The organism is Kitasatospora sp. NBC_01250, assembly GCF_036226465.1.
In the GTDB taxonomy this organism is placed as follows: domain Bacteria; phylum Actinomycetota; class Actinomycetes; order Streptomycetales; family Streptomycetaceae; genus Kitasatospora.
Genome location: NZ_CP108476.1, coordinates 740,511 through 971,196, shown reverse-complemented (window position 1 = coordinate 971,196; position 230,686 = coordinate 740,511). Strand labels below are relative to the sequence as shown.

Below are 230,686 nucleotides of genomic sequence, written 5' to 3'. Positions count from 1 at the left end.
GCTGCCGTCCAGCGGCGCTCGCGCGCTGATGGGCAGCCAGGTGCGGCTCCCGCTGCGCCCAGCGCCTGGCGGCGCGGGCTCACCGTCGTCCTGCGGCGGGCGCTGCCCGGAGGTGGGCCTGCGGGCCCTCGCGATGCCGCGACCCCGGTGGCGCCGGCGGCCCCTGGTGCTGCCGTCCGTCCGCCGCGACCGGGCGCCGCGCATGCCGTGGCCCCCGTCCTTCGTCCGTCGACACCCGGGCGCCCGGGCGGCGGTGCTCGCGCGGCGCTCGCGCCCGGTGGCGCTGCCCCGGTGCAGTTGGACGCGCCGTACGTCGCGCCGTCGGCCCGGTCAGGTCCCGCGTCCGTGGCCGTGCCCGCGTCAGGTCCCGCGCCCGTGCCAGCGCCCGTGCAGCGTGAACAGCGCGGCGGGCCTGCGGCCGTGGGCCGGGCCGCTGCGCCCGGCCCGGTGGTCCGCCTGGTGCCTCCGCGCAGCGCGGCGGCCGTCCAGCGGTTGCCGGTCGGTGCCCGGCCCACCCGGTCGTCCGCGGTGCCCGTGCCAAGCATGGACCCCGCATCCACGGTGGGCGGCTCGCCCGCCCACTCGCATCCGTCGGCCGGTACGGCGGTGGTGCTGCGGCGGGTGGCCGAGCAGGCGGGGCTGTCCGGGGTGCCGTTGACCGCCGTACCCGCCCGCACCCCGACCACCGCCCCCGCCCCCGGCAGGGCGACTCCCATCAGGACCACCCCCGCCACCACCGGTTCGACCACCCCGGCCGCCACGTCACCCCCGCCCACGTCCCCGCTCACGAGCGCAGGTCCGCCGCAGGTGGCCGCCGCCGAGCTCGACGAGCTGGCCCGGCGCCTGATCGAACCCGTCGGCCGACTGCTGCGCGCCGAACTGCGCAGGGGAAGGGAGCGCGCCGGGCGGCCGTACGACGGCCACCGCTGAGCAGGCGGGGCAGGCGTGGCAGGCGTGGCAGGCATGGCGGACAGGGCAGCGGCGGGCAGGCGACGGAGGCAGGAATGACCGACAACATCTTCGCGACGAGCGTGTTCTTCAGGCTCACGATCGGCGGCAACGACCTCGGCGACTTCACCACCTGCTCGGGACTCGGCGCGGAGGTCGAGATCGAGGAGTTCGCGGAAGGCGGCAACAACGGCTTCTCCTGGCAGTTGCCGGGCCGCATCACCTGGTCGAACATCACGCTGAGCCGCGCGGTCACCGCCGACACCGCCAAGATCGCGCGCTGGCTGGACGAGATCGTCCGGCGGGTGGAACCGAAGGACGGCGAAATCGTGGCGCTGCGGCCGGACTTGAGCCGCATCGTCGCCTGGCAGGTGCTCGGCATCGTCCCGGTGCGGTGGCAGGGGCCCTCGTTCGACCCCGCGAGTTCCGAAGCCGCGGTGGAGAGCCTGGAGATCGCCCACGTGGGCCTGCGCCCGTCATGACCCACTGCCCCGCCCGACCAGCCACCCGACCAGCCACCGGACCCGCCGCCCGCCCCGCCCCAAGACCAGCCGCCCGCCGCACGGAAGGAGGTACCGGATGTCCTCGGCGATCCCCGCGAGTGTCACCCGCGCCCAACTGACCATCATGGAGCCCCCGTCGGCGATCGGCGCCCAGCCCGGCGGGGCGATCGTGAGGCTGCCGCTCCAGTTCAACCCGGCGACCCTGGTGCTGCGCAAGTCCACCGAGTGGCGGCGCACCCCGTCCCGGATGGCGGGTCAGTCGGCGCTGCCCGAGTTCGTCGGCAGCGGTCCGCGCTCGCTCTCGCTGGAGGTGTTCCTGGACGCGACGGCGACCCATGACAACTCGGTGGAGCGGGCGGTGGCGGAGCTGATGAAGGGCTGTGTCCCCACCCCGAGCAGCCTGGCGAGCAAGACCCCGGCGAGCCCGTGGCTGCGGCTGGACTGGGGCACCACGCAGACGACTTCGTTCAACGGGGTGCTGACCGATCTGTCGGTCACCTACACGCTCTTCGACGTGGACGGCAAGCCGTTGCGGGCCGTCTGCGCGCTCACCATCGAGGAGGCGAGCGTCGACCCGGCGGGCCAGAACCCGACCTCGGGCGCGCCGGAGGCACGCAGCACCCACCAGGTGATCGCGGGCGACAGCCTGCCGCTGCTCGCCTGGCGCGCGTACGGCGACGCGGGCGCCTGGCGCACCATCGCCGAGGCCAACGGCATCGACGACCCGATGGTGCTCGTCCCCGGCAGCGAGCTGATCGTGCCGGGCACCGCGGAGCGGACCCGGGGCGGGCGCCCATGAGCACCATCGAGGAGCGCGGCGGCCGGTCCTTCGCCGCGGACCCCGTCGTCGAGGCGCCGGGCCCGCTGGCGCCGGTCTGGGCGAAGCAACTGGTCTGCTGCGACATCGAGGAGAGCGTCGGCCTGCCCGACACCGCCGCGCTGACCTTCCGCGACGCCAACCACACCTTCCTCACCGCGACCGGGATCACCATCGGCACCCCGCTGCGGGTCTCCGTGGTCACCGTGCAGCGGCACGCGCAGCTGCGGCTGTTCACCGGCGAGGTGACCGCCGTGGAGCTGGAGGTGGACACCACGGGCTCGTTCACCGTGGTGCGGGCCGCGGCGGTCACTCACCGGCTGATGCGCGGGCGCCGGGTGAAGGCGTTCCGCAACATGACGACCGCGGACGTGGTGCGCGAGGTCGCCGCGGGCGCGGGGCTCGGCTGCGGGCGCGTCGACGCGTTCGCCGTCGTCCACCAGCAGCTCTCCCAGGCCAACATCCCGGACTGGGAGTTCCTCCAGTACCTGGCGCAGGAGAGCGGCGCGCAGGTGCGGGTCGACGACGACGGGCTGCTGGAGTTCGTCAAGCCCCAGCCCGCTTCCTCGGCCCCGGCCCCCAGCACCCCGGCGCCGCTGAGCCCGTTGGTGCTGGAGTACGGGCGCAACCTGCTGGAGCTGCGCGGTGTGCTGACCGCCGCCGGCGGGGCGCAGACGGTCGAGGTGCGCGGCTGGAACGTGACCACCAAGAGCGAACTCGTCGCCACCGAAGCGTCGGTGACCGCGCAGACCGTGCAGCCGGGGATGAGCCCGTCGGTGGTGACCGGTGCCTTTCGCGGTCCCACCCGGCTGACGGTCGCCGACACCCCCTACCGCACGCAGGCGGAGACGGCCGCCGCGGCCGGGTCGATCGCCGCCTCGGTGGCTGCCGGGTTCGGTGAGTTGGAGGTGGTGGCCGAGGGCAATCCGCGGCTGCGGGCGGGCACGCCCGTGGCCCTGGGCAATGTGGGCGCCGCCTTCTCCGGGCGCTACACCGCGACCGCCGTGCGTCATCTCCTTGAGCCGTACCGGGGTTACCGCACCACGGTGGTGGTCAGCGCGGCGCCGGACCGTTCGCTCGCCGGGCTGGTGACCGGGGGCAACGCCGCGCCGCGCGGGCCGCGGATGCCGGGGCTGGCCATCGCCGTGGTCACCGACGTCCGGGAGCCGGGGGACGCGCAGCGCGGCTGGGTGCGGCTGAAGTTCCCCTGGCTGGACGACAGTTACGTCTCCGACTGGGTACGTACGGTGCAGTGGGGCGGTCACGGGGGCGGCGGTGTGTTCAGCCCCGAGGTCAATGACGAGGTGCTGGTCGGCTTCGAACAGGGCAGCCTGGACAGCCCCTACGTGCTGGGCGGCCTCTACAACGGCCTGGACGCGCCGTCGCCGCACGACGTCCCGCTGATCAGTGCGGGCAGCGGCCGGGTCAACCGCCGTTCGCTGGTCTCGCGTTCGGGGCACCGGCTGGAGCTGCTGGACGTGCCGGGCGGCCCCTCCGGGGTCCGACTGGCCAGTGGTGACAAGAAGTTGGAGGTCAAGCTCGACGAGCAGAACGGCCAGATCGTGCTGACCGTCTTCGGTGCGGCCGGTGGGGCGGCGGCGAGTTCGGTGCGTCTCACCTCCTCCGGCATCACTCTCGACGCCGGCACCGGGGAGGTGCGGCTGACCGGTGGCTCGGTGACCGTCAGCGGCCGGACGGCGGTCACCGTGGACGGCGCAGAGGTGACGGTCACCGGCCGGACGGCGGCCACCGTGGACGGCGGTGCGATGGCGGTGCTCAAGGCCGCTCTCGTCAGGATCAACTGACCCCGGACAACCCGGCCCCCGGACAACCAGAACCCCGAAGAGCCCGACCCCTGAAGAACCCGGACCTCGAACAACCCGATTGGAGCGCGCACATGCCCCCCGCAGCCCGGACGGGCGATGCCACCGACCACGGCGGGACGATCACCACCCCGCCGCCGGGTGCCATCGCGGTGGCGACCGTGCTGATCGGCGGCCGGCCGGCCGCGGTCACCGGCAGCCTGCACGCCTGCGTCCCGCACGTGGAACTCGGGCCCGCCAACGTCGTCATGCCGGGCGTCGGCGCGGTGGCCGGGGGAGTGGTGCTGATCGGGGGCCTGCCCGCGGCGCGGATGGGCGACCAGACGGCCTGCGGCGCCAAGATCATCGCCGGTGCCTTCGACGTGCTGATCGGAGGCGCCGCGTGAGTGGCGACTTCATCGGCCGCGGCTGGGCGTTCCCGCTCCGGGTGAACGCCACCGGCGGCATCGGCATGGTCGACCGCGACCGGGAGATCGCGGAGGCGATCCGGCTCGTCCTCGGCACCGCCCCCGGCGAACGCCCGATGCGCCCCGAATTCGGCTGCGGCATCCACGAGTACGTCTTCGCGCCGGGCGACGGGACCACCGCGGGCCGGATCGCGCGCGAGGTGCGGATCGCGCTGGAGCGCTGGGAGCCGCGGATCGCGGTCGACGACGTGCGGATCGCCTTCGACAGCATCGACGAGGGCACGCTCTACATCGACGTCCACTACACCGTGCGGTCCACCAACGACCGCCGCAACCTCGTCTTCCCCTTCTACACCATCCCCGAACACCCGGACGCCGCCGACGCCTTGGACGGAGGAGGCCACTGATGGCGCTGCCCTCCCCGAACCTGGACGACCGCCGTTTCCAGCAACTCGTCGACGAGGCCAAGCGCTACGTCCAGCAGCGCGCACCGGAGTGGACCGACCACAACGTCTCCGACCCCGGGGTCACCCTGATCGAGACCTTCGCCTACCTGGTGGACCAGCTGCTCTACCGGCTGAACCGGGTACCGGAGAAGAACTACACGGCCTTCCTCGACCTGCTCGGCATCCAGCTCTTCCCGCCGTCCGCCGCGCGGGCGGAGGTCGACTTCTGGCTCTCGGCGCCGCAGCCGGAGACCGTGCTGCTGCGGGCGGGCACCGAGGTCTCCACGCTGCGCACCGAGACCGAGGAGGCGGTGGTGTTCGCCACCGCCGAGGACCTCCCGGTGGTGCCCAGCTCGCTCGAACGGCTGGTCACCCTGGCCGCCACGGGCGAGCAGCGCGACCGCACCGACCAGCTCGCCGAGGGCGCGGACCTGCCGTGCTTCCAGCCGCGTCCCGAGGTCGGGGACGCCATGCTGTTCGCGCTGCCGCAGGTGGTGGCGCGGTGCATCCTCGTGGTCCGGCTGGACAGCCGGGTGGAGGGCGTCGGCGTCGACCCGCGGCAGCCGCCGCTGCGCTGGGAGGTGTGGGACGGGCTGCGGTGGGTCGTCTGCGAGACCGGCACCGACACCACCGGCGGCCTCAACCGGCCCGGTGAGGTGGTGGTGTTCGTTCCTCCCGTGCAGGCCGTCTCGGTGGTGGCCGGGCGGCGCGCGGCCTGGCTGCGCTGCCGGGTGACCGCGCCGGAGCCGGGCCAGCCGTTCTACGCCGAGTCGCCCACGATCCGCCGGGCCGAGGTGTTCACGGTCGGCGCCACCGCGACCGTCACCCACGCCCAGTCGGTGGCCGACGCGCCGCTCGGCACCTCGGAAGGCGTCGCGGGTCAGCGCTTCCGCCTGGCCAGAGTGCCGATCCTGCTGGACGGCGAGCCGCCGGCGGTCGAGGTGTCGGCGGGCGAGGGCTGGGAGCGGTGGACCGCCGTCGAGCACTTCGGCGACTCTGCGCCGACCGACCGGCACGTGGTGATCGACGCGACCACGGGCGAGTTCAGCTTCCCGCCCGCCGTCCGGGAGCCCGACGGGAGCCTGCGCTCCTTCGGCGCGGTGCCGGCCAAGGGGGCGCAGCTGCGGGTCCCGCACTACCGCACGGGCGGCGGGAGCGCGGGCAACGTCGCCCGCGGCACCATCTCGGTGCTGCGCAGCTCGGTCCCCTACGTCGCCAGTGTCGACAACCGCGAGGCGGCGCACGGCGGCGTCGACGGCGAGACCCCGGAGAACGCCAAACTGCGCGCCCCGCACCTGCTGCGCCTGCAGGAACGGGCCGTCACCGCCGAGGACTTCGAGCTGATCGCCCGGCAGGCCGCGCCCGCCGCGGCCCGGGTCCGGTGCGTGCCGGCCGTGGCCGGGGAGGCGGGGGCGGTGCGGGTGCTCGTGGTGCCCGGCGCGGTGGCGGACGAGGGCGACCGGCTGCGCTTCGAGCAGCTGATCCCCGCCGAGTCGATGGTGGCCGCCATCGCGGCCGAGCTGGACGAGCGGCGGCTGCTCGGCACCCGGCTCGTCGTGCAGCCCCCCGACTACCAGGGCGTGACGGTGGTCGCCCGGCTCACCACCCGCTCCCCGGACGCCGACCGGGTGCGGGAGGCGGCGCTCGCGGCGCTGTTCCGGTACCTCAACCCGCTGGTCGGCGGCGCCGACGGGCGGGGCTGGCCGTTCGGCCGGGCGGTGCAGTACGGGGAGATGTTCGCGGTGCTCCAGCAGGTGCCCGGCGTCGCGGGCGTCGACGAGCTGCGGCTCTTCCCGGCGGACCCGATCACCGGCCGCCGCGGTGCGCCCGCCGAGCGGGTCGAGGTGGCGCCGGACGCCCTGGTCTTCTCGCACCAGCACCAGGTCGCGGTCGGCACGACCGACGCGGAGGGGGCCGCATGAGCCGGGCCGCCGTCCCCGGGCTGCCGAGCCCGCACCCGATCGGTGAGCTGCTGCCCGCGCTCTTCGCCGACGACGACTTCGCCCAGCGGTTCACCGCGGGCCTGGACACCGTCCTCGCCCCGGTGTTCGCCACCCTGGACAACCTGCCCGCCTACTTCGAACCACGCCTGGCGCCGGAGGACTTCCTCACCTGGCTGGCCTCCTGGGTCGCCATCGAGACCGACCCGGCCTGGCCGGCGGAGGTGCGCCGCACCGTGGTCCGGCGCGCGATCGAGCTGCACCGGCGGCGCGGCACCCGGCGGGGCCTTACGGAGCGGCTGCGGCTGATCCTCGGCGTCGGGGCGCAGATCGTCGACGGCGGCGGCGTGGCCTGGTCCACCACCCCGGGCGCCGCCCTGCCGCCCGCGCCCTCGGGGGAGCTGCTGGTCCGCGTCTGGCCCGAGCGGGGTGCGGCGGCGGTGGTGGAGGAGCAGGTGCTGGCCGTGGTCCGGGCGTGCTGTCCGGTGCACCTCACCTGCCGGGTGCAGATGCTGCCCGGTCCACCTGTTGCGCCCGCGTCGCCCGCGTCGCCCGATTCACCTGACTCACCTGATTCACCTGGTCCGGCTGGGAGAGCGGAGAACTGACGGATGCGTACCTGCCCCGACTGCGGCACGGCCAACGGCGATGGGGACGACTTCTGCGGCAACTGCGGTGCCTACCTGGGCTGGTCGCGGGCGGGCGCCGCCGCCGCGCCGGAGGTCTCCGTGCCGGACGCCTCCGTACCGGACGTCCCCGCGGCCGGCGATCCCGCGCCCGGGGCCCGCGCACCCGAGGTCCGGACGCCGGATGCCCCGGCGCCGGAGGTCTCCGCGCCGGAGATCCCTGGGCCGGAGGTCCCCGCCCCTCAGGTCCCCGCGCCCGCCGCGCCGCCGCGCCCCGGCACTGCCCGGACCCCGGCGCCCGCCCCCCGGACACCCGCGCCCGCCCCCCGGACGCCGGCACCGCCCGCCCCTGGCGACGCTCCGAGGCCCCCAGCGGCGGACCCGGTCGCGGTGCAGCCCGCCAGGGCCGTCGCGCCCCGCCCGGTGGTCCGGCCGTCCGCGGCCGAGGAGGCCCAGGACGGCCCGCCCTGCCCCCGGTGCGGCACCCCCAACCGGCCCGACCGGCGCTTCTGCCGGCGCTGCGCGGCACCGCTGACCGTCACCGCAGCGCCGCGGCCCCTGCCGTGGTGGCGCACCCGGTGGCCGTTCCGGCGCCGGGTGCGGATCGGCGGCTCCGGCCTCGCCCTGCGCCGGATGATCGTGCTGCTGGTGCTGGCGGCGCTGGTGATCGCGGGGATCCTGCTGTACCCGGCGGGCCGCAACGTCTACCAGGACACGCTGGACAAGCTCCGCAGTGCCGGCGCGATCACCCCCACCTCGGTCTCGGCGAGCGCGGAGCTCCCGGACCATCCCGCGGCCGCGGCCGACGACGGCCTGACGAACACCTACTGGGGAGCACCGGACGTCGGCGCCTCGATCACCTTCGCCTTCCGCAGCCCGTTCCGGCTGGTGGATCTCATCATCCACACCGGCGACTCCGCCGATCCGCAGCAGTACCAGCAGCAGGCCCGGCCCACCACCCTCGACCTCCAGGTCACGACGTCGGACGGCAGGACGCACGATCGCCTGGTGACCCTCAACGACAAGCCGGGCCCGCAGACCGTGACGACCGGGATCAGCGACGTGGTCCGGGTGACGCTGGTCGTCCGGGGCACGGCCGGTGCCGGCCCCGGACGCCAGATCGCGCTGGCCGAGGTGGAGTTCTTCAAGCGCGGCTGAGCGGCCACCGTGCCGGTCCTCGATGCGCGGCCGGTACCGGAACCGGGCCGCGGCCGGCAACGTCCCATCGCCATGGCGAAGATACGCAGCCGCTCGGTCCTGGTCGTCGTCCTGTCCGCCGTCGCCCTCCTGCTCTGCTCCGCGTTCGTGCACCTGATCGCTGCTCCGCCCTCGATCACCCCCGCTCCCGTCACCCTCACCGGTGACACCGGGCAGGTGCTCGTCGGCGCGGTCGCCTGGACGGAGAACGGTGAGGCGATGCTGCTGGTCCGGTCCACCGAGGACCCTCGGCCCAGCACCGCCGCGGTGATCGCGATCGCGGACAGCAGCCCGTGACGGCTTCCTGGTAGTTACGCCCAGGCCGGGGTCCAGGTCGGGACGGCTGCCACGCCGTCGCTGTGGTCCGCGCCGCTGGAGGAGTGCGGCCCGGAGTGCGGCCGGGAGTGCGGCCCGGAGCGCAGGTGGGCGCGGAGCGTGGTGAGGGCCGGGTGCGGGTTGTCGCGGTGCCAGACCAGCGAGTGCGGGTAGACGGGCGTGGGATCGCGCAGGGCGATGCGTCGCAGGCCGTGGTCGGCGGGCCAGACGAGGTGGGTCCGCTCGCCGACGAAGGTCGCCAGCGAGCGGGAGTCGGCGATGGTGTCCAGCAGGGGCTCGGTGCCGAAGTCGGGGCCGGTGACCTCGATGGTGAGCCCGAACGCGGTGGCGAGGTCGGCGTAGTAGGCGGCCCACTCGGTGCCGGGAACGATGCCGGGCATCCAGATCCGGTGCCCGGCCAGCTCGGCGGGCGTGACCGCGCGGGCGCCGGCCAGGGCGTGGGTCGGCCCGGTGAGGAGCTCGATGGGCTCGTCGTAGACGCGGGCGGCCCCGAGGTCGTCGGGGAGCTGTCGCCCTGGCCGGGTGACGGCGCGGAACGACGCGTCGATCGTGCCGGACCGGATGGCGTCGACGGCCGCGTCGGCGTCGAAGAGGGTGACGACGTCCAGCTCGACCTCGGGGTGCGCGCGACGGAAGTCGCGCAGCAGGGTGGCCGGGGCGAGCCGGCGGCCGATCACGTCGACCCGCAGCGCGCGGTGGCCGGGACGGACCGAGGCGAGCGCCCGCTCCTCGGCCCGCAGCAGGTCGCGGGCGTGGGGCAGGAACGCCTGGCCGTCGATGGTGAGTTTCGCCCCGCGCGCGGTGCGGGTGAACAGTCGCACGCCGAGGAGCTTCTCCAGCGTGGCGATGCGTTTGGAGACGGCCTGCTGGGTGACCGACAATACGGCGGCGGCCTCCTGGAAGCGCCCCGCGTCCGCGGCGGCCACGAAGGTGCGCACAGCGTCGAGATCCACGTCGGCCATGCTAAGGCCTGCTCCAAGGCACAACGTATGGTTGTGCCTCGGTGGCGTGTCGGTTGTTTGATCTCGCCGTCTGCCACCCGCTTGGATACCGGTGGTCAACAGCTGGTTGTTCAGGTCATGGGAGAGGTGCGGTGGGTATGGCGGGGCGGCGGACGCTCGGGCGGCAGTTCGGGTGGCTGTGGACGGCGTACGTGGTCAGCGCGTACGGCACCGGATTCGGCTTCGGCGCGTTCCCCTTGATCGCGGTCCTGGTGCTGCACTGCGGGCCGGCCCAGGTGGCGGCGCTGGCCGCCACGGGACGGGCGGTGGGGGCCCTGGTCGCGGTGCCGCTCGGCCCGTGGGTGGAGTTCCGCCGCAAGCGGCCGGTCATGATGGCGATGGACCTGGTCCGGTGCGCGGCGCTGCTCAGCATTCCCGCCGCGTTCGCGCTCGGCCTGCTCAGCTTCGTCCAGCTGCTCCTCGTCTCGGTCGCCACCGCCGCGGCCGACATCGCCTTCAAAGCGGCCAGCGGCGCCTACCTGAAGTCGCTCGTCCCACCGCAGGACCTGCTCGTCGCCAACGGCCGCTTCGAGTCCACCACCTGGAGCGCGACCATGATCGGACCGCCGCTGGGCGGCGCCGCGATCGCGCTCTTCGGCCCGGTGACCACCGTGCTGGCCGACGCGGTCAGCTATCTGCTCTCGGCGCTGGGCATCCGCGCCATCGGCGGCACGGAACCGCAGCCCGCCCGGAGCGCCGCCCCGCGGCTGCGCGCGGGCGACCTGCTCGAAGGCTGGCGCCACATCCTGCGCCACCCCGTGCTGCGCCCGCTCTTCGTCAACTCGATCGTGGTCAACGGCCTGATCATGGCCGCCGACCCGCTCATGGCCGTCCTCATGCTGGGCCACCTCGGCTTCGCCCCCTGGCAGTACGCTCTCGCCTTCGCGGCCCCGTGCATCGGCGGACTGATCGGTTCACGCCTCGCGCGCCCGCTCGCGGCGCGGTTCGGGCAGCGCCGGATGCTGCTCGCCAGCGGGGTGGTGCGCGCGTGCTGGCCTGTCGGCCTGGCGTTCGTGCAGCCCGGTCTCCCCGGGATCCTGCTCGTCATCGGCGTCCAGCTCGGCCTGGTGACCTGCTGCGGCCTGTTCGGCCCGCTGCTGTCCACCTACCGGCTCGAGAACACCGACTCCGAGCTCGTCGCCCGCACCCTGACCGCGTGGTCGATCGGCAGCAGCGCCAGCATCGCGGCGATGACCGCCCTGTGGGGCCTGCTCGCCGCCGCCACCAGCCCCCGCACCGCGATCGCCCTCGCCGGCGTCCTCCTGCTGGCCACCCCCCTGCTGCTGCCACGCCGCGAGCGGGCACCCCGCGAGGCGGCGGACCAGGCAGCGGTGAGCCTGACCTGAGGCGCACGTCACCCGGGGTGGTGCCGCACCGGTACGGCCAGGGGCCTTCCGCCGCCTGCCCGGCGCGTGCCTCGTGCGCTCCCTGGACCGGGCGGAGGATCGCGGCGATCATAGGGACGGCCAACTGACCGAGCGTCACCGTGTCCGTGGAGGACTTCTCTTGCGACTCCGACCCCGCCCGACCTCCGGGCCCGCGCCCTGGCAGACCGCTGTCGTCATCGGTGCCGGGTACGCGGGCCTGGTCACCGCCCGGGTCCTGGCCGACCACTTCCGCGAGGTCGTGCTGCTGGAGCGGGACGAGGTGACCAGCGACACCGGGGTGCACCCGCACACCCCGCAGGGCCACCACGCCCATGCGATGCTCGCCAAGGGCGCCGAAGTCCTGGAGCGGTACTTCCCGGGCCTGCGCGCGGAGTTGCACGAGGCGGGAGCGCCGGTCTTCGACTACGGCGAGGCGATCAGCTTCCTGCTGCCCACCGGATACGCGCCGCGCTGCCGCACCGGCGTGCGGATCCAGACGTTCACCCGCGGCGAGCTGGAACGCCGCCTGCGCCGCCGGGTCCTGGCACTGCCCAACGTGACCCAGCACGCGGGCACCCGCTGCGAGGGGCTGGTCTTCGCCCCGACCGGAGCCGTCACCGGCGTGCGGTACCGCACCGGGGAGGACGAGCAGGCCCGGGAGTTGACGGCCGACCTGGTGGTCGACGCGGGTGGCCGCTCCAGCCCGCTGGACCGGTGGCTGCGCGAGGCCGGGGTCGAGGTGCCGCCGGAGCGCGTCGTCAAGGGCCGGATCACCTACACCTCCTCCACCTTCGAGCGGGACACCGCGAACCCGCCGGAGCACCAGGTCGCCTACCAGATGACCTTCGCGCCCGAGGTCGCGCGCGGCGGCGTCCTGATGGCCGTCGAGTACGACCGGTGGACCTGCTCGCTCTTCGGCTACGGCGACCTCGTGCCGCCCACCGACGACGGCGGCTACCTCGACTTCGCCCGCCAACTGCGCAACCCGCACCTCGCCGAGCAGCTCACCCGGCGCGCCGAGGCCGGCCCGGTCCACCGCTACACCAACGTCAACAGCCGCTGGCGCCCCTTCCACGCCTGCCGCAGCTGGCCGGCGCGGCTGCTGGCCCTGGGCGACTCGGTCTGCGTGTTCAACCCGGTCTACGGCCAGGGCCTCACCGTGGCCGCGCTGGAGGCCGACCTGCTCCACCGCATGCTCCGCGCCCGCCGCACCCGCCCCGACGGCCTCGCCACGCTCGGCCGCGCCTTCCAACGCGGCGTGGCCCGGATCGTGCTCGCCCCCTGGACCCTCTCCGGCAACTCCGACCTCATGTGGGACACCGGCCGTCATCCCCTGCCCGCCCGCTTCGCCCACTGGTACAACACCTGGCTCTTCGCCGTCGCCACCCACGACCCGGCGGTCTGGACCCGCTTCGCCAGGGTGATCAACATGGTCGCCCCGCCCACCACCCTCTTCCACCCGGCGGTGGCCGCCAAGGTGCTCCGCAAGGCGCTGGCCTCCCGCCGCGGCACGGGTGGGCCGCCGCCCGGCACACCGGCCTGACCCGTCGAGGCGGGGCGGGCCGGTCCGGCCACCGACGGACGCCCCGGCCCGCACGCGCGGGCCTGAGCGTCCGTGAGCGGGTGGGTCAGCCTGCTAACCGATCGTCCACTGCTGGAGCGCCGAGCCGGTGGCGGGCTGCTGGGTCACCGGCGAACCGTCCGAGGCCGTCGCCGTGGTGAGCAGCAGGCCGCTGTGGGTGTTGGTGAGGGTGTAGCGGCCGTCGGCCAGCCTGGCGGCCGTCCAGTGCTGGTTGGCGGCGCCGGTGCAGGGCCACTGGATCACCGGGGTGCCGGGGGTGGTGGCGCTGCTCCGGTCGTCGGCGCAGAGGCCGGACTGGGTGTTGACGAGCTGGTAGGAGCCGTCGGGCTGCTGGGTGAACTGCCAGCTCTGGTTGGCGCCTCCGTTGGGGGTCCAGGTGATCAGTCGGGTGCCCGCGGTGGTGCTGTGGCCGGGGTCGTCCAGGGCCTTGCCGGCGGCGGCCAGGGTGTGGGCGCCGTTGAGGCTGCCGGTGACCGTGCCGACCGGGGTCATGGTAAGGGTCTGCTGCGCCGCGGTGCGACCGCCGCCGACGGGGCTGCCCGTGGTGTCGCTCCAGGAGCGGGGTGCGGTGGTCTCGGCGTGGCCGCCGCCGGTCGAGGTCAGGCCGAGCACCAGGCCGCTGTAGCGGTTGACCAGGCGGTAGTTGCCGTCGGCCGCCCCGGTGGCGGAGGTGTCGGGCAGGACGAACCACTGCTGGCCGACGGTGGGGCCGCCGGTGCCGGCGGGGGTGACGGTGGGGCTGGTGCCCCAGGCACGGTCGGCGGTCGTGCCGGAGTCGACGCCGAGCAGTCCGCCGGTGGCGGCGTTGGTGATCCGGTAGGAGCCGTCCCCGTCGCTCGCGAAGGACCAGCCCTCCCGGGCCGAGCCGGTGGCGGCGGCTGCGGAGGTGGTGGCGGAGCCGTTCGCGGCCTGGGTCAGGACCCGGCCCTCTCCGCTGGCGATCCGGTAGGTCCTGGCCGGGTCGAAGGGCGCGGCGGCGGGGGCGGAGGAGTCGACCGTCACGTTGGCGTACTCACCGTCCGAACTGGCGCAGGAGATCGCGCAGTAGGAGCGGAACGACTTGCCGATGAGGGTGGAGCTGGTGAGGTTGGCGCTGTCGAGGAACCAGCGGTACCAGGAGCCGGACTGGTAGCTGCCCGAGTCGCCGGCCAGGTGCCACTGCTGGGTGGCCAGGTTGTCGGTGACGTAGAACTGCTGGGGAGCGGTGCCGGAGACCACCTCGGGCTCGCCGATGTAGAGGCCGAGGTAGGCGTCGTAGGCGATGTTCATGATGAACAGGGGCGACTTGGCCGGCAGCACCCCGGCCGCCACCTGCTGGTCGACGTTCCCGGTGTTGGCGGGGTTGTAGTCCTGGCCGACCGGCGTGTACCCGCTCGGTGCGGCGGCGGTGGCGGGGACCATGTTGCTCTCCAGGCCGCCCACGCCGGGCTGGGTCCACGCGCCGTCGTACCACTTCTGCCAGCTGCCGGGCGCCATCTTGCTGGAGATCGGGGCGCGGGCGACGTGCGCCAGGCCGCCGTTGCTGCCGCCGGCGCCGGCCTTGGGGATGATCCGCGAGCCGTAGTAGACGTAGAAGTAGCCGGAGGCGGTGTCGACGAACAGGCGCGGGTCGCCGTCGCCGTAGTCGTAGGTCTGGTTCGGGAACGCCGAGTTGTCGCCGCGCGTGGTGCTGTACGGGGAGGTGATGGCGTGGCCGGAGATGGTCCAGGTGTGGCCCTGGTCGTGGGAGACCGCGTAGTCGATGGCGTCGTAGTGCAGGCCGTCGCCGAACGGCTGGGGGGTGAACTCGTTGTGCACCAGCCCGTACCAGTCGCCGGTGTCCGGGTCGACCCAGACGCCCACCAGGTCGCAGTAGTTGGGCTGGGAGTAGCCCGAACCAGCGGGCGCGGCGGTGGAGTTGACTCCGGTGACGCTCGTGTTGCAGCGCCAGGTGGTGTCGCCGTTGCTGTCCTTGGAGTTGGCGGGGTCGACGGCGTTGCTCAGCGAGGTGTCGAGGGTGGCACCGGCGAAGTCGCTGCCGGTGTAGAAGCTCCACTGGCGCGGGTCGGTGGCGCCGTAGAGCGAGTGGGACTCCTGGAAGTAGAAGGTGCCGTCCTTGTCGAGGTACGGGCTGGCCGGGGTGTCGTCGGCGTAGCCGTAGCTGCCCGTCGAGCCGATGGTGATCGTGTAGGTGGCCGCGTGGGGTGCGGCCGAGGCCTGCGCGGCGCCCAGCAGGTTGCCGCCGGCCAGCGACAGCGCCAGGGCCGTGACCGCGCCGAGCAGCCTGCGGCGTCCCGAACCTCGGGCACTTCGCGAGCTTCGGGCACTTCGGGAGCTTCGGGCACTTCGAGGACTTCGGGCGCTTCGGGGACTTCGAGGAGCTGACACAGTGACTCCTTGTCTTCTCGGGGCCGCCGTGGGGGCGGGCCCCGGGTGTACCGGCGTCGCAGGCCGACGCCGGTCGGGTCGGGACGGGGGTCCCGACCAGCTCTTCCCCCCAGGGTGGTGCGGTCCGGTGCGGGATCAGCCCGCCGACATGCGGAAGTCGTACTGCGGCGGTACCGGTTCGCCGGGGTGGACGGCGAGCCACAGGGTGTCCAGGGACACCTCGCCCTCGCGCATGTTGTCCACCCGGATGCCCTCGGCCAGCAGCCGGCGCACCCGGTCGTCGTCACCGGCGGCGTGGGCGGCGGTGGCCTCGGCCAGCCGGATCCGGCCGTGCGCGCGGGTGGCGGCGGGCAGTGCCTCGATGAGGGCGAGGGCCGTTCGCACGCGGTCGGCCGCGAGCAGCGTGTCGAGCACCTCGATGGTCAGCTCCCGCAAGCCGGGCCGCAGTTGGTGGGCCTCGGCCATCAGGTCGGCGGCCTCCTGCGGGTCGGGGGCCAGCTGCGCCAGCGCGCGCAGTGCCCAGCAGGTCCGCCGTTCGCCCAGTGAGCGCTTGAATGCCTGCCGGGCGGCGTCGGCTTCGCCGTCGGCCAGGCGCAGCAGGCCGAGGTGGTAGAGGGCGTGCCAGTCCGGCGCGTGGTCCTCAAGGCGGCGGCGCCAGTGGGCTCCGGTGACGGGGGCGGCGGGCGGGTCGCTGACCGGCAGGGTCCCGGTGGCGAGCAGTCGGCGCCAGGGCTGCTGCTCGGCGCCGGGCGCACCGAAGGGCAGCTGCCGGGAGGCGGGCAGCTCGCCCGCTTCGGTCTCCAGGGCCGCCCAGCCCGAGCCGTCGGACAGCTGTTCCACGGGCTCGCCGAAGCCGTCCGCCGCGGTCAGCGCCTCCGCCAGCGCGGACGGCGGCACGAGGCGGTCCAGTGCCGTGCCGGCCGCTGCCCGTGCCTGCTCCCAACTGCCGTGCACGGCGGCCGGATCGGCTTCGAGCCTGCCGTACGCCTCGGTCCACGACCAGGTCTCCCCGGCGGGCAGCGGCAGGTGTTCCAGCTGGGTGCGGGCCAGGCCGGCCTGGATCTCCAGGTAACCGGTGCCCGGCCCGGAGAGCCACTCCTGCCAGTGCCGGCCGCCGGTGGCGGTGCCCCAGCAGAACAGCTTGCGACCGCGCAGCCGGTCGGTGGAGGTCTGCACGAGTCCGGTGCCGTCCCGGTCCAGGGCGGCGATCCAGCGGCGCTCGCCGTCCGGGATGTCGAGGAAGTAGTCGGCGGCGCGGGCGACCCGGCCCGGGTAGCTGCGGTCGGCGCCGTCCAGCTGGGGGAAGGGCACCCGGGTCAGGTCGCTGACGTAGTCGCAGTGGAAGGCGTGCCCGGCCGGGCCCAGCACGCGGGTGTCCGCGTCCTCGGGGACGGCGATGTTGGACCACCAGTAGACCGGGGTCGGCTGCGGCGAGGGATTGTGCAGCCGGACGTGGACGAGCAGCACCGGCGATCCGCTCGGCAGCCAGGCGTCCATCCGCAGCACGATGCGCCGCAGCCGCTCGAAGGCGTACATCCGCAGGACCGGGGTGCCGTCCGGCGCGTTCAGCCGCACGGCGTGCAGCGGCTCGCAGGTCAGCGGCCAGTGCCCGGTCATGCCGAGGTTCCACTCCACCCCGCCGGCCAGCCAGGCGTCGCGCAGTGCGAGGTTGGCGGGCTGCAGGACCGGGTTGCGGTGCAGCAGTTCGCGACCGCTCGGCCGGTGCACCAGCGACCAGAGCCGGCCGCCCAGCGAGGGCAGGAAGGTCGCGGTGAGGATCTCGTTCGCCAGGACCACGCACGGCAGTTCGCGCTCGGCGCGGACCCGGTCGTAGTCGCCCTGGCGGGTGTAGGGCAGCAGCGAGGACGGTGCGCCGTAGGCGAGGTTGCGGCGCATCTCCTCGTCCACTCCGGCGCCGCCGGCGGTGGAGGGGGACAGGCCGTGCAGGATCGGCAGCAGGCCGGCGACCGGGTCGGCCGTCCCCTCGATCCGCAGCAGGCCGGTGTGCAGGGAGGAGGTCACTTGCCGATTCCTGTCGTCATGCCCTGGATGATCCGCGTCCCCATCCAGGAGAAGAGCGCGATCATCGGGGCGAGGATGATGCAGACCCCGGCGAACATGGTGCCGTAGTCCAGGCCGTTGAACTGCTGTGCGGCGACGAACGAGGCGAGCGCCACCGGGAGGGTGACCTTGCTCTGGCTGCTCGTCAGCACGATGGCGAAGAGGGTCTCGTTCCAGCCGGTGATGAACTGCAGCAGGAACGCGGTGATCAGCCCGCCCCGGGCCACTGGGAGGACCACCTGCAGGAAGGTGCGCAGCGGCCCGGCGCCGTCCAGTACGGCCGCCTCCTCCAGCACCCCGGGGATCGAGGAGAAGAAGCCGGTGAGCAGGAAGACCGTGAAGGGCATGGCGAGGCCCACGTAGACCAGGGCGAGGCCGAGGTCGCTGTCGGTCAGGTCGACCTTGGCCAGGCCGACGAAGAGCGGCACCACCAGCACCTGGCCGGGCACGCCGAGCCCCAGCGCGAAGGTCATGGTCAGCGCGGAGGAGGTCCGCGAGCGGCGCCGGGCCAGCGCGTAGGCGCAGGGCGCGGCCAGCGCGATGGCCACCAGCGAGGAGCCGGCGGCGGTGAGCACGCTGTTGAGCGCGGCCCGGGCGAAGCCGCCCTGGCCCAGCGCGGTGCCGTAGTTGCCGAACCGCGGGAGGGTCGGCAGACCGAAGTTGTGCTTGAGGATGTCGGGGCCGCTGCGCAGCGAGGTCAGGAAGATCCACAGGAGCAGCAGCAGGTTGGCGGCGACGACGGCCCACACGACCGCCGTGCCGATGCGTACCGCCGCTGATCCGCGTCTGCTTGGCACGGGGTGGCCTTTCGTCGGGGTGGGTGGTGATCGGCTCAGTACTCGATGGGGTCGCGGCGCAGAACTCGGCGCAGCACCACGGTCACCAGCGTGACCATCAGCAGGGTGACCACCGCGGCGGCCGTCGCCATGCCCAGCCGCGGCACCGTGGCGCGCGGGAAGGCCTCCGCGTACACGTACAGGGCGGTGTTCCAACTGTCGACCGGTGGGAGTGAGTTGGTGCTGCCGCCGAAGAGCAGGATCAGCTCGAAGATCTTCACCGAGCTGACCGTCCACAGCACGGCGCAGACCGAGATCACGTCCCACGCGCAGGGCAGGGTCACATGGCGGAAGCGCTGGAAGGCACTCGCGCCGTCGAGTTCGGCGGCCTCGTAGAGGTAGTCGGGGATCTGGTCGACCGCCGCCATGATGATCGAGGTGTAGTAGCCGGTGGCCGTCCAGATCACGGTGCCCAGCACCATCGGGAACAGGTCGGCGGTCGAGAGCCACTTGGGCGGCGTGGTCACCCCGAGCAGGTGCAGCGCCTGGTTGACCGGGCCGGTGGGCGAGAAGAGGAAGCCGGCCGCGATGCCGAAGACCATGCCGTTGACCAGCGAGGGGAAGAAGAGGACGGAGCGGGCGAAGAGCCGGGCCTTCATCTCCCGCAGCACCAGGGTCAGCACGAAGCTGATCAGGAAGGTGATCGCCCCGCCGACGAACATCAGCTCCAGCGTGTTCACCAGGGAGGTGCGGAACACCGGGTCCTGGAAGAGCACTTGGTAGTTCTTCAGGCCGCGCCACTGCATGGCGCCCATGCCGTCCCACTTGTAGAGGCTGGTCCATACCGCGTAGCCGACCGGGGCGAGGAAGAGCACCGCGTAGGCGATCAGTGCGGGGGCGGTGAACGGCCAGAACATCCGGCGCTGTTGGCGCTCGTGGGGGCCGAGGCCGCGGCGCCGCGGGCGGCGGGCCTGGGTGCCGGCGCCCGGGGCCCGGGGCGGGTGCTGGATCGTGGTCGTCACCGGCTCAGCCCTGCGTCTGCCAGTACGTGGCCTGGGCGGAGCGGCACTTGGCCACGAACTGCTCGGCGCTGATGCTGCCGTGCCACAGGTCCAGGTAGTTCTGGTCGAGGACCTTGGGCGACCAGTCGCCGGCCACGCCGTCGAAGGCCAGGCGCACGCTGGGCCCGCTCAGCTGCTGCTGCGCGTCGGCGAGGGCCGCGGGGGCCGGGATGTCGGCGCGCGGGGTGAGGTTGAGCGCGGTGGTCGCCATGCCCGACAGCTCCTTCTTCTGCAGGAAGAACGCGATGAACTTCTCGGCGGCGGTGGCGTTCTTGGCCCGCTTGGGGATCGAGAAGCCGAACAGCGAGACGTCCGGGCTCTTGGCGCCGGGCGGCAGCATCGAGCCGAACTTCCAGGTGGGCGGGATCTGTTTGGCGACCTCGCCGGTGACGTAGCTGCCGTCCATGTAGAAGGCGGCCTTGCCGCTCGCCCAGTTGGTCTCCTGCGCCGGGTACTTGGTGGCGTCGTAGCCGGAGATCAGGTAGCCGCCCTTGACCAGCCGCGCCACGTCCTGCGCCGCCGTGAGCACGGCCGGGTCGTTCCAGCTCGCGCCGGACTTGTCGGCCGACAGTTTGCCGAAGTCGACGCCGGCGGCGTTCAGCAGGTAGTCGAAGTACAGCTCATTGGTCCACGGGTCCTCGCCCTCGGTGGCGACGCAGGACTTGCCCTTGGCCTTGAGCGCGTCGCAGACGCCGAGCAGCCCGGTCCAGTCGGTGGGCGGGCTCGGCATGGCCGCGGCGATGTCCGGGTCGGCGGCGTTGTAGAACATGCCGGTGGTGGCGACGTCGTACGGGATCAGGTAGCGGTTCTGGCCGGCCGGGTCCTTGGGCAGCACGTCGAGGAACTTCGCCGGGACCACCTCGGAGACCGGCACGCTCTCGCCCGGGATCTGCATGGCCAGCACGGGGGAGAGGTCCAGGGCCTGGCCGGCGGCGGCCACCGAGCCGTAGACCACGTCGTTGGACTCGTCCCACAGGTCGGGCGCCTGGTTGGCGGCGATCGCCGGGCCGATCTTCTTGGCGATGTCGCGACCGGTCCAGTTGACGGTGACCTTGATGCCGGTGGACGCGGTGAAGTCGGCGATCGCGCTCTTCAGCACCTGCGCCTGCGGCTCGTCGGAGCGCCACATCGACCAGTAGGTGAAGCCGCCCCCGCTGCCGCCGCCCGCTGCGCCGCCCGAGCCACTGCCGCAGGCCGTCAGCCCCAGTACCAGCGCGGTCGCCACGGCCGCACCGGCCACCCGGGTGGCCGGCATCGTCGTTCTGCCCATCAGTGTGTCCTCTCCGAGGCGCGAGACTCGCGCAGAGCCGCCGCCGGCGGGCCCCGTCCCGCGGAGTCGCCGACTGGGTCGGAAACGTAGTGCGCATTTGACCGATAAAACAAGAGGGAGGTTGCAAAAAAGTGCGCAGCAACCGAACACGTGACGATCGAGGCGCACGTGGCCGCTGGGGAGACCAGAGCGGGGCGCAGGAGCTTGCTTGACGTGGCCGACCGCTGGGGCTACCTTGCGAGCGTCTTTGCTTAACCGGTCAAATGCGAGGGATCATCGATGGTGACGATGCAGGACGTGGCCGAGCGCGCGGGGGTCACGAAGCAGACCGTCTCCAACGTGATCACCGGACGGGTCGCGGTGCGCCCGACGACCGCGGCCCGGGTGCGGGCGGCGATCGACGAACTGGGCTACACCCCGAACCTGGTGGCCCGCTCGCTGGCCACCGGCAGCACCATGACGGTGGGCCTGTTCGTCCCCACCCTGGCCGGCTCCTTCTACGCCGAGCTGGTCGAGGAGGTCGAGGACGTGCTGGAGGCGGCCGGCTACCACCTGCTGCTGGCCACCACCCGCCTCGACGGCGAGCGGGCCCGGCGCTACCTGGCCGGGCTGACCAGCCGCTCGGTGGACGCGCTGCTGATCGCCGGCGACCAGGACCTGATCGACCACCTGCCGCTGCTGGCCGACGCCCGGTTCCCGGTGGTGCTCTGCGCCTGGGAGACCGAGGCGCCCGACCAGTTCCCGGTCGTCACCATCGACTACGAGCGGGCCGGCTACCTGGCCGGGCGCCACCTGCGCGAACTCGGCCACCAGCGGGTCGCCGTGCTGGCCAGCCCCGCGCACACCGTGCGGGTCGCCGGCTTCCGGCGCGCCTTCGCGGCCGACGGCCTCACCGTCCCCGACAGCGCCGTGCACCTCGCCCCCGAACCCACCCCGGCCGGCGGTTTCGCCGCCGCGCGCGCCGCCCTCGCCGCCGACCCGGGCGTCACCGCGCTCTTCGCCACCCACGACGTGCTCGCCCTCGGCGCCCTGGAGGCCGCCCGCGACGCCGGGCGCTCGGTCCCGGGCAACCTCTCGGTGGTGGGGCACGACGACAACGCCGAGGTGCAGCTGACCAGGCCCTCGCTGACCACCGTGTCCATCCCCAAGCGGGGGATGGCCCGGCAGGCGACCGAGCTGCTGCTGCGGGCCATCACCAAGACCGGGACGCCGTCCAACTCGGTGCAGCTGCTGCGGCCCGAGCTCATCGTGCGGGACAGCACCGGGCCGTGCCCCGGGGTCTGAGCGGCTGCCCGGCGACCCGAACTCCCCGACAGGAAAGCCCCTATGACCCTCGACCCGGCTCATCGGCAGCAGCGCCTGTGGTACCGCGGCCCGGCCCGCTCCTTCCTGGAGGCGCTGCCGCTGGGCGACGGGCGGCTCGGCGCGCTGCTGTACGGCGGCGGCGCGGCGGAGACCGTGCACCTCAACGCCGACACACTGTGGTCCGGCGGCCCAGGGCCGCGCGACCGGGCGGGCGCGGCCGACCAGTTGGCGGCGCTGCGCACGGCCGTCCTGGTGGAGCGCGACTACGCGAAGGCGGACCGGCTCGCCGAGCGGATGCAGGGCCCGTTCACGGAGGCCTTCCAGCCGCTGGCCACGCTGCGGCTGGCCTTCGGCCGCTCAGGACAGGTCGTTGAGGATCACGTTCGCGCCCTGGATCTGGACACCGCCGTCCACCGCGTCTCCTACCGCGTCGACGGGGCCGACGTGCTGCGGGAGTCCTTCGTCTGCGCCCGGACCGGCCTGTTCGTCACCAGGATCACCTCCTCGCGGCCCGGCACGCTCGGCCTCACCGCCCGCCTCACCACCCCGCACCCCGGCGCCCGCTGGTACGGCGGTGAGACCCCGGACCTCCTTGCCGTGACCGGCCGGGCGCCCGCGCACGTGGCCTTCGGTGCGGACGACCCGGCACACTACCGCGACGACGCGGGCACGGGATTCGCCGCTGGGCTGCGGGTCCTGGCCATCGGCGGTCAAGTCGATTTCTCAGGCGATGAGTTGACGGTCAGTGGTGCGGACGGGGCGGTGCTGCTGGTCGCCGTCGCCACCGGCTACCGCGGGCCCGACGCGACCCCCGTGGGCCCGGACGACGGCCCGTACCAGGACGTCCTGGCGCGGCTGGCCGCGGCCGTCGATCACCCCTACGAGCGGCTGCGCGAGGCGCACATCGCCGACCACCGGCGGCTGTTCCGCGCGATGACGCTCACCCTGGGCGACCCCGCCGACGACCTGCCCACCGACGACCTGCCCACCGACGACCTGCCCACCGACGAGCGGCTCGCCGCCGTCCGGGCGGGCGGCGATGACGTCGGTCTGACGCAGCTTCAGTTCGCCTACGGCCGCTACCTGTTGATCGCCTCCTCGCGGCCCGGTGGCCAGCCCGCGAACCTGCAGGGGATCTGGAACACCGAGGTCGCCCCGCCCTGGAACGCCAACTGGACCACCAACATCAACCTCCAGATGGCCTACTGGCCCGCCGAGACCACCGGCCTGCCCACCTGCCACCAGCCGCTGTTCGACCTGATCGCCGACCTCGCCGAGCCGGGCGCCCGCACCGCCGACACTTACTACGGCGCCGACGGCTGGACCGTGCACCACAACACCGACCTGTGGCGCGCGACCAACCCGGTCTGCGGCTCGCCGTCCTGGGCGAACTGGCCGATGGCCGCCGCCTGGCTCTGCGCCCACCTCTGGGAGCACTACCAGTTCGGCGGCGACCGGCGGTTCCTCGCCGAGCGGGCCTACCCGCTGATGCGCGGCGCCGCCCGCTTCCTGCTGGACTTCCTCACCGAGGACGGGGAAGGCCACCTGGTCACCTGCCCCTCGACCTCCCCCGAGCACCACTTCCGCCTGCCGGAGGGCACGCATGCCGGCGGCGGGCTGGCCGCCGTCTCGGCCGGGGCCGCCATGGACCACTGGCTCACCGCCGAACTCCTCGCCACCACGGCCGCCGCCGCCCGCCTGCTCGCCACCGACCACGACCTGGCCGGTCGCCTGGACGCGGCCAGGGCCCGGCTGCGCCCGCCCGCGACCGGCCCGGACGGGCGGCTGCTGGAGTGGTGGGCCGACCTGCCCGAGGAGGACCCGGGGCACCGCCACTTCTCCCACCTCTACGGCCTCTACCCCGGCAGCGCGATCGACCCGCTCACCGACCCGTCCGCTGCCCGGTCGGCCCGGCTCGCCCTGGAGCGCCGGCTGGGGAGTGTCCACGGCGGCGGGAGCACCGGCTGGAGCACGGCCTGGGCCGCCGCGCTGGCCGCCCGCCTCGGTGACGGCGAACTGGCCCACCGCGCCGTCCGCCGGCTGGCGGCCGAGTACACCGCCCCCAACCTCTTCGGCCTGCACCCGCCCGACCTCTTCCAGATCGACGGCAACCTCGGCCTGACCGCCGCGGTCGCCGAGATGCTGCTGCAGAGCCACAACGGCGTGCTGCGCCTGCTGCCCGCCCTGCCCCGGGCCTGGCCGCAGGGCCGCGTCCAGGGCCTGCGCGCCCGCGGCGGCAGCACCGTCGACCTCCGCTGGGCAGGCGGGCGCCTCGCCGCGGCCACCGTCCGCACCACCCGGGCCCAGCGCCTGACCCTGCTGCTCGCGCCCGGCACACCGCGGCCGACCGTCACCGACCACACGGGCGCGGCGGTGCGCACCGTCCCGGCCGCGTCCCCGACGGGCAACCCGTGTCTGACCGTCGACGCCACCGCCGACGCGACCTACCGGCTGACCGTGACCGGCTGAACCGGCCGCCGAGGGATCCGGCGGCCGGCACCCGCGGGCCGGCACCCGCGGGCTCGCACTCGCCGGCTCGCACCCGCGGGCTCGCGCTCGCTGGCCCGCACCCGCGGGCTCGCACCCGCCGTGGTCACCGCAACCGATTCTGTCCGCCCCCCGACGCAAGGCCGAGAGGAACGCCGTGACCAAGACGATCGCCGCCCTGGCGGACGGCCGCGAGCTGATCTACTTCGACCGGGACGGGTCGTCCGCCGCGCGGAACATCACCGACCCGCGCCCGCTCGCCCCCGTCGCGAACCTGTCCACCGTCCGCCGCGACCCGGCCACCGGGGCCTGGGTGACCATCGCGGCCCACCGCCAGTCGCGGACCTACCACCCGCCCGCCGACGAGTGCCCGCTGTGCCCCTCGGGCGACGGGCGGCGCAGCGAGATCCCGGCCGACGACTACCAGGTGGCGGTCTTCGAGAACCGTTTCCCCTCGCTGGCCATGACCGCCGCGGGGCCGCACGACGGGCTCCTCGCCGGCCCCGCCGACGGGCTGCGCACGGAGCACCCGGGCGTGGGCCGCTGCGAGGTGGTCTGCTTCACCGCCGCGCACGGCTCCTGCTTCGCCGACCTCACCCCCGACCGGGCCCGCCTCGTGCTGGACGCCTGGACCGACCGCACCGGCGCGCTGATGGCGCTGCCCGGCGTCGAACAGGTGTACTGCTTCGAGAACCGCGGCGCCGAGATCGGCGTCACCCTCGCCCACCCGCACGGCCAGATCTACGCCTTCCCCTTCACCGCGCCGCGCACCGCCCGGATGATCGAGCAGGCCGACCGGCACCGCGCCGCCACCGGCCGCAACCTCTTCGAGGACCTGCTGGACGCCGAGTGCGCCGACAAGGTCCGGGTGGTGCTGGCCGGGGAGCACTGGACGGCCTTCGTCCCCTTCGCCGCGCGCTGGCCCTACGAGGTCCACCTCTACCCGCACCGCCGGGTGCCCGACCTGACCGCGCTGACCGAGCCGGAGCGCGCCGAGTTCCCCGCGCTCTACCTGGAGTTGCTGCGCCGCTTCGACCGGCTGTTCACCGGGCCCGGGCGGCCCGCCCCGGCGGACCCGACGCCCTACATCGCCGGCTGGCACCAGGCCCCCGTCACCGGGGGGAGTGAACTCGCGCTGCACCTGGAACTGTTCACCACCCGCAGAACGGCCGACAAGCTCAAACACCTGGCCGGGGTGGAGTCGGGGATGGACGCGTTCGTCAACGACGTCACGCCCGAGGCGGCGGCCGAGCGGCTGCGCGAGGTGGCCACCTGACGCAGTCCGGCGGCGGGTTGCCCGAGCGGGCCGATTCCGATCGCGGGTGGTGACGGGAGCGGCACCCCGCGTGTACTGTGCAGAGGCTTCGTATACGTGACGAACGGCCGGTGTCCGCCGCGTCCCGCGGGCGCGCGGTGGCAGGGGGCTGGTGGAGAAGAGGGAGGGGGTCGTCATGCCCGGACGATGCTCGCCGGTCTGGCCGGATGGTCCCGAGATCAGGCTGGTCGCCGTCGGTGTGCTGCGGATCGCCGCCGGCGAACCGCTGCCCGGCACCACCGGCCCGGTGCGACCCGCACGGGCGGCCCGGGTGCTCGATCTGCTGGAGAGCTGGCTGGCCGGCCCCAGCGTCGGCGGGGCCGGGCCGCGCGAGTGCCTGCTCGCGGTGCTCGACGCCATGGCCCGCCGGTCGGCCGGCCTGGTCGTCGCCCTCCATCAGGGGAACACCGCCGCCGCCAAGGCGAGGCTGGGCGAGGCCTCGGCCGCGGCCCGGCAGACGGCCCGCGCCGACGGGGACGCCCGCCCGCCCGAGCCGGCCGCCCTCGCCCTGGTGTGGCTGGCCGTCGAGGCAGCGGCGGACGCGGCCCGGGTGGTCACCCCCGGCCCGTCGGGCCGTACCCAGCGCCGCCCGAGCGACCGCTTCACCAGCCGCTACGACGGCTTCGTCCGCGACGACCACCTGCTCGACGACACCTGCGCGCTGCTCCTCGCCATCGCCGACCTCACCACGGCCACCCTGACCTGCCTGCTGGACGAGGCTCCGGACGCGGTGCCGGGCTACCTGGACCGCTGGGGCGAGCAGTTGCTGCGGAGCACGGGCGAGCCCGCCGGTTGGGTGCCCGACCACCCGGGCGCGCTGATCGCGGGCACCGACGGCTGCTGACGGCCCGCCCGGCCGGGGCGGCTCACCCCGCCTCCAGGTCCCGGCGGCGGAGCCCCTGCACATGCTCCTCGAAGAACCACCGCGGGTCGCCGCCCATCCGGCTCAGTAGCACCAGCGCGCTCACCGCCACGTCACAGGCCTCCTTCCGTACGTCGTCCCAGGAGTGGCTCTGCCCCTTGCGGGGGTTGGCCGCGAGCGCGCCGATCACGGCCTCGGCGACCTCGCCGCACTCCTCCTGCAGCTTGAGCGCCTGCAGCACCCACCGCTCCTCCCCGGCGGGCAGGGGCGAGTGGGAATCGAGGCGTGCGGCAAGGGAGTTGATGATCTCCCAGGTGTCGTCCATGTCCGGTGATCCTGCCGGTGTTCGAACGGTTCGTTCAAGCCGGGAGGTTCTGGGCGAGTTCCGGCGTGCCCGGGGCGAAGGCGGTGATTTCGATTCCGGCCGGACCTGCGCAGGGCCCGGTCCGGGCGGGGGAGCGTCGTGCTGGGGTGGTCCGCCGGGCGGGGCGTCGACAACGGGGCAGGTGGGGAACGTACGATCAGCGAATGTCTGAAACGACGGAAACCACGCCAGGCTGGCTCGCTCCCGAGGAACTTGAGACGACGCGGGCCCGGATACCGATCCTCTACGTCGAGGCCGTGCCGGTGCGCGTCGACGACACCGGTGAGGTCACCCAGATCGGGCTGCTGCTGCGGATCGGGCCGGACGGGACGGTCAGCCGCACCCTGGTCTCCGGGCGCGTGCTGCACCACGAGCGGATCCGCGACGCGCTGCTGCGCCACCTGGAGAAGGACCTCGGCCCGGTCGCGCTGCCCCGGATCCCGGCCTCGCTGCAGCCGTTCACCGTCGCGGAGTACTTCCCGACGCTGGGCATCACCGAGTTCCACGACCCGCGCCAGCACGCGGTCTCGCTCGCCTACGTGATCCCGGTGGCCGGTGACTGCCGGCCGCGGCAGGACGCGCTCGACCTGGTCTGGTTCAGCCCCCAGGAGGCCGCCTCGTCGCTGGTGCTGCAGGAGATGCCGAACGGGCAGGGCGCCCTGCTCAAGCGCGCCCTCGCGCACGTCGGCTGCCCGACCTGAGCACCTTCCTGACCTGGGCGGGTGCCCGACCTGAGCGGCTGAGCACCCGGGCCGGCCGGGCCCCGGCCCCTTCGTGCCCCACCCTTTGCCGCACGGCAAGGGTGGGGCACGGACGTGTACGGCCGGAGGCCGGGTGCACCGGCCGCCGGTCAGCAGGCGAGCGGCTGGACGAACGCGTCGTCGGCGGCGAAGCCGGCCGCGGCCGAGCCGGCCGGGACGTTGTAGCGCAGCTGGGCGGCGGGTCCGGCGCCCGGGGTGAGGCGGGCGGTGCCGAGGGAGCGGCCCGCGACGGTGATGTCGTAGGTTCCCGCGGCGGGGTGCAGCACCAGCGAGACCGGCAGCCAGACCCCGGCGGGGTAGGCGAAGGCGGCGTCGGTCCAGCTGCCCGCGTCGGTGTAGGCGGCGTTGCCGTCGGCGGCCAGGCTGAACTGGGCGAGCGGGTTGCCGGCGGCGTCCAGCACGTGGAAGCCGACCGCCGCCGTGGTCTGGGCGGCGCGCAGCCGGGTGTCGATCCGCACGTCGCCGCCGGGCGCGGTGAACGAGCGCACCACGCTGGTGGCGCTGCTGCCCGCGGTCAGCAGCAGGGCGGCGCCGTAGCCGCCGGCCGGATCGGCGCCGGCGAGTGCGCCGGAGCCCGGACCGGTGACCGTCCAGCCGGTGGGGGCGCTGCCCGCCGGGTCGGTGTTGAAGGTGTCGGCGAGCGGCGGGGCACAGGCCGGGGCGCCGGTGTAGGCGCCGACGGGCACGGGGCCGGTGGCGGGCAGCGCGGTGCCGAAGTAGTCCTGGCCGCCGTTGCCAGCCACGCTCACGCCCGCGCCCGGCGCCGCCGAGCCCGCGCCGTACTGGTAGCCGTAGGCGTCGACCAGCTCGCGGCCGGTGAACAGCGGGGCCGCGGTGGTGGAGTTGGTGGCTCCGGCGGGGACGGGGACGTCGTAGAAGAGGTTGTGGTCGTTGATCCAGGCGGGGGCGTCGAGGGTCCATCCGACGGTGCCGGTGGAGCCGTGGCGGACCACCGCGTTGTCGGTGAAGTGCACGTCCAGAGTCGCGCTGGTGCTCTCGGTGACGATCTGCTGGCTGATGCCGTCGGCCAGGTAGAGCGTGTTGCCGTAGATCCGGCCGTTGGTCAGGGCGCCGTCGCAGACCTGGAAACCGCGGGCCCTGTCGTCGATGGAGATGTTGTAGCGGATGGTGAAGTCGCTGGTGGGGGTGTTGTACGGGCAGAGCAGGAAGAAGCCGCCCTGGTTGTCGTGCGACAGGTTGTACTGGAAGACCACGCCGTCGGTGGAGTGGTCCACGTCGTAGGCCATCCCGTCGGCGGTGGTCTGCCCGCCCGAGGTGTCGTTGTACTGGAAGACGGCGTTGACCGTGTTCGCCGTCCACATCCCGGCGTTCGGTGAGCCGGAGCGCACGTTGAAGCCCTGCAGGGTGTTGTGCTCGACCAGGGTCTGCTGGCCGGTCATCGGGGCGATGCCGTCGCCGCCGATGTCCCAGAGCAGGTTGCCGCGCACCACCAGGCCGGTCATCGGGTCCCACGGCGCGCTGCACAGGCTGTTCCAGAAGGCGGCCAGCCGGCTGGAGCGGCACCAGTTCGACCAGGTGTAGATGCCCTGGCGGTCCACCGAGTGGATCCGGTTGTCCAGGATCTGCAGCCCGGCGAAGGCGGTCGGGGTGGTGCTGCCCTGGGCCTCGACGACGATGCCGCCGGAGGCGCCGGCGTACTTGCCGGTGCCCGCCCCGCTCCTGGTGCTCGACGGCAGGGCGCCGCGCACGTCGTGGACGTCCAGCCCCTGCAGCACGATCCCGGGCAGCGTGCCGGCGTCGGCGGCGTAGACGTAGACGCCGCGCCGGGCCGTGGTGTTGTCGCCGGGGGCGGACAGCGACAGGTCGCGGACCTGCAGGTAGGACTCGCCGGAGAGCAGCACGGCCTGGGCGGCGCCGTTGGCGTTGATCGCGGGCAGCGCCCCGGTGCCGTAGGCGTCGACGGTGACGGGGGCCGCGGCGGTGCCGGAGCCCTGCGGGGCCAGGGTGCCCAGGCAGGTGGTGCCGCGGTTCAGCAGGACGGTGTCGCCGGGCTGCAGGGTCAGCGCGTTGACGTCGGCCAGGCTGTTGAACGGGGCGGCCTGGGCGCCGCTGCCGTCGGTGCTGGCCGAGCAGTCGACGTAGTACGTGCTGGGGCCCGATGCGGCCTGGGCGGCGGGGGCGGCGGGCAGCGCGAGGGCGAGCACGCCGAGGATCAGGGCGAGCGGGCGCAGCCGTGCCGGGCGGGTGCGGGGTGACACCAGGGGTCCTCCTTCACGGACCGGAGCGGTGGGGAGCGGGGAGCGGGGAGCGGGGGCCGGGATGACGGCCGGTCAGGAGCGCAGCGCGGTCAGCGGCTCGGCGGCACCCGTGGTGCTGGGGGTGGACGCGGCCGGCGAGGCGGCCGGTGTCTCGGCGGCCGTCTCCTCCAGCTCGGCACCGGTGGTGGCGAAGAACGGGAAGGCGAGCAGCACCAGCGCGCAGACCAGGTAGGCGGCGGAGAACAGGGCCACCGCGTGCAGGCTCCAGGCGCTGATCACGGTGGGGCCGAAGCCGGCGGTGACGGCGATGGCGAGGCGCCCCGCGGCCTGGCTGAAGCCGACCCCGACGCCGCGCAGCGCCGTCGGGAAGAGCTCCGCGGACCAGACCCAGGCCAGCGTGCCGGGGCCGATCCAGGTGAAGAAGGTGAAGGCGAGCCAGCAGGTGAAGACCAGGGTGTGGTTCTCCTTGCCGCCCCAGGCGAGGAGTTGGGTGGAGGCGAGGGCGCCGAGCGCGGTGGCCGCGCCGAACCAGCGGCGGTTGATCCGGTCGATCAGCAGGGCGCCGAGCAGGACGGCGGTCAGGCCCACCAGGAAGCCGTAGAGGGTGAACTGCATGGTCTGGCTCTTGTTCAGGCCGGCCGCCGCCAGGAAGAGCGGGCCCGCGATGGTGCTGACGCCGCCGCCCAGGCCGTTGGCGGCGAAGAAGAGCGCGAAGGCGAGGGTGCGGGTGCGGTAGCGGCGGCCGAACAGGGCGCGGTAGCCGCGCGGGGTCCCGGCCTTGTCCCTCGTGCCGGCCGGCTCGGCGGGGGCGGTGCGGGCCGGGGGCGTGAGGCCGAGATCCGCGTAGAGGGCCTGCGCCTCGGCCTCACGCCCCTGCGCCTGCAGCCAGCGCGGCGACTCGGGCAGCAACTGCCGGGCGGCCAGCACCAGCAGGGCCGGCACGGCCGCCAGGCCGAAGAGCCAGCGCCAGCCGTCGGGGTGGCCCTGGAGGCCGATCGCGACCCCGGCCGAGGTGATCGCGCCCAGCAGCCACATCGCGTTGGGCAGGGTCCCGGAGATCCGGCCGCGGCGGCTGCGCGGGGCGACCTCGGCCAGGAACGCGGAGCTGGTGGGGAGGTCCATGCCGACGCCGATGCCCACCAGCACGCGGGCGACGACCAGTTCGGGGACGTTGGTGACGAAGGCGGAGGCCAGCGCGGAGACCACGAAGAGCACCAGGTTGAGCACGAAGATCGCCCGGCGCCCGAAACGGTCCGTCAGGTCGCCGAAGACCAGGGCGCCGACGGCCGCGCCGACGAAGCTGGCCGCGCCGAGCACGCCCTTGTCCGCGGCGGTGAGCGCGAAGGCGGGGGTGAGGAAGACCAGGGCGCAGCTCATCACCAGCAGGTCGTAGCCGTCGACGAACTCGCCGAAGGCCACCAGGGGCGGGGCGAGTCTGCGCACGGTGCGCGCGGAGACGCGCGAGGTGGTCACGGGGGTGCTCATGGGATGGGTGCTCCTGGCGCCTGGGGGGCTTAATTTCTTTCGGAAATTTAGTAAGCCGCCGTCAGGACGACAAGGCCGCCCGCCGGATCGCCATCCGCGGCGACACGCCGTTCACACGGCGCAACACTCCATCCCCGGCAGGCCTCGGCCCGCGAAGGCGTGCGCCGGCAGGCCGGTCACGCCGGGCCGGCAGGCGAAGAGCGACCCGGCCAGCGGCTGCCCGGCGAGCTCGGTCGCGTCCAGCAGCCGGCTGGCGGTGGTGATGTAGAGCGTGTCGAGCCCCGGACCGCCGAAGGCGCAGCTGGTCACCTTGGCCACCGGCAGCGGCACCACGGCGTCGAGCGTGCCGTCGGGCCGGTAGCGGTGCACGGCCCAGCCGTTGAAGAGCGCGACCCAGACGCAGCCCTCGGCGTCGACCGCGAGTCCGTCCGGCACACCGTGCGTGAAGCGGGCCAGCGTGCCCACCCGGCGCGGCGGGCGGTGCGGGTCGGCGCAGTCGAGCACGGCGACCTCGCCGGTCGGCGTGTCGGCGTAGTAGGCCAGCCGGCCGTCCGGCGAGTGGTCCAGGCCGTTGGAGATGCTCACTCCGGCGAGCTGGAGCGTGCTGCGCCCGTCGGGGTCGACCCGGTGGAGCGCGCTGGTGCCCCGCTCGCCGGTGGTGGACATGGTGCCCACCCAGAACCGGCCGAGCGGGTCGACCCGGCCGTCGTTGAGCCGGTGCTCGGGTGAGGGCAGCGGCACCCGGGCCACCGGGGCGGTCCGCCCGTCGTCGGTCAGGTGCAGGACCTGGTCGCCGAGGGCGGCCAGCAGCCCGCCGCCGGCGTGCAGCGCGACCGCGCTGAGCGGGCCCGGCAGGTCGGGGCGGGGCACGGTGTCGGTACCGGAGTCGGCGCCGGAGTCGATGTCGGAGTCGATGCCGGCACCAGGGTCGGCGCCGGTCGCCGGAGCGAAGCGGTGCAGCCGTCCGCGCGGGATGTCGGTCCACCAGAGCACGCCGGCCCGGGAGTCCCACAGCGGTGACTCGCCGACCTCGGCGCGGGTGCGGACCACCGGCACGGCGCGGTGGGTGACGGGGGATCGGTGCACGGCGGTCACAGCTCCGGCAGCCGGGCGGTGATGCCGCCGTCCACCGGCAGGACCGCGCCGGTCACGTACGAGGCGCCGTCCCCGGCCAGGAAGGCCACCGCCTCGGCCACCTCCACGGGCCGACCGGCCCGGGCGAGCGGGTACTGGCTCAGCCGGCGCGCCAACTGCTCCTCGTCCTGCCAGAGGTGGCGGTTGCGCTCGACCGCGATGAAGCCCGGCGAGACGGCGTTGACCCGGATGCCGTGGCCGCCCCACTCGACGGCGGCGGTGCGGGTGAAGGCGAGCAGGCCGGCCTTGGCGGCGGCGTACGGGCCCATCCCCGGCGCGGCCAGGCCCGCGTGGACGGAGGCGATGTTGACCACCGCACCGGGGGCGCCCGCGGTGATCAGCGTGTCGGCGAAGGCCCGCGCGAGGCGGACGGCCGCGTGCAGGCTCACCTCGAAGGTGCGGGCCCAGCCCTCGTCGGTCACCTCGCGCAGCGGGCCGCGCTCCTCGGCGAAGGCGCAGTTGACCAGGGTGCGCGGGTGGCCCGGCAGGTCGCGGGCCGCCGCGAGCACCCGGCGCGGGGCCGCGGGGTCGGCGAGGTCCGCGACGAGGGCGGCGACGGGGGCGGGCGCTGCCGCCGTCAGGGTGTGGACGCGCGGGTCGAGGTCGACGGCCAGTACGGCGTGGCCGCGTTCGGCCAGCGCGGCGACCACGGCGCGGCCGATGCCGCCGGCGGCGCCGGTCACCACGGCGGTGCGGCCCGCGGGGGCGGGCTCACGGGTGGTCATGGGGTGCGCTCCGATTCCAGGGTGCGGGGTTCACGGGTGCGGGGTTCACGGGTGTGGGATTCACGGGTGTGGACGGTGGCGGACCAGAGCAGGGTGGCGCTCGGGTGGGCCGGGTCGAAGTCGGCGCCGAGCCCTGGGCCCTGAGGCAGCAGGAGTTCGCCGCGGGCGATCCGCTCGCCGCCGCCGACCAGGTCGGCCCGCCACGGCACCTCGCCGACCGCACTCTCCAGCAGGTCGCCGTCGAGCGCCACGGTGAGGTGGGCGCTGTGCAGCGCCGCCACCGGTCCGCTCGGGTTGTGCAGCGAGATGCGGGCCCGGCCGGCGGCGCGGGCCAGCGCGCGCACTGCCGCCGGACCGCCGGCGTGCTTGACGTCCGGCAGAAGGACGTCCAACAGGCCGTCCACGGCCGCCAGTTGAGCGGGGTCGTGGGCGAACTCGCCGCCGGCCAGCGGCAGGGCGGTGCGGGCGCGCAGCAGCCGCAGCTCGGCCGGGCGGTCGATGCCGACCCCGTCCTCCAGCCAGCCCACCCCGGCGGCGGCCAGCCCGTCCAGCAGGGCGCTGAGCGGCCCGAGCGGCAGCCGTTCGTGACAGTCGACCAGCAGGCGCGGCCCCGGCCCGATCGCGGCGCGCACCGCCTGGACCCGGCGCAGCCCGAGCCGGCCCAGCTCCCTGGTGCCGGGGACGGTGCCGGGGACGTCGAAGGGGGCGAGCTTGACCGTGTGGTGCCCGGCAGCCAGCGCGGCTTCGGCGGCGCGGGCCACCTCGGCGGGCGTCCGGCCGCCCGGCACCCGGTTGATGTTCGCGTAGAGCGGCACCGGGCGCGGGGCCGTGCCGCCGTACCAGGACCACAGCGGCCGGCCGGCCCGGCGGGCGGCCTGGTCCGCGCGTGCCTGCGCCAGACCGCCGCCGACCGTCCGTGCGGTGAAGCCGCCGGGCGGCGGCGCGCCGGCCGCCCAGGCGCGCAGCCGTTCGACGACGGCGGCCACCGGCCCGGCGTCCGAGCACTCGCCGTACCCGGTCACCCCGTCCTCGTCGGTCAGCGCCAGCACCAGCCACCGTGTCCGCTCACTCACCGCGCAGCCGTAGAGCGCCGCTTGCTGTGCCATTCCGCCCCGCCCACCAGCCGTTCCCAGTTAATTTCGAGAAGAAACTAACCGGCGTACAAGCGGCTCCGCAAGCGGTGCGCGGGCGTGCGGGAGTGCGCACGGCGCGCACCGTCCCAGACGCGCCGGGGTGCCCGGGCGTGGGGCGCGGTCCTGAACTGCCGTGGGAGATATGGTGCGTAACACCTCAAACGGACCCCTTCGAGAACGGGTGATGGACCGTGTCCGCTGAACTCTCCGACGACTTGAAGAAGTACCTCGACGAACAGCCCGCCTTCGTGACCTTGGCGACGATCCAGCCCGACGGCAGCCCCCAGCTCTCGGTCACCTGGGTCCTGCGGGACGGCAACGACCTGCTGATCTCCACCACCGTCGGCCGCCGCAAGGAGCAGAACCTGCGGCGCGACCCGCGGGCCACGGTCATGATCAACCCGCCTGCGGCGCCCTATACCTACGCCGAGGTGCGCGGCACGGTCAGCATGACCGGCGAGGGCGGGCAGGAGCTGATCAACACCCTCTCGCGGCGGTACACGGGCAAGGACTACGCGGACTTCAATCCCGCCTCGAAGGACGACGCCCCGCGCGTCGTCGTGCGCGTGACCCCGCGCAAGGTCGTCGGCTCGCTGTAGCGGCTGTCCGCCCCGGGCCCGTGCCGGCCCGTGCCCGTCGGCGAATCGTCGAATCGCCGGGCATCAACCGGCCGCACGGGCTTGCCCGTTCGGCCGCGGCCCGGGATCCCCGCGGCCTGCCCCCGGGGGGCAGCCGGCGGTGTCCGGCCGGGGTCGGAATAAGCCGTCGAAATGGTCCGGTCCGGGCAATTCCCGCGGGCCCCGGTGCCGTATTCAGGCCGCCGGCCCAGGGCGGGGCGGTCACCGTGCCGTGCGACGAGCGGCTCCGTGCGGCGGCCTGGGTGACCTGGGCGGGGTGGCCGAGTTCACCGGTCCGTGATTGTCATGGACTCACCATTGTCATCAAATCGCCATGAACCGAAACGCCGATTCGCGCCATTTGTTGACGCGGAGTTTGCGCGGCGTTTGGGGCGCTGTTCTTCGGTGATGGCCCGGCGGTATTCCTCCGGGCCCGGAGAATGGTCACCTATGGCGGGACATACGCGGATTCCAGCGGTGGCCAGGAACGAGCTTTCGTGTGTTATCCCGGGCAGTACGCTAATGACGCCCTACCGCCGGACCCACGAAATCCACAGGGTCTTCACCGCCCTGTTCCAGCCCCACCCAGGCCTCCACCACATCCCGCCGAGTACGCACACGATGCTCGCGCTCGCCGGGGATTCGCGCGCCAGGAGCAGCTTCATGGACATGCCATACCCGACCTCTGTCGAACCACAACTCAGTTTCGCCGTGCTCGGTCCGCTGTCCGTCCGGCGCGGGAGCGCGGCGCTCCCGCTCGGCTCGCCACAGCAGAGCAGATTACTCGCCCTGCTCGCCGTGCAGGCCAATCGCCCGGTCCAACGAGCCTCGCTGATCGAGGCGTTGTGGGAAGGCCGACCGCCGGCCAGTGCAGTGAACATCGTACAGACCTACGTGGCACGGCTGCGCCGACTGCTGGAACCCCAGCGCCCCTCCCGGCGGCCGTCCTGCCTGATCGTCTCCTCCGGCACCAGTTACACCCTGCGGATACCCGAGGAGCGCGTCGACGCCTTCAGATTCGAGCAACTGGTACGCCAGGCGGCCTCGTTGGCCGGTGAGGGCTGGTACGCGGAGGCCTTCGACCGGTACTGGGACGCGCTCGCGCTCTGGCGCGGCCAGGGCCCGGCCGACTGCGTGGCCGCCGGGCCCGAGGCCGAGCCGCTGGCCCGCCTCTCCCGGCTGCGCTTCACCGCCGCCCTCGCGCTGGCCGACCTCGGGCTGCCGCTGCTGCGAGCCCGCGAGGTCGCCGACACACTGGAGCCGCTGGCCCGGCTCGCCCCGCTGCACGAGGCGCTGCACGCCCGTCTCGTGCTGGCCCTGGCCGGCGCCGGGGACACCGCCGCGGCACTGGGCCGCTTCGAGGCGATCCGCCGCCGGCTCCGCGACGAGTTGGGCATCTCGCCGGGCGAGGAGCTGCGCCGGGCCCACCGGCAGGTGCTGCGGGCCCCCGAGGCGCAGGCCCCGCAGGCGCGGACCGGTGGCGAGCGGGCGCGCGAGCGCGGCCACCGGTGGAGCGGATCACCGGCTGGGCTGCCGGAGTTGATCGGCCGTCAGCACGACCTCGGCCGGCTCGCCGCGCTCTGCGGCCGCCGGCAGCTGACCACCGTCGTCGGCGCCCCGGGCTGTGGCAAGTCCGCGCTCGCACTGCGTTACGCGGCGACGGTGGGTCAGGGTGCCGGGCAGCGGGTGCTGGTGGTGGCGCTCGCCGACTGCCACGACGACGCGGCGCTGCGCGAGCGGCTGATCGCCGTCTGCGGCCCGCCCGGCCTCCCGGGCGCCACCGTGGAGGAGCGGCTGGCGGCGCTGTTCCGGGAGGGTCCCACCCTGCTGGTGCTGGACGACGCCGATCCGGTGGCCGAGGCCGCGGCGGCGCTGGCCGAACGGCTGGCGGCGCGCTGCCCGTGGGTGCGGGTGCTGGTGACCTCGCGCGAACCGCTGGGCGTGGTGGGCGAGGCGATCCATCAGGTCGAGCCGCTCGCGCTGCCGCCCGCCGAGGCCCACTCCGTCGAGCAGCTCGCCCGGATCGACTCGGTCGCGCTCTTCTGCCGCCGGGCCGAGGACGCCTGCGGGTTCCGCCTGGGGGCGGCGAACGCCACCGCCGTCGCCCAGCTGTGCCGCCTGCTGGACGGGCTCGCGCTGGCCCTGGAACTCGCCGCGGCCTGCCTGCGCACCATGCCGATCGAGGAGTTGGTGGCCGGCCTGGACGATCCGTTCATGCTGCTCACCATGGTCCGGCGCGGCGGACCGCGCCACCACCGCACGCTGCGCGCCTGCCTGGAGTGGAGCTTCGCTCGGCTGAGCGCCGACGAACGGGCGGTGCTGGCGCGGCTGGCCGAGCAGCGCGAGCCGGTCAGCTACCGCGAGGTGATGCTCCGCTGCGCCGGCGTGCCGGTCCCGGCCGCCGACCTGCCGGCGGTGGTCAACCGGCTGGTGGACCGGTCGCTGGTGGCGGTGGACCGGGTGGCGGGGCAGGCCCGCTACCGGGTCCTGGGCACGATCGGGGCCTTCGCCCGGGCGGCGGGCGCGGAGCTGGCCGAGAGCGCGCCCGCCCGCGGAGTCTGACCGGCACCCCGCTGGTGCACCGCCCCGCACGACACTGCACGACACGACACGGCACGGCAGGGCCCGCCCCGGGGACGGGGGCGGGCCCTGCCGTGCGGCGCTGTTGCTCAGCCGCCGCTGTTGCTCAGTCGCCCTGGGCGGCGGCCATCGCCCGGCGCAGGCTCAGCGGGCGCAGGTCGGTCCACACCTGCTCGATGTGGTCCAGGCACTCCTGCTCGGTGCCGGCGAAGCCCTTGTCGTACCAGCCGAGCGGCAGCTCCCGGTCGGCCGCCCAGATCGAGTACTGCTCCTCGTCGTTGGCCACCACCAGGTAGCGGGTCTGGTCGCTCATGACAGTCCTCCAGAGGTTGGGAAGTGCGAAGAGGGGTGTGGGACGGGGGTCAGACGGCCGGTACCGGCTCCGGGGCCTCGGCCGGGCTCTCGGGCTGCTCCACCGAGCGCAGCCCCGGGCTGGCCAGGCCGAGCAGGGCGATCACCACCACGGCCGCGCCCATGAACAGGAAGAGCACGCCGATGCCGCGCCCGGAGCCGGTGCCCAGCATCGGGAACACGTGGTGCGCCCAGCTGCCGGGGGTGAGCAGGTGCCGGAAGGCCAGGTCGATCAGCGGGCCGGCGGTGAAGTAGGCCAGCGGGGCGGTGATCTGGGCCACCATCCGGCGCACCGCGAAGACCCGGCCCTGGGCGCCGGGCGGTACCCGGCCCTGCCAGATCGCCGAGGAGGAGGCGTTGACCACCGGCAGGAAGAGGTAGAAGCCGAACAGGCCGGCCCCGACCAGCACGGCCGTGGGGTGCACTCCCTGCAGCGCTATGCACAGCCCCTCCAGCAGCAGGCCGCCGAGCAGCGCGTGCACCCGGCGCCGGGTGCCGCCCCAGGCGGTCATCAGCACCCCGCCGACGAGCATCCCGGCGCCGCCCGCGGTCAGCACCGCGCCCAGCGAGCCGGGCCCCGCGAAGGAGAGCACCCAGGGGGTCACCGCGACCGCCGCCAGGCCCACCGCGAAGTTCAGCGCCGCGAACATCAGCAGCAGGCCGAGCAGGGCCGGGCGCTGCCGGATGAACCGCCAGCCGTAGGCGAAGGTGTCCTCGGCGCCGGCCGGGCCGTCCTCCTCGTCCTCCTCCAGCACCGTCGGGATCCGCAGCGGCAGCAGCGTCACGATCGCGAACAGGAAGGAGAAGAGGTCGAGCAGCACCACGCCGGTGACCTTGACGGTGAGCATCAGGGCGCCGGCGAGCAGCGGCGAGAGCACCTCGGCCACCGCCTGGCCGACCTGGACCAGGCCGTTGGCGCGCCCGCGGTGGCGTTCGTCGATCATCGGGGCGAGGGCCGCGTCGTAGGCGGTGCCCTGGACCATCCCGGCCAGCGAGCCGATCACCAGCGCCGGGTAGAGCGGCCACAGCGCCGGGTGGTGGGTGTGTACCAGCAGCAGGACGGCCAGGCTGCTCAGCGCCGCACCGGCGTTGCCGGCGATCATCGCGGTGCGCCGGTCGATCCGGTCCACCAGGACGCCGACGTAGGGGGCCAGCAGCAGGCCCGGCAGCAGGTCGAAGACCATGATCAGGCCGAACTGGGTGGCCGAGTGGCTGCGCTCGTAGACCCACAGGCCCACGGCGAAGGCGAACATGCCGGAGCCGATCGCCGAGACGGTCTGGCCCGACCACAGGGTCAGGAAGGCCGGCCAGCCGGTCAGGCGCTTGGTCGGGGACGGGGTGTCAGTCACGGTCGCTCTCCGGGCAGTTCGCGGTCAGTTCGACGAGCAGGGCGGTGCAGCGGTCGATCAGGTGTTGGATGGTGGACTCCTCGTGCCGTCCCGCGCTGTACTCCCACTCCAGCCGCAGCCGCCCGTGCGCCACCGCACCGTTGACCATGAGCAGGCGCATCCGGCGCGACTCGGTGTCGTGGTAGTGGCCGGAGTCGCCGGCCAGCGGCTGGAACAGCTGGAACCCGCCGGCCGGGGTGCCGAAGAAGTTGAACATCAGCTCGGGGACGGGCTGCGCGGCCAGCGCCTCGGCGGTGGCCCGGTCGGTGCCGAAGTAGCGCAGCGCGCCATGGCCGAGGCCGCCCTGCGGCACCGCCTTGAGCTGCCGGGACACCTCGCGCACCGCCTCGGCGGGCGGCAGCGCGCGGGCCCGGTCGAGCCAGACCGGGTAGCGGTAGGTGAGCCAGCCCACCGTCCGGGACAGGTCGACGTCCTCCCAGGGGGACTCGCGGCCGGGCACGTAGAGGTCGACCGGCAGGGTCTCGGTGCCGGCCCACTCGCCCAGCGCGCTCACCAGTGCCCACAGCAGGATCGCGTCCAGCGGCAGCTTGGCGGCCTTGTTGGCGCGGCGCAGCAGCGCCTCGGTCTGGTCGGTGGACAGGGTCAGGAAGAGCGCGCGGTTGGCGGCCACCCGGTTGTCGCCCTCGGGGTGGTCCTGGGGCAGCGGGACGGCCCGGGAGCGGGCCGGCGCCAGCCAGTAGTCGCGCTCGGCGGCCGCCTGCCCGGTGGCGTACTCGGTCAGCCGGCCCAGCCACTCGTGCTGCGAGGTGGTCTTGGCGGGCAGCTGGTAGGGCTCGTCGTGGGCGCGCCTGCGGTAGAGCACGTCGAGGTCGCCGGCCAGGATCTGCCAGCCGATCACGTCGGCGATCAGGTAGTGCCCGGCCAGCAGCAGCCGCTGGTCGCGCCCGGGGCCCAGGTCGAAGAGGAGGGCGCCGAACAGCTCGCCGCCGGTCATGGTGAAGCGGGTCTGCATCCGGTCGGTGTGCCGCTGGATCTCCTGCTCGACCGCCTCGTCGTCCAGCCCGGCGAGGTCGACCTGCTCGACCAGCGGGCGGCGCCGGTGCGGGTCGTGGGTGAGTCCGAGGCGGCCGTCCTGTTCGGTCAGCCGCAGCCGCAGGGTGTCGTGGTGGCCGACCAGCTGGTCGAGCACCTCGTCGAGCAGCGCGGGGTCCAGGGGCTCGCGGGCCCGCAGCAGGAAGCTCAGCGCGTGGTAGTCGGGGCGCGGGGGAGCGGACTCGAAGAACTGGTGGGTGGCCACCGGCAGCGGGCTGGGGCCGGTGATCGCATCCTGGCGGGCCAGCAGCTTCACCGTACCGGCCGCCGCGGCCAGTTCGACCAGCGTCTTGTGCTGGAAGGCCTGCTTGGCAGTGAGCCGGATCTCCTGCTGGGCGGCGGCGCCGACCATCCGGACCACCAGCAGCGAGTCACCGCCGAGCGCGAAGAAGTCGTCCTGGCGGCCGACCCGCTCGACGCTGAGCAGCTCCTGCCAGATCGCGGCCAGCGCCTGCTCGACGGGGCCCTCGGGCTCCTGGTAGACGGTGCCGGAGGCGGTGGCGGCCTGCTCGGGGGCGGGCAGCGCGCGCCGGTCGATCTTGCCGTTGGGGGTCAGCGGGAAGGCGGGGACGGTGGCGAACAGCGCCGGCACCATGTAGTCGGGCAGCACCTCCTTGAGGTGGGCCCGCAGTTCGGTGACGGTGGGCTCGGTCCCGGGCGCGGCCACCAGGTAGCCGACCAGCCGCTCGCCGGCCGCCGTGGCGCGCACCGCCGCCACCGCCTGGGCGACCTTCGGGTGGGCGGCCAACGCCGCCTCCACGTCGCCGAGTTCGATCCGGTAGCCGCGCACCTTCACCTGGTCGTCCAGCCGCCCGAGGAAGTCCAGGCGTCCGTCGGGGCGGCGCCGGGCCAGGTCGCCGGTGCGGTAGATCCGGGCGCCGGGGGTGGCGGCGAAGGGGTGCGGGCGGAACCGGTCGGCAGTCAGTGCGGGACGGCCGTGGTAGGCCTCGGCCAGGCCCGCCCCGCCGATCCACACCTCGCCGGCCACGCCGTCCGGCTGCGGGACGAGCCGCGGGTCCAGCACGTGCAGGTCGGTGTTGGCCAGCGGCGGCCCGATCGGCACCCGGTCCTCGTCCTCGGTGAACTCCACCGGCCCGGCGGCCGACCAGATGGTGGTCTCGGTGGGTCCGTACATGTTCCACAGGGCCTTGACCAGCGGGCGCAGCGTGCGGCCCAGGTCCTCCGGGAGCCGCTCGCCGCCGCACAGCACGGTGAGCGCCGGATCGCCCGGCCAGCCGGCGTCGGTGAGCAGCCGCCAGGTGGCCGGGGTCGCCTGCATCACGGTGGGGCGGTACTCGGCCAGCACCTTGGCCAACTGGTCGGCCGCGGCGGCGGACTGGCGGTCGCAGACCACCAGGTGGCCGCCGGCGACCAGCGGCGCCCACAGTTCGAGGCCGGCGATGTCGAAGGAGAGCGAGGTGACCGCGAGCAGCGTGTCGCCCGCGCCGATCCCGCAGCGCTGGCCCGCCGAGCCGAGCAGGTTCACCAGCGAGCGGTGGGCGATCCGCACGCCCTTGGGGCGTCCGGTGGAGCCGGAGGTGAAGATGACGTACGCGGTGTGGTCGGGCGAGGCGACCTCCGGCAGCGGTCCGGCGGGCCCGGCCGCGATCGCCGCGGCGTGCTCGTCCAGCAGCACCAGCGCCTCGCGCGGGACCGGGATGCGGGCGGCGAGCCTGCCGGTGGTGACGGTCAGCGCGAGGCCGGCGTCCTCGGTCATCACCGCGAGCCGGGCGGCCGGGTAGTCGGGATCGAGCGGCACGTAGGCCGCGCCGGTGCGCAGCACGGCGAGCAGGGCGACGGGCAGGTCGGTGCCGCGCTCCAGGGCCACTCCGACCAGCTGCCCGGGGCCCGCGCCACGGGCGGCCAGGTGGTGCGCCAGCCGGTCGGCGGCCCGGTCCAGCTCGGCGTAGCTCAGCGAGGCGGCACCCGGGGCGCTGACGGCCGGGGCGTCGGGCCGTTCGGCGGCCCGCCGCCGAAGGAGCTGATCCACCGTCAGCTCGGGTATGGGGGTGGCCTGCTGGGCGGCGATCAGGGTCGCCAGCCGGTCGGCGGTGAGCAGCGGCAGGGCGTCCAGCGTGGTGTCCGGGGCGGCCACGGCCGCGGCGAGCAGCGTGCGCAGCCGCTCCAGCAGGGCGCGCACCGAGGCCGACTCGAACAGGTCGGAGCTGAACTCGGCCGCCACGGTGAGGCCTTCGCTCCCGCCCGGGGCCGGCTCGGTCACGTACAGGGTCAGGTCGGTCTTGGCGGTGCGGCTGTCCGGCTCGACCGCGCCCACCGTCAGGCCCGGCAGGGTGAAGGCGGCCGGCGGGGTGTTCTGGAGCACCAGCATGGCCTGGAAGAGCGCGGTCCGGCTCAGGTCGCGCGGCACGTCCAGGGCGTCGACCACCCGCTCGAAGGGGACCTCCTGGTGGTCCCAGGCCGCGAGCGAGCCATCGCGCGCCCGGCGGACCAGCTCGGTGAAGGCGGGCTGCCCGCTCAGGTCGGCGCGCAGCACCACGGTGTTGGCGAACAGGCCCACCGTCGGCTCCAGTTCGGGCCGGTTGCGGCCGGCCACCATGGTGCCCACGGCGAAGTCGTGCTGCCCGGCGGAGCGGGCCAGCAGGCACTGGTAGCCGGCCAGCAGCACCGCGAACAGGGTGGCCTCGCACTCCCGGGCCAGCGCCGTCAGGCCGTCCAGCAGCTCGCGCGGCCATTCCACCGTCACCAGTGCTCCCCGGTGGCCGCGCACCGGAGGCCGGGGCCGGTCGGTGGGCAGCTCCAGGGCCGGGACGCCGGTCAACTGCGCCTGCCAGAAGTCCAGTCCGCGCCGCAGCTCCGGCTCGCCGAGCCGCTCGCGCTGCCAGGCGGCGTAGTCGCGGTACTGCACCGGCAGCGGATCGAGCACCGCCGCGCCCTCACCGGCCACCGAGGCCCGGTAGCAGGCGGCCAGGTCGGCCATCACCCGGCCCACCGACCAGCCGTCGCAGACGGCGTGGTGGAAGTCGAGGAAGAGGATCGCCTGCTCCTGGGCGAGCCGGATCAGCCGGGCCCGGAAGAGCGGGCCGCGCTCCAGGTCGAAGGGCCGCTGCGCCTCCTCGGCGAGCACCGCGCGGGCCATCGCGGCCCGCTCCTGCTCGGGCTGACCGGACAGGTCCACCTGCGGCAGCGGCACCGGGGCCGGGTGGGTGACCAGTTGGCTCCACTGCCCGTTCGAGCGCGGGAAGGCGGTGCGCAGCGCCTCGTGCCGGGCCGACACCTCGTCCAGCGCCCGCTGCAGCGCGGCCTCGTCCAGCGGGCCGTCCAGGGTGAAGGCGTGCGGCATGTTGTGCTGGGCGGTGTCCGGGTCGAACTCCTCCAGGAAGAGCACCCGCGCCTGGGCGAAGGAGACCGGGCTCGGCCGGCCGTCGCGCACCAGGACGGGGATCGTGTCGTCGGCCGCTCGCCGTTCGGCGGCCCGGCGCTGGTGGAGCAGCGCGAGCACGGCGGCCCGGCGCTCCGGATCGAGGGAGGGCGCCTGGGCCCCGGGGTCAGTGTCCGTCATGGCCAGGGCCTTTCGCACGGTGGTCGGTTGCGGTGGTGGTGCCAGCGGTGGTGGTGGCAGCGGTGGTGGTGTCAGCTGTTGTGGTGTCGATGCCGGCCAGCAGGCGGGTCAGTTCGCTCTCGTCGAGCGTCGCCAGCAGCGCCTCGTCGGCCGCCGCGGCCAGGGTGCGCACGGTCGAGGAGGTGAAGACGGTGCGGACCGGCAGCTCCACCCCCAGGTCGCGCCGCAGCCGGGCGACCGCGCGGGCCGCCAGCAGGCTGTTGCCGCCGAGTTCGAAGAAGTCCTCGTCCCGGCCGGGCACCGGGCGGCCCAGCAGCTCGGCCCAACTGGCCGCGACTGCCTGCTCGGTGGGACCCTCGGGGGGAGTGGTGACGGCCTCGGTGTCCTGCGCGGCGGGCGGGTGCAGGGCGGCCAGGGCGCGGTGGTCGACCTTGCCGTTGGCGTTGAGCGGCAGCTCGTCGAGCACCCGCAGCACGGCGGGGACCAGGTAGCCGGGCAACTGCTCGGCGCACCAGGCGTGCAGGTTCGCGGGCGCGAGGTCCCCCGCCCCGTCCGTGCGGGCCGCGTAGCCGACCAGCCGGGCGTGCTCGCCCTCGCCGTCGAGCAGCACCGCCGCCGCCCGCACCTCGGGGTGGGCGCGCAGGGCGGCCTCGATGTCGCCCAACTCGACGCGGAAGCCGCGCAGTTTGGTCTGCCGGTCGATGCGGCCGAGGAACTCCACGGTGCCGTCCCGGCGTTGCCGGCCGAGGTCGCCCGAGCGGTACATCCGGGCGCCCGGCGCGCCGCTGAACGGGTCGGGCAGGAAGGCCCGCGCGGTGCGGGCCGGGTCGCCCAGGTAGCCCCGGGCGAGGTGCGGACCTGTCAGGTGGATCTCGCCGGCCACCCCGGGCGGCACCGGGCGCAGTTGCCGGTCCAGCACGTGCACCCCGCAGCCGGGTGCCCCGACACCGAGCGGGGCGAGCCCGCCGCCGGGGGCGTTGGCCCAGTCGCGCCAGCCGGTGAGGGTGACGGTGGTCTCGGTGGGTCCGTACTGGTTCTCCAGCAGGGCCGCGCTCTGCCGCCGCAGCGACGCGGCCAGTTCCACCGGCAACCCCTCGCCGCAGCTGACCATCAGCCGCAGCGACGGGCAGTCGCCGAGGGTGCCGTCGTCGGCGAGCAGCCGCAGGTAGGAGGGGACCCCGCCCAGGTAGCTGACCCGGTGCCGCCGGACCACCTCCAGGGTGGCGCGGGCGTCCGCCTGGTGGCGTGGGTCGAGCAGCACGGTGGCGCCGCCGCCGAGCAGGCCGCCGAAGAGCTCGGGCACCGAGACGTCGAAGCTGTAGGCGGTGTGCAGCAGCAGACGGTCGGCCTCGGTGCCCTGGAACACGGCCTGGAACCAGCGCAGGTAGCTGGTGACGTTGGCGTGGGTGATCACCACGCCCTTGGGGATGCCGGTCGAGCCGGAGGTGAACAGGACGTAGGCGGCGTCCGCCGGGTCGGGGGCGCCGGGCGCCGGGGCCTCGGCCGGCAGCTCGCCGTCCGCCGCGATCCACCGCGGGTGCGCGGGCAGCTCGGGGCGGGGGAGCCCCTGCTGGGTGAGCACCACGCGCAGCCCGGCCGCGCGGGCCACGGCGGCGAGCCGGGCCTCGGGGTGGTCGGGGTCGAGCGGCACGTACCCGGCGCCCGCCCTGAGCACCCCCCACAGCGCGGCGGGCAGCGCCGCATCGCGCCGGGCGTGCACCCCCACCAGGTCGCCGCGGCCGATCCCGGCCGCCTGCAGCGCCGCGGCGATCCGCCCGGCCCAGGCGTCCAGTTCGGCCCAGCTCAGCTGCCGGGTGCCACCGTCGGGGTGGTCGGCCAGCAGCGCGGGCGCCTCGGGCGTGGCGGCCACCCGCTCGGCCAGCAGCGCGGTCAGGGTGACCGGCGCGGCCTGGGGGGCGGGCCCGGTGGCCAGCCGCGCCACCCGCTGCTGGGCGGCCCGGTCGAGCAGCCGGGCCCGCTCCAGCGGGGCGTCCGGGTCGGCGCACACATCCGTCAGCAGGAGCAGCAGGGCCTCGGAGAGGCCCGCCACGGTCTCGGCGTCGAACAGCTCGGTGCTGTACTCCCAGACCCCGGCCAGGGTGCCCTGCTGCTCGGCCATCGCGAGCGAGAGGTCCAGCTGCGCGCCCGGTGCCGAGGGCAGCGGCGCACAGGCCACCCCGGGCAGCGCGAAGGCCGGCGCCGGGGTGTTCTGGAACGCGAACAGGGCCTGCACCAGCGGCGGGTGGCTCAGGTCGCGGCGCGGTGCCAGCGCGTCCACCATCCGGTCGAAGGGCAGCTCCTGGTGGTCGAAGGCGTCCAGCACGGCGTGCCGGACCTGGCCGAGCAGGTCGGTGAACGAGGCGCCGGGGGCGAAGGCGGCCCGCAGCGGGAGCGTGTTGACGAAGTTGCCGCACACCGCCTCGGCCTCCTCGGTCAGCCGCCCGGCCACGGGGACGCCGACCAGCAGGTCGTCCTGTCCGCTGTAGCGGTGCAGCAGCAGCTGGTAGACGGCCAGCAGCAGCACGAACGGGGTGCTGCCCGCGCCGGTCGCCACCGCCTTGACCCGCTCGGCGAGTTCGGCGGGCAGCGTGAAGCAGTGGCGGGCCGCGCCGTCACCGCGCAGCGGCGGACGCGGCCTGTCGGTGGGCAGCGCGAGCAACTGCGGGGCGCCCGCCAGGGTGTCGCGCCAGAAGGCGAGCAGCCGATCGGCCTCGGGACCGGCCAGCCGGTCGCGCTGGGCCACCGCGAAGTCGCGGAAGTCGAGCGCCGGGTTCGGGGGCGCCACCGCTGCGGGGTCCAGCGCCGCGCGGTAGGCGGTGGCGAGGTCGGCCAGCAGCAGCGACAGCGACCAGCCGTCGACCGCGATGTGATGGGCCGTCAGTGCGAGCACATGGTCGTCCGCGGCCGTCCGCAGCAGCCGGAACCGCACCGGGTGCTCGACCGCGAGGTCGAACGGGCGCCGGGCCTCGGCGGCCAGGACGGCGGTCAACTCGGCTGCCGCGACCGCCTCCACGGCCGGTGCGGCCTCCTCGGCGACCGGGTCCACCTGCGCCAGCGGGCCGCCCGGCTGCTCCAGGTAGCGCGTGCGCAGCGCCGGGTGGCGGGCCGAGACGGCGGTGATCGCGCGCCCGAGTGCGGCCACGTCCAGCGCTCCGGTCAGCCGGAAGGCCACCGGCAGGTGGTAGCCGGTCGCCTGCGGATCTATCTGCTGCAGGAACCACAACCGCTCCTCGCCCGGCGCCAGTTCGCCGCGCCGAGCCGGGTCGGCCGGGGCCGGTGCCGGGGCCTGCTGCTGCCCGGTGGCCTGCACGGCCCGGGCGTAGCCGGCCAGGGTCGGCCGGTCGAAGAGCAGGCGGACCGGCACCTGGCTGCCGAGCGCCCGGCGCACCCGCGCGGTGACCTGGACGGCGGCCAGCGAGTCGCCGCCCAGCGCGAAGAAGTCGTCCTCGCGCACCGGTGCCGCCGCCGCGTTGAGCACCGTCTGCCAGACCTCGGCCAGCCAGCTCTCCACCGGGCCGCGCGGTGCGCTGCGCGGTCCCTCGGGCGTGCGCACCGCGGGCAGCGCCCGGCGGTCGACCTTGCCGCTGGGCAGCAGCGGCAGCGCGGGCAGCAGCGACCAGGCGGTGGGGACCATCGCCCGCGGCAGCCGCTCGGCCAGGTGGGCGGCCAGCTCCGCGAAGCGCGGCGGCGGTCCGGCGGGGTCGGCGGGCACCAGGTGGGCGACCAGCAGCGGGGTGCCGTGCGGGCCGGGGACGGCGACCACGGCCGCCGCGGCGATCGCCGGGTGGGCGCAGAGCGCGGCCTCGACCTCGCCCGGCTCGACCCGGTGCCCGCGGATCTGCACCTGCTCGTCGGCCCGCCCGTCCAGCGCCAGCACGCCGCCGGCCAGCCAGCGGCCCAGGTCGCCGCTGCGGTAGCAGCGGGCGCCGGGGCGCGCGGTCCGCGGGTCGGGCACGAAGCGCTCGGCGGTGCGGGCCGGGTCGCCCAGGTAGCCGAGCGCCACGCCGGAGCCACCGAGGTGCAGCTCGCCCGGCACCCCCGGCGGCACCGGCTCGCCGTGCGTGTCCAGCAGGCTCACCGTGGTGCCGGGCACCGGGCGCCCCACCGGCAGCGCCTCGGTGGCGGGCAGCTGCGCCGGGGGCCGGTAGAGCGTGGAGGTGATGGTGGTCTCGGTGATGCCGTAGGCGTTGAGCAGGTCGACCCGCGCGTCGGTGCGGGTGCGCCAGGCGGCTGCCGCGGCGGTCCACACCTTCTCGTTGCCGACCACCAGCAGGCGCAGGGCCTTCGGGACCGGGGCCTCGGCCTCGCGCTGCCAGGTGTGCCAGTAGGCGGCGGGCAGGTTGGCGACCGTCACGCCCTCGCGCTCCAGCAGGTCGCGGAACTCCTCGATGGTGTCGGTGCGCCCGGGCGGGTGGACCACCACGGTGGCACCGGCGGCCAGGGTCGCGAAGATCTCCTCGGCGGCGACGTCGAAGGAGGGCTGGGAGAAGAGCAGCACCCGGTCGGTGGGGTCGAGCCCGTAGCACTCGCCGATCAGCCGGCTGTGCCGGGCCAGCGAACCCCGGGTGACGACCACGCCCTTGGGCGTGCCGGTGGAGCCGGAGGTGAAGACCACGTAGGCGGGGTGGTCGGGCGATCCGGCGGCGGGCAGGGGGGCGTCCGTTCCCTCCGACAGGTCGACGTCCGCCGGGCCGAGGACCACCGTCAGCCCGGCCGCCGCGGTGAGCGCGGCCCGGCGGGCGGCGGGCAGTTCGGGGTCGAGCGGGACGTACCCGGCGCCGGCGGTGAGCACCGCCAGCAGCGCCACCGGCAGCTGTGCGCCGCGCTCCAGCGCCACCCCGACCAGGTTGCCGGGGCCGATGCCGCGCTCGCGCAGCGCGGTGGCCAGCCGGCCTGCCGCCCGGACCAGGTGCGCGTAGTCGAGCTGGACACCGGACGCGCGCACCGCCACCGCCGTGGGGTCGGCCGCGGCCCGCGCCGCGATCTGCTCGGGCAGCGCCGGCGCCTGCGGGAGGTCCGCCGTGCCGCCGCCCCAGCCGCGCAGCAGCTCGGCGGTGGGCGCGGGCAGCGGGGCGAGCCGGCCCAGCGGGCGGTCCGGGTCGGCGGCCAGCTCCGCCAGCACGTGGCGCAGCTGGTCGAGCAGGCCGGTGGCCACCAGGTCGTCGACCCGGTCGCGTCGCCAGTCCGCCTCCAGCCGTAGCCGCTCGCCGGGCAGTGCGGTGAGGGTCAGCGAGTAGTGGGTGTGCTCCTCGGCGGCGCCGGTGACCACGCGCAGGCCGCCCCACTCGGTCCTGACCGCCTCGCCCAGCGGGAAGTTCTCCACCACCAGCAGCGTGTCGAACAGGTCCTCGACCCGCGCGAGCCGCTGCACGGTGCTCAGCGGCGTGTACTGCCGCTCCTGGAGCGCGGCGGTGCGCGCCATCTCATCGGCCAGGAACTCCCGGACACTCCGGCGGCGGTCGATCCGCACCCGCACCGGCACGGTGTTGATGAACAGCCCGACCATCGACTCCACCCCGGCCAGCTCGGCCGGGCGGCCGGCCACCGTGGTGCCGAACACCAGGTCGTCGCGCGAGCCGGTGTAGCGGTTGAGCGCGAGCGCGGTGGCGGCCCGCAGCACGACGGCCGGGGTGACGCCGCAGCCGGTGGCCAGCTCGCGCACGGCGGCCGTCTCGTCGGCGGTCAGCTGCGCGGCGTGCCGTCCGTAGCCGTCCTGGCCGCTCAGCGGTGTGCGGGGCAGGGCGGTGGGGCCGGCCAGGCCCGCCAGTTCGGCGCTCCAGAACGCGGTGTCCGCCGCCTGGTCGCGTCCGCGCAGCCAGCGCAGGTGGTCGCCGAACGAGGCCGCCTCGCCCGGCTGCCAGGCGGTGCCGGTGACCTGCGCCCGGTAGGCGCTCATCGCCTCGGCGAAGACCGTGGCCAGGCTCCAGCCGTCCAGCACCAGGTGGTGGTGGGTCCAGAGCACCCGGTGGTGCTCGGGCGTCAGGGTGAAGAGGGCCAGGCGCATCAGCGGCGGGGCGGCGAGGTCGAGCGGGGTGGCGCGCAACTGCGCCAGGTGCTGCGCCAGTTCGGCCTCACGGCGCTGCTCGGGCAGCGCGCTGAGGTCGTGCACGACCGGCACCAGCGGCGCGCCGGCGTGCACCGCCTGGACGGGGTTCTCCGCCTCGGCCCAGTGGAAGCCGGCGCGCAGTGCGTCGTGGCGGTCCACCACCTGCTGCCAGGCGGCCCGGAAGGCGGCCTGGTCGAGCGGGCCGAGCAGGTCGAACTCCAGGTGGTTGAGGTAGCTGGAGTGCTCCGGGCGGTCCTCACCGCGCAGTGCGTGGAAGAGCAGGCCCTCTTGCAGGGGGGTGAGGTCGTACACGTCCACGATCTCGGTCATCGCCGCTCACCTTCCGTTCAGGCGGGCCATCAGCGCCGCTTTCTCGTGGCCGTCCAGGCGGGTGGCCGATGCGCTCGGGCCCACCGCCCGGTCGGTCGACTGCTGTGCTGCTTCCAACGGCTGTGCCGCCTCGGCCTGTTCGGCCAGGCTCTGGTGCCGGAAGACCTCCCGGGCCTCCAGGGCCAGGCCCACCGCCCGGGCCCGCACGGCCAGTTGGACGGCCAGCAGGGAGTCCCCGCCGAGTGCGAAGAAGTTGTCCTCGGGGCCGATCCGCTCGCGTCCGAGTACCTCGCGCCAGACACCGGCCAGCAGCCGCTGGCGCTCGGTCAGTTCGGCGGCGGGCGCGTCCTGCTCGGCGGCGCGCAGGTCCTCGGCCAGCCGGGCGGCCAGCGCGGCCCGGTCCACCTTGGCGTTCGGGGTGAGCGGCAGCCGCTCCAGGAACAGGATCCGGGCGGGCACCAGGTGCTCGGGCAGCCGGTCGCCGAGGTCGCGGCGGATCTCCTGCTCGTTCGCCGCATCGCCGGCCGGGGCGACGTAGGCGACCAGCCGCAGCGCCGGTGGCGCCCCGTGCGGCAGCACCGCGCACTGGCGCACCGCCGGGTGCCCGGCCAGCGCCGCCTCCACCTCGCCCGGTTCCACCCGGTGGCCGCGGATCTTCAGCTGGTGGTCCAGTCGGCCCAGGAACTCCAGCTCACCGCTCGGCAGTTGGCGCACCCGGTCGCCGGTGCGATAGAGCCGGGCGCCGGGTTCGGCACCGTACGGGTCCGGCGGATAGGCGCGGGCGGTGGCGGCGGGGCGGCCCAGGTAGCCGCGGGCGATGCCCAGTCCACCCAGGAACAGCTCGCCCGGCGTGCCCGGCGGAACCGGCGTGCCGTAGCCGTCCAGCACGTGCAGCGTGGTGTTGGCCAGCGCCGTGCCGATCGGGAACCGCAGCGGCGGGGCGGTGCCGTCGGCGGCGGGCTGGTGCAGGGTGGCGGTGACGGTGGCCTCGGTGGGCCCGTAGGTGTTGATCCAGCGCACCGGCGCGTCGCACAGCCGCAGCCAGTCCTGGTAGCGGGCCGGTGCGGGTGCCTCGGCGTTGAGCAGCAGGGTGTGGACCCCGCCCGGCACCCGCAGCCGCTCGGCCGTCATCCGCTCCACCCAGGCGTGCCAGAAGGAGACCGGCAGGCTGAGCACGGTGGGCCGGGTCGCGGCGAGGAAGGCGTCGAAGCCGCTGTCCGGTGTGCGCAGCCCGTCGGGGCGCAGCACCACGCTCGCACCGGCCACCAGTGCCGGGTAGAGCTCCTCGACGGTCGCATCGAAGCTCACCGAGGCGAAGCCGAGCACCCGGTCGCCGGGTCGAAGGGCCAGCCTCGGGCCGATCGCCTCCAGGTAGCCGGTCAGGTTGGCGTGGCTGACGGCCACCGCCTTCGGGCGTCCGGTGGAGCCGGAGGTGAAGATGGCATAGGCCAACTGGTCCGCCGCGGTCGGCAGTTCCTCGGGGGCGTGGGCGGGCAGTGCGGCCAGCTCGCGCACGGTGGCGGGATCGTCCAGGGCCAGCGTCGGGCCTGCCGCCCGCAGAGGCCCGCTGCCCCCGTCCGCCGTCAGCCGCGCCAACTGCTCGGTGCCGCCCAGCACCAGGTCGGCGCCGGAGTCCTCCAGCAGCGTGCGGATGCGCTCCGGCGGGTATCCGGGGTCGATCGGCACATAGCCGCCGCCGGCCTTGAGGACGGCCAGGAAAGCGGTGACGGCCTGCGCCGAGCGGCCCAGCAGCACGGCGACCGCGCGCTCGGGCCCGATCCCCGCCTGCCGCAGCCGGTGGGCGAGCCGGTTGGCGGCCTGATCCAGCTCCCCGTGGGTGGTGACGACGGTGCTCCCGTCGGCGGGGCGGTACTCGATCAGTGCCGGGGCGTCCGGGGTGCGGGCGGCGGTGGCGGCGGTGCGCTGGTGCAGCCAGGGGCCCGCGGCGGGCGCCAGCGCCGGGCGCACCGCGGGCGCGGCGGGCAGCGCCCGGCGCGGACGCGCGTCGGGCCCGGCGAGCACCGCCTCGGCGAAGCGGCGGAAGGTCTGCGCGATCCGCCCGGCGGTGGCCTCGTCGACGGCGGCGGTGTCGTGGTCGATGCCGCCGCTCAGCCCGCCGTCCTCGTCCGGGCGCAGCCACAGCGTCAGGGCGAAGTCCGCCCGGTCGTAGGGGCGGCGCACCAGGTCGAGCCCGAGGCGGCCCAACTGCTGCGGCCATCCGGGGTAGTTCTGCAGGACGCAGAGCGTCTGGAAGAGCGGGGTGCGCTCGGTGGACCGCTCGACCCCCGCCGCCTCCAGCACCTTCTCGAACGGCACCTCCTGATGGGCGAACGCCTCGGTGCAGGTGGCCCGCGCCCGGGCGATCCGCTCGCGCCAGCTGGGGTCGCCGGCCAGCTCGCAACGGAGCGCCAGGTTGTTGACGAAGAACCCGACCAACTGCTCCAGGGCCGGCTCGGTGCGCCCGGCGGAGAACGTGCCGACCGCGAAGTCCTGCTGCCCGGTGTGGAGTTCGAGAGTGGCGGCCCACAGCGCCAGCAGCAGCATGTAGAGGCTGGCCCGCTCCTGGCCGGCCAGCAGCTCGGCCTCCCGGCGCCAGCGCGCGGGCAGCGACAGCGCGATGGAGCCCACACCGCCGGGCCCGGCCTGGGCCGGTGGCGGCAGCTCCAGCGGCGGGGTGCCGCGCAGCCGCTGCCAGGGCGCGAGTTCGGCCTGCAACTGCTCGCCGCTGAGCCACTCGCGCTGGCGGCGTGCGTGGTCCAGGTAGCGCACGGGCGGGGCCGGCGGCAGCACGGCTCCCGGCTCCTCGCACAACACCGCGTAGGCGGCGGCCAGTTCGCCGAGCAGCACCGAGGTGCTCCAGCCGTCCGCGATGATGTGGTGGAAGGTCAGCAGCAGCCAGTGCTCCTGCTCGGTCAACCGCAGCAGCGCGGCTCGCCACGGCGGGCCCGCGGTCAGCTCGAACGGCAGGGCGGCCTGCTCGTCGGCGGCGGCCAGCGCGGCGGCCTCGCCGGCCACCTCGGTGACCGGCAGCTCGACCGGCACCGGTGGCAGCAGACGCTGCTCGGGCACGCCGTCGTGGTCGGCGAAGACGGTGCGCAGCGCGCCCTGCCGGGAGGCCACCAGGGCGAGGGCCTGGGCGAGCGCCGAGCGGTCGAGCGGGCCGGACAGGCGCAGCGCGAGCGGGATGTTGTTGGCCGCGGTGCCCGGGTCGAGCCGGTCGAGCACCCAGTGGCGCAGCTGGGCGAAGGAGAGCGGCCCGTGCTCGGCCTCGCCACGGGTCAGCGCCGGGCGGTGGCCGGCGGCCGGTGCACCGGCCACCCGGGCGGCGAACTCGGCCAGCCGGGGCCAGTCGTAGAGCTCGCGCAGGGCGACCGCGCGGCCGGTGCGCACGCGCAGCCGGGAGACCACCCGGGTGGCGCTGATGCTGCTGCCGCCCAGCGCGAAGAAGCTGTCCGAGGGCCCGGGGCGGGTGCCCAGCAGCTCCTGCCAGATCTCGGCGACGGTGGCGACCATGGCCGGGTCCGCGGCGTCCGCCGGGGCGGTCGCGGCCTGCGGTGCGGCGCCGGTCGCCCCGGCGACGGCGTCCTCGGGTGCCGCGGCGTCGGACGGACGGGCCGTCAGGTCGGCGCCGGCGGCGGCCAGCAAAGCCAGCAGCCGCTCGTGCAGCCGGCCCACCTCGGCGGCGGTGCGGGTCGCGGTGGCGAACTCCCAGAAGCCGGTCAGCCGGGTGCCGTCGTCGAACAGCGACAGGGTCAGGTCGAACTTGGCGGTGCCGTGGTGCGCGGGGCGCAGCACCGCCTGCGCGCCGCCGAACGCGAGGCGGGCGGGCAGCGCGGGCTGCACCTGCACCATTGCGTCGATCAGCTGCGGCACCTGGCCCGCCTCGTCGCGGACCAGTTCGGCGATCTGCTCGTAGGGCAGCGCGGCGTGCCGGGCCGCATCCAGCAGGGTGCGCCGGACCTGCACCAGCGCCTCGCCGAAGGCGGGCCCGCCGTCGAGCGACAGCCGCAGTGGCACGGTGGTGAGGAAGAGGCCGATCTCGCTCTCGAAGCCCTCGTCGAGCCGCTGGGCCATCGGGGCGCCGAGCACCACCTCGCCCGCGTGCTCCTCGGCCAGCAGCAGCCCGGCGGCGGCGGTGACCGCCATGTGCAGGGTGGCTCCGGCGCCGGCCGCCCGTTCGCGCAGCGCCGCCACCGTCGCGGCGGGCACCTCGACCCGCAGCAGCTCGCCCGGCGAGGCGTCCCCGGCGGCGGCCGGGCGGTGCAGGCCCGCGAGCCGCCGGCGCCAGTGCCCGGTCAGTTCCTCGCGCGCCGGCCCGGCCAGCAGCCGCCGCTCGGCGAGCGCGAGGTCGATCCCGGTGGGGGTGGCCGCCGCGGCCGGCGGCAGCGCACCGGCCGTGTCGCAGGCCCGTGCCAGGTCCCGCAGCAGGACCGCGACGCCCGCGCCGTCCACCACCAGGTGGTGGACGGTCAGCAGCAGCCTGGCCCGGTCCGGTCCGGTCGTGATCAGCAGGGCGCGCAGCAGCGGGGCCCGGGTCAGGTCGAACGGCCGGGCCACGAACTCCGCCCGCAGATCCCGGTAGGCCAGCTCGCCGGCCCGCCCGGCCAGCGCGCCGAGATCGGCGCGCTCCAAGGGGACGGGCAGGCCGGGCGGCAGGATGCGCTGGCGCGGCTCGTCCCCCGCGGCGTCCACGGCGGTGCGCAGCGCGGGGTGCCGGTCGACCACGGCCTGCAGCGCCGCGGCCAGCGCTGCGGGCGCGAGCGGCCCGGTCAGCTCCAGCTCCAGCGGCACGGTGTAGGCCACGTCGGCCGGGTCCTTGAGGTGCACCGCCCACAGCCGCTCCTGGGCGTGCGAGAGCGGGCCCAGCTCCGCGCCGCCGGCCGTCACGGCGGGCACCGTGACCGGGCCCGCCGCCCGGGCGGCCTCCACCGCGACGGCCAGGCCCGCCACGCTGGGCGCCGCGAAGACGGTGCTCACCGGCAGCTCGACGCCGAACCAGGAGCGGATCCGCCCGATCAGCCGGATCGCGGCCAGGCTGTGGCCGCCGAGCAGGAAGAAGTCGGCCAGCCGGCCGACCTGGGTCACTCCGAGCACCTGGGCGAAGAGCGTGGCGAGCAGCTCCTCGGTCCCCGGGCGCGGTTCCTCGCCCGCCGCCGTGTCGCCGGTGTCCCGGGCCGGGTCGACCAGCGCCCGCCGGTCCACCTTGCCGGTCGGGCCGAGGGGGAGCCGGTCCACCAGCACGACCCGGCCCGGCACCAGGTGGGCGGGCAGCCGGCCGAGCAGCCACGCGCGCAGCTCGGCCGCCAGGGCGTCGTCCGCGTCGGTCGCCTCGGCGGGCACCACCCAGGCGATCAGGTGCTTGTCGCCGCTGGGCAGCGGACGCACCGCGACGGCGGCCTGCGCGGCCCGCGGGTGCTCGGTGAGCGCGTTCTCCACCTCGCCCGGCTCGATCCGGAAACCGCGCAGCTTGACCTGGCCGTCGGCGCGGCCGAGGAACTCCAGCGTGCCGTCGGCCCGCCAGCGCGCCCGGTCCCCGGTGCGGTAGAGCCGGCGCCCCGGGCGCGGGTCGAAGGGGTCGGGTACGAAACGCTCGGCGGTGCGTGCCGGGTGGCCCAGGTAGCCGAGCGCCACGCCGTCGCCGCCGGTCCACAGCTCGCCGACCGCCCCGCGTGGCACCAGGTTCCCGTGCGCGTCCACCAGATGGACCGTGCTGCCCTCGACGGGCCGGCCGATCGGGACCGGATCGGTCACCTCCTCCGGCGTGCGCAGCACCTGGCAGGTGGTGAACGTGGTGTTCTCGGTGGGCCCGTAGCCGTTCACCACCGGGCCGTCGACCGCCGCCAGCGCGGCCCTGACCTGACGGGGCGCCAGCACGTCGCCACCCGCCAGGAGTTGGCGCAGCGGGCGCAGCCCCTGCGGGTTCTCCTCGGCCATCGCGTGGAAGAGTCCGGCGGTCAGCCAGAGCGAGGTGGTACCGGAGCGCTCGATGAGCGCCCCGAGGCCCTGCAGGTCGGGCACCCCGGGCGGGCCGATCAGCAGCACGCCGCCGGCCAGCAGCGGCGCCCACAGCTCCAGCGTCGAGGCGTCGAACTCGGGCGGTGCCAGCGCGAGCCAGCGCGTCTGCTCGGTCATCGCCGCGAACCGGCCGCCGCGCACCAGGCGCACCACGGCCCGGTTCGGCACCGCCACGCCCTTGGGGACGCCGGTCGAGCCGGAGGTGAACATCAGGTAGGCCGGGTCCAGCGGGCCGCCGCGCAGTGCGGGCGGTCGGCCGCCGTCCGTGGGGTCGGGCAGCGCCAGCACCGGGATGCCGGGGCCGCTCGCCGGTTCGCCCGTGCCGCTGTCCAGCACGAGGCCGAGACCGGCCTGCTCGATCAGCAGCGCGGTGCGCTCGGCCGGCTGGGTGAGGTCGAGCGGCACGTAGGCGGCGCCGCACTTGAGGATGCCGAGCACGGCCACCACGAAGCGCACCGAGCGCCCGCCCGCCACGCCCACGAACTCCCCGCGGCGCACGCCGTGCCGGGCCAGCGCGGCGGCCGCCGCATCGGACCAGGCGTCCAGTTCGCGGTAGCTGAGCGACCCGGGGGCGCCCGGCTCGGCGGACTCGGCCCAGGCCAGGGCGAGTTGATCCCCGCGCCGGGCCGCGGTCCGCCGGAACAGCTCGGCGACGGTCGCCTCCTGCGGGTAGTCGGCGTGTGGCGGCGTGCCCAGCCGGATCAGCTCGCCGCGCTCGGCCGCGTCCAGCACCTCCAGGGCGCTGAGCGCGGTGTGCGGCTGCTCGGCCGCCGCCCGGCTGACCCGCAGCAGGTGGTCGGCCAGCCGGTGGGCGGTCGCGTCGTCGAACAGGTCGCGGTCGTACTCCAGATGGCCGCCGGCCGAGCCGTCCGGCCGCTGGACCAGCTCCAGGGTCAGGTCCAGCTTGGCGCCGCCCGCGTAGACCCGCTCCACGCTGGTGTCCAGGCCCGGCAGCACCAGCTCCTCGCGGTGGCCGCTGAGCATGGTGCACGCCACGTCGAAGACCGGGTTGCGGCCGGGCAGTCGGGCCGGGCGCAGCTCCTCCACCAGCCGGTCGAAGGGGATCCCCGGGTGGTCGAGACCGGCGAGCAGGGCCTGGCGGGTCCGCTCGGTCGCGGTGGCGAACGAGGGATCCCCGCCGAGGTCGACCCGCAGCGGCTGGAAGTCGGCGAACAGGCCCGCGCTCTGCCACCAGTCGGCGCCGGTGCGCCCGGCCACCGGCACCCCGAGGGCGAAGTCGTGCTGCCCGGTCCACCGGTGCAGCACGGTGGCCCAGGCGGTCAGCACCGCGGGGAAGGCGGTGCCGCCGGCGCCCCCGTCACCCGGGCCGCGCAGCGCCTCGGCGGGCAGGGCGAGCGGCACCAGGGCGCCGCGGCGCCCGGCCCTGGCCAACCGGGGGCGGTCGGTGGGCAGTTCCAGCAGTGGGACGTCGCGGGTCCGCTCGACCCAGTGGCCGAGCGAGCGGGCGGCCTGCGGCCCGGCCAGCCAGCCGCGGTGGGCCAGGGCGTGGCCGCTGTACCCGGGAGCCGGCGGCAGCCGGGGCGCCTCGCCGCGGCAGCGGGCCGCGTACAGCTCCCCGAGGTCGCGCAGCAGGCGGCCCACCGTCCAGCCGTCGGCCACGATGTGATGCAGCGTCAGGATGAGCTGGTGGCGCTCGGGCGCACGGCGCAGCAGTCGGCAGCGCAGCAGGGGCCCGGTGGTCAGGTCGAAGGCATGCTCGGCCTCGGCCTGGACGATCCGCCTTACGGTGGCCGGGTCGTCCTCGGGCAGCTGCTGCACCGGCAGGTGCACCTCGGCGGCCGGTGCCACCCGCTGCAGCGGGACGCCGTCGCGGACGGCGAAGCTGGTCCGCAGGGCTTCATGACGTTCCGTCAGATCTGTCAGGGCCGACCGCAGTTCGTCGACCCGCAGCGGTCCTTCGAGGGTGATCGAGCGGCAGATGTGATAGGCGCAGCGGCCGGGGGAGGCCTGCTCGGCGAACCAGATGCCGCGCTGCTGGGCGCCGAGCGGGAAGACGGTCGGGCCCTGGGGGGCCTGGCCACCGGCGCCGGACCGGCCGGCGAGCCGGGCGGCCACCAGGCGCCGCTTCTCGGCCGCCGAGAGCGGGGCCGCGGGGTGTGGCTGCTGCTCGGTCACTGCTTCTCCTCCGTCGCTTCGGCCGGCGCGCCGTCCCAGGCGGCCAACAGGGCGTCGATCTCCGCGTCGGACAGGCCGGCCGTCGGATCCTCGGCGGCCTCGCCGCCCGACGAGATCGCACCGCCCGACGAGATCGCACCGTCCGCACCGGCTGCGTCAGCCGGCCCGTCCGCGCCGTCCGCCAGTGCCCCGGCCAGCTCGGCGACCGTCGGGTGCTCGAACAGCAGCCGCAGCGGTGCCCCCGGCGCCAGCTCGGCCATCACCTGGTAGCCCGCCAGCGAGTGCCCGCCGAGCGCGAAGAAGTCGGCGTTGCGGTCCTCGACGGGGTGGCCCAGCACCGCGGACCAGGCCTCGGCCACCCGCCGCTCGGCGGCCGAGCCGAGCGGTTCGGCCGGCCGCTGCCCGCCGGTGGGCTCGGGCAGCGCGGCCAGGTCCGGCTTGCCGCTGGGCGTCAGCGGCAGCGCCGCGAGCAGCGCCCACGCGGTCGGCACCAGGTGCAGCGGCAACTGCCCGGCCAGGAAGGTGCGCAGCCCGGCCGGGTCCGGCGCCAGCGCGGGGTCGCTCGGCACCACGTATCCGGCCAGCGCCGCGCTCTCGCCCTCGCCGCGCAGCACCACCACGGCCGCGGCCACCCCCGGATGCCGCAGCAGGGCGTGCTCGATCTCGCCCGGCTCGATCCGCACCCCGCGCAACTGCACCTGCTGGTCGACCCGGCCCAGGTAGTCGAGCTCGCCGTCGCGCCGCAGCCGCACCCGGTCCCCGGTCCGGTACGCCCGGCTGCCGGGCGTACCGCCGGCCTCGGGCCGGAAGGCGGCGGCGGTGCGCGCCGGATCGCCGAGGTAGCCGCGCGCCACGCCGGGCCCCGCCAGGTACAGCTCGCCGGGCAGGCCCGGCGGCACCGGGCGCCCGGTGCCGTCCAGCACCAGCAGGCGGGTGTTGTCCACCGCCGTGCCGATCGAGGGCAGCCCCGCACCCGCCGGGTCGACGGTCGCGCTGCTGGCCACCACCGTGTGCTCGGTCGGTCCGTAGGCGTTGACCAGGGTGAACGGAAGCCCGGCCGGTGGCCGGCGGCGCAGCCGGTCGCCACCGGCCAGCAGGTGGCGCAGCGCGGTGCCGGCCGGCCAGGGCAGCGCGAGCAGCCGCTCGGCCAGCGGGGTCGGCGCGAAGCTCACGGTGATCCGTTGCTCGACCAGCCAGTCGCGCAGCGCCGCGGCGTCCCGGCGCACCTGCTCGGGCACCGCCACCACCGTGGCACCGGCGGCCAGCGCCGGGTGGACCTCCCAGACCGAGGCGTCGAAGCCGAGGCCGGCCAGGTGGGCGACCCGGTCGGCGCCGGTCAGCCCGAAGCGCTCGCGGTGCCAGCCGGCCAGGTTCGCCAGACCCGCGTGGGTCACGGTGACCGCCTTGGGGCGGCCGGTGGAGCCGGAGGTGTAGATCGCGTAGGCGGCCTGGTCCGGCCGCAGGTCGGGTGCGCCCGCCGGTGTGCCGGGATCGCCGTCCAGCGGCGCCAGCAGCTCCTCCACCGTCAGCCAGTCGCCCGTCAGCGTGCCGCGCAGCGCGGCCGTGGTCACCGCGCGGGCCGGCCCGCAGTCCGCGACCAGCGCGGCGATCCGCTCGGCGGGCTGCTCCGGGTCCAGCGGCAGGTAGACCGCGCCCGCGCGCAGCACGCCCAGCTGGGCGGCGATCCCCTCGGGGCCGCGCGGCAGCACCAGCGGCACCCGGTCCTCGGGGCGCACCCCGAGCGCCCGCAGCCGCGCCGCGATCCGCCCGGCGGCGGCGTCCAGCTGCTCCCGGCTCCAGGCGGTGCCGTCCACCGCGACCAGCGCGGGGGCGGCGGGCTGCTCGGCGGCCCGCGCCGCGATCGCCGCCGGCACCGAGCCGTCCTGGGGCCACGGCCGCACCGGTCCGCTGCCGGCCGCCCGCACCGCGGCGGTCTGCGCCTCGTCCAGCAGGTCGAGCCGTGAGACGGGCCGGTCGGGGTCGGCGACGACGGCACGCAGCAGCGCCTGGTAGTGCCCCGCGAGCGCCGCGACGGTCTCGGGGTCGAACAGGTCGCTGGAGTACTCCCACCAGACCAGCACGCCGTCGTCCGGCGCACCCACCAGCCCGCTGCCGGGCCGCTGCACGCCGAGGCCCGCCCGCTGCTCGGGGCGCGGCACCACGATGACGTTGAGGTCGGCCTTGGCGGTCCCGTTGTGCAGCAGCTCCAACTCGGCGCGCAGCGCGCCCTCGGCGTCGGCCGGGGCCAGTTCCAGGTCCGGCACGGCCGCGTCGTGGAAGCTGAACATCACCTGGTAGAGCGGGTTGTAGCTCAGGTCGCGATCCGGGCGGACCACCGCGACCACCTTCTCGAACGGCGCGTCCTGGTGCGCGTAGAGCTCCAGCGTCGCGGCCCGGACCCGGGCCACCAGCTCGCGGAAGCTCGGGTCGCCGCCGAGATCGGTGCGCAGCGGCAGGGTGTTGACGAACATGCCCAGCAGCGGCTCGCTCTGCGGCAGCCGCCGGTTGGCCACCCCGGTCGCGGTCAGCACGTCGGTACTGCCGCTGACCCGGTGCAGCAGCGTGCTGAACGCGGCGCTGAGCAGCATGAAGAGGGTCGCGCCGCAGTCCCGCCCGAGCGCCTTCAACTCCTCGTACAGGCCGGGGGCCAGCAGCTCCTTGTGCACCCCGCCGGCGAAGCTCTGGCGCGGCGGGCGCGGGCGGTCCAGCGGCAGTTCGAGCAGCGGCGGCAGACCGGCCAGCTTCCCCTGCCAGTAGTCGAGTTCGCGCTCCAGCCGGTCGCCGGCGACCACCTCCCGGGTGTGCGCCGCCAGCTCCCCGAACTGGTACTCCAGCTCCGGGAGTTCGGCCTGCCGCCCGGCCACCGCCGCGCGGTAGAGCGCCACCAGTTCGCCGAGCAGCACCCCGAGCGACCAGCCGTCGTGCACGAAGTGGTGCTCGACCTGGACCAGCACGTGCTCGGTGGCCGACACCCGCAGCAGCCGCCAGCGCACCAGCGGCAGCCGACTGGTGTCGAAGCCGCCGTCCAGCGCCTGGCGGATCAACTCCGGTACCGCGGAGCGGCGTTCGTCCTCGGTGTCGCCGGGCACCGGCTGCACCGGCAGCAGCACCGCGAACGGCGGGTGCACCCGCTGCACGGGCCGGCCCGCCACCTCGTGGAAGGAGGTGCGCAGGATCTCGTGCCGTCGCACGATCTCGGTGTACGCGGCCTCCAGTGCCGGTACGTCCAGTGGACCGCGCAGCGTCAGCGCGCACTGGAAGTTGTAGGCGGTGTTGTGCGGAACCAGCTGCTTGAGCAGCCAGATCCGCTCCTGCGGGAAGCTGAGCGGCAGGTCCGCACCGGTGCGCGAGCGGTGCCGGATCGCCGGCTCCGCCGCCGCCGGGCCGGCCGGCTGCTCGGCGCCCAGCGCCCGGGCCAGTTCGGCGATGGTGGGGTGGGTGAAGACCTGCTCCACCGTGACCGGCACCCCCAGCTCGGTGCGGATCCGGGTGGCCAGCCGGGTGGCCAGCAGACTGTGCCCGCCGAGCGCGAAGAAGTCCTCGCTGGGGCCGATGGCGGGCAGACCGAGCAGTTCGCACCAGAGCGCCGCCAGCCGCTCGCGCAGGCCGGCCTGGTCGGGGCGGCCGCTCGGGTCGCCGGGGTGCTCGGGCCGGGTGGACGGCATCGGCCAACTCCTTGTCTCGGGCAGCTCGCACGGGCGTGGCTGCTGCGGGGTGCGCCCACCGTGCCGGTGGGGTGCGCAACGCGGGGCCGGCGCAAGGGCGGTGGAGGTTCCGAGCTGCGCCACGGCGGTCCGGGCAGGAGTCTGGCGGACGCCTCCCGACGCCGAGTGGACGCCGCTGGACGCCTGCTGGACGCACTGGACCCCGACCGGACGAGCCATGGACCGGGTTCCGGAACCATGCAGAATTCGGACGGGCCGTCAGCTCCTGCCCGTTCCTCGTTCCCGCCGCCCCGTGGAGAGATCTGATGGCTGATCACCTCGCCCTGACCACAGCCCAGCTGGTCGACGAACCGCCGCGCGGGATCGCGGGATCGGCCTACCGCTACCAGCGGCGCGAACTCGTCGAACCCGACTGGCGCCGCTTCCCCGGCTGGCGCGCGGTGAGCGCCGAGCAGTGGCGCTCACCGCGCTGGCAGCGCGCCCACAGCATCCGCAACCCGCGCCAGCTGCGCGAGGTGCTCGGCTCCCTGGTGGGCGACGAGATCTACGACGATCTCGCCCTGGACCAGCAGAAGTTCGCCACCATGCCGCTGCTGGTGCCGCCGCAGATGCTCAACACCGTGATGCCCCACCGGGATCCGGCCGGTCCCGGCTCGCTCACCGAGGAGTTCCTGGCCGACCCGGTGCGCCGCTACATGCTCCCGCTGGCCGGCGACCGCGGCTCCCAGTGGCCCTCCCACCCGCTGGCCGAGCGCGACTCGCTGCATGAGGCCGAGATGTGGGTGGCCGAAGGGCTCACCCACCGCTACCCGACCAAGGTGCTGGCCGAACTGCTCTCCACCTGCCCGCAGTACTGCGGTCACTGCACCCGGATGGACCTGGTCGGCCCGCCCACCCCCGGCACCGACAAGCGGCGCTTCGAGGCCAAGCCCGCCGCCCGCTACCCGGCCATGCTCGACTACCTGCGGTCCAACCCGGGCGTGCGCGACGTGGTGGTCTCCGGCGGCGACGTCGGCAACCTGCCCTGGCCCAGACTGGAGGCCTTCGTCGCCGAGCTGCTGACCGTCGACTCGATCCGGGACATCCGGCTGGCCTCCAAGGCACTGCTGACCCTGCCTCAGCACTGGCTGCAACAGGAGGTGCTGGACGGCCTGACCCGGCTCGCCCGGCTGGCCGGCCGGCGCGGGGTGGGCCTGGCCGTGCACACCCACGCCAACACCGTGCAGAGCATCACCCCGCTGGCCGCCGAGGCCGCCCGCGCCGTGCTGGCCACCGGTGTACGGGACGTGCGCAACCAGGGCGTGCTGCTGCGCGGCGTCAACGACTCGCCCGAGGCACTGCTCGACCTGTGCTTCGCGCTCCAGGACGAGGCCCAAGTGGTGCCCTACTACTTCTACCTGTGCGACATGGTCCCGCACAGCGAGCACTGGCGGACCCCGCTGCACCAGGCCCAGCAGCTCCAGTCCGCCCTGATGGGCTGGCTGCCCGGCTTCGCCACCCCGCGCCTGGTGGCCGACGTGCCCGACCTGGGCAAGCGCTGGGTCCACCAGGTGGCCGAGTACGACCAGGTGCGCGGCATCGCCTCCTGGACGGGCGCCGACGAGCGGACGCAGTTCCGCTCCTACGACCCGGTGGACACCCTGCCCCCCGAGGGCCAGGCCTGGTGGGAGGCCCGCTCCCGCGCGGCGGGCGGCCAGTAGGTTCTGTTCACGCGACGAGCTGCACCAGCTGCCAGGCGACCATCCCGTGCGCCACCGCGCTCGCGGACCAGCCCGAGGCCCTGCGCACCCCGTGCCGGATCACCGTGCCCCAGGCCGCCAGCACCAGCAGGGCGGCCAGGCTCCAGGACACCCAGGCGACCACGAGCCAGCCGTCGGTCACCGAGGTGAGGATCCGCACCAGCAGGCAGGGCACCAGCGCGACCAGCGGCACCACCCAGGTGGCGTCACTGACGGCGGTGTCCGCGGGTGTGTCGGTCATCGGCGCTGTCCTCCACGGACGCTGATCAAGGGCTGCGGATCAAGGGGCTCCAGACTTCTTAACACATGTCCGCCCCGGGAGGACATCCGGAAGTAGGTGCGACCGGCGCGACGGATCGCGAACCAGGCGCAGGGATCGGCCCACCACTGTGTAGCGTGCCCCTGAAGCAGTGTCACCAGTGGTAGGGAGATGGGCCCGTGGCGGTTGTGCTCACCGTGTTGTTCGCCGTGCTCGCGGCGCTGAGCAACGCCACCGCCATGGTGCTGCAGCGCTCCGCCGCGCGGACGGTGCCGCAGAGCGACGCGTTCAGCGTGCGGCTGATGCTCGATCTGGTGCGCCATCCGGTCTGGCTGGGCGGGATGCTCACCGTCCTGTGCGCGGCGGTCTTCCAGGCGCTGGCGCTCGCGGAGGGCTCGCTGGCGCTGGTGCAGCCGATCTTCGTCACCGAGCTGACCTTCGTGCTGCTGATCGCCTGCGCGGTCTTCCGGCGCCGGCTGCCGACGCTGGGCTGGTGCGGGATCGTCGCGGTCACCGTCGGGATCGCCCTCGCGCTCGCCTCGGCCGCGCCCTCCGGAGGGCGCGACCACGCCGCGCCCGCGGTGTGGGTGCTGACCCTGGCCGCGGGCGGCGGCGCGATGGTCTGCTGCGTGCTGGCGGCCCTGCCCTACGGCCGGGGCAAGGCCAGGGCCGCGCTGTTCGGCACCTCGGCCGCGATCGGCTACGCCCTGACCGCGGCGCTGATGAAGACCTCCGTCAGCGCGGCCGGCCACGGCGTCACCGCGTTCTTCACCTGCTGGGCCACCTACGCCTTCGCCGCGGTCGGCGGCTGCTCGCTCTTCCTGCTCTCCAACGCGGTGGAGTCGGGCCCGCTGCTGGCCTCCCAGCCCGCCCTCACCCTCGGCGACGCGGTGACCAGCCTGGCCCTGGGCATCCTGGTCTACGGCGAGCACGTGCGCACCGGCTGGTGGCTGCTGCCCGAGGCGGTGGGCGCGCTGCTGGTGGCGGCCGGCGTGATGGTCCTGCCGCGCGTCGAGACCGAGGCTCTGGGCCCGCGCCCGACGGGCCGCTGAGCCGCCCCGCGCGTGCTCGGCCCCGCCTGCCGCGCACCGCCCGTGCTCCGCCCCGCCCGCCCCGCACCGCCCGTGCTCAGCTCCGGGCGGCGCGCAGCACCGCCGTGAGGTCGGTCGCGGGATGGCCGGTCAGCCGCTCGACGGCGTCGCTGACCCCGGCGAGCTCACCGGCGGCCACCGCGGTGTAGGTGGAGACCCAGGCGTCGAGCTGCCACTGCGGGGCGCCGTAGTGGGCCCGGGAGGCGTAGGCCTCCTCGACCGTCTCGGCGTGGTAGTCGACGGAGCGCCCGCTGGTGTGCGCGAGCACCGCGGCGATCTCCTCGAAGGTGAGCGCGTGCGGGCCGGTCAGGTCGTAGGTGGCGCCGGCGTGCTCGGGGGCCCGGGCGAGCACGGCCGCGGCGGCCTCGGCGATGTCGTCCTGCGCGACCACGGCGGCGCGTCCCTGGCCACCGGGCCCGCGGATCACGCCGTCCTCGCCGACCAGGTGGGGCATGAAGTCGGCGTAGAGGTTGTCCCGCAGGAAGGTGAAGGGCAGCCCGCTGGCGCGGATGTGCTGCTCGGTGTGCCAGTGGTCGCGGGCCAGGGTGAAGGTGGCCTCGGGCGCCGCGCCGTAGAACGAGATGTAGGCCAGGTGCCCGACCCCCGCCTCGGCCGCCGCGTCGACGAAGGTGCGGTGCTGCTCCAGCCGGTCGGGCGCCTCGGCGGCGGAGACCATCAGCACGCGCTCGACGCCGGTCAGCGCCCGGAGCACGGCCTCGCGGTCGCCGTAGGCGCAGGACAGCGCGGTGGCGCCCGGCAGCGCGGGGACCTTGGCGAGGTTGCGGGCGAGCAGCCGCTGCGGCAGGCCGGCGGCGGCCAGCAGGCGGGCGACCCGCCCGCCGAGACGGCCGGAGGCTCCGGTGACGGCAACGGTGGGTCGGCTGGGGACGTCCGCCATGGCGGGCTGCTCCGTTCCTGGGGGGATGTTCCGGGGATGTTCCGGGGGTGGCTCAGGGGTGGCTCGGGTGGCTGCCCTGATCCGTACCAGACCCGCCGACGGTGGCACCAGCGCGACGCGCCCGGGGCGGGCGCGGGCCCGGGGCAGGGGCAGGGGCCGGCGCGGGGCCCGGACCGGGCGCTGTGACGCGCCTGTGACAGGATCTGTGGCCTGCCTCACTGCCCCCATGATCGACTCCTGATGAGCTGACCGGATGCGTCCCGCCACCCCCCTCCTGCTGTCCGCCGCCCTCGCCGCCACCGTGTTCCTGACCGGCTGCGGGTCGCGGAACGCCACCGCGGGCCCCGCCGCTCCCTCCGCCACCGCGAGCTGCGCGGCACCGGCGCCCACCGGTGCGGCCGCCGGTCCGAAGCGGACCACCGTGACCCTGGTCGGCCCGGGGTGCCGCACCTCCCCGGAGTCGACGGCCGAGCTGGAGGTCACCAACGGCGAGAGCGAACCGTTCAGCTACACCGTCACCCTCACCGTGCTGGACCGCTCGGGGCAGGCGCTGGACAGTGTCCCGCAGACCGTGGCGTCGGTGGCGCCCGGCCGGACCGTGCGTCGGACGGTCGACACCGGGCTCTCCCCGGGCGGGGCCGCCGGGGCCGGCGCGCAGCTGCGGATCGCCAAGGTGCGGGCGGTGCCGACGGCGGAGGCGCCCGTCGCGGCCGGGGCCTGCCCGCCCGCCGGGATCCGGGTGACGGCCGACGAGGTCGACGCCGCGATGGGCCTGCGCGCCATGGGGCTCCACCTGACCAACTGCGGAACCGCCGCCTACCGCGTCAACGGCTACCCCCAGCTCCAGTTCCTCGACGTGGACCGGAGCCCGGTCCCCGGCATCCAGGTCCTGCAGGGCACCGACCGGATCGCCACCGGGGTCGTGCCCGATGCCCCGCCCCGGCCCGTGACGCTGCAGCCGGGCGAGTCCGCCTCGGCCACCCTGGCGTGGCGCAACACCACCGGCTCCGGCGATCCGGTGAACGTCCCCTACCTGCGGGTGACGGCGCAGGCCGGGGCACCGGCCGTGACCGTCACACCGGAACTCGATCTGGGCACCACGGCCGCGATCGGTGCCAGCGCCTGGCGGCACGAGTAGGACGCGGGACGGCAGGCGCATCCGCAGGCGCATACGCTCGTGCAACCGGCCTGCCCGCCGGCGCGTCGTACCGACGACACGAACACCGCTCGAACAGCGGCCCAGCAGGCGGAGCAGCCCGATGACCCAGCACACCGCACCCGCACCCTCCCCGGCCTCGCCCGAGCCGGCGGCCCGGCAGGAGCTGGACCGGCCGGAGCGGGACCGGCAGGCGGTGGACCGGCGCGCCCTGCTGCGGCTCGGCGCCGGGGCCGCCGCGGCCGCGGCGCTGACCGGCTGCACCGGCCGCGCCGCCACCGGGGCCGGCCCCGTGGCGAGCACCGCACCCGGCCCCGCGCACAGCCCCGCGCACAGCCCCTCCACCGTCCCCGGCAGCACCCCCAGCAGTAGTGCTCCGGCCGCCTCGGCGGGCCCGGCGGACTGGACCGCCCTGGCCAAGGACCTCCAGGGCACCCTGATCCGGCCGGGGGACACCCCGTACCCGGCCGCCGCCCGGCAGTACCAGCCGCAGTTCGACGGCGTGCGCCCCGGCGGCGTCCTCTACCCGGCGAACGCCCAGGACGCGGTCACCGCGCTGGCCTTCGCCGGCCGCTACGGCCTGCCGGTGGCGCTGCGCAGCGGCGGGCACAACTACGGCGGCTGGTCCGCGGGGCCGGGCCTGGTGCTGGACGTCGGCCGGCTGAACACGGTCACCGCCTCCGGCGGCGGCGCGACGGTGGGCGCGGGGGCACGACTGATCGACGTGTACGCGGGCCTGGCCGGCCAGGGCGTGGCGATACCCGCCGGATCCTGCCCGAGCGTCGGGGTGACCGGGCTGACCCTCGGCGGCGGGGTCGGGGTGACCTCCCGGGCCTACGGGCTGACCTGCGACAGCCTGACCGGCGCCGAGGTGGTCACCGCCGACGGGCGGATCCTGCGGGCCGACGCGAACAGCGAGCCCGACCTCTTCTGGGCGCTGCGCGGCGGTGGCGGCGGCAACTTCGGCGTGGTCACCTCGCTGGACTTCCGTACCAGCCCCGCCGTCGACTGCTCCTACGCCTTCCTCTCCTGGCCCTGGTCCTCGGCGGCCGCGGTGGTGCGGGCCTGGCAGGCCTGGGCACCGACCGCTCCCGACCAGCTCTGGGCCGACCTGCACCTGCTGGCCTGGCCGGACGGCCGGCTGGAGCTGAGCAGCACCGCCGTCCATCTCGGCCCGGCGGACGAACTGTCCAACCTGATCGACCGGTTGGGTGTCCAGCCGAGCAGCGCGCCGGTGCACAGCAAGTCCTTCCTGGAGACCATGCAGGTGATGGGCGGGGTCTCCGGCTGGACCCAGGCCGCCGCCCACCTGCCCGGCTCGCTCCCCGGCCAGAACCCGCAGGGCCGGCTCACCCGCGAGTCCTACGCGGCCCGCTCGGACTTCTTCACCAAGGCGCTGCCCGACACCGGCATCGCGGCCCTGGTCGCCGCCGTGGCCGACTACGCCCGCACCGCACCCCAGGGCGGCAGCGCGGGCGTGGCCTTCGACGCGCTGGGCGGCGCGGTCAACCGGGTCGCCCCGGGGGACACCGCCTTCGTCCACCGCGACGCCCTCTTCCTGGCCCAGTACACCGCCAACTACCCGGGCACCGGGGCCGGTTCGGGCCCCGGCGTGGACCAGTCGCGCAGCTGGCTGAACACTTTGTGGAGCGCCCTGCGCCGCTACGCCAGCGGGCAGGCCTACCAGAACTACGCCGACCCGCAGCTGACCGACTGGGAACAGGCCTACTACGGCGCCAACGCCCCCCGGCTGCGCCAGGTCAAGCAGCAGTACGACCCGCGCGGCACCTTCCACTTCCCCCAGTCCGTCCCGCTCTGACGGGTCTAGGAGGCTCGTGAAGATCTTGTTGAGGGGCTGTCCGGCCGTAGGCCGGGCTGCCCCTCTGGTTATGCGTTGGTTGCCGGGGTGAGTTGCCAGGTGCTGCCGGTGTGGGTGAGTCCGAGGTTGATCAGGCGGCGGAGGTTGAGGGCGGCGGCTCGGGTGTGGAGCCAGGTGTCGTTCTTGATGGTGCCGCGGTAGCGGAGTCTGCGGTTGCCCCGGTGGACGATCCAGGCGACTGCGCGTTCGACGGGTGGTCGCCAGCGGCGGTAGTCGGCTTGCCAGTCGGGGTCGGTGGCGGCCTGGCGGCGGGCGGCGGTGAGGAGGTCGTGGTGCGGGCGGATGGTCAGGGTGCGTCCGGCCCTGGCCTTGGTGCACCGCTCGCGCAGGGGGCACCCGGTGCACAGGCCGGCGAAGGTGGCCTTGCGCTGCTGGTGGCGGCCGCCGGGGTCGGAGAGCGGGACGGTGTGTCCGGCGGGGCAGGTCACGGTGGCGGCGGTGGTGTCGATGGTGAAGTCGTCGAGGGTGAAGCCGCCGGGGACGGCTGCCCGCAGTGGGGCGGGTTTGAGGAACAGTCGGTGCCCTTGCTGTTCCAGGGCCTGGCGGGCGTCGCCGGTGGAGTAGGCGGTGTCTGCGAAGGCGTCCACCGGGGCGTCCTCGTCGGCGAGCAGGTCGAGTCCGACGGCGGCCTCGTGGTGTTCTGCTCCGGCGCCGGGCCGCAGGGCGACCGCGGTGTATAACCCTGTCTCGGGCTCGATGGCGAGGTGGGCCTTGAAGCCGTCCTGCCGGTGGGTGCGGGTCTTGTGCACGTGCCGGGCCTCGGGGTCGACGGTGGAGACCATCCGGTCGTGGGCGGTGCCCCGGGTGATGCGCCAGCGTCCGTCGCGTCCGTCGGAGTCCTCGGCGGGCTCGACGTCCTGCCCGGCGACCAGGGCCAGCAGGCCGACCGCGTTCGCGGCCTTCTCGCCGAGCTGTTGCTCGGGCAGGTGCCCGAGCAGCCGCAGCGCGTCGCCGACCAGGGCGTCGACGAGGTCGGCTCGGGCCTGCTCGTCGTTCCACGCGATGCGGGGTTTGCCCGGGTCGGTGTAGTCGTGGGCGGTGCAGTGCACGGCCGCGACCGCATCCGCGCCGGGGACTTCGCGGATCACCGCCCGGACGGAGGCGATGATCTGGGTGACGGTGTCCTGGGTGGCCACCGCGTCGTCCAGCACGGTGGAGTCCAGCGCCCGCCGGTGCTTGCCCTTGAGGACACCGGTGGCCCGCACGACCTCCCGCACGGCCTCGAAGATCCGGTTGGGCCGGGGAGAGCGGGCCAGCCGGCGGCGGAAGTAGGCCAGCAGCGACGGGTCGAACGCGGTGTCGTTCAGGCCCAGTCCGCACGCGGCCTTCCACCGCAGGTCGCACCGCAGTTCCTGGACCGTCTCGAAGTCCGACAGGCCGTGCAGGGCCTGCAGCGCGATCGCCGCGGCCAGGATCTGCGGCGGCATGCTCGGCCGCCCGTTCGCCGACGGGTACATGTCCGCGAACATCACCGCCGGGAACAACTCACCACGGTGCTCGGCCAGGAACGCGAACACGCTGCCCACCGGGATCAACCCCCGGCACGTCTCCCAGACATCCGGCCCGACCGTCTCCCCGGACCACTCACCCATCGCCACAAGAAACAGTCTGGCCCCGCCGCTCGCGCGGCGAGGCCAGAACCCAAGATCTTCACGAGCCTCCTAGGCCGTGTCTCACAATTCCCGCCAGGCGCGCGACGCCGGGCATCCCGCCTGGACGCACCGGCGAATCATCCAAGTACGACCCAGTACGAGGACGCTTCGCCGGCACGCCCAGCCGGGCGCCCAACGCCGCGCGCTGATCCGACGCGAATTGTGAGACACGGCCTAGCCGGCGGCCTCGGTAGCATGATCATGGTCTGATCAGGCATGGGGGGAGCACAGGTGCGGATCTTCGAGCAGCGGTACGAGCTGCGGCTCCGGTTGGGGCTGGCCGCGTTGGCGGTGGTGCTCGTGGTGTGGATCTTCATGATGGGGGTGGCCCCGCAAGGGCATGCCGAGGTGCGCAACTGGTCCAGCTCGTGGATCGGGCTGGACGTCCTGGAGTTCCTCGGGCTGCTGGGGACGGCGCTGTTGTATCCGCGGCGTCCGGCGCTGCTGGCACCGGTGGCGGCGGCGACGGCCACGCTCTTCGGCATCGACGCCTGGTTCGACACGATGACCGCGCTGGCCGGTGCGGACTGGTACACGGCCTGGGCGTTCGCGCTGGTCGCCGAGGTGCCGCTCACCGCGCTGCTGGCCACGCTGGCGATCCGGTCGGCCCGGCGGCTGGACCGGCTGGTCTCGGGGCCGGGCGGAGTGGACGGGCCGGACGGGGTGGGCGGGGTGGGCGGGGTGGGCCAGGTACATGCGGGGCCGGTTCCGGGGGCCGCCCTTGACGGAGTTAGTGATTGACCAATAACTTGAGGGCATGGCAGGGGCGAGCCGGCGGATGTCGGCGGAGGAGCGGCGCGAGAGCGTCATCCGCGCAGCGATGATCGAGTTCGCCGAGCGCGGCTACAACGGGACGTCGACGCAGGCGATAGCCGCTCGGGTCGGTGTCTCCCAGCCGTATCTCTTCCGGCTGTTCCCCAGCAAGCGTGCCCTCTTCGAGGCGACCCTGCGCCGCTGCGTGCAGGAGGTCAAGGCGACCTTCCTCAAGGCGGTCGAGGGCCTGGACGACCCGCAGGACCGCGCCGAGGCCATGGGCGAGGCGTACGTCGAGCTGATGGCCGACCGCAGTCTGCTGATGATGCAGATGCAGATGTGGGTCTCCACGGCCGCCGCCGAGGCGCAGGGGGAGGCCGAAGTGGGGGAGGCGGTCCGCGCGTTGTGGCTCGACCTCTGGGACTCGGTGCGGGTGGCCGCCGGCATGAGCGAGCAGGAGATCACCGATTTCTTCGCCCGCGGGATGCTGATCAACACCATGCTCGCGATGGGCTTTCCGCCCGGTCACCGTCTCTGGGAGGGGCTCGGGCTGGGGGAGCAGGGGTGCGCGTAGCGGCGCCCCTGTATCTGCCCCGCGTCTGCCCCACATCCGCCCCACATCCGGTTCGCAGGGCGCCGCTTTTTCTTGAGCGTAAAAGTTATTGATCAATTACTACCTTCATCGGTCCACACCACCTGTGTCTTGTGAGGAGTTCCCATGCGCAGAGTCAGCCCGGCCGTCTGGGCTTTCGTGATCGCCAGTACCGCCGGATTCATGGCCGCGCTGGACAACCTGGTCGTCACCACCGCACTCACCTCCATCCGGCGGGACCTCGGTGGCGGGATGAGCGACCTGGAGTGGACGGTCAACGCCTACACCCTCAGCTTCGCCGTCCTGCTGCTGCTCGGCGCCGCCCTCGGTGACCGCTTCGGCCGCCGCCGGATCTTCCTCGTGGGGCTCGGCGTCTTCACCTTCGCCTCGCTCGCCGCCGCGCTGGCCCCGAACATCAACGCCCTGATCGCGGCCCGCGCGGTCCAGGGGGTCGGCGCCGCGATGCTCACCCCGGTCAGCCTGACGCTGCTCACCGCGGCGGTGCCGGTCGCGCGGCGCGGACTGGCCTTCGGCGCCTGGGGCGCGGTCAACGGCATGGCGGTGGCCACCGGGCCGCTGATCGGCGGGACCGTGGTCGAACACCTCTCCTGGCAGTGGATCTTCGCGCTGAACGTCCCGCTCGGCCTGCTCCTGCTGCCGCTCGCCCGGCTGCGGCTCACCGAGAGCGTCGGCCCCGACAACCGGCTCGACATCCCCGGCACGGCGCTGGCCAGCACCGCCCTCTTCGGCATCGTCTACGCCGTCATCCGGGGCAACGACGACGGGTGGACCAGCGGCCCGGTGCTGGCCGGCCTGATCGCCGGCGCGACGCTGCTCGTCGCCTTCCTCGCCTGGGAGCGGCGCAGCCCGGCGCCGGCGGTGCCGCTGCGGCTGTTCCGCAGCCGGGCCTTCTCGGCGGTGAACGTGGCGAGCACGCTGATGTCCCTGGGCATGTTCGGGGCGATCTTCCTGCTCAGTCAGTTCCTGCAGGCGGCCCAGGGGTTCAGCCCGATGCAGGCGGGCGTGCGGATGCTCCCGTGGACCGGCATGCCGATGGTGGTCGCCCCGCTGGCCGGCATGCTGGCGGACCGGATCGGCGGCCGGAACATCATCGCCGTCGGGCTCGCGCTGCAGGCGGCCGGCCTGGGCTGGTTCGCCTCGGTCGCCACGGCGGACGTCAGCTACGCGGCCCAGGTCCCCGCGCTGATGCTCTCCGGGGCCGGCATGGCGCTCTTCTTCGCTCCGGTCGCCACGCTGCTGATGAGCTCGGTCCGCGAGTCGGAGCAGGGCGTCGCCTCGGGGGTCAACAACGCGCTGCGGGAGGTGGGCGGTGCGCTCGGCGTGGCCGTCCTCACCGCCGTCTTCACCGCGCACGGCAACTACACCAGCCCCCAGCACTTCGTCGACGGCCTGGTCCCGGCGCTCTGGGTGGGCGCCTCGGTGGTCGGCGTCGCAGCGCTGGCGGTCCTCGCCGCGCCACGGCGCAGCGGGGTCGGGACGGCGGCCGGGACGGCCGAAACCGGCCGGGCCGTGGCGGACACACCGGCGGTGCTGCGCTCCTGAGGGGGGCGGGCCTGGGGGCGGGCCCTGCCCCGGGACCGACAGCCGGTCGCCTCCCACCGGTTGTCGGTCCCCTGTGGCATGCTCCCGGACCGTGGACACTCACCAGTTCCGGGCCCCGGCCGCACAGTTTGCCGACGACGACTGCGCTGTTCCGGCCGTCGACTTCGCGCTGCTGCTGCACGCCTACGGGACGGCGTCGGACACCCCGGCCCAGTTGCGCGCCCTGGCGGCCGGCGACCAGGTCGCCCGCCGGGCCGCGCTCGCCCACCTGAACTCCGCGATCGTCCACCAGGGCACGCCGTGGACGGCCACCGGCCCCGTGGCGCGGCAGCTGTGCGTGATGCTCCGTCAGGACGCGATCGCCGACGCCGAGACGCTGGCCCGCACGCTCCGCTTCCTGGCCGAGGTCGCCGAGGCCGCCGGGCTCGGCGCCGACGAGGACTTGACCTCCGTCGCGGCCTGCGCCGGACGCGACATCGCCGCCGAGGTCACGGCCCTGCTCACGGACCCGGCCGAGCCCGACGGCGCCGACCTCGTCTACGAGGACGAGGACCGCGCGGACGCCCTGTGCGCCCGCGCGGTCCTCGACTGCCGCGCCGCCCTGCCGGCGATCGCCGACGCGGCCCGGCAGGCCGCTTCCCACCCCGATGACCAGGTGCGCGACGCCGCCGTGCGGACGACGGCCGAGGTGGCACGCGTCACCGCACGGCTGGCGCCCTGAGCGGGCCCGTCGTCACGACTCCGACGGCTGGTGGCTGCCGTAGGGGCGGGTGATGATCTCCATCCCGTGGCCGACCGGATCGAGGAAGTACAGCCCGCGGCCGCCGTGATGGTGGTTGATCTCGCCGGGATGCCCCATCCGCGGGTCGGCGTAGTACGTCAGCCCCGCCTGCCGGATCCGCGCGAACGCCGCGTCGAACTCCTCGTCGGAGACCAGGAAGGCGTACTGCTGCACGGCGATCGACTCGGCCGGGACGCGGGCGAAGTCCAGCGTGACGCCGTTCGCCGTGGCGACCGGAACGAACGGCCCCCACTCGGCCCCGACCTCGAGCCCGAGGATCCCCGCCAGGAACTCGGCGGATTCCCGGTTGTCCCGGGCGTGAACGATGGTGTGATTCAACTCGACTGACATGTGCGTCATGCCTCCGTAAGGCACTCCACGGCCACCTCCATGCCTCACCCAGCCGGTGACCGACACGCGATGCCGCGCCCACGACCCTGTGCCGCACCGGCCCACCCCGTCGAGCACCGCCCTCAGCCCGACCCGCGCCCGTCGTCAGTCCGCTGGGGCCGGTTGGCGGGCGGGGCGGTCGGCGGGCCGTGGGGCTGGTCGCAGGAGGCCGGCGGCGTGGGACGCGGCGAAGCACAGGACTGTGGGGAGCACGAGGGCGAGGTCGGGTGCGACGAAAGTGAGGTGTCCGACTACCTGCCGGGTTACTGCCTGACCGGGTACTACTGTTCCGTCCACACGGAGCCGTGCAACGCCACGAAGGACGGTACGAACTGGTGGGAGCGCTGGTACGAGATCAGCACACCCACCGGATGGGGGAGGGCCCGCAGGCGTTCAATGCTCGTGTCGGACAGCCGGGTTCAGGCGATGAGCAGGCGCAGGCCCAGCTCTGCCGCGTCGAGGGCGGCGAGTTCGCCGTTGCGTTCGGCCCAGCGGCCCGAGGAGAGGTCCTCGCGCAGTGCGGCCACCGCCCGCTGCTCCGCCTGCGGCCCGACCCTGGTCCACACCGACACCGCGCGGCGCACGTGCTCGTCCAGGTACGCCTCGGGACGGCGCCAGTGGGCCTCGAAGAAGCCGTCGGCGCAGTCCCACGGGATGAGCACCGGCTCGAGGCGGGCCCCGATCGCGCCGGCCAGCTCGGTCACCGCCGGTCGGTCGGCGACCAGGCCGGCGACCTCGGGCAGGTAGTCGCGGCTGAGCCAGAACCGGTTGCGCCAGCCGACGTCCGTGGAGTCGTGCGTGAACACCACCACGCGGCGGGCCACGCGCTGCATCTCGCGCAGCCCGGCGATCGGGTCGTCCCAGTGATGGATGGTGCTGAACGCCATCGCGGCGTCGAAGGACTGGTCCTCGAACGGGAGGCGCTCCGCACTGGCGGCCACGCACGGCGCCGCACCCGCGGGGCGCTGTGCCCGCATGACCGCCGACGGTTCGACCGCCGTGACGTCGCGGTCCGGGGGCTCGTAGGAGCCCGTGCCGGCGCCGACGTTCAGTACCGTCCGCGCATCCCCGAGCGCATCCCAGACCTGCGCGGCGATCCGCGGCTCGGTGCGCCGCGTCGCCGGGTAGGCGGACCCGATGGCTTCGTACAACTGCGCGCCGAACACCTTCAGTTGCTCCTCCGGTGTCGTCCTGATCCCCATGGCCCGCGCCTCCAGTTCCTTGTCGATGGCCGTCACCATGCCGGCAGCGCGGTCGCGCTGTTCCAGCAGCAGGCCGCGCAGCCGGTGCAGGTGCGCGACCGCATCGGTGGTCGGGTCGTCCACCAGATCCGCGATCTCGCGCAGTCCGAAACCCAGCCGCCGATAGGCGAGCACCTCCCGCAGCCGCTCCACGTCATTTGCCGAGTAGGCCCGGTACCCGGCCGCGCTCCGCGCGGACGGCTGTACGAGGCTGATCTCGTCATAGTGGTGCAGCGTGCGGACGCTCACACCGGCCAGCTCGGCCACACGTCCTACGGTCAGGTGCTCTTCCATGCCAGAGACAATGCGGCATGACGCCACGTGAGGGTCAAGCAGCGGTCCCGCCGCTCGTTGGAGGCGGGGACGGTGCCCTCCCGGATGAGGAACCGGATGAGGAACTGGCTGGTGGCGGCTGGTGGGGTTCCGGACGGTGAGGCAGCGGGCCGGACTTCGGGTCGAGCAGCGTGCCGTTCGGCTGCGGACTCCACTGCTGGGCACCGGTTCCGTTGCAGGCAGGTGGGCAGGGCAACGGGTCCGACCGCGGCAACCCTGGTTCCGGTTTCGCCAGGAGGGCAGCGGCGGGTGTGGCCGTCGGGGGCCGGGGCAGACGAGGGTGGCCGAAGTCCGGGCCCGACGTCCTGGGAGGTCGTGATGAGCAAGCCGGTGCCGTACCGGATCGGAGCCGAGGTCCACTGCGAAGGAGGCGGCGACTGCGGGCGCCTGGAGCGGGTGGTGATCGATCCGCTGGCGGGCCAGGTCACCCACCTGGTGGTCGGCGACCGCCTGGTGCCCGTCGAGCTGATCGAACCGCTCGACGCGGTCGGAGAGCCCGCGAGCGGCCACCGCGCGGCAGCGCCCGACGAGGTCATCCGGCTGCGCTGCACGCCGGAGGAGGTCGACCGGCTGGAGCCCGCCGAGGAGACCCGCTACCTGCCCGGCGGCGTCAACCGCTTCGGCTACAACCCCAACGAATCGCTGCTGCTGCCCTACTACGGCCTGGGCGTGGGCGGCGCCGGCCTGGCGCCCGCACTGCTGACGCAGGACCCCGGGCCGACGCTGGTCGCGCAGGAGCGGATACCGCCCGGCGAGGTGCAGATCCGGCACGGCGACCGGATCGAGGCCACCGACGGTGCGATCGGCCGGGTCCAGGGCCTGGTGATCGACCAGCAGGACCACAGCGTGACGCACGTGCTGCTCCAGGAGGGGCACCTGTGGGGCCGCAAGACCGTGGCGATCCCGATCCGGGAGACCTACTGGAGCGGCGGCGTGGTCAAGGTGCGTCTGACCAAGTCCGAGCTGGGCGAGCTCCCGCCGGTCGAGCTGGACCCCAGTGCGACCACGGGCTGACCGCCGGCCGACCGCCGACCGCCGACCGCCGACCGACCACGGGCCGACCGCGACGCGCGGGCGACGGCAGCAGGTTGACGCGGCATCCGGGCGGCGGCATCATGGCGAACTGCGTGGCCTACGCCGAACCTCCCGCGACCGTCCCCAGCACGGTCTCCCAGTGGAGGCAAAGGGACCAGCGTCTCAGGTCGCTGTTGCAGCCCGTTCGCCTCGGGCGGGGTTGCTGGGGAGCCGTCGCCCCGGGGCGTGGAAGGCCGCAGTGACAGACCGATGACAATCCACAAGAACTTCAAGCGCCAGGTGCGCGCCCGTGCCGCCAGGACCGGCGAGTCCTACACCGCCGCGCTGCGACACTTCCGGCCGGCGCCGTCCGGGGCCCTCGCGCCGGACCTGCGCACCCCCGGGAGCGTGCGGCTCGCCGTCGCGCAGACCCCCGTCCGGGAGGATCCCCGCGACGCCGACGCGCTGCGCGCCAGCGGCCGCCAGGTCCGCGCCCTGATGCGCGAGGCCAGTGCCCGGGGCGCGCGGATCGTGCACTTCCCGGAGGGCGCGATCTGCTTCCCGCACAAGCTCGTCATGTCCGTCCACGGCCCCGAGGCGGTCGGCCCGGCGGACTGGGAGCGGTGCCGCTGGCCGGTGCTGCAGGAGGAGCTGGCCGCGATCGCGCAGCTGGCCCGCGAACTGCGGCTGTGGACGGTGATCGCCTCGGTGCACCGCCTGACCGGGCCGCACCGCCCGCACAACAGCCTGTACGTCGTCTCCGACCGCGGCGAGGTCGTCACCCGGTACGACGAGCGCCTGCTGTCGAACACCAAGGTCTCGTACCTGTACTCGCCGGGCACCGCGCCGGTGACCTTCGAGGTCGACGGCGTGCGCTTCGGCTGCCTGCTCGGCATCGAGATCCACTACCCGGAGCTGTTCGCCGAGTACGAGCAGCTCGACGTCGACTGCGTGCTGTTCTCCAGCACCGGTGTCCGGCCCGGCAACGCCGCCGCCCAGGCCCAGGGGCACGCCGCGGCCAACAGCTACTGGGTCAGCTTCTCGGTGCCGACCGAGCACAGCGCCACCGCGCCGTCCGGGGTCATCGCCCCGAACGGCGACTGGCTCGAACGCTGCCCGGCCGACGGGTCGCCGTCGGTGGCGGTGGTGGACCTCGACGACGGCGCCGAGGCCGCCGCCGAGGCGGTGACCCACGCGCGCCCTTGGCGTCGCCGCTCGCGCGCGGGCCTCTACGCCCCGCACCAGGTGTCGGATCCGCGGAGCGAGGACCGCACGGCCGCCTTCTGACGGTCGTTCACGTAGGGTACGAGCGATGGTGAGGGTGTCCGGGACCGTCCTGCCCGGACCGGTCCCGGACACCCTTGGTCAGATCTCAACCGATGGGGGGTCGGTGCCGGGTGGGTGCCGCACGAGAGCACGTCGATCGGTCAACTGCCGCGCGGCGGGCGGCCCACGGCGCCGTCGCCGGCTCGCTGGCGCTGCGCGGCGATCACGAGCTGCGTGAACTCGTCGACGGGGCACAGCCATTGGGTTCCGGCATCGGCGGCAGAACGGCGCTGCTCCAGGTGGCGGGCACCCCGGTCTTCGTGAAGCTGGTGCCGCTCACCGCCCTGGAGACGCGGCCGGAGCACACCCGGTCCACCGCGAACGTGTTCTCGCTGCCGGCCTTCTGCCACTACGGCATCGGCAGCCCCGGCTTCGGGGCCTGGCGCGAGCTCGCGGTGCACACCATGACCACCGACTGGGTGCTCGCGGGAGAGCACCCGGGATTCCCGCTGACCTACCACTGGCGGGTACTGCCGAACACCACGGCGCCAGGCCTGCCGGAGGACCTGGCCGACGTAGCGAAGACCGTTGCCTACTGGGGCGGTGGGCCGGAGGTCCGCGAACGGCTCGAGGCCCTGCGGCAGGCACCGGCGCACCTCGCGCTCTTCCTGGAGTACCTGCCGCAGACCCTGGGCCACTGGCTGGGCGAACGACTGCGGGCGGGCGGACCGGCCGCCGACCGCGCCTGCGCCATGGTGGAGCGGGAGTTGGCGTCCGTCACCTCGTTCATGCACGCGCGCGGGCTGCTGCACTTCGACGCGCACTTCGAGAACATCCTGACCGACGGCCGGCGGCTGTACTTCGCCGACTACGGCCTCGCGTTCTCCTCCCGCTTCGAACTGGAGCCGCCGGAGGCCGAGTTCTTCGAGCAGCACCGGAGCTACGACCGCTGCTACACCATCACCCACCTGGTGCACTGGCTGGTCACCCACCGGTACGGCCACCGGGGGGACGAGCGCGACGCACTGATCCGCGCCTTCGCCGAGGGCGAGCCGCCGCAGGGCCTCCCCGGCGGGGTGGCGGCGCTGCTGACCCGGCACGCGCCGCTCGCCACGGTGATGTCCGCGTTCTACCGCCGCCTCCAGCGGGAGGACCGAAAGGCCCCCTACCCGCTGGAGCAGATCCGCCGCACGGCAGGGGAGGTCCTGTCGTGACCGCCGAAGGGATACCCATGGACATCGGCCCCGCCGCGCCGGCCAGGCCCGCGCCCCCCGTGGACCCGGAGCTGGCTCCCGTGCTGGCTTCCTTCGGGGAGCTGCTGGAGAAGCCGCTCACCCCGGAGAACCTCGCGGCCAGGCAGCACCAGGATGCCACGTCCCGGCCCTGGCCGACGCTCCAACAGCTGCAGGAGGACGGCCGGTTCGAGGTCGCGCAGCTGCGGGCGCCGGGCGTCGCGGACGGGCCGGAGGTCCGCCTGGTCAGCGCCCGGCCCGCGGGGGCCACCGGCCCGCTGCCGCTCGTCTACTACCTGCACGGCGGCGGCATGATCATGGGCAACGCCTGGGCCGTGCTGCCGGGGGTGCTGCGCGAATGGGCGCAGCCGCTGGGGCTCGCGGTCATCTCCGTCGAGTACCGCCTGGCGCCGCAGACGCGCTACCCCGGCCCGGTGGAGGATTGCTACGCCGGACTGCGCTGGGCGGCCGAGCACGCGGCCGAACTCGGCATCGACGCCGAGCGCATCATCATCGCGGGCAAGAGCGCGGGCGGCGGACTCGCCGCCGCGCTCGCCCTGCTGACCCGCGACCGCGGCGGGCCGGTGCCGATCGGCCAGTTGCTGCTGAGCCCGATGCTCGACGACCGCGGCGCCACCTTCTCCAGCCACCAGATGGCCGGCCGTGACCTGTGGGACCGCACCTCCAACGCCACCGCGTGGCAGGCCCTGCTGGGCGACCGCTACGGCGCCGCCGACCTGCCGCCCTACGCGGCCCCCGCCCGCGCCACCGACCTGTCCGCGCTGCCCCCGGCCTACCTGGAGGTGGGCTCGGCCGAGACCTTCCGGGACGAGGTCGTGGCCTACGCCAACACGCTCTGGCAGTGCGGCGGCGAGGCCGAACTGCACGTCTGGTCGGGCGCGTTCCACGGCTTCGACGCCCTCGCCCCGCAGGCCGCGCTCACCCGCGACGCCCGCGAGGCCCGCTCCCGCTGGCTGCGGCGCCTGCTCGGGCGGTGAGCCCGGGGCCCCGGTGCTCCAGCCGGACACGGTCGGTCGATCCGAGGTCCGTCGTCGCACTCGGGAACACGCGGGTCATGTCACGGTAAGTGACTTCTCGCTCACTGGATCGTAGCCTCGGCTTGACCATGAAAGTCGGCTCACGCCGCCGCCCGCGAGGCCGGCCGGAGGCGTCCGGCGTCCAGTGAACGGGAAACCTGATGAGAGCCTGGCTACGGGCAGTCACTGCGGCTGCCCTGACGACCCTCCTTGCCACCGCGGGGCTGAGCGTGCAAGGGGCCACCGCCGCGGCCGGACCCGATGGGGACCGCGCGGCGCGGTGCGCGCCCGGGGTGGCGGTGGGCCCGGACGGGGCCGACTTCTACGAACCGCCGTCACCGCTGCCCAGCGGCCAACATGGTGACCTGATCTGGGCTCGTCGCATCGACGGGCCCGGGCATGCGCGGGCGTGCAAGATCCTCTACCTGTCGACGCTGCACGACGGCACGCCGGTCGCCGTCTCCGGTCTGGTCGTCTGGCCGGACGGGCCGGCGCCGTCGGGCGGGCGGAACGTGGTGGCGTGGGCCCACGGGACCGTCGGTGGCCCGCGGCAGTGCGCGCCGTCGGCCGCGCCGGATCCGGCCCGGAACCTCGACGACTACTTCAGCTACCAGAGCCCGTTCGGGATCGATGTCGGGGTTCCGGCACTGACCGACTTCCTCGGTGCCGGTGACGTGGTGGTGGCGACCGACTACCAGGGGCTGGGGACGCCCGGCGTCCATCAGTACGTGGTCGGTGCGACCGAGACGCACAACGTGCTGGACTCGGTCACCGCGGCGCAGCAGCTCCGCACGGCGCACGCGGGCAAGCGGGTGGCCGTGCTGGGCTGGTCGCAGGGCGGCGGTGCCGGGCTGTTCGTCGCCCAGTACGGCCCGGCCTACAGCCCGGACCTCGACCTGGTCGGCGTGGCCGCGCTCGCGCCGGCGGCCGACCTCGGTCCGCAGTTCGCCGGACTCGTGCCGCCCGGTCCGCGCAACGAGTCCTCGGAGGCGCACAACGCCGCGCTGCGGATCAACGTCTACCGGGGGTTCCTGGCGGCCTACCCCGAACTCCGCGCGACCGACGTGCTGCAGGAGGCCGGGCTGCAGGCGCTGGCGGGCGACGGAGTCGCGTGCATCGAGCACTTCGCCGACGTGATCCAGAACAACGTGGCCGACGAGCACCAGTTGGACACCCTGTTCAAGCCGGTGCGCGACGTGCCGCAGGCGTGGAGCAACCGCTTCCACGAGAACACCCCGGGGTACGCCACCACCGTGGCTCCGGTGCTGGTCATGCAGGGGACGGCCGACACGGTCATCAACCCGCACTCCACCGAGCAGTACATCAGGCGGGCCTGCACGTTCGGCCGGCCGGTCGAGTACACGACCTACCAGGGCGCGACCCACAACACGATCCCGTTCGAGGCGCAGCAGGAGTACCTGGCGTGGATCGCCGACCGGTTCGCCGACGGTACCGCTCCCTCGAACTGCTGATCCACAGGCCGTAGTACGGCCGGAGTGTGCCGCGCACGAGGTGCACCGGCTCACGGGTTCCGAGAACCCGTGAGCCGGTGCACCTCGTCACGTCCCCGGCGCAGGACGCCGGGGATCAGGCGCGCAGCATCAGCAGCACCAGCGCCGCCGACCAGCTGAAGTTGGTGGAGTTGCGCCCCGCGCCGGTCAGCGGGTCGTAGTTCTCCCGCAGCGGGCCGTCGCTGCTCAGCCCCTCGGCGGTCGCCAGCAGGCGCTCGGTCAGTTGCGCGGCGTCCTGGTGCCAGCCGTAGCGGCGCAGACCGGTCAGGGCGAAGTAGCTCTGGTCGATCCAGGACAGGCCGCGCCAGTAGCCGGCCGGGTCGAAGAAGGCGGAGCTGCGGGCGACGGTCGGGAACGGCATCGCGGTGCCGAACTCGCCGGGGGCGAGCAGCAGGGCGCGGACCGCTCGGGCCTGGGCGGGGGAGGCGGTGCCGGACCAGAGCGGGACGGCGCCCTCGATGCCGCGGCCACGGGCGGTGAGGCGGGCGCCGGTGGTCAGGTCGGTGTCGTGGAACCAGCCGGTGGCCTGGTCGAACATGGTGTCGCGGACGGCCCGGTCGATCGCCTGGGCCTGGCCGCGCAGCCGGGCGGCGGTCGGTGCGTCGCCCAACTCGGCCGCGATGGCGGCCAGGTGGCGGTGGTCGGCGGCCTGGTAGGCGTTCAGGTCGACGGAGCGCTGGGTCAGGGACCAGCCCAGCAGGGTGCCGTCCTTGCCGTGGTTGGCGACGACGCCGGCGCCGAGGGCCGCGTCGAAGCGCGGGGCGTTGTCCATGCCCGACTCCCAGGCCGCGGCCTGGCGGCAGTCCTCGGGGGTGGCGTTGGCCGGGTCCACCGTGGCGCCGTACTCGCACAGGCCCTCGCCGTCGTGGTCCCGGTCGCGGTACCACCACTGCTGGTAGGCGGTCAGCTTGGGCAGCAGCTCGTGCAGGAACGCGCGGTCGCCGCCGCGCCGGTAGACCTCCCAGACCGCCCAGGAGGCCAGCGGGGGCTTGGAGTTGCGCTCGTTCCAGTTGCCGCCGCCGGTGCTGGGGTCGTTGTAGAAGATGCAGTCCGGGACCATGCCGGCGTCCGCGGGACGGTCGGACCAGTCGGGGGCGATCTGGTGGTCGAACATCGCCCGGATCTGGTCGGCGGCCAGGGCGGGCGCGAAGACGGCGGTGCCGACGGCCTGCTTCCAGGTGTCCCAGGCCCAGGCGCCGTTGAACCACTTGTTGGAGAGCGAGGGCGTGACCGCGTCGTGCCGGATCTGCCCGGCCGGGCTGCGCCAGTTGGTGACCAGCGTCTGGACGCACTTGACGGCCGTGCGCGCCCGCGCGGCCGGGACGCCCTCGGTGGCCCGGGCGAGGTAGCCGGCCCAGCGCGCGGCGCCGGCCGCCACGACCGCCTCCGGTGCGCGCAGTGCGGCGTCGGCCTCGGTGACGGCGCGGGCGTACTCGGCGTCGGTGAAGGTGTAGCTCTCGGTCCAGTCCAGGGTGTGCTCGGCACCCGCTACCAGCCTTACGGAGTCGGCCAGTTCGGTGCGGTAGCCGTCACCGCTGAGGGTGGTGCGCACCGGGTCGAGGTGGCGGACCTCGAAGCGCTCGGTGCCGTCGGTGAGGTAGTCCCAGGTCTGCCGCACCCGGGCGAACCGGACGCCGACGCCGCGCTCGGCCGCGACCAGCGTCGGCGCGTCGTGCTGCGGGGCGTCGGCCGGGCGCAGCAGCGTGCCGCTCCAGGCGATCGCCAGGGTCCGCTCGCCCGGGCCGCCGTTGACCAGCCGGGCCCGGACCAGGGCGGTGCGGTTGCCGGCGAAGCGCAGTTCGAGGGTGAGCGCGAGCCCGCCGCCCAGCTGGTAGGACTGCCGTAACAGGCCCGGCAGGGACTGGAGTCGGGGCGCGCCGCCCGCGGTGAGGTCCAGCGCCCGGCCCTGCTCGCTCACCAGCAGGCGGCTGAAGCCGTCGCTGAGCCACCAGGGGTACTCCTGGGCCAGGTGGAGCGGGCCGGTGAAGCCGCCGAGGGGGTCCTGCGGGCGCGGCAGGGCGTAGGCGTGCCAGGCGCCGAGGTCGGCGAAGACGTTGATCGGGTTGTTGTCGGCGGCGTCGCCGGGGTAGGCCTGGGTGGGGGTGCCGTGCAGGTCCAGCACATCGGCCCAGCGCTCGTCGGCAGCGGCAGCGGCAGCGGCATCGGGACCGGCAGCGGCATCAGGACCGGCAGCAGCCTCAGCGGCCGGGGCCCCGAGCGCACCGGCCATGGTGAGGGCGACCCCGGTGGCGGTGGTTCCGGCCAGGAAGTGACGGCGGTTCAGCGGGCTCATGAGCGCTCCTCGGCGGGTGTGGGCAGCGGAACGCGGACGACGGCGGCGCCGAGCGGGTCCAGGCTCACGCCCCCGCTGACGTCCGCGCCGGTGAGCAGGTCGGTCCCGCCGGCCAGCGGGACGTGGCAGGCGGCCGGGCGGTGGTTGAGCAGGAACAGGTAGTCGGTCCCGTCGGCGGCCCGGCGGCGGGTGGCCTCGACGCCGTCGGGCAGGCCCGCCAGCTCCGGGGCCACCCCGGCCTCGGCGATCGGCAGGTCGAGCACCGACCCCACGTCGGCGGTGCCGAGCCGGCAGCTCAGGTACCACGCGCCGCCGCGGCCGTGGCGGCGCCTGGTGACGGCGGGCAGGCCGGCCAACTCGCCCTCGGTGTAGTACGCGAGGGCCTCGGCCCCCGCCAGCTCGAGCCACTCGCTCCAGTGCACCGCCTGCAGCTCGCGCTCCCCGAACCGCACGGCCGTCGCCGCTCCGTCCGGGATCGGCCAGTGCTCGTCCACGACGACGCCCAGCAGCGGGCGCAGCGGTCCCGGGTGGCCGCCGGGGTGGATGTGGTCGTGCCGGTCGCTGATCCCGCTGAACGGACCGCAGACCAACTGGCCGCCCGCCGCCACGAAGGCGGTGAGCCGCTCGGCGGTGGCGGTGTCGAGCAGGTACAGGTTGGGGGCCAGCAGCAGCCGGTGGCCGTCCAGCTCGCCGGTGGGCGGCACGAAGTCCACGGTGATGCCGCGCTCGTACAGTGCCGCGTACCAGGGCCGGAGCAGGTCGGGCCAGCGCAGCCGGGCCGAGGGGTGGTCGTCCAGCTCCAGTGCCCACCAGCTGTCCCAGTCGAGCAGCACGGCCGCCCGCCCGCGGATCCGGCTGCCGGCGATCTCGCCCAGCCGGCGCAGCTCGGCGCCCAGGTCGACGGTCGCCCGCCAGCCGCGCGAGGCGGTGCCCCGGTGCGGCAGCATCGCGCTGTGGAACTTCTCGGCACCGGCCACCGAGGCGCGCCACTGGAAGTGCAGCACCCCGTCGGCGCCCCGGGCCAGCGCCTGCAGCGACCAGAGCCGGTACAGGGCGGGCGGTTTGGGCAGGTTGACCGGCCGCCAGCTGACGGCGGACGGCGCCTGCTCCATCAGCAGCCAGGGTCGGCCGCCCTTGAGCGAGCGCATCAGGTCGTAGTTCATCGCCGCGGTCACGTGGGCGCGCGGGTCGGCGGGGTCGGGGTAGGAGTCGTCGGAGACCAGGTCCTCGTGGCGGCTCCACTCCCAGTAGTCCAGCGACTTGAGCATCGACATGAAGTTGGTGGTGACCGGCACGCCGGGCGAGACCTCGTCGAGGACGGCCTTCTCGGCGCGGTACAGCGCCAGCAGCGCGTCCGAGCCGAACCGGCGCCAGTCAAGGAGCTGGGTCGGGTTGACCGGACCGGGCGCGGTGCGCGGCGGCTCGATCTCCGCGAACCGCCCGTAGTGCTGCGACCAGAAGGCCGTGCCCCAGCAGCGGTTGAGCTCCGCGATCCGCCCGCCGTACCGCTCGCGCAGCCAGCGGCGGAAGGCGGCGGCGGAGTCGGGGCAGAAGCACTCCGTGACGTGGTCGCCGTACTCGTTGTGGACGTGCCACAGCACGGGCGCCGGATGGCCGTGGTAGCGCGCGGCCAGTGCCCGGGTGAGCCGGACGGCGGCGGCCCGGTAGACGGGGGAGGAGGGGCAGTAGTGCTGGCGCGAGCCGAACTCCAGCCGCACCCCGTCCGCGGTGACCGGCAGCAGCTCGGGGTGGGCGCGGACCAGCCAGGCGGGTGGCGAGGCGGTGGCGGTGGCCAGGTCGACGGCGACGCCGTGCGCGTGGCAGCGGTCCAGCAGCCGGTCCAGCCAGCCGAAGTCCCAGCTGTCGGCGTCGGGTTGGAGCCTGGCCCAGGCGAAGACGCCGACGGTGACCAGGTTGACCCCGGCCTGCGCCATCAGCTCCAGGTCCTCCGCCCAGACCTCCTCGGGCCACTGCTCGGCGTTCCAGTCCCCGCCGTACAGCAGGCCGGGGACCCGGGTGAGGGCGGCCGGGCGGGCCGCACCGTCGTTCACCGTGCCGCCGGCCGGGGGCCGTTGAGGCCGTCGGAGCCGTTGGGGTCATCGGGGTCGTCAGGGCTGTCGGGGTCGTCCGGGCCGCTCCCCGGCCGGACGGCCGTGACGACGTAGTAGTCCAACAGCCCGCTCCGGTAGGCGTGCAGGAAGTTGCGCGGCCAGCTGCCCGGCTCCCACCAGCGGGAGAGCCAGCGGTCCCACCCGGCCCACACCTGCGGCCCGATCGACTCGACGCGCACCTGGGTGAGCCCGGCCGCCGTGAAGGCCTGTGCGAGCGCGGCCACCGGCCGGGCGATGTCCAGGCCGCCCGCGAACGTCTCCAGCAGCTTAGCGAGTTCGCCCGGCCGGTCCGGCCCGTCGTCGACGGTGAAGAAGCTGGTGACGACCGCCCGCCCGCCCGGGCGCAGCACCCGCGCGGCCTCCGCGGCGAAGGCGGTCAGATCCGGGAAGTGCTGGGCGGCCTCCACACTCACGACGGCGTCGAACCCGCCCGCCCCCGACGGCATCTGCTCCGCCGCCCCCTGGACGAACCGCAGCCGCTGCGGCTCGCGCTCCAGCAGACCGGCGTGCGCCGCACGGGCCCGGCGCAGCTGCTCGGGGTGGATGTCCATGCCGGTGACCTCGCCGGGGCCGTACTCCCGCAGCGCCAGCGCGCAGCCCATCCCGAGCCCGCAGCCCACCTCCAGCACCCGCCGCTCGCGCAGCGGCCCGGCGGCGTCCAGGACCAGCCGGTAGAGGTCCTCCTGACTGCGGATCCGCTCCGCCTCGCCGAGCGGGAGAGCCAGATCGATGCCCCGCCAGTAGCCGAAGTTGATGAACCCGCCGGCGAAGATCTGCAGCCCGCCCAGGTCGGCCGGACCGTACGTCTCCCGCACCACGGGCCGCATGGCGGGGCAGTCCCGCCCCGTCTCGTCGGTCATGTCTCGCACCCTCCTGACAGCGCACACCGTCACTTGTGCGCCCCTCGTCACGGCACCGCCGTCCGACCGTGACAACGCCGCGCACGGCCGTCCGGTGACGAGCTTCATCCTCCGTGAGGGACACGTGCTCCTTCAAGTGGCCGAACGCACCCGCCGTGCCGTCAGAAGCCCCTAGACTCCGGTGAAGTGAGCACCCCGCGCCCGGCAGCAGACATCCGCGAGGTCCCCGAGGGGCACCTGGGCCGGGCCCTGGACCTCGCCTCGCTGGTCTTCCACGAGAGCTACGACACGGAGCAGCGCGACCGGTACCGCAAGCTGCTGCGCCGCTGCGACCGGCTCGGCGCTTACGCGGACGGCCAGGTGGTGGGCCTGCTCGCCGCCCACCGGCTGCGGCTCTCCGTCCCCGGCGGCCAACTGCCCTGCGCCGGGCTGACCTTCGTCTGCGTGGCGCCCACCCACCGCCGGCGCGGGGTGCTCTCCGCGATGCTCGCGCAGCTGTGGCGCGACTGCGCCGCCCAGGGGCGCCCGCTCGCCGCGCTCTGGGCCTCGGAGGCCGCCATCTACGGCCGCCACGGCTTCGGTGCGGCCACCCACCTGACCACGCTGGAGATCGACTCCACCCGGCCGCTCGCCCTGCGCCTGACCCCCGACCCCGGGCCGCTGCGCCTGCTGGACGCCGCCGAGGCCCCCGGCCTGCTCGGCCCCCACTACGAGGCGAGCCGCTCCCGGCGCGCCGGGCGGCCCGCCCGCGACCGCCTCTGGTGGCGCGAACAGGTGCTGCCCGAGGAGGACGAGGACGACGACGAACTCGGCCCGCCACGGATCGTGGTCTCGGGCCGGGAGCCGTACGCCGGCTACGCGATCTACCGCACCCGCGGCGGCGACGAGGACAACGGCACCCCCGGACTCGTCGAGGTCCACGAGCTGGAGAGCGACAGCGCTGCCGTGGCGGCCGCCCTGTGGAGCTACCTCGCCGGTCTCGACCTGACCGGCCGGGTCCGCGCCTGGGGCCGCCCGGCCGACGACGTCCTGCCGCTGATCAGCGCCGACCGCGACCAGGTGCGGATCACCCGGCAGTTCCCGGCGCTCTGGCTGCGCCTGGTGGACGTGCGCGCGGCCCTGACCGCCCGCGACTGGGCCGCGCCCGTCGACCTCGTCCTCGAGGTGCGCGACGAGGCGGTCCCCGCCAACCACGGCCGGTTCCGCCTGACCGCCGGCCCGGCCGGCGCTGCGGGCGCTGTCCGGGACGGCAACCGGTACGAGCCGACCACCGACCCCGCCGACCTCGTGCTCGACGTCCGCGACCTGGCCGCCTGCTACCTCGGCGACACCGGGCTGCACCCCCTGGTGCGGGCCGGACTCGTCACCGAACGCACGCCGGGCGCGGCCCGACGCCTCGACGCCGCGCTGCGCACCGAGCTGCTGCCGTTCACCCACGACGAGTTCTGACGCGTAGGCGGCCTCGGCGAGGCGCTCCCAGCCCACGCTGCCGTTCACCCACGACGAGTTCTGACCCGGGGAGGTCCGAGGTCGCTACCGGTGGGGCGGCGGGATGGTCGCGATGCCGGGGGAGGGTTCGGGCCACACCAGCAGCACGGGGCAGGGCGCGTGGTCGACCACGAAGCGGCCGGCCGGGCCGAGGCTGCGCGGGCCCAGGTGGCTGCGGTCGCCGTCGCGGGCGAGGATCAGCAGCTCGGCCCCGTCGGCCGCCGCGACCACCTCGCGTTCCACCCGCCCGCTGCGCGCCACCCGGGTGCAGTCGCGGCCCAGGCGTTCGGCGGCGGCGTCCAGGAGTCGGCGGGCACCGGCCGCGGCGAGGTCCGCCACCCGGTTGCCGGGGTCGCTGCCCCAGCCCTCGGCCGGGCGGTGCGCGCCGGGGTGCCCGCCAGGGTGATCGCCGGGGTGGCGACGGGCGTGGCCGCCGGGGTGGCCGCGTCCGAGGAGCCCGGCGAACGCGCCGTGTGCGGCGCCGGGGACGTCGTCGTCGCTGACGTGGAGCAGCACGATCGCGGCGTCGGCCGGGGCGTGGGCGCGGGCGGCGTCCACGCAGGCGGGCCAGGTGCCCTCGGTGATCCAGACGACGACGTCCACGGCGGCTACCCTCCGACGATCTGCAGTGCCCCCCACAGTGCCACCACGGCCAGGGCCAGGGCAGTGGGCACGACGAGCAGACCCAGCCGGCTGAACTCGCCCAGGTTCACCTCGGTGTCGTGCTCGCGCACGATGCGCCGCCACAACAGGGTGGCCAGTGAGCCGGCGTAGGTGAGGTTCGGACCGATGTTCACCCCGAGCAGGACCGCCAGCACCGCACCGGGGCCCGACGCGGCGGCCAGCGGCAGCAGCACCAGGGTGGCGGGCAGGTTGTTGATGACGTTCGCCAGCACGGCCGACAGGACGGCGGTGCCCAGCAGCGCGGGCAGCGCGGTGCCGTGCGGCACGAGGTGCGCGAGCGCGCCGGCCAGCCCGTTGTCGACCACCGCCCGCACCACGATGCCGAGCGCCAGCACGAACGCCAGGAACGGCACGGCCGCGGAGCGGACGATCGCGCGCGGCGTGGTGCGGCGCTGGGCCAGGGCGCGGGCGGCGAGCACCAGGGCGCCGGCCAGCGCGGCCCAGGCGGGGTCGATGCCGAGCGCGGAGGTCAGCACGAAGCCGGCCAGCGTGCCGGCCACCGTGACCAGGGCGAACAGCGGCATCTGCGGTGCCGCGCCGGCGGTCGGGGCCTGGGCGCCGGCGTCGAGATCGGTGGCGAAGAACCGGCGCAGCACCACGTACTCGACCCCGATGGCGACCAGCCACGGCAGCACCATCAGCGCGGCGAAGCGGGTGAAGCTCAGCCCGCTGGCGGTGAAGGCGAGCAGGTTGGTGAGGTTGGAGACCGGCAGCAGCAGCGAGGCGGTGTTCGACAGGTGGGTGCAGGCGTAGACGTGCGGCTTGGGGCGGGCACCGAGCCGGGCGGCCGTGGCGAAGACCACCGGGGTCAGCAGCACCACGGTGGCGTCCAGGCTCAGCACCGCCGTGATCACCGAGGCGACCACGAACACTTGTACGAGCAGGCTGCGGGGCTGCCCCGCCGCGGTCCGGGCCATCCAGGCCCCGCAGGCCTGGAACAGCCCCTCGTCGTCGCAGAGCTGGGCCAGCACCAGGACGGCCGCCAGGAAACCGATCACCGGACCGAGCCGGGCGGCCTCGCTCGCCGCGTGCGCCGGGGAGATTGCGCCGGTCGCGACGACGATGCCCGCGGCGGGCACCGCGACCACCGCCTCCGGCAGGCCCCACGGGCGGATCACCGCAGCGGCCAGCAGCAGCGCCAGCAGGCCGACCGACAGGGCTTCGGCGAGCGACGTGTTCAGGATTTCCTCGTTTCCGGTGGATCGGACGTGCGGTGGACTGGACGTGCGGTGGACTGGACGTGCGGTGGGTCGGGCGTTGCGGTCGATCGGACGTGCGGTGGATCGGGCCCGGGCGTGGAGCGGTCAGTGCTCGCCGAGGAAGATCTCGTATACCTCGCGGACCGCGTAGTACACCAGCACGTAGCCGGCCGCCGGGTCGGCCCACCACCAGCCCAGCGCACTGTTGAGGACCAGACCGAGCAGCACGGCCGCGGCCAGCAGGCCGTCGACCAGGGTGACCCTGCCCTCGGTCCGCAGCACCGGGTTGTCCAGCGCGCGGCCGGTCCGGGCCTTGCCCGCGGCCAGCGCGAACATCACGGCGGCGGTCACCGCGGTCCAGGCGATGCCGAGCGAGGAGTGGCGCGGGTGGAAGCCGGTGACCAGGACCAGCGTCGACTGCACCGTCAGGTAGAGCGCGAGCAGGCCGAAACCGGCGCCGATCAGCCGCAGCGCCCGCTTCTGGCGCGCCGCGCCGCTGCCCGACAGCTCCCAGACCACCACGGCGGAGGCGCCGATCTCGATCAGCGAGTCCAGGCCGAAACCGGCCAGCGCCACCGAGCGTGCGCCGATCGCCGCGACGGCGAGCACCACGATGCCGATCACGTTCCAGCTCAGGGTGGCCCATTCCAGCGCGAAGCCCCGGCGCACCAGCCGTGCGGTGTCCAGGGGCGCCGGGGGCGAGGTCGTGGTCATGCGCAGGATTCTTCCAGGGCCGGCCGACGGTCCGCGGGGGCGGGGCCGTGCGGCGGCCCGCGGGCGAGGCCCTTCCGTATGCATGCTTGAAGGAGTGTTCATATGTTCCTGTATGGTGAATGGGCCGCTCTGCCCTGCCCGCGCGAAGGAACACCACTGCCATGTCCTCCACCCTGATCGAGCGCCGCGCCCCCGAGCTGGGCGTCGCAGCCGCGAGTGCCGCCCCCCGGCGGCGCACTCGGGTGTTCGCGCTGCCCGAGGCGCGCTGCGCGGCCGCGGCCACCGTGCTCTTCCTGGCCGCGCTGCCGCTCCAGCTGACCGGCGCCCCCACCTGGGCCTGGGGCCCGCTGTACGCGCTGGCCTACGCCACCGGCGGCTGGGAGCCGGCCTGGGCCGGGCTGCAGGCGCTGAAGGAGAAGACGCTCGACGTCGACCTGCTGATGATCGTCGCGGCGATCGGCGCCGCCTCGATCGGCCAGCTGATGGACGGCGCGCTGCTGATCGTCATCTTCGCCACCTCCGGCGCGCTGGAGGCGCTGGCCACCGCCCGCACCGCCGACTCGGTGCGCGGGCTGCTCGACCTGGCCCCCGCAACGGCCACCCGGCTGTCGGCCGACGGCGGCGAGGAGAGCGTGGCCACCGCGGACCTCGCGGTCGGCGACACCATCCTGATCCGCCCGGGGGAGCGGGTCGGCGCCGACGGCCGGGTGCTGGAGGGGGGCAGTGAGGTCGACCAGGCCACCATCACCGGCGAGCCGCTGCCGGTGGCCAAGGAGCCCGGTGACGAGGTGTTCGCCGGCACCCTGAACGGCACCGGCGCCCTGCGGGTCCGGGTCGAGCGCGACGCCGCGGACTCGGTGATCGCCCGGATCGTGCGGCTGGTCGAGGAGGCCTCCGAGACCAAGGCCCCCACCCAGCTGTTCATCGAGAAGGTCGAGCAGCGCTACTCGCTCGGCATGGTCGCCGCCACCCTCGCCGTCTTCGTCGTCCCGCTGGCCCTCGGCGCGACCATGACCAGCGCCCTGCTGCGGGCGATGACCTTCATGATCGTCGCCTCGCCGTGCGCCGTGGTGCTGGCCACCATGCCGCCGCTGCTCTCCGCGATCGCCAACGCGGGGCGGCACGGCGTGCTGGTGAAGTCCGCGGTGGTGATGGAGCGCCTGGGGCAGGTCGACGCCGTCGCGCTCGACAAGACCGGCACGCTCACCGAGGGCACTCCGCGGGTGACCGCCGTGCGCCCGCTGGCCGGCTCGGGTCTGGCCGAGGCGGAGCTGCTGGCCCTGGCCGCCGCGGCCGAGCACCCGAGCGAGCACCCGCTCGCCCGCGCCGTGGTCGAGGCGGCCCGCGCCGGAGCCCCGGCGCTCGCCGCCGCCGAGGAGTTCAGCTCCACCCCCGGCGTCGGCGTGCGGGCGGTCGTCGGCGGCCGGGCGGTCGCGGTCGGCGCCCCCGCCCGGCTGCTGGCGGACGCCGCCCGACCGCTCGGTGGCGCCGCCGCCTCGGCCGCCGGGATCGCGGCGGAGCTGGAGGAGGGCGGATCGACCGCGGTGCTGGTGACGGTGGACGGCGTGCCGGTCGGGGTGCTGGGCATCGCCGACCGCCTGCGTCCGGACGCCGCCGCCACCGTCGGCGCGCTGACGGCCCTGACCGGGGCCGTGCCGATGCTGGTCACCGGCGACAACCCGCGGGCCGCCGCCCGGCTGGCGGCCGAGGTGGGCATCACCGACGTCCGGTCCGGGCTGCTGCCGCAGGACAAGGTCGCCGCCGTCCAGGAGCGGGAGCGGGCCGGCCGCCGGGTGCTGGTGATCGGCGACGGCGTCAACGACGCACCGGCGCTGGCCGCCGCCCACACCGGCATCGCGATGGGCCGGGCCGGCTCGGACCTCGCGCTGGAGACCGCCGACGCGGTGATCGTGCGCGACGAACTCGCCACCGTCCCCACCGTCGTCGCGCTCTCCCGACGAGCCCGCGCGTTCGTCGTGCAGAACCTGGTGATCGCCTCGGTCTTCATCACCGGCCTGGTCGTCTGGGACCTCGCGGGCCGACTGCCGCTGCCGCTCGGCGTCCTCGGCCACGAGGGCTCGACCGTCATCGTCGGTCTCAACGGCCTGCGCCTGCTGCGCGAGGCCGCCTGGACCAAGGCCCGCGCGCAGGGGCACGGGTAGCGCCGACCGGCGCAGCCGTACGGCATGCCGCTCGACGACACGCCGGGAACGCGGACGGTTCCACCCGGATGACCGACCTCCGGGTGCCGCCTGCGTGCTTCCCACCCCGGTCGGCCGTCACGCTGGCCTTCGGCCGCCGACCGGAGGGGCGCCGGACAGCACAGCTGGAGGTGCGCAGTGGAGCAGGGCGAACCGGAAGCCGAGCCCGAGCAGGACACCACCCGACCGGCTCCCCGCGACCTGCTGGCGGGCGGAATCACCGCGCTGTTCAGCGTGCCGGAGGGGATGGCGTACGCGGCGATCGCCGGGCTGGCTCCCGGCAGCGGGCTGAGCAGCGGTGTGCTGCCGGCCATGATGGGCTCGCTGCTGGGCCGCACCCCGCTGATGATCACCACCCTGACCAGCGCCATCGCCCTCACCTCGGGCAACGCGCTGCGCCACGCGCACCTGGACCCGACGCTGCCCGCGAACGTGGCCGCACTCACGCTGCTGGTCGCCGCCGCGATGGCCCTGTTCGCGCTGCTGGGGCTCGGTGCGGTGCTGCGGGGGATCTCGCTCGGGGCGGTGACCGGGTTCTCACTGGGAACCGCGGTCCAGATCATCGCGGGTGCGCTGCGCGAGGCGACCGGCTACCGGGCCCGGCACCACAACCGCCTGCTGCGGCTGGCCTCCTGGCTCGCGCACCCGGGGGCCTGGTCGCACCGCATGACGGCGGTGGCGGTGGCCACCGTGCTGGTCTGGGCCCTGGCCCACGCCGTCAGCCGGCTGCGCGCACTGGCCGTGCTGGTGGCCCTGGTGGTCACCGGGGTGCTGGTGCACGTCGCGGGGATCACGGTCCCGCTGGCCGCCTCGCTGGGCACGGTGCCCGGCGGGCTCCCGCAGCTGACCGTGCCGAACTGGTGGGTGATGCCCCACCTGGTCGGCGGCGCCTGCTCGGTGGCGGCGGTGGCACTGGCCCAGGCCGCCGCGATCGCGCCCGGGAGCCCGGCGGGCGGTCCGGCGGCCGGCGAGCCGGTGGGCCGCCGGGCCGGGCGCCGGGACGTGCTCGCCCAGGCCGCCGCGAACGCGGTCGGAGCCTTCTGCCACGCCCTGCCGGTCGGCGGCTCGCCCTCGCGCACCGCGGTCGCGGTCGCCGCCGGGGCGCGCAGCCGCTGGGCCGGGGTCGCCTCCGGCGTGGTGCTGGCCCTGCTGCTCTGCTTCTTCGGCCGGGTGACCGGGTTCATCCCGCTGGCAGTGGTCGGCGCCCTGCTGATCCTGATCGGCGTCAAGCTGGTGCTCGCGCGCCTGCCCGAGATCGCGCTGGCCTGGCGGCGGGGCTGGCGCGAACGCTCGCTGCTGGTGGTGACCTTCCTGGCGGCCACCCAACTACCGCTCCAGTACGCCCTGCTGCTCGGCGCACTGCTCTCGGGTGCGGCCCATGCGGTGGGGCTGCTGGTGGGCCACCGCAGGGTGGCGGCCACGGGGTGACCGCCACCGGCCGGTTCGCCGGCCCGCCGTCGGGCCGCCGTCCGCCCGCCGTCGGCCCGTCAGCCGCCGCAGTCGGCGAGGATCCCGTCCCACAGCGCGACCCGCGCCGAGAGCGCCCGGCGGACGGTCTCGGCGCACTGCGTCCAGCGTTCCGTGTCGTCGCCGCAGAGGTCGATCAGCATCTGCATCGCCATCGGGGTGTGCTGCTCGCCGTCCACCTCGATGTGGCGCGCGAGGTAGTCCTTGAAGACGGTCAGCCGGCCGTCCGCGTCCTCGATCCGGATCACCTGCTCGAACATCTCCGGGATCAGGTCCTCGCGGCCGAAGGCGAAGGCCGCGGCCTGACAGTGCACCGGTGTGCTCTGGATGATGTCCCAGGTGACCGCCACGAAGTCGGCGGCCGGGGACGGGATCCCGGCCGACTTCGCCGCCTCCGGCACGCCGGTCCCGGTGCCGATCAGCCGCAGGAAGCCGTCGATCGGCCGGGTGTCGGCCCCGCACCTGGCCATCCCCTCCAGGTAGAGCTCGAAGTGGCTGATGTAGCCGTCGCCGCGTTCGTCGCTCTCCTCGACCAGCACGATCTCGTTGATCAGCCGCCGGCTCGCGGTCGGCCCGCTCGGCACCCACGGGACCTGAACACAGGTCAGCCGCTGCTGCAGGCACTTGAGCAGCGACATGAAGTCCCAGACCGCGAAGACATGGCGCTCCTGGAACGTGCGGACCCGCTCCAGGGAGTCCAGCCTCCGGTAGAGCGGATGGCTGACCACTTCCTGGCGCACCGGCTCGATCGCCTCGCGCAGCGAGGTCAGGCCCGGGTGCGAGCGGTCCCAGTGATAGCGGTCGGAACTCATGGCGGCTCCTGAAGGGTGAGCGGCTCCGTGCGGACTGCCTGCCCGGCACGGAGGTTACGTGTCCGAACTTGCGCTCCAGGCTAAAGGACCACGCCTCGCGAATCCGGCACCACGGACTCCGGCATTCCGCGAAGTCGCCAACCGGGCTTGGTGGAAACGGCGTTGTCGCCGACGGGGGAATCGGCGATCCGCCATGTCCTGTCACTGTAAGTCGTTCATATGATCGACCCAATGACGCCGCGTCAGGCTCGAACTCCGGTTCCCTGAAAGCGCGGTGGTGCCCAGGCGCGGTGCCGCGGGACCATGCGCACCGCGCCGCGGGTGGGAGTGATTGCTACCACGGTACGGCCTCGCCATGGCGGTCCAGGAACTGCAGCCCCGGGGCGCCGGCCTGGGCTTCGAGGACGTCGACGACGGCGGGGATGCTCTCCTCGGGGGCGAGCGGCGCGTCGGGTCCGCCGAGCTCGGTGCGGTTGTGGCCGGGGTCGATGAGCAGCTTGGTGTGTCCGTCGTCGGCGTGGCGGACGGCATAGCTGCGCATCAGCTGGTTGAGCGCGGACTTGCTGGCCCGGTAGAGCTCGTAGCCTCCCTCGGTGTTGAGCGAGATGCTGCCCTGCTCGGAGGACATCACCGCGACGGTTCCGCCGGGTGCGACGAGCGGGCGCAGGATCTCCAGGGCGCGCAGCGGGCTCAGCGCGTTGGTGACCATCACCTCGCTGAACATCTCGGTCGGGACCTCGGCGATCGGCAGGTCGCCCTGGTTGATCGCGGCGTTGACGAAGAGCAGGTCGATCCGGCGGCCCGCCAGGCGCTCGCGCAGGGCCGCCAGTTCCTCGGGGCTGGTCATCTCCAGTGGTTCGAGGCCCAGTCGGCCGTTCGAGGCGTCGGCCTGCGCCTGCAGCTCGCCGCCGGCCTGACGGGTGGTGGCGACGACCTGCCAGCCGCGCCGGGCGAGTTCGGTGACCAGGACGAGGCCTAATCCGCGTGAGGCGCCGATGACGAGGGCTTGGCGATGGGACGGGGTGGACATGGGTGCTGCTCCTTCGCTGTGGTGTGACCCAAAGACTAGACGCGACGTTGCGTCTAGGCAAACCTTGCAGGCCACGGCCGGTAGGGTGTCCGCATGCCTGCCGCCAGCTCCCCGTCACCCAGGCCGCGTTCCGGCAACCGGCGCGACGAGGCCGCCCGCCTGGCGGTGCTGCACGCCGCGGACGACCTGCTCGCCGAGCACGGTTTCGCGGCCCTGACCATCGAGGCGATCGCGCGGGAGGCCGGCGTCGCCAAGCAGACGATCTACCGCTGGTGGCCCTCGAAGGTCGAGATCCTGCTCGACACGCTCATCGCGGACAGCGACAAACTCCTGCCCGTGCCGACCGGGGTCCCGACGGCACAGACCGTCCGCGGCTACCTGGGCGACTTCGCCGACTTCCTCACCGGCGACGCCGCCGGCAAGGTGCTGCTCGCGCTCATCGCCCAGGCGCAGCACGACCCCGCGACGGCCAGGAGCTTCCACGAGCGCTACCTCGCGCCACGCCGCGGCCAGGAGCGCGAGCTGCTCGCACGCGGGATCGAGGCCGGCGAGTTCTCACCCGTGCTCGGGCCCGACGACCTGCTGGACGCGCTGCTCGGCCCGCTCGTCCACCGCGCCCTGATGGGATCGCGTGTCCCCCGCGATCTGGTGGACACCCTGGTCGAGGAGCTGCTCAGGCCCCGCGGCGACCGCCGGGCGGGTGGAGCAGCCCGATCACCCCGCTGAGCAGGCCGGCCAGCCCGAGCGCGATGGCCAGGGCCGGGAGTGCCCCGGCCACCCAGTGCAGCTGACTGGGGAACAGCACGTGCCCCGGGCGGCTGGTGTCGACAAGCACGAACTCCTGCTCGCCCGGGGAGAGGCGAGCGGGGGCGGTGATCGGGTCGTCGACCGTGTCGGTGACGTCCTGGCCGGCGACGAGCTGGTCGACGGTGATCCGGGTGGCGTTCTCCGCCCGCTTGGTGTAGTCGACGGAGTCGATGACGACGGCCACCCGCGGGGCGTGGTGGAAATGGGCCCAGGCGGCGGCGTACTCCCAGCCGTACCAGCCCCCGAGCGCGAGGAGGGCCAGGCCGACCAGGGCCCGTACCGCCTTCCCGGCCTGGTGCCTGCTCACCGGCGGCACGTGGTCGTCGTTCCACAGTTCCGCCGGCTCCGCGTCCCCCGCTGACACCGTGCCCTCCCTCGCCGTCGCCGCAGGCCGCCGCCGGTGGATCAGCCTCCGGCGGCGGTCCGGGTGAGACTACTCCTGCGGGTCGTGGGCGCCCTGACCAGGGGGGATGTGGGGCGCCGTCAGATCCGGCCCGCCCGGCGTTCGGCGGCCAGCAGCCAGACCAGGTAGCCGCCGCCGAGGACGCCGGTCACCACGCCGACCGGCAGCTGGTGGTCGGTGATCAGCTGCTGCGCCGTCCAGTCGGCGGTGACCAGCAGTGCGGCGCCGGTGCACATCGAGGCGAGCAGGTTGGGGCCCGGGGCCCGGGTCGTCCGCCGGGCCAGCTGGGGGGCGGTCAGTGCGACGAAGGAGACCGGCCCGGCGGCGGCCGCGGCCAGTGAGCAGAGCAGCACCGCGGCGGCCAGCAGCATCAGCCGCAGCGACTGGACCCGCACGCCGAGCGCGGCGGCCAGGTCGTCGCCCAGTTCGAGCAGCCGCAGCGCCCGGGCGCAGCCCACCAGGACCAGCGGGGCGAGGAGAGCGAGCGTGACCGCGAGCGGCAGCGCGTCGCCCCAGCCGCGGCCGTCCAGACTGCCGGTCAGCCAGAGCACCGCGCGGGCGGCGTCGGTCAGCCGGGTGCGGGTCAGCAGGTAGCCGTTGACCCCGGTGAGGATAGCGGCGGCGCCGATCCCGACCATCACCAGCTGGCCGCTGCGCAGGCCGCCGCGCCAGGAGAGCGCGCAGACGGCCGCGCCGGCCGCCACCCCGCCGGCCACCGCACCGCCGGCCAGCGCGAGGCTGCTGCCGCCGGCCACCACGACGAGCAGCGCCCCGGTCGCCGCGCCCTGGGTGACGCCCAGCACGTCGGGGCTGCCGAGGGGGTTGCGCACCAGGGACTGGAAGAGCGCGCCCGACAGCGCGAGCGCGGCGCCGACCAGCAGGGCGGTCACCACCCGGGGCAGCCGCAGCTCGTTGACGATGAAGTCCTCGGCGGGGGAGCCGCCGCCGGTCAGCGCGCGCAGCACCTCGGCCGGGCCGATGGGGTAGTCGCCGCTGCCCAGGCTGAGCACGCTCATCAGCAGGGCCAGCAGGGCCGAGGCCCCACCGGCGACCAGAGCGCGCGGCCAGTGGCGCGGGGTGCGCCCGGAACGGATGGTCGTCACAGCCGGGCCACCTTTGCGCGCCGTGCGTGGAAGAGGAAGAACGGGCCGCCCAGCACGGCGGTCACCACACCGACCTGCACCTCGCCGGGCCGGCCGAGGACGCGGCCCAGCACGTCCGCGCCGAGCAGCAGCACCGGCGCGAGCACCGCGCAGTACGGCAGTTGCCAGCGCAGGTCGGGTCCGGTCAGGGCCCGTACGAGGTGCGGGACCAGCAGGCCGACGAAGACGATCGGGCCGCAGGCCGCGGTGGCGGCGCCGCAGAGCAGGGTGATCGCGACCATGGCCGCTCCGCGCACCGTGCCGGGCCGGGCGCCGAGTGCGCGGGCGCTCTGGTCGCCGAGCGCCAGCGCGTTCAGCGGCCGGGCCAGCGCCAGCGCCAGCAGGGTGCCGAGGCCGACGAACGGCAGCACCGCGACCACGGTGTCGGGTCGGGCGCCGGCGAGCGACCCGACCGTCCAGAACCGCATCCTCTCCAGCGAGTTGGTGTCCAGCAGCATCACCGCGCTGACGAAGGAGTAGAGCGTGGCGTTGAGCGCCGCCCCGGCCAGCGCCAGCCGGCCGGGAGTCGCGCCGCGCCCGCCGCCGACGGCGTAGACCAGCACCGAGACGAGCGCGGCGCCGGCCAGCGCGAACCAGACGTAGCCGTCGAAGGTGGCCACGCCCAGCAGCGAGATGGCGCTGACCACGGCGGCGGAGGCGCCCGCGTTGATCCCGAGCAGGCCCGGGTCGGCCAGCGGATTGCGGGTCAGGGCCTGCATGACGCCGCCGGCCAGGCCGAGCGCGCTGCCGGCCACCAGGCCGAGCAGGGTGCGCGGCAGGCGCATCTGGTGCACCACCGGGTAGTCGGGCGACGTGTGGTCGAGCAGGCCGTGCCAGACCTCACCCACCGACAGGGCGCGGGCGCCGACGCCGATGCTCAGGCCCAGCACGGCCAGCAGGAGCAGCACCGCGGCCAGCAGTCCGCCGGTCCGCAGGGCGGTGCGGGCGGGCGCCCCGGTCGTGCCCGGCACCGGCCCGGCTGACCCGGACGGCGGCCGGGCACCGGGGGAAGGGCCTTGGGGCGCAAGGGATTTGCCGACCGACATGAGTGGACTCCGGGGCTGGTGGGAGGGGCGGTGTGCTCCTCTGGACGTGAACTTAGGTTAGGTTAACCTAAGTCGACCGGGGTGATCTTCCCGGCCGTCCCCACGCCGTCCCCACGCGTGCCCCGACGTCCCCACCGCCCCGCCCCAGAAGTCCCCCACCGTCCCGTCAAGTCCCCGAGAAGAGAACCCACATGCACTCCAGCCCCGCCCGCCGGCTCTCCCGTCGCGGCCTGCTCGCCGCCGGTGGTGCCACCGCCCTCGGTGCCCTGCTGACCGCCTGCAACAGCGGTGGCACCACGAAGGGCGGATCCGCCCCGGCCTCCGGGACGGCGAAGCAGGGCCCCTGGTCCTTCACCGACGACCAGCCCAAGCAGCTCGGCGCGCCCAGCGCCCCCACCCGCATCGTCGCCTTCACCGGCGCCGCCGCCGCGCTGGTCGACTTCGGGCTCGACCGGCAGATCACCGGGGTCTTCGGCGAGACCAGGGCGGCCGACGGCAAGGCCGACCCGCAGGCCGGCGACCTGGACATCGACAAGGTCACGATCGTCGGCAACGCCTACGGCGAATTCGACCTGGAGAAGTACGCGGCGCTGCGCCCCGACCTGCTGGTGACCCACATGTACGACCCGGGCGCCTTCTGGTACGTCCCGGACGAGAGCAAGGCCAAGATCCTGCAGATCAACCCGGACGTCGCGGCGATCACGGTGGCCCGGGTGCCGATCACCCAGCCGATCGAGCGCTACGCCGCGCTGGCCGCGTCGCTGGGCGCGGACCTGGGCGCGAAGAAGGTCACCGACGCCAAGGCCCGCTTCGAGGCCGCCTCCGAGAGCGTGCGGCAGGCCGCCAAGGCGGCCGGTGGCATCAAGGTGCTGGCCGCCTCCGGCAGTCCGGACCTCTTCTACGCCTCCAACCCGCAGATCGCCACCGACCTGATGTACTTCGCCCAACTCGGCGTGGACCTCGTGGTGCCGAACGAGCTCGGCACCGGTGGCTACTTCGAGGGCCTGAGCTGGGAGAACGCCGGAAAGTACCCGGCCGACCTGATCCTGCTGGACGACCGCAGCCTCGCGCTCCAGCCCAAGGACCTGAGCAGCAGGCCGACCTGGAACCAGCTGCCGGCCGTCAAGGCGGGCCAGGTCACCCCGTGGAGCTCGGTGCCACGCTTCTCCTACGCCGGCGCCGCGCCGCTGCTGGAGCGGCTGGCCAAGGCCGTCCAGAGCGCCAAGAAGGTCAGTTGACCGCCACGGGGGCCGCCGGACCGGACGCGCTGCCTGTGCGGCCGGACGCGCTGCCCGCCGCGCCGGACACGCTGTACGGCGGCCAGTACCGCTTCGTCGAGGCCCAGGTGGTGCGCAGCCGCCGGCTCGGGCCCACGCTGACCCGGATCACCTTCGGCGGTGAGCAGTTGGCGCGGCTGGCCGCCGGCGGCCGGGACCAGAGCTTCTCGCTCTTCCTGCCGCACCCCGGCCAGTCGGCCCCGGTGCTGCCCGTCGCGGCGGGCGAGGACTGGTTCGCCCGGTGGCGCGCGCTGGACCCCGCCGTCCGGGCCGTCATGCGCGCCTACACCATCCGCGCCCACCGGCCCGAACCCGCCGAGGTGGACGTGGACTTCGCCCTGCACGGGACCGCGCCCGGCGACCCGCCCGAGGCGGCAGGGCCGGCCTCGCGCTGGGCGGCCGCGGCCCGCCCCGGCGACCGGGTGGTCCTGCTGGGCCCGGCGCTGGCGGACAACCGCAGCGTGGGCTTCCGGCCGCCACCGGACGCCGAGCGGGTGCTGATCGTGGCGGACGAGACGGCGCTGCCCGCGGTCGGCGGCATCCTCGAGTGGCTGCCGGCCACCGCGCGGGTGACGGCCTTCATCGAGGTCCCGCACCCGCAGGACGTCCAGCACCTCGCCTGCGCGGGCGAGGCGGAGATCAGCTGGCTGGTCCGCGACACCACTGAGGGGTCACCGGTCGGCGGGTCACTGGTCGCCGGGTCACTGCTTTCGGCCGTGCGCGCCGCGCGGCTGCCCGAGGGCGCGCCGTACGCGTGGATCGCGGGCGAGGCCGGCATGGTCAGAGCGGTGCGCCGACACCTGGTGCGCGAGCGCGGGATCGACCGCAGCTCCGTCTTCTTCTCCGGTTACTGGCGCCGCGGCGCCTCGGAGGAGCAACTGCGCGCGGAGCGCCCGGCGGGCGAGGACAGCACCGGGTGAACCGGTGGGACGGGTGCGACGGATAGGGTTCCGGGTGCCGGTGGGGCCGCCCACCAGCGGAAACGACCGAAGGGACGCCCAGCATGCCGACCGCACCCGCCGCCGAAGGCTCCGTCAGCTCGCCGATCACACGGTTCGGCCTGGGGACGGCCGCGGTCGGGCGCCCCGGCTACATCACCCTCGGCCGGGACCTCGACCTGCCCGCCGAGCGCAGTGTGGCGGCGCTGCGCGAGCGCACCCACGCACTGCTGGACGCCGCGCACGCCGCCGGGGTGCGGTACTTCGACACCGCCCGGTCCTACGGCCGGGCCGAGGAGTTCGTGGCCGAGTGGCTGGCGGCCCGGCCCGAGGCGGCCGCCGACAGTGTCGTGGGCAGCAAGTGGGGCTACACCTACACCGCCGACTGGCAGGCCTCGGGGGTGCCGGTGCACGAGGTCAAGGAGCACTCGGCGGCGGTGTTCGACCGTCAGGTCCAGGAGACCCGGGCGCTGCTGGGTGGCCACCTGGATGTCTACCTGGTGCACTCGGTCACTCCGGACAGCCCGGCGCTGACCGACCCGGTGCTGCACGCCCGGCTGGCGGCGCTGGCCGGGCAGGGGGTCCGGGTCGGCCTGTCGACCAGCGGCCCGGCCCAGGCCCGGACCATCCGTGCGGCGCTGGCGGTGACGGTGGAGGGGCGGCCGCTGTTCAGCGCCGTCCAGGCCACCTGGAACCTGCTGGAGACCTCCGCCGCCCCCGCGCTGGCCGAGGCCCACGCGGCGGGCTGGCTGGTGGTGGTGAAGGAGGGCATGGCCAACGGCCGCCTCGCCGACCGCAACGCCACCGGCCCCGACACCGCCGCACTGCGCTCGCTGGCCGCCCGCACCGGCGCCTCCTGCGACGCGCTCGCGCTGGCGGTGGCCGCCGCCCAGCCGTGGGCCGGCATCGTGCTCTCCGGCGCGGCGACCCTGGAGCACCTGGCCTCCAACCTGGGCGCCGCGGGGCTCGCGCTCGACCCCGGCGAGCTGGCCGGACTCGCCGCCCTCGCCGAGCCCGCCGAGGCCTACTGGCGCACCCGCAGCGCGCTGCCCTGGGCGTAGGGTCCCCGGACCCGGCGTCAGAGCAGCAGGCCGACGACGAGCATCACCAGCGCGCCCGCCAGGCTCGCCGCGATCAGGCCCCAGGCCGTCCATTCGAGCCTGCGCATGGCCGGGGAGAGCGGGTGGAGCGTGCCCCGGCGGGTGGCGAGCGGCGGGCGCTGGGCCCGCTGCCGGTCGGTGGGGTGGCGCCGGGAGACGGCGGAGAGTGCCTGCAGGCCCACACCGACGCCCGCCAGCGAGCCGAGCACCGCGCTCAGGGTCAGGGCGGCGGAGCCCCAGCCCACCGGATCGAGGGTCAGCGAGCTCTCCCGCTGGCGGCGCAGCACCTTGCCCACCGGGTAGACGCCGTTGTCGCCGTAGTACTCGTCCACCACGGTGCCGTCGTCCGAGGCGAAGGAGCCGGCGCACTGGGTGCGGCGGCCCTTGCCCTCGCCGGTGGTCTCGCAGGAGGTGATGGTCAGCTTTCCCGGCTTGCCGGCCCAGCCGAGTTCGAACGGCACGCTGCTGCCGAACAGGAGCATCCCGATCAGCCCGGCCGCCACCACCACCCAGGCCCGGGCCAGCCACCCGGCACGGCTTCTGGGCACGCGTGACAGGATCATGTTCCTCAGTTCCCCGTTGCCGATCAACCGGATGTCGATCAACCGGCTCGGTACCGTACCGCGCCACTCCGACGGCTGGTCGGCGGCCCCCGGGGCAGGCCGCGGGAGGTGCCCTTCGCCTGTTGACGTCCGGACACGAGGCGGATCAAGGTGGTGGCCATGACCACTCCCGCGTTCCATCTCGCCATCCCGGTCGACGACCTGACGACGGCCCGCGCCTTCTACGGCGGCCTGCTCGGCCTGACCGAGGGCCGCTCGACCGACGGCTGGGTCGACTGGGACCTGCACGGCCACCAGCTGGTCACCCACCTGGTGCCCGGCCTCCGCCAGCAGCCCGCCGGGCACGGCACGGTGGACGGCCACCGCGTCCCGGTGCCGCACTTCGGGCTGGTGCTGGGCGGGCCGGCCTTCCAGGAGCTGGCCGGGCGCCTGACGGCGGCCGGGACCGAGTTCGTCATGGCGCCGTCGCTGCGCTACGCCGGGCTGCCGGCCGAGCAGTGGACCATGTTCCTGCTCGACCCGGCCGGCAACGCCCTGGAGTTCAAGGCACTGAGCGACCCGACCCAGCTCTTCAGCCGCTGGTGAGGACGACGAGCTGGCGGGTCGCCCGGGTCATCGCGACGTAGCGGTCGACCGCGCCCTCGATGCCCTGGCCGAAGCTCTCCGGGTCGATCAGGACGACCAGGTCGAACTCCAGCCCCTTGGACAGCTCCGGCGTCAGCAGCCGGACCCGTGCGTTCTCCCGGAACGCCGAGCGGAACGTCTCCTGGAGGGACGGATCGACGATGACGCAGGCCGTCCCCTCGGCGTGCTCGGCGAGCCAGGCCGCCAGGATCGGGTCCAGCTCCGCCACCGCCGCGTGCACGACGGGGATGCCGCTGCTGCGGATGGAGGTCGGCACGTTGGCGTCCGGGAGCACGGCGCGGATCACCGGCTCGGCCTGCGCCATCACCTCCTCCGGCGTGCGGTAGTTGACGCTCAGCGAGGTCACCTCGACCCGGTCGAGCCCGATCCGCGCCAGGCGCTGCTGCCACGACTCGGTGAAGCCGTGCCGGGCCTGCGCGCGGTCCCCGACGATGGTGAAGCTGCGGGAGGGGCAGCGCAGCAGCAGCATCTGCCATTCGGCGTCGGTCAGTTCCTGCGCCTCGTCGACGATGATGTGCGCGAACGGGCCGGCCAGTGCGTCCCGTTCGGCGCCGGGCAGTGCGCCCTCGTCGATCAGGCTGTCCTGCAGGTCCCGCCCGCGCAGCATGGTCACCGCGCCCTCGCCGTCGTCGTCGGCCAACAGGATGTCGTCGATGACGCCGGCCATCCGCTCGCGCTCGGCGGCGATGGCGGCGTCGTGGCGGCGCTTGCGCCGGGCCGCCTGCGGGTCGCCGAGGCGCTGGCGGGCCGCGTCCAGCAGCGGCAGGTCGCTGACCGTCCAGGCCTGCGCGTCGGCCTTGGCGCGCCGCAGCGCGCGCACCTCGTCCGGGCCCAGCCAGGGCGCGCACATCCGCAGGTAGGCGGGCACCGTCCAGAGGTCCCCGACCAGGTCGGCCGCCTCGATCAGCGGCCAGGCCCGGTGGAGGGCGGTGACCAGGTCCTGGTCCCGCTGCAGCCCGCGCAGCAGCAGTTCGGGCGTGACGGCCTCGTCGTCGAGCCGGTCCAGCAGGATCGAGACCAGCTCCTCCCAGACCTGCTCGCGCGCCTCGTTGTGCGGGGTGCCCGGCCCCGGCGCGTCGAACGCCTCGGCCCAGTCCTCGGCGCTCACCCGCAGGTCGGCCCAGTAGGTGCTGACCGTCAGCGCCTCGGTGGGCGGCTCCTCGTAGAACCGGACGGCCTTCTCGATCGCCTTGACCATGCCGGCGGACGACTTCAGCCGCGCCACCTCCGGGTCGGCCTCGACCGCCGCCTGCGCACCCTCGGCGACGAGGTCGCGCAGGGTGCAGGTCCGCACCCCCTCCTCGCCGAGGCTGGGCAGCACGTCGGCGACGTAGGCCAGGTAGGGCTGGTGCGGCCCGACGAACAGTACGCCGCCGCGGCGCTGCCCCAGGCGCGGGTCGGAGTAGAGCAGGTAGGCGGAGCGGTGCAGGGCGACCACGGTCTTGCCAGTGCCCGGTCCGCCGTCGACGACCAGGGCGCCTCGTGAGCCCGCCCGGATGATGGCGTCCTGGTCGGCCTGGATGGTGGCGAGCACGTCGCGCATCCGGGGCGAGCGGGTGCTGCCGAGGCTCGCGATGAAGGCGGACTGGTCGTCGAGCGCGGCGTGCCCTTCGAGGCGGTCGGCGGTGAACACCTCGTCCCAGTAGTCGTTGATCCGCCCGCGGGTCCAGCGGTAGCGGCGACGGCTGACCAGGCCCATCGGGTCGGCGTGGGTCGCGGCGAAGAACGGCTCGGCCGCGGGGGAGCGCCAGTCGAGCAGCAGGCGGCGGCCCGTGCTGTCGGTGAGGCCGAGCCGGCCGACGTAGACCGGCTCGGGGTGGTCCGCGCTGACGATGTGTCCCAGGCACAGGTCCAGCCCGAAGCGGCGCAGGGCGCTGAGCCGGCCGGTCAGCCGGTGGATCTCCAGGTCCCGGTCCATCGCCTCGCGGCCCTTGCCGCCGGGCGCCCTGCGCTCGGCGTCGAGCCGGTCGGAGAGCTCGGCGATCGCCTGCCCGAGGCTCTCCGCGATGGCGGCGAAGTGCTGCTCGTCGCCGGCGATCAGCGCCGGGTCGGCCTTGGGGGAGAGGTGGTCGGGAAGATCGAACGCGCTGGTGATCAAGGGGTTCATGGTGGGGATCTCCCGTTTCCGCAGGTGCTGGCCTCGGCCAGCGATTCTGCGCCCCCAGGGGGGCCTTGCCGCAAGGCCCCCTGTGCGTTATAAGTTGAGAGTGGCAAGAGGTGGGTTTCTCCCTCTTGCCGTTGCTGTTTTCCGCGGGGGTTCCGCCGGCCCGGGCTGCCGCTCTCGACCTCTTTGTGAGAGTGCGGTCGCGTGAGCGTAGTAGACTCGCAGGATCAGCGATCCAGCGGAGGAGGGCGCACCGGTGACAGCACAACCGACGGCAGGCCGCGTCAACCAGAAGCTCCGCACCCGCGGCGCGATCGTCCGGGCCGCGGCCGAACTGAGCACCACCGGGCGCGAGGTGACGATGCCCGAGATCGCCAGGGTCGCGCTGGTCTCGGAGGCCACGGCCTACCGGTACTTCCCCGACCTCGCCAGCCTGTTGGGCGAGGCCATCGCCGACCAGCTGCCCAGTGCGGAGGAAGCGCTCCGGCCGGTCGCCGACTCCGACGACCCGGTGGTCCGCATCGCCGCCGTCACCGAGTTCCTGCTGCGCCACGTGCAGAGCCGGCAGGGCGTGGTGCGGGCGCTGATCGCGGCGACCATCACCAGGCCGGGCCGGCCCAACGCCCGCCCCGGCCTGCGCTTCGGCCTGATCGACAGTGCCCTCGCCCCCCTCGACGTCTCGCTCGGCGCCACCGATCCCGCCGCCCTCGCCCAGCTCAAGCGCGACCTGGCGGTCGTGGTGAGCGCCGAGGCCCTGTTCAGCCTCACCGACCTGCACGGCCTCGACCCCGAGGCGGCCGTCGTCAGCATCGTGCACACGGCCGTCACCCTCACCCGCGCCGCGTCCGAGGCCGCCTCCCAGGGCTGAACCGGCGTCAGCCCTCGGCCTGGTCGACGGCCCCGCCCTCAGTCTTCGACGGCCCCGCCACCAGTCGGAGTCGTGGCGGGCGCTGCCGACTTCGCTCGACGCCGGCAGCCGTGGCCAGCGTCACCCCCGAGCCGTCCACGCTTGAAACCCGCGTATGCGGGCAGGCGGTCCACGCGCAGGCGGTGATCGCCGAACAACGACGTGCGTCCCTCGGTGACGTTGCGCAACCGCTGTGACCGGACGCGACAGGAGCCAGAGATGACGCATGCGGCTGATGCCGACATTCCCCTCGACCGAGATATCTTCCTGCGAACACTGGTGCGAGAACTGGCCGCCTCGCTCGAGTCGGTCGTCGGCCTCCAGGAGGCGTCCGGCTACATCAGCCTGGTGGGGCAGACCGTCGGTACCCACATCGACGACATGTACACCCGCGCTCTCGCGGTCGAGCGGCTCTCCCGTGAGCAGGTGGCAGACGTGTTGGTGGACCTGAAGCAACGCATCCACGGGGACTTCTACATCATCGAGCAGGACGACCGGAGGATCGTGCTCGGAACCCGCAGCTGCCCCTTCGCGGAGAAGGTGATCGGACGCGAGTCGATCTGCATGATGACCTCCAACGTCTTCGGCACCATCGCCGCCCGCAGCCTCGGCTACGCGCAGGTCGAACTCGTGGAGACGATCGCGCGCGGTGCTGCGGGCTGCCGCGTCGTCGTGCACCTGGTTCCCGGGGCGGGCGCGGCACAGGACCTGGGGCGGGAGTACTTCGGTGACGTGCCCCCGGTACCTGCCGCGGCCGCGGGGCGGGTGGTCGAATGAGTCTGGGCCTGTTCCAGGCCATCGCCAAGCTGCTGCCCAACCCGGTCCTCCTGTGTACGGCGGACGGGCAGATCCTTGCCGCGAATCCGGCCGCCACCCGCTTCGTCATCCATCTGCGCGCCGGCGCCGACCTGTTCGGCCTGGCCGCGGAGGACTCCGATCTCCTGCGCCTGCACATGAACCACTGGCTGCGCAGCGGCGACCCGCTGCCCGGTTCCCTGACCGTCAAGGATCCCGGCGGTCAGCTGGTGCGCTTTCGCTGCCACGGCGCCCGCGCCATCTGGTGGGACGGCCCGCAGCCGGCCGTGCAGTTGCACATGACGCGGCTGGACCATACCGACCAGTTCGTGGCCCTGAGCCAGCAAGTGATAGCCCTCAACCGCGAGGTGGCCTACCGCCGCGCGGCAGAAGCCGAACGCGAGCGCCTGCTCGCCGCGGAGAAGAGCGGACGTGCCCGACTTCAGCACCTGTACCAGCTGACCGCCGCCCTCGCCTCGGCCGCCACCCTGGCCCAGGTCGCCCAAGCGGTCCACCAGACCGCGCCCGGGGCGCTCAACGCGACAGGAGTGGACCTGCAACTGCACTCGCGGCGACTGATCCCCTCGCTGGAGCCGGACGACACGCTGTTCGCCCTGGCCGGAAACACCTGGACCGACCTCGACCGGCGGAGCCCCCGCACGCCTGATCGGGCGAACTCCGTCGGGGTGGCGGGGGACCACGGCGCGACCACGGCCCACGCCCTGCTCCAGGCGGACGGCGTGGAACTGGGCGGCCTCCTCGTGCACCACAGACCCGACGACGGGCCCGCGCCCGAACACCTCACCGCCGTCGCCCAGCAGATCGCCCAGGCGGTGCGCCGCGCCGGCCTCTACGAGCACGAGCACCGCGTCGCCGAGCGACTGCAGCTGAGCCTGCTGCCGCGCCTTCCGCCCGTCACCGGCCTCGACCTGGCCGGCTGCTACGCGGCGGGGACCAACCAGGTCAAGGTCGGCGGCGACTGGTACGACGTCCACCTTCTCGACGAGGAGCACATCGGGCTCACCATCGGGGACGTTGCAGGACACGGCCTGGCCGAGGCCGCCGCCATGGCCCAGATCAGCGCGGCCCTGCGCAGCATCGCCATGCGCTGCGGCCACCGCCCTGCCGACGTCCTGCACGAGCTCAACGACTTCGTCGGCCGCTACCACCCCGACCTCATGGCCACCGCCTGCTACCTGGTCCTCAACCGCCGTACCCACACTCTTCGTTACGCCAGGGCCGGCCACCCACCGCCCCTCCTGATCACCGTCGACGGCAAGAGTCGCTACCTCGACCAGGCCCTGGCGCCCCCGGTGGGTCCGGTACCGGAAGCGCGCTACTGCGAAGCAGAGGTCGCCATGGAGTGCGGCGACACCGTCCTGCTCTACACCGACGGGCTGATCGAACGGCGCGGGGAGAGCCTGGACGTCGGTCTCGACCGCCTGACCGCTCTCGCCGAAGCCACCGTCGGCCTCAGCGCCGCACACCTGTGCGACCTGTTCCTGAATCACCAGCCTGGCGCCGAGTTCCCCGACGACCGCGCCCTGCTCGCCGTCAGCGTGCCCGCTGCCACGCTGCCCGCACCCCGGCAGGCCGAACGGCCACAGCGGACGGCTCCGAGCGCGCCCGCACCTCGGTCGGTCAGCAAGGCGCCGACGGCGCTCGCACCTGCCTCGCGCGTACACCGCCGCGCGCCGGCGACCAGCCTGGCTCTTGCAGGTTTGTCAGGACCTGGCCGGACCGGCCGGCCGACGGCCCTCGCCACCGTGGAGCCGCAGGTGTCCCCAGCCCACCCCGGACTGACCAACCCGCCCCGAGGCGACCACGCATGCTGCGTCTACAGCGATGATCAACAGTGGTCGGAGACCGTGACCGCCTTCGTCGGCGCGGGGCTGGCCAAGGGGGAGCGGGTGCTCTACTTCACCGACGGTACGCAGGCCCGTGCCGTGGTGGACGCGCTCGGGACGGCGGGCCTGGACGTGGACGCGGCGCTCGCGAGCGGCCAACTGGCGGTTCAGGGTGCCTCGCAGTCCTACCTCCAACAGCTGCCCTTCGACCCGGACACGGTGATCGCCGGGATGCGGCGGGCCTGCGAAGACGCTCTGGCGGCGGGCTACCCGGGCCTGCGGATCGGCGGTGAGATGGACTGGTGCACCAGGAGCGTGCCGGGGGCGGAGCGACTGCTGGAGTACGAACTGCGCCTGGAATCAGAGGTGTTCGCGGAACTTCCGCTGACGGGGCTGTGCCTGTTCGATCGCCGCGTGGACATCGCCGGTACGGCGGCCCTGCCGATCGCCGCCCACCGCACGCACGTGGTCCCCGGCCACCTCGGCGAGGATTCCCGCGTCCTGAAGCCGATTCCGTCGCCGCCCGTGTCACCTCCGCTCCACGTGCGCCCTCTGCGCGAGGGGGCGGGGGCACAACTGGTCGGTCATGCGGATCCGGACTCGCGCGCGTACCTGACGGCGGCTCTGGGCGCACTGGTCCGCCTTCCCGCTGCCGTTGTGCACCTCGACCTGAGCGGGACCGACTTCCTCGACGTCGAGGCACTCGCCCAACTGGTGCACACGGCCGGCGCTCTGAGAAGTGAGGGTCGACGGCTGGTCCTGCACCGACCTCCACTGTCGCTGCTGCGGGCAGCGCAGATGTTCCCCGACGAGTGCAGCGTCCTGGAGATGGCGGCATGACCAACACCGTGACCACGCTCCCGGACGCCGGGGCCTTCGTGCATCCCGCGCTGTTCTACCGGACCCTGGAGGAGTACGTCAGCGGGGTGGGCGGCTTCGTGCGCGCCGCCCTCACCGCGGACGAGCCGACGTTCGTGGCTGTGCCCGGCGCCCAACTCGACGCATTGCGCGAGTGGCTGGGGCCCCAGGCCGACGGTGTCGACTTCGCGGACATGACGGTGCTGGGCCGCAATCCCGGCCGGATCCTGGCGGCCCTGCAGGGCTTCGCCGACCGGCACCCCGGCCGGGCCGCCCGGATCGTCGGAGAGCCGATCTGGGCCAGCCGCTCGCGCGCGGAGACGCTGGAGGCCACCCGGCACGAGGCGCTCATCAACACCGCCTTCGCCGGCCGCGCCGCCACGATCCTGTGCCCCTACGACGTCACCGCGCTGCCCGAATCGGTGGTCGCCGACGCCCGGCGCACCCACCCCACCCTCATCGAGGACGGCCGCGCCGAGGCCAGCCCGGGCTACGCCGACCCCGCCGTCGTCTGCGCGGACTGCGACGAACCCCTGCCCGAACCCGTCCACGCCCTGACCTATCCCTATGCCGCGGGTCAGCTCGCCCAACTGCGTCAACACGCTCATGACTGGCTGTCGGGCACGTCCCTGGATCGAGCTCGCAGAGGCGACCTCGTGCTCGCGATCAGTGAGGCGACCGCCAACTCCGCCGCCCATGGCGGCGGAGCCGGCATCCTGCGGCTGTGGACCACCGAGCAGGGAGCCGCCGTCGCCGAGATCCGCGACAACGGCCACCTGCGCAACCCGCTCGCCGGACGCCGTCGCCCCGCCCTCAGCTCCGGCAACGGCGGCCGTGGCCTGTGGATGATCCACCAGCTGTGCGACCTCGTCGAGATCCGCGCCACCGACACCGGCCTCACCCTGCGCCTTCACCTGGCCCCGTGAGGCACAGGCGGTCGGGTGCCCGGTCACCCGTGGCAGGCGCGGAGCACCGGCGGGGACCCGCAGCTACGCCGTGACCATGCTCGACCCCGACGCACCCACCGGCGCGGGCTTCTGGCACTGGGTCACCCGGGACAACCCCGCCGCCGCCACCGGCCTGGGCAGCACCCCGCCGCCCGGGACGGTCTCCGGCACCAACTCCGCCGGGGCGACCGGCTACCTCGGCCCCTGCCCGGGCAGCGGCGACATCACCCACCACTACCGGATCAGCGTCTACGCGCTGGACACTCCCACCCTGGGCCTGCCCGCGACCACGCCGGCCGGCGTCACCACCTTCACCATGAGCGGTCACATCCTCGGCTACGCCCGGATCACCGCGGACGCCCGGCGCTGACGTACGCTCTCCCGGGGGAGGGGTGGCGATGGACATCGTCGAACAGCAGGTGCGCGAGGGCTGGGAGGGCGTGCTCGTCGAACCTGCGGCGGGCAGCACGGTCGGGGTCCTGGTCCTGGCCGGGTCCAGCGGACGCATCGAGTACCAGCGGGCCCGGCTGTTCGCCCGCCACGGCGTGACGGCGCTCTCGATCCGCTGGTGGGGCGGCGCCGGCCGGCCGCCCGGCATCTGCGAGATCCCGCTGGAGACCTTCACCGCGGCGATCGACCTGCTGCGGGCCAGGGGCGCCGAGCGGGTCGGGATCCTCGGCGTCTCCAAGGGCGCCGAGGCGGCCCTGCTCACGGCGGTGCGCGACCCGCGGGTGGCCGTCGTCGTCGCGGTCTCCCCGACGTCGCTGGTGTGGGCGAACCTCGGCCGGGGACACGACGGCGAGCAGCGGCCCTACCGCTCCTCGTGGACCTGGCGGGGCCGACCGCTGCCGTTCGTCCCCTACGACGACACGTGGGAGGGGTTCGGGCCGGACGACGACGGGCCGGTGGCCGTTCGCGGCTCGTACGAACTCAGCGAACGGACCTTCGCCCACCGGACGGCCGCCGCGGAGATCCCCGTCGAGCGGATCGGCGCGGACCTGCTGCTGCTCGCCGGCGGCGACGACGAGATGTGGCCCTCGCTGCCCTTCGCCGAGCGGCTGGCCGCCCGGCGCCGGGCGGCGGGCGCCACCGCGCGTGTCTTCCGCCACGACGGCGCCGGGCACCGCCCGTTCTTCCCGGGGGAGCAGCCGTTGCCTCCGTCGCCGCACTACCGGTACGGCGGCTCCGCCCAGGCCGACGCCGCGCTGGGCGCCGAGGCCTGGCCGCACATCCTGGACGCGCTCTTCGACCGCGGCATGCCCGGGACATCATCGCCGGACCCGGCGCCCTGAGCAGCCGTCAGGCGACTGTCCGGTGGCCGTCAGTACGGGAGCGGGCGGCCCGAGGGCGTCCGCAGGTCGAGCGGCGGACGCGGGCGCTGCGGAGTGGAGCGCTTGATCTCTTTGATCCGAACCATGTCTGTCGCCTCCTCGGTCACTGTGGACTCAGGCTGACGTCTGCCCACATCGGTGGCGTTTCATGCCAGTTGTCCCGGAGTCCACGCACAGGCCACCCGAGACCGGGCGGCCCGGTCCGACACCCCGGCCTGGTAGCGGCGGTCGCGGGCTTGGCTACGCTGACCGGGTGACCACCGACCTGACCCTGCTGACGCGTGTCGCCCATCGCGGACAGGAGGTCACCGCGCCGCGGGTGCGGGCGTTGCTCGCGTTGCTGGCGGGTGAGTTGCGGCTGGGGTGCAGTGCTGACCGGCTGGTGGCCGGGATGTGGCCGCAGGAGGTGCCGGAGCGGCCGGGGAAGGCGCTGCAGGTGGTGGTGTCCAGGGCGCGGGGGCAACTGGGGGCCGAGGTCATCGCCAGCACGCCGACGGGGTACCGGCTCGCGCTCGGCGAGGAGCAGGTCGACAGCTCCGCGCTGCTGGTGCACGCCGCCGCGAGTGCGGAGCGGGCCAGGGCGGGGGACCACCCGGGGGCGCTGGCGGCGGCCGAGGCCGGGCTCGCGCTGTGGCAGGGGGCAGGGGAGGCGGCGGGCGGCGCCGACGACCCGGTGGCCGCGTTGCGGGCCGAGCGCGCCCCGGTCCGGGAGGGGCTCGTCCGTGCACGGGCGCTCGCGCTGGCCCGGCTGGGGCGGCACGCGGAGGCGGCCGGGCCGCTGGCCGTGGCCGCCGCGGCGCATCCGCGCGACGAGGAGGTGCTCGCCGAACTGCTGCGCGGTGAGGCGGCGACGGCGGGTCCGTCCGCGGCGCTGACGCGGTACGAGGCGTACCGCCGGGCGCTGCGCGAGGAACTCGGCACCGAGCCGGGCGCCGGGCTCAAGGCCCTGCAGCGTGAACTGCTGCGCGGCGAGGCGCCGGTGGTCAGGCACGGTGTGCCGCACGAGCCGAACCCGCTGCTCGGCCGCGACGAGGACATCGCGGCGGTGGAGCGGCTGCTGCGCGCCTCCCGGGCGGTCACCGTCGTCGGTCCCGGCGGCCTCGGCAAGACCCGGCTCGCGCACGCCGTCAGCCGCGGGGCCGAGCAGCGCGTGGTGCACTTCGTGCCGCTCGCCGGTGTCACCGCCGACGGGGACGTGGCCGCGCAGGTGGCCGCCGCGCTCGGCGCGGGCGAGGGGCGGCCCGGTGCGGTGGGCGGCCACGCCCCGGTGGATCCGGTGCCCGCGATCCTCGGCGTGCTCGGCTCCGGGGCGGCGCTGCTGGTGCTGGACAACTGCGAGCAGGTCGTCGGGGGCGCCGCCGACCTCGTGCGGGCCCTGGTCTCCTCCTCGAAGGACCTGCGGGTGCTGGCCACCAGCCGCTCTCCGCTGGGCCTCAGCTCGGAGGCGGTGTACGCGCTGCCGGAGCTCGGTCTCGACACCTCGGTCGAGCTGTTCACCCAGCGGGCCCGGGCCGCGCGCCCTGGCGTGGTGCTGCCGCCGCGGGCGGTGGCCGAGCTCTGCCGCCACCTCGACGGGCTGCCGCTCGCCGTGGAGCTGGCCGCGGCGCGGGTGCGGGTGCTGTCGGTGCCGGAGATCGCCCGCCGCCTCGGCGACCGGTTCGCGCTGCTGCGGGGCGGGGCGCGCGACCTGCCGGAGCGTCACCGCACGCTGCACGCGGTCGTGGAGTGGAGCTGGAACCTGCTCGCCGAGGACGCCCGGGCGGCGCTGCTCACGCTCGCCGTCTTCCCCGGCGGCTTCTGCGGCGAGGCGGCCGAGCACGTGCTCGGCGCGGACGCGCTGTCCCTGCTGGAGCAGGTGGTCGAGCAGTCGCTGCTCACCGTCGCCGACACCCCGGCCGGGGTGCGGTTCCGGATGCTGGAGACGGTGCGGGAGTTCGCCGCGGCCCGCTGCGCGGAGGCGGGCGAGCAGGACGCGGCCGTCGGCCGGTTCCTGGCCTGGGCACGGGACTTCGGGGTCGCGCACCACGCCGTCCTCTTCGGCCCCGGACCGCGGGCCGCCTGGGAGCGGATCAGGCCCGAGCAGGACAACCTCGTGCTGGCCTTGCGGCACGCCCTGGCCCGTGCCGACGGCCGCAGCACCGCGGCCCTCACCGCCGTGCTGGCCGCGCTGTGGTCCAACGCCTCCAACTTTCCCCGCCTCGCCGCCCTCGCCGAGGAGAGCGGCCCGCCGCTGTCGCACTACCGCCCGGAGCCCGAGGACGTCGAAGTCGCCCGCGCCGCCGCGGTGGTGTGTGCGGCGGGCCTGCTCATGGGCCAGGGCCCGCGCGCCGTGCGCCAGCTCGTCACCCTGCGGCGGCTGCCCGCGGCCCGCCCGGACACGCTGCTGCGCGCCACCGCGGTGGTGCTGAGCGCGATCCCCGCCATGCGGCCGCCCGACTACGACGTGCTGCGCGGGCTCTGCGACGCCGACAGCCACCGCGAGCAACCGCCAGGGTCTGTCCGGCCGATCGTGCCGGGCGCGCGACGCCGACCCGCAGCGCCGGCTGCTGATGTCGCTGCCCGGCTGGACGCACGTCCGAATCGCCCACGTACGGCCCAGTACGAGGGCGACTCGGGCGCACGCCCAGCCGGGCCCACCCAGCCGCGAGGCTGGATGATGGGGGCACCTCCCGGCCGAAGGCTGGGGGAGCCGCACGCTGATCCGACAAGATCGACCGGACAGACCCTTGTCGCCGGCGTCGCCGAGTGCGTGGCCAGTTACGTCTGGGAGTACGAGCACGACATCGACCGCGCGCTCGCCGCGGCCCGCCGGATGGCGTCCGCACTGGCTCCGGTCGACAACCCGTCCGTGCGGCTGTTGCGTCACTCACGGCTCGGCGAGCTCTGTCTGCGGACGGGGCAGGGCGAGGCGGCGTACCAGAACTTCCGGGCGGCGCTCGATGCGCTGCCCGGGCTCGGGGACGGGCACGATCACATCGGCATGCGCTCGACCCTCGTCCTCGCCTGCCTGCAGCGCGGGGAGCCCGACGAGGCCGAGTACTGGCTGCGGCAGGCCGCGGTCGACGACGACAACCCGCAGCAGCTGGACGCCTTCTGGTTCTACGGCACCGACCTCGGCGGGCGCGCCGAGATCGCGCTCGCCCGCGGACTGACCGAGGTCGGGCTCGGCCTGTGGCGCAGTGCGGTGGAGCGGCTGCTCGCGGCCGACCAGGCGTTCGGCGGCGAGCCGTGGTTCGGGCCGTGGGCGCTGATGATCCAGGCGGTCGCGGTGACCGCGCACGCGCACGCCGGCCGTCTCGAACTCGTCGCGGGGCCGCTCGACCGGCTGCGGCAGCAGCTGCGCACGCTCGTCCTGGGGCCGGTCGGCTCACCCACGGAGCTGCCCGGGCTGGCGCTGGTGCTGCACGCCCTCGGCACGGCGGGGCTGACCGGCGGTGACACCGGCGCGGTGCGGATGATCGCGCTGGCCGAACGGCTGCGGGTACCGCGTGAGTTCCAGCCGACGATGTCCGCGGCCCGCGCCCGGCGGGCGGCCGAGGAGGCCGACCGGGCGGCCTACACCGACGCGCTGTCGGCGTACGCCGCCCTGGAGCGGGACGAGCTGTGGGCGGCGGCCCGCGCGCTCACTTCGGGTCGCGGTTGAACAACGCCGTCGACCAGCGGTAGCCGAGCGCGGTCAGGCCCAGGCACCAGGCGACCGCGATCCACCCGTTGTCGCCGATGCCGGTGCCGAGCAGCAGCCCGCGCAGCGTCTCCACGGCCGGGGTGAACGGCTGGTACTCGGCGACCGGCTGGAACCAGCCCGGCATCGTGCGGGCCGGGATGAAGGCGGTGGAGATGAGCGGCAGCAGGATCAGCGGCATCGCCATGTTGCTGGCCGCCTCCGGGCCCGGGCTGGCCGTGCCCATCCCGACCGCGATCCAGGTGAGGGCGAAGGAGAACAGCGTGACCAGCCCGAGGGCCGCGAGCCATTCCAGGGCCGTGGCGTGCGAACGGAACCCGATGGCGACGGCGACCGCACCGACCAGGACCACGCTGGCGATCGACTGCAGCACGCTGCCGACCACGTGTCCGACGAGCAGCGAGCCCCGGTAGATCGCCAGCGTGCGGAAGCGCGCGATCAGGCCCTCGGCCAGGTCGATGGAGACCGACATCGCGGCCCCCACCACGGTGCTGCCGACGGTCATCATCAGGATGCCCGGGACGATGTAGGCGATGTACGCGGCGCGACCGCCGCCGCCGACGCCCGCGCTCATCGCGCCGCCGAAGACGTAGACGAAGAGCAGCAGCAGCATGATCGGCGTGAGGAGCAGGTTCAGCGTCATGGACGGGTAGCGCCGCACGTGCAGCAGGTTGCGGCGCAGCATCGTGGACGAGTCGCGCAGGGCGAGCGACAGGGAGCTCATCGGGCCGTCTCCTTGGGCTGGTCGGGCTGGCTGGGCTGGCCGGGGCGGTCGGCCTGGTCGGGGAGGTCGGTGCCGCCGGTGAGGGCGAAGAACACGTCGTCGAGGTCGGGGGTGTGCACGGTCAGCTCGTCGGCCGCGACGCCGGCGGAGTCCAACCAGTCGAGGATGGAGCGCAGTTCGCGCTGGCTGCCGTCGCTGGGGATCTGCAGCGACAGCGCCGCGTCGTCCCTGGTGACCCCGCGCAGGGCGGTGGCGGCCGACCGGTACGCGGACGGGTCGGCGAACCGCAACCGCACGTGCCCGCCCGGGACCAGCCGCTTCAGTTCGCCGGCACTGCCCTCGGCGGCGATCCGGCCCTCGCTCAGGACCGCGATGCGGTCGGCGAGTTCGTCGGCCTCCTCCAGGTACTGGGTGGTGAGGAAGACGGTGACGCCGCCGGCGACCAGTTCGCGGATGATCCCCCACATGGTGTGGCGGCTGCGCGGGTCGAGGCCGGTGGTCGGCTCGTCGAGGAAGATGATCCGCGGGTCGCCGACCAGCGTCATGGCGATGTCCAGGCGGCGCCTCATGCCGCCGGAGTAGGTGGCGGCGGGCTTCCGCGCGGCCTCCACCAGGTCGAAGCGCTCCAGGAGTCCGGCGATGGTGCGGCGGCTCTCACGGCGGGGGAGGTGGTGCAGGTCCGCCATGAGCAGCATGTTCTCCTCGCCGGTGATCAGGCCGTCGACGGCCGAGAACTGGCCGGTGACGCCGATCGCGGCCCGCACGGCCTGCGGGTCGGCGGCCAGGTCGTGGCCGCCGACGTGCAGTTCGCCGGCGTCGGCGGTGACGAGGGTGGAGAGGATCTTGACAGCGGTGGTCTTGCCGGCGCCGTTCGGGCCGAGCAGGGAGAAGACGGTGCCGGTGGGCACCGCGAGGTCGATGCCGTCGAGGACCGTCTTGTCCCCGTAGGCCTTGCGCAGCCCCTCGGCCGCGATGGCGAGTGGGTGCGGGGTCGTTGTCGTCATGCCGCAGAGCTTGCGGCAGGGCGCGTTCAGCGCGGTTTCACGAGGGTTTCAGCGTGGTGGAACCGTGGGGTGCCCGCGCTCCTCAGGGGCGTGTGAGGGTGGGGAAGTAGTCCTCCTGCCCGCCCTCGCGGTGGATGTCCCAGGTGGCGCAGTGCAGCGACCCGCCGTACTCGAACACGTTGCGGAACGGGACGGTGAGGACCTCGAAGTCGAGCTTGGACAGCAGGTCCTGCAGCGGCTTCTCCTGCTCCTCGCAGACCACCGTGGTGGGGGACAGGCTCAGCACGTTCATCGACAGCCACTTCGAGGACTGGCAGTACTCGGGCATCTCGTCATTGCCGGACGTGGGCTGCGGGGCGTCCACCAACTGCCAGTCGTTGTCCAGGAAGAGGCGCGCGTCCCGGTCGAGCAGCGGGCGCTCCGGGTTGGTCAGCACCAGGCCGGGGCGCAGCGGGACGAAGGTGCAGTCGATGTGCGAGGGGAAGTGGTCCAGCGGGAAGTGCACCGGGTGGACCCGGAACCCGCGCGGTTCCAGGTGCCGCTTGAGCCAGGAGATGCCGGTGCGGTTGGTGGTCATCGACTCCTGGACGATGAGGTCGCGGCCGAAGCGGCTGATGTCGGCCGCGTCGAAGACCACCTGGTCCTGGGAGACGCAGAACTCGAAGGAGTGCATCCGGCGGTGGCGCTCCGCCAGCGGCCACTCCCAGAACTCCTCCCGGTACATGCCGTCGTCCATCGACGGCTTGGGCGCGGTGGTCCACACCACGTCGGGGTCGGCGTTCCAGTACTCGTAGACGAGTTCGCGGTAGGGGCGGAACTCGAAGTACCGCGCCCGGCGCGACATGGTGGCCTCGATGATCTCGTGGCCGATCGTGATCATCACGTCCCGCGGGCAGACCGCGCAGTACTGGTTGGCCACCTCGAAGTCGGGGGTCCGCACCGGCGCGGCGAAGTCGTGCGGCGTCGGCCGGCGGACGGTGATGCCGCGGGATTCGAGCAGGGCGGCCAGGCCCGCCAGCTCCTCGTTGGCCCGCTCGATGGCGGCACGCGGCTTGGGCCCGGTCGGGAAGGGGCTGCCGGCGGGGGCGTTGCGGACGGTCGGGCGGTTGCCGGGCTCGATGGGTTCGAAGCAGGCGTTGTCCGCCGAGCCGACCACGACCTCGCGCAGTGGGTCCCATTCGTTCCACGAGTTCACGATCATCGTTCTGCTACCGGTCCTTTCGGCTGGGGCCCGGGGCCCTGAGCCACGCGAGCGAGTATGTAGGTGCGCCGCTCGTCGAGGAAGCGCTCGAAGCGCAGGCCCGACGCGCCGAGGACCTCCGGCAGGTCCTCGTCGTCGAGCCGCTGGAAGACGCCGGAGAAGGTCCAGGTCCGCTCGCCGATGCGGTACTCCTTGGTGCAGGCCACGGCGCCGTCCGCCAGCTGCTCGACGTCGTAGGTGCGGAACCGCGTGCCGCGGTTCTCCCAGGCGGCCGGACCGGCGTCCTCGAAGAAGCCGGGGTGGGTGCGCTGGACGACGACCACGCCGTGCGGTGCCACGTGCCGGCGGCAGGCGTCCAGCAGCGGCTTCTGCGACACGTAGTTGATGAGCGAGGACATCAGCAGCACGGCGTCGAAGGTGCGGTCCAGCCGCAGGTCCTCGATGCGCGAGAGGACCGTCTCGGCGCCGGGTGCGGCCCGGCTCAGATGGGCGAGCATCTCGGCCGACTCGTCCACCGCGACCACCTGGTGGCCCAGTGCCACGAGCGGGCCGGTGACCCGGCCGGCCCCGGCGCCGAGTTCCAGGATGCTGCCGCCCTCGGCGACCGCGCCGTGCACGACGGCGGCAGTTCCGGTGCCCGGGAGCAGGGCGGCGAAGAACTCCACCGCGGACCCGTCCGGGGCGATGGCCCCGGGGCCGGTGCCCCGGGGGCGGGCGCGCTCGGCGTCCGGTGCGGATGTCTCGGCCGCCGGTTCCACGGTCATCCGGAAGTCCGCCGCGGTGGCCCGGATGCCCGCCTCGACGGCGGCGCTCGACGTGCCGCGGAACCGGAACCGGCCGCCGACGTGCTGGTGGTAGGGGTCGGTCCTCGGCAGGACGGTGCCCACCGGCAGGAACGTCTCCGTGTAGGGGCCGTCGGGCCGGGCGAGCATCGAGCTGCTCCCGACGACGCGGCCGGGCCGCAGGCGGGGCGCGGGCACGATCAGCCAGCCGCCGATCTCCTGCTCACCCCGGATATCGGCGGGGAGGTCGGCGACCGGGAGCCCGAGCTGGATCCGCGCCAGCGTCTCCAGCAGGTCACCGCGACCCGACTCCCGCCACAGGAGCGGGATTTCGGCCCCGCCCGCGCGGGCGGCGACCTCCAGGAAGGTGCAGGCCCCGCGCGCCCGGTCGACGAAGAGCTCCAGGTGGAAGACGGTCGGCCGGTCGGTCAGCGCGGCCAGCGCCCCGGTGGCGAACGCGCCGACGTACCGGGCGACGTCCGGGTCGTCCTCCTCGACCGACCCCAGCGGCACGCCCGCGGCCCGGAAGGCCAGGCAGTCGTTGACGTAGCGGGAGACGCGGTGCTCGGCCAGCCGCTCGCCGGTGAAGACCCCGTCGACGTGATACGTCGGGTGGGGGTTGAACTCCTGCGCCAGGTACGACCCTTCGGTGAAGAAGGCGGCACCGAGGGCGTCAATGTCGGCCGGTCCGGCCAGCCGCAGGACACCGCTGGCACCGCGGCCGGCCAGCGGCTTGAGGACGATCGGCCGGCCCACGGACTCGGCGAACGCGCGCACGGCCGCGGAGTCCGTGACCCGGGTGAACCTGGGCACCGCCAGGCCCGCCGCCGAAACCCGTTCCGCCATCACGGACTTGTCCCGGAACGGGAGGACCTGCTCCGCCCGGGGCCCCGGGCACCGCCACCGCTCCCGCAGCGCCGCACCGGTGAGCAGGTCCAGTTCGTGCATGGCCACGATCCGGTCCGGGGCGCCGTGCCGGTTCGCCAGGGCGGCGACCGCCGCGTGCACCTGCGCCAGGTCGTCCAGGTCGGCGACCTGGACGACCTCCACCGCCTCGGCGGGCACGGCCGCCCGCCTGGCCGGATGGGTCACGTAGCTGACCCGGTGGGCGCGGTGGTCGACGCAGCGTGTGTAGTCGACGAAGTCGGTCCGCGACCACCGGTTGACGATCACGACGTGCGCGGAGTGCGGCAGCTCGGTCATGGGGTGCCTCCAGGGTGGAAACGGTCGCAGGGAGCGGCGAGTTCGGGCCGGCCGAGGAGTCGGGCCAGCGCGGCGGCGGTCGGCCCGAGCGAGCCGTCCCCGGGCAGCGGGTCGACGTCGGTCAGCCGCGCGCGGCGGTCGTCGAGCCGGAACCGCACGGTCCGGGCGAGGTCGCCGGTGATCAGGTGCGCGCTGTGCTCGCCCGGCGGCAGTGATGCCTGCGGCGCCGGCACGCTCACGCTGTGGGAGGGGTGGCGGCGGATCGCGTCGCGGAACGCCGTCTCCACGTCCTGCCAGGGCAGATCGGCCACCCCGGGCAGCGCCTCCTGCACGCCGCGTTGGAACAGGTAGCCCGGAAACCCGGGCCAGGCCTCCCGCAGGCCCAGCCCGGAGGCCTGGCGCGGGTTCAACTCGGTGGCGGTGAAGCCGTCTTCGCCGAGCAGGCCGTCGACACTGAACATGCCGCGGAATCCGGCGTTGGCTGCCAGCCAGCTCCCGGCCAGCCGGACGTAGTGGCGCATCTGGTCGACGGCCGCGGGATCCGGCCGCCACCGGGTGGAGGAGCCGCAGAACGTCAGCCGCGCACCGTGCCGCTCGCGCAGTGTCACGATCTCGAGCGGGTCGAAGACCGCGACGCCGTCCGCCAGCACCGTGCCGAGGATGCTGCACGGCGTGCCCTCGACGAACTCCGCGATGCGCACCGTCCGGGCCCGCTCGCCCGCCCAGCGCAGCGCCTCGGCGAGCGCGTGCGGGTCGCGGACCCAGCGCAGCCCGGTGGCGTTGCCGTAGTGGGCCCGGGTGGAGTCGATCGCGAGCACGACTCCCGAACCGCGGTCCAGCTCGCGGACGTGACCGGCCACGGCGGGATCGTCCACCCGGGTCACGACGTGGCGCGGGGAGGGGATCCCCGCCAGGTGCCACAGGGCCTCGATCCGGGTCTTGTCCTCCCAGGCGGACCACTGCGGCCGCCGCCAGCCGTGCACGGGCCGCCCGAGCAGTTCGCCGGCGGCCAGGAAGTTGTCGCCCAGCACCGTCCAGCTGCGCTGCGGATCGACCCGGTCCAGCCAGGCCCCGAGCTCCGGCGGGGGGTTCTCCAGCCAGCGGTAGAAGCCGTTGCGCGGCACGTCGAGGCCCTGCTGCGCGCAGCTGAAAATGTGGGGGACCGCGGGCGCGTCCGCCGCGGGGGCGGTCGCCGTGACGACCCCCGCGACGGTCGCACCGCACGCGGCGAGCTGGCCCGTCAGGACCCGGGCCGTCCCGGTGAAGGACGGCCAGAACAGCACGGCCGAGCGGCCGGACCAGTAGCCTCGCAGGGCGTCGATCGCCCGCGCCGTGCTGCGGTGCGCCGGGCTTTCGGCGGGGGTCATGTGCTCTCCGATCGTGGGGCCTGGGTCAGACCGGCGCCCGGCAGCCTGTCGGCCGCCACCCGCAGCACCGGGACGGTGAGCGCGCTGGAGGCCACCAGGGCCAGCCACAGCACCGGGTTGCCCACCGCGAGCAGCGCGGTGAAGACCGCCGGCGCCAGGGCGCCGGAGGTGCCGTAGGCCGTCTGGAAGAGCGCGTTGTAGCGGCCCTTCAAGCCCTCGGGGGCGGCCTCGTAGGCGGCGGCGCTCATCACGGACCCGAACAGCGCCTCGGCGGTCACGCCGAGCACGGAGACGAGCAGCACCAGTGGCACCACCAGCGCCCGGCCGGCCAGTTGGGCGGGCGCCATCAGCAGGAAGGTGACGGCGAACAGGCCGGCGGCGGCGGTCAGCGCCCGCAGCCGGGAGGTGCGCCGGCTGTAGGCGATCGCGCGTTTCACCGCGACCATCAGCACGATGTTGCCGACCAGCACGGAGGCCCCGGCCAGCCACAGCGGTCCGTGCAGGGTGCGGACGGCCACCAGGGGCAGCGCGACGGTCAGGCTGGAGGCCGCGAGGGTGAACTGCACCTGGATCAGGCACAGCAGCAGGTACGGGCGGTCGCGCAGCACCGTGCGCCAGGTCCGCGCGGGCCCGCCCGATGTCCCGCCGTCCCGCCCCGTGCCGTCGTCCGGCGCCGCCCGGTCGGGTGCGGGCACCCGCAGGACGGCGCAGACCAGCGCCGCGGCCAGCGCGAAGCTCACGCCGTTGGCCCAGGCCAGCGCGTGCAGCCCCGCGGTGCTGCGCCCGACCAGGCCGGCGAGCCCCGCGCCGATGCCCAGCCCGGCGATGCGCACCACGCTCATCGTGCCCAGCGTGCCGAGCAGCTTGCGCTCGCCGGCCAGTTGGGCGAGCAGCGGGGTGTTCGCGGTCCAGAAGATCCGGTCGCCCGCCGAGTTCGCCGCCGCGATCAGGGCGACCTGCCAGACCGCGCCGACCTGCGGATAGAGCAGGAAGCCGACCGCCCGCACCACGTTGCTGGCCAGGACCACCGGCCCGGGCCCCCAACGGTCCACCAGGGTGCCGCCGAAGGGACCCGCGACCAGGCCGAACACCGCCCCCACGGTGAGCGCCGCGCCGACCTGGTCGACGGGCAGCCGCTGGGCCTGGACGAAGAAGAACAGAGAGATCGGCATCCACAGCCCGCTGCCCACGGCGTCGATGCTGCGGGCAGCCAGGTACAGGCGGGTCCTGGCCGGGCCGACCAGGGGGCCGGCCGTCGTGTCGCTGCTCATGCGCGCTCCGCCTCTGCGGCGGGGGCGGCCACGCCGTCGCCGAAGTCCCACCGTGCCTGCGCCGCCCACCAGCGCTCGATCTCCCGCAGCTGGGTGGTCGGTTCGCCGTCGGTGAGCCGGAAGAAGAGATCGGCCACGCGGTGCGAGGGCGAGTCGGGGCCGTGGTAGCGGTGCCCGATCCGCCCGCTCGGCGCGTACTTCACCACGCCGGGCAGCGGGCAGTGCGCGGGTAGCCCGCGCAGCGTGGCGGGGGCGACGGGCGGGAACCAGGTCGCGTACCCGTGCCGCACGACCTCGCCCGGTGCGGGCAGCGCGAGCTCGCGCCCGGCCTGGCCGCGCAGCGAGGCGCCGTGCAGGTTGAGCCCGGTGGCGAGCTCGAACGCCTCGACGATGCTGCCGCCGCCGGCGCGACAGGCGATCTCGCACAGCACGATCCGGTCCTCGGCGGTGCGGAAGAACTCGGCGTGGAACGCGCACGCCTGGCTCGGCGCGGGCAGCGCCCGCACCACCTCGCCGACCGCGCGCTGCAGCCGCCCGAACAGCGGGTCGTCCTCGGCCAGCATGCCGCTCACCAGCGGGGCGCTGGCGCGATGGGTGAGCCACTGGCTGTGGAGGTAGCGGGACGGACGGCCGAACAGCACGCGCCCCGCCGCCATCACGCCGTCGACGTGGAAGGTCTCGCCCTCGATCCAGGCCTCGGCGAGCAGCGGGGCGGGCCACCCGCCGTCCAGGTCCCGGAGCGCGGCCGGGTCGGTGAGGACCCGCTGCCCCAGGCACGCCACGCCGTCGACCGCCTTGACGACCACGGGCAGGCCGTGCTCTCCGGCGAAGTCCCTGAGCTCCGCGCCGCTGTGCAGCAGCCGCATGGGCGCCACCGGCACGCCCGCCGCGCCGGCCAGGGTCTTCATGACGTGCTTGTCCCGGTAGGCCAGTGCGCTCGCCTCGTCCTGACCGGGCAGGCCGAGGCGGTGCCGCAGCCGGGCGGCCCGCAGCACGTCGGTCTCGGCCGTGGTGAGGATCCGCTCGACGGCGTGCTCGCGCACCAGGCGTTCGACGAGCTCCTCGGTCGCCCGGCCCGTGTAGTCGTCGACCACCGCGAGGTGGCGAAAGCGCCCGGACCACCGGGCCGGGCCGGCGTCGCCCAGCGCCGACGGGTCGGTCACCACGACCAACTCCTCGGCGCAGTCGGGGAACCAGGAGGCGAGGCGGTCCAGCAGGGGCCTTCGGTTGAGCAACAGGAGAGTCATCGGCCGCCCGCTCAGTAACGGCGCTTGGGGTTGTCCACCAGCCAGAACTCCAGCTGCACCGTGAGCCGGGTCTGGTCCACGCTGTCGCTGACCGCCGACACCGAGTGCCAGGAGACCTCGGAGGGCGGGAAGGCGAGCAACTGCCCACCGGTGGGCGGGATCCGCCGAACCGGCGGGACGCTCGGGTCGGCGCTGCTGCGCACCTCGTAGTCACCGCCGCCGTCGGCGGGCCACTCGGGGTTGAGGTAGAGGATCGCGGTGATCGCCTTGTAGGGCTTGTCCTTGTGCACCGAGATGAAGTCGCCGGACCGGTAGGTGTAGATGGCGATGTCGGTCGGCAGCTCGCGCAGCTGGAGCCCGGTGCCGCGCTCCAGCCAGCCGACGAACTCCTCGCTGCGCAGCGAGGCCAGCAGCTCGGCCCAGGCGGGGGAGAGGCCGGCTGCGGCCGGGCGCGGCTCGTTGTGCTCCTGGAGGTAGAGCAACTGCATCGCGTACTGCTTGTCGTGGTCGGGGTCGGTGACCTTGACCGGGTCGTAGCCCTCGACGGGCGCGGTGGCGAAGAGCGTGCGGATCTGCTCGTCGGTCAGCACCCCGTGGGCGAGGTGGATCGCGAACGGCTCGGTGATCTGCTCGAACTCCTGCTCGATCCTGATCAACTGGCTTCTCCTGCCGTGAGTTCGGGTGCGGTGGGCACGGGGGCGTCCGCCTCGGCTCCAGGGATCAGCCCCAGCAGCTGGCGGACGGCGGCGGTGGCGTAGCTGCCCGACGGCAGGAAGAAGCCGAGGCCGATCCGGCTGCGGCCGGGGTTCAACTCGTCCGGGGCGGCGGGGGTCAGGGAGACCGAGGTCTGCACGATCGTGGGGCGCGCGGAGGTCCGGGCCTGGGCCGTGCCGTCGGTGAAGGTGTACTTGGCGTAGGGGAGGTCGCTCGCCGTGGCGAGCACCGCGAGCGGCCGTTCGGCGTAGCGGTACTCCAGCCCGTCGAGCTCGACGGTGCTGGTCTGCGGGGCGCAGCTGTCGTCAACGGCCCGGCGCAGCGCGGCGTTCCAGTCGAAGGAGGCCTGCGCGGCGAGGTAGAAGGAGGCGTTGCGCGGGTCGAGCGTGCGGAAGAACTCCTCGGCCGGGCCCCGCCATTGGGCGGCCTGCGGGCTCTCCGGCGCGCGCAGACCAGCGAGTTCGCGCAGTGCGGTGTCCCAGTCGCCGGCGAGCATCGCCTGGCCGACCAGGTGGGTGCGCTTGGGTCCGCCGGGGACGCCGAAGCGTTGGGTGTCGTAGTAGTTGAGGAAGAAGAGCGTGTGCTTGCGCAGCTCGCCGAGGCGCCGGGCGCGGTCGGGGTCGAGGTTGCGCACGGTGATGCGGAAGCCGTTGCCCTCCAGCCGGCCGATCGCCAACGGCTCGGCGCCGTAACCGTGGTGGTGCAGGTGCAGCCAGCGGTCGGCCTGGTCGGCGACGCGCCAGCCCTCGGCGCCCAGCGCGGGCAGCGGCACCCGGGCGGGGACGGCGACCAGCTGCTCGGTGACCCCGTCCTCGTCCTTCAGGCCGCCGTAGGTGACCTCGCCGGTGGGCAGGTCGAGCCGTTCGGCGATCAGCCGGATCGCCTCCATGGTGGTGTAACCGCTCTTGCGCAGCAGCAGGTACCGCCAGGCGGCGTCGGCCGGCTCGGTGAGCTCGACCACCATGGCCTCGCGGACGATGAAGTCCTGTGGGCGCTGTTTGAGTACGGCCTGGTCAGGCACGTGCGTCTCCGTTCTCGATCGGGCGGACGTCGGCGCCCAGCGCCCGGAGGGCTGCCGGGAGGTCGGGGTAGCCGCGTCGCAGGTGGTGGGTGCCGGTGAGCACGGTGGAGCCGGGGGCGGCGAGGGCGGCCAGCAGCAGGACGGCCGCCGCCCGCAGGTCCGGCGCGTGCACCGCGCGGGCGGCGCGCGAGGGGGCCGAGGGCCCGTGCACGGTCAGGGTCCGGCCGTCCTGACGCAGCCGCACACCGAGGGCGGCCAGCCCCGGCGCGTAGCCGAACCGGCCGGTCCACACGGTCTCCGCGATGGTGGAGGTGCCCTCGGCGAGCGCCGCGAGCAGCGCGAGGAACGGCTGGCTGTCGCTGAACACGCCGTGCGAGGCGACCGTGACGTCCACCGGGCGCAGCCGGCGGGCCGGGCGTACGGTCAGCTCCTCGGCGCCCAGGCCGGTGCCGAGGCCGAGGTCGACCCCGAGCCGGTCGAACACCTCCAGCTCGGGGGCCAGGGCGGTGGCCGCGCGGTGCATCCCGGTGCCGCGCACGGTCAGCCGGCCCTCGCCGAGCAGGGTGCCGGCGCAGACCCAGGTGACGACCTCGATCAGGTCCGGAACCAGGACGTGCTGCGCCGGCCGGTCGAGACCGTGGCTGCCGCGCCCGGCCACGACGATGGCGCCGTCCGCACGGACCTCGACGTCCAGCCCCAACTGCCGCAGGACATCGAGCAGATCGGTGACGTCCGGCTTCGGGTAGGGGTGGTGCAGGACGCTCACGCCTTCGGCGACGGCCGCCGTGAGCAGCGCCATCTTGGTGGCCCCGGAGTAGTGCGGGCCGGTGCGCACCGCGCGGTCTGCGGTGTAGTCGAGCAGGTCGATCTCGCAGCCCCGCAGCTTGCCCGCGGTGACCCGCAGGCCCCCGTCGGCGAGCACGGCGGCCTGGGCGCCGAAGCGCTCCAGCACGCCGACGTACTGCTCGACGGGCCGCCGTCCGCCCGGGTCGTCGCCGATCCGGCAGCCCCCGGTGGCGGCCACCGCCGCCCGCCCGAACCGGGCCAACAGCGCGGGCAGCAGATACACCGAACCGTGAATCGCCGACGCCTCGGCGGGCAGCTCGGCTGTGTGCAGACCGTCGGCGTCCACCACGAGGGTGCCGTCGCCGTAGTCGGCCCGGCCACCGAGCCGGTCGATGAGATCGGCCAGCACCCGGGTCTCGGCAATGTCCGGACAGTTGTCGATGCGGACCGGAGCGCGCGCCGCCAAAGCGGCAGCCGTCACCGTGACCAGTGAATGCTTAAATCCGGACACAACGGTTCCACCGGATATCCGGGATATTCCTTCGATGGCCAATGCGTCGTTGTCGGTAAGCGGTGGCGGCACCTGTGGTGCAGTCAACTGAGGAACTCCCCCCGTGATTCGGCAAAGGAGCGTGACACACGCCCGCAGTGATCGTCAACCGTGGATTGCGGTGTCAGCGGCCGCTCGGGGCACCGATTGTGAACCAGTGTTACATGATTCGGAGACGCATTGACGCGGGCTGTTGACATGTGCTTGCCTGGGATTCGGACGGGCACGGCCGGTTGGACGGCCGTGGAATACGGCCGGTTTATTTGGGGGATAATTGACCGTCATCGACGGTGAAAAGTTGAAGCGCACGTTCTTCGAGCGGCGCGGGCCGGACGCCCGGATCAACCTCAGCAGCAACGAGCTGATCCACCCTGCCGTGGAAAGGCTTCTCGACGCGGTCGCCCGGGAGATCACCCCGGGCCTGTTGCGCCAGTATCCGCGCAGCAGAGCCGTCGTCGACGCGCTTTCCGCCTATCTGCACTGCGATGGTGACGAATTCCTCGTCACGCCCGGATCGGACACCGCGCTGCGGCTGGTCTGCGGATATTTCGCCCGCCGCACCGGCGGCCGGGGCGAGGTCATCCTGCAACAGCCCAACTACCCGGCGTGGACCGAGACCGCGGCCCTGCACGGCCTGCCGCTCAGACCGGTACCGACCACTGGTCTGGACCAGGACGCGCAGGCCCGCGCGCTGATCGAGGCCGCGGCCGGCAGCAGTGGCGCACTGATCGCCGTCAGTGCGCCCAACGGGCCGATCGGCGGCCGGCTCACCGGCGAACAGCTGGACCGGCTCGCCGAGTTGGCGAACGAGCGCGGACACCTGCTGGTGATCGACAGCTGCTACCAGGTCTTCGACGGACCGCTCACCGCCCAGCTCGAGCGCCGCGGCGCGAATGTGCTCGTCATCCAGTCGCTCTCCAAGTCGCACGCCCTGGCCGGCGCCCGGGTGGCGGTCCTGTGCGGCCCGACCGCACTCCTGGCCCAACTCGCGGCCGTCCCGCTGGAACACGCCGTGTCGGCGCCGGCCCTGGTCGCCCTCACGGTGGCCATCGACCAGCACGACCAGTTCGCGGCCATCTGGCGCGAGCTGCGCGAGGTGCGCACCGAGGCCGCCGACCGACTGCGCTCCTGGGGCCTGCCCGTGGCACCGTCCGGCGGCAACTTCCTGTCGGTGCAGCTCCCGTCCGCCGACGCGGCGGCGCGCGCCGCCGGTGCGCTCTCCCGAGCGGGTTACCGGGTGCGCGACCTGTCCGGTCTCACCGGGCTGGCCGGCTGGCTGCGCTTCACCATCGCCGACACCGCGACCACCGGACGGTTCCTGCCGGTGCTCGGATCCGTCCTCGAACAGGTGCGCTGACATGCCCGTGCTCGCTCCCGACTGGACGCACACCGCCTCCCGCCGCACCACGCCCTACCGCTGGCTGACCACCGAGCCCGGCCGGCTGTACGACCACGACACCGCCGCCCGGCTGGCCGCCGCCTTCCCGCACGAGGACTTCGTGCGCCTCGACGCCAGCGGCGCCGGCCGGGACAAGACCTACCGCAACTACTCCCGCCCGCTGCTCGGCCCGGGGCAGCAGATCCCGCCGGGCCTGCCCGCGCCCTGGCACGAGCTGGTCACCGACCTGGCCGGCGAACCCTACCGCCGCCAGGTCGCCGCCCTGCTCGACCAGCCGCTCGCCGGCGCCGTCGAGATCCGTCTGGTCCGGCACGCCGACACCGACTGGCTCGGCCCGCACACCGACCGCGCGGACAAACTCTTCAGCCACGTCCTCTACTTCAACCCCGGCTGGCAGCAGGAGTGGGGCGGCTGCCTGGAGATCCTCGACGGCAACGACCCCGGCGCCGTCCACGCCCGTGTGGTCCCGCTCCTCGGCGCCTCGACGCTGCTCGCCCGCTCCGACCACTCCTGGCACCAGGTCGGCGCGGTGACGGCCGGCCAGGGCCGGGAGCGGCGCTCCCTCGTCGTCCACGGGCTCGGCTGACCATGCCCACCGGTCCACCGCTGCCCGCCACGGGCGCACGGCCCGAGCGGATCCTGGTGCTGGGCAGCCCCGGCTCCGGCAAGACGACCCTCTCCAGGCAACTGGCCGGGGCCACCGGACTGCCGCTGCACCACCTGGACGACCTCTACTGGGGGCCCGACTGGCGCCGCCCCGACCCCCACCTGTGGGAAGGGACGCAACGCCGGCTGGCCGCCGGCCCCCGGTGGATCATCGAGGGCAACCACCTGCCGACCATCCCCGTGCGGATGGCCAGGGCCGACCTCGTCGTCCTGCTCGACACCGGGCCGGCCACCTGCCTGGCCCGCGCCGTGCGCCGAGCGGTGCAGATCCGGTGCGGCCGGCACGACGGCCTGCCCGCCCAGGTCCGGGCCCGCGCCGAGGCCGGCCACCCGGTGGCCGCCACCCAGGACTTCCGCCGACTGCTGTGGAAGATCGCCCGGTTCCGAGCCCGCTCGCTCTGGCCGGTGATCGAGCACACCCGCGGCAACCCCGACGCCGTCCTCGTCATCGCCGTCGGACCGGGCCGCGCCCACCTGCGGCGTACCCGACTGCGCCGACAGCTCGGTCGAGTCGGCCTGACCGCAACCATTCTGACGCTGCGTCAGCTCGAAGCGGACTGCCGGCCCGGCAACGGCGGCCCCACCGGCGTCGGCCGACCCGGCCGAAGCCGCCCCACCGGCGTCGGCCGACCCGGCCGAAGCTGCACCACCAGCGAGACCTGACCCCACCGACAAGGAGCCCCACCGTGCGTGTTCTGGTCCTCTGGCCACCCCACGTCCCCAGCTACTTCAACGCCGGCCACCACCTCCCGGTCTTCTCCGTCGCCGCCTATCTGCGCACCGAGGGCCACCAGGTGGACGCGCTGGACGCCGGTGCCCTCAATCAGACCTGGAAGGAGCTGGCCGACCGGCTCCACCAGGGCCGCTACCAGGCCGTCGTCATCGTCAACGAGTACGACGTCGTCGAAGGCGTACGCCGGGCCGCCGACTACGCCCGCGCCCTGCTGCCCGACGCCCTGCTGGTGACCGTCGGCCGGCTCAGCTACCAGAACCCCGGCTGGTTCCGCTCGCTGGACCTGGACGCCGTGGTCGTCAGCGGCGACTACGAAGCCGGCACCGCCGCCGCACTCCGCTGGGCCCAGGCCGGCCGCCCCGAAACCGAGCGCCTGCCCGGCGTGTACCTGCGCCGGCCGGGCGGCTGGCAGCAGCCGAGCGCCCCCGGTCACTGGCTGCCCGCCGAGCAGTGGGCGCTGCCGGACGTCTCCGAAATCCCCTACGCCGCCTACGAGAACCTCTACCGCACCGACGAGAACAAGTTCTGCGGCATCCCCGAACGGCGTGAACTCGTCGTCCCCATCGCCCGCGGCTGCCCCGTCGGCTGCAGCTTCTGCGACGTCCCGCCCATGCAGGGGCTGCGCGAGCGCCGCCTGACCGTCGAACGCACCGTCGACTACATCCGCGACAGCTTCACCCGCCAGCCCTTCGAGTACGTCGCCTTCTACGCACCCACCTTCACCCTGAACCGCAGCTGGGTCCGCGACCTGTGCACCGCGCTGGCCGCCGAGCCGCGCCGCTACCCGTGGAAGTGCGCCACCACCTTGCACCACCTGGACGAGGAACTCGTCGAGGCGATGTCCGCCGCCGGCTGCATCCGGATCAGCGTCGGGGTCGAGACCTTCGAGGAGAACGCCGAAGCGGGCCTGCCCCGCGTCAAGCGCCAGGCCGAGCAGCGCACCGAAGAAGTCGCCCGGTGGTGCCGCACCCACGGCATCGAACTGAACTGCTTCGTGATCGTCGGCCTGCCGGGCACCACCCCGGAAGGCGCCCGGCACACCATGACCGCCGTCAAGGCCCTCGGCGCCCGCGTCCGGCCCACCCTCTACACCCCCTACGAGCAGATGCACGCCGACATGACCGAGCGCCAGCTCAGCTCCTACAACCGGCAGACTTTCGCCGACCCCGACGAGGTCCGCGCCACCACGGGCCGCGAACCGGCCGAGTTCCTCGCCCTGCTCCACGGCGGCGACGACTACCAGACCCCCGCCACCGGGCGCATCCCCACCGCCGGCGCCGGGCAGAGCCGGTGACCGAGCGGCAGCTGCTCGCCGACCACCTGCCCAACCTGCGCGACCTCGGCGGCCTGCCCACCACCGGCGGCGCGCGGCTGCGGACCGGGGTCCTGCTGCGCAGCTCCGCGCTCGCCGTCCTGACCCCGGCCGGCGCGCAGGCGCTGACGGCGCTGCACGGACCGGGCAGCTACGCCGACCTGCGCACCGATCACGAGATCGACCGGGACAAGGGCCCCGACCAGCTGCTCGCCCACGGCTGGACCTGGCACCGCCTCCCGGTGCGCGACCGGGCCCCGGGCGACACCGGCGACACCCCCGAGGATCAGCTGCGCCGCCACCGCGACGCGCTGCCGCAGTACCTGGAGCGCACCGAACAGGTGGCGCGGCTGCTGCCCACCGCCCGTCCCGTCATCGTCGGCTGCTCCCTGGGCAAGGACCGCACCGGCCTGGTCGTCGCCCTGCTGCTGCGGGCCCTGGGCGTGAGCCGGACCGCCATCGCGGCCGACTTCGCCCTGAGCAACCCCCTGCTGGCCGCCGGCCGTCACCACCTGCCGGCGCGCTGGCGCGAGCGCACCACCGTCCACGAAGCGCCCGGCTGGGTCTGCACCGGCTTCCTGGACCACGTCGACACCCTCCACGACCACCCCGCGCTGGAGCGGATCACCCGCACGCTGGACGCGGCGCGCCCGGCACTGACCACGGCCGAGCCCGGACAGGCCCTCGCGCCGGAAAGACAGGAACAGCGGTGACAGCGGTGACTTCACTGACGGCCCACCCCCAGCCCGTCACCGAGAGCGGCCGACGCCTCTGCGCGATCGTGGCCGGACTCGACGGCTACCTGGCCGACCAGGCGGCACAGAACGACCGGGCGGGCAGCTTCGCGGCGCCCAGCGTGCGGCGCCTGGAAGAGGCGGGCCTGCTGGCCGCCTGCGTGCCGGCCGAGGACGGCGGCTCCGGCCTGCAGTCGGTGCACGACCTCGGCGTGGTCACCGCCCGCCTGGCCTCGGCCGACGCCTCGGTGGCCACCGCCGTCTACATGCACCTCGCCCTGTCCGCGCACTTCGCCCGCACCGCCGCCGCCACCCCCGGCCAGGACACCCCGCACCGCCGCTGGACCCGGGCGATCGGCGAGCACCGCATGATCGTCTGCTCCACCGTCACCGAGCCCGGGGCGAGCGCCTGGACCCCGACCACCACCGCCGTGCCCGACGGCGGCGGATGGACCGTCACCGGACAGAAGGTCATGGCCTCCCTCTCGCCCGCGGCGACCCACTTCTACACCCGGCTGCGCGCCGAGACCCCCGAGGGTCCGATGATCGGCTCGGTGATGATCCCCCGTGACCTCGCGGGCGTGGCCGTCCACGACACCTGGGACGGCCTCGGCCTGCGCGGCTCCGGCAGCGGCACCGTGCTCTTCGACGGGGTGCGCCTGCCGGCGGACGCGGTGTCCTTCCGCGGCCGGTGGGGCGAGCGCCCCGGCCCCGGCGCCTACGCCGGCAAGGTCCGGGTGGCCGCCCCGCTGCTCGGTGTCCCACTCGGCATCGCCGAAGCCGCACACCGCGCCACCCTCGCCACCCTGACCGGCTCCGGCACCCCCGGCCGCCGGCGCACGGGCTCCGCCGGGACCACGGCAGCGCTGGCGGAGATGGAGAGCGCCATCGTCTCGGCCCGCGGCGTGCTGCGCTCCCTGCTGGTCGACGTCGACGCGCACGACCCCGACACCCACGGGCCCGCCCTCATGCGCGCCTGCATCGCGGCCGGCATGGTCGTCGAACGGGCCGCGCTGCAGGTGGTCGACCTCGCCATGCAGCTGTCCGGGGGCGGCAGTTACCGCGCCGGCCACCCACTCGGCCGCCTCGCCCGTGACGTACGGGCCGCGATGTTCATGCGCCCGCACGCGCCCGCCGAGGAGTGGGCCGACGCGCTCGCCGAACTCGCCCTCACCGCACCGGTGGTGAACTCGTGACCGCCGCCCGCCGGGAAAACGTCCTGCTCCTCGACCGGGTCGGCTACGACCGGTTCCGCCTGCCCGACGGCTCACCCGTCCTCGACCCCGACCGCTACCGCGTCACCCTCCTCACCCGCACGCCCCTGGTCGACCAGGCCCGCCCCGGCGAGTGCGCCGAGGTGCTCGGGGTCCGCCTGTCCCACACCTCGCTGCGCGACGCGCTCGTCCGGGCGGCGCACCAGGAGATCGGCCTGGACCACCTGCTCGCCTTCAGCGAGCACCTCCTGCTGCCCGGCGCCCGGCTGCGCGAGCACCTGGGCATCCCCGGGCCGTCCACCGCCCGGTTGCTGCCCTTCCGTGACAAGTCGGCGATGAAGCGCACGGCGGCCCGGGGCGGCGTACCGGTCTGCGCCTGGCAGCCCGTCGAGCGGGCCGCCGACGCCGCCGACCTCCTGGCCCGCCACCGACGGATCGTGCTCAAGCCCCGATTCGGCAGCGGCTCCGCCGGCATCCACCTCGTCGACTCACCGGCCGCCCTGACCGCGCTGGCCGACCACGACCTGCGCGAACACCAGGCCGAGGAACACGTCGACGGCGAGATGCTGCACGTGGACGTCGCCGTGCACCAGGGCCGGCTGCTGGCCTGCGTGGTCTTCCGCTACCTCACCAGCACGCTCTCCCACGTGGACAACCGCCCGATGCTCTCCGTCACCGTCGACGACCCCCAGCTGGTCGAGCGCGCAACGGAGTTCACCCGCCAGGTGGTCGACGCCTTCCAGGTCACCGACGCCGTGCTCCACCTCGAAGTCTTCGAACGCCCGGACGGCACACTCCTGTTCAACGAGGTCGCCGCCCGCAACGGCGGCGCCGGCGTCGTCCCGGTCGTCCAGGCCCTCACCGGCGTCAACCTCCACGAGTCCATGGTCCGCCTCGCCCTCGGCGAGCACCCCACCACCGACTACCCGCGCACCCACCAGGCGGGCGGCGAATTCGTCTGGTACAGCAGGCCGGGACGCCTGGCCGCCATCGACGACGCGGCGATCCCACCCCACTGGCTGATCAACCGCCGCACCACCGCCGGGCCCGGCGACCGACTCAAGGCCTCCGGCTTCTCCGGTGCCGGCCTGGTCACCTACGCCGTCGGCGGACGCGACGAGGCCGAGGTGCGCGCCCGGCTCGACTTCATCCGCACGCACACCTCAATCCGCTACTCGGACGACGTCGACGAGCGCGCCGATCGCCAGCCGTCGAACTCCGCCACCGTCCGCACCCCGTCGTCCAGGACCGACCGGTAGACGTCCCAACTCCGCACGCTGCGGCCGTACTCCGGCCGCTCGGCCCACGCTTCCTTGATCCGCAGGATCGCCTCCCGGGTCTCGGCGGTCAGCCGCTCCGGCAGCGTCCGCACGTGCGCCAGATCCGGCTGGCGCTCCGGCTCGTCCACGAACCAGATGTCCAACGACCACCTGCGCCCCTGCGGCGACCGGTACCCCACCCCGAGGTACAACCCGTCCGGGTACCCGGGATCGGTGTTCCACGCCCCCGTGTCATTCCGGAACCGCACCTGCCACACCCGCTCGTGCAACGCCAACCGCGCCCCGACCGCCACCACCGCCTCCCGCTCCGCACCCCCGAGACGCGGACACACCACCGTGATGTCCAGATCCCGCTTCACCATCAACCCCAACGCCGCACTCCCCACCCGCACCGGATCCCCGAGCCGCCCCAACGCCTCGTCCAACCCCAGGTCCTCGTTCACCGTGCTCGCTTCGGCCTGGAGCTCGTCCTGCTGCCGCAACAGCTCATTCGTCGTCACCACCCCAGTCTCCCAGCAGTGATCACCACCGTCCACGAAATCTCGGCAACCGCACGGCTCGCTCCGTGCTGGAGCCGACTGCGGGGTGGGGGCTCTGATGACTGAGCAGGCAAACGGATTCGTGACCGAGATCGAGCGGTGGCGCGGCGATCCGGTCCGCGTACTGGAGCTGAGTCGGACCCGCCTGCTGACGGCCATGCCCTGGGGGCACTGGCGCGTATCGCTCCTGACCCCCGCAAGGCGGCGGGAGGCCAAGTACTGGGAGGGCACGGCCGCCAAGCTGACCGCAACTGCGGGGGAGGAGGCGAGTGCGGCGGCGCGGTCGTTCCCGACCCCGGAGGGGCACCCGGCGACGCCGCCTCTCGTGCCGCTCATCGGCGGGGTGCTCTCCCCGGGCGCCATGCCTGGCGGGGGACCGGCTGGGCGGCGGCGTCGACGGGCTGGGCTGCGTGAGGTTCGGCGTGGGCGTGGCCGGCAGGGGCTGCGATGTGCTCGACGATGTGGGCGTCGAGGGTGGTGGCGATGCGGGACTCGATGGTGCGGGCGGCCGTGGGGTCGACGGTGTGGGTGAGGACCTGGATGCGGACGCGGGCCTGGTGCTTGTAGAGGGTGACCGCGACCGGCACGGGGGTCGAGCCGTGCCCGGAGCCCTGCGGGTGGGGGACGGCGAGGTGGAAGAGGGTGACGCTGCTGGTGTCGCTGACGCGCTCGACCTCGCCGGTCGCTGCCAGGGTGGCGAGGCGTTGGTGGAGGTGGTCGACGGTCCGGGCGGTGATGGCGCCGGCCAGGAGGGTGAGTGCGGCGAAGCAGAAGACGCAGGGCATGGGGGAGCTTCTCGGCCTTCGGACGGGGGGTCAGCAGGGTGCGCAGGTGCGGGGGAGGGCGGCCAGGGCCGAGAGCAGGTCGGCCTGCGCGACCACCGGCGTCGCCCCGTCGTGTCGGACCAGGGCGTGCAGCGCCGCCTGTTGCAGGAGGCCGGAGAGGTCCGCGCCGGAGTGGTGGGCGGTGGCGTCCGCCAGAGCGGCCAGGTCCACGTCCGGGGCGAGCGGGACGTCGCGGCTGTGGAGGGCGAGCAGTTGCAGGCGCGCGGCGCGGTCGGGCAGCGGCAGGCGCAGGGTGCGGGAGAGCCGCCCGCCCCGGACGAGAGCCGGATCGAGGGCCTCGGGCCGGTTGGTGGCGGCCAGGACGAAGACCGGGCGGGTGGTGGTGGCGATGCCGTCGAGCTCGGCGAGCAGTTGGGTGAGCAGGCGGTCCCCGAGGAAGCCGCCCAGGGAGTCGCGGTCTGCGGCGATCGCGTCGATCTCGTCGATGAACACGACGGACGGGGCAGCGGCGCGGGCCCGCTCGAAGAGCTGGGCGAGGTGTTGCTCGGCCTGGCCGACCCAAGGGCTCGTCAGGTCGGCGGTGGACAGCGGGTAGAACGACACGCGCGCCTGGGCGGCCAGGGTGCGGGCGACGCTGGTCTTGCCGGTGCCGGGCGGGCCGGCGAGCAGCAGGCCGGACAGCGGGCGCACTCCGTAGCGGGTGGCCAGGTCCGGGCGTTCGATCAGCTTCTGGACCGCGCGGAGTTCCGCCAGCACCGCCGGTGGCAGCACGAGGTCCTCCCAGCGGTGGTCTCCGAGGTACGGCCGGTCCTGGCCGGCGTTCGCGGTCAGGGCGGCGGTCAGGTGCCGGTCGTCGATGAGCACCGGTGGCACGCTCTCCGCGGGGTTGCGGGTTGCTGCGGCCTCGGTGTGCTCGGCGAAGGCGGCGCCGGCGGCGGTGTCGACCAGCGCGGTCAGGTCGGCGGCGGTGCGCCCGGCAGTGCGCTCGGCGATCGTCGCGAGGTCGATGGCCGGGCTGACGGGGCGTCCGGCGAGGGCGGTGGCCAGGATCGCGCGCCGGGTCGGGGCGTCCGGCAGGTCGATGCGGATCGTCCGGTCGAACCGGCCCGGCCGGGTGACGGCGGGGTCGAGCCGGGTCAGGTCGTTGGTCGCGGCGATGACGACGACGTGGTCGCTCGCGTGGTGCTGCTCCAATGCGGTGAGCAACTGGTTGACGACGCGGCGGTGTTCGGCGTCCGGTTCGCTGTCGCGGCGCGAGGCGAGCGAGTCGAACTCGTCGAAGAACAGGACGCACGGGGCGTTCGCCACGGCGGCGGCGAAGGCCTCGTCGATGGCGCGCGCGGACTCGCCGGCGTACTTGGAGATCACCGAACCGGCCGTCACCGGAAGGAAGTTCAGCCCGAACTCACCGGCGATGGCCTTGGCCAGCAGGGTCTTGCCGGTGCCGGGCCGGCCGTGCAGCAGGATCCCGTTGAAGCGGATGCCGTACGCGCGGGCCGCGCTCCCGTGGGCGAGGGTGCTGCCGAGGTTCTGCCGGAGTTCCGCCTTGACCTCCTCCAGGCCGCCGACCTGCGCGAACGAGGGCAGGGAGGCGGGGGAGTGGACCGGCCAGGGCCCTCGGGACGCCGTCACAGAGGCCACGGACCCAGCAGGCGGACCAGGCAGCGGAACAGTCGGCGGACCAGACAGGGGAACAGTCGGCGGAACAGGCGCGGACGCCTGGACCGGCTGAGCCGGTCGGACCAGGTACCGCCCACCCAGGCAGCCGAAGAGCAGCGTGGCGCTGAGGAACCCCGCGACCGTCAGCGCGACCGGGTCGGGGGTCGCGAGCGCGTCGATGTCCACCACGACGAGGGCGAAGCCCGTCCACAGGAGCACGGTGAGCAGCGTCAGTTGGGCCTTGCGGGCCCGGGTGCGCCCGGGCAGCAGCCAGAGCGCGAGCACCCCGACGCCACTCGTGGTCAGGACGGCATCGGCCCAACGCCCTGCCCACCACGGGCTCGTCGCCGCAGCGGGCTCCCGGCGCCGGTGGTAGCGCAGCGAGACGACACCGATCAGGGCGAGGGTGGCGCCGGCGAAGACCAGCTCGGCCGGGGAGCGGACCACCGCGACCCACGGCCAGGCGCCGCCCGCCCGCAGGATCCGGTCGCCGGTGACCGGGGTCAGCCGGTCGGCCGTCAGCAGCACGACGCCGGTGACGTCACCGTCGCTGTCCTGGCCGTAACAGGCGAGGTACGCCGACCCGTCCACCGTGCCGCTGACGATCCTGAGCCGGACGGCGTCGCCGGAGGGGGCCAGGTCGTCGGGCCGGGAGCGGCAGGCCTGGGTGACGCGGGCCGTCTCGGCGGAAGCGCCGGAAGCGCCGGAAGCGGCGGAAGCGGCGGGAGCGGTGGGTTCGGCGGCACCGGCGGGCGACTGCGGCTGCGCGGTGTAGGACAGCGGCCCGTGGTCGGCCCAACCACGGTTGCTCCAGGCGGCGGTGGCGGTGACGACGTAGCCGACGAAGAGCAGGACCAGGCCCGCCACGAAGAGCCGGCGTCGCTTCTCCGGTGTCACAGCTCGCTCCTGTCCAAAGAGAGGCTTCTCCCCGTCCGAAGGGGCTTCGAGGGAAGGGTGTGACCCGGCGCCGGCCCTGGTCGGATCGGCGGCCGCGCGGGCGGGGCCGGTTGACGATAGCTCGTCGATCGGGGCTCTGACCAGCGGAGACCGGCCGCGGCCGGACAGCGCGGCCTTCGCGGGGCCGCGCTGCGGCATCGCCCCGAGGTGCGCCTATGCTGCCACGGCTGATGACCGGCGCGGATCGCCGCCGGCGTGAACTCGGGTGAAAGAGGATGCGACATGCGTCGATTCGGACGGCGTCTCTGGTGGGCGGGAGCGGCCGTGCTCGCTCTGGTGGTGGCGGCCGGCGCCGTGGCCCTCTGGCAGCCCCGGCACAAGTCCGCGGCGCCACAGCCCGTCAGGGCGCAGGTGTACAAGCCGAGCCAGGCGTGCCTGCTCACACCGTCGCAGGGGCTCGCGGATCCGCGGTCGGCGCAGGCCTGGGCGGGGCTCGAGGACGCGTCGGGCCGCACGCACGTCCAGGTGCGCTACCTCTCGGTGGCCGGCCAGGACACGGCGGGCAACGCCGCGCCGTACCTGGCCTCGCTCGCGGTGGGCGGCTGCCAGGTCGTGGTGGTGAGCGGCGACGCCGAGGTGCAGTCCGCGGTGCAGGATGCCCAGAAGTTCCCGAAGGTCCAGTTCCTGCTCCTCGACAGCGGCCAGAGCACCGGCAGCGCACAAGCCACCCCTGCCGCCGCCCCCGCCAACACGAAGGCCCTCCCCGTGGCGACCCCCGCCGACGCCCGCACCCAGGTGGCTGCCGAACTGGCACATCTCGTGGCGAACTGACGCCTTTTCACTGCTTTGCCCGATTTTGCAAGCATGTTTGACCACAATAAAAAGAACGTGATCAACTCCGCATGATTTTTTTCTAAGAGTTGGCCAATGGCCGAGACTTTGGGGTTGTTTCATGCGTACGCGGGTCGCGGTACGTCGTCTCTCCCTGCCCAGGAAGAGACGACGATTCCGCCCTCTGGTCAGACTGCTGACAGTCATGCTGGTCGTGACACTCGCCACCAATGGCGGTATAGCCACCGCCGGAGCCGCCGAACGCGGCTTCCCGGCTCTGAGCCTGCCCGGCTGGGCCGATATGATGGGCTGGTTCGACGGCCCGCCGCAGGAGCACTGGGGGCCCACACCCCGGCAGATCGGCGGCTCGGCCGCCGGCCGTGACCACCGCGCGGACGCCGGTTCGACCCGCGCGCCTGGCGGGGCGGGCCACGCGCCGGGCAAGGCCCCGGACCAGCTCGACGACTACGCGCCCTACCAGCACCGGACCGCGCAGGGCGCCAGCGCCACCCGGACCGGGTACAACGCGCAGACCAGCAAGCGGGACGCGGCCAAGTCCTCCCGGACCACGGACGCCTTCGACAACGCCGACGGTTCCGTCACCCGCGACATCTCCCAGAGCCCGATCAACTACCAGGACGCCAACGGCACTTGGCAGAAGATCGACACCAGCGTGGACGGCGCGGCCGGTGACGGCCGCTACCACGAGAAGGCCAACTCCCTCGCGGTGGACTTCGCCGCCAAGGCGGCCGACTCCTCCCTCGCCTCCTTCAAGGTCGCCGGCGGCCACGCGCTGAGCTACGGGCTCCAGGGCGCGGCCCCGGTCGCGGGCACCGCGGACGGCTCGGACGTCAGCTACCCGGAGATCCTGCCCGGCACCGACCTGACGCTGACCACGACGCCGACCGGCCTCAAGGAGTCGATCGTGCTGCGCTCGGCGCAGGCGGGCAACTCCTGGACCTTCCCGCTGACGCTGGACGGCCTGACGCCGCACCAGCAGGCGGACGGCTCCATCGCGCTGACGGATGCCGGCGGCAAGACCGTCGAGCAGATCCCGCAGGCCTACGCCTGGGACTCCAAGGTCGACCCGCGCTCGGGCGATGCGGCGAGCACCAACGCCGTGCGCTACCAGCTGGTCAGCACCGCCGGCGGCCCCGCGCTGCAGGTGACCCTCGACGCGAACTGGCTGCACAGCCCGGACCGTCAGTTCCCGGTCACCGTCGACCCGACCGTCACCGACGGCTGGACCACCGCCTACGCGGAGGACGGCAACACCGGCGACCACTCGTACGAGCAGTTCCTGAAGATCGGCTCCTACGACTCCGGCACCACCAAGGCCAACGCCTTCATCAACCACTGGGACCAGAGCTGGGACGGCTCGGGCGTCACGGTCACCTCGGCCACGCTGAACCTGTTCGACACCTGGTCCTCCTACTGCGGCGCTCCCGCGCGGCTCGACGTCGCGCAGGTGACCCAGGCCTGGACGCCGAGCCAGGTGTCCGCCTACCCCGGCCCCAGCTTCGGCGCCTCGATCGGCAACGCCGCGCCGACGCTCCACAACGCCTGCACCAACACCTCGGCGAACCCCGCCGTCGGTGACTGGGTACAGGTCCCGCTCTCCACCTCGGCGCTGCAGGGCTGGATGAACGGGACCACCCCGGACTTCGGCCTGGCGGTCTACGCCGCCACCAACGACGCGCTGCACTGGAAGAAGTTCGGCTCCTTCATGGACCCGAACAAGGGCCCGTACATGCAGGTCACCTACACCGGCAACGCCGGCCCGCAGGTGTACGAGCAGTACCCCAACAACAACGCGGCCGCCTACACCACCACCCCCGAGCTCACCGCCTGGTCGGCCGGTGCGAACTCGACCGGTGCCAGCAGCACGCTGAAGTACGACTTCACGGTCTACGACAACACCAACGCCACGGTCGCCGACTCGGGCCAGATCTCCACCGGTGACTGGGTCGTCCCGGCGGGCAAGCTGTCCTGGGGCAAGACCTACTACTGGCAGGTGCGGTCCTACGACGCCTCCACCTGGTCGCCGTCGAACGGCCTGTACGCGCTGAACATCCAGGTGCCGCAGCCGCTGATCACCTCCAGCCTGTCGCAGAACAGCAGTGAGCACGGCTTCGACGCGTCGATCGGCAACTACACCACCTCGGACACCGACGCCGACGTCTCCACCGCGGGCCCGCCGCTGGAGGTGGTGCGCGACTACAACTCCCGTGACCCGCGCTACACCGGTGCCTTCGGCGCCGGCTGGTCGAGCGTCTTCGACTCCCGCGCCACCGAGCAGTACAACACCTCGGGCGCGCTGACCGGCGTCGTCGTCACCTACCCCGACGGCTCGCAGGTCGGCTTCGGCAGGAACGGCGACGGGAGCTTCAGCCCGCCCGCCGGCCGCTTCGCCACCCTCAAGTCGGTGACCGGCGGCTACACGCTCACCGACAAGAACGACACCGTCTACACCTACACCCAGTCGCTGGGCTCCGGCGGCTACGGCGTGTCGTCCATCGCCGACGCCAACAACCGGGCCATCACGTACACCTGGTCCGGCAGCCAGGTCACCACCATGACCTCCCAGGTCTCCGGGCGTGCCCTGCACCTGACCTGGGCGACCCCGAGCGGTGCGAACGCCGCCCACGTGGCCACCGTCGCCACCGACCCGCTCGGCAGCTCGGGTGCGCTGACCTGGACGTACACCTACACCGGCGACCAGCTCACCTCGCTGTGCCGGCCCACCGACGCGGTGCACTGCGCCAGCTACGGCTACGGCTCCGGCTCGCAGTACCAGAACGCAACGATGGACCTGGGCGCACAGAACTACTGGCCGCTGTCGGAGGCCTCCGGCAGCACGGCCACTGACGCCGTCCTGGCCAACGAGGGCAACAGCAACGCCACGTACAGCAACGTGACGCTCGGCCAGACGGGCGGCCCGCTGGCCGGCTCCACCGCGACGGTGGCCGGCTTCAACGGCAGCTCCTCCTCCGTGGCACTGCCCAACAACACCGGCAACGCCACCAACTCCGGTGCGCTGTCGCTGTGGTTCAAGACCTCGGCCGGCCCCGGCGTGCTGTACTCCTACACCTCCACGCCGATCTCCGCGGGCAGCACCTCCGGCTACTACACGCCGTCGATCTACGTCGGCGCGGACGGCAAGCTGAACGCCGAGTTCTGGTACAGCGGCGGCGTCGCCCCGCTGACCAGCAGCGCGGCGGTCACCGACGGCAAGTGGCACCACATCGTGATGTCGGCCGCCGGCAACGCGCAGACCCTGTTCCTGGACAACAACCGGGTCGGGACGCTGTCGGGCACCGTCTCCATCCAGAGCGCGGTGGCCTTCGGCGCCAACCAGCCCTACAACTACATCGGCGCCGGCTACCTCGGCGGCAGCTGGCCGGACCAGCCCAACACCGGCAACGCCACGGTCAGCTACTTCAACGGCTCAATCGCCGACGTGGCCTGGTACAACCGCCCGTTGGTGTCGGCCGACGTCAACTCGCTCTACCAGTACGGCACCCACCCGGCCAGCCTGCTGAGCAGCGTCACCCGTCCGTCCGGCAAGGCGCTCGTCGGCGTCGGCTACGACCCGGCGACCACCGCGGTCACCCAGGTGACGGACGAGAACGGTGGCGTCTGGAAGGTCGGCGCCCCGACGGTGGCCGGCTCCTCCCGGACCTACCGCGGCGCGGTGCTGGGCAACGCCCCGAAGGACTACTGGCGCCTCGGCGACCCGGCCGGCTCGGCCTCGGCCACCGACGAGGTGCGCGGCGGCACGGCCACGTACAGCAGCGTCACCCTCGGCGCCGCCGGGCCGTTCTCGGACAACACCGCGGCCTCGTTCAACGGCAGCTCCTCCTTCGTCCAACTGCCCGCCACCGACCGGGTGAGCACCTCGCCCGGCTCGGTCGAGATGTGGTTCGACATGCCCGCGGGCAACACCGCCGGCGGTGTGCTGTACGACCAGATGGGCCAGACGCTGACCGGTGGCAACCCCACCGGCGGCAACTGGACGCCCGCCCTGTACGTCGGCACCGACGGCAAGCTGTACGGCAAGTTCTGGGACACCAACGGCACCGGCGGCGAGATGAACTCGCCGAGCGGCGTCAACGACGGCAAGTGGCACCACGTGCTGCTCGCCGCGCAGGCCACCGGCGGCCAGGCGCTGTACCTGGACGGGACGAAGGTCGGCAGCACCACCGCCAACCTGCTCGGCGACGCCACCAACTACACCTACATCGGTGCCGGTGAGAGCGGCGGCGGCTGGCCGAACCACCCGACCAACACCCTGGGCTACTTCCCCGGCTCCATCGCCGAGGTCGCCTTCCACACCACCGCGCTGTCCGCACAGGACGACGCGAACCACTTCGCGGCCGGCAAGAACTCGACCGGTCTGCTGCCGGTGAAGACGGTCGTGGTCACCGACCCGAAGAACACCATGGAGACCACCCGGTTCGACGTGGTCAACGGGAACCGGGCGCTGTCCCAGACCGACGGCCTGGGGAACACCGTCAGCTACGGCTACGACTCCGGCGGCTTCCAGAGCACGGTCACCGACCCGAACGGCGTGATGAGCCGTACCGGTCACGACCCGCGCGGCAACGCCGTCTCCGTCACCAGCTGCCAGAACCAGCAGACCAACACCTGCGCGACCCAGTACTTCACCTACTACCCGGACGACACCACCGCACAGCTGACCACGGCGGACCCGCGCAACGACATCATGCTGACCTCGCGGGACGGCCGTTCGGCCTCCGCGACGGACAACACCTACCTGACGTCGTTCAGCTATGACGGGTCCGGCAACGAGCTGGGCGTCACCACCCCGGCGGTGCCCGGCTTCCCGAGCGGTCGCACCACCAGCACGGTGTACGCGGACGGCACCGCCACCTACCCGGCGGCGGACAGCGGCAACGTGCCCAAGGGCCTGCCGATGTCGACCACTTCGCCCGGCGGCGCGGTCAACCAGGTCTCCTACTTCCACAACGGCGACGTGGCCTCCACCACGAACCCGAACGGCCTGGTCACCAAGTACACCTACGACGCACTGGGCCGGGTGCTGACCAAGTCCGTGGTCTCGGACACCTACCCGAACGGCCTGCAGACCTCGTACGTCTACGACGGTGACGGCCAGGTGACGCAGGAGGTCAACCCCGCGCTCACCGACCGGGTCACCGGAGCGGTGCACACCTCCCAGGTCAGCACGGTCTTCGACTACGACGGCGACGTCACTTCGCAGACCGTCGCGGACACCACCGGTGGTGACGCCCCGCGCACCGAGACCAGCGTGTACGACGCGTACGACCACGTGCAGTCGCGCACCGACGCGAACGGCAACGTCTCCGGTGCCACCAACGGCGGCACCACGACGTACGCGTACGACGCGATGGGCGAGAAGGTCAAGGAGGTCGGCCCGACCAACGTCACCACCACCTACCAGTACGACTCGAACGGCCACCTGCTGACGCAGACCCTGAACGGGTACACCGGTGACCCGGTCAACCCCTCGGCCGCGACCAACCTGGTGGAGTCCTCCCGCGCCTACGACCCGGCGGGCCGCCTGGCCTCGATCACGGACTCGATGGGCAACACCACCTCCTACACCTACACCGACAACGGCCTGCTGGCCACGACCACCAAGACGGACTCGACCGGCAAGAACTCCTTCCAGCTGGAGTCCAACACCTACGACGCCGTGGGCAACCTGACCCAGAAGACGTCCAACAACGGCGCCACGGTGACGCAGTACCAGGTGGACGCCGCCTCCCGGGTGACGAGCACCACCATGGATCCGACCGGGGCCGACCGGGTCACCCAGGTCTCCTACACCCCGGACGACCTGGTGGCCACCTCGCGGCAGACCGACTCCTCGGGCTACGACCGCACCACCAGCAGCACCTACGACCCGATGGGCAACCCGACGTCGCAGACGCTCTACGGTGACTCCTCCGGTCACCCCGCGGGCTGGTGGCCGCTGAACCAGACCTCGGGCAGCACGGTGACCGACGCCTCCGGCAACGGCTACTCCGCCGCGGCCTCGGGCAAGGTCACCTGGTCCGGCGGAGCCGCCAACTTCGACGGCAGCGGTGGCACCATCTCCACCAACGGTCCGGTGCTCAACACCGCGTCGTCGTACACCGTTTCCGCGTGGGTGAACCTCGCCGACAACACCGCCTACCACTCCTTCGTCACCCAGGCGGGCACCAACGTCCCGTCGTTCTACCTCCAGTACTCCAAGGCGTTCGGCGGCTGGGCGTTCATCGCGAACAGCTCGGACGCGACGAGCCCCAGCGCGTACTACTCGGCGCACACGTCCTCGGCCGCGCTGAACACGTGGACGCACCTGGTCGGCACCTTCGACTCGTCGACCGGCACGATGAGCCTGTACGTCAACGGCTCGCTGGCCGCGACCGGGAACAACCCGAGTCCGTGGAGCGGTACCGGCGGGCTGACCATCGGCGCCTCCAAGACGCCGAACAACGGCACGTTCGACATCGCCAACGGCCAGGTCTCGAACGTCCAGGTCTACCAGCGAGCGGTCAGTGCCACCGAGGCCCAGACGCTCTACACCAACGGCCGCAACGGCGGCACTGTCGGGTCGTCCAACACCCAGACCACGAACTGGACCTACGACAAGCGCGGCATGCCGGCCTCGGTCACCGACCCGAACGGCAACACCACGCAGTACACCTACGACGAGGCGGGCAACCTCGCGGTCACCACGGCCCCGGCCGTGCCCGTGGAGGCGGTCGGCGGCACCTCGGTGACCGCCCACCCGGTGACCACCAGCGGCTTCAACACCTTCGGTGAGGCCGTGGAGGAGCTCGACCCGAACGGGAACGAGACCACCACCGCCTACGACGCCGACGGCCAGAAGGTCTCCCAGACCCTGCCGAACTACACGCCGCCGGGTGCGACCAGCCCGGTGGGCGGGCAGAGCAGCTGGACGTACGACGCCGAAGGCAACGTGCTGTCCACCACCCGCCCCGGCGGGGAGACCACGCAGGTCCAGTACACCCAGCTCGGCGACGTGGCCCAGGTCACGGCGGCGGACAACAGCACGGTGCACAGCGTCTACGACACCAATGGCGAGAAGCTGTCGGTGACCGACGGGACCGGCGCGGTCACCCAGGCCACCTACGACTGGCTGGGCCGTACCGTCACCGGCACACAGCTGGAGCGGTACCCGTCCACCCAGACGCTCACCAGCACCCAGTCCTACGCGGTGACGCCCGGCAATCCGTACGGCGCCTTCCTCTCCTCGCAGACCAGTGCCACCGGGGTGAGCACCTCCTACGGCTACAACCGGCTCGGCGAGCAGACCAGCGTCACCGACGCCGCGAACAACACCACCACGTCCGCCTACGACTTCGAGGGTCGCCCCTACAAGACGACGGCGGCCGACGGAACGTACGGCTGGACCGACTACACGGCGGCCGGCCTGCCGGCCGACCACAAGCAGTTCGACGCCAACAACAACCTGCTGACGCAGACCTCCGCGGTCTACGACGGCAACGGCAACGCGACCGCGGTCACGGACGCCAACGGCCACACCTCGCAGCTGACCTACGACGCGAGCAACATGGTGACGCAGGAGGTCCAGCCGGTCTCGGCGACCTCGTCGATCACCACGTCGTTCGGCTATGACGCGGCGGGCCAGCGCACCCGGTACACCGACGGGCGCAACAACTCGTGGCTGTACACGTACACGCCGCGGGGGCAGCTGGCCTCGGAGCAGGAGCCGGCCACGGCCGTCTACACCGCGGCCTCGGACTCCACCACGACCTACGCCTACGACGCGGACGGGCGGGCGACCTCCCAGACGCTGCCGGGCGGAGTGTCGCTGTCCTTCGGCTACGACAAGCTCGACCAGCTGCTCTCGGCATCGGGCACCGGCGCGGAGGCGGCGACGGCGTCGCGCTCGTTCACCTACGACAACGCGGGCCGGGTGCTGACCGCCGGCACGGCTGTCGCCGGCACCATGGGCAACCCGGACTACCAGACGGCGACGAACGAGGCGTTCACCTACAACGACCGCGGCTCGATGCTGACGGCCTCGGGTTCGGCCGGGGCGTCCTCCTTCGCCTACAACGGCGCGGGGCAGCTGACCTCCCGGACGGACGCGGCCGGGACCACCGGCTACGGCTACGACTCGGCCGGGCGTCTGCAGTCGGTCAACGACCCGGCGACGGGCACCCAACTCACCTACGGCTACAACAACCTGAACCAGGTCTCGTCGATCTCCTACGGCACGCTCGGCGACGTGCGGACCTACGGCTACGACAACCTGCACCGCCTGTCCTCGGACACCCTGGCGAAGGGGACGACGACCCTCGCCTCCATCGCCTACGGCTACGACAACAACAACAACCTGACCTCGAAGAACACCGCCGGGGTCGCGGGAGCCGCCAACAACACCTACACCTACGACTGGGCCAACCGGCTCACCTCGTGGAACAACGGCACCACCAACACGCCGTACGCGTACGACGCTTCGGGCAACCGGATCCAGTCCGGCTCCAACGTCTTCACGTACGACGCACGTGACCAGCTGACCTCCGACGGTGTGCACACGTACACCTACGCGGCGCGCGGCACGATGACCCACGACATCACCGCCGCGGGCAGCACTGCGATGTCGTCGGACGCCTATGGCCAGCAGGTGGTGGCGGGTACGCAGTCGTACACCCACGACGCGACCGGCCGGAACATCACCGACACGACCCTCGGTGGCGGCGCGACCCGTACCTTCCAGTACTCGGGTGTGGGCAACGTCATCGCATCGGACGGTGACTACACCTACACGTACGACGACGGTGACTCGCTCGTCGGGATGAACAACGCCGGGGCCACGTCGACCTCGACCGGCCAACTGGCGATGCTCGACCAGCACAACGACGTGGTGGGCACCTTCGCGCCGACCGCGACCACCCTGGCCACCTCCGCCACCTACGACCCGCTGGGCAGCGTGGTGAGCGGCAGCAACCTCGCCGGCCACCTGGGCTTCCAGTCCGGCTGGACGGAGAACTCGACCAACCTGGTCGGCACCGCATCGCGCTGGTACAACCCGCGCACGGGCGAGTTCCTGAACAAGGACACCGTCTCGCTCAACGCGGTACCGAACTCGGCGGCGGCGAACCTGTTCGCGTACGTCGCCGACAACCCGCTGTCCGCGGGCGACCCGTCCGGGAACTGCTGGGGACCGGCCGTGTTCTGCAAGGTTGGCCACGCGATCGCGCATGACGTGTCGAGCGGGTACCACGAGGCCGCCTCCGCGGTCTCCAGCGGGTACCACGCGGTCAGCTCGGCGGTCTCCAGCGGCTACCACGCCGTCAGCTCCGGGGTGTCGTACGTGGCGCATGCCACGGCCAGCGCCGCCAGGTCGGCGTACCACCACGTCAGCGACGCCTACCATCGCGCCTACCACTACGTCCAACAGGTCCACCGCTATGCCGTACGGACCGTCAGACGCGTCTACCACGCGGCCGTCCATGTGGTGAAACAGGCGTACCACGTGGTCAAGCAGGCCGCGAAGCGGGTCGTGCACGCTGCCAGCAAGGCGGTGGGCGTGGCCTACCGGGCCACCCGGACCGCATACCACGCGACGGTCTCCGCCGCCAAGACGGCAGCGAAGTTCGTCAAGCACCACGCTGCTGCGATCACTTCGTTCGTGGTCTCGACCGCGGTCTTCGCCGGCTGCGAGGCCGTGACCGCGGGCGTCGGCACCATCGGCTGCGCCGCGGCCGCGGGTGCGGCCGGGAACCTGGTCAACCAGGGCTTCAAGTGCGCCCAGAAGGGCGGCTCGGCCTGCAGCGTCAGCGCGTTCGGCAAGACCGCGGTCGAGGGCGCGGTCGAGGGCGCCGCGGGTGGCGCACTCGGTGAGCTCGGTGGCGCGGTGCTCGGCAAGGTCGCGCCCAAGGCGATGGAAGCCGTGGGCGGACTGTTCGGCAAGGGAGCAACCTCGGCCGCGGACAGCGCGACCGAGGACGTGACCGCACAGGCGGCCCACGAGGCCGAGGCCCAGGGCGCCAAGTCCGCCGCGGACAGCTGCCTCACGCACAGCTTCACCGGCGCCACACCGGTGCTGATGGCCAACGGCACGACCAAGCGGATCGACCAGATCAAGATCGGTGACCAGATCACCAACGGTGTCCCGGGTAAGGACGGGACGCAGAGCCACACCGTCACCAACGTCATCGTCACCACCACCGACCACGACTTCGCCGACGTCACGGTCACCCCGCTCCACCCAGGCACGACCACCAAGGAGACGGCCACCCCGACCCGCACCACCGAGGCCGTCCCGGCCAAGGCCACCGTCGGCTCGCTGAGCACCAAGCTGCGGCACCGCGCCGGCCTCACCCTGGCCGCGTCCATCGCCGCCGCCACCAGCCTGCTCGGCCTCAACCCCCAGCCCGCCACCGCGGCCACCCCGGCCGCCCAGACCGTCTCGTCGGCCTCGACGAGCAGCACCACCGAGAGCACGGACACCACCGACCCGGCGATCGCTGCCGGCGGCGGAACCCTGCACACCACCTTCCACCACCCCTTCTACGACGAGACCCGCTCGGCCTTCGTCGACGCCCAGGACCTGCACGCCGGAGACGTCCTCCAGACGCCCACCGGCACCGCCCAGGTCACCGACGTCCACCTGTTCCACGCCAACACCACGACGTACGACCTCACCATCGGTGACCTTCACACGTACTTCGTGGAGGCGGGCGACACCCCGGTCCTGGTCCACAACTGTGACCCGGTGCTCCAGGGCAGGTATAAGATCTCGGAAGCACAGAAGCGGAGTAACGTCGGGTTCCGGTACCAAGAACATGTCACTGGTACGGACGAAGAGCAGTGGTGGCAGCACAACGGGCAACTGATCAAGGTGGACGGTGGCCCGGATGCGGACGGCTTCATCACTGAGGCGAAGTGGACTGGAAATGATCATCCCAATGCCTGGGGCAAGAGTCTCTACAACCCTTCTCATTCCCGAACGGTCTTCAATGAAGACACCACGGTCGATCAGGCGCGGCGGCTCTTGGGATTGAATAGTGCCTTGGGCGGCAGTGGTGTCCGCTACGCGGTCTCAAATGCCGGTGGTGCCGCGTTTTATCGAGCGGTTTTCCGGGAGTGGTTCCCAGAGGAGATGGAAAGCGGTGCACTTCGGGTCTTTCACGTGTCGGCAGCGGGGATGAAGTGATGCTTGATATTGATCTGCAGTCGATGCTCCAGCTCGTGGAAGTAGCAACTCGGTTCGATCTTCCGTGGGAGGCGGAGCAGGTCTCCTCCGAACTGGTCCGGTCGGGCTGGGAGCCTGTTGGCTCCGTATCCCTTCCGTATCCGAAGCGCCTTGGATTCGGCGACTTTCTCCTGGGTATCGAGTATGACGGAGACCTGGTAGCCATCGGCGTTACGCTGAAGGAGTGGCAGGCCGATTGGAATTCGGCTGACTATGCCAGGACTGTCGCTGAGGGCTATGGAGACAAGATCGACGATTGTCGAGAGCTGGCAGCCCGGCTTGCGTCGCTGTTCGGCCAAAGGTTCTCGGTCGAGCCGGAGGACCTGGTGCTGGATGCGGATGAATTTCCTTTTGTGCACGCGGAATGCTGGAAGATCGCCAATCTTCATGTGACCCTGGGTCTCGAGCATCTGGACCCCGACGACACTCCCATCAGGATTTCCTTGTACCTGAGTCAGGGGTCCATGGATAAGTTCAACTAAACGCCAGGTCGACTAGTTTCGATAACATGGCCGTATTGCGGAAGCCCTGCCGGAGTGGTCCGGCAGGGCTTCCGCGCGTGGTCACCGGCTGGGCGGCGACGAGAACCTCCGAAGCGCGGCGGTCAGGCGCAGACGTGCAGGCGCAGGGTCAGGCCGGTCGGCGTGGCGCGGATCTCGACGAGGTCGCAGAGCTGGTGGATCATCCACAGGCCCCGGCCGCCGTTGCCGGAGGTGAGCGAGGGGCGGCTGCGGCCGGCCAGTGGGTCGCTCAGCTGCCCGGCGTCGTGGATCTCGGCCACGGCGGCGCCGTCGCCACGGGTCCACAGGCGCAGCACTCCGCTCCCGCCGCCGTGGGCGACCGAGTTGGCGACGGCCTCGCCGATCGCGAGCACGAGGTCGTCCCGGCGCGCGGGCCGCAGCGCCGTGCTCCGGGCCCAGCTGTCGGCCCGGTGCCGCACGGCGGCCAACTCGCCACCGCTGTAGGCCACTCGCATCACCCCGCCGGGCGCCGGTTCGGGCAGCGGCTGGTCGCAGTCGGCACAGACCACGGCCGGGTCGGTGTAGTGCGGGCTCGGGAGGTCCGTGCCGTCCTCGATGACGGTCGGGTGGGTGCGGCGGGCGTCGCCGACGACGGCCGCCGGCAGCGCGGTGAGGTCGTAGGGGCACAGGACGGTTGCGCCGCGCCGGGCGAAGGCGGTGTTGATCAGGGCTTCGTGCCGGGTGGCTTCGAGGATCTCCGCGCGGCTGCGGCCCGCCCAGATCGGCTCGCCGACGATCCGCACCGGCCGGTCGGGATGGCGGTCGGCGAAGCCCTGCAGCGCGGCCAGGATCCGTCCGGGATTGCGCCCCAGGACGGACATGTCGGCGAACTCGACCTCCGCGGCAACGTCGCCCAGAGCCGAGCGCAGCGCCGCCACCCGTAGGCCGGGGACGGCGATGAAGCAGGGCTCCGCGGCTTCCAGGGCGCGGCGCGCGAAGTCGCCGACAGCGCGGAGGTAGCCCTCGGTGGTCCGGTAGAACAGGGCCGGATGCACAAAGGGTCCGGTGGCCGGCCGGGCGGCCACGCTCTCGTTCACGCCGTCATCTCCACGACCCTGTGCTCATGACCTTGATCCTACAAGAGGCCTGGTACGGGGACTGGTTGACGGCGCCGGTGCCGCGCCGGCCGCGCTCACCGGTGCGACCGGCCCTGCCTCGTCGCAACAGCGGTACCACTCCAGCCCGGCCCTGCGCATCGCACCCTCCCGTTTCGGCGCACGTCTGCCCGCGCCCCGCGCCGCCACACCCGCGGTCCGGCGAGGAGATGTGCGGGTGCGGTGCCGGGGTGATCGCCCCAGGGTTCAAGCCCGGTCACCCGGGTAGGGGTTCCAAGACGGCGCGGCACGTCCGCGGCGTCTCCCATCGCCTGAAGCAGCCGGGCGGAGGTTCCCGTCCCCCCGGGTCATGGTCGTCGTCGACCGGCCCACCGGGGGAGCGACTCCGTCACGCCCAGGAGATGAGGACCGTGCCGGTCCAGGCACCGCTCCATTCCCGCACCACGCCCAGCACGCCCACCGTGTCGACGGCGAGCAGCGATCACGCCGCGGGCGAATCGCCGCTGCCCATCCGCCCCACCCGCCGGGAGCTGCGGGCGATGGGCAAGACCGAGGCCCGCGGGCTGAGCGATTCCCTCTTCCGCCGGCTGGCGGCGCTCACGCCGGGGACGGCCGACTACAGCTACGTGCGCGGCACGGTCATCGAACTGAACATGCCGCTGGTCCGCTTCGTCGCCACGAGGTTCCGGCACCGCTGCGAGGAGTTCCAGGACCTCGTCCAGGTCGGCACCGTCGGTCTGATCAAGGCGGTGGACGGCTACGACCTCGACCGTGGCGTCGAGTTCCCGACCTACGCGATCCCCACCATCTCCGGCGAGATGAAGCGCTACTTCCGGGACACCTCCTGGCCGGTGCGGGTGCCGCGCAGTGTGCAGGAGCTCTACCTGGCGGTGATCCGCGGCTCGGACCAGCTGGAGCAGCGGTTGGGCCGTGCGCCGCGGGTCGAGGAGATCGCCGAGTCGCTGGGCCTCGACGAGTGCGAGGTCCTGGCCGGTCAGGCAGCCGCCCTGGTGAGCCGGACGGACTCGCTGGACGCGCTGCACGAGGGCGACGACGACCCCTTCGGCAGCTCGCTGCTCGACCGGATCGGCGTCCTGGACCAACGCCTGGACCTGGTCGAGTTCCGGATCGCGGTCCGCCCGCTGCTGGCCCGTCTGCCGCAGCGCGAGCGCACCATCCTGCTGCTCCGCTTCTGGGGCGACTGCACGCAGAGCGAGATCGCCCAGCGGCTGGGCATCTCCCAGATGCACGTCTCCCGCCTGCTCGCCGCCACCCTGGGCGGCCTGCGCGAGCAGCTCACGCAGGGGTAGCGGAGTTCCACGCGGGCCTTCCTGCTGGACCACGCTCGGCAGGATTCGCCGGGCCCACCCGTCCTACGCTGAGACCTGTCGAAACCCGATCGGTGGAGGCGGCGATGGACCGGGCCGAAGCGGAACTGCGCGAGGTCGTCGACCGTCTGCGGCAGGAGGTGACCGGGCTGCGCCGGGCGATGCGGACCCGGGCGGTCATCGAGCAGGCCAAGGGCCTGCTGGTGGAGCGGCTCGGCGTCTCGCCGCAGGAGGCCTTCGACTGGCTCTCCGACCACTCGCAGCAGAGCAATCGCAAGGTGGCGGAGCTGGCCGCCGAGCTGCTCGGCCAGGCTGCCCCGGGCCCGCCCACCGGGCCGCAGCCAGCCGGGCCGCAGCCGGTCGAGCCGCAGTCGACCGGCCACCGACCGCCCGCGGACCCACCGGCCGGGCCCCCACCGGCCGGCTCCCCACTGCCTGCGGACCCACCGCCCGCGGGCCCATCGGCGCAGCCGCCCGCCCCCGCACCGGCCCGCCGACGGCAGCTGGACGCCACCGGCGCGGCCCGCTACCACCTGGCGGCCGCGGCCCTCGCCGCCGCCACCGACGAGCGGCAGCTGGCCCGCGCGGTCGGCGAGGTGGCGGTCGCACCGCTGGGGGCGAGCGCGGTGGTGCTGGCGGTGACCGAGCCGGACGGCGCGCTGCGCCTGGTGGCCGGGCACGGCCTGACCTCGCGGCGGGCCGGCCAGTGGCGCCGGATCCCGCCGGCCACCACGGTGCCGATGGCCCGGGCCCTGCGCGAGCCCGGCCCGGTGTGGGCCGGGCCCGGCGACGACCCGGTGATCCCGGGGGCCTCGGTCTGCGCGCTGGCGCTGCGTGCCGGCGACCGGGCGATCGGTGTGCTCGGCATCGGCTGGCCGGAGCACTTCCGGTCCGGGCCCGACACCGAGCGGTACCTGCGCGCCGTCGCCCAGCTCTGCGCCGACGAGCTGGCGCGCTGCGCCGCGGGCCGCCCCGCAGACGTCGCCGGCCCGGGGGAGCGGTGGTCACGGACGGTGCTCGACTCCCTCACCGCACCGGCCCTGCTGCTGACGCCGCTGCGGGCGGCGGACGGGCGGGTGGTCGACTTCGGGGTGGCCCATGCCAACCCGGCCACCGTGGACCTGGCCGGTCGCACGGCGGCCGAGCTGGCCGGGGGCCGGCTCACCGAGCTGTACCCCGGCCTGATCACCAGCGGCGCGCTGGCCGGGCTGCTGCGGGCCCACAGCAGGGGCGAACCGTACGAGCAGGAGCTCGACCCCCTGGTCGAGGTGGTCGACGGCACGCCGCACGCCAGCAGCCTGACCCTGCGGGCGATGCCGCTGCCGAACGGGCTGCTGCTCACCTGGCGCTCGTACGACGCCCAGCGCCGGGCGGAGCGGCAGCTGGCGCAGGCCTGGGAGTTCGCGCGGCTGGGCACCTGGCACTGGCACGCCGGTGACACCGCGCTGGCCTGCTCCGCAGGCTTCGCGGACGCAGTGCTCGGCCGGCCCGGCGGCGCACCCCTGAAGGCGTCCGAGATCGAGGAGGCGGTGCTGGAGGGCGACCGGCCGGCCCTGCGGCAGGCGGCGCGGCGACTGCTCGACAGGTGCGGCAAGGCCGAGCTGGACCTGCGGATCCGCCGACCGGACGGCGGGCTGCGCGAACTGCGGGTGGCGGCGGAGAGCAACGGGGGCGGCGCTGCCCCGGTCACCGAGGTGCACGGCGTGGCCCAGGACGTCACCGCCCAGCGGGCGGCCGAGCGGGACTCGGCCGCGGACCGCGCGGAACTGGCCGAGCGGCGCCGCCGGTCGGTGGCCGAGCACCGGGTGATCCGCGCCCTGCAGCACGTCCTGCTCGCGGCGCCGCGCGCCCCGGCCGTGCCGGGCCTGGAGTACGCGGCCCGCTACCTGCCGGCCGAGCAGGAGACCAAGGTGGGCGGCGACTGGTACGACCTGTTCGCGCTCCCGGACGGCAGCGCACTGGTGGTGGTCGGGGACGTCTCGGGACACGGCCTGCCCGCCGCCGCGGGGATGGGTCAGCTGCGTTACGCACTGCGCGGGCTGGCCTGCACCGGCGCGGCGCCCGGGGCCCTGCTCGCGCTGCTCAACCGGATGATGCTGCAGCAGCGCTTCGACTACGTCGCCACCGCCGTCTGCGGCCGGCTCGACCCGGCGGCCCGCACCTTCACCTGGGCCCGGGCCGGCCACCCGCCGCCGCTGCTGCTGGCCGGCGACGGCAGCGCGCGCTTCGACGCGGCGCCCACCGGGCTGCTGCTGGGCGCGGTGCCCGAGGCCGAGTACGGCGCGACGACGCTGGAACTGCCCCCGGGTGCCACCCTGTTGCTCTACACCGACGGCCTGGTGGAGCGGCCCGACCGGCACCCCGGCAGCGGCGCCGCGCGACTGCGCGAGGCGGCGTCGGAGTACCCGGGAACCTCCCTCGACGGCTGCCTCGACCACATCCTGCGCCGCTTGGAGGCGCCCAACCCGCGCGACGACAGCTGCCTGCTCGGGGTGCGGCTGACCACCGGCTGACCACCGGCCGACCTGGAGCCCCGCCCGCCTCACCGGATCCGCAGCGCGATCAGGCTGGTGTCGTCCTCGGTGTCTCCGGTGGCCTGGGCGAGCAGCCGGTCGGCCAGGTCGCCGAGCTCGTTCCCGGCGAGGTCCTGTGCGGCCCGGCCCAGCAGGGCGAGGCTCTGCCGCAGGTCGGCGCCCCGCCGCTCGACCAGCCCGTCGGTGTAGAGCACGAGCGTGTCCTGGGCGCGCAGCGTGGTGCTGGTCTCGCGGTAGGCGACGTCCGCGGCGGCACCGAGCAGCACGTTGCGGTCCGACTCCAGCAGCCGGGCCCGGCCCTCGCGCAGCAGCAGCGGTGGCAGGTGGCCGGCGCTCGACCAGGTCAGCCGCCGGGTGCCGGGCTCGAAGATCGCGCAGAGCGCGGTCGCGGTGAGGTGCCCGCCGGTGCGCAGGGTCAGCTCGTTGAGCCAGTGCAGCAGGCGCGCGGGCGACTCGCCGGTCACCGCCAGCCCGCGCAGCGCGTTGCGCAGCGCGACCATGCCGGTGGCCGCCTCGATGCCGTGGCCCGCGAGGTCCCCGACCGCGACCATCACCCGGTCCCCGGGCAGCGGCAGCACGTCGTACCAGTCGCCGCCCACCCGGTACTCCTGGGCGGCGGGCCGGTAGCGGGCGGCCACCTCCAGTCCGGGCAGCCGCTGCGGCTCCGGCATCTCCGGCACGATCGCCCGCTGCATTTGCAGCGCGAGCCGGTGGCGGGTGTCGGCCTGTTCCTGGACGTCGGTGAGCCGGTCGAAGGTCGCCGCCAGTGCCGCCTCGGTGTGGTACTGGCCGGTCACGTCCTGGAAGATCCCGGTGATCCCGGTCAGCGTGCCGTGGGTGAGCAGCGGCTCCGCCACGATCTGCACCCGGCGCACGCCGCCCTGCGCCCGCCGGGCGCGGACCACCAGCTTCACCTCGTCCTGGCGGCGGATCAACCGGGTGATCGCCGTGGTCAGTTCGTCCGCGTCGGCCGGATCCACGAGCCGAGCGAGTCCGCTCAGCGGGACCGGGTCGGCGTCCTCGGGCAGGCCGAAGAAGGTGAACGCGTGCTCGCTCCACCGGCTCGTCCCGGTGGTCAGGTCGTCCTCGAAGGCGCCCAGGCCGCCCAGGCCGCCCGCCACCCGCAGCACCGAGAAGCTGTGCTCCAGGGTGCCGGAGTGCCACAGGACGGCGGCGTGCTCCGGGCCCACCGGCAGCACCCGCACGTTGACCAGGGTGCCCGGCTCGCCGGGGTGGTGCTCGGCCGGCACCTGGGGCGCGGTCTGCGGGGTCTGGTTCTCCAGTGCGCGCTCCAGCAGCTCGGAGAGCGGCACGTGGGCGTAGGGCAGCGCCTGCTCCAGCGCGCTGGGGGCACAACCGGAGCAGATCCGCCGGGCGGTGCGGTTCGCGTGCTCCACCACCGGGCCCGCGCCCGCGGCGGGCCGGTGCAGCAGGATCGCCGGGTGGGCCAGCAGGTCGAGCAGCGAGGTCAGCACCGGGCGGGGCAGTTGCGCGCTGGTGCGGAACTCCGCCCGGCGCTCCCGGGCGGCGAGCACGTGGGCGGCGACCTCGACCAGCGAGGCGAGCTGCCCCCGCACCTCCCCATCCAGCCTGGTCGGCCCCGGCCAGCAGACCGCGGCGACGCCCACCGGCAGCCCCTGCTCGCCGTGCAGCGGCAGCACCGCCCGGGCGGCGTGCCGGTCCGGGCCGGGCAGGCGCTGGCCGGCGGCGGGGCCGTCGGCCAGCCACAGCGCGGTGCCGGTGGCGAACGCCCGTCGCAGCGGCCCGTCCCACAGCGGGGACACCAGCTGCCAGTGCGCCCGCTCCAGCCGGCTGTGCCCGGCACCGCCCACCAGCTCCAGACAGTCCGACGCCACCTGGCGCCAGACCAGCACCCCACAGGCACCCAGCGGTGCCAGACCGTCGCGCAGCAGGGCCTCGGCCAGCTCGTCCAGGTCCTCCCCGGCAACTGCGTCCGCTGCGGCCTCCGACCCCTCCCGGGCGTCCGGGCCGTCCCCGGCGTCGGCCTCCTCGGCAGCCTGCGGCAGCGCGGGCTCCCGGGCCGCGGCGGCGCCGACCGGGGGGCTGTCCGAGCCGTGCAGCAGGTCGGCGGCCACCTCCTCGGGCCGCTGCCCGGTGGCCTCGGCGACGGCCGCCAGCTGCTCCAGCGCCTCCGCCGGAGCCAGGCCCAGCCGGGCCATCAGCAGACCGGTGGCGAGGTCGAGCTGCTGCTGCCGGGTCCTGCGCTCCCGCGGGCCCCGCAGCTCGTCGGTGGGGCGGGTGACCGGGCCGGCCGGCTCCGCGCCGTCCTCCGGTTCGCTCGTCATCGCTCTCCTGACGTCGGGGCCGAAAGCTGGGGGACATCCGTCCCGGACGCCGTGGACGCGGCCGCTCCGCTCCCGCACCCTCCCGTCCGAGCCTCGCTCCCGTCAAGGGCCACGGCAACGCAGCGGGCGCGAGGCCGGGGCGGGTTTCGGCGACGCCCGGGTGGGCAGCCGCCCCTGAGCGTCGGCGTGCGGGCGGCGTCGGTCCAGCAGGCGACATGACCACCGCACTGGTGCGTACCGCGCGTCGGCGGCAGTACCTGCTCTGCACCCCGGAACTCCGTCCCCGAGGCAGGTGACCGGCCCATGTCCACCACCCTCAGCGCCTTCACCGCTGCGCCCGCGCTGCCCACAGCCCGCGGTCCGCTCGGTGCGGCGCTGCTCGACACGCTGCGCCGGCCGCCGCGCACCGACAGCGTCCTGGCCGCCCCCGCGGGCCTCGACCCGTGGGGCGAGGACCTGCAGCTCGCCCTCTACACCTGCTACGAGCTGCACTACCTCGGTTTCGCCGGCGTGCATGCCGCCTGGGAGTGGCACCCGGCGCTGCTGGCCCTGCGCGCCCAGCTCGAACACGCGTTCCTCGGCGCGCTGTGCGAGGCCGTCGGCGACCCGCCACCGCTGGACCGGGCGCTGTCCGACCTGCTGGTCGAGCCGGCGGGGGCGGACGGGCCCTCGTACCGGCTGCTGGCCGACGGACAGCGCTGGCAGGCGCGCGAATTCCTGGTCCACCGCTCGCTCTACCACCTGAAGGAGGCCGACCCGCAGCTGTGGGTGGTGCCCCGGCTGCCGCACCCCGTCAAGGGCGCGCTGATGACGATCCAGTTCGACGAGTACGGCGCCGGGCGTCCCGAGCGGGCGCACGCCGTGCTGTTCGCCGAGATGATGGCGGACTTCGGCCTGGATCCGGCCTACGGACACTACCTGGACGCGGTCCCGGCGCCCGGCCTGGCGGCGGTCAACCTCCAGTCGATGTTCGGCCTGCACCGATCGCTGCGGGCCGCCCTGATCGGCCAGTTCGCCACTCTGGAGATCACCTCCTCACCGGGCGCGGCCCGGCTCGCCCAGGCCTTCGCCCAGCTCGGAGCCTCGCCCGCCGGGACGCTCTTCTACCGCGAGCACATCACCGCCGACGCGGTGCACGAACAGTTGGTCCGGCACACCGTGATCGCCCCGCTCGTCGCCGCGGAGCCCGAACTGGCGGCGGGGATCGCCTTCGGGATCGCCGCCACGGGGGCCGTCGAGGAGCGCCTGGGCGGGCACCTGCTCGGCTGCTGGAACGGGCGGCGCAGCTCCCTGCGCGTCCCGCTGGACGACGCGCCCGGCGCCACCGCCGGGGTCGACGGGGTCGACGGGGTGGCACGGTGACGGTCCGAGGATCCTCCGTCCTGCTGCGGGTATGCCGACCGCTGTTCCCACCGGCAGGCGCGGCCGTCGAATCCGCGCCGGATCCGACGGGTCGGCCTGCCGGATGTGGGCAGGCGCACGGCATGCTGCTGCTCACACCACCCGGTGTCTATCCGGCGCAAGGGGACACCGAGCTGCTGATCGAAACCCTGTGGCGACACCACCCGCCGGCCGGTTGCCGACTGCTGGACCTCGGCACCGGGAGCGGTGCGGTGGCGCTCGCGGCGGCCACGCTGGGTGCGGAGGTCACCGCGGTGGACCTCTCCCGGCTGGCGCTGGCCACGGCCTGGGCGAACGCCCGGCTGAACGGGCTGCGCATCCGGGTGCGCCGCGGTGACCTGGTCCGTCCGGTCGCCCGCGCCCGCTTCGACCTGATCGTCGCCAATCCCCCCTACGTACCCGCCCCGGAGCCGGCCGCCCCCAGGCGCGGCATCGCCCGCAGCTGGGACGCCGGGCCGGACGGCCGGCTGGTGCTGGACCGGATCTGCCGGCTGGCCCCGCGGCTGCTCGCCCCCGGCGGGATGCTGCTCGTCGTGCAGTCCTCGCTGGCCCGCCCCGACCGGACGCTGGCCGCTCTGCGGCGGGCCGGGCTCGACACGGCGGTGGTGGCCACCCGGCGACAGGCCTTCGGCCCGGTGATGACCGCCCGCGCCCGCTGGTTCGAGGCGAGCGGCGTGATCGGTGCGGATGAGCGGGAGGAGCTTCTGGTGGTGATCCGCGGTGTCCGCCCCGCGTGAGCGCGAGTCGCGCCTGGTGCGGCTGCCGGCCGGACGCGGGCCGATCCTGCTGGAGGGCCCGGTGGAGATCGTGCTGCCCGACGGACAGGCGGTGCGCTGCGACCGGCCGGTGGTCGCGCTCTGCACCTGCCACCGCAGCCAGTGCTACCCGCTCTGCGACACCAGCCACCGCCGGCACGGGAGAGCCGCGCCGGCGGTGACCGAGGAGCCGGCGGCCGAGCCGCCCCCGCGCCGGACGCGCGGGGACACCTAGGTGTTCTGTCCCGCCGGCCGCGTCCAACCTCACGGGACAGAACACCTAGCGGCCGAGCGCGTGGGCGAGTTCGCCCTTGCTCATCTTCGAGCGGCCCTTGATGTTCCGTTGCCTGGCCTCGTTGTAGAGCTGGTCCTTGGTCGGCCCCTGCGCGCCCGCGTGCGAGCGCAGGCCGCCGCGGCGGCCGGAGGAGATGTCGTGCAGCGAGGACCGGCTCGCCGTCCTCGACTCGCCGTGCCGGGCCCGCTCCTTGTTCACGGTGCGGGCCGCGATCTCCTCCGCGCGCGCGGTGCTCTCACCGCGGTCCAGCGCGCTCTCCTTGATGTGCTCGTACTGCCGTTCGCGCTTCGGGCTCGATCCGCGTGGCATGTCGGCCTCCTGTTCTGCCGTGTCCGCCGGCAGTGCGGGTTGTTCGAGGGGTGGGGCGGTCGGGACGCGGTCTCACCATCGGTACCAGCGCCCGCGGCTGCCGGAGCTGGTCGGGCTGCGGAAGACGAAGCCGAGCAGCCAGAGCACCAGGACCACGAGGGCGATCCACCACAGCACATGGACGGCGAACCCGAGGCCGCCGAGGACGAGGGCCAGGAGCAGAACGATCAGGAGAATCATGGGGTGTCACCTCCTCGGGAACGCGTCTGCCCAGGTCGCGCCGGGCTAACCCGACCGCGTGGCCCGAGCGGCCGATCCCGGCCGGCCGCTCGGCGCCCGGGGCGTTCACGCGCCGGTGTCGCGCCGGGCGGGATGAAGCGCCGGACAGCGGGTAACCGTTCGCCATGCGCATCAGGCATCCGGGTGGGCGACGATGAACGCTGTGGCACGAGTCCTGCACCGGGTCGACCGCCTGCAACGGCGGCACCGGGCGAGCGCGTTCGCCGTGGCGCTGGTCCGCAAGTTCGGTGACGACCGCGGCGGCCTGCTCAGCGCGCTGATCGCCTACTACGCGTTCACCGCCGTCTTCCCGCTGCTGCTGCTCTTCACCACCGGCCTGGGCTATGCGCTGCACGACAATCCCGGGGCGCAGCGGGCGGTCCTGAACTCCGCGCTGGGCGATTTCCCGATCATCGGCACCCAACTGCACCAGAACATCCACTCGCTGAGCGGCAGCGGGCTCGGCCTGGCGATCGGCCTGCTCGGGCTGTCGTACGGCGCGCTCGGTGTCGCGCAGGTGCTCCAGTTCGCGATGGCGCAGGTGTGGGCGGTGCCAGGGGTGCGGCGCCCGGGCTTCCTGCCCCGGCTGGGCCGCGGGGTGCTGCTGTTCGTCGTGCTGGCGGTCGGACTGCTGCTCAGCACCGGCGCCGCGGCGGTGCTGGGCGAGGTGACCGGCGGCTGGGCCGGCCGGGTGCTGGGCGTGCTGGCGTCGGTCGCCCTGAACATCGGCCTCTACCTGGGCTGCTTCCGGATCCTGACCCCGCGGGAGATCCCGCGGCGCTCGCTGCTCCCGGGGGCGCTGGCCGCCGGGCCGCTGTGGACCGCGCTCCAGCTGAGCGGCGGTCTGCTGGTGGCCCACCAACTGCGGCACACGACCGCGGTGTACGGCCTGTTCGGGACGGTGCTCGGCCTGCTCGCCTGGCTCTACCTGGGAGCCTGGATCACCATGTACGCCGCCGAGCTGAACGTGGTGCTGGCCCGGCGCCTGTGGCCGCGCAGCCTCTACCCGCCGCCGCTGACCGGCGCCGACCGCGCCGTCCTGGCGGCCATCGCCGAACAGGAGGAACGGCACCCGGAGCAACGGGTCCGCAGCTGGTTCCGCCGGTAGACCGCCTCGGCCGGAGAAGGGCTCAGCCTCCCGGCCGGAGAAGCAGAGGTCAGCCGCGCGCCAGGCCGTCGAGCATCAGCCCGATGGTGAAGTCGAAGCGTTCGTGGCCGGCCCCCGAGGTGAGTTCGGCGGCGTAGCGCTTGGTCTGCGGGAAGCTGTCGGGCAGGTCGGCGAACCGGTCGAGCAGGTCGGCCCGGCTGTCGGCCCACGCGCTGCCGGAGCGGCTGAGCAGCGAGATCTCCAGCGTGTAGGCGTTGATGTAGAGCGTCAGGGAATCGATGCCCCAGGCGGCGGTCTGCGGCGCGATGCCGCCCGCGAGCAGGATGGCGAGCATGCCCTCGGCCAGCCGCAGCGTGTCCTGGTTGGTGGGGACGGCGGCGAGCGCGGCGCGGGAGATGCCGGGGTAGCGCAGGTACTGGTCGCGGATCTGGGTGCACACGCCGGTGATCTGCTCCCGCCAGGCGGCGGGGTCCGGCTCGGGCAGGACGATCTCGGCGCACAGGCGGCCGATGAGCAGCTCGTCCAGGTCCTCCTTGTTGACCACGTGCGCGTACAGCGAGGCCGGCCCGGTCTCCAGGGCGGTGGCCACCCGCCGCATGGTCAGGGCCTCGTAGCCCTCCCGCGCCACGATGTCGAGCGCGGCCCCGACGACGGCGTCCACCGTGATCGGCGTCGTGCGCCGTCCCCGCGCCGGCGCCTTCGCCTCGGGGACGGGCTGGTGGTGCCGCGCCGCGCGGCGCTGCTGGGGAGTCGATACCATGCGCCGAGCATATCGCCTCGAACGAACCCTGTTCCGTGCCGACGAATCCCGCTCGCATCGGCGCGATCGCCGTTCCCCTGTCGAATGATCTTCGTGACTGTAGAACAGCGTTCGTTCGCTCGTGCCACCCCCACCGAGCTGCCGCTGTGCTCCGCGTGGTCGGCGATCGTTCTTCTCACCCTGCCCTACCGCCTGCCCGGCGTGAGTCCGTTCTCGAAGGCGATGATCGCCAGGTGGACGCGGTCCCGGGCCTCGAGCTTGGCGAACAGCCGCGCGACATGCGTCTTCGCCGTCGCCGCGCTGATCACCAACCGCTCGGCTATCTCACCGTTCGACAGTCCCTGTCCGACCAGTGCCAGCACTTCGCGCTCCCGGTCGGTGATCCCGGCGATGAGACATGAGTCCGCGGCGGGCTCGGTGTCCGGTGCGGGGGCCGCGGGGCCGGACGTTCCGGCGAAGTCCGCGATCAGCCGTCGGGTCACGCTCGGTGCGATCAACGCGTCGCCGGCCGCCACCACGCGGATCGCGTCCAGGATCGCGTCCAGGGCCATGCTCTTGAGCAGGAATCCGCTGGCGCCGGCGCGCAGAGCGCCGTAGACGTACTCGTCGTCGTCGAAGGTCGTCAGCACCAGCACCTTGGGCGGGTCCGGCTCGGCGGTCGCCTGCCGGGTCGCCTCGATCCCGTCCATGTCCGGCATCCGGATGTCCATCACCACGACGTCCGGCCGCAGCTCATGGACCAGGCGCACCGCCTCGCGGCCGTCGCCGGCCTCGCCGACCACCTCCAGGTCGGTGGTGCTGCCGATCAGGATCCCGAGCCCGACCAGCATCAGCGGCTGGTCGTCGACCAGCAGTACCCGCACGCTCATGCCGGGAGCCTCGCCGTCACCTGGAATCCGCCCTCCGGACGCCGGCCCGCGCTGAACTGGCCGGACAGCAGCGACACCCGCTCGCGCATGCCGAGCAGGCCGAAGCCGCTCCCGCCGGCCGCCGCCGAGGGCCTGGGACGGCCGGGCCCGCCGGGACCGTCGTCCCCGTCGTCCACCACCTCGATCGTCACTCCTGTCGGCTCGTATCCGACCGCGACCCGGCACGTGCGCGCCCCGGAGTGCCGCACCACGTTCGTCACCGACTCCTGGACGATCCGGAACGCCGACAGCTCGATCTCCGGCGGCAGCGGACGCCGCTCGCCCCGCCAGGCCACGTGGACCCGCACCCCGGCGTCGGCCGTGCTTTCGGCGAGCCGCGGGATATCGGCCAGGCTGCCGGCCGGCGCCAGCGGAGCGGCCCCCGGCATGGCGTCGTCGGGCTCGGCGCGGCGCAGCGCCCCGAGCATGCGCTGCAGCTCGAGCAGCGTCTGGCGGCTGGTGGTCTCGATGCCGGTCAGCGCCTGCCGCGTCTGCTCGGGCTTGGTGTCCACGACCCGCGCCGCCGCTCCCGACAGCACCGTGATGATCCCGATGCTGTGCGCGACGCTGTCGTGCAGTTCGCGGGCGATCCGCAGCCGTTCGGCCATGACGGCACGGGCCGCGGTCTGCTCGTGCAAGGCTCCGAGGTATTCACGGCGTTTGCGATACACCCCTCCGAAGACCCACGCGACCGCGAACAGGAACGCGAACTGCCCGGCCCACTGGGCCGCGTCGCCGAGGGTCTCCCCGGGGTAGACGTGGATGTTCTCGACGAACGCGGCCGCGACGGCCGCGACGGAGCCGACGGCGGCAGCCTTCGGCCGCCGGACGGCGAGGTGCCCACCCAGGACCGGGAGCAGGACGAACACGATCCAGGGCCGCACGCCGAAGAGGTCGCCGAGGATCGATTCGCCCAGGATCGCCGCGAAGACAGTCGCCGGCAGACGGCGCATCAGCAGAACCGGAAGGGCGAGCACGACGCACAGACCGATCAGCTGGAAGGGCCCGGGGCCGAAAAACCGGAACAGGCCGTCGTGGTCCGGATGAGCGATCGACAAGCAGAGCATCAGCGCGTAGAAGCAGGCGGTGGCCAGCACCACGGCCTGGTCCGTCAGCCAGGTCATGCGCTCCGATGTCGAGAGGCGCTGGAGAAGCTCTTCCATACGGAGATCGTATTCAGCGGCGTCGGCTCCGTGCGTCGCCCCGGGGATGTACGCGGGGTACACCCCCGGGCCGACGGCCTGGGGAACGGTGACACCCGCCGGCCGACGCGACGGATCACGCTCTGTTCGTAGGTTCGTGGCCATGACGAATGCGCCGATGATCGACGTCCGCGAGGCGACGAAGAAATACGATGACGGCCCGCCCGCGCTGGCCGGTGTGACCTTGTCCGTGGCGTCCGGTGATTGTGTGGCGATCCTCGGCCATTCCGGCAGTGGGAAGTCCACGCTGCTGAACCTGATCGCCGGTTTGGACAAGCCCTCCAGCGGCAGTGTCACCGTCGACGGCACGCGCGTCGACCAGCTCGGTGAGGCCGGATCGGCGAAGTACCGCCGGGCCTCGATCGGCATGATCTTCCAGTTCTTCCATCTGCTCGACGATCTGACCGTGTTGGACAACGTCATGGTTCCGGCGCAGCTGGCCGGGATGGGCAGGGGTGAGGCGAAGCGCCGGGCCGTCGAGCTGCTCGGCTCGCTGGGTATCGAGCGGCATGTCAAGGCTTGTCCGCAGCGGCTGTCCGGTGGTCAGCGGCAGCGGGTGGCGGTGGCCAGGGCTCTGATGAACAAGCCGCCGTTGTTGCTGGCCGACGAGCCCACCGGCGCGCTGGACTCGAGCTCGGCCGAGGACGTGCGCCGGCTGCTGCTGGACCTGAACGCCGAGGGCCAGACCATCGTGCTGGTGACCCACGACGTGCAGCTGGCCGCCACCACCGCGCACCGCACCATCGAGTTGGTGGACGGTGCGGTCGCGCGGGACGTCGTCAACAGCGGCAGCGGCAGCGGTGCCGGCCCGGCCGCCCACGCGCGGCTGACCCGTCCGGCGGGAGCGGTCGGATGACGCTGCGCAGGCCGCCGATGCCCCGGCGCCTCCTCGAGGCCGGATTCCACGCCATGGCCCGCATGCTGCCGGCGGTGAGCCGGTGAGCGCCCTTGGCAAGGTCGTACGCTCCGGCGTGGGCCGGCGTCGGGTCCAGTCCCTCGTCATGGCTCTGACGACGTTCACCGCGGTGATGTCATCAGTACTCTCCCTCGGCCTGCTGACCGCCGTTCAGGCCCCGTTCGAGCACGCGTTCACCACCCGGAACGGAGCGCACCTGGCGGTCCAGTTCGACAGCTCGAAGGTCACGGCCGCGCAGACCACCGCCACCGCGCACGCCGCCGGTGTCACCGAGGCGGCCGGGCCGTACCCGATCGCCGCCGCGTTGGACACGACCGTCGGCACCGACTGCCCCAGGACCGATTGGGCCGGTCACGACAACCATCCGATCACCGTCACCACCCGGCCCGACCTCGGTAGCACCTCCGGGATGGACCAACTGGTGCTGACCCAGGGGCGCTGGCCGACCGGCCCGGGCGAGATCGCCCTCCCGGCGAACAACTATGCCGACGCCTGCTTCGGCTCTTCGGTGGTGTTCTCCTCCCTAGCGGGCAAGCCGTCGTTCAAGGTTGTCGGCTTCGCCGACTCGGTGACCAACAGCGCGACCGGCTTCGCCACCGCCGACGGTTTCGCGCGGCTGGCCGCTGCCGGGGCCAAAACCGACGAGCAGATGCTCTACTGGTTCGCCAAGGCCGGGACCGATGCCGACATCGCCACCGACAAGCAGGCGGTGGCCGCCGCCGTGCCGGCCGGCGCGGTCGAGGACGGACAGTCGTACCTGACCGCGGAACAGCAGGCGACCGGCAACGCCAAGGCCTTCGTGCCGTTCCTGATCGCCTTCGGGATCCTCGGCCTGGTCCTGTCAGTCCTGATCATCGCGATCGTGGTCAGCGGCGCGGTGGCCTCGGGAATCCGGCGCATCGGGATTCTGAAGTCGTTGGGCTTCACCCCTTCGCAGGTGGCCCGCGCCTACACCGCGCAGGCCATGATCCCGGCGACACTCGGGGTGGTCCTCGGCACGATCTTCGGCAATCTCCTGGCCGTGCCGGTCCTGGGCCAGGCCGGCAAGCAGCTCGGCGCGGCCAGCGCCGCGATTCCGTTGTGGGTCAGCGCCGTGGTGTCGCTGGGCACCTTGCTCGTCGTCGGCGTCACGGCTTCGATCCCGGCGTTGCGGGCCGGCCGGATGCCGGCGGTGCAGGCTCTGGTGGTCGGCCGCGCCCCGAAGGCCGAGCGCGGTCGGACTGCGCAGCGTCTGGCCTCGCGGCTGCCGCTGCCCCGGGCCATGTCGCTGGGGCTGGCCCAGCCCTTCGCCCGGCCGGCCCGGGCCGTACTGGTCGGCGCGGCGGTGCTGCTCGGCACGGTCAGCGTCACCTTCGCGGTGGGGTTGGGGACCGCGTTCAGCAAGTACCAGGCCACGAGCATGAGTTCGGGCTTCAACGTCGCGTCGAAGCTCGTGATCCCGACAGCCGACGTGGGCGCGCCCTGGGATCTCTACGGCCCCGACGACCCGCGCCACCCCTACCTGGATGCCGCCAGGGTGGCCGCCGCGCTCGCCAAGGTCCCGGGCACGAAGGCCGCGTTCGGCTGGGGCGAAAGCGGCGCGACCATGGTCGGCGCGCCGATCGGCGGCGAACCGCCGGTCGTGTACTCGGTCAGCGGCGACTTCTCCTGGACGAACATGGAGCTGCTGTCCGGCCGCTGGTACTCGGCGCCCGGCGAGGCCGTGGTCGGCGACAAGCTGGCCGCGGCGGTGGGGATCCACGTCGGTGACAACCTCACCGTGGTGCAGCAGAACAAGCAACTGTCACTGAAGGTCGTCGGCATCAACTTCGACACCAACGCGGGCGACTACACGGCCATGACGGATGCGGCCACCTTCACCGCCGCAGGACTGACCCCGCACATCGACCAGTTCAACGTCGAGCTGGCCCCGGACGTCAACGGAACGGACTGGTCCGCCTCGGCCGCCGCCGCGCTGACCCCGCTGAACGCCTCGGTCCAGCCGAACTCGTCCAGCGTGAACCTCGTAGTGATCACCATGGGCGCCCTGGTGGCGACACTCACGCTGCTGCTGACCGCGGTCGCCGCGCTCGGGGTGCTGAGCACGGTGGTGCAGGACACCCGCGAGCGGGTCCACGATCTGGGGATCTTCAAGGCCCTCGGGATGACACCCAAGCAGACCATCGCGATGGTCCTGACCTCGGTGACACTCGCCGGCCTGATCGCCGGACTCATCGGGGTCCCGCTCGGGGTCGCGGTGGAGAAGGCGACACTGACCCCGATGGGGAACGCGATCGGCCGGCACCTGCCACCGAGCGTGACCCACGTCTACACCGCCGGGCTGCTCCTTCCGCTGCTGGCCGCCGGGGTCGTGATCGCCCTGCTCGGGGCACTGCTGCCGGCCGGCTGGGCGGCACGGTCCCGGACCGCCACCGCGCTGCGGACCGAGTAGGACCGAGCAGGCTGCTGCGCGTGCCGCTGCTGCCCAGGGCCTCCCGGCCCGCCCAGCACTGGTCCCGGCTCGGGCCCATCGGCGCCCGCTTCGGGCAAGGACTGCGATAGCCTCCCTGGCGGTACGTTCGCGGTCTCTGGAGGCGATGTTCGATGGCCGGCCCAACCCCGTCCACTGGTCCACGTGAGGACGGCGCCCAACCGGCGGCGGGCAACATCGGCGAGGCGGAACTGCGGCTGCTGCTCGCGGGGTTGACCGCGGTCCGGGACGGCGACTTCGGCACCAGGCTGCCCGCGGGCGCGGACGGGCTGCTCGGCGAGATCGCCGGCGTCTTCAACGGGATGGTCGACCAACTCTCGGTGTTCACCTCCGAGGTGACCCGGGTGGCGCGCGAAGTCGGCACCGAGGGGCGCCTGGGCGGCCAGGCCCGGGTGCCCGGCGTCTCGGGGACGTGGGAGGACCTCACCGACTCGGTCAACGCGATGGCCGGCAACCTCACCACCCAGGTGCGCGACATCGCCCAGGTGGCCACCGCGGTCGCCAAGGGCGACCTGTCGCAGAAGATCACCGTCGATGCCCGCGGCGAGATCCTGGAGCTGAAGAACACCGTCAACACGATGGTGGACCAGCTCAGTTCGTTCGCCGGCGAGGTGACCCGGATGGCCCGCGAAGTGGGCACCGAGGGCATCCTCGGCGGGCAGGCGGACGTCAAGGGCGTCTCGGGCACCTGGCGCGACCTCACCGACTCGGTGAACTTCATGGCGGGCAACCTGACCAGCCAGGTGCGGGCGATCGCCCAGGTGGCGACCGCGGTGGCCGAGGGCGACCTGTCGCAGAAGATCACGGTCGCGGCCCGCGGCGAGATCCTGGAGCTCAAGGACACCATCAACACCATGGTGGACCAGCTCAGTTCGTTCGCCGGCGAGGTGACGAGGGTGGCCCGCGAGGTGGGCACCGAGGGGCGCCTGGGCGGCCAGGCCGACGTCCGCGACGTCTCGGGGACCTGGCGCGACCTGACCGAGTCGGTCAACGTCATGGCGGACAACCTGACCGCGCAGGTCCGTTCGATCGCCGAGGTCACCACCGCGGTGGCCCAGGGCGACCTGACGCAGAAGATCCGGGTGGACGCGCGCGGCGAGATCCTGGAGCTGAAGGAGACCATCAACACGATGGTCGACCAACTCTCCGCCTTCGCCGACGAGGTGACGAGGGTGGCCCGCGAGGTCGGCACCGCCGGGAACCTGGGCGGCCAGGCCACCGTCCGCGGGGTCTCCGGCACGTGGAAGGACCTGACCGACAACGTCAACGTGATGGCCTCCAACCTCACCGGCCAGGTGCGGTCCATCGCCCAGGTGGCCACCGCCGTGGCCCGCGGCGACCTCTCCCAGAAGATCACCGTGGAGGCCAAGGGTGAAGTCGCCGCGCTGGCCGGGGTGATCAACACCATGGTGGACACCCTGTCGGCGTTCGCGGACGAGGTGACGAGGGTGGCCCGCGAGGTGGGCACCGAGGGCATCCTGGGCGGCCAGGCCCGGGTGCCCAACGTCGCTGGGACCTGGAAGGACCTCACCGACAACGTCAACTTCATGGCGCACAACCTGACCAGCCAGGTGCGCAACATCGCCCAGGTCACCACCTCGGTGGCCCGCGGCGACCTGACCCGCAAGATCGACGTGGATGCGCGCGGCGAGATCCTGGAGCTGAAGACCACCATCAACACCATGGTGGACCAGCTCAGTTCGTTCGCCGCCGAGGTCACCCGGGTGGCCCGCGAGGTCGGCAGCGAGGGCCGCCTGGGCGGTCAGGCCGAGGTCGAGGGCGTCTCCGGCACCTGGAAGCGGCTGACCGAGAACGTCAACGAGCTGGCCGGCAACCTCACCCGGCAGGTGCGCGCGATCGCCGAGGTGACCAGCGCGGTGGCGGCCGGGGACCTGACCCGCTCGATCACCGTGGACGCCTCCGGCGAGGTCGCCGACCTCAAGGACAACATCAACTTCATGGTGGAGTCGCTGCGCGAGACCACCCGCGCCAACGAGGACCAGGACTGGCTGAAGACCAACCTGGCCCGGCTCTCGGCGCTGATGCAGGGCCGCCGGGACCTCGCGGCCGTCGCCGAGGCGGTGATGGACGAGCTGACCCCGCTGGTCGCCGCCCAGTGCGGCGCCTTCTACCTCGCGGGGGAGAGCGGCGCAGGAGCCGTCCTGCAGCTCGTCGGCTCCTACGCCTACCCCGACGGATCGCGGCCGAGCAGCTTCCGCTTCGGCGAGTCCTTCGTCGGGCAGGCCGCCCGCAGCCGGCGGACCATCGCCGTGGACACCCTGCCGCCCGGCTACCTCGCCGCCTCCTCCGGCCTCGGCCGCACCGAGGCACTGTCGCTGGTCGTGCTGCCGATCATGGCCGAGGACCAGGTGCTGGGCGTCATCGAGCTGGCCTCGGTGCGGCCCTTCACTCCCGTGCATCGGGACTTCCTCGACCAGCTCATGGAGACGATCGGGGTGAACGTCAACACGATCATCGCCAACGCCCGCACCGACGAGCTGCTCGGCGAGTCCCAGCGACTGACCGCCGAACTCCAGGCCCGCTCGCAGGAGTTGCAGGCCCGCCAGGAGGAGTTGCAGGCCTCCAACGCCGAGTTGGAGGACAAGGCGGAGCTGCTGGCGGCGCAGAACCGGGACATCGAGACCAAGAACCTGGAGATCGAGCAGGCCCGCCAGGAGCTGGAGGACCGCGCCCACCAGCTGTCGGTCGCCTCCACCTACAAGTCGGAGTTCCTGGCCAACATGAGCCACGAGCTGCGCACCCCGCTCAACAGCCTGCTCATCCTGGCCCAGTTGCTCGCGCAGAACCCCACCCGGAACCTGACGGCCAAGCAGGTGGAGTACGCCGGCATCATCCACTCCGCCGGCTCCGACCTGCTCCAGCTGATCAACGACATCCTCGACCTGTCCAAGGTCGAGGCGGGCAAGATGGACCTCAACCTGGAGGCCGTCTCGCTGCGCCAGCTGCTCGACTACGCCGAGGCCACCTTCCGCCCGATGACCGGTCAGAAGAGCCTGGCCTTCGAGGTGCACACCGCCCAGGGCGTGCCCACCGAGCTGCTGACCGACGAGTACCGGCTGCGCCAGGTGCTGCGCAACCTGCTCTCCAACGCGGTCAAGTTCACCGAGAAGGGCCGGGTCGAGCTGCACATCGAGCTCGCCGACGGGGCGCGGGTGCCCGAGAGCGTGCGGCGCGGCGGCCAGGTGCTGGCCTTCCGGGTGGTGGACACCGGCATCGGCATCGCGCCGCAGCACCTGGAGACGGTGTTCGGCGCCTTCCAGCAGGCGGACGGCACCACCAGCCGCAAGTACGGCGGCACCGGCCTCGGCCTGTCGATCAGCCGGGAGATCGCCTACCTGCTCGGCGGCGCGATCGTGGCGGAGAGCACCCTGGGCAAGGGCAGCACCTTCACGCTCTTCCTGCCCACCGTCCGCCCGGCGGTTGTGCCCGCGCCCGACGAGAGCGGCGCGGGCGCACCCGCACCGCTCCCGGCCGCCGCCGGCGACGCGCCCGACCGGGCAGGCCGGCCGGCGCAGGCCACCGCCCTCGCCGCGCCCGCGCAGCCGCGCCGCCTGCTGGTCGTCGAGGCCCGGGCCAACGGCCTGCTGACCCTGGTGGCCGAGAACGCCCTCGCGGACCTGTCGCGCTCCGCGGAGCCGGGCGTGGAGATCATCACCACCGTCGGTGCCCAGGAAGCAGCCGCGACCCTGGCCACCAACCCGTGCCACTGCGTGGTCCTGGACCTCGACCTGCCCGACGGCGCCGCCCTCACGCTGCTCGGAGAGATGGACCGCGACCCGGCCCTGCACGCGGTGCCGGTCCTCGCGCACCGCAGCCGCGGGATCGCCGCGGACGACGAGCTGCTCGCCGGCGGCCCCGGCGGCCCCCGCCCGCTGGAGGTCCTCGCCAGCCTCGACGAGCTGCGCGAACGCGTCGCGCTGCACATGAGCGCCGATCGCCCCGGCGACCTCCTGCCGCTGGTGCGCCGTTCCGGGCCGGCCTGGCAGGCGGACACCGAGCCGGGCCTGGCCGACCGCACCGCCCTCGTGGTGGACGACGACGAGCGCAACCTCTACGCGATCACCGGGATCCTGGAGCTGTGCGGGATGCGGGTCCTGCAGGCCGAGAACGGCCGCGCCGCGCTGGAGGCGCTGGCCGCCCACCGCGAGATCGACGTGATCCTGATGGACGTGATGATGCCCGAGATGGACGGCTACACCGCGACCGCCGCGATCCGGGCCATGCCCGACCACGCGCACCTGCCGATCATCGCGGTCACCGCCAAGGCCATGCTCGGCGACCGGGAGAAGAGCCTGGCCTCCGGCGCCAGCGACTACATCACCAAGCCGGTCGACGCCGCCGAGCTGATCGCCCGGATCAAGGACCAGCTCGCGTCCTAGGCCCCGCTCCTGGACCAGCCGACCGTGGACCCTTCAAGGGAGAACGCCGTGCACCAGCCCCCCGACCCGGCCGCGGACAGCGGCGCGGCCCGCGTGTCCGGCGTCTCCGGCATCCCGAGGGTCGGGATGCAGCGGCACGGCGCCGCCTGCCAGGCGCGGGTCGCCGGCTCCGGCCCCGACCACGGGCCGGACGCCGGCGCGGTGAGCCGACTGGCCGTCACGGTGGAGCACCTGCGCCGGGAACTGGACCGGGCCCACGCCGGTGCCGCCGGCCGCTCGCTCGTCGAGGTCGCGGCCGGCGTGCTGATCGAGCGGCTGCGCTGCGGGCCCACCGAGGCGGTGGCGCAGCTGACCTCGCTGGCCGCCCAGGCGGGCGTCCCGCTGCTGGAGTTCGCGGCCGACCTGGTCAACCAGGCTTCCGCGGACCGGATCTCGGCGATCGCCCGCGACTTCGTCACCACCACCGCGGAGCGGGCCGATCCGGCGGCACTGCGGCTGCGCAGCGCCGAGGCCCGCACCCTGGCCGGGGCGGACACCGAGGCCGCGGCCCGTTCGATGCTGGAGCACGCGCTGCGCCCGCTCGGGGCGGTGGCCGTCGCCGTGTGGGCCGCCAACCCGGACCAGTCGCTCACCCTGGCGGGCAGCGCGGGCTTCGGCGAGGCGGAGGCGCACCGCTGGCGGCACGTGCCGCCGGGCGTCGCCACCCTGGCCCGGCGCGCGCTCGACGAGCGGGCCGCGGTCCAGTACGCCACGCCCGCCGAGGCGGTGCCGCCCTCGATCGGGCAGCACGAGCTGACCGGCGGGCGCCTGGCGGTGCCCGCGGGGATCGGCGGGCGCCTGATCGGCGTGCTGGAGATCTGCTGGTCGGGCCCGCTGCCGGCGCGCTCCCAGTCGCTGCAGCGCCAGTTCGAGGCGCTCGCGGGGCTCTGCGCCGCCACCTTGGAGACCTGGCCCGCCGACGAGGCATCGGCCGACGAGCCGGACCCGCACCTGGCGGACCTGCGACGGCTGACCGACGGCGTCCTCGACCCCTGCCTGATCCTCCAACTGGCGCCGGGCGGCGGGGAGGGCCTCGAATTCCTCATCCGGCACGTCAATCCGGCCTTCGTCGACTTCGCCGGGCGGCCCGCCGGCGCGGTCGCCGGCGCGCGCCTGCTGGAGGCCTACCCGCTCGCGGCCGAACCCGGCGGACTGGCCGAGAAGATCGAGCACGTCTTCGCCACCGGCGAGCCGTTCCGCACCAGGAGCATGCGGCTGGCCGCCACCGTCGACGGCGTCGCGCTGCACGCCCAGGCCCAGGTCAGCATCGGGCGCCACGGCAGCCAGGTGCTGGTCGTCTGGCGGCTGGACGAGGGCACGCCGCGGGTGGCCCGGCTGCTCCAGCACGCCCAGCGGCTCGGCCGGATCGGCGGCTTCGAGGAGAACCTGCGCACCCGTCAGATCGTCTGGAACGAGGCCGTCTTCGACCTGCACGGCCTGCCCCCGAGCGCCGCGCCGATCGCCGTGGAGCAGCTCGCCGACCACGCGCACCCCGACGACCGGCCCGCCATCGACCGCTTCCTGCGCACCTTGCTGCACCACCGGCGGCCCGCCTCCACCGCCTTCCGGCTGCACCGCCCCGACGGGGTCGCCCGGCACATCCGGGTGGTCGCCGAGCCCGTGCACGCCCCCGGAACCGGCCTGACCACCGTGCGCGGCGCCTACCAGGACATCTCCGCCCAGCACTGGACCGAGGTCGCCCTGGCCGCCACCCGCGACCAACTCGCCCAGAGCGAGCAGCAGTCCGCCGAACGCAGCCGGCTCGCCCTCCAGCTCCAGCACGCCATCATGCCGCCGGCCCGCGGCCCGTTGACCCTGCACGACCTGCTGGTGGCCGTGCGCTACCGCCCCGCGGAGAAGGGCCACCTGGTCGGCGGCGACTGGTACGACGCCCTGGCGCTGCCGACCGGCGAGATCCTGCTCTGCGTGGGCGACGTGGCCGGCCACGGCATCGAGGCCGCCACCGGCATGGTCGCGCTGCGCAATGCCCTGCGCGGGCTGGCCGCCACCGGCGCCGGTCCCGCCCAGCTGCTCACCTGGCTCAACAGCGTCACCCACCACCTGACCGACAACGTCACCGCGACCGCGGTCTGCGGCCTCTACGACCCGCTCACCCGCCGGCTGCGCTGGGCGCGGGCGGGCCACCTGCCCCCGGTGCTGCTGCGCGACGGGCACGCTCGGACGCTGCCCCAGCCGGGCGGGATCCTGCTCGGGGCCCTCGACCACGCGGACTACGCGGAGAACGAGCTGCGCCTGCAGGTGGGCGACACCCTGGTGATGTTCACCGACGGCCTGATCGAACGCCGCGACGAGTCCGTCCAGGCCTCGCTGACCAGCCTGCTCGCCGTGACCGAGAAGGCCGGCGCCCCCGGCGGCGACGGGCCCGGGGATCTCGAGGCGCACCTGGACCACCTGCTGCGCTACAGCGGCTCGGACACCGACGACGACACCTGCCTGGTGGGGGTGACGGTGCGCGAGGCGGCGCCGCTGCGCGAGGCGGCCTGAACGGGCAGGCATGAGATGCCCCGCAGCGGGTAGCGGAGAGCGGACCGGCCGCGGGCCGGTCATGTCGCACGGTGCGCAGGACCGTCAGGAAGTTCCGTGGAGGGGGCGACCACCATGCCAGGCCCGAACGATCCCATCACCACGCTGCTCGGCGGCACGGGTCAGGAGACCGGCGTGACCGTGGAGATCCGGCACCCGGACCCCACGGCGGCCGTCTGCGCCCTGGCGGGCGAACTCGACATCGAGTCGCTGGCCCCCGCGGTACGGGCACTCGACCGGTTGGTCGCGCAGTGTCCGCGCGTCCTGGTGGTCGACCTCGCGGGGGTGGGCTTCTGCGACTCCTCCGGTCTGAACCTGCTGCTGAAGGTCCGGATGGCCGCGGTGGCGGCGGGCACCGACTTCCGGCTCGCGGCGCCCTCCCCGACGGTGACGCGCCTGCTGGAACTGACCGGCGCCGACACCGTCTTCTCGCTCCACCCCACCGTCCGGGCCGCCCTCGCGGCCACCGCGCCGTGCTGACCGGGCGCCCGTCCGGCGGACGGCACGCATGATCCGGCCCCGGCCGGGCAGCCGTCCAGGCGAACCGAGCGCCGAGACCGAGAGGGATGCCCGCACATGACGACGAGCCGGGATGTCCTGCCGCGTGACCTGGTCCACCCGGGCCCCGTGCTGCCGCTCGGCGGCCAGCGCCGCAGCCTGCGACTGGCGGGCCTGCCGGGCCCGGCCGCCCGGGCCCGGGCGTTCACCGGCACGGCCCTCGCCGAGTGGTCGTGGCCCGCGCCCTACCTGGGTCAGGACATCGTCCTGCTGGTCACCGAACTCGTCGCCAACGCCGCCCGGCACGCCGGCGGCCCGCTGGAGATCGCGCTGGAGGCCAGCGAGACCCGCCTGCGGATCGAGGTCAGCGACGGCTCGAGGGCGCTGCCCGCCCTCCAGTACCCGCACCGCCCTGGGCTGCCCGGCGGCCACGGCCTGTTCATCGTCCAGCAGACCGCCGACCGCTGGGGCGTCGAGCGCCACGGCGCGGGCAAGACGGTCTGGGCCGAGATCGCCTCGCAGACGGTGTGACGGACGCCGGGGCGGGCGGGGGGCGTCACCCGGAGCCCGCGGCGGATCACGCCCTGGACAGCTGCTCGCGCAGCACCGTGCCGACGGCTGTGGGGGCACGGCCGAGCAGGGTGGCGAGTGTCGGGTCGACGGTGGCGAACTCGCCGGCACGCGCGGCGGCGAAGATGCCGAGCAACTGGTCCGCCGTCCCCGCGGGGACGCCCTGGCCCACCAGCTGCTCCCGGAAGCGGTCGTCGGGGAGGGTGGTCCGGGTGACGGTGCGGCCGGTGAGCTTGCCGGCGACGGCGGCGAGCTCGTCGAAGGTGAGCGCCTGCGCCCCCGTGAGCGGCGGGGTGGGGCCCTCGAAGCGGCCCTCGTCGGCCAGGACGGCGGCGGCCGCCTCGGCGAGGTCGGCGTGCGCGGTCCAGGCGACCGGCCCGTCCGCGGGGAGCGCGAACCGGCCCGAGCGCGCCGCGTCGCCGAGGAAGTGCGCCGCGCTGGTGGCGTAGAAGCCGTTGCGCAGCGAGGTGAACGGCACCCCGCAGGTGCGCAGGGCCTCCTCGGTGGCGGCATGGTCGCGGCAGGCCTGGAAGCGCGAGGTCGCGCTCGCTCCCATCTGACGGCTTCGCCACGTTCCTCGCCGGCAAGCACATCGACCCCGAGCCCCGGGACCCCATCGAGGACCTGAGGGGCGGCTGGGACGTCGCGGTCGAATTCGGCCTGGCCAACCCCGCGCTGTACACGCTGATGTACACCGAACCCAGCAGGACCGCCTCGGCCGCCTTCAAGGCCGGCATGGAGGTCCTGCTGGGCCGCATCCGGCGCCTGGCCGCCGGCGGCTGGCTCCGGGTCGACGAGGAGCTCGCGGCCCAGATCATCCACGCCACGGCGCGCGGCGCGGTGCTCACCTGGCTCTCGCTGCCCCAGGACCGGCGCTACCCGGCCCTGCTGACCACGCTCCGCGAGTGCATGGTCGCCGCGGTCACCAACCAGCAGCCGGCCGTGCGGGACTCGGGCCCGGCCGGCGCCGCCCGCGCCCTGCGCGCCGCACTGCCCGAGCAGACCAGCCTCAGCCGCGCCGAGCGGCAGCTGCTGGGGGAGTGGCTCAACCGTCTTGCCGCCGAGGGTTGAGCCCCGCGGGGCGCCGGAACCCGCCGGCGCCAGGAGGCCGTTGCCGGGGCGGCCGGGTCTCAGGCCGCCGGTTCGACCGGCCGGTCCTGCTGCTGCGGCAGTCCCCGGGGCAGTCCCCGGGGCAGCGCGCCCGGGCCGGCCGGCTCCGCGGTGCCGGCCTTCGCCGAACCGCTGAGCAGGCGCAGCCGGGGCCGCACCGGAGGGGGCGAGCCCAGCACCCGTTCCTCGAAGCGGCCGAGCAGGAGCACTCCGAGCAGGAGGGCCGGGGGGACGAGCAGTGCGCAGACGATCATGAGGTCTCCTCGACGGGCCGTCTGGTCGGGCTCCGGCTACCCCGTGCGGGCCGCGGCATCCGCCCGGCTTCCGGTGCCGAACGGGCTCGGTGCCCGCCACGGTCCTTCCCACGGCGTGCTCCTCCGCCCGCGCCAGGGCCTCCGCGTGCGGGCGGCCGACAGGTCCGCGGGGCCCGGCTGCTCCGGCCGGCCCACACCGGCGCGCACCGCGGGCCGCGGCCACCCAGGCTGGTGCCCATGACGAGGAGCCTCTTCGACCGCGTGACGGACACCGTCACCGCCGCCGCCGACGAGCCGGGAGCCGCCGCCGAGCGGCTCCTGAAGGCGCTCGACGCGCTGGCCGACGCCCACCAGCTCGACGTCCTCACCGGACCGCTCCAGCGCTTCGTGCGGGCCCTGCCGCTGGGCCGGCTGCGTGCCGTCCTGCACGGACGTCCGCTCGGCCATCCGATGCACCCGATGCTGGTGCAGATCCCGATCGGCGCCTGGTCCTCGGCCGCCGTCCTGGACCTGGTGCCCGGTGCCCGCCGCCACGCCCACCTCATGGTGGCCCTCGGGACGGTCGCCGCCGTGCCGGCGGCGTGGGCCGGCTGGGTGGACTGGGCCGAGCAGCACGAGCAGCAGATGCGCACCGGGCTGGTGCACGCGGTCGGCATGGGTGCGGCGATCGGCCTGTACGGCGGGTCGTGGGCCGCCCGCGGCCGGGGCCGTCACGGCTGGGGCCGGGTCCTCGGCTTCACCGGCCTGACGGTGGCCAGTGCCGGCGGGTTCCTGGGCGGACACCTGGCCTACCGGCAGAGCGCGGGGGCGAACAAGACCGAACCGGTGGCGCACCTGGTCGAACCGGGCTGGCACGCGCTCGGCCCGGTCGACGCCTTCCCGGTCGGCGAGGCGTGCCGGCGCGTCGTCGGCGAGGTGCCGGTGCTGGTGGTGCGCGAATCGGAGCACGCGGTGCACGTCCTGGCCGCCCGGTGCAGCCACTTCTCCGGCCCGCTGCCGGAGGGCGAGCTGGTCGACGGCCGCATCCGGTGCCCCTGGCACGGCAGCGTGTTCCGGGTGGCGGACGGCTGGAACGTGGACGGTCCGGCCACCGCCCCGCAGCCCCGGTTCGACACCCGCACCGACGGCGACGGCACCCTGCACGTGCGGCTGCCCGGCGCCGGCTGACCGGCCGCGGGCACCGGGCACCGGGCTTCAGGCACCGGGCAGTGGGCGCCGCGCCGCACGGTTGGCGGTCGGCGGGGCGGCGACGGAGGGTGGAGCCGTGGACGACAGCGGCTTCTGCGCGCTCATCGCGGACCTCCTGGAGCGATCGCACCGGGTGGCGGCCGAGGAGCTGGTCGGCCTGGTCGCCGAAGCGGCCCGTGCCATGGGCCTGACCGGTGCCGACATCTACCTCGCCGACGTCCAGCAGGAGCACCTCGTCCCGCTCGCGGGCCACGGCCCCGCGCTGAGCGTGGAGCGCACCCTGGCCGGACTGGCCTACCGCTCCCAGAACGCCCAGATCGGCAACGAGCCCGGCACCAGCCTGTGGCTGCCGCTGAGCGACGGCATCGAACGCATCGGCGTGCTGCACCTCGAAGCCACCGGCCCGGTCGGCCAGGACCTCGGGCAGTGCCGGACGCTCGCCGGCCTGGTGGCCCTGCTCATCGTCTCCAAGGGCAGCTACAGCGACACCCTGCAGCAGCTGGTCCGGAGCAGGCCGATGCGCCGGCAGGCCGAACTCGCCTGGGCGTTCATGCCGCCCCGCACCATCGGCACCCGGGCGGTGACCTCCAGCGCGGTCCTGGAGCCCGCCTACGAGATCGGCGGCGACGCCTTCGACCACGCGCTCGGCGAGACCCTGCACCTGACCGTGGTGGACGCGATGGGCCACGACACCGCCTCCGGGCTCTGCGCCGCGCTCGCCGTGGCGGGCTGCCGGGCCGCCCGCCGCCGCGGCCTGGGGACGAGCGAGATCGCCGCCGAGGTGGACCAGGCGCTCGCCCGCTGGGTGCCCGACCGGCTGCTCACCGCGGTCTTCGCCGAACTCGACTTCCGGACGGGGCACTTCAGCTGGGTCAACTGCGGCCACCCCGCGCCGTTGCTGATCAGGCACCAGAACGTCGTCGCCGGTGCCCTCACCCGCCGCGCCAACCTGCCGCTGGGCCTGGGACCCGGCTACCCGGCGCCGGACCCGGCGCTGCACCAGGTCCAGCTCGAACCCGGCGACCGGATCCTCGTCTACACCGACGGGGTCACCGAGTCCCGCTCGGAGGACGGCGAACTCTTCGGCGAGGCCCGCCTCGTGGACACTGTCATCCGCGCCACCGCGGCCGGTCAGCACGCCTCCGAGGCGCTGCGCCGCCTGATCCACGCGATCCTCGGCCACCGCAACGGACGCCTCACCGACGACGCCACCATCCTCCTCGCGGAGTGGCACCCGGCGCCGGACCAGCCCTGAACCTCAGGCGCGGCCGGTCGGTGCGCCGTGGGCCAGCAGGTCCTGGTGGTGCTCGACCTCGGTGGCCGGAGTGTCCTGGAACACCGAGGCCCCCCGGGCCGCGTCCGGTCCGTGCCGGACGACCAGGTAGCTGCCGGCTTCGAGGTGCCCGCGGAACTTGGGGATGTGGCGCTTGGCGATGAAGTGGCCCAGCAGCGCGCCCAGTCCGCCGCCGGTGACCGCGCCCTCGGCCGCCGCCACGGCGCCGGCGGCCAGCGGGCCGAGGACGAGCAGCGGTCCTACGCCCGGCACCAGCAGCAGGGCGGTGCCGGAGAGCACCCCGAACAGCCCGCCGGTCCAAGCACCGGCGGTCGCACCCGATTTCGCGACATCGCCGGTGGTGACGAAGCCGTGGATCTGGGTCTGACTCCGCAGGTCCTGGCCGATCACCGACAGCTCCGAGGCCGGTACCCCCTGGGCGAGCAGGATGCGCACCGCCTCCTCGGCGTAGTGCATGGACTTGTACACCCCGACGGTCGCGTTGACTTCGGCCATGGAAAGGCTCCCTCCATCTGTGCCTTGGCACCGTCGCGTCGCCGCGCCGGTGCACTGCCGCACCCCGCCTACCCGCCCGCCCGGGAGCCACTCCCACGACGCCACGGGCCCGCCGCATCCGCCGGGATGTGACAGCTGTCATCGCGCATCGGTGACGGCCCGCCCTGTCGCCGGGGCCCGCCGGGGCGGCAGGCTGATGGCGGATCAGGATCGTCGAGGGCGGGGAGCAGTGACATGCGGGTGATGGTGGCGGGTGCGGGGATCGGTGGGCTCTGTCTGGCGCAGGGGCTGCTCCGGGCCGGCGTCGACGTACGGGTCTACGAACGGGAGGCGGCGGCGGACAGCCGCTACCAGGGGTTCCGGGTCGGCCTGGGCCCGGTGGGGCTGGCTGCGCTGCGGGAGTGCCTGCCCGACCGGATGTACGGTCTGCTGGAGGCGGTCCTGGGGTCGATCTCCGGCGAGCGCCGGGTGGTCGACCAGCACCTCGGGCTGGTGCGCGAACTCCCGCGGGCCGACGGGGGAGCGGCGGCCGACCGGCAGGTGCTGCGGCTGCTGTTGCTGGCCGGGCTGGGCGACCGGGTCGAGTTCGGCCGGGCGGTGGTCGGGTACACCGAGCGGGCGGACGGAACGGTCGAGGCCCGTTTCGCCGACGGCGGCAGCGCGGTGGGCGACCTGCTCGTCGGCGCGGACGGCGTGGGCTCGCCGGTGCGCCGTCAACTGCTGCCGGACGCCGAGGTGGTCACCGTCCCGGGCAACGCGCTGCTCGGCCGCACCCCGCTGACCGAGCGGTTCGCCGCCCTGGTGCCGGGCTTCGGCACGATCGTGCAGGGACCCGGGGCGAGCATGCTGCTGGGCCGGATGGAGTTCCCGCGCTCGCCGAGGCTCGCGGCGGCCGAGCTGGCACCGGAGGTCGACCTGCCGGACATCGACAGCTACCTGCGCTGGGCGGTCATGCTGCCCGCTCCGCTCGCCGCCGGGTCCGGCGAGTGCGCCGATTCCGCCGGGTCCGGCGGGGCCGGGGCGCCGCTGCCGGGTGACTGGGCGAGCGCCCGGGACGGGCTGCTCGCGCTGGTCGACGGCTGGCACCCGGATCTCGTCGACCTCGTCCGCCACTCCGACGTCCTCAACAGCTCCCCGCTGACGGTCCGTTACGCACGGGCGGTGCCGCACTGGGGTACCCGTCGGGTCACCCTGCTGGGCGACGCGATCCACGTCATGCCGCCCAGCGGCGGCCAGGGGGCCAACACGGCGTTCCGGGACGCCGCCCTGCTCTGCCGTTCGCTCGCCGCGGTGCACCGCGGTGAGGCCGAGCTGCGCGCCGCCGTCGAGGCCTACGAGCTGCAGATGCTCGACTACGGCTTCACGGCGGTCCGCGAGAGCCTGGAGCAGCTGCCGCAGTTCACCCCGGTGGCCTGACGCGGCGCGGCGGATCCTGACTTTTGCGTCAGTATCGTGAGGAGGTCGCCGAACGTGACGGAAGCCGGCTGCCGCGCAGCCAGGAGAGCCGAGGTGCCCGTGGAGATCCGCCATCCCTCCCGACGGTCGTTGCTGCGTTCCGGCGCGGCCCTCGCGGCCCTGACGCTGGTCGAGGGGTGCACGTCGGGTTCGGGTGACGATGCGGGCTCGCCCGGCGTCACACCGGGCGGCACCGCCGCGGCGGGCGGCACGTCCACAGCAGGTGCCACGGCGACGCCGAGCGCGGCCGCCGCCGTGGAGTCGATGCCGGCCGAGTGGCTCCCGCACCTGCGGACGTTCATGGCCTGGCCGGCGCTGGAGGAGGTGTGGGGCAGTCAGCTCCCGGCGGTGCGCCAGGACATCGCGAACGTGGCGATGGCGGTCGCCGGGTTCGAGCCCGTGGTGATGATGGCACGATCCGACCAGGCCGATCAGGCGCGGCAGATGTGCGGCTCCTCGGTCGAGGTGATCGAGCTGACGGTGGACGACCTGTGGGCCCGGGACACCGGCCCGACCTTCGTGACGGGGCCGCAGGGGCTCGCCGGTGTGGACTTCAACTTCAACGGCTGGGGCGGGAAGCAGACCCACGACAACGACAGCCAGGTCGCGAAGAACCTCCTCGCCACGTACGGGATCCGGCGCATCCAGGCGCCGGTCACCGGTGAGGGCGGGGCCATCGAGGTCGACGGCCAGGGCACGCTGATGGCCACCGAGAGCTCCTGGGTCAACGCCGACCGGAACCCGGGAAAGACCCGCGACCAGATCGAGGCGGCGCTGAAGGAGCTGCTGGGCGTCACCAAGGTCCTCTGGTTCCAGGGGGTGGCCGGCCAGGACATCACCGACTGCCACGTCGACGCCCTGGCCAGGTTCGCCGAGCCGGGCGTGGTCGTCCTGCACCGGCCGGCGGCGGGCAGCCCGCCGGACGTCTGGTCCCAGGCGTCCGACCAGGCGCTCCAGGTGCTCGACTCGGCGACCGACGCGAAGGGGCGCAAGCTGCGGGTCGTCGAGCTGACCGAGCCGGACCCGGACAAGATCGAGGGCGAGGGCAAGGACTTCCTCGCGACCTACATCAACTACTACGTGGTCAACGGCGGTGTGATCGCACCGAAGTTCGGCGACCAGAGCGCGGACGACCAGGCGGCGGGGATCCTGGCCGACCTCCACCCCGGGCGCAAGGTCGTGCAGGTGTCGATCAACGCGGTCGCCGCCGGGGGCGGCGGGATCCACTGCTCGACGCAGCAGCAGCCGGCCGCCCCCGGCTCCCCGGGCGCGTCGCCGTCGTGACGATCGGCGCCGGGCGGCGGAGCGAGGTCCGTCGACACGCGGCGGGTGTCAGAGGAAGTACAGGCGGCTGAGCGGCACCTCCTGCGCGGGCTCGGAGCGCACCGGTGCGCCGTCGAGCGTCACCAGGCCGTCGCGGGGGTCGACCAGGACCTCGCCCAGGCGGCCGTTGCGGACCATGTCGGCCGGGCCGATGCCCCGGCAGCCCCGGACCGCGACCCGGCGGCGCCGGGTGGCCATCGCGTCGTACGGTCGCCCGAAGGAGCCGGACTCGGCCGCGGCGCGGCTGACGAAGGCGACCGACAGGTCGGCGGCCGTCGCGCCGTGCGCGCCGAACAGCGGTCCGAGGACGAGCGGTTCGCAGGCCTCGGTGGCCGCGTTCGGGTCGCCCGTCACGCCGTAGGCGGGGAACCCGGCCTTGAGGACCATCTGCGGCTTCGCGCCGAAGAACGCGGGCCGCCAGAGCACCACGTCGGCGAGCTTGCCGACCTCGATCGAGCCGACCTCGTGCGAAAGGCCATGCGCGATGGCCGGGTTGATGGTGAGCTTGGCGATGTAGCGCAGCACCCGGGCGTTGTCGTCCGCGGGCCCGTCGCCCTCCATCGGCCCGAGGTCGGCCTTCATCTTGGCCGCCACGGCGAAGGTGCGCCGGACGGTCTCGCCGGCCCGGCCCATGCCCTGGGCATCGGAGGAGGTGATGCCGATGACCCCGAGGTCGTGCAGCACGTCCTCGGCGCCCATGGTCCCGGCACGGATGCGGTCGCGGGCCATCGCCGCGTCGCCCGGCAGATCGGTCTTCAGGGCGTGCACGGAGACGATCATGCCGTAGTGCTCCGCCACCGCGTCCCGGCCGAACGGCAGGGTGGGGTTGGTGGAGGAGCCGATGATGTTCGAAACCCCGGCCATCTTCAGCACGTTGGGCACGTGTCCGCCGCCGCAGCCCTCGATGTGGAAGGCGTGGATGGTGCGGCCCTCCAGCACGGCGACGGTGTCCTCGACCGAGAGGCACTCGTTCAACCCGTCGGTGTGCAGCGCCACTTGGACGTCGTGCTGCTCGGCCACCCGCAGTGCGGTGTCCAGTGCGCGGGTGTGCGCGCCCATGTCCTCGTGCACCTTGAAGCCGCAGGCGCCGCCCTCGGCCAGCGCCTCCACCAGCGGGCCCTGCTCCGAGGACGAACCGCGCCCCAGGAAGCCGATGTTGACCGGCCAGGCGTCGAAGGCGTTGAAGGCGTGCCGCAGTGCCCAGGGGGAGTTGACGCCCACGCCCCGGGCGGGGCCGATCTCCTGGCCGATGATCGTCGTGACGCCGGAGGCGAGCGAGGCCTCCATGATGCGCGGCGACATCAGGTGCACATGGGTGTCGATGGCGCCGGCGGTGGCGATCAGGCCCTCGCCGGAGACGATCGTGGTGCCGGTGCCGACCACCACCTCGACCCCGTCCAGGGTGTCCGGGTTGCCGGCCCGGCCGATCGCGGCGATCCGGCCCTCGCGGATGCCGATCGAGGTCTTGCGGATGCCCTGGACCGGGTCGATCACCAGCACGTTGCTGATCACCACGTCGCAGGTCTCGCGGACGGTGGCGGCCTTCAGGTGCAGCCCGTCGCGGGCGGTCTTGCCGAAGCCGACCAGGAACTCCTCGCCCGGCAGCTGCGAGTCGGACTCGACCCGCACCACCAGGCCGGAGTCGCCCAGGCGCACCCGGTCCCCGGCGCGCGGGCCGTGCACGGCCGCGTACTCGTGCGGTTCGATCGTGGAGCTCACCGTTCGTCCTCCAGCTCGTCGCCAAGAGGGGCTTCGGCCAGGGCCCCGAGATAGCCGCACGCGGCGGCCCGGCGCAGCGCCTGCTGCTTGGCGCCCGGGGCATCGAGCGGGCCGTCGACCAGCCCGGCGAAGCCGATCGCGACGCGGGCGCCGCCGATCGGCACCAGCGCCACCTCGACCGTGGCGCCCGGGTCGAAGCGGGTGGAGGCCCCGGCGGGGGTGGCCAGCCGCATGCCGTAGGCGGCGGCGCGGTCGAAGTCGAGGCGGGGGTTGGCCTCGAAGAAGTGGAAGTGCGAGGTCACGCTGACCGGCACGCCGGCCGTGTTGCGGACCGTCAGGCCGCGGACCGGCTGCGGCACGTACGCGGTGTCGGGGCCGGAGGTGCCGGAAGCGTCGAAGGTGCCGGAGGTGACGGCCCCGGGCGCCGCCTCGCCCAGGCTGCCGCCGCCGAACGGGTCGGCGACCACCGCCAGCCGGGTGCCGTCGGCGAACACCGCCTCGACGTTGACCTCGGTGACCAGGTCCGGCACGCCCGGCAGGACGTCCTGCGGGCCGAGGACCTGGCGCCCGCGCTCGATCGCCCCGGCCAGCCGCAGGCCGTCGCGGGCCGCCTCGCAGACGGTGTCCGCGATCAGCGCGGTGGCCTCGGGCACGTTGAGCCGCACGCCGCGGGCGCGGCGGGCGCGGGCGAGTTCGGCGGCGGTGAAGATCAGCAGCCGGTCGCGCTCGGTCGGAGTCAGCTGCACGGCTTCACCCGGCCGGCTGGTCGTGGGTGGAGCAGTGGATGCCGCCGCCACCGGAGGCGATGGTGTCGATCCGGACCGGGACGATCTCGCGGTTCGGGACGTGGTCCTTCATGATCTGCTGCGCCTGGTCGTCGGCCTGCTGGTCGCCGAAGAGCGGCAGGTAGACGCCCTTGTTGCCGACGTAGAAGTTCATGTACGAGGAGACGAAGGCGTCGCCGCGGCCGGTGATCCGGTCGGGGTCCGGCTGTGGGATCTCGATGACCTTGAGCTTCTTGCCGGTCGCGTCGGTGGCGTCCGCCAGGACGGCGCGGGCCTGGTCGGCCGAGCGCGACCAGACGTCCGCCGGCATGCCGGGGAAGGCCTGGTCCAGGAAGACCACGCCGGGGGCGGCGAACCGGGCCAGGCAGTCCACGTGCGCGTCGGTGATGTCCTTGCCCCGCACGCCGGCCAGCCAGATCACCTTGGTGACCCCGAGCGCCTTCTTGAGCTCGGCCTCGACCTGGTCGCGGCTCCTGCCGGAGTTGCGGTTGTTGTTGACGACCGAGCTCTCGGTGATCAGCAGGGTGCCCTGGCCGTCGGTCTCGAAGGAGCCGCCCTCGGCGACGATCGGGGTCTGCATCCGCTCGATGCCGTACTTGGCCAGCACCGCGCGGGCGATGCCGGCATCGTTCGCGTGCTGCTGCTTGCCGCCCCAGCCGCTGAAGTTGAAGTCGACGCCCTTGACCTTGCCGCCCTCCTCGACGAAGACCGGCACGGTGTCGCGCGCCCACAGGTCGTCGACCGGGGTCGAGAAGACCTCGACGTTCGAGCCGCAGGCGTTCTTCGCCCCGCTCTCCTGGCCGGGCCGCACCAGCAGGACCACCGGCTCGCGGCTGCCGATCGCCCGCGCCACGCCCGCGATGTCCTTGCGGACGGCGTCGAGCTGCTCGCCCCAGACGTCCTGCGAGGCGGGCCAGGCCATGAACGTGCGCGCGTGCTTCTCCCACTCGGCCCCGAGCCGGCGACCGGGCGCCGCGCCGCTCGCCCCGCCCGGCTGGGGTGAGCCGGAGGGCGGGCCGGCATCGGCGGTGTCGTCCAGGTCGTCGGGTCCGGTGCAGGCAGCCGCGCCGAGCGCGACGACGCCGGCTCCGGCGAGGGACCGCAGCATCGTGCGGCGGGAAAGGGCGGACAGGGCCACGTGGTTCTCCGGGGGTGCGGTGGAGCTGGTACGGGGGAGGCGCGCCGGAGCGCGGAGTCGTCGGACAGGCCCTACGGGAGCGGTTCCTGCATCGTCGAGCAGTGGATGCCGCCACCGCCCGCCATCAGGCGGTCGACGTCGAGCTGGACGACCTCGCGGCCGGGGAAGGCCGCCTCCAGGGTCCGCTTGGCCGCCGCGTCCTTGTAGCCGTCGCCGAACTGGGCCGCGATGACAGCGCCGTTGACGAGGTGGAAGTTGAGGTAGGAGTCGACGAAGTCGGCGCGCTTGGAGCGCACGGTGTCCGGACCCTCGACGACGATGACCTGCAGGCGGCGCCCGCGCGCGTCGGTCGCGGTGTTCAGGATGGCGAACTGCTCGCGCGCGTCCCGCGCCCAGACGTCCTTGCGCCCCTCCGGCGGCAGTTGGACCAGCACCAGGCCCGGGCGCACGAACCGGGAGGTGACGTCGATGTGGTCGTCGGTGATGTCCTGGCCCTTGATGCCGGGCACCCAGATCATCTTCTCCGCGCCGTAGGCGTCGAGCACGGCCGCCTCGACGTCGTCGCGGCTCCAGCCGGGGTTGCGGTTCTTGTTGACCAGGCTGCTCTCGGTCGCCAACACCGTGCCGTCGCCGTCGGTCTCGATCCCGCCGCCCTCACCGACGAACTCGGCGCGGACGAAGGGCAGGCGGCTCAGGCGGGCGAGGTTCTCGGCGACGTGGGCGTCGTCGGTGTGGACCTGCTTCCTGCCCCAGCCGTTGAAGTTCAGCCCGACGGCCTGCAGCCCGCCGTAGCCGTCCCGCCGGAACACCGGGGCGATGTCGCGCATCCACAGGTCGTCCGTCGGGATCGAGTCGATCACGTGGACGCCGGGGCCGCAGGCGTGCTGGGCCTCCTCGGCCGAGTAGTCGTCCGGCGCGCACATGACCACGGGCTCGTAGCGCGCGATCGTGCGGGCGATCAGCGCGATGTCCTCCTGCACGCCGCGCAGCCGGCGGCCCCAGACCGACGTGCGGGACGGCCAGGACATCCAGGTCCGGGCGTGCGGGACGTCGTCCATCGGCACCCGGGGGCGCGGGGCGCCGCCGCCGTCGGCGAACGCCGGGGAGGCGCCGAGGACCTGCGAGCCCAGGGCGAGCCCGGCGGCGCCCAGGCCGGCGGTGCCGAGCAGGGTGCGGCGGGACGGGGCGGCGCCGAAGAGGCGCTCACCGAGCGAGGGGCGCGAGTACGGGTCGGTCATGGGGGTCTCCAGGTCAAGTGTGGCTCGGGCCAGGGGCACCGACGACCGCCCGGATCGGCGGGGGAGCGGTCGGCGGTATGCGCTTGAAGCGGCTACGGAAGCGGCGACGGAAGCGGCTACGCCTAGCTGGCGGGCCGGGAGGTGCACTCGAACCTGCCCGGGTCTGGCGATGGGCCCACTGTCGCACTGACTGAAAAGTCAGTCAAGTTCTGAGCTGCGAGGATGCCGGCGGGCGGTACCGGCGGGGCGCATGCCGAGGCCCCGGGCGGATGCCCGGGGCCGGGGGGATGCCAGGAGGGGGCCGGGACGGCCTACGGGCGCAGGCGCGCCACCTCGGCGTCGACGGCGGCGGACATCAGGCTGCGCGCGTGCTCCAGCGGCAGCCCGCCGCTGAGCCAGCGCACGCTGAGCCCCTCCAGCAGGGCGGTCAGCCGCTCGGCCGCGCCGGCCAGCGCCACCGCCGACCCCAGGGGCTGGACGCGCCCGAGGATCGCGGCGATCTCCTGGACCCAGACGAGGGTGGCCCTGGCCAGGTCCTCGCGCAGCTCCGGCTCGAAGACGGCGCTGGCGCGCAGCTCCCCCCAGGCGGTGCTGTTCTCCCGCACCTCGGGGGTGTCCTGCAGCTCCAGCAGCAGGGCCTGCTCCAACTCCTCACGGGCGCTGAGCGGTTGGCCGCCCTCCAGCTGCTGCCTGGTGTAGCGCTCGGCGCGGTCGCTGATGAACTCCAGCGTCTGGCGCAGGATCCCCGTGCGGTCCTTGAAGTGGTAGTAGATCAGCGCGGTGGACACGCCGGCCTCCGCCGCGAGCTCCTCCACGCGAAGACCGCGGACTCCCCGCCGCGCGATCACCCGCGCGGCGGCCTCCATGATGACTGTTCGACGACCTGCCATGGCTCGATACCCTACGCGACCTGCGGGCCTCCTCCTGACCGGAATGCCAGGCGGCACGAGGTCAGCAGGCGCCCAGCTCGGTGTCGATGGCGCCTTCGAGCAGCTGCCGGGCGTGGTCCAGCGACAGGGAGCCGCTGAGCCAGCGCACGCTGAGCCCCTCGGTGAGGGCCGTCAGGCGCTCGGCGGCGGCCGCGTGCGCCGGGGCGGTGCCCAGCGGGTCGGCGCGGGCGAGCAGGTCGGCGATCTCGTGGACCCAGGTGTGGGTGGACCGCGCCAGGTCCTCGCGCAGGTCCGGTTCGAAGACGGCGCTGGCGCGCAGTTCGCCCCAGGCGGTGCTGTTCTCCCGCACCTCGGGGGCGTCCTGCAGCTCCAGGAGGAGGACCTGCGCCAGGTCGGCCCGCGGGTCGTCGGGGTCCGCGCCGGGGATCGGCTGTGCCGTGTACCGGTCGGCGCGGTCGGTGATGAATTCGAGCGTCTGGCGCAGCATCCCGGCGCGGTCGGTGAAGTGGTAGTAGATCAGCGAGGTCGAGACCCCCGCCTCCTGCGCCAGTTCGCCCACGCGAAGTCCGCGCACGCCGCGCCGCGCGATCACGCGGGTGGCTGCCTTGAGTATCTCTGTCCGGCGGTCCGACATGGACTTACTCTAGCCGAAAGGCTTGACTGAATTTTCAGTTCAATGAAGGATGCGGGGCACACCCCAGCTCCCGTTCCCCAGCCGGGAGTTCCGACGGCCGGCCGGTGAGCCTCCCAGCCCCGGCCCCGGCCCCACCCTCCGCCGGCCCCGGGCCGCCGTCCGGTCGCCACCGGTCGGCTCCACCCGGCCGAGCGCCGCAGGCCCGTACCAGACCCGTTCAGGAAGAGGTTGCCGTGACTTTCCGTATGCCCGCCGAGTGGACCGAGCACGAGCGCTGCCTGATGGCCTGGCCGGTCCGCCCCGACCTGTGGGGCGCCACCCTGGAGGAGGTCAAGCACGAGTACGCGGCGGTGGCCCGCGCCATCGCGCAGTTCGAACCGGTCACCATGGCGGCACCGCCCGGGTACGGCGCGGAGGCCCGCGAGCGGTGCGGCGAGGGCGTCACCGTCGTGGAGCTGGCGATGGACGACTCCTGGTTCCGCGACTCCGCGCCGATCTTCGTCCTCGACGAGCAGGGCCACCGCGCCGGTGTGGACTTCCGGTTCAACGCCTGGGGCCGCAAGCACCACCCGTGGGACGCCGACGACCGGGTGGGTGCACTGCTCCTGGCGCACCTCGGGGTGCCGGCGATCCGCTCCGAGATGATCCTGGAGGGCGGTGCGATCACCGTCGACGGCGAGGGCACGCTGATCACCACCGAACAGTGCCTGCTGCACCCCAACCGCAACCCGGGGATGGGCCGCGAGGAGATCGAGGCCGAGCTCAAGGCCCGGCTCGGCGTCAGCAAGGTCGTCTGGCTGCCGTACGGCGGACTGCTGGACACCGAGACGGACGGGCACGTGGACGGCGTCTGCGCCTTCGCCGCCCCCGGCCGGGTCGTCGTCCAGCTGCCCGCCGACCCCGAGCACCCCGACTACGCGCGGATGCGCGCCAACCGCGCCGTCCTGGAGCACTCGACCGACGCCCAGGGCCGTCCGTTCGAGATCGTCGACCTCCCGCAGAGCGCCTGGGTCGAGGTCGACGGCAAGCGGACCGAGGTCGGCTACCTGAACTACTACCTCGCCAACGGCGGTGTCGTGGTGCCCGTCGCGGACCACCCCGAGGACGAGGGCGCGCTGGCCGCGCTGGCCCGCGCCTACCCGGGGCGCAAGGTCGTCGGGGTGCGTGCCCGGGTCATCGCGTACGGCGGCGGCGGCATCCACTGCATCACCCAGCAGGTCCCGGCCGCCGACGCGACGGCCTGACCCGCCCGCCGGACACCCCCACCGGCCGCACCCGCCGGACACCTTCCCTCGCGGACACCCTCGCTCGCGGACACCCTCCATCGGACACGGAAAGAGGAAGCGCCGATGCCCCCCACCCCACCGCGCCCGGCCAGACGCGGGAGGCACGCCAGCGCGATCAGCGCGATCGCCCTGGCAGCCTCGGCCCTGAGCGCCTTCGTCCTGGTCGCCGCCTGCGCCGGTCCGCCACGGGCGGGCGGCACCGCCGGCCAGGGCGCCTACGCGCTCTCGGCCGGCACCCCGGCCGCCAAGGGCGAGATCGACTCCTTCAGCTGGGCCCTGTACGCCGAGCCGCCGACGCTGGACTACCTCCAGGCCTTCGACTACCCGCAGAACACCATCCTCTCCAACGTGTGCGAGAGCCTGATGCGCTGGACGCCCCAGCTCAAGGAGGAACCCGGCCTGGCTTCGAGCGCCACCAACCCCGACCCCACCACCTGGGTCTTCGACCTGCGCTCCGGCGTGAAGTTCCAGGACGGCGGCGTGATGACCGCCGACGACGTGGTCTTCAGCCTCAGCCGGCAGATGAACCCGGACAACGGCGGCGCGTGGGCGAACGTCTTCCAGAACGTCGACGGCATCACCAGAACGGGACCGCTGCAGGTCACCGTCAAGCTCAAGACCCCCGACTCGCAGTTCCCGCAGTACATGGCCACCGCCGCCGGCGTGGTCGCCAGTGCCCAGGGCGTGCAGGCGGCCGGCAAGGACTACGGCACCAGCGGCAGCCTCGACTGCACCGGCCCCTACCGGCTCGGCAGCTGGACCAAGGGCCAGTCGGTCGAGCTGGACCGCTTCGACGACTACTGGGGCACGAAGGCCAAGTCGAAGAAGGTCGTCTTCGAGTTCCTCACCGACCCCTCCGCCCGCACCAACGCGCTGCTCACCGGCGAGGCCGACGGCGGCTACCTCATCCCCACCGAGAGCTACGCCCGCCTGAAGACCAGCAGCGCCGGCACCCTCTACTTCGGCGAGGGCCTGAGCACCGTCAACGTCAACATCACCAACATGCAGGGACCACTCGGCGACGCCCGGGTCCGCAAGGCGCTCTCGCTGGCGATCGACCGCACCGGATTCGTCAGCACCGGCCTGGGCGGCAACGGCACCCCGACCACCTCGCTGACCGCCAAGGCGGTCTGGTCCACCGCGGACCGGGCGACCCGGCAGACGGCGCTCGACGGCCTGCAGCCGACCGCGCCGGACATCGCGCAGGCCACCCAGCTGGTCAAGGAGGCCGGCGCGAGCGGCAAGACCCTCACCATGGCCACCAGCTCGATCGGCCAGGACATCTCCCTGCTGGCCACGGCCGTGCAGTCGGCGGGCACCAGGATCGGGCTGAACATCCAGCTGAAGACGATCGCCCCGGACGCCTTCACCGCGCTGTTCACCGACCCCAAGGCGCGCCAGGGCATCGACATGTTCCCCGAGACGTACTACCTGTCCATCACCGACCCGATGGACCTGCTCACCAACTTCCAGACCGGCTCCTACCAGAACTACGCCGGCTACAGCGACAAGGGCTACGACGACCTGGTCGAGAAGGCCGTCGGCAGCTACGACCCGGCCCAGCGCCTGGCCATCGAGGCCCAGCTCAACAAGCAGGCCTCCGACCAGGACCTGTGGATCCCGGTCGCCGAGTGGCCGACCTCGCTCTTCATGAACAAGCGGATCACCGGCGCCCCGACCACGATCTCCTACATGTACTACCCGTGGGCCGCCGACGTGGGGGCGGCCCGGTGAGCTTCGTACAATTCGCCCTGCGGCGGCTGCTGGAGATGGCCGCCACCCTGCTCGGCGCCTCTTTCGTGATCTTCGGTGCGATGTACCTGGCGCCCGGCGATCCGGCGAGCTTCCTGCTCTCCGGGCGCTCGGCCTCGCCGGCCGCACTGGCGGCGATCAACCACCAGTACCACCTGGACGACCCGTTCGTCGTGCGCTACCTGCGCTGGCTCGGCCAGGTGCTGCAGGGCGACTTCGGGCGCTCGATCGAGTACCGCACCGACGTCTCCAAGCTGCTGGCCGACCGGCTGCCCAGCACCCTGCTGCTGGTCGCGATGGCGCTGGTCCTGGTGGTGGTGGCCGGCCTGGCGCTCGGCTGGATCGGCGCCGTGCGCGGCGGGGCCATCGACTCGACGATCCTGGTCAGCACCACCATCGCGGTCGGCACGCCGTCCTTCGTGGCCGCCATCCTGCTCCAGGGGCTCTTCTCCGTCCGGCTCGGCTGGTTCCCCACCGGCGGAACCGGCCACGGCTTCGGGGACATGGCCCGGCACCTCACGCTGCCGGCCATCGCCCTGGCCCTCTACCTGATCGGGATGCTCGCCCGGGTCACCCGCGCGGCCATGCTCGAGCAACTGGGCAGCGAGCACGTGGCCGTGGCCCGCAGCCGCGGTGTGCCCGAGCGGCAGGTGATCTGGCGTCACGTGTTCCGCAACGCGCTCGGCACCGTGCTCACCACCGGCGGCCTGATCGTCTCGACCCTGATCATCTGCACCGTCCTGGTGGAGTCCGCGTTCAGCATCGGCGGCATCGGCCAGCTGCTCGAACTGGCCACCACCACCAAGGACTTCCCCACCGTCCAGGCCATCTCGCTGCTCATCGTCGGGCTGTTCATGACCGTGAATCTCCTCGTCGACCTCGTCTTCCCGCTGGTCGACCCCACGGTCGCCCTCGGCGCCCGGAGGTCCACCGCATGACCACCGCCCTCACCCGCCGCCCCGGCCTCGCCCGCCTGCGGGCCGCCCGGCAACCGCTCTACCTGGCCTGCGCCGGCTTCGTCCTGCTGGTCGTCCTCGCGGCGGTGCTCGCACCCTGGATCGCCCCCGGCGACCCGAACACGGTCGACCTCGGCAACGTGCTCGCCGGGCCGTCCGCCGACCACCTGCTCGGCGTCGACGCCGCCGGGCGCGACACCCTCTCCCGGCTGCTGCTCGGCGCCCGCACCTCGTTGATCGGCCCGCTCGGCGTGGTCGTCTTCTCCACCCTCGCCGGCGTCGCGGTCGGCGTCACGGCGGGCTGGCGCGGCGGCTGGCTGGACTCGCTGCTCTCGCGCGCCACCGAACTCGTCTTCGCCTTCCCCGGGATGCTGCTCGCGATCCTCATCGTCACGGTCTACGGCGAGGGCCTGCTCGCCCCCGTCCTCGCCCTGGCGATCGCCTACCTGCCCTACGTCTCCCGGCTGACCCGCTCCCTCGTCCTCGCCGAGCGGGAACGCCCCTACGTCGCGGCCTACCAGGTCCAGGGCCACTCCGCCGTGCAGATCTGCCTGCGGCACGTGATCCCCAACATCGCGCCCGTGGTGCTGGCCCAGTCCACCATCAACTTCGGCTACGCCCTGATCGACCTCGCGGGCCTGTCCTACCTCGGACTCGGCGTGCCCGCGCTGACCCCCGACTGGGGCCGGATGGTCTTCGACGGGCAGACCGCCGTCCAACGCGGCTACCCGCTCTCCGCGATCCTGCCCTGCCTGGCGATCGTGCTGACCGTCGTCGCCTTCAACGTCGTCGGCGAACGCTGGGCCGACCAGGTCGCCAGGAGGGACCGATGACCCGCACTCTCGACACCCGGGACGCCCCCGACGCGCCCGACACCCTCGCCATCAGGGACCTGCGGCTGCACCTGCCCGGCACCGCCCGGCCCGTCCTCGACGGCGTCGACCTGCACGTCGCGGCCGGTGAAACCGTCGCCCTGGTGGGGGAGTCCGGCTCCGGCAAGACCCTGACCTCGCGCACCGTGCTCCGGCTGCTGCCCAAGGGCGCCCGGGCCGAGGGCGAGGTCGAGGTCGGCGGCGAGAACGTCCTCGCGCTGGATGCGCGGCAGTTGCGCACGCTGCGCACCGGCCGGGTCGCGATGATCTTCCAGGACCCGCGGGCCGCCATCAACCCGCTGCGCCGGGTCGGCGACTTCCTCACCGAGAGCGTCCGTCTGGCCGGGACCACGACCGCGGAGGACGCCGCCCGCCGGGCCGCCGAACTCCTGGCCGCCGTCGGCCTCGACGACTCCGTGCTGCGCCGCTATCCCGGCCAGCTGTCCGGCGGCATGCTGCAACGCGTCATGATCGCAGCCGCCCTGATGGGCGATCCCGTGCTGCTCCTGGCCGACGAGCCCACCACCGCCCTCGACGTCACCAGCCAGGCGGAAGTCATCGCGCTGATCAGTGAGTTGAAGGAGCGGTTCGCCACCGCGCTGCTCTTCGTCACCCACGACCTCGGCCTGGCCGCCGCCATCAGCGACCGGGTCTATGTGATGTACGCCGGGCGGATCGTGGAGACCGGTCCGGCCGAGACCCTGTTCGCCGGCCCCCGCCACCCCTACACCCTCGCGCTGCTCGCCGCCACCCCGCAGCTGACCGCCCCCGGCACCCGGCTCGCCGCCATCGACGGCCAACCGCCGGACCTGCGTCAGGAGTTGACCGGATGCCCGTTCGCTCCGCGGTGCCGCTTCGCGACCGAGGTGTGCACCACCGAGGCGCCGCAGCCGCGGGCCGCCTCCGGTGCACCCGGCCACCTGGCCGCGTGCCACCACAGCGACCGCCTCGCAGAGAGTGCCGCCGATGCCTGACGCCGTCCTCGAAGTCACCGGCCTGCAGCGGTCGTTCGGCGGTGTCCGAGCGGTCGACGACGTCTCCTTCAGCCTCCCCGCGGGGGGCTCGCTCGGGATCGTCGGCGAGTCGGGCTCCGGCAAGACCACCACCGCGCGGATCATCGTCGGCCTGGAGCGGGCCGACGCCGGGCGGGTGCTGCTGCAGGGACGCGACCGCACCGAGCACGCCCGGGGCAGGGCCGGGCGCCTGGCACGGGCCCGGCAGATCCAGATGGTCTTCCAGGACCCCTACCTCTCCCTCGACCCGCGCACCAGCGTCGAGGCGGCGCTGCGCGAAGCCCTGCGCCTGCACTTCCCCGGGGCCGACCACGGCCGCCGGATCGCCGAACTGCTCGACCAGGTCGGCCTCGGCACCCGCGCCGCGAGCGCGCTGCCCCGCCAGCTCTCCGGCGGCCAACGTCAGCGCGTCGCCATCGCCCGCGCGCTGGCCCTCGAACCCGCGGTCATGGTCCTGGACGAGGCCGTCGCGGCGCTGGACGTCTCCGTGCAGGCCCAGGTGCTCAACCTGCTCGCCGACATCCGCGAACAGACCGGCATCGGCTACCTGTTCATCACCCACGACCTCGGCGTGGTGCGCTGCGTCACCGACGACGTGATCGTCATGCGGCACGGCAGGATCGTCGAGTCGGGGCCCACCGCGCAGGTGCTGGCCGCGCCGGAACACCCCTACACCTGGCTGCTGCTGGACTCCGTGCCCCGACCGGGCTGGGACCCCCGGCGGATCGCCGCGGCCCGGCGGGCACTCCCCTGAGGCCAGGTGGGCTCAGGACCTCTGCGGCCCGCTCGCGGCCAGCGCGCCGACCAGGCCGCGCAGGACGCGGGCGGTGTCCAGCCGCGGGTCCAGGGACTGGATGGCCGCCAGCCCGTCGACCGCCCCGGCGACGGCCTCGCCCAGTGGGCGCGGGTCGATGCCGCCGCCGCGCTCCTGGGCCAGCACCTCGAAGAGCCTGACGAAGCAGGACCGCCAGCGGCGGTACTCCGCGTCCAGGGCGACCCGCACGCGCTCGTCGTGGAGGGCGAACCAGTGCAGCGCGGAGTGCAGCCGGGCCAGGTCGGTGGCCTCGGGCTGGGTGAGCAGCGCCAGCACCCGCTCGGCGCGCTCGGCGAACGTGCCGGGGGCGTCGACGGCGGCCGCCAGTGGGGCGATCCACTCCGGCCGGATGTCCTGGACCACCGCCACGATCAGATCGGTCCGGTCCGCGAAGTGGTAGTGGCACATGCCGTGCGAAATCCCGCACGCCGCCGCCACGTTGCGGGTCGTGAACCGCTCACCGCCCGCGACCGCCAGCAGGGTCCGCGCGGCGGCGATCAGGCGTGCCCGGGTCTGCTCGCCCTTGGCCGAGGCCCGCGCCCGGCCGGGCGGCGCCGGCGGGAGGGCGGGGCCGTTCCCGGGAGTTGCAGGGCTGACGTCCTTCGCGCGCGCGACCATGCGGCAACTCTAACGAGTCCGCGTCGGCACGCCAGGGCGAGTTGCCGCTCATCGCGGGGAGTTGCTGTGAGAACTCTTGACCGAGCGCTTGGTCAGTTTTATGTTCCCGGTCAACCGTGGTGAATCCACGGGCAGTTGACTGGAGGACGAGATGAACGAGCACCAGGAGCCCCGGCCGCGCGCCGGGCTCGGCAGACGCGGATTCCTGACCGCCGCGGGCCTCACCGCGGCCGGCGCCGCACTCACCGCCGCGACCGGCGGCCGGGCGATGGCCGGCCCGCGCCGCACCCGGGCGGTGGCGGGCGCAGCCCGGGCAGCGGCCACGACCGGCTCCTACGTACCGCTGGACAGCCTGCCGCACACCCGGACCTGGATGGCCTGGCCGGACAGCACCAGCATCTGGCGCAACCAACTCAGCGGCGTCCAGTCCAACATCGCGCTCGTCGCCCGGACCATCGCCGGGTACGAGCCGGTCATCATGGTCGCCAACTCGGCGAGCGTCGCCAAGGCCCGCTCGCTGTGCGGCTCGGGCGTCACGGTGATCGGCTCGATCCCGGTCGACGACTGCTGGATGCGCGACACCGGCCCGATCTTCCGCACCGACGGAGCCGGCGGACTCGACGCCGTCGGCCTCAACTTCAACGGCTGGGGCGGCAAGCAGAACCCGCACCAGAACGACGCCCTGGTCGCCCAGCGGATCGCCGCCTACCTCGGCATCCCCTTCACCGCCGCCGGGCTCGTCTGCGAGGGCGGCGCCATCGAGACCGACGCCGCCGGCACCCTGATGGCCACCCGCAGCAGCATCATCAACGCCAACCGCAACCCCGACCTGTCACAGACCCAGATCGAGGCCGCCATGTGCGCGGCCTACGGCGCCTCCACGGTGATCTGGTTCCCCGGCATCAAGGGCCAGGACATCACCGACGACCACGTCGACGCCACCTCCCGCTTCCTCGGCGCCGGCCAGGCCGCCGTCCAGATCCCGCAGCCGCGCGACACCGACATCTGGTCCAACGACGAGCGCCAGCAGGACCAGATCCTCTCCGCCGCCACCGACGCCGACGGGGACCCGATGGCGGTCAGCCAGATCCAGGGCCCGAACTACAACCTCATCCGCTCCACCAACCCCGACTTCGTCGGCTCCTACGCCAACTACTACCTCTGCAACGGCGCCGTGATCTCCGCCCAGTTCGGCGACACCCGCGCCGACGCCGAGGCCAGGTCCACCCTGGCCGACCTCTTCCCGGACCGGACCGTCGAACAGCTCGACATCGACTACATCGGCGCGGGCGGCGGCGGCATCCACTGCGTCACCCAGCAGCAGCCGCAGGTGTAGGAGGGTGAGGGGCCGGGGGTTCCTGACGCGCCCGGCCCCGCAGCGACGGCGGTTCACGTCTCCACTGTCACGCTCCCCGCCCGCCGGTCAGGGGCGGCCGAGGGCGTGGACGGTCCAGCCGCCCGCGCGCCAGCGGTCGGTGTCGAGGGTGCCGCGGGCGTCGATGACCTGGGGGAGCGCGATGTGCCGCCGCCATGCCGCCCGGGGTGTTCACCCGCTCGGTCGGCATGCGCCTCGCGATCGTGGGGACCGCTCACCTCCACACCGCCCTCGCCCCCTGGCGCCGCGAGCCCCGCGTCGCCGAGTTCCTCCACCGGACCCGCAAGGAACTCGCAGTCGCGGCGTGAGGCGACCCGCGGTGCCCGTCGACCGCCCGGCGGCGGCTGTCAGGCATGCAGCATCGCGCAGACGGCCGCGTCGACCACGGCGTGGTCGGCTGCTGCGGCCGGGGGTTGGGCGATGCCGAAGACGGTGGTGGTGAAGACGGAGACGGTGCGGTGGCCGGTGGGGTCGGTGTACTCCTCGGAGGAGTAGCCGGGGACCTGGCCGTCGTGGCCCCAGACCGTGCCGCACGGGGTGACCACCTGCTCAAGACCCAGGCCGTAGCGGTTCGCGGTGTCCGGGCCTTCGGAGACGGTGGTCTCCATCTCCTTCAACTGCGCCGACGGTAGCAGCTTTCCGCTCAGCAGGGCCCGGTCGAAGCGGGCCCAGTCGCCGGCGGTGGAGACCATGCCGCCGGCCGCCCACTCGGTGCTGAGTGCCGTCGCGGTGGTGTCCACATAGCCGTCGGGGCGCTCCGGACCCGCGAACGCCGAGCCGGGCGGCGTGCCCGGCGGGAGGACCGGGGCGAGGTGGGCGGCGTCCGGCTCGTAGCCGTGCGCCAGGTTCGGCGACCCCGGGGTGCTGGTGCCGCCTCCCGTGTCCAGGTGGGTGTGCGTCAGGTGGAGCGGCTGGGTGATGCGTTGCCGGATCAGGTCCGCGATGCCCTGGCCGCTGGCCTGTTCGGCGACCAGGCCGAGGGCGACGTAGTTGGTGTTGCTGTAGGAGTACCGGGTGCCGGGGGCGAACAGTGCAGGGTGCTGCACCGCGGCGGCGATCAGCTGGCGGGGGCTCCAGGAGCGGGTGTCCTGGCCGGTGAAACTGCGCAGCACGGCCGGGTCGTTGGCGTAGTTGAACAGGCCGCTGGTGTGGTCGAGCAGCATCCGCACGGTGATCTGCTCGCCGTCCGGGATCAGACCGGGCAGCCACCTGCTGACCGGATCCGTGAGGCTGATCCGGCGCTCGGCGACCAGTTGCAGCACGACGGTGGCGACCATCGTCTTGGTGTTGGAGCCCATCTTGAACTCGTCGTCGGCGCCCAGCCGGTGGTCCGCCCGTGACCAGGGTGCCTGCTGCGCGATGTCGAGGACCTGGCCGCCGCCCTCGTCGACCCGGACGGCGACACCGGGAGCCCCGGCGGCCACGTCCTGGCGGACCAGCTCGGCCAGCCGCACCCGCCAGGCGGCGGAGGCGGACGACGGCGCCGGGCCGGCCGCCGTCGCGGAGGCGGTGGTGCAGAGGGCGAGCGGACCGGCGAGCGCGGTGACCAGGGCCAGCGGCACGAGGATTCGGCGATGAGCGGGCAGTGTTCGGTGTTGCACAACGACCCCCAAGCGGGCGGCGGCGCCAGGCAGAGCAAGTGGGGCCGCCCGAGGACTGACGGTTGATCGGACCCTCTCAGCCTGGCGCCGGCGGAGCGACGATCCCACCCGGCCTGCCCCCGTCCCCGGGATGGGGCTTTCCCCACCGTCCATCCGTTCGCAACGGACGCCGGGCGGCCTGCTGTCAGGGGAGTGTGCCAGAGTCTGCGCATGCTTGAGATCGTGGTGGAGACGGAGAACGGCGAGCGGCACGTCCGGGTGTCCGCCGAGGAGTTGGCCGGGTTGGTCCGGCGGATCGGCAACGAGGGTGACCGGTTCCTGGTGCTGCGACGGCACCCGGACCAGCCCGACGTCTTCGCCCAGGTCTGGCACGAGTCCGGCGGGCCGTACACGCTGGAGCACCGCGACGGCGCCGCCGACCGGCACCTCCAGGCGACGCTCGACGGCCCCGATGCCGTGGTCGCGGCGGTCAGCGGTTGGGCCCGCCAGCAGGCGGGTTGGGACACCGGTCCGGCGTGGTCGCCGCTGGACCTCGGTCCCGCCCGCGAGGTGCTGCCACCAGGAGAGGCGATGGACCTCGACGAGGACGAGCGCGCGGAGTTGGCGCAGCGCGTCCGCGAGGTGCTGGTCGGCGGCTACGCCGACCGCGAGGAGCTGGCGGAGCTCGCCGAGGACTACCTGGTCACCGCGGACCGCCGGCCCGTGTCGCCCGAGCAGGCGCAGGCGCTGGTCGAGCGGATGTGGCAGGAGCGCCTCGCGGAGCAGGCCGGCTGGCCGGCGGAGACCGACCCCGATCGGCTCACCCGCGCGTTCGACGCCCTGGAGGAGGCCGGGATCACCGCCCGCGAGAACTTCACCTGCTGCCACAGCTGCGGCCAGTCCGAGATCGGCGGCGAGAGCGAGCCCGACGCCCGCGGCTTCGTCTACTTCCACACCCAGAGCACGGACGCCGCCGCGGCCGGCCAGGGACTGACGCTGCACTACGGCGGCTTCGACGGCTCGTCCCGGACCACCACGGCCGTCGGCCAGGAGGTGGTGGCCGCCCTCGAAGCCGCCGGCCTCCCCACCGACTGGGACGGCGACCCCGGCCGTGCCATCACCGTCACCCCGCTGGACTGGCGCCGCCGCCTGGTCGGCTAGGACCGGACAGGCCCTGGGGCCTCCTGGCCGGGCGTCACCTCCAAGGCCTCGCCGACGGGCGACGCCCGCCAGTGGTCCGATCGGATGGCGGTCCCGGCCCGTCCGGCGCGCCGGGTCGCGGCGGCCGGTGGCATCGTGGGCCGAGAGGCTAGGTTCGACCGCGTGACCGGCAACGATGCGGTCCTGGCGCTGGTGGTTCTCACCGCGCTGGGGTTCGATTTCACCAATGGATTCCATGACACCGGCAACGCCATGGCGACCTCGATCGTCACCGGCGCGCTGCCGCCGCGCGTGGCGGTCGCCGTCTCGGCGGTGCTGAACCTGGCGGGGGCGTTCCTGTCGACCGAGGTGGCGGCGACCATCGCCAGCGGCCTGGTCAACAGTCACGTCGTGACGCTGACGGTGGTCTTCGCGGGCCTGACCGGCGCCATCCTGTGGAACCTGGCCACCTGGTTCCTCGGGATCCCGTCCAGTTCCTCGCACGCGCTGATCGGTGGCGTCATCGGGGCGACCATGGCGGCGGCGGGCGGGTCGGCCGTCAAGTGGCAGGGCGTGGTCTCCAAGGTGATCGTGCCCGCCGCGCTGTCGCCCTTCATCGCGGGCGCGATCGCCGCCCTCGGCACCTGGCTGGTCTACCGCCTGACCCGGCAGGTGGCCGAGCGTCCGCGCGCGCACGGCTTCCGGATCGGGCAGGTCGGCTCGGCCTCGATGGTGTCGCTGGCCCACGGCACCAACGACGCGCAGAAGACGATGGGCATCATCACGCTGGCGCTGATCGCCAACGGGACGCTGCACAGCGGTGCGAAGTCGCCGGACTGGGTGATCGCCTCCTGCGCGGTGGCGATCGCCCTGGGGACGTACATCGGCGGCTGGCGGGTCATCCGGGCGCTGGGCAAGGGGCTGGTGGAGATCGAGCCGGCGCAGGGGCTGGCCAGCGAGTCGGCCTCGGCGGCGGTGATCCTCGCCTCCACCGACTTCGGCTACTCGCTCTCCACCACCCACGTGGCGACCGGCTCGATCCTGGGCGCCGGGGTCGGCAAGAAGGGCGCGGAGGTGCGCTGGCACATCGCGCGCCGGATGGTCATGGCCTGGCTGCTGACCCTGCCGGCGGCGGCGCTGGTCGGTGCCGTGGCCTACTGGGCCGCGCACGGGATCGGCGGTACCGCAGGCGTCGTGGTGATCTTCATCGTGCTGGTGCTCGCCTCGATCGCCTTCTTCGTGGCCTCGCGCCACCCGGCGGTCACGCCGGAGAATGTCAACGCCGCATGGACCGGCACGGTCGTCCCGGCGCCCACCACCGACGAGGCGGCCTCGTGAACTCCTGGATCAACCTGAACGCGCTGTGGAAGATCGTCGTGGTCGGCCTGCTCACCGGGGCCGGACTGCCGGCGCTGTTCGCGATCGGCCTGCGCCTGCTCAGCCCGCCGGCCCCGTCCGGCGGGGCGGCGGCGGGGCGGTCCGCCGCCGGGCCGGTGGGCTACGCCCTGGCCGGGCTGTGCTTCGCCGTGGTGCTCGCGGCGATCGGCTGGGGCATCTCCGTGATCGTCAATCACAGTTGACGCGGGCCCGGTGCGCGGCGGCGCTGAGCAGGCCGGTCACCAGGGCGAGCGGCGGCCAGTCGAGGCGGCCGTGCCGGGCCACCGCGTAGGCCCGCAGCTCGACGTCGGGGGCGGCCAGCGGGACGAGCCGCACGCCGGGCAGGGTCGGGAAGTCCACCGGTAGCAGCGCCACGCCCAGGCCCGCCACGATCATCTCCTGCACCAGGTCGAGGCTGTCGGCCTGGTGGGTGACCCGGGGGTGGAACCCCGCCATCGAGGCGAGCGTGCGGATGACCTTCTCGTCCGCCGTGTTGCGGGAGTTGACGATCCAGTCGTGGGTCCGGAAACGGGCGAAGACGTCCAGCGTCGTGCTCCCTGCACCGGGCTCGGCGTCGGCCGGCACGCCGAGCCCCCACCGGGCGGTCCACAGCGGGGTCGCGCTGACGGTGGGGTCCTCGGCGGCCGGGGCGAGGTTGTAGTCGTAGGTGAGCGCGAGGTCCACCTGGTCGGTGGCCAGCAGCTCCAGCGACTCGGCGGGTTCGTGTTCGCGGATCAGCAGGTGGACCTGGGGACTGGTCGCGGCGAGGTCGACCACGACGGGCAGCAGGTAGCCGCGGATCGCGGTGGCGAAGCCGGCGACCCGCAGCGTGCCGTTGGGCTCGGCGCCCGGGCCGAGGTCACGGTGCGCGCTCTCCACCGCGGCGAGGATCGTCACCGCGTGCTCGGCCAGCCGCCGGCCCGCCGGCGTGAGGCGGACCAGCCGTCCGGCGGGCTCGATCAGCGCGGTGCCCATGTCCCGGGACAGGGTGGCGACCTGCTGGGAGACCGTCGAGGTGGTGATGCCGAGCACATCCGCGACCGCGCGCATCGAGCCCAGCCGGGACAACTCCGCCAGGATCTGCAGTCGCCGTGTGTCCATCCGGCCATTGTTCATGATTCCCGAACGGATTGTCCATGATCGGCATGTGGACGGAAACAGTACGCACGTCATCTACTGATGCCCATGAGCCCGCTGGAAACCGCCGCCCGTCCCCTTGCCGCCCGCCCGCGCCTGCACACCGCCCAGGGCGGAGCCCTGATGGCCATGGGGTCGATGTCCTCGGTCCAGCTCGGGCTGGCCCTGTCGGTGCCGCTCTTCGCGCAGCTCGGCGCCCTGGGCACGGCCGGACTGCGACTGGCCTGGGCCGGGCTGCTGGTCCTGCTGCTGATACGCCCGCGCCCGCGCGACTTCGCCCGCCGGGACCTGCTGGCGAGCGTGCTGCTGGGCCTGGTCACCGCCGGCATGGTGGTGCTCTTCATGCTCGCCGCCGCGCGCATCCCGCTGGGCACCGCGAGCGCGCTGGAGTTCCTCGGCCCGCTCGCGGTCTCCCTGCTGCGCTCCGGCGGACGCAAGCACTGGGCGGTGCTGGCCGGCTTCGGCGTCGTCCTGCTGACCGAGCCGTGGCAGGGCGGGATCGACCCGGCAGGGCTCGGTTTCGCACTCGGCGCGGCAGCCTGCTGGGGTGCCTACATCCTGCTGACCCAGCGCGTCGGTGACCAGGTCACGGGGCTCAAGGGGCTGGCGGTCTCGCTGCCGGTGGCCGGTGTGGTCGCCACGCTGGTCGCCGCCCCCTCGGGGTTCGGCCGGCTGACCTGGCCGCTGCTGCTCGTCATGCTGGGGCTGGCCGTGCTGAGCACCGTGGTGCCCTACACGCTCGAATTCCTCGCGCTGCGCCGCCTCTCCGCCGGCGCCTTCGGCACCCTGATGAGCCTGGAGCCGGCGATCGCGCTGGTGATGGGCCTGCTGGTGCTCGGTCAGGTGCCCGGCGCGGCGCCGGCCGTCGGCGTGGTCCTGGTGGTGATCGCGGGCGCCGGCGCGACCCGCACCGGCGCCCGCGAGGCGGAGCCGGTGCAGGACACGCAGCCGGTGCAGGGCGTGGTGCCGGTGCGGGACGTTGAGCCGCGCCAGGATGTGGAGCCGGTGCGGGAGGGCGAGGCGTCGGTGGAGGCCGAGGACCGGGAGCCCGCGCTCTGCGCGTGAAGCCTCAGCCCTGGGCGGTCGGGCGGACCACGATGTCACCGACGTCGACCCCGTCCGGCTGCTCGATGGCGAAGGCGATGGCCCGAGCCACGGCCTCCGGCGGGAGCGCGATCTTCATCAGCTCGTCGATCCCGGGCTTGACCGCCGGGTCCATCCGCTCCGCGAAGTCCGTCCGGACGGCGCCGGGCGACACGACCGTCACCCGCAGGCTGTCGCCGGCCTCCTGGCGCAGGCCCTCGGAGAGGGTGCGCACGGCGTTCTTCGTGGCGGCGTACACGGACTGCAGCGGCACGACGCGCAGGCCGGCCGTGGAGACGGTGTTGACGAAGTGCCCGAAGCCCTGCTCGCGGAAGACCGGCAGGGCCGCGGCGATCCCGTACAGGACCCCCTTGAGGTTGACGTCGACCATCTCCTCCCAGTCCTCGACCCGCAGGTCGTCCAGGCGGGAGATCAGCCCGACCCCGGCATTGCCGACCAGGACGTCGAGCCTGCCGTAGCGCTCGCGCGCCAGCTCGACGAGGGCGGCGAGGTCCTCGCGTCGCGTCACGTCCGTGCGGGCCCAGGCGACGGTTCCGCCGGCCTGCTCGATGCGGGCGGCCAGGGCTTCGAGCCGCTCCGGGCGGCGCGCCCCGAGCACGATCTTCGCGCCGCGCCCGGCCAGCAGCAGTGCGGTCGCCTCGCCGATGCCGCTACTGGCGCCGGTGATCGCCACGACCTTGCCTTCGATGCCTTCGATACCTTCGATTCGCGCTTCGGACATGCTCGACAGCCTTTGCAGAGGGGGTGGGGGCAGGCCAGGCCGTGCCCTAGAGTGAAAGTGGAGGCGCCGCCACTTCATCCAGGCTAACTGGCGGCGCCTCCACTTAGCAATGGAGCGAAGAGGAGAGGGCCACCGATGACCCCAGACGTGCCGATGACCCCGGGCGCGGGACGCCCGCTGCGGGCCGACGCGCAGCGCAACCGGGAGAAGATCCTGGCCGCCGCGGTGCGGGTGTTCACCGAGGAGGGCCTCGACGCCCACTTCGAACGCATCGCCAGGGAGGCGGGCGTGGGCACCGGCACCCTCTACCGCAACTTCCCGACCCGGGAGGCCCTGATCGAGGCGGCCTACCGCAACGAGGTGGCCCGGCTGTGCGACGCCGTCCCCGAGCTCCTCGCGGCGATGCCGCCGGCCCAGGCCCTGCGGGTGTGGACCCGTCGCTTCATCGACTACGCCACCGCCAAGCTCGGCATGGCCGAGGCCCTGCGGGCCGTCGTCGCCTCGGGCGGCAACCCCTATGCCGACAGCCACGAGCTGATCCAGAGCGCCCTCGCCGCGCTGATGGACGCCGCCATCGCGGCCGGTGCGATCCGGTCCGACATCGGTGCGACCGACATGTTCGCCGCCCTCGCCGGCATCGCCCTCACCTCCGCCGGGCCCGGGCAGCGGGAGCAGGCCGAACGTCTTCTCGACCTCACGTTGGACGGGCTGAAGGCCGGGCCGCGGGCGTTGCCCGAGGACTGACGACCCGAAACACAGCGGCATCGGTTGTGCACGTCCGGGTGAACGGCTTCGACTTCTCGTGTCCTTGATCCGCCGAATGAGTTGCGTCGGGTGTTGGTGTCCCCGACTCAGGAGTTCCTGTGGATCAGCCTTTCAACGGACAGCAGTTGCCCGCCGACGAGCGCACCGGGGTCTCCCGGCGCGCCCTGGTCGGTTCGGCGGCCGGTGTCGCCGCGATGGCCGGTGTGACCGGTCTCGCCCACCGCGCGGTCGCCGCCGCCGCCCCGGCCGCCGCGCCCGCCGCCACCCCGGCCGCCCCCGTGCCGGGTGCCGGCAGCGGGGGCGGCGCCGACGAGGCGCAGAGCCGGGATCTGGCCCGGAAGATGCTGTTGGTCAGCGACGACGAACAGGAGGACCTCAAGCTCTCCTACCTGCGGATCCTGATCGACGAGAAGCTGCCGCCCCGCGCACCGCGCAAGAAGGTGCTGATCGTGGGCGCGGGCGTGGCCGGTATGACGGCCGCCCACCTGCTCAAGCAGGCCGGGCACGAGGTGGTGGTCATCGAGGCGAACGGCAGCCGGGTGGGCGGCCGGGTCAAGACCTTCCGCGGGATCTTCGCCGACCCGAACCTGCATGCCGAGGCCGGAGCGATGCGGCTGCCCGACTTCCACCCCCTGGTCCTGGCGCTGGCCGACAAGCTCGGCCTCAAGCGCCGGCTCTTCTACAACACCGACGTGGCGCCGGGCGCCGAGCCCACCGGAGCGGTGCCACCGGTGGTGTACCGCTCGTTCACCGGCGAGACCTGGAGCAACGGCCAGGACGACGGCTCGTTCCGCCCGCCGGCCGCCACCCTGCGCACCGGGATCGCCGTCAACGGCACCCAGACCTCGCGCGCCTCCTACGCGCAGTCGCCCCGCAGGGTCAACGCCACCTTCGGCACCGCCCTCGACAGCACCACCACCGACGCGGTCACCAAGGCGTTCGCGGACGTCACCGTGCCCGACGGCCCGATCGGCGACCAACTCGACGGCTGGGCCCGCGTCTTCCAGCGCTACGACGGCTACTCCACGCACCGCTACCTGGTCGAGCAGGCCGGCCTGGACCTCGCCACGATCCAGGCCGTCGGCACGCTGGAGAACATGACCTCGCGGCTGCACTACTCGCTGATCCCCACCCTGATCGACCACGCCGTGATCAGCCCCACCAACCGCTACTGGGAGCTGGAGGGCGGCACCGACGTGCTGACCGAGGCGCTGGCGAGCGGGCTGCGCAACGAGCTGCGGCTGGGGCGCCGGATGACCCGGCTGGTGCAGACCGCGGCCGGGGTGCGGATCGAGACCACCGCCGAGAGCGGCACCGAGGAGTCCTGCGACGGTGCGCCGACCACGCCGACGGAGACCTTCGAGGGCGACTACGCGATCGTCACCGTCCCGTTCAGCGCCCTGCGGTTCTGCTCGGTCGAGCCGCTGATGTCGTACCAGAAGCGCCGCGCCGTCAACGAGTTGCACTACGACTCGGCGACCAAGGTGCTGCTGGAGTTCAAGACCCGCTTCTGGGAGGAGGGGCCGACCGGCGCCACCGGCGGCGGCTGCGTCTCGGACAGCGCGAGCCGCTTCACCTACTTCCCCTCGCACTCCCCGGCCGGTTCGCGCGGCGGGGTCGTGCTGGCGGCCTACACCTGGTCCGACGACGCCATGCGCTGGGACTCGCTCACCCCCGGCGAGCGGTACGCGTTCGCCCTCAACGACATGGAGAAGCTCTACGGGCCCAAGGTCCGCACCGAGTTCACCGGGGTCGGCGCCACGCAGTCGTGGGCCCGGGCCCGCTACGCGCTGGGCGAGGCCGTCATCTTCACCCCCGGCCAGCTGCACGAGCTGCACCCCGCCTCGCGCACCGTCGAGGGCCGGGTCCACTTCGCCGGCGAGCACACCAGCCTCAAGCCCGCCTGGATCGAGGGCGCCCTGGAGTCCGCGGTCCGCGCCTTCCTGGAGGTGCACCCGCGCTGACCGGGCCCTGAGGTGAGAGGCCTGCCCGGTCCACCGCCGGCGTCGGCACGAGGACGTGCGCAGTGGCGGTGGGCGCGGGAGGCTGGAAGGAGCGGTGGTCCCCGGCCGCTCCCTCCGGCCGCCCGCCCTGCCAGGCGCGCAGTGCGACCCAGCCGAGGAGACCGGATCATGACCGATGTCGATGTCCTGGTCGTGGGGGCCGGACCGGTCGGACTGACCATGGCCGCGGAGTTACGGCGGCACGGCGTCGAATGCCGGATCGTCGACAGGCTGGCCGCGCCACAGCGGTTCGCCAAGGCGGTCGGTGTGCAGCCCCGCACCCTGGAGCTGTGGGACGCGATGGGGCTGGTCCGCGAGGCGCTGGACGAGGCGCTGCCGCTGCGCGGCCAGCTGCAGTTCGCCGACGGGCACCCGGGCCCGCGGCTGGACCTCGTGCTGCCGCCGGAGGTCCCGTACGGCTTCGCCGCGCTGCCCCAGTACACGACCGAGTGGCTGCTGACCCGGCACCTGGCGCGGTTCGGCACCATGGTGGAGCGCGGTACCGAGCTGCGGGCCCTCGCGCAGGAGGCCGACCTGGTCCGGGCCGAGCTGAGCACCGCGCAGGGTACCGAGCAGCTCCGGGCCCGCCACGTGGTGGGCTGCGACGGCGCCCACAGCCTGGTCCGGCGCGCCGCCGCACTGAGCTTCGAGGGCGACGCCTTCCCCGAGCAGTACATGCTCGGGGACGTCGAGGTGGACTGGGACCTGCCCACCGGATACACCGTGCGCGCCGTCCACCACGACGGCGACGGCGCCGTGGACGACCTGCTGGTGTGCATCCCGCTCCCGGGCGAGCGCCGGTACCGGATGTCGATGATGGTTCCGCCGGAACTGGCCCACGGCCCGGGGAACGACGGGGACGGCGTGGTGCACGGTCTGGAGCGCGGTCGCGAACCGGAGCTGCGGCACATCCAGGCCGTCCTCGACCGGCTCGCCCCGCAGCCCACCACCGCCTCGGCGCTGCGCTGGTCCTCGACCTTCCGGATCAGCCACCGGCTGGTCGACCGCTACCGCGCCGGGCGCCTGTTCGTGGCGGGGGACGCCGCCCACATCCACCCGCCCACCGGCGCCCAGGGGATGAACACCGGGGTGCAGGACGCCGTCAACCTGGCGTGGAAGCTGGCCCTGGACGTGCGCGGCATCGCGGCCGAGGACCTGCTCGACAGCTACCACGCCGAGCGCCACCCGGTGGGCGAGGAGGTCGTCGGGCGGACGGTGCGGCACGCCCGGGCGGGCATCGAGTCCGACCCGCAGGACCGCGCCACGCTGCTGCTGCGCGAGGCCCAGCTCCTGGTCGGCTACCCCGACAGTCCGCTGACCGAGCCCGCCGCCGCGGGCGCGCAGCACCCCGGCGGACCGGCCCCGGGCGACCGCGCGCCCGACTGCGCCGGCCTGCTGCGCGACCTCGCGGCCTATCCGCACCGCCTCTTCGACCTGCTGCGCGGCCCGTGCCACACCCTGCTGCTGTACGCCGGGCCCGACACCTCCGCCGAACTCCTGCACGCCTGCGCCGCCGCGGCCGACCGGGCGGCGCACGGCCTGCTGGACAGCTACGTGATCCACGCGCCCGACACCCGGCCCGCGGGACTGCGCCTGCCGCGCGCGGCGGACGGCGCCGGTGCGTTCCGGGCCGGCTACGCCCCGCGCGCGGGCGAGGCGTTCGTCGTCCGTCCCGACGGCTACCTCGGCGCACGCTTGGGCCCCGCCACCCCGCAGCTCCTCGCCGCGCACCTGCGCCGGACCTTCGCCCCGGCCTGAGACGGCCCTGGCGGGAGCCCGGGCGCCGGCCGCGGTGTGTCAGGTGCCGGGCGGGAGGGTGAAGTCGAAGACGGAGGTGTCGAACGCGGTGTACTCCTGGTAGCCGAGGAGGTCGTAGAGGCGGGATCGGGTCTGCATGCGGGGCAGCAGGGAGGCCTGGGTGCCTTCGGCGGCGAGGGTGCGCAGTCCGTCCTCGACGGCGCCCATGGCCAGGCGCAGCAGGGTGACCGGGTAGAGGGCGATGTCGTAGCCGAGGTCCTGCAGGGTGCGGGCGTCGAGCAGGGGGCCTTTGCCGAACTCGGTCATGTTGGCGAGCAGCGGGACGTCGACGGCTTTGCGGAAGGCGGCGAACTCGGCCTCGTCGGCGAGGGCTTCGGGGAAGACGGCATCGGCGCCGGCGTCGACGTAGGCCTTGGCGCGGTCGATGGCGGCGGGCAGGCCCTCGACCGCGCGGGCGTCGGTGCGGGCCATCAGCAGGAAGTCGGGGTCGCGGCGGGCCTCGACGGCGGCGCGCAGGCGGCGGGTCATCTCTTCGCGGGGGACGACCGCCTTGCCGTCGAGGTGGCCGCAGCGCTTGGGGTTGACCTGGTCCTCCAGGTGCAGCCCGGCCAGGCCGGCGTCCTCCATGAGTTGGACGGTGCGGGCGGCGTTCATCGGCTCGCCGAAGCCGGTGTCGGCGTCGATGAGGACGGGCAGGTCGGTGGCCCGGGTGGTCTGCTGGGCACGGGCGGCGACCTCGGTGGCGGTGGTCAGGCCGATGTCGGGCAGGCCCAGATCGGCGGCCATGGCGGCGCCGGAGAGGTAGGCGGCCTCGAAACCGGTGTCCTGGATGAGCCGGGCCGACAACGGGTTGATGGCACCGGGCATCGCCAACAGGCGCCCGGTGGCCAGGCGTTCACGCAGCGCCCGGCGGCGCTCGGCGGGCGTGGTGCGGGTGTGCAGGATCACGGGGCTCCTCGGTGCTGGTTCGGTGGAGATGACGCAGGGTCAGGAGGTGGCGGAGAGTTCCCAGTCGAGCTCCCACAGACGCATCGTGCCATCGGCGCTGCCGGACAGCACGAACCGCGCGTCCGGGGTCAGCGCCAGGCTCCACACCTCGCGGCCGTGGCCTTCGAGGACCTGCAGGCAGCGGCCGGTGCGGGTGTCCCAGATCCGGACGGCGTTGTCGTGGCCGCCGGAGACCGCGAAGCTGCCGTCGGCGGTGAGGCGGACGACCATCGACTCGGCGGGCTGCTCCTCGAACGCCCGCAGGAACTCCCCGGTGGCGGCGTCCCACAGGCGCAGCGTGCGGTCCCCGTACCGCCCGCTGGAGAGCAGGTACCGGCCGTCGGCGCTCAGGCAGACCGAGCCCACCGTGCCGACCGGGCCGACCACCGGGTGGGTCAGGCGCAGCGGCTCGGCGTCGGTCCGTCGCCAGAGCAGGATCTCGCCACCGCTCCCGCCGCAGACGGCCCGCTTTCCGTCGGGGCTGAGCTGGACCGACCTCGGGTGTGCGGGGTGCCCGGTCAGCACCCGCAGGCAACGGCCGCTGTCCAGGTTCCACAGGCGCAGCGCGTGGTCGCGGCTGACGGCCAGGGCGAGCCGGCCGTCGGCGCTGTAGCTCACCGACGCCGGGGAGCCGGACGCGCCGGTGCTCGACCTGGGGTCACGCCCGAAGGTGTCGGTCCAGCTCAGCTGCCGACCGCCGGCCACCTCCCAGACCTGGAAGCTGCCACCGCCGCCGGCGATCGCCCGCCGGCCGTCGGCGCTCAGGGCGACGGCGTTCACCAGGCTCATGGGCAGATCCGGCAGACGGGTGCCGGCGGTGAGGTCCCACAGCCGCACCGGGCCGGCGCCGCTGCCGGACACCCCGAGCCCGCCGTCCGCGGAGATTGCCACCGAGTACACGTGCGGGGCGCTCTGCCCGGCGAGCACGCGCACCTGCCAGGCGCCCCGCAGACCGACACGGGGCGTGGCGCGGCCCAGCTCCCGCCAGGCGGCGAGCACCGCCGGCGCCCGTTCGAAGCCGGGGACGATCCGGGCCCGGGTGAGCAGGTCGAGCGCGGCGCCGTAGCGGCGTTCGGCGCTCGCCTGCTGCGCCTGGGCCAGCAGGGCCCGCACCTCGCCGTCGTGCCGGTCCAGTTCGGCGTGCCGGCGCGGGCGGCTGACCTGCATCGGGGCGCGGTGGCGCAGGGCGGGGGTCAGCTGCCACCAGCGGGCCGTGTCGTCCTCGCCCGCGGACAGCGCCGTGCGGGCGTCGGCAGCGATGTGGACGGCCGCGACCTGCTTCCCGTGCCCCTGGAAGGTCCGCAGGCAGCGGTGGAGCGCGAGGTCCCACAGGCGAACGGTGCCGTCCTCGCCGCCCGTGACCGCGTACCGCCCCTCGCCGCTGAGCGACAGTGACCTGACCGCGGCGACAGGCGCGGTGACCGTGCGGACGCACCGGCCCTCGCGCAGGTCCCACAGCTGGATCGTCAGCCCGGTGGTGGCGGTGGCGGCGGTGCGTCCGTCCGGGCTCAGCCAGATCGCGGTCGGGTAGCCCTCGACCGGCAGGTCGAGCCGGAGGCGACCGCGGTGCAGGTCCCACAGCTGCGTGGTGCCGCGCTCACGGTTGCTGACCAGCGCCAGGCCGCCGTCCGCGCTCAGTTCGAGCAGGCGGAAGTCGCCGGAGCGGTGGTCCGGGGCCGGGCCGAGCTGCCACCTGGGTCTCCCGCTGGGGAACTCCCAGACGCAGAGCCGGCCTTCGACGATCGCCGCCGCCGTCCGCGCGCCGGGGTCCAGCCGCAGCGATTGCACGTGGTGGAACCGCTGGGTGCCCGGCGGCGTGAAGCTCCGCAGGCACTGGCCGGTGGTCAGGTCCCAGAACCGGACGTCGTTGTCGGGGCCGACCGAGACCGCGAAGCGTCCGTCCGCGCTGATGTCGAGGCTGTTCACCCACGAGCCGAGGCCCTCCAGGCTGCGCAGCATGCGGCCGGTCCGCAGGTCCCAGAGCCGGACGGCCTCACCCGGGCTGCCGGGGCCGCTGTACGCGGTCACCGCGTACCGGTCGTCGGGGGTCAGCCGGATCTCCAGCCGGAGCGTGGAGGGCGAATCCCAGCCGACGGTGCGCACGTCCAGGGCGCGGTTGTCCGGTGCTTCACCCGAGCGGAGCGCCTCGCGGGCCGCCCGGATCTCCGGCTCGCCGGGGCGCTCGGCCTCGATGCCGTCGAGCAGTGAACGGGCGCCGTCGCGATCGCCGCGCTCCATGTGGACCTGGCAGAGCAGGTACCGGGCCTGCCAGGGGTCGCCGGTGCCGGCCCGCAGCGCGTCCAGGTCGGTGAGCAGGTCGTCGTCGGTGATCTCACCGCGCCGCCACCGGAACAGGCCCCGGTTGTAGGTGGCGTTCAGGTGGCGCGGGTCGGCCGCCAGCGCGGCGGCGAAGGCCTGCTCGGCTTCGGCGGACCGCCCGAGGTCCAGCAGCGACAGCGCCCGGTTGTTGAGCTCGTCGGCGCGCAGGTCGGCGGCGACCGGGGCGGGCCGGGGGTACCGGTCGCCCGTCACCCGCTCGTATTCCAGGGCCAGTTCGGCCGCCACCTCGGCCGCGGAGCGCGGGCGCCGGGCCGGCTCGTGGTCCAGGCAGCGCGCCAGCAGGTCGGCCAGACCGGGGGGCATGGCCGGCAGCCCCTCGGGGCGCGGGCGGCTGCGGTACAGCTCCAGCGCCGCGCCCGCGACGGGGCCGACGTACCAGCTCACCTCGCCGGTGAACATCTCCAGCACCGAGACGGCGAAGCTGTAGAGGTCGGTGCGCCGGCCCAGTCCAGCACCCGCGAACTGCTCCGGCGAGGCGTAGGCCGGCGTCATTCCGCCGGAGGTCACCGGCAGGCTGGCGCCGGGCCCGCCCGAGCTGCCGAAGCCGTCCGGGGCGAGCGGCCGGGCCCGGGCCAGGCCGAAGTCGGTGATCTTCGCCGTCCCCTGCCGGTCGAGCAGCACGTTGGCCGGCTTCACGTCCTGGTGCACCAGGCCCTGCTCGTGGGCGTGCTGCAGTCCCCGGGCGAGCTGGATCGCCAGGTCCAGGATGCGTGCCTGCGCCTGCTGCGGGGTGCCCCGGTACAAGCGCCGGTCGCGGATGTGCTCGCGCAGGCTGCCGCCGTCGAGGTACTCGGCGAACACCCGGGGGACCCCGTCGATCTCGCGCACGTAGTGGCAGCCGCACACGTGCGGGTGCAGGCCCAGCGACACCCAGGTCTGCGCCTCGGCGGTGAACTGCTCCCGGTCCCGCGCGGAGCGCAGGAGTTCGGGGCGGGGCGACTTCACCGCCAGGTCCGATCCCCAGAGCAGGTGCCGGACCCGGTGCACCAGCCCCATCCCGCCGGACTCGTGCACGGCGACGACCTCGTACCGGCCGTCGATCACCTCACCGATCTGCCACGTCATGGTCGCCCCCCGAACCGCTCCGCCCACTGTCGTCGACGAGGAGGACGCTCGGCGACCGGAGGTCGGTTCACCCGCTGTGCGTCACTGCCCGCGGGCCGGTCCGCCTGGTTCCGGCTGCCGCGGGCCGGGGGCCGCGATCTCGGCCCACACCCGCTTGCCCGCCGTGGTCGGCAGGCTGCCCCAGTGCTGGGCCACCACGCCGACGATGCGCAGGCCGTGTCCGCCCGGCCGGCCCGTGCGTCCGGTGAGCCGGGGCACCGGGCGGCGCGAGCTGGGGTCGGCGACCTCGATCCGCACCTCTCCGCCCGGCCGGCGGGACAGGGCGAGCTCGGTGGGGCCGACCGTGTGCAGGCAGGCGTTGGCGACCAGCTCGGAGACCACCAGCAGCACGTCATCGGCCGCCGCCTGCCCGTCCTCGTCGAAGGCCGGCAACCAGCCCCACGCGACCAGCGCCTCCCAGGCGAAGGCTCGGCAGCGGCGCACCGTCCCGGGCTGCGCGTCGCCGAGGCCGAGCCGCCGGTCCGCCCCAGGTGGCCGCGAGGCGCCGCCGCCCCGCCTCGCCACCGGTCCGTCCCGCATGGAACTCGCTCCGACCTGTCCGGTCCACGGGCAGCCGCCCGCTCCGCCGCCGCGCCTGCCCGTCGACCTGCCGCGCAAACACCACGGCGCCGCCGGCAGGAGCCGCATCCGCCGACGCGCTGTGTCAGAGTGAAAAAGAAGCGGGGGCGACCGATGCCGGAACCCGACAGCGGCGCCGCCGCGCCGATCCAGGCGATGCCCCGGTACGCCGCCCGGCCGCCGGGCCTCCCGGCGACCGGGCGCGACTCGATGACACGGAGGCCGGCGGTGACTGACGACGACGGTGGGGACCGGCTGACCGTGGCCCTCGAGGCGCGCGCCGGCAGCCGGGTCCTCGTGCTGACGGGCGAGCTGGAGCACGACAGTGCGCAGGTGCTGCGCGAGGCGCTGGACGGCTGTGTCCGGGAGGGGCCGTCCCGGATCCTGATCGACTTCGCGGGCGTGGTGTTCTGCGACTCCACCGGGCTCAACGTGCTGCTGCGGGCCCGGCAGGAGGCGCTCGCCGCGGACCGGCGCCTGGAGCTGTGCGCGCTCGGTGCCCAGGTGGCCAGGCTCTTCGAGATGACCGGTGCGGCCGACGTCTTCCCGGTCCACCCCAGCGTGGCGGGGGCGCTGGCCGCGCAGGGGTGAGGAGGGGCGCGGGTCGGCGCGTCCCTCGGTCTGCGGTCCGGGTCGGCGAAAGCCTGGGTGAGCGCTTCCTTAAGGCTCCTTATGGAAGCCCGGTATGCGGCATTCGTGCGTTTCAGGCTGTCTAGGATCCGGTAGCGCAGGACCGGGATCGAAAGTCCGTTCCAGGTTTTCCGTTATCCGTCGCCCTCCCGCGGGTCTCCTGTCACGGAAGGCCCTCGACAGCAGGAGAGCAGATGACCAGCTACGCCACCGACACCGACCCGGCCGTGCAGCCCTGGGACTGGGACGGCGACCGACCGGCGAACCGGCAGGACGCGGGTGCGCCGGCCCGCCGCGCCGGTGGTGGGTCCCACCGCCGAGGCGGCAAGGGCAAGAGCAACGACAACGGCAACGGCCGGCACCGGGCCAGGCGGGCGCTACCCGGCGCCAAACCCCTGCTCGCCGCGGTCGCCCTGGCGGCAACGGCGACGACGGTGGTGATCGGCGGCAACGCGTTGTCGACCGGCCCGCAGAACGGCAGGACGCTCGCGGATCCGGAGCCGCCGGCCGCGCCCGACGCCCTGACGGAGACCGCGTCCGGTTCGCCGGCCGCGCCCTCGGCCGCCCCGACCGCCTCGGCCGCCCCGAGCGCCACCACGGCCCCGAGCGCGTCGAGCCCCGGACCGACCCGGCTGCCCGGGGCCGGCATCAGCACCACGCCGGTCGCCTCGCCGACCGTCGGAGCACCGTCGAGCGCGCCCACCCCCGCCGGCGCACGGACCAGCGCCGCCCCACAGGCCCCGGCGGTGCCGAGCACCGTCCCCCTCCTCGCGCCGAGCCCGGCCGCCGCGCCGAGCCGCACCACCGCGCCGAGCCCCAGCACCGCCGCCCCCACCGCCGCGGCGCCGAACGGCATCACCGCGACCGACGCCGCCGGTGCCGACCTGAACGCAGCGGCCAACCAGGTGCTGGCCGTCATCAACCAGGCGCGGGCCGCCCAGGGCGTCGCGCCGCTGCAGATGCTCGCGGGCCTGCAGACCAGCGCGAACGCCCACAACCACACCATGGCCGGGGGGTGCGGGCTGGAGCACCAGTGCCCGGGTGAGCCCGCCTTCGGCGACCGCGAGAACGCCGCCGGCGTCCAGTGGGGGACGGCCGGTGAGAACATCGGCGACGGTGGCCCGGTGGCCGACACCACGGCCGCGATAGCCGACATGGCCGTCGGACTGACCAACAGCATGCTCGCCGAGCAGCCGCCGAACGACGGCCACCGCCGCAACATCCTCAACCCGGCGTTCAAGCACATCGGGATCGAACTGCTGCGCGACTCCTCGGGGACGGTGTGGATGACCCAGGACTTCTCCGACTGATCCGGGGCCGTCGGCGAGCGGAGCGCAGCCGGCCGGACCCTCGGACGGGTCCGGCCGGCGGTGATGCGGCGCTGGTGATGCGGTGGCAGTGACGCGGTGGCGGTGATGCGGTGGTGATGCCCAGCCCAGGCCCGGTCGGGGCCGGGGGTGGACCATGGCTATGGAGGCATCCGCCCCGCCCACCGGCCCGGGAGGCCCGCCATGATCGCCGCGGTCCTTGACGCCGCCACCCTGGAGAAACTGATCTCCGCTGCCGTGGCCGCTCCGTCCATCCACAACAGCCAGCCCTGGCACTTCACGCTGGTGCCGCGGACCGCCACCCTGGAGGTCCGCGCGGCCCCCGAGCGCGCGCTGCCCGCCATCGACCCGGAAGGCCGCGCGCTGTACATCTCGGTCGGCGCCGCCGTCCTCAACCTGCGCCTCGCCGCACAGGACCTGGGCTGGGCGCCGGAGGTGACGCTGCTGCCCGACCCCGGCGACCCCGACCTGCTGGCCGCGGTCGTGCTGGCGCAGCCCGCCGGGGCCGCCCCCGCGGTGCCCGCGAGGCTGCGGGAGGCGATCGGGCAGCGCCACTCGCAGCGCGAGCCCTTCACCGACCAGGCCGTGCCGACGGCCGTGCTGACCGAGCTGGCCGAGGCCGCCCGGGCGGAGGACGCCTGGCTGTACTTCCCCGACAGCGGCGAGCGCCGCCGGCTGCTGGAGCTGACCGCCGAGGCCGAGCGCCGCAGCGTCACCGACCCGGCTCGCAGCGCCGAGAGCCGCTCCTGGATCCGGGGCCCGGGCGCGGCCCCCTACGGCATCCCGCCCGAGGCGCTGGGCCCGCAGGATGCAGCCGGCCGCATCCCGATGCGCGACTACGCCGGGCTGCGCCTCGCCGAGCACCGGGCGCCCGCCGAGTTCGAGACCGACCCGTGCCTGGCGGTGCTCGCCACCCGCGGCGACCACCCGCAGGACTGGCTGCGGGCCGGGCTGGCGCTGGAGGCCGTGCTGCTGCACGCCACCGTGCACGGGGTGCGCGCCACGATGCTGCACCAGGCGCTGGAGTGGTCGGCGCTGCGCTGGGAGGCGCGCGATCCCGAGCGCGGACCGGGAGTCGTGCACATGCTGCTGCGCCTCGGCTACGGGCCCGAGGGTGCGCACACGCCCCGGCTGGGCGTGTCCGAGGTGCTGGACGACGGGGGACTCGCGGACGGCGGGCAGGGCGGTGCATGACCCGGCGCATGACCCACCCGGCGGTGGGGCAGCGTTCACTCCAGGGCCGGGCACCTGCCCGTCCGACCCGTGACCGTGAAGGCAGGTCCGCATGACTGATGTCCTGGGTGCCCGTCGCACCGTGCTGCTCACCGGGGCGGCCGGCGGGGTCGGTACCTTCCTGCGCGCGAGCCTGCCCGGCTACGGGTACGCGCTGCGGCTCTTCGACAAGGCACCGATCCCGGGCGAGCCCGCGGCCGTCGTGGCCGACCTCGCCGACACCGAGGCACTGGCCGCCGCCATGGCCGGTGTCGACGCCGTGGTGCACCTGGCCGGCATCGCGTCGGAGGCGCCGTTCCCGGACGTGCTGACCGCCAACATCGAGGGCACCTACCGCGTGTACGAGGCCGCGCGGGCCGCCGGAGTGCGCCGCGTGGTCTACGCGAGCAGCAACCACGCGGTCGGCTACACCGGACGTCCGGCCGACGGCAGCCTCGTCGGGGCCGACGTCCCGCACCGGCCGGACACCTACTACGGCCTGTCCAAGTGCTTCGGCGAGGACCTGGCCGCGCTCTACGCCGACAAGCACGGGATCTCGACCGTCTCGCTGCGGATCGGCTCGTGCTTCGCCGAGCCGCGCACGGTGCGCATGCTCGCCACCTGGCTCAGCCCCGCCGACTGCGGCCGCCTGGTCCATGCCGCGATCGGTGCCGAACTCTCCGGCCACCACGTGGTGTTCGGCATCTCCGCCAACACCCGTCGCTGGTGGGACCTGGAGCCGGGGCGGCGGCTGCTCGGCTACGAGCCGCAGGACGACGCCGAGCCGTACGCCGCGAAGCTGCTCGCCGAGCACGGTGAACTCACGTCGGACGATCCGGAGTTCGGCTACGTCGGCGGTGCGTTCACCACCATGTGAGAGCGGCCTGCGCCGCTGCCCGGCCACCGGCTCGGCCCGTGGCCCGACCGGTGGCCCGACCGGTGGCCCGACCGGTGGCTCAGCCGATGGCTCAGCCGGTGGCTCAGCCCATGGTGAAGTCGAAGCTCGCGGAGTGGTAGTAGTCGGGCAGCTGGACCAGCGGGGAGCCGATCCTCGGCAGGTCGCCCGGGGCCCAGTTCTGCGGGCCGAGCAGATGGGCGGGGTAGGCGCTGGCCGGCACCGCGGGCAGGAACCAGAGGCGGAACGAGCCGGGCGCCGCGTCCGAGGTGAACCGCCACAGCTGTTCGCTGCGGCCGGGGTCGGAGCGGCAGGCCTGCAGGGTGACGGTGACGGTGTCCCCGCCGTCGGTGGTGCCGTCCAGGCACTGGCCGGTGCCGGTGTTGCGCAACTGGAAGGTGCCCTGATCGGCCGTCAGCTGCTGCCAGCTCTGCGACGCGTCGCCGGTGCACTGCTGGAGCTGCACCGCGAGCAGCCCGTCGCCGGTGAGGCCCACGCAGAGCCCGGAGCTGCTGTTGACCAGGCGGAAGCCGACCGCGTCGGCGGACGGCGAGGGGCTCGGGGACGGGCTGGGGGAGGCGCTCGGCGAGGGCGCCGCGCTGGCGGCCGAGGGGCTGGGGGAGGGGCTGAGCGACACCGACGGGGACGCGGAGGCCGAGACCGGGGCGCTGACCTGGGGCGAGGGCGTGGCGGTGGCGGGCGGCGGGCTCGCGGACCCGCCGCCGGGCGTCGGCGAGGGCGTGAGCGAGGCCGGTATCAGGATGCTGCCGGCCAGTGGCGCGTGCGTGCCGGCCGCGTCCACGGCCGTCACGATCACCCCCGCCACCACCAGGGCCGCCAGCCCCCCGGCGCCCACCACGACGGTGAACACCAGCAGCCGCCGCCCGTCCAGCCGCGGCTCGCCGCCGTGCGGCCGGCGGGCCCGGGAGAAGACGGAGGGCGCGGGCGCGGCCGGGGGCGCGGCCGCCTCGCCGGTCCACAGCAGCAGGGCGCGCCGCAGCACGGGCCGCTCCCAGGCGTGGATGGCGGTGAGGTCCGCGTGGGCGTGCCGGCAGGCGGCGCAGCGGGCGAGGTGGCGGTCGAGCTCCCGGGCCTCCTGGGTGGGGCCGCGCCGGACGGTCCTGCCGAGCGCGCTCAGCAGGTGGCGGCAGGAGCGGCGGGGTGCGCGCGGGAGGTAGGCCTGCAGGTAGGCGTCGTGCAGGCTCTGCCGGGTCACCGTGTCGGGGATGGCGGGCGGGGTCGGGGGCTCAAGCAGGGTGCCGTCGGCCGACGGCTGCTCCAGGTGGTGCCACAGGTCGCTCTGGCGCGAGGGCGGCAGGCTCAGGAAGGCCTGCAGCAGGGTCGAGGCCGACTCGGCGGCGACCGACGCCCGGACCGCGGACCAGCCCCGGCCGGTGGCCGGCCGGGGCAGGGCGTCCAGCCAGGTGGTGAACTCGGCGGACAACTCGGCACGGCGCGCGGTGTCGGCCCAGATGGTGGCGGTGCGCCGCACCTCGGTGAGCAGCCACGGGCGCCAGCCGCGGCCTGGCCCGGTGCGGGTCCGGACGGCCGCCAGGGTCCGCGCGATGGCCTCGTCGGCGAGCTCCTGCGCGCTCTCGTCCTGCGCGCAGCACAGTCGCGCGTAGGCGACCACGGCGGGCCGGTGACGGCGGGCGAGCTCGTCGGCAGCCGGGTGGCCCGGACCGTCACCGGCCCGGATGCGGCGCGCGAGTTCGGCATCCGTGGTCGCGGCGGTCACCGGATCTGGCATCTCATCTCCTCCGCGCAATCCCTGGGGAGGTACGCAGTCGAACGGGCGGTGCCCAGCGCGGGAACACGCACGGCACCGGGCCGGTCGACGAATGACGGCGCCGGACGCGGGAGTTCCGTGCCGGACCGCAATTCCTCGACCGGTCGTGCCGGTCGGGCAGCCGCCGACTGCCCGCACTGCGTTGTCGGGCCCGGATCCGGGCCGCTGGTGATCGGTTCCTACCCGCTGGTAGCAGGATGGTGGCCGCAGGGGTCTTCCCAAGTCAAGTTTCCGCTGGTCGGGGACCGATGAATATTCGAGTTGTGAGACTTTTTGTCACTATCGATTGCCGAACGGTCCATCAGAAGAACTGCGGGGAAAAGGCGGCGGCTGTCGGACGGAATTCACCGGCCGGTGGACTCCGCGGCTCTTCGCCGCCGATGGCGCCAGGCCCGGCCCAGGGTCCGCCGCGAGTCGGCGGCCAGGCCGAGCGCCACCTCCACCCGGGCGCCGCCCAACTCGCTGCGCTGGATGCGCAACTGCCCGCGGGTGGACTGCGCCGCACTGAGTGCGATGTCCAGGCCCAGTCCGGTGGAGCCCCCGTTGCTCACTCCGCGGGAGAGCGCGCTGTCCGGGTCCTCGATGCCGCCACCGCCGTCCTCGACCACCAGCAGGACGCTCTGCGCGGTGCGGTGGACGCTCACCGCGAAGCCGGTCCCCTCGGGGGTGTGCCGGAAGACGTTGCCCACCAGGGCGTCCACCGCGGCGGCCAGGTGGTCGTCCGGCAGGCGCACCGGCGTCGGCTCGTCGGTCGCCTCGAAACTGCAGGTGCGGCCCTGCTGTTCGGCCAGCACCGACCAGAAGCCGACCCGGTGCCGGGCCAGTTCGGCCACCTGGCAGGTCTCGCCGGCGCGCTGCTCCGGGCGAGCCGGCGCGGCGCCGCGCGGGGCAGCGCCCCGGTCCACCCCCAACGGCCGGGTGGCCAGCGGGGTTCGGGCCGCGACGATGATCTCGTCCAGCTCGGACTCCAGGTGGTGGATGGCCGAGCTCAGCCGGGGCGCGCCCGGCACCGGCCCGATCCGCTCGGCCGCCAGCGACAGCGCGGTCAGCGGGGTGCGCAGCCGGTGCGACAGGTCGGCGACCAGTTCGCGCTCGGTGGCCAGCAGTTGCGCCACCCGGTCGGCCATGGTGTTGAACGCCTGCCCGGCCGCTCGGAGTTCGGGCGGCCCGGTCGGCTCCACCCGGACCGCCAGATCGCCGCCGCCCAGCGCCGTCGAGGCCGCCGACAGGCGGCGCGAGGCCCGCACCACCCGGGCCCCCAGCCGGTCGGCCAGCAGCACCGACCCGGCCACCAGGGCCACCGCCAGCACCGCCATCACCGCCCAGGCCCGGGCCACCCCGCGGTTCAGCTCGGCCTGCGGGACGAACTCCTCCACCACCGCCACCTGGTCACGGTCCATCAGCACGGGCTGCAGGTAGTCCCAGCCGCCGGGAACGGCCCGGGCCAGCGCACTTCGGCTGCGCACGACCTCGGCGAGCAGCGGCGGCGCGGCGTGCGCGGCCCCGACCGCCTGCCCGCCGGGCAGGTGCACGCAGAGCCGGCCCGCGCTGTCCAGCTCGGCCACCGTGCGGGCCAGGTCGGCCGGTTGGAGCGAGAGCGCCAGCGCGGGCACCACCGCCACCGCCCGCTGCTCGGCGGCGAGGGTGGCCTGGGTGCGCACCTGGGTGCGCAGCAGCAGTGCGAGCGGGACCAGGAAGGACAGGGCGACCATCGAGGTCACCACCAGGGTGACGGTGGCGAGCGTGGCCCTCACAGGGGGGACACCAGTTTCACGCCCACGCCCCGGACGGTGTGCAGGTACCGTGGCCGCGAGGCGCGTTCGCCCAGCTTGCGGCGCAGGCAGGACAGGTGGACGTCGACGGTCTGCTCGTCCACGTACGGCTGGCGCCACACCTCGGCCAGGATCTTGCGGCGGGAGACGACTCGGCCGGCGTTGCGGGCCAGGAACGCCAGCAGGTCGAACTCGCGGCGGGTCAGGCCGACCTCGCGGCCGGCCAGGTGGACCGTGCGCGCCAGCGCGTCGATCCGCAACTCGCCGACGACCAGCGGCCCCTGGGTCGTGCCGGAACGGTCCCCGGGAGCGGTCGGGTCACCCGCGTCGAGCAGGCCGCCGGGCGCCGCGCACCGCCGCAGCACCGCGGTGAGCCGGGCGACCAGCTGGCCACCGGAGAAAGGTTTCACCAGGTAGTCGTCGGCGCCCGCGTTGAGCAGCTTGATGATCTCCGCGTCGTCGTCGCGGGCGGTGGCCACCAGCACCGGGACCTGGGAGAGACCGCGGATCATCCGCAGCGCATCGGCACCGTCGATGTCGGGCAGCCCCAGGTCGAGCACGACCGCGTCCGGCTGCCACCGGGTGATCTCGCGCAGCGCGCCGAAACCGTCGGGAGAACTGCGCACCAGGAGTTGGTGGCTGGTCAGCACGTCGATCAGCGAGGCGCGGATCGTGGGGTCGTCTTCTACGACGAGGACGGACGTCATGGCGCACACCGTAGCCGAATTCCCGACCGGCCCGAGAGCACTTCCGGCCTGCGGTTTCCGTGGCAATCCGCTCACCTGGGAGGGAACTTAAGCGGAATCTTAGGTGTTCATGTGTGCCAGCTGTGAGAAACGATTCCGGCGCCGGATCGCTGCTACGATCACGCCGGTCGGATATCCGCGAGACGGCCCGCCGCCCGGGTATTCCGGCTGCCCGCCTCGGCAATCCCCGGGTTATTCGCGGTGCGAAGCCGGGGGAGCGGGGGAAGCCGGGCGAGGCAGGGCGAACGGGCGGGGCAGGGCGAACCAGACCTGCTTTCCGTAGGCCGTGCGGCGCGAGCCCCAGCGGCCACCGGAGAGCGCGTGCACGATCCGCAGGCCCCGGCCGCTCTCGGCGCAGGCCTCCTCTCGGGTCCCGGCGCGCGTCTTGGTGAGCGGGGGTAAGCGGCCGTCGAGGTCGCTGTGCCAGGGCCCCGGCAGGTGCGGGTCGCCGTCGTGGACCTCCACCCGGACCGTCGTGGCGGTCACCACCAGGTGCAGCCGCCCGGCCCCCGGGGTGTGCCGGTGGACGTTGGCGACCAGCTCACTGGCCATCAGCACGGCGTCGTCGGCCGCCTCCGCCGGGACGCGCAGCGCGGCGAGCGCCGCGCGCAGCCGCCGCCTGGCCGGCGCGGCCGGGTTCGGCTCCGCCGCCGTCCACGCGTACAGGGTGCGGTGGAGCTGCCGGTGCCGGGGGCGGCCGGGCGACTCACGGGTGGCCGGGTCCGCGCCCCGCACCGCGGCCCGGGCGGGGCCGGGCGCGGGGCGCGGTGATGGTCCGATCAGCATGCTCACCTCTCCTGGCGGAAGCGGATGATCAGATCAGGGAGCGGGGCGTCAGGGCCGGTCGGTTCTGACGTCGGTGGCGCGGGTGGCGGTGCCGACGGTGCGGACCGCGGTGCCGGTGCCTCCGGCGGTCGCGGGCGCCGGTGCCTTGCTCGGCGGCATCGGCGTCGCGGTCAGCAGGACCTGGGCGTAGAGGCCGCCGGAGGCCATCACCAGGCCGACGATGACCGGCCAGCGCACATTGCGGCGCGCGGGCAGACTGAGCAGTCGGTGCAGTTCGCCGCCACGGGTGCGAGTGGCGGCCCGGCGGCGACGGGGTGCGGCACGGCGGCTCAACGGCGCCTCCTCCTTGAGGTCAGGGTGCGCGGCATCGGCCCGATCCGGCCGATGGCGTCGCGGTAGTCGAGTAGTTGACGCGGCCGGTCGAAGGCCACGGCGGCCACCAGCTGGCTGCCGGTCGCGGTGTCCCGGTGGTAGGTCGCCACGAAGCTCTCCGTGCGCAGCGATCCCTCGACCACCTCCATCCGCTCGCCCAGCGCCGGCATGCCGACCGCCTGCAGCCGGGTGCCGTGCTGCTCCGACCAGAACCGCGGGACGGGGGTGAAGCGCGCTGCCTGCTCGGGACCCGCGAGCAGCGCGTCGGCGGCGTGCTGGCCCATCTCGACCGCGTGGATCAGGTGCTCCACCCGCCGCGGTGTGGCGTCGAAGCGGGCGTTGGGCCAGCGGGCCACGTCGCCTGCCGCCACGACGCCCGGCACCGGGCGGCCCGCCACGTCCAGCGCGTGGCAGGTGGTGTCGCACAGTACGCCGTCGGCCGTGTCCAGCGTGCTGCCGCGCAGCCACTCGGTGCGCGGCACGCTGCCCAGCCCCAGGACCACGAAGTCCGCCTCCAGCAGCTCGCCGTCGTCCAGCTGCAGGCGCAGCCCGGTGCCGGTGTCACGCCAGTGGCTGATCCGGGTGCCGAGCCGTACGTCCACCCCGGCCCGGGCCTGGATCCGGCCCACCACCTCGCCCAGCTTGCTGCCCAGCACCCGCCGCAGCAGCGGCGCGCTGTGCACGACGAGGGTGACCTCCATGCCGAGATCCCGCGCGGTGCAGGCCAGTTCGCAGCCGACGAAGCCGCCGCCCAGGATCACCACGTGGTGCGCCCGGGCCTGCTGCAGGGCCTGCTGGATCGCCGCGGCGTCCGCCAGGGTGCGCACCGTGCGGACCCGGTCGCTGACCACCGGCGTGCTGGGCAGCCGCCTGGCGTCGACCCCGGTCGCGATCACCAGGCCGTCGTAGGGCAGTCGTTCACCGCCGCGCAGCTCCACGGACCTGCTCTCCGTGTCCAGGCCGAGCAGCTGGGTGCCCAGCAGCCAGTGGGCGTCGAGCGTGTCGTCGGCCCGGAAGGTGAGGTCCTCGGCGCCCAACTCGCCGGCCAGGAACTGCTTGGACAGCGGCGGACGACTGTACGGGCGGCGCAACTCCTCGCCGATCAGCACGAGTTCGCCGTCGTAGCCGCGTTCGCGCAACCGGCCGGCCGCGCTCAGCCCGGCCAGGCCGCCGCCGGCGACCACGATGCGCCGGTATTCCGCCGGCCGCTCCGCCGCCGGGGTGCGGCGGCGCCGGGCACCGGGCGGGGCCGCGTCGCTGATCGCGATGGCCTGCATCGGGCAGCAGCGCACCGCCTGGCGGGCCCGGGCGGCGAGCCGGGCCGGGACGGCGCCCGTGTAGTGCAGGGAGCCGCCCTCGGAGATGCGGAAGACCTCGGGGGCCTCCTGCTGGCAGATGCCGTAGATGTGGCAGCGGTTGTTGTCGACGCTGACCTTCACCGGCTGGGACTCGGGGACGAGCCGGTCGACCGGCAGCGGCAGCTCCTCGGCTGCGGGCGGCTCGGCGGTCGGCTGCCCGGTGGGCGGTGCCGGTGGCTGCTCGCCGACGACCGGCGGCCCGGGGAGGGCCGCGGGCGGGGCCCAGACCTCGGCGGCCGGCTGGAGCCAGGCCTCGTGCACGGCCGGTGGCTGGGCAGGCGGCAGCAGTTGGGCGGGCGCAACTGCCGGTGGCTGGGCGGGCGGCAGCAGTTGGGCGGGCGCCTGCCAGTCGGCCGCCGGTGCCTGCGGCGGCCACACCGCCGGCCGTGCGAACTGCGGTGGCGTCCACCACTCCTGCGCCGGCTGTTGGTCCTGCGGCCACCAGGCCTGGTTCGACCAGGCGCCCGGAATCGTCGTCATCGGATGCCGTCCACGCTGTTGGTGAAGCTGCCCTGGCGCAGCCGGGAGGGAGAGGGGAGCGCGCGGATGAGGAAGGCGAGCAGGCAGCCCAGGGCGCCGGCCGCGATCCCGAGCGCGACGAGGTTGAGGTGGCGCGGCTCGGGGTGCACGGTGATGATGTGCAGCCAGATCAACGCGAAGGCCGGATAGGCGAACTGATGGAATTTCAGCCATCGCCGGTAGCCGAGCCGTTGCTGCAGCCACACCGAGCAGCCCACCGCGACGGCGAGTTCGGTGCCGAGGATCCCGAAGCCGACCGGCAGCCGTTGCAGGCCGCCGGTGAACGGCACCAGCAGGTTGGCGAGTCGCAGGTCCCAGACCGGCTGGTAGGCGAAGGTCAGGCCGTGCAGCGCACCGAAGGTCAGGGTGGAGAGGGCGAGCGTCATGTGGGCGCCGTACACCGTCCTGCGGTTGACCTGCCGCTGGAAGTACCGCATGCGGAGCACCACGCCCAGCACCATCGTGGCCACCATCAAGGTGTACGCGATCATCGCGGCGAGCCGGGCGATCTTGTGCACGCCCACGTCGTACGCGATCCCCTTGTCGTAGGCGTCCAGCGGGGAGCCGGGGATGGGTGCGGTGGCCGAGGCCGGCTGGGCCAGGAGCAGGACCAGCGCCAGGGCGAGGACCGCCGCCACGACAGCCGCGACAACCGCCGGCACGGGCGGGCGGACGCGGATCCGGACGCGGTCTGACGGAGTGCCGGCGTCGACGGGGGGCACTGCGTCGGAAAGCAGGGTCATGGGCTCCTGACTCCGTGGTTCTTGCGAGGGGTGGTCTCTTGCCGCAGTGGCGCGAGGGCCGGGGAGGGGGAGGAAGCCGGCCCTCCCAGGCGGGGGAGGGCCGACAGCGCTGATCGTAGGGGCGCTCCCGGGGCCCGATCGGCGTGTGCAAGAGCCGCTAATCAATCCCTAAGGTTGCGCTGACTCAGGCCCGGGCGGCTCGGTCGGGCCGGGTGAGCGCAACCTTAGGCGCTCCTTAGGGCGCTGCGCGGAGGCTGTTCCGGCCCGTGCGCGCTCCTACGATCACTGCATCCCCGTCGCTCGGCCAGGGCCGCCAGGCCTGGCGCTGCCCTTTTCCAGGAGAGTACGTATGGAACAGAGTTCACGTCGGCACCACCGGGCCCGCGGTCGTGGCCGCCGGGTGCTCGCACTCAGTCTCGGCCTCGGTGGTGTGCTCAGCGCCGGCGTCGCCGTGCTGGGTGTCTCGTTCGCCGCGACCGCGCCGCCGACCCCGCCCGCACCGCCGGCCCAGCCGGACCCGAACTGCACCCTGACGGTGCCGGCCGACCCGCTCACCGCCCAAGGTCTGGCCACCCCTTACGTGTTGGCCGCCACCGACCCGGCCAAGGGCCCCTGTCAGGAGACGAACGCCAACCAGTCGGCCTTCGTCCAGGCCACCGTGCTCGACCCGGCCACCGGCGCGGTCTCCGTCTACGACCCGCTGGTCGTCGACCAGGGAA

The 230,686-nt window shown here is 74.0% G+C and carries 173 protein-coding genes (1 of these 173 running past the window's edge); 94 read left to right on the top strand and 79 right to left on the bottom strand.

Going from position 1 to position 230,686, the window contains the following annotated elements; all coding sequences use genetic code 11:
* Nucleotides 1-543: 543 nt before the first annotated feature.
* From OG500_RS04400 to OG500_RS04355, 10 genes are all read left to right on the top strand, one after another.
* Nucleotides 544-930, top strand: coding sequence for a hypothetical protein (locus OG500_RS04400; RefSeq protein WP_329576741.1), 387 nt, complete (start codon nt 544-546; stop codon nt 928-930).
* Between the two features lie 74 nt (nt 931-1,004).
* Nucleotides 1,005-1,430, top strand: coding sequence for a phage tail protein (locus OG500_RS04395; RefSeq protein WP_327065022.1), 426 nt, complete (start codon nt 1,005-1,007; stop codon nt 1,428-1,430).
* 97 nt (nt 1,431-1,527) lie between these two features.
* Nucleotides 1,528-2,250, top strand: a complete 723-nt coding sequence (locus OG500_RS04390; RefSeq protein WP_327065021.1) for a CIS tube protein — start codon at nt 1,528-1,530, stop codon at nt 2,248-2,250.
* Entirely contained in the window at nt 2,247-4,073 is a 1,827-nt protein-coding gene (locus OG500_RS04385; RefSeq protein WP_329576737.1) for a VgrG-related protein, read from the top strand. Before OG500_RS04390 ends, OG500_RS04385 begins: the two co-directional genes overlap by 4 nt.
* Nucleotides 4,074-4,165: 92 nt before the next feature.
* Entirely contained in the window at nt 4,166-4,477 is a 312-nt protein-coding gene (locus tag OG500_RS04380) for a PAAR domain-containing protein (protein ID WP_327065019.1), read from the top strand.
* Nucleotides 4,474-4,905 carry a GPW/gp25 family protein gene (locus tag OG500_RS04375; RefSeq protein ID WP_327065018.1) on the top strand — a complete coding sequence of 144 codons (432 nt, stop codon included), beginning with the start codon at nt 4,474-4,476 and terminating at the stop codon, nt 4,903-4,905. Before OG500_RS04380 ends, OG500_RS04375 begins: the two co-directional genes overlap by 4 nt.
* Complete coding sequence (locus OG500_RS04370) at nt 4,905-6,866, top strand: putative baseplate assembly protein (RefSeq protein WP_329576734.1); 1,962 nt, start codon at nt 4,905-4,907, stop codon at nt 6,864-6,866. The genes OG500_RS04375 and OG500_RS04370 overlap by 1 nt, the downstream gene beginning before the upstream one ends.
* The gene (locus OG500_RS04365; protein ID WP_329576731.1) at nt 6,863-7,492 is read left to right on the top strand and encodes a phage tail protein I; all 630 of its coding nucleotides are present in this window, start codon (nt 6,863-6,865) and stop codon (nt 7,490-7,492) included. The genes OG500_RS04370 and OG500_RS04365 overlap by 4 nt, the downstream gene beginning before the upstream one ends.
* Nucleotides 7,493-7,495: 3 nt before the next feature.
* Nucleotides 7,496-8,668 carry an NADase-type glycan-binding domain-containing protein gene (locus tag OG500_RS04360; RefSeq protein ID WP_329576728.1) on the top strand — a complete coding sequence of 391 codons (1,173 nt, stop codon included), beginning with the start codon at nt 7,496-7,498 and terminating at the stop codon, nt 8,666-8,668.
* Between the two features lie 72 nt (nt 8,669-8,740).
* Entirely contained in the window at nt 8,741-9,004 is a 264-nt protein-coding gene (locus tag OG500_RS04355; protein WP_327065014.1) for a hypothetical protein, read from the top strand.
* Between the two features lie 14 nt (nt 9,005-9,018).
* Here OG500_RS04355 and OG500_RS04350 read toward each other — a convergent pair whose 3' ends face one another.
* Complete coding sequence (locus tag OG500_RS04350) at nt 9,019-9,996, bottom strand: LysR family transcriptional regulator (RefSeq protein WP_329576724.1); 978 nt, start codon at nt 9,994-9,996, stop codon at nt 9,019-9,021.
* A gap of 146 nt (nt 9,997-10,142) precedes the next feature.
* Between OG500_RS04350 and OG500_RS04345 the strand changes: the two genes are divergently transcribed.
* Nucleotides 10,143-11,390, top strand: coding sequence for an MFS transporter (locus OG500_RS04345; protein ID WP_329576722.1), 1,248 nt, complete (start codon nt 10,143-10,145; stop codon nt 11,388-11,390).
* A 160-nt stretch (nt 11,391-11,550) separates the two neighbouring features.
* Nucleotides 11,551-12,954, top strand: a complete 1,404-nt coding sequence (locus OG500_RS04340) for an FAD-dependent oxidoreductase (protein WP_329576719.1) — start codon at nt 11,551-11,553, stop codon at nt 12,952-12,954.
* A 93-nt stretch (nt 12,955-13,047) separates the two neighbouring features.
* Here the strand turns inward: OG500_RS04340 and OG500_RS04335 are convergent, their stop codons facing one another.
* The 5 genes from OG500_RS04335 to OG500_RS04315 all read right to left on the bottom strand — a co-directional run bounded on the left by OG500_RS04335 (nt 13,048) and on the right by OG500_RS04315 (nt 20,528).
* Nucleotides 13,048-15,360 (bottom strand): RICIN domain-containing protein, encoded by a 2,313-nt coding sequence (locus OG500_RS04335; protein ID WP_329576716.1) that lies wholly within the window; start codon nt 15,358-15,360, stop codon nt 13,048-13,050.
* A 135-nt stretch (nt 15,361-15,495) separates the two neighbouring features.
* Nucleotides 15,496-17,382: a DUF5107 domain-containing protein gene (locus OG500_RS04330; RefSeq protein ID WP_329576713.1), complete on the bottom strand. Its 1,887-nt coding sequence runs from the start codon at nt 17,380-17,382 to the stop codon at nt 15,496-15,498.
* Entirely contained in the window at nt 17,379-18,218 is an 840-nt protein-coding gene (locus OG500_RS04325) for a carbohydrate ABC transporter permease (protein ID WP_329576710.1), read from the bottom strand. The genes OG500_RS04330 and OG500_RS04325 overlap by 4 nt, the downstream gene beginning before the upstream one ends.
* A 35-nt stretch (nt 18,219-18,253) precedes the next feature.
* Complete coding sequence (locus OG500_RS04320; protein ID WP_329576708.1) at nt 18,254-19,219, bottom strand: carbohydrate ABC transporter permease; 966 nt, start codon at nt 19,217-19,219, stop codon at nt 18,254-18,256.
* Nucleotides 19,220-19,223: 4 nt separating this feature from the next.
* On the bottom strand, nt 19,224-20,528 hold the full coding sequence (locus tag OG500_RS04315; RefSeq protein ID WP_329576706.1) for an ABC transporter substrate-binding protein: 1,305 nt from the start codon (nt 20,526-20,528) through the stop codon (nt 19,224-19,226).
* A 279-nt stretch (nt 20,529-20,807) separates the two neighbouring features.
* On the opposite strand from OG500_RS04315, the gene OG500_RS04310 reads away from it, so the two are divergent.
* The 4 genes from OG500_RS04310 (at nt 20,808) to OG500_RS04295 (ending at nt 26,479) form a co-directional block, all read left to right on the top strand.
* Nucleotides 20,808-21,812, top strand: a complete 1,005-nt coding sequence (locus OG500_RS04310) for a LacI family DNA-binding transcriptional regulator (protein WP_329576703.1) — start codon at nt 20,808-20,810, stop codon at nt 21,810-21,812.
* 42 nt (nt 21,813-21,854) lie between these two features.
* Nucleotides 21,855-24,302 (top strand): glycoside hydrolase family 95 protein, encoded by a 2,448-nt coding sequence (locus tag OG500_RS04305; RefSeq protein WP_329576701.1) that lies wholly within the window; start codon nt 21,855-21,857, stop codon nt 24,300-24,302.
* A 175-nt stretch (nt 24,303-24,477) separates the two neighbouring features.
* Entirely contained in the window at nt 24,478-25,596 is a 1,119-nt protein-coding gene (galT, locus tag OG500_RS04300; RefSeq protein WP_329576699.1) for a galactose-1-phosphate uridylyltransferase, read from the top strand.
* A 175-nt stretch (nt 25,597-25,771) separates the two neighbouring features.
* A complete protein-coding gene (locus OG500_RS04295; protein WP_329576697.1) occupies nt 25,772-26,479 on the top strand; it encodes a hypothetical protein in 708 nt (235 codons plus the stop codon).
* A 22-nt stretch (nt 26,480-26,501) separates the two neighbouring features.
* On the opposite strand, the gene OG500_RS04290 is transcribed toward OG500_RS04295, so the two are convergent.
* Nucleotides 26,502-26,822 (bottom strand): MazG-like family protein, encoded by a 321-nt coding sequence (locus OG500_RS04290; RefSeq protein ID WP_327065001.1) that lies wholly within the window; start codon nt 26,820-26,822, stop codon nt 26,502-26,504.
* Nucleotides 26,823-27,025: 203 nt separating this feature from the next.
* Here OG500_RS04290 and OG500_RS04285 point away from each other — a divergent pair, with 203 nt between their 5' ends.
* Nucleotides 27,026-27,562: an NUDIX hydrolase family protein gene (locus OG500_RS04285; RefSeq protein WP_327065000.1), complete on the top strand. Its 537-nt coding sequence runs from the start codon at nt 27,026-27,028 to the stop codon at nt 27,560-27,562.
* Nucleotides 27,563-27,711: 149 nt separating this feature from the next.
* Here the strand turns inward: OG500_RS04285 and OG500_RS04280 are convergent, their stop codons facing one another.
* The 5 genes from OG500_RS04280 to OG500_RS04260 all read right to left on the bottom strand — a co-directional run bounded on the left by OG500_RS04280 (nt 27,712) and on the right by OG500_RS04260 (nt 34,291).
* The gene (locus OG500_RS04280; RefSeq protein WP_329576693.1) at nt 27,712-29,841 is read right to left on the bottom strand and encodes a right-handed parallel beta-helix repeat-containing protein; all 2,130 of its coding nucleotides are present in this window, start codon (nt 29,839-29,841) and stop codon (nt 27,712-27,714) included.
* A 72-nt stretch (nt 29,842-29,913) separates the two neighbouring features.
* Nucleotides 29,914-31,326: an MFS transporter gene (locus OG500_RS04275; protein WP_329576690.1), complete on the bottom strand. Its 1,413-nt coding sequence runs from the start codon at nt 31,324-31,326 to the stop codon at nt 29,914-29,916.
* 111 nt (nt 31,327-31,437) lie between these two features.
* A complete protein-coding gene (locus OG500_RS04270) occupies nt 31,438-32,412 on the bottom strand; it encodes an SMP-30/gluconolactonase/LRE family protein (protein WP_327064997.1) in 975 nt (324 codons plus the stop codon).
* Between the two features lie 5 nt (nt 32,413-32,417).
* The gene (locus OG500_RS04265) at nt 32,418-33,185 is read right to left on the bottom strand and encodes an SDR family NAD(P)-dependent oxidoreductase (protein ID WP_327064996.1); all 768 of its coding nucleotides are present in this window, start codon (nt 33,183-33,185) and stop codon (nt 32,418-32,420) included.
* The gene (locus tag OG500_RS04260; RefSeq protein ID WP_329576686.1) at nt 33,182-34,291 is read right to left on the bottom strand and encodes an enolase C-terminal domain-like protein; all 1,110 of its coding nucleotides are present in this window, start codon (nt 34,289-34,291) and stop codon (nt 33,182-33,184) included. The genes OG500_RS04265 and OG500_RS04260 overlap by 4 nt, the downstream gene beginning before the upstream one ends.
* Before the next feature lie 218 nt (nt 34,292-34,509).
* Here OG500_RS04260 and OG500_RS04255 point away from each other — a divergent pair, with 218 nt between their 5' ends.
* Together OG500_RS04255 and OG500_RS04250 are read left to right on the top strand one after the other, a co-directional pair.
* Nucleotides 34,510-34,917: a PPOX class F420-dependent oxidoreductase gene (locus OG500_RS04255; protein ID WP_327064994.1), complete on the top strand. Its 408-nt coding sequence runs from the start codon at nt 34,510-34,512 to the stop codon at nt 34,915-34,917.
* A 324-nt stretch (nt 34,918-35,241) separates the two neighbouring features.
* The gene (locus OG500_RS04250) at nt 35,242-37,497 is read left to right on the top strand and encodes an AfsR/SARP family transcriptional regulator (RefSeq protein ID WP_329587408.1); all 2,256 of its coding nucleotides are present in this window, start codon (nt 35,242-35,244) and stop codon (nt 37,495-37,497) included.
* 124 nt (nt 37,498-37,621) lie between these two features.
* Here the strand turns inward: OG500_RS04250 and OG500_RS04245 are convergent, their stop codons facing one another.
* Genes OG500_RS04245 through OG500_RS04220 form a run of 6 tightly spaced genes read right to left on the bottom strand, consistent with a single transcriptional unit; the run spans nt 37,622 to nt 62,019 of the window.
* Nucleotides 37,622-37,828, bottom strand: coding sequence for an MbtH family protein (locus OG500_RS04245; protein WP_327064992.1), 207 nt, complete (start codon nt 37,826-37,828; stop codon nt 37,622-37,624).
* A gap of 49 nt (nt 37,829-37,877) precedes the next feature.
* On the bottom strand, nt 37,878-39,215 hold the full coding sequence (locus tag OG500_RS04240) for an MFS transporter (RefSeq protein WP_327064991.1): 1,338 nt from the start codon (nt 39,213-39,215) through the stop codon (nt 37,878-37,880).
* Nucleotides 39,208-43,827: a non-ribosomal peptide synthetase gene (locus tag OG500_RS04235; RefSeq protein WP_329576681.1), complete on the bottom strand. Its 4,620-nt coding sequence runs from the start codon at nt 43,825-43,827 to the stop codon at nt 39,208-39,210. The genes OG500_RS04240 and OG500_RS04235 overlap by 8 nt, the downstream gene beginning before the upstream one ends.
* Nucleotides 43,814-50,203: a non-ribosomal peptide synthetase gene (locus OG500_RS04230; protein ID WP_329576678.1), complete on the bottom strand. Its 6,390-nt coding sequence runs from the start codon at nt 50,201-50,203 to the stop codon at nt 43,814-43,816. The genes OG500_RS04235 and OG500_RS04230 overlap by 14 nt, the downstream gene beginning before the upstream one ends.
* Nucleotides 50,204-50,209: 6 nt before the next feature.
* Nucleotides 50,210-58,354, bottom strand: a complete 8,145-nt coding sequence (locus OG500_RS04225) for a non-ribosomal peptide synthetase (RefSeq protein ID WP_329576675.1) — start codon at nt 58,352-58,354, stop codon at nt 50,210-50,212.
* The gene (locus tag OG500_RS04220; RefSeq protein ID WP_329576673.1) at nt 58,351-62,019 is read right to left on the bottom strand and encodes a non-ribosomal peptide synthetase; all 3,669 of its coding nucleotides are present in this window, start codon (nt 62,017-62,019) and stop codon (nt 58,351-58,353) included. The genes OG500_RS04225 and OG500_RS04220 overlap by 4 nt, the downstream gene beginning before the upstream one ends.
* Nucleotides 62,020-62,324: 305 nt before the next feature.
* On the opposite strand from OG500_RS04220, the gene OG500_RS04215 reads away from it, so the two are divergent.
* Complete coding sequence (locus OG500_RS04215; protein ID WP_327064986.1) at nt 62,325-63,719, top strand: KamA family radical SAM protein; 1,395 nt, start codon at nt 62,325-62,327, stop codon at nt 63,717-63,719.
* Between the two features lie 7 nt (nt 63,720-63,726).
* Here OG500_RS04215 and OG500_RS04210 read toward each other — a convergent pair whose 3' ends face one another.
* Entirely contained in the window at nt 63,727-63,999 is a 273-nt protein-coding gene (locus tag OG500_RS04210; RefSeq protein ID WP_327064985.1) for a hypothetical protein, read from the bottom strand.
* A gap of 197 nt (nt 64,000-64,196) precedes the next feature.
* Between OG500_RS04210 and OG500_RS04205 the strand changes: the two genes are divergently transcribed.
* Complete coding sequence (locus OG500_RS04205) at nt 64,197-65,069, top strand: DMT family transporter (RefSeq protein ID WP_327064984.1); 873 nt, start codon at nt 64,197-64,199, stop codon at nt 65,067-65,069.
* 76 nt (nt 65,070-65,145) lie between these two features.
* Here OG500_RS04205 and OG500_RS04200 read toward each other — a convergent pair whose 3' ends face one another.
* A complete protein-coding gene (locus tag OG500_RS04200) occupies nt 65,146-66,006 on the bottom strand; it encodes an SDR family oxidoreductase (protein ID WP_327064983.1) in 861 nt (286 codons plus the stop codon).
* Between the two features lie 253 nt (nt 66,007-66,259).
* On the opposite strand from OG500_RS04200, the gene OG500_RS04195 reads away from it, so the two are divergent.
* A complete protein-coding gene (locus OG500_RS04195) occupies nt 66,260-67,144 on the top strand; it encodes a DUF4232 domain-containing protein (protein WP_327064982.1) in 885 nt (294 codons plus the stop codon).
* 121 nt (nt 67,145-67,265) lie between these two features.
* The gene (locus OG500_RS04190) at nt 67,266-68,981 is read left to right on the top strand and encodes an FAD-binding oxidoreductase (RefSeq protein WP_327064981.1); all 1,716 of its coding nucleotides are present in this window, start codon (nt 67,266-67,268) and stop codon (nt 68,979-68,981) included.
* Nucleotides 68,982-69,049: 68 nt separating this feature from the next.
* On the opposite strand, the gene OG500_RS04185 is transcribed toward OG500_RS04190, so the two are convergent.
* Nucleotides 69,050-70,633, bottom strand: coding sequence for an IS1182 family transposase (locus tag OG500_RS04185; protein ID WP_327071662.1), 1,584 nt, complete (start codon nt 70,631-70,633; stop codon nt 69,050-69,052).
* A gap of 276 nt (nt 70,634-70,909) precedes the next feature.
* Between OG500_RS04185 and OG500_RS04180 the strand changes: the two genes are divergently transcribed.
* The 4 genes from OG500_RS04180 (at nt 70,910) to OG500_RS04165 (ending at nt 74,322) form a co-directional block, all read left to right on the top strand.
* Nucleotides 70,910-71,434, top strand: coding sequence for a hypothetical protein (locus OG500_RS04180; protein WP_329576668.1), 525 nt, complete (start codon nt 70,910-70,912; stop codon nt 71,432-71,434).
* Between the two features lie 16 nt (nt 71,435-71,450).
* Nucleotides 71,451-72,020 carry a TetR/AcrR family transcriptional regulator gene (locus tag OG500_RS04175; protein WP_327064979.1) on the top strand — a complete coding sequence of 190 codons (570 nt, stop codon included), beginning with the start codon at nt 71,451-71,453 and terminating at the stop codon, nt 72,018-72,020.
* A 144-nt stretch (nt 72,021-72,164) separates the two neighbouring features.
* Nucleotides 72,165-73,601 (top strand): DHA2 family efflux MFS transporter permease subunit, encoded by a 1,437-nt coding sequence (locus OG500_RS04170; protein WP_329576664.1) that lies wholly within the window; start codon nt 72,165-72,167, stop codon nt 73,599-73,601.
* A gap of 91 nt (nt 73,602-73,692) precedes the next feature.
* The gene (locus OG500_RS04165; RefSeq protein WP_329576661.1) at nt 73,693-74,322 is read left to right on the top strand and encodes a hypothetical protein; all 630 of its coding nucleotides are present in this window, start codon (nt 73,693-73,695) and stop codon (nt 74,320-74,322) included.
* 12 nt (nt 74,323-74,334) lie between these two features.
* On the opposite strand, the gene OG500_RS04160 is transcribed toward OG500_RS04165, so the two are convergent.
* Together OG500_RS04160 and OG500_RS04155 are read right to left on the bottom strand one after the other, a co-directional pair.
* Complete coding sequence (locus OG500_RS04160; protein ID WP_329587405.1) at nt 74,335-74,733, bottom strand: VOC family protein; 399 nt, start codon at nt 74,731-74,733, stop codon at nt 74,335-74,337.
* Nucleotides 74,734-75,191: 458 nt separating this feature from the next.
* Nucleotides 75,192-76,307, bottom strand: coding sequence for a MerR family transcriptional regulator (locus tag OG500_RS04155; protein ID WP_327064976.1), 1,116 nt, complete (start codon nt 76,305-76,307; stop codon nt 75,192-75,194).
* A 357-nt stretch (nt 76,308-76,664) separates the two neighbouring features.
* On the opposite strand from OG500_RS04155, the gene OG500_RS04150 reads away from it, so the two are divergent.
* From OG500_RS04150 to OG500_RS04130, 5 genes are all read left to right on the top strand, one after another.
* Entirely contained in the window at nt 76,665-77,360 is a 696-nt protein-coding gene (locus OG500_RS04150; RefSeq protein ID WP_329576658.1) for a hypothetical protein, read from the top strand.
* Between the two features lie 270 nt (nt 77,361-77,630).
* Entirely contained in the window at nt 77,631-78,647 is a 1,017-nt protein-coding gene (locus tag OG500_RS04145; RefSeq protein ID WP_327064974.1) for a carbon-nitrogen hydrolase family protein, read from the top strand.
* 92 nt (nt 78,648-78,739) lie between these two features.
* Nucleotides 78,740-79,840, top strand: a complete 1,101-nt coding sequence (locus OG500_RS04140) for a protein kinase family protein (RefSeq protein WP_442789105.1) — start codon at nt 78,740-78,742, stop codon at nt 79,838-79,840.
* A 17-nt stretch (nt 79,841-79,857) separates the two neighbouring features.
* Nucleotides 79,858-80,856: an alpha/beta hydrolase gene (locus OG500_RS04135; protein ID WP_327071442.1), complete on the top strand. Its 999-nt coding sequence runs from the start codon at nt 79,858-79,860 to the stop codon at nt 80,854-80,856.
* A 269-nt stretch (nt 80,857-81,125) separates the two neighbouring features.
* Nucleotides 81,126-82,367: a lipase family protein gene (locus OG500_RS04130; protein WP_327064972.1), complete on the top strand. Its 1,242-nt coding sequence runs from the start codon at nt 81,126-81,128 to the stop codon at nt 82,365-82,367.
* 115 nt (nt 82,368-82,482) lie between these two features.
* On the opposite strand, the gene OG500_RS04125 is transcribed toward OG500_RS04130, so the two are convergent.
* From OG500_RS04125 to OG500_RS04115, 3 genes are read right to left on the bottom strand one after another with little or no spacing between them, the layout of a single operon-like run.
* Entirely contained in the window at nt 82,483-84,699 is a 2,217-nt protein-coding gene (locus OG500_RS04125; protein WP_327064971.1) for an MGH1-like glycoside hydrolase domain-containing protein, read from the bottom strand.
* Nucleotides 84,696-86,750 (bottom strand): beta-galactosidase, encoded by a 2,055-nt coding sequence (locus tag OG500_RS04120; protein WP_327064970.1) that lies wholly within the window; start codon nt 86,748-86,750, stop codon nt 84,696-84,698. The genes OG500_RS04125 and OG500_RS04120 overlap by 4 nt, the downstream gene beginning before the upstream one ends.
* Nucleotides 86,747-87,670: a class I SAM-dependent methyltransferase gene (locus tag OG500_RS04115; RefSeq protein ID WP_327064969.1), complete on the bottom strand. Its 924-nt coding sequence runs from the start codon at nt 87,668-87,670 to the stop codon at nt 86,747-86,749. Before OG500_RS04115 ends, OG500_RS04120 begins: the two co-directional genes overlap by 4 nt.
* 186 nt (nt 87,671-87,856) lie before the next feature.
* Between OG500_RS04115 and OG500_RS04110 the strand changes: the two genes are divergently transcribed.
* On the top strand, nt 87,857-89,119 hold the full coding sequence (locus tag OG500_RS04110; protein ID WP_327064968.1) for a GNAT family N-acetyltransferase: 1,263 nt from the start codon (nt 87,857-87,859) through the stop codon (nt 89,117-89,119).
* 84 nt (nt 89,120-89,203) lie between these two features.
* On the opposite strand, the gene OG500_RS04105 is transcribed toward OG500_RS04110, so the two are convergent.
* From OG500_RS04105 to OG500_RS04095, 3 genes are all read right to left on the bottom strand, one after another.
* Nucleotides 89,204-89,761: a universal stress protein gene (locus OG500_RS04105; protein ID WP_327064967.1), complete on the bottom strand. Its 558-nt coding sequence runs from the start codon at nt 89,759-89,761 to the stop codon at nt 89,204-89,206.
* Nucleotides 89,762-89,766: 5 nt separating this feature from the next.
* Nucleotides 89,767-91,023 (bottom strand): arsenic transporter, encoded by a 1,257-nt coding sequence (locus OG500_RS04100; RefSeq protein ID WP_327071441.1) that lies wholly within the window; start codon nt 91,021-91,023, stop codon nt 89,767-89,769.
* A 123-nt stretch (nt 91,024-91,146) separates the two neighbouring features.
* A complete protein-coding gene (locus tag OG500_RS04095; RefSeq protein ID WP_329576648.1) occupies nt 91,147-91,755 on the bottom strand; it encodes a cation transporter in 609 nt (202 codons plus the stop codon).
* Between the two features lie 161 nt (nt 91,756-91,916).
* On the opposite strand from OG500_RS04095, the gene OG500_RS04090 reads away from it, so the two are divergent.
* Both OG500_RS04090 and OG500_RS04085 read left to right on the top strand, forming a co-directional pair.
* A complete protein-coding gene (locus OG500_RS04090) occupies nt 91,917-93,917 on the top strand; it encodes a heavy metal translocating P-type ATPase (RefSeq protein WP_329576644.1) in 2,001 nt (666 codons plus the stop codon).
* A gap of 177 nt (nt 93,918-94,094) precedes the next feature.
* Nucleotides 94,095-95,384, top strand: coding sequence for a SulP family inorganic anion transporter (locus tag OG500_RS04085; RefSeq protein WP_329576641.1), 1,290 nt, complete (start codon nt 94,095-94,097; stop codon nt 95,382-95,384).
* 59 nt (nt 95,385-95,443) lie between these two features.
* Here the strand turns inward: OG500_RS04085 and OG500_RS04080 are convergent, their stop codons facing one another.
* Entirely contained in the window at nt 95,444-96,235 is a 792-nt protein-coding gene (locus tag OG500_RS04080; protein WP_327064963.1) for a DUF3050 domain-containing protein, read from the bottom strand.
* A gap of 334 nt (nt 96,236-96,569) precedes the next feature.
* Nucleotides 96,570-97,265 carry an SDR family NAD(P)-dependent oxidoreductase gene (locus OG500_RS04075; RefSeq protein WP_329576637.1) on the bottom strand — a complete coding sequence of 232 codons (696 nt, stop codon included), beginning with the start codon at nt 97,263-97,265 and terminating at the stop codon, nt 96,570-96,572.
* A 93-nt stretch (nt 97,266-97,358) separates the two neighbouring features.
* Here OG500_RS04075 and OG500_RS04070 point away from each other — a divergent pair, with 93 nt between their 5' ends.
* Nucleotides 97,359-97,991 (top strand): TetR/AcrR family transcriptional regulator, encoded by a 633-nt coding sequence (locus tag OG500_RS04070; protein WP_327064961.1) that lies wholly within the window; start codon nt 97,359-97,361, stop codon nt 97,989-97,991.
* Here OG500_RS04070 and OG500_RS04065 read toward each other — a convergent pair.
* The 3 genes from OG500_RS04065 to OG500_RS04055 all read right to left on the bottom strand — a co-directional run bounded on the left by OG500_RS04065 (nt 97,939) and on the right by OG500_RS04055 (nt 100,663).
* Nucleotides 97,939-98,436, bottom strand: coding sequence for a hypothetical protein (locus tag OG500_RS04065; RefSeq protein ID WP_329576633.1), 498 nt, complete (start codon nt 98,434-98,436; stop codon nt 97,939-97,941). The genes OG500_RS04070 and OG500_RS04065 overlap by 53 nt on opposite strands.
* 119 nt (nt 98,437-98,555) lie before the next feature.
* The gene (locus tag OG500_RS04060; RefSeq protein ID WP_442789104.1) at nt 98,556-99,578 is read right to left on the bottom strand and encodes a FecCD family ABC transporter permease; all 1,023 of its coding nucleotides are present in this window, start codon (nt 99,576-99,578) and stop codon (nt 98,556-98,558) included.
* Nucleotides 99,575-100,663, bottom strand: coding sequence for a FecCD family ABC transporter permease (locus OG500_RS04055; protein WP_329576629.1), 1,089 nt, complete (start codon nt 100,661-100,663; stop codon nt 99,575-99,577). Before OG500_RS04055 ends, OG500_RS04060 begins: the two co-directional genes overlap by 4 nt.
* Nucleotides 100,664-100,854: 191 nt before the next feature.
* Between OG500_RS04055 and OG500_RS04050 the strand changes: the two genes are divergently transcribed.
* The 3 genes from OG500_RS04050 (at nt 100,855) to OG500_RS04040 (ending at nt 103,939) form a co-directional block, all read left to right on the top strand.
* A complete protein-coding gene (locus tag OG500_RS04050) occupies nt 100,855-101,901 on the top strand; it encodes an ABC transporter substrate-binding protein (protein ID WP_327064958.1) in 1,047 nt (348 codons plus the stop codon).
* Between the two features lie 50 nt (nt 101,902-101,951).
* Nucleotides 101,952-102,860, top strand: a complete 909-nt coding sequence (locus OG500_RS04045) for a siderophore-interacting protein (protein ID WP_442789307.1) — start codon at nt 101,952-101,954, stop codon at nt 102,858-102,860.
* An 83-nt stretch (nt 102,861-102,943) separates the two neighbouring features.
* Complete coding sequence (locus OG500_RS04040) at nt 102,944-103,939, top strand: aldo/keto reductase (RefSeq protein WP_327064957.1); 996 nt, start codon at nt 102,944-102,946, stop codon at nt 103,937-103,939.
* Nucleotides 103,940-103,956: 17 nt separating this feature from the next.
* Here OG500_RS04040 and OG500_RS04035 read toward each other — a convergent pair whose 3' ends face one another.
* On the bottom strand, nt 103,957-104,526 hold the full coding sequence (locus OG500_RS04035; protein ID WP_327064956.1) for a hypothetical protein: 570 nt from the start codon (nt 104,524-104,526) through the stop codon (nt 103,957-103,959).
* A 174-nt stretch (nt 104,527-104,700) separates the two neighbouring features.
* Between OG500_RS04035 and OG500_RS04030 the strand changes: the two genes are divergently transcribed.
* Nucleotides 104,701-105,126: a VOC family protein gene (locus OG500_RS04030; protein WP_327064954.1), complete on the top strand. Its 426-nt coding sequence runs from the start codon at nt 104,701-104,703 to the stop codon at nt 105,124-105,126.
* Here the strand turns inward: OG500_RS04030 and helR are convergent.
* Nucleotides 105,113-107,293, bottom strand: coding sequence for an RNA polymerase recycling motor ATPase HelR (gene helR, locus OG500_RS04025; RefSeq protein WP_327064953.1), 2,181 nt, complete (start codon nt 107,291-107,293; stop codon nt 105,113-105,115). The genes OG500_RS04030 and helR overlap by 14 nt on opposite strands.
* A gap of 253 nt (nt 107,294-107,546) precedes the next feature.
* Between helR and OG500_RS04020 the strand changes: the two genes are divergently transcribed.
* The 7 genes from OG500_RS04020 to OG500_RS03990 all read left to right on the top strand — a co-directional run bounded on the left by OG500_RS04020 (nt 107,547) and on the right by OG500_RS03990 (nt 117,618).
* Nucleotides 107,547-108,158, top strand: a complete 612-nt coding sequence (locus tag OG500_RS04020; protein WP_327064952.1) for a TetR/AcrR family transcriptional regulator — start codon at nt 107,547-107,549, stop codon at nt 108,156-108,158.
* 258 nt (nt 108,159-108,416) lie between these two features.
* On the top strand, nt 108,417-108,974 hold the full coding sequence (locus tag OG500_RS04015) for a methanogen output domain 1-containing protein (RefSeq protein WP_329576623.1): 558 nt from the start codon (nt 108,417-108,419) through the stop codon (nt 108,972-108,974).
* On the top strand, nt 108,971-111,679 hold the full coding sequence (locus tag OG500_RS04010; RefSeq protein WP_329576619.1) for a SpoIIE family protein phosphatase: 2,709 nt from the start codon (nt 108,971-108,973) through the stop codon (nt 111,677-111,679). Before OG500_RS04015 ends, OG500_RS04010 begins: the two co-directional genes overlap by 4 nt.
* Entirely contained in the window at nt 111,676-112,623 is a 948-nt protein-coding gene (locus OG500_RS04005; RefSeq protein WP_329576616.1) for a sensor histidine kinase, read from the top strand. The genes OG500_RS04010 and OG500_RS04005 overlap by 4 nt, the downstream gene beginning before the upstream one ends.
* Before the next feature lie 76 nt (nt 112,624-112,699).
* Entirely contained in the window at nt 112,700-113,014 is a 315-nt protein-coding gene (locus OG500_RS04000; RefSeq protein ID WP_442906996.1) for a YbhB/YbcL family Raf kinase inhibitor-like protein, read from the top strand.
* 28 nt (nt 113,015-113,042) lie between these two features.
* The gene (locus OG500_RS03995; RefSeq protein ID WP_329576613.1) at nt 113,043-113,936 is read left to right on the top strand and encodes an acyl-CoA thioester hydrolase/BAAT C-terminal domain-containing protein; all 894 of its coding nucleotides are present in this window, start codon (nt 113,043-113,045) and stop codon (nt 113,934-113,936) included.
* A 292-nt stretch (nt 113,937-114,228) separates the two neighbouring features.
* Complete coding sequence (locus OG500_RS03990; RefSeq protein ID WP_329576607.1) at nt 114,229-117,618, top strand: ATP-binding protein; 3,390 nt, start codon at nt 114,229-114,231, stop codon at nt 117,616-117,618.
* On the opposite strand, the gene OG500_RS03985 is transcribed toward OG500_RS03990, so the two are convergent.
* From OG500_RS03985 to OG500_RS03940, 10 genes are all read right to left on the bottom strand, one after another.
* Complete coding sequence (locus OG500_RS03985; protein WP_329576604.1) at nt 117,599-118,381, bottom strand: ABC transporter permease; 783 nt, start codon at nt 118,379-118,381, stop codon at nt 117,599-117,601. The two genes, OG500_RS03990 and OG500_RS03985, sit on opposite strands and share 20 nt — an antisense overlap.
* Nucleotides 118,378-119,385, bottom strand: coding sequence for an ATP-binding cassette domain-containing protein (locus OG500_RS03980; protein WP_329576600.1), 1,008 nt, complete (start codon nt 119,383-119,385; stop codon nt 118,378-118,380). The genes OG500_RS03985 and OG500_RS03980 overlap by 4 nt, the downstream gene beginning before the upstream one ends.
* A gap of 82 nt (nt 119,386-119,467) precedes the next feature.
* Nucleotides 119,468-120,586: a glycine amidinotransferase gene (locus OG500_RS03975; protein ID WP_329576597.1), complete on the bottom strand. Its 1,119-nt coding sequence runs from the start codon at nt 120,584-120,586 to the stop codon at nt 119,468-119,470.
* Complete coding sequence (locus OG500_RS03970; protein WP_329576594.1) at nt 120,583-122,571, bottom strand: methyltransferase domain-containing protein; 1,989 nt, start codon at nt 122,569-122,571, stop codon at nt 120,583-120,585. The genes OG500_RS03975 and OG500_RS03970 overlap by 4 nt, the downstream gene beginning before the upstream one ends.
* A complete protein-coding gene (locus OG500_RS03965) occupies nt 122,568-123,938 on the bottom strand; it encodes a hypothetical protein (protein WP_329576591.1) in 1,371 nt (456 codons plus the stop codon). Before OG500_RS03965 ends, OG500_RS03970 begins: the two co-directional genes overlap by 4 nt.
* A complete protein-coding gene (locus OG500_RS03960) occupies nt 123,935-125,209 on the bottom strand; it encodes an MFS transporter (protein ID WP_329576590.1) in 1,275 nt (424 codons plus the stop codon). Before OG500_RS03960 ends, OG500_RS03965 begins: the two co-directional genes overlap by 4 nt.
* Nucleotides 125,206-126,456, bottom strand: a complete 1,251-nt coding sequence (locus tag OG500_RS03955) for an ATP-grasp domain-containing protein (RefSeq protein WP_329576587.1) — start codon at nt 126,454-126,456, stop codon at nt 125,206-125,208. The genes OG500_RS03960 and OG500_RS03955 overlap by 4 nt, the downstream gene beginning before the upstream one ends.
* 11 nt (nt 126,457-126,467) lie before the next feature.
* The gene (locus OG500_RS03950) at nt 126,468-127,112 is read right to left on the bottom strand and encodes a 2OG-Fe(II) oxygenase family protein (RefSeq protein WP_329576584.1); all 645 of its coding nucleotides are present in this window, start codon (nt 127,110-127,112) and stop codon (nt 126,468-126,470) included.
* Nucleotides 127,109-128,191, bottom strand: a complete 1,083-nt coding sequence (truD, locus tag OG500_RS03945; protein WP_329576581.1) for a tRNA pseudouridine(13) synthase TruD — start codon at nt 128,189-128,191, stop codon at nt 127,109-127,111. Before truD ends, OG500_RS03950 begins: the two co-directional genes overlap by 4 nt.
* The gene (locus tag OG500_RS03940) at nt 128,184-129,488 is read right to left on the bottom strand and encodes a hypothetical protein (RefSeq protein ID WP_329576577.1); all 1,305 of its coding nucleotides are present in this window, start codon (nt 129,486-129,488) and stop codon (nt 128,184-128,186) included. The genes truD and OG500_RS03940 overlap by 8 nt, the downstream gene beginning before the upstream one ends.
* Nucleotides 129,489-129,825: 337 nt before the next feature.
* On the opposite strand from OG500_RS03940, the gene OG500_RS03935 reads away from it, so the two are divergent.
* The 7 genes from OG500_RS03935 to OG500_RS03905 are packed head-to-tail and all read left to right on the top strand — an operon-like array spanning nt 129,826 to nt 136,844.
* Entirely contained in the window at nt 129,826-130,884 is a 1,059-nt protein-coding gene (locus OG500_RS03935) for an aminotransferase class I/II-fold pyridoxal phosphate-dependent enzyme (RefSeq protein WP_329576574.1), read from the top strand.
* A gap of 1 nt (nt 130,885) precedes the next feature.
* Nucleotides 130,886-131,512 carry a 2OG-Fe(II) oxygenase family protein gene (locus OG500_RS03930; protein WP_329576571.1) on the top strand — a complete coding sequence of 209 codons (627 nt, stop codon included), beginning with the start codon at nt 130,886-130,888 and terminating at the stop codon, nt 131,510-131,512.
* Between the two features lie 2 nt (nt 131,513-131,514).
* Nucleotides 131,515-132,255, top strand: coding sequence for a hypothetical protein (locus OG500_RS03925; protein ID WP_329576568.1), 741 nt, complete (start codon nt 131,515-131,517; stop codon nt 132,253-132,255).
* 23 nt (nt 132,256-132,278) lie between these two features.
* Nucleotides 132,279-133,619, top strand: a complete 1,341-nt coding sequence (locus OG500_RS03920; protein WP_329576565.1) for a B12-binding domain-containing radical SAM protein — start codon at nt 132,279-132,281, stop codon at nt 133,617-133,619.
* On the top strand, nt 133,616-134,350 hold the full coding sequence (locus OG500_RS03915) for a tyrosine-protein phosphatase (RefSeq protein WP_329576563.1): 735 nt from the start codon (nt 133,616-133,618) through the stop codon (nt 134,348-134,350). The genes OG500_RS03920 and OG500_RS03915 overlap by 4 nt, the downstream gene beginning before the upstream one ends.
* Before the next feature lie 5 nt (nt 134,351-134,355).
* Nucleotides 134,356-135,567 (top strand): acyl-CoA dehydrogenase family protein, encoded by a 1,212-nt coding sequence (locus OG500_RS03910; RefSeq protein WP_329576560.1) that lies wholly within the window; start codon nt 134,356-134,358, stop codon nt 135,565-135,567.
* Nucleotides 135,564-136,844: an ATP-grasp domain-containing protein gene (locus OG500_RS03905; protein ID WP_329576557.1), complete on the top strand. Its 1,281-nt coding sequence runs from the start codon at nt 135,564-135,566 to the stop codon at nt 136,842-136,844. Before OG500_RS03910 ends, OG500_RS03905 begins: the two co-directional genes overlap by 4 nt.
* On the opposite strand, the gene OG500_RS03900 is transcribed toward OG500_RS03905, so the two are convergent.
* From OG500_RS03900 to OG500_RS03890, 3 genes are all read right to left on the bottom strand, one after another.
* Nucleotides 136,757-137,365: a hypothetical protein gene (locus tag OG500_RS03900; protein WP_327064945.1), complete on the bottom strand. Its 609-nt coding sequence runs from the start codon at nt 137,363-137,365 to the stop codon at nt 136,757-136,759. The genes OG500_RS03905 and OG500_RS03900 overlap by 88 nt on opposite strands.
* A gap of 371 nt (nt 137,366-137,736) precedes the next feature.
* The gene (locus tag OG500_RS03895; RefSeq protein WP_329576554.1) at nt 137,737-138,189 is read right to left on the bottom strand and encodes a hypothetical protein; all 453 of its coding nucleotides are present in this window, start codon (nt 138,187-138,189) and stop codon (nt 137,737-137,739) included.
* A 30-nt stretch (nt 138,190-138,219) separates the two neighbouring features.
* The gene (locus tag OG500_RS03890; protein WP_329576551.1) at nt 138,220-140,745 is read right to left on the bottom strand and encodes an AAA family ATPase; all 2,526 of its coding nucleotides are present in this window, start codon (nt 140,743-140,745) and stop codon (nt 138,220-138,222) included.
* A gap of 282 nt (nt 140,746-141,027) precedes the next feature.
* On the opposite strand from OG500_RS03890, the gene OG500_RS03885 reads away from it, so the two are divergent.
* The 3 genes from OG500_RS03885 (at nt 141,028) to OG500_RS03875 (ending at nt 153,297) form a co-directional block, all read left to right on the top strand.
* A complete protein-coding gene (locus OG500_RS03885) occupies nt 141,028-141,576 on the top strand; it encodes a hypothetical protein (RefSeq protein ID WP_327064942.1) in 549 nt (182 codons plus the stop codon).
* Between the two features lie 205 nt (nt 141,577-141,781).
* Nucleotides 141,782-152,776, top strand: a complete 10,995-nt coding sequence (locus OG500_RS03880; RefSeq protein ID WP_329576548.1) for a LamG-like jellyroll fold domain-containing protein — start codon at nt 141,782-141,784, stop codon at nt 152,774-152,776.
* Entirely contained in the window at nt 152,776-153,297 is a 522-nt protein-coding gene (locus OG500_RS03875) for a hypothetical protein (RefSeq protein WP_329576545.1), read from the top strand. Before OG500_RS03880 ends, OG500_RS03875 begins: the two co-directional genes overlap by 1 nt.
* A 122-nt stretch (nt 153,298-153,419) precedes the next feature.
* Here OG500_RS03875 and OG500_RS03870 read toward each other — a convergent pair whose 3' ends face one another.
* On the bottom strand, nt 153,420-154,373 hold the full coding sequence (locus OG500_RS03870) for a sensor histidine kinase (protein ID WP_329576542.1): 954 nt from the start codon (nt 154,371-154,373) through the stop codon (nt 153,420-153,422).
* Between the two features lie 419 nt (nt 154,374-154,792).
* On the opposite strand from OG500_RS03870, the gene OG500_RS03865 reads away from it, so the two are divergent.
* Together OG500_RS03865 and OG500_RS03860 are read left to right on the top strand one after the other, a co-directional pair.
* Nucleotides 154,793-155,701, top strand: coding sequence for a SigB/SigF/SigG family RNA polymerase sigma factor (locus OG500_RS03865; RefSeq protein ID WP_327064938.1), 909 nt, complete (start codon nt 154,793-154,795; stop codon nt 155,699-155,701).
* Nucleotides 155,702-155,805: 104 nt separating this feature from the next.
* Nucleotides 155,806-158,232, top strand: coding sequence for a SpoIIE family protein phosphatase (locus OG500_RS03860; protein WP_329576539.1), 2,427 nt, complete (start codon nt 155,806-155,808; stop codon nt 158,230-158,232).
* Between the two features lie 29 nt (nt 158,233-158,261).
* Here the strand turns inward: OG500_RS03860 and OG500_RS03855 are convergent, their stop codons facing one another.
* Nucleotides 158,262-160,559 carry a SpoIIE family protein phosphatase gene (locus OG500_RS03855; protein WP_329576537.1) on the bottom strand — a complete coding sequence of 766 codons (2,298 nt, stop codon included), beginning with the start codon at nt 160,557-160,559 and terminating at the stop codon, nt 158,262-158,264.
* Nucleotides 160,560-160,862: 303 nt separating this feature from the next.
* Here OG500_RS03855 and OG500_RS03850 point away from each other — a divergent pair, with 303 nt between their 5' ends.
* The 3 genes from OG500_RS03850 (at nt 160,863) to OG500_RS03840 (ending at nt 162,950) form a co-directional block, all read left to right on the top strand.
* Nucleotides 160,863-161,921, top strand: a complete 1,059-nt coding sequence (locus OG500_RS03850; RefSeq protein WP_329576535.1) for an iron-containing redox enzyme family protein — start codon at nt 160,863-160,865, stop codon at nt 161,919-161,921.
* Nucleotides 161,922-162,043: 122 nt separating this feature from the next.
* Nucleotides 162,044-162,697 (top strand): HemK2/MTQ2 family protein methyltransferase, encoded by a 654-nt coding sequence (locus tag OG500_RS03845; RefSeq protein ID WP_327064934.1) that lies wholly within the window; start codon nt 162,044-162,046, stop codon nt 162,695-162,697.
* Nucleotides 162,681-162,950, top strand: a complete 270-nt coding sequence (locus OG500_RS03840) for a CDGSH iron-sulfur domain-containing protein (protein WP_329576532.1) — start codon at nt 162,681-162,683, stop codon at nt 162,948-162,950. The genes OG500_RS03845 and OG500_RS03840 overlap by 17 nt, the downstream gene beginning before the upstream one ends.
* Nucleotides 162,951-162,995: 45 nt before the next feature.
* Here the strand turns inward: OG500_RS03840 and OG500_RS03835 are convergent, their stop codons facing one another.
* Together OG500_RS03835 and OG500_RS03830 are read right to left on the bottom strand one after the other, a co-directional pair.
* The gene (locus OG500_RS03835; RefSeq protein WP_327064932.1) at nt 162,996-163,319 is read right to left on the bottom strand and encodes a plasmid stabilization protein; all 324 of its coding nucleotides are present in this window, start codon (nt 163,317-163,319) and stop codon (nt 162,996-162,998) included.
* A gap of 72 nt (nt 163,320-163,391) precedes the next feature.
* On the bottom strand, nt 163,392-163,559 hold the full coding sequence (locus tag OG500_RS03830) for a hydrophobic protein (protein WP_327064931.1): 168 nt from the start codon (nt 163,557-163,559) through the stop codon (nt 163,392-163,394).
* A gap of 202 nt (nt 163,560-163,761) precedes the next feature.
* Here OG500_RS03830 and OG500_RS03825 point away from each other — a divergent pair, with 202 nt between their 5' ends.
* Entirely contained in the window at nt 163,762-164,706 is a 945-nt protein-coding gene (locus OG500_RS03825; RefSeq protein WP_327064930.1) for a YihY/virulence factor BrkB family protein, read from the top strand.
* A gap of 49 nt (nt 164,707-164,755) precedes the next feature.
* Here the strand turns inward: OG500_RS03825 and OG500_RS03820 are convergent, their stop codons facing one another.
* The 3 genes from OG500_RS03820 to OG500_RS03810 form a co-directional block, all read right to left on the bottom strand.
* Nucleotides 164,756-165,466, bottom strand: a complete 711-nt coding sequence (locus tag OG500_RS03820) for a TetR/AcrR family transcriptional regulator (RefSeq protein WP_327064929.1) — start codon at nt 165,464-165,466, stop codon at nt 164,756-164,758.
* Nucleotides 165,467-165,651: 185 nt separating this feature from the next.
* Nucleotides 165,652-166,335: a response regulator transcription factor gene (locus tag OG500_RS03815; protein WP_329576524.1), complete on the bottom strand. Its 684-nt coding sequence runs from the start codon at nt 166,333-166,335 to the stop codon at nt 165,652-165,654.
* On the bottom strand, nt 166,332-167,498 hold the full coding sequence (locus OG500_RS03810; protein WP_329587399.1) for a sensor histidine kinase: 1,167 nt from the start codon (nt 167,496-167,498) through the stop codon (nt 166,332-166,334). Before OG500_RS03810 ends, OG500_RS03815 begins: the two co-directional genes overlap by 4 nt.
* A 181-nt stretch (nt 167,499-167,679) precedes the next feature.
* Between OG500_RS03810 and OG500_RS03805 the strand changes: the two genes are divergently transcribed.
* The 6 genes from OG500_RS03805 to OG500_RS03780 all read left to right on the top strand — a co-directional run bounded on the left by OG500_RS03805 (nt 167,680) and on the right by OG500_RS03780 (nt 178,974).
* On the top strand, nt 167,680-168,432 hold the full coding sequence (locus tag OG500_RS03805; protein WP_329587397.1) for an ABC transporter ATP-binding protein: 753 nt from the start codon (nt 167,680-167,682) through the stop codon (nt 168,430-168,432).
* A 145-nt stretch (nt 168,433-168,577) separates the two neighbouring features.
* Complete coding sequence (locus tag OG500_RS03800; protein WP_329576521.1) at nt 168,578-170,923, top strand: ABC transporter permease; 2,346 nt, start codon at nt 168,578-168,580, stop codon at nt 170,921-170,923.
* A gap of 152 nt (nt 170,924-171,075) precedes the next feature.
* On the top strand, nt 171,076-175,362 hold the full coding sequence (locus OG500_RS03795) for a hybrid sensor histidine kinase/response regulator (RefSeq protein WP_327064925.1): 4,287 nt from the start codon (nt 171,076-171,078) through the stop codon (nt 175,360-175,362).
* A 126-nt stretch (nt 175,363-175,488) separates the two neighbouring features.
* Complete coding sequence (locus tag OG500_RS03790) at nt 175,489-177,906, top strand: SpoIIE family protein phosphatase (RefSeq protein ID WP_329587394.1); 2,418 nt, start codon at nt 175,489-175,491, stop codon at nt 177,904-177,906.
* A gap of 114 nt (nt 177,907-178,020) precedes the next feature.
* Entirely contained in the window at nt 178,021-178,425 is a 405-nt protein-coding gene (locus OG500_RS03785; RefSeq protein ID WP_327064922.1) for an STAS domain-containing protein, read from the top strand.
* 96 nt (nt 178,426-178,521) lie between these two features.
* The gene (locus tag OG500_RS03780) at nt 178,522-178,974 is read left to right on the top strand and encodes an ATP-binding protein (protein WP_327064921.1); all 453 of its coding nucleotides are present in this window, start codon (nt 178,522-178,524) and stop codon (nt 178,972-178,974) included.
* Nucleotides 178,975-179,020: 46 nt separating this feature from the next.
* On the opposite strand, the gene OG500_RS03775 is transcribed toward OG500_RS03780, so the two are convergent.
* Nucleotides 179,021-179,569, bottom strand: coding sequence for an NmrA family NAD(P)-binding protein (locus OG500_RS03775; protein ID WP_329576517.1), 549 nt, complete (start codon nt 179,567-179,569; stop codon nt 179,021-179,023).
* A gap of 131 nt (nt 179,570-179,700) precedes the next feature.
* Between OG500_RS03775 and OG500_RS03770 the strand changes: the two genes are divergently transcribed.
* Entirely contained in the window at nt 179,701-180,084 is a 384-nt protein-coding gene (locus OG500_RS03770; RefSeq protein WP_327064920.1) for a hypothetical protein, read from the top strand.
* A 59-nt stretch (nt 180,085-180,143) separates the two neighbouring features.
* Here OG500_RS03770 and OG500_RS03765 read toward each other — a convergent pair whose 3' ends face one another.
* A complete protein-coding gene (locus OG500_RS03765; protein ID WP_327064919.1) occupies nt 180,144-180,377 on the bottom strand; it encodes a hypothetical protein in 234 nt (77 codons plus the stop codon).
* A gap of 237 nt (nt 180,378-180,614) precedes the next feature.
* Here OG500_RS03765 and OG500_RS03760 point away from each other — a divergent pair, with 237 nt between their 5' ends.
* Both OG500_RS03760 and OG500_RS03755 read left to right on the top strand, forming a co-directional pair.
* Nucleotides 180,615-181,544, top strand: a complete 930-nt coding sequence (locus OG500_RS03760) for a Rieske (2Fe-2S) protein (protein ID WP_327064918.1) — start codon at nt 180,615-180,617, stop codon at nt 181,542-181,544.
* A 97-nt stretch (nt 181,545-181,641) separates the two neighbouring features.
* On the top strand, nt 181,642-182,820 hold the full coding sequence (locus tag OG500_RS03755; RefSeq protein ID WP_327064917.1) for a PP2C family protein-serine/threonine phosphatase: 1,179 nt from the start codon (nt 181,642-181,644) through the stop codon (nt 182,818-182,820).
* 3 nt (nt 182,821-182,823) lie between these two features.
* On the opposite strand, the gene OG500_RS03750 is transcribed toward OG500_RS03755, so the two are convergent.
* Entirely contained in the window at nt 182,824-183,354 is a 531-nt protein-coding gene (locus OG500_RS03750) for a general stress protein (RefSeq protein WP_327064916.1), read from the bottom strand.
* Between the two features lie 234 nt (nt 183,355-183,588).
* On the opposite strand from OG500_RS03750, the gene OG500_RS03745 reads away from it, so the two are divergent.
* Both OG500_RS03745 and OG500_RS03740 read left to right on the top strand, forming a co-directional pair.
* A complete protein-coding gene (locus tag OG500_RS03745) occupies nt 183,589-184,770 on the top strand; it encodes an FAD-dependent oxidoreductase (protein WP_327064915.1) in 1,182 nt (393 codons plus the stop codon).
* 93 nt (nt 184,771-184,863) lie between these two features.
* Complete coding sequence (locus OG500_RS03740) at nt 184,864-186,093, top strand: agmatine deiminase family protein (RefSeq protein ID WP_329576508.1); 1,230 nt, start codon at nt 184,864-184,866, stop codon at nt 186,091-186,093.
* A gap of 48 nt (nt 186,094-186,141) precedes the next feature.
* Here the strand turns inward: OG500_RS03740 and OG500_RS03735 are convergent, their stop codons facing one another.
* From OG500_RS03735 to OG500_RS03710, 6 genes are all read right to left on the bottom strand, one after another.
* Nucleotides 186,142-187,851 carry an urease subunit alpha gene (locus tag OG500_RS03735; RefSeq protein ID WP_329576505.1) on the bottom strand — a complete coding sequence of 570 codons (1,710 nt, stop codon included), beginning with the start codon at nt 187,849-187,851 and terminating at the stop codon, nt 186,142-186,144.
* Complete coding sequence (gene ureA, locus OG500_RS03730; protein WP_329576502.1) at nt 187,848-188,597, bottom strand: urease subunit gamma; 750 nt, start codon at nt 188,595-188,597, stop codon at nt 187,848-187,850. The genes OG500_RS03735 and ureA overlap by 4 nt, the downstream gene beginning before the upstream one ends.
* Nucleotides 188,598-188,601: 4 nt before the next feature.
* Complete coding sequence (locus tag OG500_RS03725) at nt 188,602-189,768, bottom strand: agmatine deiminase family protein (RefSeq protein WP_329587392.1); 1,167 nt, start codon at nt 189,766-189,768, stop codon at nt 188,602-188,604.
* A gap of 77 nt (nt 189,769-189,845) precedes the next feature.
* The gene (locus OG500_RS03720) at nt 189,846-191,012 is read right to left on the bottom strand and encodes an agmatine deiminase family protein (protein WP_329576499.1); all 1,167 of its coding nucleotides are present in this window, start codon (nt 191,010-191,012) and stop codon (nt 189,846-189,848) included.
* Nucleotides 191,013-191,323: 311 nt separating this feature from the next.
* Nucleotides 191,324-191,902: a TetR/AcrR family transcriptional regulator gene (locus OG500_RS03715; RefSeq protein ID WP_327064910.1), complete on the bottom strand. Its 579-nt coding sequence runs from the start codon at nt 191,900-191,902 to the stop codon at nt 191,324-191,326.
* Between the two features lie 61 nt (nt 191,903-191,963).
* The gene (locus tag OG500_RS03710; RefSeq protein ID WP_327064909.1) at nt 191,964-192,536 is read right to left on the bottom strand and encodes a TetR/AcrR family transcriptional regulator; all 573 of its coding nucleotides are present in this window, start codon (nt 192,534-192,536) and stop codon (nt 191,964-191,966) included.
* A gap of 233 nt (nt 192,537-192,769) precedes the next feature.
* Here OG500_RS03710 and OG500_RS03705 point away from each other — a divergent pair, with 233 nt between their 5' ends.
* The 6 genes from OG500_RS03705 (at nt 192,770) to OG500_RS03680 (ending at nt 199,169) form a co-directional block, all read left to right on the top strand.
* The gene (locus tag OG500_RS03705; RefSeq protein WP_329576496.1) at nt 192,770-193,780 is read left to right on the top strand and encodes an agmatine deiminase family protein; all 1,011 of its coding nucleotides are present in this window, start codon (nt 192,770-192,772) and stop codon (nt 193,778-193,780) included.
* Nucleotides 193,781-193,885: 105 nt separating this feature from the next.
* Nucleotides 193,886-195,556, top strand: a complete 1,671-nt coding sequence (locus tag OG500_RS03700; RefSeq protein WP_329576492.1) for an ABC transporter substrate-binding protein — start codon at nt 193,886-193,888, stop codon at nt 195,554-195,556.
* On the top strand, nt 195,553-196,512 hold the full coding sequence (locus OG500_RS03695) for an ABC transporter permease (RefSeq protein WP_329576489.1): 960 nt from the start codon (nt 195,553-195,555) through the stop codon (nt 196,510-196,512). Before OG500_RS03700 ends, OG500_RS03695 begins: the two co-directional genes overlap by 4 nt.
* Nucleotides 196,509-197,363 (top strand): ABC transporter permease, encoded by an 855-nt coding sequence (locus OG500_RS03690; RefSeq protein ID WP_327064905.1) that lies wholly within the window; start codon nt 196,509-196,511, stop codon nt 197,361-197,363. Before OG500_RS03695 ends, OG500_RS03690 begins: the two co-directional genes overlap by 4 nt.
* Nucleotides 197,360-198,376, top strand: a complete 1,017-nt coding sequence (locus OG500_RS03685) for an ABC transporter ATP-binding protein (protein ID WP_329576484.1) — start codon at nt 197,360-197,362, stop codon at nt 198,374-198,376. The genes OG500_RS03690 and OG500_RS03685 overlap by 4 nt, the downstream gene beginning before the upstream one ends.
* Complete coding sequence (locus OG500_RS03680) at nt 198,369-199,169, top strand: ABC transporter ATP-binding protein (RefSeq protein WP_329576482.1); 801 nt, start codon at nt 198,369-198,371, stop codon at nt 199,167-199,169. Before OG500_RS03685 ends, OG500_RS03680 begins: the two co-directional genes overlap by 8 nt.
* A 12-nt stretch (nt 199,170-199,181) precedes the next feature.
* Here the strand turns inward: OG500_RS03680 and OG500_RS03675 are convergent, their stop codons facing one another.
* Nucleotides 199,182-199,847, bottom strand: coding sequence for a TetR/AcrR family transcriptional regulator (locus tag OG500_RS03675; RefSeq protein WP_329576479.1), 666 nt, complete (start codon nt 199,845-199,847; stop codon nt 199,182-199,184).
* A 151-nt stretch (nt 199,848-199,998) separates the two neighbouring features.
* Between OG500_RS03675 and OG500_RS03670 the strand changes: the two genes are divergently transcribed.
* Nucleotides 199,999-201,183, top strand: a complete 1,185-nt coding sequence (locus OG500_RS03670) for an agmatine deiminase family protein (RefSeq protein ID WP_329576475.1) — start codon at nt 199,999-200,001, stop codon at nt 201,181-201,183.
* 194 nt (nt 201,184-201,377) lie between these two features.
* Entirely contained in the window at nt 201,378-201,530 is a 153-nt protein-coding gene (locus OG500_RS03665) for a hypothetical protein (protein WP_329576471.1), read from the top strand.
* Nucleotides 201,531-201,569: 39 nt separating this feature from the next.
* On the opposite strand, the gene OG500_RS03660 is transcribed toward OG500_RS03665, so the two are convergent.
* Nucleotides 201,570-202,784 carry a serine hydrolase domain-containing protein gene (locus tag OG500_RS03660; protein WP_327064899.1) on the bottom strand — a complete coding sequence of 405 codons (1,215 nt, stop codon included), beginning with the start codon at nt 202,782-202,784 and terminating at the stop codon, nt 201,570-201,572.
* 249 nt (nt 202,785-203,033) lie between these two features.
* Here OG500_RS03660 and OG500_RS03655 point away from each other — a divergent pair, with 249 nt between their 5' ends.
* From OG500_RS03655 to OG500_RS03645, 3 genes are all read left to right on the top strand, one after another.
* Complete coding sequence (locus OG500_RS03655) at nt 203,034-203,963, top strand: DUF6891 domain-containing protein (RefSeq protein WP_327064898.1); 930 nt, start codon at nt 203,034-203,036, stop codon at nt 203,961-203,963.
* Nucleotides 203,964-204,125: 162 nt separating this feature from the next.
* A complete protein-coding gene (locus OG500_RS03650; RefSeq protein ID WP_327064897.1) occupies nt 204,126-205,280 on the top strand; it encodes an inorganic phosphate transporter in 1,155 nt (384 codons plus the stop codon).
* Nucleotides 205,277-205,522, top strand: coding sequence for a hypothetical protein (locus OG500_RS03645; protein ID WP_327064896.1), 246 nt, complete (start codon nt 205,277-205,279; stop codon nt 205,520-205,522). The genes OG500_RS03650 and OG500_RS03645 overlap by 4 nt, the downstream gene beginning before the upstream one ends.
* On the opposite strand, the gene OG500_RS03640 is transcribed toward OG500_RS03645, so the two are convergent.
* The gene (locus OG500_RS03640) at nt 205,509-206,420 is read right to left on the bottom strand and encodes a LysR family transcriptional regulator (RefSeq protein ID WP_327064895.1); all 912 of its coding nucleotides are present in this window, start codon (nt 206,418-206,420) and stop codon (nt 205,509-205,511) included. The two genes, OG500_RS03645 and OG500_RS03640, sit on opposite strands and share 14 nt — an antisense overlap.
* An 84-nt stretch (nt 206,421-206,504) precedes the next feature.
* Between OG500_RS03640 and OG500_RS03635 the strand changes: the two genes are divergently transcribed.
* Nucleotides 206,505-207,521 (top strand): EamA family transporter, encoded by a 1,017-nt coding sequence (locus tag OG500_RS03635; protein WP_327064894.1) that lies wholly within the window; start codon nt 206,505-206,507, stop codon nt 207,519-207,521.
* Nucleotides 207,522-207,525: 4 nt separating this feature from the next.
* On the opposite strand, the gene OG500_RS03630 is transcribed toward OG500_RS03635, so the two are convergent.
* The gene (locus OG500_RS03630) at nt 207,526-208,257 is read right to left on the bottom strand and encodes an SDR family oxidoreductase (protein WP_327071435.1); all 732 of its coding nucleotides are present in this window, start codon (nt 208,255-208,257) and stop codon (nt 207,526-207,528) included.
* Nucleotides 208,258-208,434: 177 nt separating this feature from the next.
* Here OG500_RS03630 and OG500_RS03625 point away from each other — a divergent pair, with 177 nt between their 5' ends.
* The 3 genes from OG500_RS03625 (at nt 208,435) to OG500_RS03615 (ending at nt 212,807) form a co-directional block, all read left to right on the top strand.
* The gene (locus OG500_RS03625) at nt 208,435-209,025 is read left to right on the top strand and encodes a TetR/AcrR family transcriptional regulator (protein WP_327071434.1); all 591 of its coding nucleotides are present in this window, start codon (nt 208,435-208,437) and stop codon (nt 209,023-209,025) included.
* Nucleotides 209,026-209,240: 215 nt separating this feature from the next.
* Nucleotides 209,241-211,010, top strand: coding sequence for a flavin monoamine oxidase family protein (locus tag OG500_RS03620; RefSeq protein WP_442789306.1), 1,770 nt, complete (start codon nt 209,241-209,243; stop codon nt 211,008-211,010).
* A 168-nt stretch (nt 211,011-211,178) separates the two neighbouring features.
* Complete coding sequence (locus OG500_RS03615; protein ID WP_327064892.1) at nt 211,179-212,807, top strand: FAD-dependent monooxygenase; 1,629 nt, start codon at nt 211,179-211,181, stop codon at nt 212,805-212,807.
* Between the two features lie 39 nt (nt 212,808-212,846).
* Here OG500_RS03615 and prpB read toward each other — a convergent pair whose 3' ends face one another.
* The 3 genes from prpB to OG500_RS03600 all read right to left on the bottom strand — a co-directional run bounded on the left by prpB (nt 212,847) and on the right by OG500_RS03600 (nt 217,778).
* Nucleotides 212,847-213,752: a methylisocitrate lyase gene (gene prpB / locus OG500_RS03610; RefSeq protein ID WP_327071433.1), complete on the bottom strand. Its 906-nt coding sequence runs from the start codon at nt 213,750-213,752 to the stop codon at nt 212,847-212,849.
* Between the two features lie 42 nt (nt 213,753-213,794).
* Nucleotides 213,795-217,199 carry a WD40 repeat domain-containing serine/threonine protein kinase gene (locus OG500_RS03605; protein WP_327064891.1) on the bottom strand — a complete coding sequence of 1,135 codons (3,405 nt, stop codon included), beginning with the start codon at nt 217,197-217,199 and terminating at the stop codon, nt 213,795-213,797.
* Between the two features lie 81 nt (nt 217,200-217,280).
* Nucleotides 217,281-217,778 carry an ATP-binding protein gene (locus OG500_RS03600; RefSeq protein WP_327064890.1) on the bottom strand — a complete coding sequence of 166 codons (498 nt, stop codon included), beginning with the start codon at nt 217,776-217,778 and terminating at the stop codon, nt 217,281-217,283.
* 267 nt (nt 217,779-218,045) lie between these two features.
* Here OG500_RS03600 and OG500_RS03595 point away from each other — a divergent pair, with 267 nt between their 5' ends.
* The 4 genes from OG500_RS03595 (at nt 218,046) to OG500_RS03580 (ending at nt 221,864) form a co-directional block, all read left to right on the top strand.
* Complete coding sequence (locus OG500_RS03595; RefSeq protein ID WP_327064889.1) at nt 218,046-218,408, top strand: STAS domain-containing protein; 363 nt, start codon at nt 218,046-218,048, stop codon at nt 218,406-218,408.
* Nucleotides 218,409-218,641: 233 nt separating this feature from the next.
* Nucleotides 218,642-219,757 carry a CAP domain-containing protein gene (locus OG500_RS03590; protein WP_329576463.1) on the top strand — a complete coding sequence of 372 codons (1,116 nt, stop codon included), beginning with the start codon at nt 218,642-218,644 and terminating at the stop codon, nt 219,755-219,757.
* Between the two features lie 201 nt (nt 219,758-219,958).
* Complete coding sequence (locus OG500_RS03585; RefSeq protein WP_329576461.1) at nt 219,959-220,969, top strand: Acg family FMN-binding oxidoreductase; 1,011 nt, start codon at nt 219,959-219,961, stop codon at nt 220,967-220,969.
* A gap of 103 nt (nt 220,970-221,072) precedes the next feature.
* Nucleotides 221,073-221,864: an NAD-dependent epimerase/dehydratase family protein gene (locus OG500_RS03580; protein ID WP_329587386.1), complete on the top strand. Its 792-nt coding sequence runs from the start codon at nt 221,073-221,075 to the stop codon at nt 221,862-221,864.
* A gap of 103 nt (nt 221,865-221,967) precedes the next feature.
* Here the strand turns inward: OG500_RS03580 and OG500_RS03575 are convergent, their stop codons facing one another.
* The 7 genes from OG500_RS03575 to OG500_RS03545 all read right to left on the bottom strand — a co-directional run bounded on the left by OG500_RS03575 (nt 221,968) and on the right by OG500_RS03545 (nt 229,967).
* Complete coding sequence (locus tag OG500_RS03575) at nt 221,968-223,632, bottom strand: RICIN domain-containing protein (protein WP_329576459.1); 1,665 nt, start codon at nt 223,630-223,632, stop codon at nt 221,968-221,970.
* A 383-nt stretch (nt 223,633-224,015) separates the two neighbouring features.
* On the bottom strand, nt 224,016-225,425 hold the full coding sequence (locus tag OG500_RS03570) for a sensor histidine kinase (RefSeq protein WP_329576456.1): 1,410 nt from the start codon (nt 225,423-225,425) through the stop codon (nt 224,016-224,018).
* Nucleotides 225,422-226,150, bottom strand: coding sequence for a response regulator transcription factor (locus OG500_RS03565; RefSeq protein WP_327064884.1), 729 nt, complete (start codon nt 226,148-226,150; stop codon nt 225,422-225,424). Before OG500_RS03565 ends, OG500_RS03570 begins: the two co-directional genes overlap by 4 nt.
* 231 nt (nt 226,151-226,381) lie before the next feature.
* Complete coding sequence (locus OG500_RS03560; RefSeq protein ID WP_329576453.1) at nt 226,382-226,975, bottom strand: ATP-binding protein; 594 nt, start codon at nt 226,973-226,975, stop codon at nt 226,382-226,384.
* Nucleotides 226,976-227,023: 48 nt separating this feature from the next.
* Complete coding sequence (locus OG500_RS03555) at nt 227,024-227,308, bottom strand: hypothetical protein (RefSeq protein WP_327064881.1); 285 nt, start codon at nt 227,306-227,308, stop codon at nt 227,024-227,026.
* The gene (locus OG500_RS03550) at nt 227,305-229,185 is read right to left on the bottom strand and encodes an FAD-dependent oxidoreductase (protein WP_329576449.1); all 1,881 of its coding nucleotides are present in this window, start codon (nt 229,183-229,185) and stop codon (nt 227,305-227,307) included. The genes OG500_RS03555 and OG500_RS03550 overlap by 4 nt, the downstream gene beginning before the upstream one ends.
* Nucleotides 229,182-229,967, bottom strand: a complete 786-nt coding sequence (locus tag OG500_RS03545; RefSeq protein ID WP_329576446.1) for a ferric reductase-like transmembrane domain-containing protein — start codon at nt 229,965-229,967, stop codon at nt 229,182-229,184. Before OG500_RS03545 ends, OG500_RS03550 begins: the two co-directional genes overlap by 4 nt.
* A 349-nt stretch (nt 229,968-230,316) precedes the next feature.
* Here OG500_RS03545 and OG500_RS03540 point away from each other — a divergent pair, with 349 nt between their 5' ends.
* Nucleotides 230,317-230,686, top strand: the 5' end (the start) of a protein-coding gene (locus OG500_RS03540) for a hypothetical protein (protein WP_329576443.1). The gene runs 884 nt beyond the window's last position; 370 of the gene's 1,254 nt are visible here — the first part of the coding sequence; its start codon is at nt 230,317-230,319; its stop codon lies off the right edge, out of view.

Bases quoted from the DNA above. Each gene is read 5' to 3' on its own strand.
- OG500_RS04400 (WP_329576741.1), top strand. From the start codon at position 544: ATGGACCCCGCATCCACGGTGGGCGGCTCGCCCGCCCACTCGCATCCG.
- OG500_RS04395 (WP_327065022.1), top strand. From the start codon at position 1,005: ATGACCGACAACATCTTCGCGACGAGCGTGTTCTTCAGGCTCACGATC.
- OG500_RS04390 (WP_327065021.1), top strand. From the start codon at position 1,528: ATGTCCTCGGCGATCCCCGCGAGTGTCACCCGCGCCCAACTGACCATC.
- OG500_RS04385 (WP_329576737.1), top strand. From the start codon at position 2,247: ATGAGCACCATCGAGGAGCGCGGCGGCCGGTCCTTCGCCGCGGACCCC.
- OG500_RS04380 (WP_327065019.1), top strand. From the start codon at position 4,166: ATGCCCCCCGCAGCCCGGACGGGCGATGCCACCGACCACGGCGGGACG.
- OG500_RS04370 (WP_329576734.1), top strand. From the start codon at position 4,905: ATGGCGCTGCCCTCCCCGAACCTGGACGACCGCCGTTTCCAGCAACTC.
- OG500_RS04365 (WP_329576731.1), top strand. From the start codon at position 6,863: ATGAGCCGGGCCGCCGTCCCCGGGCTGCCGAGCCCGCACCCGATCGGT.
- OG500_RS04360 (WP_329576728.1), top strand. From the start codon at position 7,496: ATGCGTACCTGCCCCGACTGCGGCACGGCCAACGGCGATGGGGACGAC.
- OG500_RS04355 (WP_327065014.1), top strand. From the start codon at position 8,741: ATGGCGAAGATACGCAGCCGCTCGGTCCTGGTCGTCGTCCTGTCCGCC.
- OG500_RS04345 (WP_329576722.1), top strand. From the start codon at position 10,143: ATGGCGGGGCGGCGGACGCTCGGGCGGCAGTTCGGGTGGCTGTGGACG.
- OG500_RS04315 (WP_329576706.1), bottom strand. From the start codon at position 20,528: ATGGGCAGAACGACGATGCCGGCCACCCGGGTGGCCGGTGCGGCCGTG.
- OG500_RS04310 (WP_329576703.1), top strand. From the start codon at position 20,808: ATGGTGACGATGCAGGACGTGGCCGAGCGCGCGGGGGTCACGAAGCAG.
- OG500_RS04305 (WP_329576701.1), top strand. From the start codon at position 21,855: ATGACCCTCGACCCGGCTCATCGGCAGCAGCGCCTGTGGTACCGCGGC.
- OG500_RS04295 (WP_329576697.1), top strand. From the start codon at position 25,772: ATGCCCGGACGATGCTCGCCGGTCTGGCCGGATGGTCCCGAGATCAGG.
- OG500_RS04290 (WP_327065001.1), bottom strand. From the start codon at position 26,822: ATGGACGACACCTGGGAGATCATCAACTCCCTTGCCGCACGCCTCGAT.
- OG500_RS04285 (WP_327065000.1), top strand. From the start codon at position 27,026: ATGTCTGAAACGACGGAAACCACGCCAGGCTGGCTCGCTCCCGAGGAA.
- OG500_RS04275 (WP_329576690.1), bottom strand. From the start codon at position 31,326: ATGAGCACCCCCGTGACCACCTCGCGCGTCTCCGCGCGCACCGTGCGC.
- OG500_RS04265 (WP_327064996.1), bottom strand. From the start codon at position 33,185: ATGACCACCCGTGAGCCCGCCCCCGCGGGCCGCACCGCCGTGGTGACC.
- OG500_RS04260 (WP_329576686.1), bottom strand. From the start codon at position 34,291: ATGGCACAGCAAGCGGCGCTCTACGGCTGCGCGGTGAGTGAGCGGACA.
- OG500_RS04250 (WP_329587408.1), top strand. From the start codon at position 35,242: ATGGACTCACCATTGTCATCAAATCGCCATGAACCGAAACGCCGATTC.
- OG500_RS04245 (WP_327064992.1), bottom strand. From the start codon at position 37,828: ATGAGCGACCAGACCCGCTACCTGGTGGTGGCCAACGACGAGGAGCAG.
- OG500_RS04235 (WP_329576681.1), bottom strand. From the start codon at position 43,827: ATGACGGACACTGACCCCGGGGCCCAGGCGCCCTCCCTCGATCCGGAG.
- OG500_RS04230 (WP_329576678.1), bottom strand. From the start codon at position 50,203: ATGACCGAGATCGTGGACGTGTACGACCTCACCCCCCTGCAAGAGGGC.
- OG500_RS04220 (WP_329576673.1), bottom strand. From the start codon at position 62,019: ATGCCGTCCACCCGGCCCGAGCACCCCGGCGACCCGAGCGGCCGCCCC.
- OG500_RS04215 (WP_327064986.1), top strand. From the start codon at position 62,325: ATGGCTGATCACCTCGCCCTGACCACAGCCCAGCTGGTCGACGAACCG.
- OG500_RS04210 (WP_327064985.1), bottom strand. From the start codon at position 63,999: ATGACCGACACACCCGCGGACACCGCCGTCAGTGACGCCACCTGGGTG.
- OG500_RS04200 (WP_327064983.1), bottom strand. From the start codon at position 66,006: ATGGCGGACGTCCCCAGCCGACCCACCGTTGCCGTCACCGGAGCCTCC.
- OG500_RS04195 (WP_327064982.1), top strand. From the start codon at position 66,260: ATGCGTCCCGCCACCCCCCTCCTGCTGTCCGCCGCCCTCGCCGCCACC.
- OG500_RS04190 (WP_327064981.1), top strand. From the start codon at position 67,266: ATGACCCAGCACACCGCACCCGCACCCTCCCCGGCCTCGCCCGAGCCG.
- OG500_RS04185 (WP_327071662.1), bottom strand. From the start codon at position 70,633: ATGGGTGAGTGGTCCGGGGAGACGGTCGGGCCGGATGTCTGGGAGACG.
- OG500_RS04180 (WP_329576668.1), top strand. From the start codon at position 70,910: ATGGGGGGAGCACAGGTGCGGATCTTCGAGCAGCGGTACGAGCTGCGG.
- OG500_RS04175 (WP_327064979.1), top strand. From the start codon at position 71,451: ATGGCAGGGGCGAGCCGGCGGATGTCGGCGGAGGAGCGGCGCGAGAGC.
- OG500_RS04170 (WP_329576664.1), top strand. From the start codon at position 72,165: ATGCGCAGAGTCAGCCCGGCCGTCTGGGCTTTCGTGATCGCCAGTACC.
- OG500_RS04160 (WP_329587405.1), bottom strand. From the start codon at position 74,733: ATGTCAGTCGAGTTGAATCACACCATCGTTCACGCCCGGGACAACCGG.
- OG500_RS04155 (WP_327064976.1), bottom strand. From the start codon at position 76,307: ATGGAAGAGCACCTGACCGTAGGACGTGTGGCCGAGCTGGCCGGTGTG.
- OG500_RS04150 (WP_329576658.1), top strand. From the start codon at position 76,665: ATGAGCAAGCCGGTGCCGTACCGGATCGGAGCCGAGGTCCACTGCGAA.
- OG500_RS04145 (WP_327064974.1), top strand. From the start codon at position 77,631: ATGACAATCCACAAGAACTTCAAGCGCCAGGTGCGCGCCCGTGCCGCC.
- OG500_RS04140 (WP_442789105.1), top strand. From the start codon at position 78,740: ATGGGGGGTCGGTGCCGGGTGGGTGCCGCACGAGAGCACGTCGATCGG.
- OG500_RS04135 (WP_327071442.1), top strand. From the start codon at position 79,858: ATGGACATCGGCCCCGCCGCGCCGGCCAGGCCCGCGCCCCCCGTGGAC.
- OG500_RS04125 (WP_327064971.1), bottom strand. From the start codon at position 84,699: ATGAGCCCGCTGAACCGCCGTCACTTCCTGGCCGGAACCACCGCCACC.
- OG500_RS04115 (WP_327064969.1), bottom strand. From the start codon at position 87,670: ATGACCGACGAGACGGGGCGGGACTGCCCCGCCATGCGGCCCGTGGTG.
- OG500_RS04095 (WP_329576648.1), bottom strand. From the start codon at position 91,755: ATGACCACGACCTCGCCCCCGGCGCCCCTGGACACCGCACGGCTGGTG.
- OG500_RS04090 (WP_329576644.1), top strand. From the start codon at position 91,917: ATGTCCTCCACCCTGATCGAGCGCCGCGCCCCCGAGCTGGGCGTCGCA.
- OG500_RS04080 (WP_327064963.1), bottom strand. From the start codon at position 96,235: ATGAGTTCCGACCGCTATCACTGGGACCGCTCGCACCCGGGCCTGACC.
- OG500_RS04075 (WP_329576637.1), bottom strand. From the start codon at position 97,265: ATGTCCACCCCGTCCCATCGCCAAGCCCTCGTCATCGGCGCCTCACGC.
- OG500_RS04070 (WP_327064961.1), top strand. From the start codon at position 97,359: ATGCCTGCCGCCAGCTCCCCGTCACCCAGGCCGCGTTCCGGCAACCGG.
- OG500_RS04055 (WP_329576629.1), bottom strand. From the start codon at position 100,663: ATGTCGGTCGGCAAATCCCTTGCGCCCCAAGGCCCTTCCCCCGGTGCC.
- OG500_RS04050 (WP_327064958.1), top strand. From the start codon at position 100,855: ATGCACTCCAGCCCCGCCCGCCGGCTCTCCCGTCGCGGCCTGCTCGCC.
- OG500_RS04040 (WP_327064957.1), top strand. From the start codon at position 102,944: ATGCCGACCGCACCCGCCGCCGAAGGCTCCGTCAGCTCGCCGATCACA.
- OG500_RS04030 (WP_327064954.1), top strand. From the start codon at position 104,701: ATGACCACTCCCGCGTTCCATCTCGCCATCCCGGTCGACGACCTGACG.
- helR (WP_327064953.1), bottom strand. From the start codon at position 107,293: ATGAACCCCTTGATCACCAGCGCGTTCGATCTTCCCGACCACCTCTCC.
- OG500_RS04015 (WP_329576623.1), top strand. From the start codon at position 108,417: ATGACGCATGCGGCTGATGCCGACATTCCCCTCGACCGAGATATCTTC.
- OG500_RS04010 (WP_329576619.1), top strand. From the start codon at position 108,971: ATGAGTCTGGGCCTGTTCCAGGCCATCGCCAAGCTGCTGCCCAACCCG.
- OG500_RS04005 (WP_329576616.1), top strand. From the start codon at position 111,676: ATGACCAACACCGTGACCACGCTCCCGGACGCCGGGGCCTTCGTGCAT.
- OG500_RS04000 (WP_442906996.1), top strand. From the start codon at position 112,700: ATGCTCGACCCCGACGCACCCACCGGCGCGGGCTTCTGGCACTGGGTC.
- OG500_RS03995 (WP_329576613.1), top strand. From the start codon at position 113,043: ATGGACATCGTCGAACAGCAGGTGCGCGAGGGCTGGGAGGGCGTGCTC.
- OG500_RS03985 (WP_329576604.1), bottom strand. From the start codon at position 118,381: ATGAGCTCCCTGTCGCTCGCCCTGCGCGACTCGTCCACGATGCTGCGC.
- OG500_RS03980 (WP_329576600.1), bottom strand. From the start codon at position 119,385: ATGACGACAACGACCCCGCACCCACTCGCCATCGCGGCCGAGGGGCTG.
- OG500_RS03975 (WP_329576597.1), bottom strand. From the start codon at position 120,586: ATGATCGTGAACTCGTGGAACGAATGGGACCCACTGCGCGAGGTCGTG.
- OG500_RS03970 (WP_329576594.1), bottom strand. From the start codon at position 122,571: ATGACCGAGCTGCCGCACTCCGCGCACGTCGTGATCGTCAACCGGTGG.
- OG500_RS03965 (WP_329576591.1), bottom strand. From the start codon at position 123,938: ATGACCCCCGCCGAAAGCCCGGCGCACCGCAGCACGGCGCGGGCGATC.
- OG500_RS03960 (WP_329576590.1), bottom strand. From the start codon at position 125,209: ATGAGCAGCGACACGACGGCCGGCCCCCTGGTCGGCCCGGCCAGGACC.
- OG500_RS03955 (WP_329576587.1), bottom strand. From the start codon at position 126,456: ATGACTCTCCTGTTGCTCAACCGAAGGCCCCTGCTGGACCGCCTCGCC.
- OG500_RS03930 (WP_329576571.1), top strand. From the start codon at position 130,886: ATGCCCGTGCTCGCTCCCGACTGGACGCACACCGCCTCCCGCCGCACC.
- OG500_RS03925 (WP_329576568.1), top strand. From the start codon at position 131,515: ATGCCCACCGGTCCACCGCTGCCCGCCACGGGCGCACGGCCCGAGCGG.
- OG500_RS03895 (WP_329576554.1), bottom strand. From the start codon at position 138,189: ATGCCCTGCGTCTTCTGCTTCGCCGCACTCACCCTCCTGGCCGGCGCC.
- OG500_RS03885 (WP_327064942.1), top strand. From the start codon at position 141,028: ATGCGTCGATTCGGACGGCGTCTCTGGTGGGCGGGAGCGGCCGTGCTC.
- OG500_RS03880 (WP_329576548.1), top strand. From the start codon at position 141,782: ATGCTGGTCGTGACACTCGCCACCAATGGCGGTATAGCCACCGCCGGA.
- OG500_RS03875 (WP_329576545.1), top strand. From the start codon at position 152,776: ATGCTTGATATTGATCTGCAGTCGATGCTCCAGCTCGTGGAAGTAGCA.
- OG500_RS03865 (WP_327064938.1), top strand. From the start codon at position 154,793: ATGAGGACCGTGCCGGTCCAGGCACCGCTCCATTCCCGCACCACGCCC.
- OG500_RS03860 (WP_329576539.1), top strand. From the start codon at position 155,806: ATGGACCGGGCCGAAGCGGAACTGCGCGAGGTCGTCGACCGTCTGCGG.
- OG500_RS03855 (WP_329576537.1), bottom strand. From the start codon at position 160,559: ATGACGAGCGAACCGGAGGACGGCGCGGAGCCGGCCGGCCCGGTCACC.
- OG500_RS03850 (WP_329576535.1), top strand. From the start codon at position 160,863: ATGTCCACCACCCTCAGCGCCTTCACCGCTGCGCCCGCGCTGCCCACA.
- OG500_RS03845 (WP_327064934.1), top strand. From the start codon at position 162,044: ATGCTGCTGCTCACACCACCCGGTGTCTATCCGGCGCAAGGGGACACC.
- OG500_RS03835 (WP_327064932.1), bottom strand. From the start codon at position 163,319: ATGCCACGCGGATCGAGCCCGAAGCGCGAACGGCAGTACGAGCACATC.
- OG500_RS03830 (WP_327064931.1), bottom strand. From the start codon at position 163,559: ATGATTCTCCTGATCGTTCTGCTCCTGGCCCTCGTCCTCGGCGGCCTC.
- OG500_RS03820 (WP_327064929.1), bottom strand. From the start codon at position 165,466: ATGGTATCGACTCCCCAGCAGCGCCGCGCGGCGCGGCACCACCAGCCC.
- OG500_RS03815 (WP_329576524.1), bottom strand. From the start codon at position 166,335: ATGAGCGTGCGGGTACTGCTGGTCGACGACCAGCCGCTGATGCTGGTC.
- OG500_RS03810 (WP_329587399.1), bottom strand. From the start codon at position 167,498: ATGACCTGGCTGACGGACCAGGCCGTGGTGCTGGCCACCGCCTGCTTC.
- OG500_RS03805 (WP_329587397.1), top strand. From the start codon at position 167,680: ATGACGAATGCGCCGATGATCGACGTCCGCGAGGCGACGAAGAAATAC.
- OG500_RS03800 (WP_329576521.1), top strand. From the start codon at position 168,578: ATGGCTCTGACGACGTTCACCGCGGTGATGTCATCAGTACTCTCCCTC.
- OG500_RS03795 (WP_327064925.1), top strand. From the start codon at position 171,076: ATGGCCGGCCCAACCCCGTCCACTGGTCCACGTGAGGACGGCGCCCAA.
- OG500_RS03790 (WP_329587394.1), top strand. From the start codon at position 175,489: ATGCAGCGGCACGGCGCCGCCTGCCAGGCGCGGGTCGCCGGCTCCGGC.
- OG500_RS03785 (WP_327064922.1), top strand. From the start codon at position 178,021: ATGCCAGGCCCGAACGATCCCATCACCACGCTGCTCGGCGGCACGGGT.
- OG500_RS03780 (WP_327064921.1), top strand. From the start codon at position 178,522: ATGACGACGAGCCGGGATGTCCTGCCGCGTGACCTGGTCCACCCGGGC.
- OG500_RS03775 (WP_329576517.1), bottom strand. From the start codon at position 179,569: ATGGGAGCGAGCGCGACCTCGCGCTTCCAGGCCTGCCGCGACCATGCC.
- OG500_RS03770 (WP_327064920.1), top strand. From the start codon at position 179,701: ATGTACACCGAACCCAGCAGGACCGCCTCGGCCGCCTTCAAGGCCGGC.
- OG500_RS03765 (WP_327064919.1), bottom strand. From the start codon at position 180,377: ATGATCGTCTGCGCACTGCTCGTCCCCCCGGCCCTCCTGCTCGGAGTG.
- OG500_RS03760 (WP_327064918.1), top strand. From the start codon at position 180,615: ATGACGAGGAGCCTCTTCGACCGCGTGACGGACACCGTCACCGCCGCC.
- OG500_RS03750 (WP_327064916.1), bottom strand. From the start codon at position 183,354: ATGGCCGAAGTCAACGCGACCGTCGGGGTGTACAAGTCCATGCACTAC.
- OG500_RS03745 (WP_327064915.1), top strand. From the start codon at position 183,589: ATGCGGGTGATGGTGGCGGGTGCGGGGATCGGTGGGCTCTGTCTGGCG.
- OG500_RS03720 (WP_329576499.1), bottom strand. From the start codon at position 191,012: ATGACCGACCCGTACTCGCGCCCCTCGCTCGGTGAGCGCCTCTTCGGC.
- OG500_RS03715 (WP_327064910.1), bottom strand. From the start codon at position 191,902: ATGGCAGGTCGTCGAACAGTCATCATGGAGGCCGCCGCGCGGGTGATC.
- OG500_RS03710 (WP_327064909.1), bottom strand. From the start codon at position 192,536: ATGTCGGACCGCCGGACAGAGATACTCAAGGCAGCCACCCGCGTGATC.
- OG500_RS03700 (WP_329576492.1), top strand. From the start codon at position 193,886: ATGCCCCCCACCCCACCGCGCCCGGCCAGACGCGGGAGGCACGCCAGC.
- OG500_RS03690 (WP_327064905.1), top strand. From the start codon at position 196,509: ATGACCACCGCCCTCACCCGCCGCCCCGGCCTCGCCCGCCTGCGGGCC.
- OG500_RS03685 (WP_329576484.1), top strand. From the start codon at position 197,360: ATGACCCGCACTCTCGACACCCGGGACGCCCCCGACGCGCCCGACACC.
- OG500_RS03680 (WP_329576482.1), top strand. From the start codon at position 198,369: ATGCCTGACGCCGTCCTCGAAGTCACCGGCCTGCAGCGGTCGTTCGGC.
- OG500_RS03675 (WP_329576479.1), bottom strand. From the start codon at position 199,847: ATGGTCGCGCGCGCGAAGGACGTCAGCCCTGCAACTCCCGGGAACGGC.
- OG500_RS03670 (WP_329576475.1), top strand. From the start codon at position 199,999: ATGAACGAGCACCAGGAGCCCCGGCCGCGCGCCGGGCTCGGCAGACGC.
- OG500_RS03665 (WP_329576471.1), top strand. From the start codon at position 201,378: ATGCCGCCCGGGGTGTTCACCCGCTCGGTCGGCATGCGCCTCGCGATC.
- OG500_RS03655 (WP_327064898.1), top strand. From the start codon at position 203,034: ATGCTTGAGATCGTGGTGGAGACGGAGAACGGCGAGCGGCACGTCCGG.
- OG500_RS03640 (WP_327064895.1), bottom strand. From the start codon at position 206,420: ATGGACACACGGCGACTGCAGATCCTGGCGGAGTTGTCCCGGCTGGGC.
- OG500_RS03635 (WP_327064894.1), top strand. From the start codon at position 206,505: ATGAGCCCGCTGGAAACCGCCGCCCGTCCCCTTGCCGCCCGCCCGCGC.
- OG500_RS03625 (WP_327071434.1), top strand. From the start codon at position 208,435: ATGACCCCGGGCGCGGGACGCCCGCTGCGGGCCGACGCGCAGCGCAAC.
- OG500_RS03620 (WP_442789306.1), top strand. From the start codon at position 209,241: ATGGCCGGTGTGACCGGTCTCGCCCACCGCGCGGTCGCCGCCGCCGCC.
- OG500_RS03615 (WP_327064892.1), top strand. From the start codon at position 211,179: ATGACCGATGTCGATGTCCTGGTCGTGGGGGCCGGACCGGTCGGACTG.
- OG500_RS03605 (WP_327064891.1), bottom strand. From the start codon at position 217,199: ATGACGTGGCAGATCGGTGAGGTGATCGACGGCCGGTACGAGGTCGTC.
- OG500_RS03600 (WP_327064890.1), bottom strand. From the start codon at position 217,778: ATGCGGGACGGACCGGTGGCGAGGCGGGGCGGCGGCGCCTCGCGGCCA.
- OG500_RS03590 (WP_329576463.1), top strand. From the start codon at position 218,642: ATGACCAGCTACGCCACCGACACCGACCCGGCCGTGCAGCCCTGGGAC.
- OG500_RS03585 (WP_329576461.1), top strand. From the start codon at position 219,959: ATGATCGCCGCGGTCCTTGACGCCGCCACCCTGGAGAAACTGATCTCC.
- OG500_RS03575 (WP_329576459.1), bottom strand. From the start codon at position 223,632: ATGCCAGATCCGGTGACCGCCGCGACCACGGATGCCGAACTCGCGCGC.
- OG500_RS03565 (WP_327064884.1), bottom strand. From the start codon at position 226,150: ATGACGTCCGTCCTCGTCGTAGAAGACGACCCCACGATCCGCGCCTCG.
- OG500_RS03560 (WP_329576453.1), bottom strand. From the start codon at position 226,975: ATGCTGATCGGACCATCACCGCGCCCCGCGCCCGGCCCCGCCCGGGCC.
- OG500_RS03550 (WP_329576449.1), bottom strand. From the start codon at position 229,185: ATGACGACGATTCCGGGCGCCTGGTCGAACCAGGCCTGGTGGCCGCAG.
- OG500_RS03545 (WP_329576446.1), bottom strand. From the start codon at position 229,967: ATGACCCTGCTTTCCGACGCAGTGCCCCCCGTCGACGCCGGCACTCCG.